193 protein-coding genes and 7 tRNA genes (2 of these 200 running past the window's edge) are annotated in these 230,686 nt (G+C 60.5%); 132 read left to right on the top strand and 68 right to left on the bottom strand.

What is annotated here, in order from left to right; translation table 11 throughout:
• The 20 genes from ACIROW_RS04530 to rlmD all read left to right on the top strand — a co-directional run.
• Positions 1-643 carry the 3' portion of a GntR family transcriptional regulator gene (locus ACIROW_RS04530; RefSeq protein WP_402272331.1) on the top strand. It extends 143 nt beyond the left edge of the window, so only the last 643 of its 786 coding nucleotides appear in the window; its start codon lies beyond the left edge, outside the window; the stop codon is at positions 641-643.
• A 142-nt stretch (positions 644-785) separates the two neighbouring features.
• A complete protein-coding gene (sdhC, locus tag ACIROW_RS04525) occupies positions 786-1,196 on the top strand; it encodes a succinate dehydrogenase, cytochrome b556 subunit (protein WP_116435631.1) in 411 nt (136 codons plus the stop codon).
• Positions 1,197-1,198: 2 nt separating this feature from the next.
• Positions 1,199-1,564 carry a succinate dehydrogenase, hydrophobic membrane anchor protein gene (gene sdhD / locus ACIROW_RS04520; RefSeq protein ID WP_029363159.1) on the top strand — a complete coding sequence of 122 codons (366 nt, stop codon included), beginning with the start codon at positions 1,199-1,201 and terminating at the stop codon, positions 1,562-1,564.
• Between the two features lie 2 nt (positions 1,565-1,566).
• On the top strand, positions 1,567-3,345 hold the full coding sequence (sdhA, locus tag ACIROW_RS04515; protein ID WP_402272328.1) for a succinate dehydrogenase flavoprotein subunit: 1,779 nt from the start codon (positions 1,567-1,569) through the stop codon (positions 3,343-3,345).
• Between the two features lie 11 nt (positions 3,346-3,356).
• A complete protein-coding gene (locus tag ACIROW_RS04510; RefSeq protein ID WP_016833000.1) occupies positions 3,357-4,067 on the top strand; it encodes a succinate dehydrogenase iron-sulfur subunit in 711 nt (236 codons plus the stop codon).
• A gap of 149 nt (positions 4,068-4,216) precedes the next feature.
• Entirely contained in the window at positions 4,217-4,486 is a 270-nt protein-coding gene (locus ACIROW_RS04505) for a succinate dehydrogenase assembly factor 2 (protein WP_402272325.1), read from the top strand.
• A gap of 199 nt (positions 4,487-4,685) precedes the next feature.
• On the top strand, positions 4,686-5,990 hold the full coding sequence (gene gltA / locus ACIROW_RS04500; RefSeq protein ID WP_116435633.1) for a citrate synthase: 1,305 nt from the start codon (positions 4,686-4,688) through the stop codon (positions 5,988-5,990).
• 319 nt (positions 5,991-6,309) lie between these two features.
• On the top strand, positions 6,310-9,174 hold the full coding sequence (locus ACIROW_RS04495) for a 2-oxoglutarate dehydrogenase E1 component (RefSeq protein WP_265213028.1): 2,865 nt from the start codon (positions 6,310-6,312) through the stop codon (positions 9,172-9,174).
• A 77-nt stretch (positions 9,175-9,251) separates the two neighbouring features.
• Positions 9,252-10,499, top strand: a complete 1,248-nt coding sequence (odhB, locus tag ACIROW_RS04490; RefSeq protein ID WP_402272322.1) for a 2-oxoglutarate dehydrogenase complex dihydrolipoyllysine-residue succinyltransferase — start codon at positions 9,252-9,254, stop codon at positions 10,497-10,499.
• Between the two features lie 143 nt (positions 10,500-10,642).
• The gene (lpdA, locus tag ACIROW_RS04485; RefSeq protein WP_402272320.1) at positions 10,643-12,070 is read left to right on the top strand and encodes a dihydrolipoyl dehydrogenase; all 1,428 of its coding nucleotides are present in this window, start codon (positions 10,643-10,645) and stop codon (positions 12,068-12,070) included.
• 149 nt (positions 12,071-12,219) lie between these two features.
• Complete coding sequence (zapE, locus tag ACIROW_RS04480) at positions 12,220-13,317, top strand: cell division protein ZapE (protein WP_402272318.1); 1,098 nt, start codon at positions 12,220-12,222, stop codon at positions 13,315-13,317.
• A 17-nt stretch (positions 13,318-13,334) separates the two neighbouring features.
• Complete coding sequence (locus ACIROW_RS04475) at positions 13,335-14,114, top strand: hypothetical protein (RefSeq protein WP_402272316.1); 780 nt, start codon at positions 13,335-13,337, stop codon at positions 14,112-14,114.
• 165 nt (positions 14,115-14,279) lie between these two features.
• Positions 14,280-14,486: a YdcH family protein gene (locus tag ACIROW_RS04470; RefSeq protein ID WP_081768826.1), complete on the top strand. Its 207-nt coding sequence runs from the start codon at positions 14,280-14,282 to the stop codon at positions 14,484-14,486.
• A 150-nt stretch (positions 14,487-14,636) separates the two neighbouring features.
• Positions 14,637-16,661, top strand: coding sequence for an ATP-dependent DNA helicase (locus tag ACIROW_RS04465; RefSeq protein ID WP_402272313.1), 2,025 nt, complete (start codon positions 14,637-14,639; stop codon positions 16,659-16,661).
• 2 nt (positions 16,662-16,663) lie between these two features.
• Positions 16,664-17,614: a flagellar brake protein gene (locus ACIROW_RS04460; RefSeq protein ID WP_402272311.1), complete on the top strand. Its 951-nt coding sequence runs from the start codon at positions 16,664-16,666 to the stop codon at positions 17,612-17,614.
• Between the two features lie 111 nt (positions 17,615-17,725).
• Positions 17,726-18,463 carry a 5'/3'-nucleotidase SurE gene (surE, locus tag ACIROW_RS04455; RefSeq protein ID WP_402272309.1) on the top strand — a complete coding sequence of 246 codons (738 nt, stop codon included), beginning with the start codon at positions 17,726-17,728 and terminating at the stop codon, positions 18,461-18,463.
• Complete coding sequence (locus tag ACIROW_RS04450; protein WP_402272307.1) at positions 18,460-19,377, top strand: protein-L-isoaspartate(D-aspartate) O-methyltransferase; 918 nt, start codon at positions 18,460-18,462, stop codon at positions 19,375-19,377. The genes surE and ACIROW_RS04450 overlap by 4 nt, the downstream gene beginning before the upstream one ends.
• Before the next feature lie 124 nt (positions 19,378-19,501).
• Positions 19,502-20,512: a peptidoglycan DD-metalloendopeptidase family protein gene (locus tag ACIROW_RS04445; protein ID WP_402272305.1), complete on the top strand. Its 1,011-nt coding sequence runs from the start codon at positions 19,502-19,504 to the stop codon at positions 20,510-20,512.
• 3 nt (positions 20,513-20,515) lie between these two features.
• Positions 20,516-21,541 carry an RNA polymerase sigma factor RpoS gene (gene rpoS, locus ACIROW_RS04440; protein WP_402272303.1) on the top strand — a complete coding sequence of 342 codons (1,026 nt, stop codon included), beginning with the start codon at positions 20,516-20,518 and terminating at the stop codon, positions 21,539-21,541.
• Between the two features lie 77 nt (positions 21,542-21,618).
• Positions 21,619-22,977 carry a 23S rRNA (uracil(1939)-C(5))-methyltransferase RlmD gene (gene rlmD, locus ACIROW_RS04435; protein WP_402272301.1) on the top strand — a complete coding sequence of 453 codons (1,359 nt, stop codon included), beginning with the start codon at positions 21,619-21,621 and terminating at the stop codon, positions 22,975-22,977.
• 72 nt (positions 22,978-23,049) lie between these two features.
• Here rlmD and ACIROW_RS04430 read toward each other — a convergent pair whose 3' ends face one another.
• Complete coding sequence (locus tag ACIROW_RS04430; protein ID WP_402272299.1) at positions 23,050-23,742, bottom strand: Bax inhibitor-1/YccA family protein; 693 nt, start codon at positions 23,740-23,742, stop codon at positions 23,050-23,052.
• 225 nt (positions 23,743-23,967) lie between these two features.
• Here ACIROW_RS04430 and ndk point away from each other — a divergent pair, with 225 nt between their 5' ends.
• From ndk to ACIROW_RS04350, 16 genes are all read left to right on the top strand, one after another.
• On the top strand, positions 23,968-24,393 hold the full coding sequence (gene ndk, locus ACIROW_RS04425) for a nucleoside-diphosphate kinase (RefSeq protein WP_016834972.1): 426 nt from the start codon (positions 23,968-23,970) through the stop codon (positions 24,391-24,393).
• A gap of 67 nt (positions 24,394-24,460) precedes the next feature.
• The gene (gene rlmN / locus ACIROW_RS04420) at positions 24,461-25,642 is read left to right on the top strand and encodes a 23S rRNA (adenine(2503)-C(2))-methyltransferase RlmN (RefSeq protein ID WP_116435647.1); all 1,182 of its coding nucleotides are present in this window, start codon (positions 24,461-24,463) and stop codon (positions 25,640-25,642) included.
• A 20-nt stretch (positions 25,643-25,662) separates the two neighbouring features.
• Positions 25,663-26,457 carry a type IV pilus biogenesis/stability protein PilW gene (gene pilW / locus ACIROW_RS04415; RefSeq protein ID WP_402272295.1) on the top strand — a complete coding sequence of 265 codons (795 nt, stop codon included), beginning with the start codon at positions 25,663-25,665 and terminating at the stop codon, positions 26,455-26,457.
• 82 nt (positions 26,458-26,539) lie between these two features.
• A complete protein-coding gene (locus tag ACIROW_RS04410) occupies positions 26,540-27,508 on the top strand; it encodes a helix-turn-helix domain-containing protein (protein WP_402272293.1) in 969 nt (322 codons plus the stop codon).
• Between the two features lie 27 nt (positions 27,509-27,535).
• Entirely contained in the window at positions 27,536-28,804 is a 1,269-nt protein-coding gene (gene ispG / locus ACIROW_RS04405; protein WP_402272290.1) for a flavodoxin-dependent (E)-4-hydroxy-3-methylbut-2-enyl-diphosphate synthase, read from the top strand.
• Positions 28,805-28,879: 75 nt separating this feature from the next.
• Positions 28,880-30,226 (top strand): histidine--tRNA ligase, encoded by a 1,347-nt coding sequence (hisS, locus tag ACIROW_RS04400; RefSeq protein ID WP_402272287.1) that lies wholly within the window; start codon positions 28,880-28,882, stop codon positions 30,224-30,226.
• Between the two features lie 27 nt (positions 30,227-30,253).
• Entirely contained in the window at positions 30,254-30,904 is a 651-nt protein-coding gene (locus tag ACIROW_RS04395) for a YfgM family protein (protein ID WP_402272285.1), read from the top strand.
• Positions 30,905-30,958: 54 nt separating this feature from the next.
• Positions 30,959-32,131: an outer membrane protein assembly factor BamB gene (gene bamB / locus ACIROW_RS04390; protein WP_402272283.1), complete on the top strand. Its 1,173-nt coding sequence runs from the start codon at positions 30,959-30,961 to the stop codon at positions 32,129-32,131.
• A 6-nt stretch (positions 32,132-32,137) separates the two neighbouring features.
• Positions 32,138-33,478: a ribosome biogenesis GTPase Der gene (gene der, locus ACIROW_RS04385; RefSeq protein WP_402272280.1), complete on the top strand. Its 1,341-nt coding sequence runs from the start codon at positions 32,138-32,140 to the stop codon at positions 33,476-33,478.
• A 119-nt stretch (positions 33,479-33,597) separates the two neighbouring features.
• Positions 33,598-33,837: an RNA chaperone Hfq gene (hfq, locus tag ACIROW_RS04380; RefSeq protein ID WP_034297704.1), complete on the top strand. Its 240-nt coding sequence runs from the start codon at positions 33,598-33,600 to the stop codon at positions 33,835-33,837.
• A gap of 39 nt (positions 33,838-33,876) precedes the next feature.
• Complete coding sequence (gene hflX, locus ACIROW_RS04375) at positions 33,877-35,049, top strand: GTPase HflX (RefSeq protein WP_402272278.1); 1,173 nt, start codon at positions 33,877-33,879, stop codon at positions 35,047-35,049.
• Positions 35,050-35,151: 102 nt separating this feature from the next.
• Positions 35,152-36,474 (top strand): FtsH protease activity modulator HflK, encoded by a 1,323-nt coding sequence (gene hflK, locus ACIROW_RS04370; RefSeq protein ID WP_402272275.1) that lies wholly within the window; start codon positions 35,152-35,154, stop codon positions 36,472-36,474.
• On the top strand, positions 36,474-37,358 hold the full coding sequence (gene hflC / locus ACIROW_RS04365; RefSeq protein ID WP_402272273.1) for a protease modulator HflC: 885 nt from the start codon (positions 36,474-36,476) through the stop codon (positions 37,356-37,358). Before hflK ends, hflC begins: the two co-directional genes overlap by 1 nt.
• Before the next feature lie 295 nt (positions 37,359-37,653).
• The gene (locus ACIROW_RS04360; protein WP_402272271.1) at positions 37,654-38,805 is read left to right on the top strand and encodes an ATP phosphoribosyltransferase regulatory subunit; all 1,152 of its coding nucleotides are present in this window, start codon (positions 37,654-37,656) and stop codon (positions 38,803-38,805) included.
• Positions 38,806-38,808: 3 nt separating this feature from the next.
• Positions 38,809-40,122: an adenylosuccinate synthase gene (locus ACIROW_RS04355; protein ID WP_402272269.1), complete on the top strand. Its 1,314-nt coding sequence runs from the start codon at positions 38,809-38,811 to the stop codon at positions 40,120-40,122.
• Between the two features lie 35 nt (positions 40,123-40,157).
• Complete coding sequence (locus ACIROW_RS04350; protein ID WP_116435660.1) at positions 40,158-40,694, top strand: phosphoribosyltransferase; 537 nt, start codon at positions 40,158-40,160, stop codon at positions 40,692-40,694.
• Between the two features lie 105 nt (positions 40,695-40,799).
• On the opposite strand, the gene ACIROW_RS04345 is transcribed toward ACIROW_RS04350, so the two are convergent.
• Entirely contained in the window at positions 40,800-41,855 is a 1,056-nt protein-coding gene (locus tag ACIROW_RS04345; RefSeq protein WP_402272266.1) for an SDR family oxidoreductase, read from the bottom strand.
• Positions 41,856-41,903: 48 nt separating this feature from the next.
• Positions 41,904-43,088, bottom strand: coding sequence for an MFS transporter (locus ACIROW_RS04340; RefSeq protein ID WP_402272264.1), 1,185 nt, complete (start codon positions 43,086-43,088; stop codon positions 41,904-41,906).
• Positions 43,089-43,190: 102 nt separating this feature from the next.
• Here ACIROW_RS04340 and ACIROW_RS04335 point away from each other — a divergent pair, with 102 nt between their 5' ends.
• The 3 genes from ACIROW_RS04335 (at position 43,191) to pbpC (ending at position 52,206) form a co-directional block, all read left to right on the top strand.
• Positions 43,191-44,072: a LysR substrate-binding domain-containing protein gene (locus ACIROW_RS04335; RefSeq protein ID WP_402272261.1), complete on the top strand. Its 882-nt coding sequence runs from the start codon at positions 43,191-43,193 to the stop codon at positions 44,070-44,072.
• Positions 44,073-44,194: 122 nt separating this feature from the next.
• Positions 44,195-50,005 carry an MG2 domain-containing protein gene (locus ACIROW_RS04330; RefSeq protein WP_402272259.1) on the top strand — a complete coding sequence of 1,937 codons (5,811 nt, stop codon included), beginning with the start codon at positions 44,195-44,197 and terminating at the stop codon, positions 50,003-50,005.
• On the top strand, positions 50,005-52,206 hold the full coding sequence (pbpC, locus tag ACIROW_RS04325; protein ID WP_402272256.1) for a penicillin-binding protein 1C: 2,202 nt from the start codon (positions 50,005-50,007) through the stop codon (positions 52,204-52,206). Before ACIROW_RS04330 ends, pbpC begins: the two co-directional genes overlap by 1 nt.
• A gap of 88 nt (positions 52,207-52,294) precedes the next feature.
• Here the strand turns inward: pbpC and ACIROW_RS04320 are convergent.
• Positions 52,295-52,379, bottom strand: a tRNA-Leu gene (locus ACIROW_RS04320).
• 399 nt (positions 52,380-52,778) lie between these two features.
• Positions 52,779-52,863: transfer RNA gene (locus ACIROW_RS04315), tRNA-Leu, on the bottom strand.
• Positions 52,864-53,133: 270 nt separating this feature from the next.
• Here ACIROW_RS04315 and rnr point away from each other — a divergent pair.
• The 3 genes from rnr (at position 53,134) to cysE (ending at position 57,336) form a co-directional block, all read left to right on the top strand.
• Positions 53,134-55,617: a ribonuclease R gene (gene rnr / locus ACIROW_RS04310; protein ID WP_402272254.1), complete on the top strand. Its 2,484-nt coding sequence runs from the start codon at positions 53,134-53,136 to the stop codon at positions 55,615-55,617.
• 79 nt (positions 55,618-55,696) lie between these two features.
• Entirely contained in the window at positions 55,697-56,434 is a 738-nt protein-coding gene (gene rlmB, locus ACIROW_RS04305; RefSeq protein ID WP_265213077.1) for a 23S rRNA (guanosine(2251)-2'-O)-methyltransferase RlmB, read from the top strand.
• A 152-nt stretch (positions 56,435-56,586) separates the two neighbouring features.
• Positions 56,587-57,336, top strand: a complete 750-nt coding sequence (gene cysE / locus ACIROW_RS04300; RefSeq protein ID WP_402272251.1) for a serine O-acetyltransferase — start codon at positions 56,587-56,589, stop codon at positions 57,334-57,336.
• Positions 57,337-57,395: 59 nt separating this feature from the next.
• Here cysE and ACIROW_RS04295 read toward each other — a convergent pair whose 3' ends face one another.
• From ACIROW_RS04295 to ACIROW_RS04275, 5 genes are all read right to left on the bottom strand, one after another.
• Complete coding sequence (locus ACIROW_RS04295; RefSeq protein ID WP_402272249.1) at positions 57,396-58,190, bottom strand: UDP-2,3-diacylglucosamine diphosphatase; 795 nt, start codon at positions 58,188-58,190, stop codon at positions 57,396-57,398.
• A gap of 23 nt (positions 58,191-58,213) precedes the next feature.
• Positions 58,214-58,702, bottom strand: a complete 489-nt coding sequence (locus tag ACIROW_RS04290) for a peptidylprolyl isomerase (protein ID WP_402272247.1) — start codon at positions 58,700-58,702, stop codon at positions 58,214-58,216.
• Between the two features lie 74 nt (positions 58,703-58,776).
• Positions 58,777-59,361 carry a peptidylprolyl isomerase gene (locus ACIROW_RS04285; protein WP_402272245.1) on the bottom strand — a complete coding sequence of 195 codons (585 nt, stop codon included), beginning with the start codon at positions 59,359-59,361 and terminating at the stop codon, positions 58,777-58,779.
• A gap of 95 nt (positions 59,362-59,456) precedes the next feature.
• On the bottom strand, positions 59,457-60,713 hold the full coding sequence (locus ACIROW_RS04280; protein ID WP_402272242.1) for a murein L,D-transpeptidase family protein: 1,257 nt from the start codon (positions 60,711-60,713) through the stop codon (positions 59,457-59,459).
• Positions 60,713-61,951, bottom strand: a complete 1,239-nt coding sequence (locus tag ACIROW_RS04275) for a tetratricopeptide repeat protein (RefSeq protein ID WP_402272239.1) — start codon at positions 61,949-61,951, stop codon at positions 60,713-60,715. The genes ACIROW_RS04280 and ACIROW_RS04275 overlap by 1 nt, the downstream gene beginning before the upstream one ends.
• 207 nt (positions 61,952-62,158) lie before the next feature.
• Between ACIROW_RS04275 and cysS the strand changes: the two genes are divergently transcribed.
• From cysS to tilS, 4 genes are all read left to right on the top strand, one after another.
• Positions 62,159-63,562 (top strand): cysteine--tRNA ligase, encoded by a 1,404-nt coding sequence (gene cysS, locus ACIROW_RS04270; protein WP_402272237.1) that lies wholly within the window; start codon positions 62,159-62,161, stop codon positions 63,560-63,562.
• A 5-nt stretch (positions 63,563-63,567) separates the two neighbouring features.
• A complete protein-coding gene (locus ACIROW_RS04265; RefSeq protein WP_402272234.1) occupies positions 63,568-64,212 on the top strand; it encodes a DNA-3-methyladenine glycosylase family protein in 645 nt (214 codons plus the stop codon).
• A gap of 111 nt (positions 64,213-64,323) precedes the next feature.
• The gene (locus ACIROW_RS04260) at positions 64,324-65,304 is read left to right on the top strand and encodes an acetyl-CoA carboxylase carboxyltransferase subunit alpha (RefSeq protein WP_053197449.1); all 981 of its coding nucleotides are present in this window, start codon (positions 64,324-64,326) and stop codon (positions 65,302-65,304) included.
• Between the two features lie 172 nt (positions 65,305-65,476).
• Positions 65,477-66,922 (top strand): tRNA lysidine(34) synthetase TilS, encoded by a 1,446-nt coding sequence (tilS, locus tag ACIROW_RS04255; RefSeq protein ID WP_402272231.1) that lies wholly within the window; start codon positions 65,477-65,479, stop codon positions 66,920-66,922.
• Between the two features lie 130 nt (positions 66,923-67,052).
• Here the strand turns inward: tilS and ACIROW_RS04250 are convergent, their stop codons facing one another.
• Positions 67,053-67,334, bottom strand: a complete 282-nt coding sequence (locus tag ACIROW_RS04250) for a hypothetical protein (RefSeq protein WP_402272229.1) — start codon at positions 67,332-67,334, stop codon at positions 67,053-67,055.
• A gap of 157 nt (positions 67,335-67,491) precedes the next feature.
• Positions 67,492-67,647, bottom strand: a complete 156-nt coding sequence (locus ACIROW_RS04245) for a DUF3096 domain-containing protein (RefSeq protein WP_083457757.1) — start codon at positions 67,645-67,647, stop codon at positions 67,492-67,494.
• Positions 67,648-67,779: 132 nt separating this feature from the next.
• Between ACIROW_RS04245 and ACIROW_RS04240 the strand changes: the two genes are divergently transcribed.
• Positions 67,780-68,415 (top strand): LysE family transporter, encoded by a 636-nt coding sequence (locus ACIROW_RS04240; RefSeq protein WP_402272227.1) that lies wholly within the window; start codon positions 67,780-67,782, stop codon positions 68,413-68,415.
• 116 nt (positions 68,416-68,531) lie between these two features.
• On the opposite strand, the gene ACIROW_RS04235 is transcribed toward ACIROW_RS04240, so the two are convergent.
• Positions 68,532-68,837: a PsiF family protein gene (locus ACIROW_RS04235; protein WP_402272225.1), complete on the bottom strand. Its 306-nt coding sequence runs from the start codon at positions 68,835-68,837 to the stop codon at positions 68,532-68,534.
• A gap of 150 nt (positions 68,838-68,987) precedes the next feature.
• The gene (locus tag ACIROW_RS04230) at positions 68,988-69,392 is read right to left on the bottom strand and encodes a lysozyme inhibitor LprI family protein (protein WP_402272223.1); all 405 of its coding nucleotides are present in this window, start codon (positions 69,390-69,392) and stop codon (positions 68,988-68,990) included.
• Positions 69,393-69,579: 187 nt separating this feature from the next.
• On the opposite strand from ACIROW_RS04230, the gene ACIROW_RS04225 reads away from it, so the two are divergent.
• From ACIROW_RS04225 to rmuC, 4 genes are all read left to right on the top strand, one after another.
• A complete protein-coding gene (locus ACIROW_RS04225) occupies positions 69,580-69,936 on the top strand; it encodes a hypothetical protein (protein WP_402272221.1) in 357 nt (118 codons plus the stop codon).
• 141 nt (positions 69,937-70,077) lie between these two features.
• Positions 70,078-72,588, top strand: coding sequence for an ABC transporter permease (locus ACIROW_RS04220; protein ID WP_402272219.1), 2,511 nt, complete (start codon positions 70,078-70,080; stop codon positions 72,586-72,588).
• A 52-nt stretch (positions 72,589-72,640) separates the two neighbouring features.
• Positions 72,641-73,042, top strand: coding sequence for a group II truncated hemoglobin (locus tag ACIROW_RS04215; RefSeq protein WP_053197463.1), 402 nt, complete (start codon positions 72,641-72,643; stop codon positions 73,040-73,042).
• Between the two features lie 16 nt (positions 73,043-73,058).
• Positions 73,059-74,534, top strand: coding sequence for a DNA recombination protein RmuC (rmuC, locus tag ACIROW_RS04210; RefSeq protein WP_402272217.1), 1,476 nt, complete (start codon positions 73,059-73,061; stop codon positions 74,532-74,534).
• A 22-nt stretch (positions 74,535-74,556) separates the two neighbouring features.
• On the opposite strand, the gene ACIROW_RS04205 is transcribed toward rmuC, so the two are convergent.
• The 5 genes from ACIROW_RS04205 to ACIROW_RS04185 all read right to left on the bottom strand — a co-directional run bounded on the left by ACIROW_RS04205 (position 74,557) and on the right by ACIROW_RS04185 (position 82,263).
• Positions 74,557-75,960: a coniferyl aldehyde dehydrogenase gene (locus tag ACIROW_RS04205; RefSeq protein ID WP_402272215.1), complete on the bottom strand. Its 1,404-nt coding sequence runs from the start codon at positions 75,958-75,960 to the stop codon at positions 74,557-74,559.
• Positions 75,961-75,964: 4 nt separating this feature from the next.
• Complete coding sequence (gene glp, locus ACIROW_RS04200) at positions 75,965-77,251, bottom strand: gephyrin-like molybdotransferase Glp (RefSeq protein ID WP_402272213.1); 1,287 nt, start codon at positions 77,249-77,251, stop codon at positions 75,965-75,967.
• Positions 77,252-77,875 (bottom strand): molybdenum cofactor guanylyltransferase MobA, encoded by a 624-nt coding sequence (gene mobA / locus ACIROW_RS04195; protein ID WP_402272211.1) that lies wholly within the window; start codon positions 77,873-77,875, stop codon positions 77,252-77,254.
• Positions 77,875-78,999 carry a GTP 3',8-cyclase MoaA gene (gene moaA / locus ACIROW_RS04190; RefSeq protein ID WP_402272209.1) on the bottom strand — a complete coding sequence of 375 codons (1,125 nt, stop codon included), beginning with the start codon at positions 78,997-78,999 and terminating at the stop codon, positions 77,875-77,877. The genes mobA and moaA overlap by 1 nt, the downstream gene beginning before the upstream one ends.
• 201 nt (positions 79,000-79,200) lie before the next feature.
• Positions 79,201-82,263: a ribonuclease E/G gene (locus tag ACIROW_RS04185; protein WP_402272206.1), complete on the bottom strand. Its 3,063-nt coding sequence runs from the start codon at positions 82,261-82,263 to the stop codon at positions 79,201-79,203.
• 691 nt (positions 82,264-82,954) lie between these two features.
• Between ACIROW_RS04185 and ACIROW_RS04180 the strand changes: the two genes are divergently transcribed.
• The 4 genes from ACIROW_RS04180 to ACIROW_RS04165 all read left to right on the top strand — a co-directional run bounded on the left by ACIROW_RS04180 (position 82,955) and on the right by ACIROW_RS04165 (position 86,195).
• A complete protein-coding gene (locus ACIROW_RS04180) occupies positions 82,955-83,986 on the top strand; it encodes an RluA family pseudouridine synthase (RefSeq protein WP_402272204.1) in 1,032 nt (343 codons plus the stop codon).
• Between the two features lie 49 nt (positions 83,987-84,035).
• Positions 84,036-84,695: an HAD-IA family hydrolase gene (locus tag ACIROW_RS04175; RefSeq protein ID WP_116435694.1), complete on the top strand. Its 660-nt coding sequence runs from the start codon at positions 84,036-84,038 to the stop codon at positions 84,693-84,695.
• Between the two features lie 11 nt (positions 84,696-84,706).
• On the top strand, positions 84,707-85,078 hold the full coding sequence (locus tag ACIROW_RS04170) for a Rieske (2Fe-2S) protein (protein WP_402272201.1): 372 nt from the start codon (positions 84,707-84,709) through the stop codon (positions 85,076-85,078).
• Between the two features lie 76 nt (positions 85,079-85,154).
• Positions 85,155-86,195, top strand: a complete 1,041-nt coding sequence (locus tag ACIROW_RS04165; protein WP_402272199.1) for a S49 family peptidase — start codon at positions 85,155-85,157, stop codon at positions 86,193-86,195.
• 74 nt (positions 86,196-86,269) lie between these two features.
• On the opposite strand, the gene ACIROW_RS04160 is transcribed toward ACIROW_RS04165, so the two are convergent.
• Entirely contained in the window at positions 86,270-87,022 is a 753-nt protein-coding gene (locus tag ACIROW_RS04160; RefSeq protein WP_402272196.1) for an SAM-dependent methyltransferase, read from the bottom strand.
• Positions 87,023-87,232: 210 nt separating this feature from the next.
• Here ACIROW_RS04160 and ACIROW_RS04155 point away from each other — a divergent pair, with 210 nt between their 5' ends.
• Complete coding sequence (locus ACIROW_RS04155) at positions 87,233-88,690, top strand: Ppx/GppA family phosphatase (protein ID WP_402272193.1); 1,458 nt, start codon at positions 87,233-87,235, stop codon at positions 88,688-88,690.
• Between the two features lie 79 nt (positions 88,691-88,769).
• Here the strand turns inward: ACIROW_RS04155 and ACIROW_RS04150 are convergent, their stop codons facing one another.
• Together ACIROW_RS04150 and ACIROW_RS04145 are read right to left on the bottom strand one after the other, a co-directional pair.
• The gene (locus ACIROW_RS04150) at positions 88,770-90,419 is read right to left on the bottom strand and encodes a peptide chain release factor 3 (protein ID WP_402272191.1); all 1,650 of its coding nucleotides are present in this window, start codon (positions 90,417-90,419) and stop codon (positions 88,770-88,772) included.
• A gap of 246 nt (positions 90,420-90,665) precedes the next feature.
• Positions 90,666-92,117 carry a DUF3300 domain-containing protein gene (locus tag ACIROW_RS04145; protein WP_402272189.1) on the bottom strand — a complete coding sequence of 484 codons (1,452 nt, stop codon included), beginning with the start codon at positions 92,115-92,117 and terminating at the stop codon, positions 90,666-90,668.
• Positions 92,118-92,464: 347 nt separating this feature from the next.
• Between ACIROW_RS04145 and ACIROW_RS04140 the strand changes: the two genes are divergently transcribed.
• A tRNA-Pro gene (locus ACIROW_RS04140) sits at positions 92,465-92,541 on the top strand.
• A gap of 84 nt (positions 92,542-92,625) precedes the next feature.
• A tRNA-Arg gene (locus ACIROW_RS04135) sits at positions 92,626-92,702 on the top strand.
• A 103-nt stretch (positions 92,703-92,805) separates the two neighbouring features.
• Here ACIROW_RS04135 and ACIROW_RS04130 read toward each other — a convergent pair.
• From ACIROW_RS04130 to prfB, 7 genes are all read right to left on the bottom strand, one after another.
• Positions 92,806-93,753, bottom strand: coding sequence for an amino acid ABC transporter substrate-binding protein (locus ACIROW_RS04130; protein ID WP_402272187.1), 948 nt, complete (start codon positions 93,751-93,753; stop codon positions 92,806-92,808).
• 208 nt (positions 93,754-93,961) lie between these two features.
• Complete coding sequence (locus ACIROW_RS04125; protein ID WP_402272185.1) at positions 93,962-94,750, bottom strand: MetQ/NlpA family ABC transporter substrate-binding protein; 789 nt, start codon at positions 94,748-94,750, stop codon at positions 93,962-93,964.
• A 14-nt stretch (positions 94,751-94,764) separates the two neighbouring features.
• Complete coding sequence (locus ACIROW_RS04120) at positions 94,765-95,427, bottom strand: methionine ABC transporter permease (protein WP_116432442.1); 663 nt, start codon at positions 95,425-95,427, stop codon at positions 94,765-94,767.
• Positions 95,424-96,434 carry a methionine ABC transporter ATP-binding protein gene (locus ACIROW_RS04115; RefSeq protein WP_402272182.1) on the bottom strand — a complete coding sequence of 337 codons (1,011 nt, stop codon included), beginning with the start codon at positions 96,432-96,434 and terminating at the stop codon, positions 95,424-95,426. Before ACIROW_RS04115 ends, ACIROW_RS04120 begins: the two co-directional genes overlap by 4 nt.
• A gap of 204 nt (positions 96,435-96,638) precedes the next feature.
• A complete protein-coding gene (locus ACIROW_RS04110) occupies positions 96,639-97,265 on the bottom strand; it encodes a glycine zipper 2TM domain-containing protein (RefSeq protein WP_402272180.1) in 627 nt (208 codons plus the stop codon).
• Between the two features lie 186 nt (positions 97,266-97,451).
• Positions 97,452-99,008, bottom strand: a complete 1,557-nt coding sequence (lysS, locus tag ACIROW_RS04105; protein WP_402272177.1) for a lysine--tRNA ligase — start codon at positions 99,006-99,008, stop codon at positions 97,452-97,454.
• 95 nt (positions 99,009-99,103) lie between these two features.
• A protein-coding gene (gene prfB, locus ACIROW_RS04100; protein ID WP_402272174.1) for a peptide chain release factor 2 occupies positions 99,104-100,208 on the bottom strand; the annotation gives its coding sequence in 2 pieces (ribosomal slippage) (positions 99,104-100,126 and positions 100,128-100,208; 1,104 coding nt in all).
• A 143-nt stretch (positions 100,209-100,351) separates the two neighbouring features.
• On the opposite strand from prfB, the gene ACIROW_RS04095 reads away from it, so the two are divergent.
• From ACIROW_RS04095 to ACIROW_RS04075, 5 genes are all read left to right on the top strand, one after another.
• On the top strand, positions 100,352-102,307 hold the full coding sequence (locus ACIROW_RS04095) for a PhoX family protein (RefSeq protein ID WP_402272172.1): 1,956 nt from the start codon (positions 100,352-100,354) through the stop codon (positions 102,305-102,307).
• 233 nt (positions 102,308-102,540) lie between these two features.
• The gene (locus ACIROW_RS04090; protein WP_402272169.1) at positions 102,541-103,278 is read left to right on the top strand and encodes a hypothetical protein; all 738 of its coding nucleotides are present in this window, start codon (positions 102,541-102,543) and stop codon (positions 103,276-103,278) included.
• A gap of 114 nt (positions 103,279-103,392) precedes the next feature.
• Positions 103,393-104,580, top strand: coding sequence for an acyl-CoA dehydrogenase family protein (locus tag ACIROW_RS04085; RefSeq protein WP_402272166.1), 1,188 nt, complete (start codon positions 103,393-103,395; stop codon positions 104,578-104,580).
• Positions 104,581-104,698: 118 nt separating this feature from the next.
• The gene (locus tag ACIROW_RS04080) at positions 104,699-105,715 is read left to right on the top strand and encodes a GlxA family transcriptional regulator (RefSeq protein ID WP_402272164.1); all 1,017 of its coding nucleotides are present in this window, start codon (positions 104,699-104,701) and stop codon (positions 105,713-105,715) included.
• Between the two features lie 263 nt (positions 105,716-105,978).
• On the top strand, positions 105,979-109,122 hold the full coding sequence (locus ACIROW_RS04075; protein WP_402272162.1) for a multidrug efflux RND transporter permease subunit: 3,144 nt from the start codon (positions 105,979-105,981) through the stop codon (positions 109,120-109,122).
• Here ACIROW_RS04075 and ACIROW_RS04070 read toward each other — a convergent pair.
• From ACIROW_RS04070 to ACIROW_RS04055, 4 genes are all read right to left on the bottom strand, one after another.
• Entirely contained in the window at positions 109,091-110,710 is a 1,620-nt protein-coding gene (locus ACIROW_RS04070; protein ID WP_402272159.1) for a diguanylate cyclase domain-containing protein, read from the bottom strand. The genes ACIROW_RS04075 and ACIROW_RS04070 overlap by 32 nt on opposite strands.
• Entirely contained in the window at positions 110,707-112,071 is a 1,365-nt protein-coding gene (locus tag ACIROW_RS04065) for a TAXI family TRAP transporter solute-binding subunit (protein ID WP_402272157.1), read from the bottom strand. The genes ACIROW_RS04070 and ACIROW_RS04065 overlap by 4 nt, the downstream gene beginning before the upstream one ends.
• Positions 112,072-112,168: 97 nt before the next feature.
• Positions 112,169-113,863, bottom strand: coding sequence for a single-stranded-DNA-specific exonuclease RecJ (recJ, locus tag ACIROW_RS04060; RefSeq protein ID WP_402272154.1), 1,695 nt, complete (start codon positions 113,861-113,863; stop codon positions 112,169-112,171).
• A 10-nt stretch (positions 113,864-113,873) separates the two neighbouring features.
• Positions 113,874-114,947 (bottom strand): hypothetical protein, encoded by a 1,074-nt coding sequence (locus ACIROW_RS04055; RefSeq protein WP_402272152.1) that lies wholly within the window; start codon positions 114,945-114,947, stop codon positions 113,874-113,876.
• Positions 114,948-115,184: 237 nt separating this feature from the next.
• On the opposite strand from ACIROW_RS04055, the gene ACIROW_RS04050 reads away from it, so the two are divergent.
• From ACIROW_RS04050 to pnuC, 12 genes are all read left to right on the top strand, one after another.
• Positions 115,185-116,450 (top strand): lipoprotein-releasing ABC transporter permease subunit, encoded by a 1,266-nt coding sequence (locus ACIROW_RS04050; RefSeq protein ID WP_402272149.1) that lies wholly within the window; start codon positions 115,185-115,187, stop codon positions 116,448-116,450.
• A complete protein-coding gene (gene lolD, locus ACIROW_RS04045) occupies positions 116,443-117,159 on the top strand; it encodes a lipoprotein-releasing ABC transporter ATP-binding protein LolD (protein WP_402272147.1) in 717 nt (238 codons plus the stop codon). Before ACIROW_RS04050 ends, lolD begins: the two co-directional genes overlap by 8 nt.
• 9 nt (positions 117,160-117,168) lie before the next feature.
• Complete coding sequence (locus ACIROW_RS04040; protein ID WP_402272145.1) at positions 117,169-117,747, top strand: hypothetical protein; 579 nt, start codon at positions 117,169-117,171, stop codon at positions 117,745-117,747.
• A gap of 72 nt (positions 117,748-117,819) precedes the next feature.
• Entirely contained in the window at positions 117,820-118,992 is a 1,173-nt protein-coding gene (gene argE / locus ACIROW_RS04035; RefSeq protein ID WP_402272143.1) for an acetylornithine deacetylase, read from the top strand.
• 58 nt (positions 118,993-119,050) lie between these two features.
• Positions 119,051-119,848: a TatD family hydrolase gene (locus ACIROW_RS04030; protein ID WP_402272141.1), complete on the top strand. Its 798-nt coding sequence runs from the start codon at positions 119,051-119,053 to the stop codon at positions 119,846-119,848.
• 2 nt (positions 119,849-119,850) lie between these two features.
• Positions 119,851-122,370, top strand: coding sequence for a DNA internalization-related competence protein ComEC/Rec2 (locus ACIROW_RS04025; protein ID WP_402272138.1), 2,520 nt, complete (start codon positions 119,851-119,853; stop codon positions 122,368-122,370).
• Positions 122,371-122,472: 102 nt separating this feature from the next.
• Positions 122,473-123,288 carry an alpha/beta fold hydrolase gene (locus ACIROW_RS04020; protein ID WP_402272136.1) on the top strand — a complete coding sequence of 272 codons (816 nt, stop codon included), beginning with the start codon at positions 122,473-122,475 and terminating at the stop codon, positions 123,286-123,288.
• A gap of 116 nt (positions 123,289-123,404) precedes the next feature.
• Complete coding sequence (locus ACIROW_RS04015) at positions 123,405-125,069, top strand: CTP synthase (protein ID WP_402272133.1); 1,665 nt, start codon at positions 123,405-123,407, stop codon at positions 125,067-125,069.
• Positions 125,066-125,920 carry a 3-deoxy-8-phosphooctulonate synthase gene (gene kdsA / locus ACIROW_RS04010; RefSeq protein WP_402272131.1) on the top strand — a complete coding sequence of 285 codons (855 nt, stop codon included), beginning with the start codon at positions 125,066-125,068 and terminating at the stop codon, positions 125,918-125,920. Before ACIROW_RS04015 ends, kdsA begins: the two co-directional genes overlap by 4 nt.
• A gap of 84 nt (positions 125,921-126,004) precedes the next feature.
• Positions 126,005-127,288 carry a phosphopyruvate hydratase gene (eno, locus tag ACIROW_RS04005; protein ID WP_402272129.1) on the top strand — a complete coding sequence of 428 codons (1,284 nt, stop codon included), beginning with the start codon at positions 126,005-126,007 and terminating at the stop codon, positions 127,286-127,288.
• Positions 127,289-127,340: 52 nt separating this feature from the next.
• On the top strand, positions 127,341-127,715 hold the full coding sequence (gene ftsB / locus ACIROW_RS04000; RefSeq protein ID WP_402272127.1) for a cell division protein FtsB: 375 nt from the start codon (positions 127,341-127,343) through the stop codon (positions 127,713-127,715).
• 12 nt (positions 127,716-127,727) lie between these two features.
• The gene (pnuC, locus tag ACIROW_RS03995; protein WP_402272125.1) at positions 127,728-128,339 is read left to right on the top strand and encodes a nicotinamide riboside transporter PnuC; all 612 of its coding nucleotides are present in this window, start codon (positions 127,728-127,730) and stop codon (positions 128,337-128,339) included.
• 3 nt (positions 128,340-128,342) lie between these two features.
• Here pnuC and ACIROW_RS03990 read toward each other — a convergent pair whose 3' ends face one another.
• From ACIROW_RS03990 to ACIROW_RS03980, 3 genes are all read right to left on the bottom strand, one after another.
• Positions 128,343-129,908, bottom strand: coding sequence for a diguanylate cyclase (locus ACIROW_RS03990; RefSeq protein ID WP_402272122.1), 1,566 nt, complete (start codon positions 129,906-129,908; stop codon positions 128,343-128,345).
• A gap of 228 nt (positions 129,909-130,136) precedes the next feature.
• Complete coding sequence (locus tag ACIROW_RS03985) at positions 130,137-130,796, bottom strand: response regulator (RefSeq protein WP_402272120.1); 660 nt, start codon at positions 130,794-130,796, stop codon at positions 130,137-130,139.
• A gap of 33 nt (positions 130,797-130,829) precedes the next feature.
• The gene (locus ACIROW_RS03980) at positions 130,830-131,519 is read right to left on the bottom strand and encodes a sensor histidine kinase (RefSeq protein ID WP_402272117.1); all 690 of its coding nucleotides are present in this window, start codon (positions 131,517-131,519) and stop codon (positions 130,830-130,832) included.
• Between the two features lie 219 nt (positions 131,520-131,738).
• Here ACIROW_RS03980 and ACIROW_RS03975 point away from each other — a divergent pair.
• The 4 genes from ACIROW_RS03975 to ACIROW_RS03960 all read left to right on the top strand — a co-directional run bounded on the left by ACIROW_RS03975 (position 131,739) and on the right by ACIROW_RS03960 (position 132,977).
• A tRNA-Arg gene (locus ACIROW_RS03975) sits at positions 131,739-131,815 on the top strand.
• A gap of 284 nt (positions 131,816-132,099) precedes the next feature.
• On the top strand, positions 132,100-132,525 hold the full coding sequence (locus ACIROW_RS03970; protein ID WP_402272114.1) for a CopD family protein: 426 nt from the start codon (positions 132,100-132,102) through the stop codon (positions 132,523-132,525).
• 69 nt (positions 132,526-132,594) lie between these two features.
• Positions 132,595-132,671: transfer RNA gene (locus ACIROW_RS03965), tRNA-Arg, on the top strand.
• Positions 132,672-132,746: 75 nt separating this feature from the next.
• Positions 132,747-132,977: a hypothetical protein gene (locus ACIROW_RS03960; RefSeq protein ID WP_116432465.1), complete on the top strand. Its 231-nt coding sequence runs from the start codon at positions 132,747-132,749 to the stop codon at positions 132,975-132,977.
• A 15-nt stretch (positions 132,978-132,992) separates the two neighbouring features.
• On the opposite strand, the gene ACIROW_RS03955 is transcribed toward ACIROW_RS03960, so the two are convergent.
• The 3 genes from ACIROW_RS03955 to ACIROW_RS03945 all read right to left on the bottom strand — a co-directional run bounded on the left by ACIROW_RS03955 (position 132,993) and on the right by ACIROW_RS03945 (position 136,125).
• Positions 132,993-134,567 (bottom strand): methyl-accepting chemotaxis protein, encoded by a 1,575-nt coding sequence (locus tag ACIROW_RS03955; RefSeq protein WP_402272112.1) that lies wholly within the window; start codon positions 134,565-134,567, stop codon positions 132,993-132,995.
• Between the two features lie 154 nt (positions 134,568-134,721).
• Complete coding sequence (locus tag ACIROW_RS03950) at positions 134,722-135,540, bottom strand: inositol monophosphatase family protein (RefSeq protein WP_402272110.1); 819 nt, start codon at positions 135,538-135,540, stop codon at positions 134,722-134,724.
• A gap of 18 nt (positions 135,541-135,558) precedes the next feature.
• Positions 135,559-136,125: a phosphonate degradation HD-domain oxygenase gene (locus tag ACIROW_RS03945; protein ID WP_402272109.1), complete on the bottom strand. Its 567-nt coding sequence runs from the start codon at positions 136,123-136,125 to the stop codon at positions 135,559-135,561.
• Between the two features lie 434 nt (positions 136,126-136,559).
• Here ACIROW_RS03945 and ACIROW_RS03940 point away from each other — a divergent pair, with 434 nt between their 5' ends.
• The 5 genes from ACIROW_RS03940 to ACIROW_RS03920 all read left to right on the top strand — a co-directional run bounded on the left by ACIROW_RS03940 (position 136,560) and on the right by ACIROW_RS03920 (position 140,980).
• Positions 136,560-137,102, top strand: a complete 543-nt coding sequence (locus tag ACIROW_RS03940) for an iron transporter (RefSeq protein WP_402272107.1) — start codon at positions 136,560-136,562, stop codon at positions 137,100-137,102.
• A gap of 102 nt (positions 137,103-137,204) precedes the next feature.
• Positions 137,205-137,570, top strand: coding sequence for a cupredoxin domain-containing protein (locus tag ACIROW_RS03935; protein WP_402272105.1), 366 nt, complete (start codon positions 137,205-137,207; stop codon positions 137,568-137,570).
• Between the two features lie 54 nt (positions 137,571-137,624).
• Positions 137,625-138,494 carry an FTR1 family protein gene (locus ACIROW_RS03930; protein ID WP_402272103.1) on the top strand — a complete coding sequence of 290 codons (870 nt, stop codon included), beginning with the start codon at positions 137,625-137,627 and terminating at the stop codon, positions 138,492-138,494.
• Between the two features lie 57 nt (positions 138,495-138,551).
• Positions 138,552-139,892, top strand: coding sequence for a 4Fe-4S binding protein (locus ACIROW_RS03925; RefSeq protein ID WP_402272482.1), 1,341 nt, complete (start codon positions 138,552-138,554; stop codon positions 139,890-139,892).
• Between the two features lie 104 nt (positions 139,893-139,996).
• Positions 139,997-140,980 carry a bile acid:sodium symporter family protein gene (locus ACIROW_RS03920; protein ID WP_402272101.1) on the top strand — a complete coding sequence of 328 codons (984 nt, stop codon included), beginning with the start codon at positions 139,997-139,999 and terminating at the stop codon, positions 140,978-140,980.
• 46 nt (positions 140,981-141,026) lie between these two features.
• Here the strand turns inward: ACIROW_RS03920 and ACIROW_RS03915 are convergent, their stop codons facing one another.
• Positions 141,027-142,118 (bottom strand): alpha/beta hydrolase family esterase, encoded by a 1,092-nt coding sequence (locus ACIROW_RS03915; protein WP_402272099.1) that lies wholly within the window; start codon positions 142,116-142,118, stop codon positions 141,027-141,029.
• 125 nt (positions 142,119-142,243) lie between these two features.
• Between ACIROW_RS03915 and ACIROW_RS03910 the strand changes: the two genes are divergently transcribed.
• Positions 142,244-143,518, top strand: a complete 1,275-nt coding sequence (locus tag ACIROW_RS03910; RefSeq protein ID WP_402272096.1) for an amidohydrolase family protein — start codon at positions 142,244-142,246, stop codon at positions 143,516-143,518.
• A 6-nt stretch (positions 143,519-143,524) separates the two neighbouring features.
• On the opposite strand, the gene ACIROW_RS03905 is transcribed toward ACIROW_RS03910, so the two are convergent.
• From ACIROW_RS03905 to ACIROW_RS03890, 4 genes are all read right to left on the bottom strand, one after another.
• Positions 143,525-144,559, bottom strand: a complete 1,035-nt coding sequence (locus ACIROW_RS03905; RefSeq protein WP_402272094.1) for a DUF5677 domain-containing protein — start codon at positions 144,557-144,559, stop codon at positions 143,525-143,527.
• Between the two features lie 230 nt (positions 144,560-144,789).
• A tRNA-Ser gene (locus ACIROW_RS03900) sits at positions 144,790-144,883 on the bottom strand.
• Between the two features lie 133 nt (positions 144,884-145,016).
• Positions 145,017-146,270, bottom strand: a complete 1,254-nt coding sequence (locus ACIROW_RS03895; RefSeq protein WP_402272092.1) for an aspartate kinase — start codon at positions 146,268-146,270, stop codon at positions 145,017-145,019.
• Positions 146,271-146,631: 361 nt separating this feature from the next.
• Complete coding sequence (locus ACIROW_RS03890) at positions 146,632-146,904, bottom strand: DUF4148 domain-containing protein (RefSeq protein ID WP_402272090.1); 273 nt, start codon at positions 146,902-146,904, stop codon at positions 146,632-146,634.
• Positions 146,905-147,077: 173 nt separating this feature from the next.
• Here ACIROW_RS03890 and ACIROW_RS03885 point away from each other — a divergent pair, with 173 nt between their 5' ends.
• Positions 147,078-147,986 (top strand): LysR family transcriptional regulator, encoded by a 909-nt coding sequence (locus ACIROW_RS03885; RefSeq protein WP_402272087.1) that lies wholly within the window; start codon positions 147,078-147,080, stop codon positions 147,984-147,986.
• A 13-nt stretch (positions 147,987-147,999) separates the two neighbouring features.
• On the opposite strand, the gene ACIROW_RS03880 is transcribed toward ACIROW_RS03885, so the two are convergent.
• Positions 148,000-148,431 (bottom strand): thioredoxin family protein, encoded by a 432-nt coding sequence (locus ACIROW_RS03880; RefSeq protein ID WP_402272084.1) that lies wholly within the window; start codon positions 148,429-148,431, stop codon positions 148,000-148,002.
• A gap of 119 nt (positions 148,432-148,550) precedes the next feature.
• Between ACIROW_RS03880 and tsaB the strand changes: the two genes are divergently transcribed.
• From tsaB to ACIROW_RS03860, 4 genes are read left to right on the top strand one after another with little or no spacing between them, the layout of a single operon-like run.
• Positions 148,551-149,261, top strand: a complete 711-nt coding sequence (gene tsaB, locus ACIROW_RS03875; protein ID WP_402272082.1) for a tRNA (adenosine(37)-N6)-threonylcarbamoyltransferase complex dimerization subunit type 1 TsaB — start codon at positions 148,551-148,553, stop codon at positions 149,259-149,261.
• On the top strand, positions 149,258-149,749 hold the full coding sequence (gene rimI / locus ACIROW_RS03870) for a ribosomal protein S18-alanine N-acetyltransferase (protein ID WP_402272080.1): 492 nt from the start codon (positions 149,258-149,260) through the stop codon (positions 149,747-149,749). Before tsaB ends, rimI begins: the two co-directional genes overlap by 4 nt.
• Positions 149,746-150,675 carry a uracil-DNA glycosylase family protein gene (locus ACIROW_RS03865; RefSeq protein ID WP_402272078.1) on the top strand — a complete coding sequence of 310 codons (930 nt, stop codon included), beginning with the start codon at positions 149,746-149,748 and terminating at the stop codon, positions 150,673-150,675. The genes rimI and ACIROW_RS03865 overlap by 4 nt, the downstream gene beginning before the upstream one ends.
• A complete protein-coding gene (locus ACIROW_RS03860; RefSeq protein WP_402272075.1) occupies positions 150,656-151,651 on the top strand; it encodes a DUF1853 family protein in 996 nt (331 codons plus the stop codon). Before ACIROW_RS03865 ends, ACIROW_RS03860 begins: the two co-directional genes overlap by 20 nt.
• Before the next feature lie 59 nt (positions 151,652-151,710).
• Here ACIROW_RS03860 and lplT read toward each other — a convergent pair whose 3' ends face one another.
• On the bottom strand, positions 151,711-152,979 hold the full coding sequence (lplT, locus tag ACIROW_RS03855; protein ID WP_402272072.1) for a lysophospholipid transporter LplT: 1,269 nt from the start codon (positions 152,977-152,979) through the stop codon (positions 151,711-151,713).
• Complete coding sequence (locus ACIROW_RS03850) at positions 152,976-153,224, bottom strand: hypothetical protein (RefSeq protein ID WP_402272070.1); 249 nt, start codon at positions 153,222-153,224, stop codon at positions 152,976-152,978. Before ACIROW_RS03850 ends, lplT begins: the two co-directional genes overlap by 4 nt.
• Positions 153,225-153,233: 9 nt before the next feature.
• Here ACIROW_RS03850 and alr point away from each other — a divergent pair, with 9 nt between their 5' ends.
• Together alr and radA are read left to right on the top strand one after the other, a co-directional pair.
• Positions 153,234-154,322 (top strand): alanine racemase, encoded by a 1,089-nt coding sequence (gene alr, locus ACIROW_RS03845; RefSeq protein WP_402272068.1) that lies wholly within the window; start codon positions 153,234-153,236, stop codon positions 154,320-154,322.
• 11 nt (positions 154,323-154,333) lie between these two features.
• Positions 154,334-155,710: a DNA repair protein RadA gene (gene radA, locus ACIROW_RS03840; protein WP_402272065.1), complete on the top strand. Its 1,377-nt coding sequence runs from the start codon at positions 154,334-154,336 to the stop codon at positions 155,708-155,710.
• A gap of 18 nt (positions 155,711-155,728) precedes the next feature.
• Here radA and ACIROW_RS03835 read toward each other — a convergent pair whose 3' ends face one another.
• The 3 genes from ACIROW_RS03835 to ompR are packed head-to-tail and all read right to left on the bottom strand — an operon-like array spanning position 155,729 to position 158,447.
• Positions 155,729-156,280, bottom strand: a complete 552-nt coding sequence (locus ACIROW_RS03835) for a flagellar protein FlhE (RefSeq protein ID WP_402272062.1) — start codon at positions 156,278-156,280, stop codon at positions 155,729-155,731.
• A gap of 2 nt (positions 156,281-156,282) precedes the next feature.
• On the bottom strand, positions 156,283-157,692 hold the full coding sequence (locus ACIROW_RS03830) for an ATP-binding protein (protein ID WP_402272060.1): 1,410 nt from the start codon (positions 157,690-157,692) through the stop codon (positions 156,283-156,285).
• On the bottom strand, positions 157,692-158,447 hold the full coding sequence (ompR, locus tag ACIROW_RS03825; RefSeq protein WP_034297488.1) for a two-component system response regulator OmpR: 756 nt from the start codon (positions 158,445-158,447) through the stop codon (positions 157,692-157,694). Before ompR ends, ACIROW_RS03830 begins: the two co-directional genes overlap by 1 nt.
• A 124-nt stretch (positions 158,448-158,571) precedes the next feature.
• Here ompR and ACIROW_RS03820 point away from each other — a divergent pair, with 124 nt between their 5' ends.
• Complete coding sequence (locus ACIROW_RS03820; RefSeq protein WP_402272058.1) at positions 158,572-158,901, top strand: hypothetical protein; 330 nt, start codon at positions 158,572-158,574, stop codon at positions 158,899-158,901.
• Between the two features lie 91 nt (positions 158,902-158,992).
• Here the strand turns inward: ACIROW_RS03820 and ACIROW_RS03815 are convergent, their stop codons facing one another.
• The 8 genes from ACIROW_RS03815 to dapC form a co-directional block, all read right to left on the bottom strand.
• A complete protein-coding gene (locus ACIROW_RS03815; protein ID WP_402272056.1) occupies positions 158,993-159,652 on the bottom strand; it encodes an amino acid ABC transporter permease in 660 nt (219 codons plus the stop codon).
• A gap of 67 nt (positions 159,653-159,719) precedes the next feature.
• Positions 159,720-160,526 (bottom strand): cystine ABC transporter substrate-binding protein, encoded by an 807-nt coding sequence (locus ACIROW_RS03810; RefSeq protein ID WP_402272054.1) that lies wholly within the window; start codon positions 160,524-160,526, stop codon positions 159,720-159,722.
• Positions 160,527-160,691: 165 nt separating this feature from the next.
• Positions 160,692-162,713 carry an ATP-binding cassette domain-containing protein gene (locus ACIROW_RS03805; protein WP_402272051.1) on the bottom strand — a complete coding sequence of 674 codons (2,022 nt, stop codon included), beginning with the start codon at positions 162,711-162,713 and terminating at the stop codon, positions 160,692-160,694.
• A 76-nt stretch (positions 162,714-162,789) separates the two neighbouring features.
• Positions 162,790-163,683 (bottom strand): 50S ribosomal protein L3 N(5)-glutamine methyltransferase, encoded by an 894-nt coding sequence (prmB, locus tag ACIROW_RS03800; protein WP_402272049.1) that lies wholly within the window; start codon positions 163,681-163,683, stop codon positions 162,790-162,792.
• A 60-nt stretch (positions 163,684-163,743) separates the two neighbouring features.
• A complete protein-coding gene (gene dapE, locus ACIROW_RS03795; RefSeq protein WP_402272047.1) occupies positions 163,744-164,871 on the bottom strand; it encodes a succinyl-diaminopimelate desuccinylase in 1,128 nt (375 codons plus the stop codon).
• A gap of 15 nt (positions 164,872-164,886) precedes the next feature.
• Entirely contained in the window at positions 164,887-165,249 is a 363-nt protein-coding gene (locus ACIROW_RS03790; protein WP_402272045.1) for an ArsC family reductase, read from the bottom strand.
• Between the two features lie 122 nt (positions 165,250-165,371).
• Positions 165,372-166,208 carry a 2,3,4,5-tetrahydropyridine-2,6-dicarboxylate N-succinyltransferase gene (gene dapD, locus ACIROW_RS03785; RefSeq protein ID WP_007875794.1) on the bottom strand — a complete coding sequence of 279 codons (837 nt, stop codon included), beginning with the start codon at positions 166,206-166,208 and terminating at the stop codon, positions 165,372-165,374.
• A 123-nt stretch (positions 166,209-166,331) separates the two neighbouring features.
• Positions 166,332-167,540, bottom strand: a complete 1,209-nt coding sequence (gene dapC / locus ACIROW_RS03780) for a succinyldiaminopimelate transaminase (RefSeq protein WP_402272042.1) — start codon at positions 167,538-167,540, stop codon at positions 166,332-166,334.
• Positions 167,541-167,753: 213 nt separating this feature from the next.
• On the opposite strand from dapC, the gene ACIROW_RS03775 reads away from it, so the two are divergent.
• From ACIROW_RS03775 to def, 8 genes are all read left to right on the top strand, one after another.
• On the top strand, positions 167,754-168,947 hold the full coding sequence (locus tag ACIROW_RS03775) for a branched-chain amino acid ABC transporter substrate-binding protein (RefSeq protein WP_402272040.1): 1,194 nt from the start codon (positions 167,754-167,756) through the stop codon (positions 168,945-168,947).
• Between the two features lie 168 nt (positions 168,948-169,115).
• Positions 169,116-170,867, top strand: a complete 1,752-nt coding sequence (locus tag ACIROW_RS03770) for a methyl-accepting chemotaxis protein (protein WP_402272038.1) — start codon at positions 169,116-169,118, stop codon at positions 170,865-170,867.
• Positions 170,868-171,081: 214 nt separating this feature from the next.
• A complete protein-coding gene (gene smc, locus ACIROW_RS03765) occupies positions 171,082-174,609 on the top strand; it encodes a chromosome segregation protein SMC (RefSeq protein ID WP_402272036.1) in 3,528 nt (1,175 codons plus the stop codon).
• A 284-nt stretch (positions 174,610-174,893) separates the two neighbouring features.
• Positions 174,894-175,067: a hypothetical protein gene (locus ACIROW_RS03760; protein WP_402272033.1), complete on the top strand. Its 174-nt coding sequence runs from the start codon at positions 174,894-174,896 to the stop codon at positions 175,065-175,067.
• Entirely contained in the window at positions 175,064-176,428 is a 1,365-nt protein-coding gene (locus ACIROW_RS03755; RefSeq protein ID WP_402272030.1) for a cell division protein ZipA C-terminal FtsZ-binding domain-containing protein, read from the top strand. The genes ACIROW_RS03760 and ACIROW_RS03755 overlap by 4 nt, the downstream gene beginning before the upstream one ends.
• A 31-nt stretch (positions 176,429-176,459) precedes the next feature.
• Positions 176,460-178,541 carry an NAD-dependent DNA ligase LigA gene (gene ligA / locus ACIROW_RS03750; RefSeq protein ID WP_402272027.1) on the top strand — a complete coding sequence of 694 codons (2,082 nt, stop codon included), beginning with the start codon at positions 176,460-176,462 and terminating at the stop codon, positions 178,539-178,541.
• Positions 178,542-178,631: 90 nt separating this feature from the next.
• Complete coding sequence (galU, locus tag ACIROW_RS03745; RefSeq protein WP_116432500.1) at positions 178,632-179,519, top strand: UTP--glucose-1-phosphate uridylyltransferase GalU; 888 nt, start codon at positions 178,632-178,634, stop codon at positions 179,517-179,519.
• Between the two features lie 25 nt (positions 179,520-179,544).
• Positions 179,545-180,081, top strand: coding sequence for a peptide deformylase (def, locus tag ACIROW_RS03740; protein WP_116432501.1), 537 nt, complete (start codon positions 179,545-179,547; stop codon positions 180,079-180,081).
• 122 nt (positions 180,082-180,203) lie between these two features.
• Here the strand turns inward: def and cphA (ACIROW_RS03735) are convergent, their stop codons facing one another.
• The gene (cphA, locus tag ACIROW_RS03735; RefSeq protein WP_402272022.1) at positions 180,204-182,774 is read right to left on the bottom strand and encodes a cyanophycin synthetase; all 2,571 of its coding nucleotides are present in this window, start codon (positions 182,772-182,774) and stop codon (positions 180,204-180,206) included.
• Positions 182,775-182,872: 98 nt separating this feature from the next.
• A complete protein-coding gene (gene cphA, locus ACIROW_RS03730) occupies positions 182,873-185,071 on the bottom strand; it encodes a cyanophycin synthetase (protein ID WP_402272019.1) in 2,199 nt (732 codons plus the stop codon).
• A 424-nt stretch (positions 185,072-185,495) separates the two neighbouring features.
• Between cphA (ACIROW_RS03730) and ACIROW_RS03725 the strand changes: the two genes are divergently transcribed.
• The 3 genes from ACIROW_RS03725 (at position 185,496) to ACIROW_RS03715 (ending at position 189,159) form a co-directional block, all read left to right on the top strand.
• Positions 185,496-187,769: an ABC transporter ATP-binding protein gene (locus ACIROW_RS03725; RefSeq protein ID WP_402272016.1), complete on the top strand. Its 2,274-nt coding sequence runs from the start codon at positions 185,496-185,498 to the stop codon at positions 187,767-187,769.
• The gene (locus tag ACIROW_RS03720) at positions 187,766-188,257 is read left to right on the top strand and encodes a DUF1854 domain-containing protein (protein ID WP_402272013.1); all 492 of its coding nucleotides are present in this window, start codon (positions 187,766-187,768) and stop codon (positions 188,255-188,257) included. The genes ACIROW_RS03725 and ACIROW_RS03720 overlap by 4 nt, the downstream gene beginning before the upstream one ends.
• A gap of 206 nt (positions 188,258-188,463) precedes the next feature.
• A complete protein-coding gene (locus ACIROW_RS03715; RefSeq protein ID WP_402272010.1) occupies positions 188,464-189,159 on the top strand; it encodes a hypothetical protein in 696 nt (231 codons plus the stop codon).
• A gap of 42 nt (positions 189,160-189,201) precedes the next feature.
• Here the strand turns inward: ACIROW_RS03715 and ACIROW_RS03710 are convergent, their stop codons facing one another.
• From ACIROW_RS03710 to map, 3 genes are all read right to left on the bottom strand, one after another.
• A complete protein-coding gene (locus ACIROW_RS03710; RefSeq protein ID WP_402272007.1) occupies positions 189,202-189,948 on the bottom strand; it encodes a pseudouridine synthase in 747 nt (248 codons plus the stop codon).
• Positions 189,949-190,010: 62 nt separating this feature from the next.
• On the bottom strand, positions 190,011-192,563 hold the full coding sequence (locus ACIROW_RS03705) for a [protein-PII] uridylyltransferase (protein ID WP_402272004.1): 2,553 nt from the start codon (positions 192,561-192,563) through the stop codon (positions 190,011-190,013).
• A gap of 27 nt (positions 192,564-192,590) precedes the next feature.
• Positions 192,591-193,415 (bottom strand): type I methionyl aminopeptidase, encoded by an 825-nt coding sequence (gene map, locus ACIROW_RS03700; protein WP_402272001.1) that lies wholly within the window; start codon positions 193,413-193,415, stop codon positions 192,591-192,593.
• 365 nt (positions 193,416-193,780) lie between these two features.
• Between map and rpsB the strand changes: the two genes are divergently transcribed.
• The 17 genes from rpsB (at position 193,781) to ACIROW_RS03615 (ending at position 209,957) form a co-directional block, all read left to right on the top strand.
• The gene (rpsB, locus tag ACIROW_RS03695) at positions 193,781-194,530 is read left to right on the top strand and encodes a 30S ribosomal protein S2 (protein ID WP_016832597.1); all 750 of its coding nucleotides are present in this window, start codon (positions 193,781-193,783) and stop codon (positions 194,528-194,530) included.
• 155 nt (positions 194,531-194,685) lie between these two features.
• Positions 194,686-195,570 (top strand): translation elongation factor Ts, encoded by an 885-nt coding sequence (gene tsf / locus ACIROW_RS03690; protein WP_402271996.1) that lies wholly within the window; start codon positions 194,686-194,688, stop codon positions 195,568-195,570.
• 255 nt (positions 195,571-195,825) lie between these two features.
• Positions 195,826-196,542, top strand: coding sequence for a UMP kinase (pyrH, locus tag ACIROW_RS03685; RefSeq protein WP_402271993.1), 717 nt, complete (start codon positions 195,826-195,828; stop codon positions 196,540-196,542).
• A 50-nt stretch (positions 196,543-196,592) separates the two neighbouring features.
• Complete coding sequence (frr, locus tag ACIROW_RS03680) at positions 196,593-197,153, top strand: ribosome recycling factor (RefSeq protein ID WP_402271991.1); 561 nt, start codon at positions 196,593-196,595, stop codon at positions 197,151-197,153.
• A 94-nt stretch (positions 197,154-197,247) separates the two neighbouring features.
• Entirely contained in the window at positions 197,248-198,006 is a 759-nt protein-coding gene (gene uppS, locus ACIROW_RS03675; protein WP_402271989.1) for a polyprenyl diphosphate synthase, read from the top strand.
• Positions 198,006-198,821 (top strand): phosphatidate cytidylyltransferase, encoded by an 816-nt coding sequence (locus ACIROW_RS03670; protein ID WP_402271986.1) that lies wholly within the window; start codon positions 198,006-198,008, stop codon positions 198,819-198,821. The genes uppS and ACIROW_RS03670 overlap by 1 nt, the downstream gene beginning before the upstream one ends.
• Before the next feature lie 7 nt (positions 198,822-198,828).
• Positions 198,829-200,001, top strand: a complete 1,173-nt coding sequence (gene ispC, locus ACIROW_RS03665; RefSeq protein ID WP_402271983.1) for a 1-deoxy-D-xylulose-5-phosphate reductoisomerase — start codon at positions 198,829-198,831, stop codon at positions 199,999-200,001.
• Positions 200,002-200,011: 10 nt separating this feature from the next.
• Positions 200,012-201,370, top strand: a complete 1,359-nt coding sequence (gene rseP / locus ACIROW_RS03660) for an RIP metalloprotease RseP (protein WP_402271980.1) — start codon at positions 200,012-200,014, stop codon at positions 201,368-201,370.
• A gap of 111 nt (positions 201,371-201,481) precedes the next feature.
• Positions 201,482-203,857, top strand: a complete 2,376-nt coding sequence (gene bamA, locus ACIROW_RS03655) for an outer membrane protein assembly factor BamA (RefSeq protein WP_402271978.1) — start codon at positions 201,482-201,484, stop codon at positions 203,855-203,857.
• Positions 203,858-203,938: 81 nt separating this feature from the next.
• Complete coding sequence (locus tag ACIROW_RS03650; protein WP_402272479.1) at positions 203,939-204,424, top strand: OmpH family outer membrane protein; 486 nt, start codon at positions 203,939-203,941, stop codon at positions 204,422-204,424.
• A gap of 134 nt (positions 204,425-204,558) precedes the next feature.
• Positions 204,559-205,635, top strand: a complete 1,077-nt coding sequence (gene lpxD, locus ACIROW_RS03645; RefSeq protein WP_402271975.1) for a UDP-3-O-(3-hydroxymyristoyl)glucosamine N-acyltransferase — start codon at positions 204,559-204,561, stop codon at positions 205,633-205,635.
• Positions 205,628-206,092, top strand: coding sequence for a 3-hydroxyacyl-ACP dehydratase FabZ (gene fabZ, locus ACIROW_RS03640; protein WP_402271973.1), 465 nt, complete (start codon positions 205,628-205,630; stop codon positions 206,090-206,092). The genes lpxD and fabZ overlap by 8 nt, the downstream gene beginning before the upstream one ends.
• Positions 206,093-206,095: 3 nt before the next feature.
• The gene (lpxA, locus tag ACIROW_RS03635) at positions 206,096-206,884 is read left to right on the top strand and encodes an acyl-ACP--UDP-N-acetylglucosamine O-acyltransferase (RefSeq protein ID WP_402271970.1); all 789 of its coding nucleotides are present in this window, start codon (positions 206,096-206,098) and stop codon (positions 206,882-206,884) included.
• A gap of 1 nt (position 206,885) precedes the next feature.
• Positions 206,886-208,049 (top strand): lipid-A-disaccharide synthase, encoded by a 1,164-nt coding sequence (gene lpxB / locus ACIROW_RS03630; RefSeq protein WP_402271967.1) that lies wholly within the window; start codon positions 206,886-206,888, stop codon positions 208,047-208,049.
• A gap of 4 nt (positions 208,050-208,053) precedes the next feature.
• Positions 208,054-208,677: a ribonuclease HII gene (rnhB, locus tag ACIROW_RS03625; protein ID WP_402271965.1), complete on the top strand. Its 624-nt coding sequence runs from the start codon at positions 208,054-208,056 to the stop codon at positions 208,675-208,677.
• Positions 208,678-208,688: 11 nt separating this feature from the next.
• Entirely contained in the window at positions 208,689-209,483 is a 795-nt protein-coding gene (locus ACIROW_RS03620; RefSeq protein ID WP_402271962.1) for a TrmH family RNA methyltransferase, read from the top strand.
• Between the two features lie 6 nt (positions 209,484-209,489).
• A complete protein-coding gene (locus ACIROW_RS03615; RefSeq protein WP_402271960.1) occupies positions 209,490-209,957 on the top strand; it encodes a DUF6314 family protein in 468 nt (155 codons plus the stop codon).
• 19 nt (positions 209,958-209,976) lie between these two features.
• Here ACIROW_RS03615 and ACIROW_RS03610 read toward each other — a convergent pair whose 3' ends face one another.
• On the bottom strand, positions 209,977-210,831 hold the full coding sequence (locus ACIROW_RS03610) for a pyruvate, water dikinase regulatory protein (protein ID WP_116432523.1): 855 nt from the start codon (positions 210,829-210,831) through the stop codon (positions 209,977-209,979).
• A gap of 419 nt (positions 210,832-211,250) precedes the next feature.
• Here ACIROW_RS03610 and ppsA point away from each other — a divergent pair, with 419 nt between their 5' ends.
• From ppsA to ACIROW_RS03595, 3 genes are all read left to right on the top strand, one after another.
• The gene (ppsA, locus tag ACIROW_RS03605; RefSeq protein ID WP_402271958.1) at positions 211,251-213,617 is read left to right on the top strand and encodes a phosphoenolpyruvate synthase; all 2,367 of its coding nucleotides are present in this window, start codon (positions 211,251-211,253) and stop codon (positions 213,615-213,617) included.
• 152 nt (positions 213,618-213,769) lie between these two features.
• Positions 213,770-214,216 (top strand): NfeD family protein, encoded by a 447-nt coding sequence (locus tag ACIROW_RS03600; protein ID WP_402271955.1) that lies wholly within the window; start codon positions 213,770-213,772, stop codon positions 214,214-214,216.
• 10 nt (positions 214,217-214,226) lie between these two features.
• Positions 214,227-215,141, top strand: a complete 915-nt coding sequence (locus ACIROW_RS03595; protein ID WP_265213344.1) for an SPFH domain-containing protein — start codon at positions 214,227-214,229, stop codon at positions 215,139-215,141.
• 94 nt (positions 215,142-215,235) lie between these two features.
• On the opposite strand, the gene ACIROW_RS03590 is transcribed toward ACIROW_RS03595, so the two are convergent.
• Entirely contained in the window at positions 215,236-216,525 is a 1,290-nt protein-coding gene (locus tag ACIROW_RS03590) for an O-acetylhomoserine aminocarboxypropyltransferase/cysteine synthase family protein (protein ID WP_402271952.1), read from the bottom strand.
• A 234-nt stretch (positions 216,526-216,759) separates the two neighbouring features.
• On the opposite strand from ACIROW_RS03590, the gene ACIROW_RS03585 reads away from it, so the two are divergent.
• The gene (locus ACIROW_RS03585; protein ID WP_402271950.1) at positions 216,760-218,091 is read left to right on the top strand and encodes an LLM class flavin-dependent oxidoreductase; all 1,332 of its coding nucleotides are present in this window, start codon (positions 216,760-216,762) and stop codon (positions 218,089-218,091) included.
• A gap of 1 nt (position 218,092) precedes the next feature.
• Here ACIROW_RS03585 and ACIROW_RS03580 read toward each other — a convergent pair whose 3' ends face one another.
• The gene (locus ACIROW_RS03580) at positions 218,093-219,592 is read right to left on the bottom strand and encodes a M81 family metallopeptidase (protein ID WP_402271948.1); all 1,500 of its coding nucleotides are present in this window, start codon (positions 219,590-219,592) and stop codon (positions 218,093-218,095) included.
• Positions 219,593-219,854: 262 nt separating this feature from the next.
• On the opposite strand from ACIROW_RS03580, the gene ACIROW_RS03575 reads away from it, so the two are divergent.
• From ACIROW_RS03575 to ACIROW_RS03550, 6 genes are read left to right on the top strand one after another with little or no spacing between them, the layout of a single operon-like run.
• Entirely contained in the window at positions 219,855-221,954 is a 2,100-nt protein-coding gene (locus tag ACIROW_RS03575) for a hydantoinase/oxoprolinase family protein (protein WP_402271946.1), read from the top strand.
• Positions 221,951-223,939 (top strand): hydantoinase B/oxoprolinase family protein, encoded by a 1,989-nt coding sequence (locus ACIROW_RS03570; protein ID WP_402271944.1) that lies wholly within the window; start codon positions 221,951-221,953, stop codon positions 223,937-223,939. The genes ACIROW_RS03575 and ACIROW_RS03570 overlap by 4 nt, the downstream gene beginning before the upstream one ends.
• Positions 223,940-223,973: 34 nt before the next feature.
• The gene (locus ACIROW_RS03565; protein WP_402271942.1) at positions 223,974-225,101 is read left to right on the top strand and encodes an ABC transporter substrate-binding protein; all 1,128 of its coding nucleotides are present in this window, start codon (positions 223,974-223,976) and stop codon (positions 225,099-225,101) included.
• Complete coding sequence (locus tag ACIROW_RS03560; protein WP_402271940.1) at positions 225,098-226,198, top strand: ABC transporter ATP-binding protein; 1,101 nt, start codon at positions 225,098-225,100, stop codon at positions 226,196-226,198. Before ACIROW_RS03565 ends, ACIROW_RS03560 begins: the two co-directional genes overlap by 4 nt.
• Before the next feature lie 2 nt (positions 226,199-226,200).
• Positions 226,201-227,097, top strand: a complete 897-nt coding sequence (locus tag ACIROW_RS03555) for an ABC transporter permease (protein ID WP_116432535.1) — start codon at positions 226,201-226,203, stop codon at positions 227,095-227,097.
• Positions 227,087-227,905, top strand: coding sequence for an ABC transporter permease (locus tag ACIROW_RS03550; protein ID WP_402271937.1), 819 nt, complete (start codon positions 227,087-227,089; stop codon positions 227,903-227,905). Before ACIROW_RS03555 ends, ACIROW_RS03550 begins: the two co-directional genes overlap by 11 nt.
• Before the next feature lie 55 nt (positions 227,906-227,960).
• Here ACIROW_RS03550 and ACIROW_RS03545 read toward each other — a convergent pair whose 3' ends face one another.
• Positions 227,961-229,391 (bottom strand): ATP-binding protein, encoded by a 1,431-nt coding sequence (locus tag ACIROW_RS03545; protein ID WP_402271935.1) that lies wholly within the window; start codon positions 229,389-229,391, stop codon positions 227,961-227,963.
• Positions 229,392-229,393: 2 nt separating this feature from the next.
• Complete coding sequence (locus ACIROW_RS03540; protein ID WP_402271933.1) at positions 229,394-230,083, bottom strand: response regulator transcription factor; 690 nt, start codon at positions 230,081-230,083, stop codon at positions 229,394-229,396.
• A gap of 400 nt (positions 230,084-230,483) precedes the next feature.
• Here ACIROW_RS03540 and ACIROW_RS03535 point away from each other — a divergent pair, with 400 nt between their 5' ends.
• A protein-coding gene (locus ACIROW_RS03535; protein ID WP_402271930.1) for a tetratricopeptide repeat protein crosses the window boundary here: on the top strand, positions 230,484-230,686 show its 5' end (the start). The gene runs 1,384 nt beyond the window's last position; only the first 203 of its 1,587 coding nucleotides appear in the window; the start codon lies at positions 230,484-230,486; the stop codon falls past the right edge of the window.

Below are 230,686 nucleotides of genomic sequence, written 5' to 3'. Positions count from 1 at the left end.
GCCGGGCGAACTGATCCCCAGCGAAGTCGAACTCGGCAACCGTTTCAAGGTGAGCCAAGGGACCGTGCGCAAGGCGATCGACGAACTGGCTGCTGAAAACCTGGTGGTGCGGCGGCAAGGGAAGGGTACGTTTGTTGCCACTCATCATGAAACGCATGCGCAATTCCGTTTCCTGCGACTGACCGCCGATGCGGACGGTCCGCAACGCGCCGAGAACAAAATCATCGAAGTCAAGCGCGTGCGCGCGCCGGCCGAAGTGGCGCGTCAGCTCGACATCAAGTCGGGCGACTCCGTGATCTTCATCAAACGGGTAAAATCATTTAACGGCGTTCCGACCATACTTGAAGAAATCTGGTTGCCCGGCCTTATTTTCAAAGGGCTGACCGCGGAACGTCTGATGGAATACAAAGGGCCGCTGTACGGCCTGTTTGAAACCGAATTCGGGACACGCATGATTCGCGCTGAAGAGCAGATTCGTGCCGTGGGGGCGGATCCGGAGTCTGCGGAATTGCTGGGGGTTCCGCCCCAAACGCCTTTGTTGAGTGTGGACCGCGCTTCCTTTACCTATGGCGACAAGCCGGTGGAGATGCGACGCGGCTTGTATTTGACGTTGAATCATCACTACCAGAGCGAGCTGAATTAAACCTGCAGGGGATGTCCTTTGCTCGCATCCGTTCGTCGACTTTGAAATGCCTAATTTGCTGCGAAGCAGAATAAGTGTTGGTGAAGGTTCATGAAATCGGCGAAAATTGCGGGATTGTTTTAAATCTGAGGAGAACCTTGTTATGTCTGAAGCCGCTAAACCACCACGGCCACAATTTCGTAACATTAATATTACCCAAATTGCTGGCTACCGTATGCCGCTGGCTGCGCTGGTGTCGATCATGCACCGTGTCAGTGGTCTGTTCCTGTTCCTGATGCTGCCGTTCATCCTGTATTTGCTGGATAACAGTCTGCTCTCCGAAGGCACCTTCGAGTACCTGAAGGGCTTTGCCTCCAACTGGTTCGTCAAGCTTGTCGTCCTCGCCCTGTCCTGGGCATACCTTCATCACTTCTGTGCCGGCATCCGTCACCTGATCATGGACAACCACATCGGTCTGGACAAGGATAGCGCGCGCAAATCGTCGGCCGGGGTGTTGGTCGTCAGCATCGCACTGATGATCGTGGTGGCGTTGAAACTGTTCGGAGCATTCTAAAAATGGCAAACAATAATATTGGATCAAAGCGCCTCGTCGTGGGCGCTCATTACGGCATGCGCGACTGGCTGGCGCAACGCGCCACCGCCGTCGTCATGGCGTTGTACACCGTCGTTCTGCTGGTGTGCTTCCTGACTTCCAGCGGTTTTTCTTACGACGGCTGGGCGGCGATGTTCTCGCATCAGTGGTTCAAGATGGCGACGTTCGCAGCCTTCATGGCCTTGTTCTACCACGCCTGGATTGGCGTGCGTGATATCTGGATGGATTACGTCAAGCCGGTCGCTGTGCGCCTGGTCTTGCAAGTTGCCACGATCCTGTGGCTGGTTGTGTGCGCCGGATGGGCGGCACAGATTTTGTGGAGAGTGTAATCGTGGCAGCTATCAAATCCACAATTCCTACACGCCGCTTTGATGCGGTTATTGTCGGCGCCGGCGGATCCGGCATGCGCGCTTCGTTGCAACTGGCTGAAGCCGGTCTGAACGTCGCGGTTCTGTCCAAAGTTTTCCCGACCCGCTCGCACACGGTCGCTGCCCAAGGCGGCATCGGTGCATCGCTGGGCAATATGTCGGAAGACAACTGGTACTGGCACATGTTCGACACCGTCAAGGGTTCGGACTACCTGGGTGACCAGGACGCCATCGAATTCATGTGCCGCGAAGCACCGAAGGCCGTCTACGAGCTGGAGCACTTCGGCATGCCGTTCGACCGCAATGCCGATGGCACCATTTATCAGCGTCCGTTCGGCGGTCACTCGGCCAACTTCGGTGAAAAGCCGGTGGCGCGTGCCTGTGCTGCAGCCGACCGTACCGGTCACGCGCTGTTGCACACGCTGTATCAGCGCAACGTCCGCGCCAAGACGCACTTCTTCGTTGAATGGATGGCGATCGATCTGATTCGCGACAACGAAGGCGACGTGATCGGCGTGGTTGCACTGGAAATGGAAACCGGCGAAATCATGATGCTGCACGCCAAGACCACGCTGTTTGCAACCGGCGGCGCAGGCCGTATCTGGGCTGCATCCACCAACGCCTTCATCAATACCGGCGACGGCATGGGTATGGCGGCGCGCGCAGGCCTGCCTTTGCAAGACATGGAATTCTGGCAGTTCCACCCGACTGGCGTGGCCGGTGCGGGCGTGCTGATTACAGAAGGCGTGCGCGGCGAAGGCGGCATCCTGATCAACAGCAATGGCGAACGTTTCATGGAGCGCTATGCGCCGACGCTGAAGGATCTGGCGCCGCGCGACTTCGTTTCGCGTTCGATGGACCAGGAAATCAAGGAAGGCCGTGGTGTCGGTCAGCACAAGGATCACGTCCTGCTGGATCTGCGTCACATCGGCGCCGACACGATTCAAAAGCGTCTGCCGTCGATTCTGGAAATCGCGCACAAGTTTGCCAACGTTGATGCGACCAAGGAACCGATTCCTGTCGTGCCGACCATTCACTATCAGATGGGCGGTATTCCGACCAACGTGTATGGCCAGGTCGTTGCGCCGAAGAATGGTTCGTACAAGGAAGTGGTGCAGGGCATGTACGCCATCGGCGAATGCGCCTGCGTATCGGTGCACGGCGCCAACCGTCTGGGTACCAACTCGCTGCTGGATCTGGTGGTGTTCGGTCGTGCCGCCGGCAATCACATCGTTGAAAGCCGCCTGCAGGATCGCAGCCACAAGCCTATTCCATCGGATGCAACCGATCGCGTCATGGAACGTGTCGCACGTCTGGAAACCAGCACCGGTTCCGAGCGCGTGCAGGACGTTGCCAACGCAATCCGCGCCACGATGCAGCACTACTGTGGCGTGTTCCGTACCGACGAATTGCTGAACGAAGGCCGTGCCAAGATCATGGAGCTGGATGAGCGTCGCAAGCACGTCTCGTTCAAGGACAAGTCCAAGGTCTTCAACACTGCACGCGTCGAAGCGCTTGAGCTGGACAATCTGATTGAAACAGCCAAGGCAACCATTACTTCCGCAGCAGCCCGCAAAGAATCGCGTGGTGCGCACGCTCACCGCGACTATGAAAAGCGCGATGACGTCGAATGGCTGAAGCATACGCTGTGGTTTTCCGAGGGGAATCGTCTCGACTACAAGCCAGTCAACATGCAACCGTTGACGGTCGAGACATTTAAACCTAAAGCACGTACTTTCTAAAAGGTCAGAACATGACACGTACTCTGAAATTCAAGATCTACCGCTACGATCCGGACAAGGACGAAAAGCCGTACATGCAAGACCTGACCGTCGAGCTGAAGCCAACCGACAAGATGCTGCTGGACGCTCTGCAACGCATCAAGTCCGACGTTGACGATTCGCTGGCGCTGCGCCGTTCGTGCCGTGAAGGCGTGTGCGGTTCCGACGCGATGAACATCAACGGCAAGAATGGTCTGGCCTGCACCACCAACCTGAACGAACTGAGCGAGCCTATCGTTCTGAAGCCGCTGCCAGGTTTGCCGGTGATTCGCGACCTGATCGTCGACATGACCAACTTCTTCAAGCAATACGACTCGATCAAGCCTTACCTGATCAACGACAGCATTCCTCCTGAAAAAGAGCGTCTGCAATCGCCTGAACAGCGTGAAGAACTGGACGGCGTGTATGAGTGCATCCTGTGCGCATGCTGCTCGACATCGTGCCCGTCGTTCTGGTGGAATCCGGACAAGTTCGTTGGTCCTGCCGGCCTGCTGCAGGCTTACCGTTTCATCGCGGACAGCCGCGACGAAGCGACCGGCCAGCGCCTGGACGATCTGGAAGATCCGTATCGCCTGTTCCGTTGCCGTTCCATCATGAACTGCGTCGATGTCTGCCCGAAGGGTCTGAACCCGAACGCGGCCATCGGCAAGATCAAGGAACTGATGGTTCGTCGCGCCGTATAAGCAGTTTGCAGCAAGCGGGCGGGAGGCGACTCCCGCCCGTGGTTTTATCCATGTTTCATGAATGTTTCACCAATGATTGCCTTCCGCGCCGGTTTGCCAGTGTGGCCGGAAGAATGACATCAGCACCGATTAAGAAGTGATTTGAATCCATGTCCCAAAGCCATCAAGACGATCCCGCCAAACGTGCACGCTTGCGTTGGCGCGCCCGTCGCGGATTGCTGGAAAACGATCTCATCCTGACGCGTTTTCTCGACGCGCATGAAGAGAGCATGACCGACGACGAAGTCGATGCGTTTTCCCGGCTGATGGATCTTGGCGACAACGACCTGATGGACTTGCTCCTTGTGCGCAAGGAGCCTGAAGCGGCCGTGGACTTGCCCCAGGTCCACGCCTTGCTCAAAAAATTGCGTAACGCCTGAACGTTCCACGGCGTTCTGGCAAGATTGGTTCAAAAGCGGCCGGCGTTGTATTAGAGGCTGTTGCAAAGTGAAGTTGGCGGCATCCTGCGTCGTGCATTAACGACGGGCGCAAATGCTGAGTTCCTTTTGCAACAGGCTCTAAAGCGGTTGATTTGCGATTTTTGATTAACGATTCATCATCACAGCTGAAGGAAGAACTATGCCCACCTCAGATATCAAAGCGACCCTGTCGTTCTCGGATGGCACGCCATCCCTGGATTTTCCCGTCTACAAGGGCACCATTGGTCCGGATGTCATCGACATCCGCAAACTGTACGGCGCCACCGGCAAGTTCACTTATGACCCGGGCTTCATGTCGACAGCGGCATGTAATTCGTCGATCACTTACATCGATGGAGACAAGGGCGAGCTGCTATACCGCGGTTATCCGATCGAGCAACTGGCGGTCAACTGCGACTTCCTGGAAACTTGCTACCTGCTGCTGCACGGCGAACTGCCGACTGCAACGCAAAAGGAAGAGTTCGTCGAAACAGTGACCCAGCACACCATGGTTCACGAGCAAATGAATTTCTTCTTCCGCGGTTTCCGTCGCGATGCTCACCCGATGGCCGTGCTGACCGGTTCGGTCGGCGCCTTGTCGGCGTTCTACCATGACTCGCTGGATATCAGCAATCCGGTGCACCGCGACGTTTCCGCGATCCGCATGATCGCCAAGCTGCCGACGCTGGTCGCCATGGCGTACAAGTACAACATCGGTCAACCGTTCGTGTATCCACGCAACGACCTGTCGTACAGCGCCAACTTCATGCGCATGATGTTCGCGAATCCGTGCGAAGAGTACAAGGTCAACGAAGTGCTGGTGCGCGCGCTGGACCGCATCCTGATCCTGCACGCAGACCACGAGCAAAACGCATCGACATCGACCGTTCGTCTGGCCGGTTCGTCGGGCGCGAATCCGTTCGCATGTATCGCAGCCGGCATCGCCTGCCTGTGGGGTCCTGCTCACGGCGGCGCCAACGAAGCTGCATTGACCATGCTGGAAGGCATCGGTTCGGTCGACAACATCCCTGAGTTCATCAAGCAAGTGAAGGACAAGAATTCCGGCGTCAAGCTGATGGGCTTCGGTCACCGCGTCTACAAGAACTACGACCCACGCGCCAAGCTGATGCGTGAAACCTGCTACGAAGTCCTGAATGAACTGGGCCTGCACGATGACCCATTGTTCAAGCTGGCCATGGAGCTGGAAAAGATCGCGCTGGAAGACGACTACTTCGTGTCGCGCAAGCTGTACCCGAACGTCGACTTCTACTCCGGTATCGTTCAGCGCGCGCTGGGCATTCCGACATCGATGTTCACCTGCATCTTTGCAATGGCGCGTACCGTGGGCTGGATTGCTCAATGGAACGAAATGATCTCCGATCCGGAACAAAAGATCGGTCGTCCGCGCCAGTTGTTCGTCGGCTCCGCGAAACGCGACGTTTCGCCCATCGACAAGCGCGGCTGATAGCGCTTTGGTGGCCGTCCGGCAAGGCCGGTCATCAAGCTGTCATGATCTCGTTGCGGCTTCTTGCGTAAAGCGGAAGGCTTGCCTTCCGCCAGCGCAACAAATGGCACAAATAAAAAAGCGAATCTCAAGGATTCGCTTTTTTATTGGAAATAAGGATATATAATTCTGCCTATGCTGGCTGGATAACTCAAAAAGTTCAGGTAGACATGGTCCTTCCCCACAACTTGATGTGCAATCCGCTAACCGGTCAGGCCGTGTCGCGGAAGGTTAGATTAACCCGCTAATCTCGCGAAACGCGAAGAAAGGTGAGCCAGATATGACTCAGCTCTACGAGCAATATAATCTCAACTCCTACCTCTTTGGTGGGAATGCGCCGTACTTGGAAGAACTGTACGAGGCGTACCTCAATAACCCCGGATCCGTGCCAGACAATTGGCGTGCCTATTTCGACGCGGTGCAACATGTGCCTGCAGTTGATGGCTCCAATCGTCCTGACGTCGCCCATGCACCGGTGATCGCTTCGTTCGCCGAGCGCGCCAAGCAAGGTCCGATCCGCACCGTGGTCGCTTCGGCTGATACCGAAATGGGCCGCAAGCGCGTCGCTGCAACCCAACTGATCGCCGGTTACCGCGACCTGGGTTCCCGCTTCGCCAACCTGGATCCGCTGCAACGCCAGGAACGCCCAAGCATCCCTGAACTCGAGCCGACTTTCTACGGCTTCAGCGATTCCGACATGGACATCGTGTTCAACATCAGCAACACCTATTTCGGCGGTGAAACCGCATCGCTGCGCGACCTGCTGCAATCGCTGCGCGATACCTACTGCCGTTCGATCGGCGCCGAATTCACCTATATCAGCGATCCGGCTGAAGTGCGCTGGATCCAGGAACGCCTGGAACCGACTCGCGCGCTGCCGCAGTTCTCGGCTGAAAAGAAAAAGCACATCCTCGACCGCCTGACCGCGGCCGAAGGCCTGGAGCGCTACCTCCACACGAAGTACGTCGGCCAGAAGCGTTTCTCGCTGGAAGGCGGCGAAAGCTTCATCGCGTCCCTGGATGAAACCATCCAGCGCGCCGGTGAAAAGGGCGTGCAGGAAATCGTTATCGGCATGGCCCACCGCGGCCGTCTGAACGTGCTGGTCAACATCCTGGGCAAGACGCCTCAGGAACTGTTCTCGGAGTTCGAAGGCCATCACGCCGACGACCTGCCGGCCGGCGACGTCAAGTACCACCAAGGCTTCTCTTCCGACATCAGTACCCCGGGCGGCCCGGTCCACCTGTCGCTGGCGTTCAACCCGTCCCACCTGGAAATCGTCAACCCTGTGGTTGAAGGTTCGGTCAAGGCGCGTATGGATCGCCGCGGCGACAAGGACGGCTCGCAAGTGCTGCCGATTCTGGTCCACGGCGATGCAGCTTTCGCCGGCCAGGGCGTCGTGATGGAAACGCTGAATCTGGCGCAGACGCGCGGCTACGGCACCGGCGGTACCGTGCATATCGTGATCAACAACCAGATCGGTTTCACCACGTCGGATCCACGTGACTCCCGTTCGACGCTGTACTGCTCGGACGTGGTCAAGATGATCGAAGCGCCTGTGCTGCACGTCAACGGCGACGATCCTGAAGCCGTCGTGTTCGCGACGCAAATCGCGGTCGACTACCGCATGCAGTTCAAGAAGGACATCGTTGTCGACATCATCTGCTTCCGCAAGCTGGGTCACAACGAGCAAGATACACCGGCGCTGACACAGCCGCTGATGTACAAAAAGATCGCGCAACATCCGGGCACACGCAAGCTGTATGCTGAAAAGCTGGCTGCGCAAGGCACCATCCCTGCCGATGGCGGCGACGTCATGGTCAAGGCTTTCCGCGATGCGATGGACAGCGGCAAGCACACTGTCGATCCGGTCATCACCAACTTCAAGAGCAAGTACGCCGTCGACTGGCTGCCGTTCCTGAACCGTAAGTGGACCGACGCTGCCGACACCGCAGTCCCGCTGGCGGAACTGAAGCGCCTAGCGACACGCATCACCACCATCCCAGAAGGCTTCAAGGCGCACGCGCTGGTCGAGAAGGTCATCAACGACCGTGCTGCAATGGGTCGTGGCGATCTGAACCTGGACTGGGGCATGGGCGAACATCTGGCCTACGCTTCGCTGGTCGCATCCGGCTACGCCATTCGCCTGACCGGTCAGGATGCCGGCCGTGGCACCTTCGTCCACCGTCACGCCGTTCTGCATGATCAAAACCGTGAACGTTGGGATGCAGGCACCTACATTCCTCTGCAAAACGTCGCAGAAAACCAGGCGCCATACACCGTGATCGACTCGGTTCTGTCCGAAGAAGCGGTGCTGGGCTTTGAATACGGTTACTCGACAGCCGAGCCGAATACACTGACCATCTGGGAAGCCCAGTTCGGCGACTTCGCCAATGGCGCGCAAGTCGTGATGGACCAATTCATCAGCTCCGGTGAAGTGAAGTGGGGCCGCGCTTCGGGCCTGGTGCAAATGCTGCCGCACGGCTACGAAGGCCAGGGTCCTGAGCACTCGTCCGCGCGTCTCGAGCGTTACCTGCAACTGTGCGCCGACAACAACATGCAAGTTGTTCAGCCGACCACCGCCGCGCAGATTTTCCACTTGCTGCGTCGTCAGATGATCCGCTTGTTCCGCAAGCCGCTGATCATCCTCACGCCGAAGTCGCTGTTGCGTAACAAGGATGCCGGTTCGCCGCTGTCCGACCTGGCCAAGGGTTCGTTCCAGACAGTCATTCCGGAACTGGACGACAAGCTCGACGCCAAGAAGGTCAAGCGCATCATCGCTTGCTCGGGCAAGGTCTACTACGATCTGGTCAACGCACGCAAGGAACGCGGTCAGACCGACACGGCAATCATCCGCGTCGAACAACTGTACCCGTTCCCGCACAAGGCCTTCGCCGCTGCGCTCAAGCAATTCCCGAACTTCCAGGAATTGGTCTGGACGCAAGACGAGCCGCAGAACCAGGGCGCATGGCTGCAAATCCAGCACAACATCTTTGAAAATCTGACTGACGGTCAAAAGCTTGCTTACGCAGGTCGTCCAGCCAGCGCATCTCCAGCGGTCGGTTACTACGACAAGCACTATGCGCAACAAAAGGCGCTGATCGACACCGCGTTTTCGAAGCTCAAGGGCTTTGTCCTGACTAAGTAATCAGATCTTGCACGGCGCGCATTGCGAGGGCGATGCGCGCTGATGTTTTATTGAATAACCCGAATCGGAGAAGTTACATGGCACAAATCGAAGTAAAAGTCCCGCAATTATCAGAATCCGTTGCAGAAGCCACGCTGCTGCAATGGCATAAAAAAGTGGGCGAAGCCGTCGCACGCGACGAAAACCTGATCGACGTCGAAACCGACAAGGTCGTGCTGGAATTGCCGGCGCCGGAAGCCGGCGTCATTACTCAGATCATCAAGGCCGACGGTTCGACCGTGGTCGCCGGTGAAGTCATCGCGATCCTGGACACCGACGCGTCCGCGCAAGTGAGCCCGCTGGAAGTCAAGGCTGCTCCTGCACCGCAAAACACCAATGAACCGACACCGGTCGCAGCGCCTGAACTGCTGAACAAGTCTGACGTCGCCATGCCTGCCGCCGCCAAGATCCTGGCCGACAACAACCTGTCGACATCGCAAGTGTCGGGCACAGGCAAGGATGGTCGCGTCACCAAGGGCGACGTGCTGGCTTCCCTGGCAACACCGAAGGCCGCTGCTCCTGCAGCAGCTGCCGCCAAGCCGGCGCTGCAACAAGTTTCTGCCCCAGGCAAGCCAAGCCTGGAAAACCGTCCGGAAGAGCGCGTGCCGATGAGCCGTCTGCGCGCACGCGTGGCCGAGCGTCTGCTGCAATCGCAAGCAACCAACGCCATCCTGACCACGTTCAACGAAATCAACATGCAACCTGTCTTGGACCTGCGCGCCAAGTACAAGGACAAGTTCGAAAAAGAACACGGCGTCAAGCTGGGCTTCATGTCCTTCTTCGTCAAGGCAGTGGTCCACGCACTGAAGAAGTACCCGATCGTCAATGCATCGGTTGACGGCAACGACATCGTCTACCACGGTTACTTCGACATCGGCGTTGCAGTCGGTTCGCCACGCGGTCTGGTGGTTCCGGTCCTGCGCGACGCGGATCAACTGTCGATCGCCGACATCGAAAAGAAGATCGGCGAATTCGGTCAGAAGGCCAAGGACGGCAAGCTGTCGATCGAAGAAATGACCGGCGGCACCTTCACCGTGTCCAACGGCGGCACCTTCGGTTCGATGCTGTCGACACCGATCATCAACCCGCCACAATCGGCGATTCTGGGCATTCACGCCACCAAGGATCGCGCCGTGGTTGAAAACGGTCAGATCGTGATTCGTCCGATGAACTACTTTGCACTGTCCTACGACCACCGCATCATCGACGGCCGCGAAGCCGTCCTGAGCCTGGTCGCCATCAAGGAAGCACTGGAAGACCCAGCACGCCTGTTGTTGGATCTCTAATCATCAGGACCTGAAAAAGGCGCAGGGAAGACAGAGAAACCGGATCATCGTCCCTCTGTTGTCTCGGCGCCTTTTTTCTCTTTTGCATTCGTGCCGGACTGTGAGCAGTCTGCGCACATTCAAAAACGCACTAGGATAAAACTATGAGCAAGAATTTTGACGTGGTCGTCATCGGCGGCGGCCCTGGCGGCTACATCGCTGCAATCCGCGCAGCACAACTGGGCTTCAACACCGCCTGCATCGACGAATGGAAAAACGAAAAGGGCGGTCCTGCACCAGGCGGCACCTGCACCAACGTTGGTTGCATCCCATCGAAGGCGCTGCTGCAATCGTCCGAGCACTATGAGCATGCCGGTCATGCGTTCAAGGATCACGGTATCGACGTCAAGGGCCTGAGCCTGAACCTGCCGCAAATGCTGGGTCGCAAGAACACCGTCGTCAAGCAGAACAACGACGGCATCCTGTACCTGTTCAAGAAGAACAAGGTTACCTTCTTCCACGGTCGCGGCAGCTTCGTCAAGGGCGACGCCAATGGCTACGAAATCAAGGTGGCCGGCGCCACTGAAGAATCCATCACCGCCAAGCAAGTCATCGTCGCCACCGGTTCCAATGCACGTGCATTGCCGGGCGCTCCATTTGACGAAGAACTGATCCTGTCGAACACCGGCGCACTGGCCATCACCGAAGTGCCGAAGAAGCTGGGCGTCATCGGCGCCGGCGTCATCGGTCTGGAAATGGGCTCGGTCTGGCGTCGTCTGGGTGCGGAAGTCACCGTGCTGGAAGCGCTGCCGACTTTCCTCGGCGCAGTCGATGAACAGATCGCCAAGGAAGCGCAAAAGCTGCTGGCCAAGCAAGGCCTGACAGTGAGCCTGGGCGTCAAGATCGGCGACATCAAAGCGGGCAAGAAGGACGTCAGCGTCGACTACACAGACGACAAGGGCAATGCGCAAAAGGCCGTGTTCGACAAGCTGATCATCTCGATCGGCCGCACCCCGAACACCACCGGCCTGAATGCTGAAGCCATCGGCCTGAAGCTCGACGAACGCGGCTTCATCGCCGTCGACGGCGACTGCAAGACCAACCTGCCGAACGTGTGGGCAGTGGGCGACGTGGTACGCGGCCCGATGCTGGCGCACAAGGCCGAAGAAGAGGGCGTTGCCGTTGCCGAGCGTATCGCCGGTCAACACGGTCACGTCAACTTCAATACCATCCCTTGGGTCATCTACACCTCGCCGGAAATCGCATGGGTCGGCAAGACCGAACAGCAACTGAAGGCCGACGGCATTGCGTACAAGGCCGGCACCTTCCCGTTCCTGGCCAATGGCCGCGCACGTGCGCTGGGCGATACCTCAGGTATGGTCAAGTTCCTGGCGGATGCCAAGACTGACGAAATCCTCGGCGTGCACATCGTCGGTCCGATGGCTTCGGAACTGATTTCCGAAGCCGTGGTGGCGATGGAATTCCGTGCTTCCGCCGAAGACATCGCACGCATCTGCCACGCTCACCCATCGTTGTCCGAAGCAACGAAGGAAGCCGCACTGGCAGTCGACAAGCGCGCGCTGAACTTCTGATGAAACGAGTTTGCCATTACCGGTAAACTCCGATCATCTCCGATGGGCGAGCCTGGCTCGCCCATTTTGTTTTAGGCTGCAGTATTTAGGCTGCAATGAATCGTCCGTCTCCGGCATCCGGAGGCAGCGCAATAAAATAAAGATCAACCATGGATGTCCGCGAATTCTACGATCATGCGCTAAGCGAGCGTGGCTTCAAATCCGACGAGGCGCAGCAGCGTGCTATCGATCGCCTGCAGCGTGCCTATGAAGAATGGGTGGCGTTCAAATCGCAACGCTCCAGCACCTTCAAGCGCCTGATCAATCGTCCTGACGTACCGCGTGGCGTGTACATGTGGGGGGGGGTGGGACGTGGTAAATCCTTCTTGATGGACAGCTTCTATTCGGTGGTGCCGGTGGTGCGCAAGACGCGCGTCCACTTCCACGAATTCATGCGCGACGTGCATCGCCAGCTGGACGAGCTGAAGGGCATCGCCAATCCGCTTGACGAGGTCGCCAAGCGCATCGCCAAGAAATACCGCCTGATCTGCTTCGATGAATTCCACGTTTCCGACATCGCCGATGCGATGATTCTGTACAACCTGCTCGGCGGCCTGTTCGATAACGGCGTGTCCTTCGTCATGACCTCGAATTACAAGCCGGACACGCTGTATCCGGACGGCCTGCATCGCGACCGCATGCTGCCGACCATCCAGCTGCTCAACAGCAAGCTGGATGTCATGAACATCGACGCCGGCGTCGATTACCGCAAGCGTGCGCTGGAGCAGGTCAGGATTTATCACACGCCGCTCAATGCCGGCACCGACAGCGAATTGCGCGAGGCGTTTGCCGCCGTCGCCGAAACCGCCGACGAAGACACGCGCGTGCATATCGAGGCGCGAGAAATCCGCGCCTTGCGCCGCGCCGGCAGCGCCATCTGGTTTGATTTCGCCACCTTGTGCGGCGGCCCGCGTTCGCAGAACGACTATCTTGAAATCGCCAGCCGCTTCCAGACCGTGATCCTGTCGGGCATTCCGCGCATGTCGGCAGCGATGTCGTCGGAAGCGCGCCGCTTCACTTGGCTCATCGACGTGTTCTATGACCACAAGGTCAAGCTCATCATGTCGGCCGAAGTCGAGCCGGAAGAACTCTATACGGAAGGCATGCTGGCAAATGAATTTCACCGTACGGTTTCACGTATCATTGAGATGCAATCGCGCGAGTACATGGATTCCGAACGCCGTCTCGCTGCGGACAAGCTCGCCTGATTATGGATAAGGGTTACATGCAATCATTTCTTCAAAAAACCTGCCGCGTTCCTGCCGCCATGCTGATGCTGGCCGTCGCCGGACTGACGCTGCCGTCGGTTGTGACCGCTGAGCCTGCGCCTTACGGGGCGCCCGGCAAGCCGGCGTTCAACGAACGCTATCCGTCGGGTTCGATCCGTTCGACCGATGAAGCCGACGAGATCCTGGCGGACGCCGACAAGGAACGCCTCATCATCGAAGACCAGTACATCGCCGAACAGCGCGATTGCTACAAGAAGTTTTTCGTGGCGATTTGCCTGGACGGCGCCAAGGAGCGCAATCGCGTCGCCGGCAAGCAGGTGCGTGATGTCGAAGTCGAAGCCAACGCATACAAGCGCCAGGCCAAGGCCGATGATCGCGACAAGTCGCTGGCCGAGCAGCGCGTCAAGGACGAACAGGACTCGGCGCGTCGTGCCGCTGATCAGAAGGACCGCGACGCCGCTGCCGCGCGCAAGGTGCAGGAGAGCGCCGCCAAGCAGCAGCAAGTCAAGGAACGCGAGCAGCAGAGCGCAGGCAAGGAAGATGCGCGCGTGAAGGCGCATGAGGCGCAGCTTCAGCAGAAACAAGCTGCTGACGCCGCCAAGGCGCCGCAACGCGAGGCCAATGAAAAGGCCTACCAGGAAAAGGTCAAGGCGGCCGAAGTGCACCGCAAGGAAGTTGAGGCCAACAAGGCTCAGAAGGACCGCGAGCGTGCTGCCAAGCAACAGCAGGCGCCTGCCTCCGGACCAAGCGTCGCGGATCCGAATCAACCCAAGTAGTCCGGCTGCGGCCGCTTGCTTTGCAGTGAGTGTCGCGGTCAACAACGATTGTTGACCTGCGGCAGGTGGATTACACTGTATGCAGTTCTTTTTTGGTAGCGGTGGCGCGCAATCCTCAATCTGCGACCCCTGCAACCTCCAGCCGTTTTTGCTACAGAAGCCGACATGACAATGACGCACCGCGAAGATATACAGCGCCGTATTATCGAACTGGAAGTAGAGCACCGCGATCTCGACGCCGTGATCGACCTGCTTTCACGCGAAGTGCGTCATGAGGAATTACAATTGCGTCGTTTGAAGAAGCGCAAGCTGCAATTGAAGGACCATATCATGTTGCTTAAAATGCAATTGATCCCCGATATTCCGGCCTGAATCCGACGCGCATTTCGCAATTTTTGGCCGATTTCATTCGCAGCCCCCATTTCCGTTGTCATGACCTTGCCGCGACGGCAACGTCGTTGGCGACAGCATGGCGTCCGACACTTTTCGGTTCAGGTTTAACCTCTTTACAGGCATGAGTCAGTGAGTTCCATCGAAGATACCGCCGCATCCGTCCCGCAAGGTATCCATGATGCCGAGGTTGAGCGCCTGTTCGGCGCCGACGGTCCGCTGGGCGGGCAGGTCGGCAGCTATCGTCCGCGCCACGCCCAGACCGAAATGGCGAAGGCCATCGCTGAAGCGATTGCCGGCCAGAGCACCCTGATCGCCGAGGCCGGCACCGGCACCGGCAAGACCTTCGCGTACCTGGTTCCGGCGCTGCTGTGGGGCGGCAAGGTGATCGTCTCCACCGGCACCAAGAACTTGCAGGACCAGCTTTACTTGCGCGATATCCCGACCGTGCGCAAGGCCTTGAGCGCGCCCGTCTCGGTGGCGCTGCTGAAGGGGCGTTCCAACTACGTTTGCCATTTCCATCTCGAGCGCACGCTGCAGAATGGCCGCATGACCTCGCGCGACGATGTCGGCTACCTGCGCGAAATTTCGCGCTTCATGAAAACCACTTCCTCGGGCGACAAGGCCGAGTTGTCCAAGGTGCCGGAAAACGCGCTGATCTGGAACCTCGTGACGTCCACGCGCGACACCTGTTTCGGCGCCGAATGCCAGTACTACCAGGACTGCTTCGTCATGAAGGCGCGCAAGGAAGCGCAGCAGGCCGATGTGGTGGTGGTCAATCATCATTTGTTCTTCGCCGACGTTGCACTCAAGGACACCGGCGTGGCCGAGTTGCTGCCGACCGCGAATACCGTGATTTTCGACGAGGCGCATCAGTTGCCGGAAACCGCGACCATGTTCTTCGGCGACACCGTGTCGACCTCGCAGATACTGGAATTGTGCCGCGACGTGCTGGCCGAAGGCCTGTCGCATGCGCGTGACGGCGCCGACTGGGCCAAGGTGGTGGCGCCGGTCGAGAAGGCGGCGCGCGACCTGCGGCTGGCTTTCCCGGAAGACATCGTGCGCCTGGCGGTCAACCAGATCGCTCCGTCCAGCGTGTTCTTCCCGGCGCTGGAAACCTTGCGCGACAACATGGACGACATGACCGCCGTGCTGGAAAAACAAGCCGAGCGCGCTGAAACGATCGAGCAATGCCGGACCCGTGCAATTGAATTGTCGTACCAGCTTGAAAAATGGAACGGTGCGCAAGACAAGGCCGCCGGCGAAGATGGACAGACCTACGTGTTGTGGGTAGAGGCATTCACCTCTTCACTGCAATTGCATCGTACGCCGCTGTCGATCGCACCAATTTTCAACAAGCAGCGCGAAGGCGTGCCGCGCACGTGGATCTTCACCTCGGCGACGCTGGCGGTAAAAAACGATTTCCATCACTACACCTCGCAGATGGGGCTATGGGACGAGCCGGCAAAATCCTGGCCGAGCCCGTTCGATTATGAACAGCAGGGCTTGCTCTATGTGCCGAACAACCTGCCGCAGCCGAATTCCTACGAATACACCGACGCCGTGATTGACGCCGCGCTGCCGGCCATCATCGCCGCCGGCGGCCGCACTTTCCTGCTGTGCACTACGATCCGTGCGGTCAATCGCGCCGCAGAGCGCCTGCGTGAAGAGTTCGAACAGCGCGGCCTGCCGTTTCCACTGATGGTGCAGGGCGAAGCCGGCCGTACCGAATTGCTGGATCGTTTCCGCGCTTCCGGCAACGGCGTGCTGATCGGCAGCCAAAGTTTCTGGGAAGGCGTCGACGTGCGCGGCGATGCCTTGTCTCTGGTGATCATCGACAAGTTGCCATTTTCCCCGCCTGACGATCCGGTACTGGCGGCACGTATCGCCGAGCTGGAAAAGAAGGGCCTCAACGGCTTCGTGCATCATCAATTGCCGGCGGCGATCATCAACCTGAAGCAGGGCGCCGGTCGCCTGATCCGCGACGAGACTGATCGCGGCGTGCTGATGATCTGCGATCCGCGGCTGATCTCCAAGGGTTACGGCCGCCGTATCTGGCAAAGCCTGCCGCCGTTCAAGCGCACCCGTGAAATCGGCATGGTGGAAGATTTCTTTGCGCGTCGTGCTGCCATGGCTGCGGCAGCCGAGGAAAACTGAGAATGGCAGGGCTGCGCTCGTCATCCGCCTCGACTGCGCTGGTGCCAGTGCGCGCCAGCGAACTGGTCGTCGGGCAACCGTCACCTTGGCCCATCTATAACGACATGGGTGATCTGCTGCTGGCGCGCGGCAGCATGATTGATACTCAAGGCCAGCTGGATGGGCTGCTGGAACACGGGTTATTCCGCAATGAAAAATGGGGCGACGAGCCGGACACCGATTCGGTGCCGTTGCCGAAGTCGCTTGATGTCCTGCAGAAGCGCCGCCGCTCCAAAGGACTGCGTCCACCGGCGCCGAGCCGCGGGCAGGAGAGCATTGTCGGCATGGATGAGGTGCGCTGGCAGATCGGCGATGCCGTCACGCTACAGCTCAAGGAAGCGCCCGAGCTGCGTTACAACATCAGTCTGATCGGCAGCCTGGTCGGCAAGAGCATGTTGGTCTCGCCTCCCGTGAAAGACGGCAAGTACATTCACTTGCGCGATGGTCAGGTGGTGGTGGTGCGGGCTTTGTCCGGACGTCGCGCATATGCCTTTGCGACCAGCGTGCTCAAGTATCAGAATCTGCCTTATCCCTACCTGCATCTGGCCTGCCCGCGTGAAATACGTTGTACGGTGATCCGTCAGGATGCGCGCGTGGAAGTCGACCTGGATGCCTTCCTGACCATTGGCACGGCGCCGCCGGCAAAGATCAGCCTGCTGGATATCAGCGTCGGCGGCGTATCCGGCATCGGCACCTTTCTTGGCAGCGGCAAGGATGCCAGCGGTCGTTTGCGCTTCATCGTCAATGTCGCCGGCGAAGAGCGCGGGCTGGATCTTGATGTGGTGTTGCGAATGGTGGAGGCCGACGCTGATCCTCACTACGCCAAATACGGTCTGGAATTCGTCGACGTGTCGGCGCGCGACCGTGTCATCCTGTCGGCGTTCGTCTATCAGACCGCCAGCGAAACGGACTGACTTCGTGCCTGCAAAGCAGGTTTCTCTGCAAGGCTGGAGATGCTGCTTTTTTGCGTCGAACGGTCGCATTTCTCCCTGAATTGAGCCGGGCGCTTCGGGTAAAATGGCGGGATGAAAATTCTCATCAGCAACGACGACGGTTACCTTGCTCCAGGCCTCATTGCGCTGGCTGACGCCTTGTCCGCCATCGCCGAAATCACCGTGGTCGCGCCCGACAGCAACCGCTCCGGCAGCTCCAATTCGCTGACGCTGGACCGGCCGTTATGGGTTGAGCGCGCCGGCAATGGTTTTTATTACCTTAACGGCACGCCGTCCGACTGCGTGCACGTCGCGCTGACCGGTTTGCTGCCGGATCGTCCCGACCTGATCGTCTCCGGCATCAATCAGGGCCAGAACATGGGCGACGACACCTTGTATTCCGGCACGGTTGCCGCAGCGACCGAAGGTTTCCTGTTTGGCATCCCGGCCATCGCGTTTTCGCAATTGCACAAAGGCTGGGAACATCTGGATAGCGCCGCACGCATCGCCCGCGAAGTGATTGAGCGCCAGTTCGACGCCATCGCTAAACCGTATCTGCTGAACGTCAACATTCCCAACCTGCCGTATGCCGAACTCAAGTCCTGCGTAGCGACGCGACTGGGCAAGCGCCATATGTCGGAGCCGGTCTACAAAATGCGTGATCCGCACGGCAAGGACATTTACTGGATCGGCCCGCCCGGTGGCGTCAAGGATGCCGGTGAGGGCACCGACTTCCATGCGACCGCGAACGGCCACGTGTCGATCACACCGTTGCAGATCGACCTGACGCACACCAGTCAGTTGGCCGACCTGAAGAAAGCGCTCGTATGACCGGCAAACCTAGCCGCTTCCCGCTGTCCTTGTCTTCCGTGGTGGAGAAGAAGGGCAAGACCGCCTCTGGCGCACCTGCGCGCACCGTGGTGACGCCGCAAACGGCAACGCGCAATGCCGCACTGGACTCTGGTCGCCTGGCCGCGAAGGCGCAGGCAGCGCGTGCTGCGCAGCAGCCGACGCCAGCTTCGCAAGCCGGCAAGCCTGCTGCAACGCCAGTCTCACGCACGGCATTGCCGACGCCGATTGCCACGTCCAATCGCTCGGCGCCGCTGGTGTCCGAAGCGGTCCGCAAGGCCATGGTGGCGCGCGTGGCAAAGCAAGGCGTCAGCGATCAAAAGGTATTAGCGGCGATGGAGGCAGTGCCGCGCCACATGTTCATGGAGCCGGGGCTGTCGAGTCAGGCCTATATCGATGCCTCGTTGCCGATTGGACATCACCAGACCATTTCACAGCCGTATATCGTGGCGCGCATGATCGAGATCATGCGCGACAATAATAAGGGCAAGGTGCTCGATCGCGTGCTGGAAATCGGCACCGGTTGCGGCTACCAGGCGGCCGTTCTTTCGCTGGTCGCGAAAGAGGTATTCTCGATCGAGCGCATCAAGCCTCTTCACGAACTGGCCAAAACCAATTTGCGGCCGCTGCGTATCGCCAACATCCGCTTGCATTACGGAGATGGTATGCTAGGCCTGCCGCAGGTGGCGCCGTTCGACGGCATCATTCTGGCGGCGGCCGGACTGGAAGTGCCGCAGGCGCTGCTGGAACAGCTGGCGATCGGCGGGCGCCTGGTGGCGCCGGTCGGGGGGCGTCAGCAGATGTTGCAGCTCATCGAACGTATTAGTAAATTCGAGTGGACCAGCGAAACCCTGGAAGAATGCCATTTTGTGCCGCTGCGTCCGGGCACGGTGTAACAAGAAATAAAACAAGCTATTCAGAATACGGCGGCGAGCGGTTTTTTGCCTCGCCGATCCCGATGAACTTCTCGCGCAGGACGCGGGTCAACGTTATCGTTGTACAAAATTTAATGTAATGAGCATGAAAAATAATCGTCTGGTCTGGTTGGGGATTGTCGTGAGTCTGTTGGCAGGGTGTACTACCACTCCGCGCACTGCAGCTCCTGTGGTGGAACGTACGACCAGCTCGGCCAAGCCGGCGGTAGACCCCACCAAGATCGCAGCAGCGGCACCGGCGCGCCCTGAGGGAAAAGGCTATTACACGGTGAAGAAGGGCGATACGCTGTATCGCATCGCGCTGGAATCGGGGCAGAGCTATCGCGACATCGTGGCCTGGAACAATCTGACCAACGCGAACGACATCAAGGTTGATCAGGTGCTGCGCGTCTTGCCGCCTGACGGCGTTCAAACCGGCGCCGTGGTTGCTCCGGCGGCAGGCGCATCGGGTATTGAGGTCCGTCCATTGGGTGCGTCGCCTTCTGCCGGTGCTGCGCCTGCAGCGGCTGGTACAGGCGCCAGTACCAACAAGACGGGTCCGCGCGGCGACAAGCGCGCCTATTCGGACAGCACGCTGGCCGAGCTCGAGAAACCGGACGCCGCGCCGTCGACTGCGTCGACGGCTCCGGCAGCAGCGCCTGCTATCGCTTCTGCTGCCCAAACTCCGGCCAAGGCCGATGTTGCGCATCCGGCCGAGAAGCCGGCTGCTGCCGCAGCGGCTGGTGACGACGAAGCCGTATCATGGATGTGGCCCGCCGAAGGCAAGGTTGTCGGGACTTTCGACGGTGGCAAGAAGGGTGTCGACATCGCCGGCAAGAGCGGCCAGCCGGTCATGGCGGCGGGTGCCGGGAAGGTCATGTATGCCGGCGCCGGCATCCGTGGTTACGGTAACCTCGTGATCGTCAAGCATTCCAATAATCTCTTGTCGGCTTATGCGCACAACAAGACGATACTGGTGAAGGAAGGGCAAGCTGTAACCAAGGGACAGAAGATTGCCGAGATGGGAAATTCGGATAGCGACAGCGTCAAGTTGCACTTCGAGATTCGCCAGCAGGGCAAGCCTGTCGATCCGTCGAAATACCTGCCGCCACGTTAGCGTATGAGCCCAAGCCCTCGCGATCACCTGCCAGATGATGAGTCCCGATCGGACGATCCGGTCGAGCCGTTGGAAGCAGTCGACGATCTGGAAGTCATTGACGAGGGTGAAGAGGCTGATGCCGAGGGCGAAGCAGAAGTCGTCGTCGTTGCCGAGGGCGTAGAAGAGCTCAAGAAGGTGCTGGCAGCCGAGCTGTCCACCGACACCACCCAGCACTACCTCAACCAGATCGGCACCCGGCCGCTGCTGACCGCGCCGGAAGAGCTGTATTTCGCCACGCTGGCAAAGCAGGGCGATTTCGCTTCGCGCCAGAAGATGATCGAGCATAACCTGCGCCTGGTCGTGTCGATCGCCAAACACTACATCAACCGCGGCGTTGCCTTGCTCGACCTGATCGAAGAGGGCAATCTCGGCCTCATGCGCGCTATCGACAAGTTCGAGCCTGAACGCGGATTCCGTTTCTCGACCTACGCCACCTGGTGGATTCGCCAGAGTATCGAACGCGCCATCATGAACCAGGCACGCACGGTGCGGCTGCCGGTGCACATGGTGCGCGAGCTGAATCAGATCCTGCGGGCGAAATACCATCTGGAAGCACAGCATCACGATGGCCGCGACGCTACTGCCGAAGACATTGCCCATCTGGTCGATCGCCCGGTCGAAGACGTACAGGACGTGCTGGCACTGTCCGAACATGCGGCTTCGCTGGACACGCCACTCGACAACGATCCGCAGGCCAGCCTGATCGACCTGTTGCCGGGCTCGCTCGACGAGAGTCCCGACACCAAGGCCGAATACCACGAAGTATCAATACTGATCCGCGACTGGCTTAAAAATTTGCCTGACAAGCAACGAATCGTCATTACCCGGCGCTTCGGCCTCGACAACGACGATCCCTCCACGCTGGAACAACTCGCTTCGGAGATGGGCATCACCCGTGAACGCGTGCGCCAGGTTCAGCAAGAAGCCCTTATCAAGCTCAAACGCAGCCTGCTGGCCCGTGGCGTTGGCAAGGACGCGCTGTTTTAGCTTCCCTCCGCCGACGGTATCGCCGACAATAGCGTTTTTGGTCTTTTGGCCGCGACGGCGGTCGCATCTATTTTTCTATGCAGCAAAATATCATCAATATCAAAGCCCTCGACATGGATGGGCGCGGCGTCGGTCATCTGGCGAACGAAGACGGCACCCAGGGCAAGGTGATTTTCGTCGAAGGCGCATTGCCCGGCGAGCAGGTCAGCTTCCAGTCTTATCGGCGGAAACCAAAATGGGAAGCCGCCACCATGACCGCTCTGCACCGTGAATCGTCCTTGCGCGTCAAGCCGCAATGCGACTACTTCGGTCTCTGCGGCGGCTGCGCCATGCAGCATCTGGAGCCGTCGGCCCAAGTCGCGATGAAACAGCGCGTGCTCGAAGACAATCTCTGGCATCTCAGCAAACTCAAGGCGGAAACCATGTTGCGGCCGATTTACGGGCCGACCTGGGGCTACCGTTATCGCGCGCGGATTTCAGTCAAGAACGTGGTCAAGAAGGGCACCGTTCTGGTCGGTTTCCATGAAAAGAAATCGCCGTTCGTCAGCGACATGAAGACGTGCGAAATTCTGCCGCCGCACGTCTCGGCAATGCTGATGCCGCTGCGCGCGCTGATCGGTTCGCTGAGCATCATCGACCGTCTGCCGCAGATTGAACTGGCCATCGGCGAGGGCGACAACGGCGTGAAAACCACGGTCATGGTGTTGCGCGTGATGGAGCCGCCCAGCGCCGACGACGAGCTCAAGCTCAAGGCTTTTGCCGACGAGTACAAGGTTGAGTGGTGGTTGCAGCCGAAAGGTCCGGACACGGCGCATCCGTTCTATCCACCACAATCGAACTTGCACTACACGCTGCCGGAATTCGGCATCCGCATGCCGTTCAAGCCTACCGATTTCACTCAGGTCAATCACCAGATCAACCGCGTGCTGGTCGCCCGGGCCGTGCGTTTGCTCGATGTGCAGCCGGAAGATCGCGTTGCCGATCTGTTTTGCGGCCTGGGTAATTTCACCTTGCCGATCGCGACACTGGCCAGGGAAGTCGTCGGCATCGAGGGCAGCACCGCCTTGACCGAGCGCGCCGCCGAGAATGCCAAGGTCAACGCCGTTGCCGGCAAGACGGCCTTCTACTGCCGCAACCTGTTCGAGGCAAGCACGGAAGACTTCGTCGCACTGGGTAAATTTGATCGCATGTTGATCGATCCTCCACGCGAAGGTGCGCTGGAAGTCTGTAAGGCGATTGCGGGACTAGCCGGGGAGCATGCCCATCTGAAGCCGAAGCGCATCGTCTATGTTTCCTGCAATCCCGCCACGCTGGCGCGTGATGCCGGTGAGTTGGTCAGTCTGGGCGGTTATCGTCTGACACTGGCGGGCGTGGTAAACATGTTCCCGCACACGGCGCACGTGGAATCCATGGCGGTGTTTGATTTGCCCGAATGAGTTTTCCCGGAGACGCCATGAAAAAAGCCGACCTGAAGGTCGGCTTTTTATTTGAAGCTTTTTTCTGTTGAATCAGTCGCGATTGCCGCCCACGATGCCAAGGATCGAGAGCAGGTTGACGAACACGTTATAGACGTCCAGGTAGATCGCCAAAGTGGCCGAAATGTAATTGGTTTCGCCGCCGTTGATGACTTGTTGCACATCAAACAGGATATACGCCGAAAAAATCGCGATGGCCACCACCGAAATGGTCAGTTGCAGCGCCGGCAGTTGCAGGAAGATATTGGCCAGGGATGCAACGATAATCACCAGCACGCCGGCGAACAGCCATTTGCTCATGCCCGAGAAGTCGCGCTTGGACACGGTCGCGACGGTCGCCATGACGCCGAAAATCAGCGCGGTGCCGCCGAATGCGGTCATGATCAGCTGGGCTCCGTTGGAGTAGCCCAGCGTGTATTCGATCAGGCGCGACAGCATCAGGCCCATGAAGAAGGTGAAGCCGAGCAAGACGGCGACGCCCAAGCCGGAATTCTTGGTCTTTTCGATTGCGTAGAAGAAGCCGAAGGCCACCGCCATGAACACCACGAAACCGATCATCGGGCTGCCGGCGAACAGGCTCAGGTGGAACTGTACTCCCAGCCATGCGCCCAGAACGGTCGGGATCATCGACAATGCGAGCAGCCAGTATGTGTTGCGCAGCACGCGATTGCGGGCCAGGGCACCTGTGTTCAGGTTTTCAAGTGTGTTTTGCGAGTAATTGTTCATTCGTCCTCCGGTAGCGTTAAATGCGAACAGAGCATAGCACGACGCTCACCGCATGAGACATCGCCGCAAGAGTGAAGTTCGGCAGTGGAAGCGGGTAATTTTTGTCAGTTTGTCATGCTTTAACGCGAATTAGGCTGATAAATGGTCGTTTCGTGGTAGAATTAAAGGTTGATTGAATTGTTAATTAACGGCTTTAACCCTTTCTTTTTATTGGAGTTTTTACACATGGCAATTGAACGCACCCTGTCGATTATCAAACCGGACGCAGTTGCGAAAAACGTGATCGGTCAGATTTATACCCGTTTCGAAAACGCCGGCCTGAAAATCATCGCTGCGCGCATGATTCACTTGTCGCGTGCCGAAGCTGAAGGTTTCTACGCGGTTCACCGCGAGCGTCCATTCTTCAAGGATCTGGTCGACTTCATGGTCTCCGGTCCTGTGATCGTGCAAGCCCTCGAAGGCGAAAACGCCATCCTGAAGCACCGCGACCTGATGGGCGCAACCGATCCGAAGAAGGCAGAAAAAGGCACAATCCGCGCCGATTTCGCTGATTCGATCGACGCCAACGCAGTGCACGGTTCCGACGCAGCAGAAACAGCCAAGGTTGAAATTTCGTATTTCTTCCCAGCGCTGAACATCTACTCGCGTTAATTTGCAGCAAGTTGTCCTTGATGTTTAGTGATCTATGCATCAAGGTTAACGAAAAGTGGTACATGTCATGACAACAGCTCTCACCAATCTGCTGGATCTGGATCCCGCGCAACTCGTCGCTTACTGTGGCGAGTTGGGTGAGAAGCCGTTTCGCGCCAAACAATTGCAACGTTGGATACACCAATACGGCGTTGCCGATTTTGCCGAGATGACCGATCTCGCCAAGTCGCTGCGTGAAAAGCTGTCGACGCGGGCCCATGTGACCGCTCCGGCCATCATCAGCGACCATACTTCTACCGACGGCACTCGCAAATGGCTGGTGGATGTCGGCAACGGCAATGCCGTTGAAACCGTATTCATTCCCGAAGAAAACCGCGGCACCCTGTGCATTTCGACCCAGGCCGGCTGTGCGGTCAATTGCCGTTTCTGTTCGACCGGCAAGCAAGGCTTCAACCGCAATCTGAGCGTCGGCGAAATCATCGGCCAGTTGTGGATGGCCGAGTTTGAGCTGCGCAAGACCAAGGGTGTCGAAGCGGGCCCCAAAGGCGAGCGCCAGATCACCAACGTGGTGATGATGGGCATGGGTGAGCCTTTATTGAATTTTGAACCTACCGTTACCGCCTTGAAGCTGATGCTCGACGACAACGCGTACGGTCTTTCGCGCCGCCGCGTGACCTTGTCCACCAGCGGCGTGGTGCCGATGATCGACAAGCTGTCGCAGGAATGTGCGGTGGCGCTGGCGGTGTCGCTGCATGCGTCCAACGATACATTGCGCGACGGCCTGATCCCCTTGAACAAGAAGTACCCGCTGCATGAATTGATGGCGGCGTGCAAGCGCTATCTCGAATTCGCGCCGCGTGATTTCGTGACGTTCGAATATTGCATGCTGGACGGCGTCAACGACAGCGACGCGCATGCGCGCGAACTGGTGGCGCTGGTGCAGGGCGGCGGCGACGCCAAGGCTGCAGTGCCATGCAAGTTCAATCTGATTCCGTTCAATCCATTCCCTGAATCGGGATTGAAGCGCTCACACAATCCGCGTATCAAGGCGTTTGCCCAGATCCTCATGGATGCCGGTATCGTCACGACGATTCGCAAAACCCGCGGCGATGATATCGATGCCGCATGCGGCCAGTTGGCCGGCGAGGTCAAAGATCGCACCCGCGTGCAGGAGCGTATGCAGAAGATGACCGAATATCAGCAAAAATTCGGCAAGGATTTTGGCCGCATCGTGGAGATATCCGGGTGAGGAAACACTGGCAGACCAGCGTGATTGTCTTGCTGCTGGCGCCTGCTTTGCTGCTGACCGGATGTGCTTCTGCCAAAACGGACAAGACTGCTGCCGGCGACGATATGCCAGTGTCGCCGTACCGTGCAAACGTTCAGGCTGACGCTCAGAAGCGTGCCGATATTCGTTTGCAACTGGCGATCGGTTATTACGAGCAGCGCCAGTTTGCCGTGACGGTTGAAGAGGCCGGCCTGGCACTGCAGGCGGTCCCCGATTTTGCCGAGGCCTATGGCATGCGCGCGCTGGCGTTCATGGAAATGGGCCGCAGCAGGCAGGCCGAAGCCGATTTCCGCCAGGCGTTGAATCTCTCGCCCGGCAATCCGGATTTCGCCAATAATTACGGCTGGTTCCTTTGCAATAATGGCCGCACAGCCGATGCGATACCGTACTTCGAGGCGGCAGTCGCGCAACCGGCTTATCGCTCGCCGGGCAAGGCGCTTGCCAATGCCGGTGCATGCAGCCTGAAGCTGCAGAATGCCGCAGCGGCTGAGCGCTATTTTGCGCGGGCGTTCCAGTATGATCCGGCCAGTCTGGCGACCAATGTGAATTTGACCAGGATTTACTTTGACCGGAATGAATTCGAGCGTGCGCGCTTCCACATCGGTCTGGCGGCAAAAAATGATGTCTTGAATGTCGATGCACTATGGCTAGCCATCAAGATTGAACGTAAACTAGGCAATCAATCAGCCGAAAATGAACTGGCGGTGCAGTTGCGCCGTCGCTATCCGTCTTCGTCAGAATACGCGGCTTATCAACGTGGAGCATTTGATGAGTGATCAGCAGGGAAATGAAGCGCCAATCTCCGGTTTCGGATCGGAGGCAGAAGAGGTAAGGCAAGTGGCATTACCCGGAGCGCTATTGGCTGCGCAACGTCAGGCCAAGGGGTGGTCTGTGGAACACGCCGCGAGTCAGTTGAAATTCGCCACGCGTCAGGTGATCGCGCTGGAGGACGACAATTATGCGGCGTTGCCGGGGCCGGTCATCGTGCGCGGCTTTGTGCGCGCCTATGCCAAGCTGCTGGGGCTGGACGCCAACGCGCTGGTGGCTTTGTTGCCGCAGGACGGTCCTGCACACACAGGACATATAACACCACAGCGCACACTGTCGACGCCGTTTTCGGAGTCGCCGCTTCCGCTGGGTAATCGCAGCAGGGTGTCGCCAGGTCTGGTGATTGGGGGTGTGCTGGTGGTATTGCTGGTCGGCGCTGCCGCAGTAATCCATCGAACCGATGCGTTCAACGATGTGCCGCAATTGGCATGGTTGAAGCAGGTCCCCAAGACAACTTCGGAAGAGCCGGCGGCAGCGCCGGTGCAAGCCGATGCCCAGCAGGACTTGCCGCCTGAAGTACAGGATGGTTCCGACAAGAGCAAGCTCGAAAAGGTTGAATCGGCCGTGACGAGTGCTGCCAGCTCGGCCAGTTCGGCGATTACCAATGTTTCCGAGCGCGTGGCCAGCGCGGTGGCGCCAAGTGCGCCGCAGCCGGGGCCGGCCGCTGTCAAGCCGGTCGCCGAGTCGGCACAAGCGAAAGTCGCGGTAGCGCCGGTAAGCTCCGGATCGCCGGTGACCGGAAGCCTGAACATCAGCAACAGCAAGGATTTGCTTAGCCTTACCTTCCGCGAGGATTCGTGGGTGGAAATCCGCCGTGGCGACAAGTCGACCATGATTTCTCGCCTGCTCAAGGCCGGCACCACCGAGTCGTTTGATATCAACGAGCCGGTGACGCTGGTGGTCGGTAATGCGGCCGGCGTCGACGCCAGTCTGCGTGGTTCCAGACTGGATCTGGAAACCGGCAGCAGCAGCAACGTGGCTCGTCTGAGCCTGAAATGAATTTGAAGAATTTGAAATAACGCACGTATGTCATCTTCGCCTTTCCCGATCGCATCCGGCCCGTTGGGTCGCCGTCAAAGTCGCCGCGCCGTCATCCGGTACGGTGAGCGCGAAGTGGCGGTCGGCGGCGGTGCGCCGGTCATGGTGCAATCCATGACCAATACGGACACCGCCGACGCCATCGGCACGGCGATCCAGATCAAGGACCTGGCCCGCGCCGGCTCGGAAGTGGTGCGCATCACCGTCAATTCGCCGGAAGCGGCAGCGGCGGTGCCGGCGATTCGCGAGCAACTTGATCGCATGGGCGTGGACGTGCCGCTGGTGGGCGATTTCCATTACAACGGCCACACGCTGCTCAACGACTATCCCGATTGCGCCAAGGCGCTGTCGAAGTACCGCATCAACCCCGGCAATGTCGGTAAGGGCGCCAAGCGCGACAGTCAATTCGCGCAGATGATCGAAGCGGCTTGCCGCTACGACAAGCCGGTGCGCATCGGTGTCAACTGGGGCAGCCTGGATCAGGCGCTGCTGGCGCGCATCATGGATGAAAATGCCGGACGCGCGGAACCATGGCCGGCGCAGGCCGTGATGTACGAAGCGTTGGTGACTTCGGCTATCGAAAACGCCCAGCGTGCGGAAGAACTGGGCTTGGCTGGCGACAAGATCATCTTGTCGTGCAAGGTATCAGGCGTTCAAGATCTGATCGCGGTGTACCGCGAACTGGCGCGTCGTTGCGACTATCCGCTGCATCTCGGTCTGACCGAAGCAGGTATGGGCAGCAAGGGTATCGTCGCCTCGACGGCGGCCCTGTCGGTGTTGCTGCAAGAAGGCATCGGCGACACCATCCGCATTTCGCTGACGCCGGAACCGGGCGGCGACCGCACCCGTGAAGTCATTGTCGGCCAGGAAATCCTGCAGACGATGGGCTTGCGCAAGTTCACGCCGATGGTAATCGCTTGCCCCGGTTGCGGTCGTACGACATCGACCGTGTTCCAAGATCTGGCGGACAAGATCCAGACCTACCTGCGTGAGCAAATGCCGCAGTGGAAGGGCGTGTATCCCGGCGTCGAAAGCATGAACGTCGCCGTCATGGGCTGCATCGTCAACGGCCCCGGTGAATCCAAGCATGCGAACATCGGCATCAGCTTGCCCGGCACCGGCGAATCGCCTGCCGCGCCGGTATTCATCGATGGTGAGAAGCGCATGACCTTGCGCGGCGAACGCATCGCCGAAGAATTCCAAACCATTGTGCTGGATTACGTACAAACGCATTACGGCAAGCAAACCGCGGCCTGAGCTGTTATTGGAGGCGCCGCCTGGACAGGCTGCCGCCGGCTGGCCTGTGACTGAATAAACCTGAAAATCATTAGCATGTCTGAAAACAAGAAAATCGAAAAAATTGTCGGCGTCAAAGGAATGAACGACATCCTCCCGGCTGACGCGCCGCTGTGGGAACTGTTCGAGAACACCGTGCATTCGGTGCTCAAGAGTTACGGATTTCAGCAGATCCGCACGCCGATCGTCGAACCGACCGCCTTGTTCTCGCGGGGCCTCGGAGAAGTCACCGACATCGTCGAGAAAGAAATGTATTCCTTCACCGATTCGATGAACGGCGACAACCTGACCCTGCGTCCGGAAAGCACCGCCAGCGTGGTGCGCGCGGCGCTCGAGCACAATCTCACTTACGATGGTCCGAAGCGTCTCTGGTACGCGGGTCCGATGTTCCGCCATGAACGCCCGCAGCGCGGACGCTATCGTCAGTTCCATCAGGTCGGCGCGGAAGCGCTCGGTTTCACCGGTCCGGACATCGACGCCGAACTGATCATGATGTGCCAGCGCCTGTGGGATGACCTTGGTCTGGAAGACATTCGTCTGGAGCTGAACTCCATCGGTGACGCCGAAGAGCGCAGCAAGCATCGTGCCGACCTGATTGCTTATTTCGAGCAGCACAAGGAGCTGCTTGATACCGATGCCCAGCGTCGCCTGCATTCGAACCCGCTGCGCATTCTCGACACCAAGAATCCGACCATGCAAGACATGGTCAACGGAGCGCCCAAGCTGCTCGACTATCTCGGTGAGGAATCGCGCGCGCACTTTGAAGGCGTGCAAAAGATCCTGAATCACAACAACATTCCGTTCACGATCAATCCGCGCCTGGTGCGCGGCATGGATTATTACAACCGTACGGTGTTCGAGTGGGTCACCGACCAGCTCGGTTCGCAAGGCACGGTATGCGGCGGCGGACGCTACGATCCGCTGATCGAAATGTTCGGCGGCAAGCCGACGCCGGCCTGCGGTTTCGCCATGGGCGTGGAGCGTTTGCTGGAACTGATGAAAGCAAGCGGCGAGCAATACGCACCGAACCAATGCGACGTCTACATGGTCCACCAGGGCGACGAAGCACAGCTGCAATCCTTCGTGCTGGCGGAAAGATTACGCGGTGCCGGGCTGGATGTTGTGCTACATTGCGCATCGGCGAGCGCGGGCGGCAGCTTCAAGTCGCAGATGAAGAAAGCCGACGCCAGCGGCGCGGCATTTGCGGTCATTCTCGGTGAAGACGAGGTCAATAACGCGACGGCCACCGTCAAGACCCTGCGTGCAGTCGAAGGCGAAAGCAATCAGGTCACGATTCCGTTTGACGGCGTGACCGACTATGTCGTTGAACAAATCGTCGGCGACCACGACCACGATCATGATCACGTGCATTACCACCCTTAATTTCTGAACCACTTTTAGACTTATTTCATGGCATACGATCTCGAAGAACAAGAACAGCTTGCTTCCATCAAGGCATGGTGGAGCAAGTACGGCAATCTTCTGACCTGGGTGTTGATCGTCGCGCTGGCCGCCTATGGCGCCTGGAGCGGCTGGAATTTGTATCAACGCAAGCAATCCCAGCAAGCTTCGCAGCTCTATGAAGAGCAGCAAAAGGCGGCCGAGGCCAAAGACGGTGCCAAAGTGCTGCGCGCAGCGACCGACATGCAGGACAAGTTCAGTGGTACGGCTTACGCACAGATGAGCGCGCTGGTCGCCGCCAAGTCAGCTTTCAACGCCAACGACACCGAAACCGCCAAGAAACAATTGCAATGGGTCATCGACCATGGTCGTGACGCCGAGTACAAGGCGATCGCATCGATCCGCCTGGCCGGTTTGCTGCTGGATGCAAAGGCTTATGATGATGCGCTCAAGCTGCTGGCGGGTGATTTTCCGGTGCAGTTTGCCGGTGCCGTTGCCGATCGCAAGGGCGACATTCTGGTGGCACAGGACAAGCGCGACGAAGCACGCGTCGCTTACCAACTGGCGCTGGACAAGACCGATGAGCGCAATCCGGGCCGCCAGTTGATTCAACTGAAGCTCGACGCCATCGGTGGTACGCCGGCCAAGGCTGCAGCCTGAGCATCGCCATAAAAACACTCCAACATCGTGAAATCCGGTAAGAGGAAAAACCATATGCGTCGTGAGTCACAAGTCGTATCCAAGCGCACAGCGTCCCTGGCGATCAAGCTGAGCGCGCTGGCGGCTGTAGCCTTGTTGTCGGGCTGCTCGCTGTTTTCGAGCAAGAAGGAAGTCAATCCGCCTGCAGCGCTGGTCGAGTTCAAGCAAACCTTACGTACGCAAACCGTCTGGACTGCATCCGTCGGAAAAGCCGGCGTGTTCCAGTTCAGCCCGGTCTTCGCCGGCGGCAGCGTGTTCGCTGCAGGCGCCGATGGCGCCGTGGTACGTCTGAATGCATCCACCGGTCAGACTGTGTGGCGCGTCAATGCCGGTTCGTCCCTGACGGCCGGTGTCGGCAGCGATGGCAACGTGATTGCGGTGGTGGGTGAAAAGGGCGTTGTACAGGCCTTTGACGGCAACGGCAAGTCGCTTTGGAAAGCCCAGGCGCCCAGCGAAGTCCTGTCGGCGCCAGTCGTAGGTTCGGGACTGGTGCTGGTGCGCAGCATCGACAATCGTGTTACCGCATTTGACGCCGAAAACGGCACCCGTCGCTGGACCGTGCTGCGTCCTTTGCCGGCGCTGACCCTGCGCACTGCGCCGGGCATCGTGCTCGATTCGCAAACCGCCTACGTCGCATTGCCGGGCGGCCGCTTGTCGGCACTGGCACTGAACAACGGCGGCCCACGCTGGGAAGTCGCCGTCGGTGATCCGAAGGGCACTACCGAACTTGAGCGTATCGCTGACGTGTCGGGCGTGCCGGGATTGGGCGTGCGCGATGTCTGCGCGGTGGCTTATCAAGGTCGCATCGGCTGCTTCGATGTCGCCAACGGCAATGTACGCTGGGTCAAGGATTTCTCCAGCGAATCGGGTCTGACGCTGGATGACCGTTTCGTGTTTTCGGCCGATGACAAGGGTGGCGTAACGGAGTTTGCCCGCGACACCGGCGCCGCGCTGTGGCGCAACGCCAAACTGGCCTATCGACGCCTGTCGCCGCCGATTGCAGTTGGCAAAGCAGTCGCAGTAGGCGATTATCAGGGTTATATCCATTTCCTGTCGCGCGATGACGGTTCGTTCGTCGCCCGTACAAGCACCGACGGCAGCCCGATTCAGGTGACGCCGATTGCCGCTGGGCAAGCCGTCGTTTTTCAAACTCAAGCAGGAACAGTCGTCGCCTTGGCGGCAGAATAATATTTAATGAAGCCGGTTATTGCACTTGTTGGTCGTCCCAATGTCGGTAAGTCGACATTGTTTAATCGGCTCACCCGTTCACGTGATGCGCTGGTCGCAGACATGCCCGGGCTGACCCGGGATCGTCACTACGGCGAAGGCCGGGTCGGCGAACGCCCCTTTTTGGTGATTGACACCGGCGGTTTCGAGCCGGTGGCCAAAGAGGGCATCATGTTTGAAATGGCCAAACAGACCAAGCAGGCGGTGGTCGAGGCCGATGTCGTGATATTCATTGTCGATGGTCGTCAAGGCCTGACGCCGCACGATAAAACCATTACTGATTTCCTGCGCAAGTCGGGCCGTTCGGTCATGCTGGTGGTCAATAAGGCCGAGGGCATGAAGTACACGTCCGTCACCGCCGACTTCTACGAGCTGGGCCTGGGCGATCCGTATGTGATTTCCGCTGCGCACGGCGATGGCGTCGCCGACTTGGTGGATGAAGCACTGGATATCGCGCTGGCCCAACGTCCGGATCTCGGCGAAGAAGTCGATACCGCGCGCGGCATCAAGATCGCCATTGTCGGTCGTCCGAACGTGGGAAAATCGACGCTGGTCAATACCTTGCTTGGCGAAGAACGCGTCATCGCTTTCGACATGCCGGGGACGACTCGCGACTCGATCGAAATTCCCTTCGAGCGCGATGGCAAGCAATATACGCTGATCGACACCGCCGGTATCCGCCGGCGCGGCAAGGTGTTCGAAGCAATCGAGAAATTCTCGGTGGTGAAGACCCTGCAATCGATTTCGGAAACCAACGTGGTCTTGCTGCTGCTCGATGCGCAACAGGACATTTCGGAGCAGGACGCGCATATTGCCGGCTTCGTGCTGGAGTCCGGCCGCGCACTGGTGGTGGGCGTCAACAAGTGGGACGGCCTGCAAAGCGATCGCCGCGACGAGATCAAGATGGACCTGGAGCGCAAGCTCAGTTTCCTGTCGTTCGCCAAGTTCCACTTCATCTCCGCGCTGAAGTCGACCGGCATCGGCCCGGTCATGAAATCCATCGACTCGGCCTATGCCGCAGCGATGTCCAATCTGACTACGCCGAAGCTCACGCGGGCGCTGATCGAAGCGGTCGAACATCAACAGCCGCGCCGCAAAGGCTCGATCCGACCCAAATTGCGCTACGCCCACCAGGGCGGCATGAATCCTCCGATCGTGGTGATCCACGGCAACGCCCTTGAAGGCGTGGATGACAGCTACAAACGTTATCTCGAAAAGCATTTTCGTGAAACTTTCTCGTTGGTTGGCACTCCACTCCGTATCGAGTTCCGCTCGAGCAAGAATCCTTTCGCGCGCCCAGATAAATAATCTCGAATCTTGGCGGTCGGTTGGAAATCGTTTACATTCATAACGCATAGATTGGTAAAGCACTTGAAATTTTGTCAGGTGCCTCCAAATCCTAATCACAACAACACAGTGGAGCTGCCATGAGCAACAAAGGGCAATTGTTACAAGACCCATTTCTTAATGCCTTAAGAAAAGAACACGTCCCCGTCTCGATCTATCTGGTCAACGGGATCAAGCTGCAAGGTCATGTTGAGTCGTTCGACCAATATGTCGTTCTCCTGCGCAATACAGTCACTCAAATGGTGTACAAGCACGCCATTTCTACCGTCGTACCAGCCCGCGCTGTGAATCTGAGCCTCGATTCGGCAGAAGCGGAATAATGGTTTATCCAGCCGGCGCCACGCCGTGTGCATACTGATATGCGTGCCGCGCTAGTCGGCCTGGATTTCGGCAAAAGTGATTTTGCCGCGAGTCTGGATGAGTTATTCCTGCTGGCCAAGTCCGCTGGCGCGGAGCCTGTTACCACCGTAACAGGCAAACGCGCCAGTCCGGATGCCGCCCTGTTTGTCGGGTCCGGCAAGGCGCAAGAGATTGCGGATGCAGTCGCTGATCTGCAATTGGACATCGTCATCTTCAATCACGCCTTATCGCCTGCGCAACAGCGCAATCTCGAACGGGTGCTGAAAACACGGGTGCTTGATCGCACCAGCCTGATCCTCGATATTTTCGCCCAACGCGCCAAGAGCCATGAAGGCAAGGTGCAGGTTGAACTTGCCCAGTTACAGCATCTGGCGACGCGCCTGATTCGCGGCTGGACTCACTTGGAGCGACAAAAGGGCGGTATCGGCTTGCGCGGCCCGGGCGAAACCCAGCTCGAAACCGACCGTCGCCTGCTCGGCGATCGCGTCAAGGCCTTGCGCGCGCAACTGGCCAAGTTGCATCGCCAGCATGCCACACAGCGACGGGCCCGTGGCCGCAATGACACCTTCTCGGTGTCGCTGGTCGGTTACACCAACGCCGGCAAATCCACGGTGTTCAATGCCATGGCCAAAGCCGGTGTCTATGCCGCCAATCAGCTGTTCGCGACGCTCGATACGACGTCGCGCCGGGTGTATCTTGGTGAGGTAGGCCATGTTGTCATTTCCGATACGGTCGGTTTCATTCGTGAGTTGCCTCACCAACTGGTGGCGGCGTTTCGCGCCACGCTCGAAGAGACCATTCACGCTGATCTGCTGCTGCATGTTGTCGATGCGGCAAGCCCGGTGCGCATGGAGCAAATCGAGCAGGTGAATCTGGTTCTTAAGGAGATCGGCGCTGATCATATTCCTCAGATTCTGGTCTGGAACAAGATCGATGCCGCTGAGCTGGAACCGGCAATTGAGCATGATGAGTATGGTAGAATCCACCGGGTTTTTGTCAGTGCAAAAACCGGTGCCGGCCTGGATTTGTTGCGGCAGGCAATTGCCGACTCACTCAGGTCGTCGATCGAGGCACGCAGGGGCGCCCGGTCTCAGATTCCCGATTCTCAAGATGTGCGTGACGTGTACGATGTGCGCGATACACACGACACAAACGATACGCACGCGCATTAATCTGTTGGCTTGAACCGCCACAGCTGGTCGTCCAGGCGGTTCTCGAAGTTGGCGGGCATTCCCTCTTTTGATTTTTTCAATTACTAAGCCGGATCGCAACGCATGCTCGTTTCTCTATTCAAAAAACTCGGTATAAAGTTTTCGTTGAACGACCCTCAATGGGGGCGCGGTTCACAAGACGACAACAACCGTCAAAATCAGAACAACGGCAACAACGGCAAAAAGCCGGAAGAAGGTCCTCCCGACCTCGATCAGCTATGGCGTGATTTCAATCAACGCCTGAGCCGGCTGTTTGGCAAACGCGGTGGCGGCGGTTCGGATAATGGCGACGGCGGCGGCTTCAATCGCGGCGATATCAAGGGCGCCGGTATCGGCGCCGGCGTGATCGCCGTCATCGTCGCATTCCTGTGGCTGGCCAGCGGCTTCTTCATCGTGCAGGAGGGGCAGACCGCAGTCGTCATGACCTTCGGCAAATACAGCCACACCACCTTGCCGGGTTTTAACTGGCGCTGGCCTTATCCGGTGCAAAGCCACGAGATCGTCAACGTCTCGCAGGTGCGCACGGCGGAAATCGGCTATCGCAGCAACGCCAAGAACAAGCAGTTGAAGGAAGCGTTGATGCTGACTGACGATGAGAACATCATCGACATCCAGTTCGCCGTTCAATACAAGCTCAAGAACGCCGCAGAATGGCTGTTCAACAACCGCGACCAGGACGAGACCGTACGTCAGGTCGCCGAGACCGCGATTCGCGAGATCGTCGGCCGCAGCAAGATGGACTTCGTGTTGTACGAAGGCCGTGAAAAGGTGGCGCTCGACGTTGGTCAACTGATGCAGCAAATCCTTGATCGCTATAAATCTGGTGTGCAGATCACCAACGTCACTATGCAGGGTGTGCAACCGCCTGAACAGGTGCAGGCGGCATTCGATGACGCCGTCAAGGCAGGGCAGGACCGCGAGCGTCAGAAGAATGAAGGCCAGGCCTATGCCAACGATGTGATTCCGAAGGCTAGCGGCGCTTCTTCACGCCTGTTGGAAGAAGCCGAAGCCTACCGTTCGCGCATCGTCGCCAACGCCGAAGGCGATGCCGCGCGCTTCAAGCAAGTGCTCGAGGAATACCAGAAAGCGCCGGCTGTGACGCGTGACCGTATGTATCTGGAAACCATGCAGCAGATCTTCTCCAACACGACTAAGGTCATGGTGGATGCCAAGAGCGGCAACAACTTGCTGTATCTGCCGCTGGACAAGCTGATCCAGCAATCCGATAACGCCGCCGCGGCAGCAAAGCCTGCGACTGCGCCTGCAGGATCATCATCCGCTGCTTCGCCAACACTTCCAGGAACAGATCCAGTGTATTCCACAGATGCCCAACGTGATTCCCGCAACCGGGATGCGCGTGATTCCCGCGATCGGGAGGTACGCTAATGAGCCGCCTGATTACCAGCATCATCGTCGCCGTCATCGCCGTCTGGCTGGTGTCGACCACCGTTTTCATCGTTGAGCAGCGCCAGTCGGCCATCGTCTTCGCCCTTGGTGAAGTCAAGCAGGTGGTGACCGAGCCGGGTCTGCACTTCAAGCTGCCGCCGCCGTTCCAGAACGTGATCTACATCGACAAGCGCATCCAGACCCTGGATACGCCTGACGCCGACCGTTTTATCACGGCCGAAAAGAAAAACGTCCTGGTGGACTCCTTCGTCAAATGGCGCATCGTTGATCCACGCCTGTACTTCATCAGCTTCGGTGGCGATGAGCGTCGCGCCCAAGATCGCCTGTCGCAAATCGTCAAGGCTGCATTGAACGAAGAAATCACCAAGCGCACCGTGCGCGAAGTGATCTCTGGTGAGCGCGGCAAGGTGATGGACGCGATCCAGCGCAAGGTCGCTCTTGAGGCCAAGCAGATCGGCGCCGAGATCATCGACGTGCGCCTGCGCCGCGTCGACTATGTCGACCAGATCAATAATTCGGTGTACGACCGCATGAAATCCGAGCGTGCCCGCGTTGCCAACGAATTGCGTTCCACCGGCGCCGCCGAGTCGGAAAAGATTCGCGCCGACGCCGACCGCCAGCGCGTGGTTATCCTGGCTGAAGCTTATCGTGATGCGGAAAAGATCCGCGGCGCAGGCGATGCCAAGGCTTCGCAGGTCTACGCCCAGGCATTCGGACAGAATCCCGAGTTCTTCAAGTTCTATCGCAGCCTCGAGGCTTATCGCGCCAGTTTCAAGAACCGTCACGACCTGATGGTAGTGGACCCCAACTCCGAGTTCTTCAAATATTTCAAGGGCGTGGGAGGCGTGAGCGCCAAGAAATAAGCCACGACCCGTTCGTGGTATACAATATCGGGTTGCGCGAACAGAAAAACGGATGCCGCCGGCATGGGGTGTCCTTCTGTTTTTGTTGACCTGAATTGTTGTCTGCTGTTTCTGTCGTTTCTTTTCGTTTCTTTCGAGTATTTGTTTCCCCAGCATTGATGTGATGTGCTCCAGGCATACGCTTCTTCGGACGCGTGTGCCTTGCCGCGTGTGACGGGGTTTGCCTGGTTTTGCCTGAGTTCACCCTGAGCATGCCGGGGTTTGTTTCAGATATATTTTTTGATTGAATTGTTTTATGCCTAACTGGCTTCTTCCTGAAAACATTGCCGACGTCCTGCCGTCCGAAGCGCGCAAGATTGAAGAGCTGCGTCGTCGCATGCTCGACAATTTCCGCCTGTACGGCTACGAGATGGTCATGCCGCCGCTGCTCGAATACCTTGAGTCGCTGCTGACCGGCGCCGGTCAGGACACCGACTTGCGCACCTTCAAGCTGGTTGATCAGCTGTCGGGCCGCACGCTCGGGATTCGTGCCGACATGACCACGCAAGTCGCGCGCATCGACGCGCATTTGCTCAACCGCGATTCCGTCACGCGCCTGTGTTATGCCGGCAGCGTGTTGCATACCCGTCCTTCGGGCTTGCACGCCACGCGCGAACCGCTGCAGATCGGCGCCGAAATCTACGGCCACGCCGGCCTCGAAGCCGATGCTGAAATCCAGGCACTGGCGCTGGCGTCGCTGGCACTCGCCGGCATCGGCAAGGTGCGCCTGGATCTGTGCCACGTCGGCGTGCTGCGCGCCATCATTGCCAACGACGAGAAGGCGGCCAAGCAGGCGGCGCAATTGTTCGGCCTGCTGGAAGCCAAGGACATTCCCGGTCTGCAGATATTGACAAAAGACTATCTGCCGGCCACGCGTGACGCCTTGCTGGCACTGCCGGGCCTGTACGGCGACATCGAGGTGATCGCACGTGCACGCAAGGCCTTGCCGGCGCTGCCGGGCATCGCCCAGGCGCTCGACGAACTGCAGGCGCTGGCGCAACTGGCCGGCGAAGCCAACGTCACCATCGACCTGGCCGACCTGCGCGGTTACCACTATCACAGCGGCGTGATGTTCGCGGCCTATGTGCCGGGCCTGCCCAATGCAGTGGTGCGCGGCGGCCGTTACGACCATGTCGGTGAAGCATTCGGACGCGCCCGCCCGGCGACCGGTTTTTCCATGGATTTGCGTGAACTGGCTCGCCTGATGCCGGGTGCGGAACGAAAAGCTGCAATTCGTGCGCCATGGGGTACCGAGGCAGGTTTGCGTGAGAAAATAGCGGAATTGCGCCGCGCCGGGGAAATCGTGATTCAAAGTCTCCCGGGACACGAGAACGACCAGGACGAATTCGACTGCGACCGTGCAGTGGAACTCAGCAATGGAAATTGGATTATCAAAAATTTGGGTTAAGCCATGTTACAGAAAAGCAATGCAAAGAATGTCGTCGTCATCGGTACGCAGTGGGGCGATGAAGGTAAAGGTAAGATCGTCGATTGGCTGACCGATCACGCCCAGGGCGTGGTGCGTTTCCAAGGCGGCCACAATGCGGGCCATACGCTAGTCATCGGCGGCAAGAAGACTGCGCTGCAATTGATTCCGTCCGGCATCATGCGTGCCGGCGTGGCTTGCTACATCGGCAATGGCGTGGTGTTGTCCGTGCCTGATCTGCTGCGTGAAATCGACAAGCTGGAAGCTGCCGGCGTCGAAGTCGCGTCGCGTCTGAAGGTGTCCGAAGCCTGTCCGTTGATCCTGCCTTATCACGTGGCACTCGACGTGGCGCGTGAAGCTGCACGCGGCGCCGCCAAGATCGGCACTACCGGAAAGGGCATCGGCCCGGCCTACGAAGACAAGGTCGCCCGTCGCGCCATCCGCGTGGCCGATCTGCTCAACGAAAAGCGCTTCGCTGAAAAGCTGCTGGAAAACCTGGACTACCACAACTTCGTCCTGACCCAGTACCTGAAGACCCAGCCGGTCGACTTCCAGAAGACTCTGGACGATGCGCTGGCCAATGTGCCGCGCCTGAAGCCGATGGTCGCCGACGTCTCCAACGATCTGCATATCGCCAACCAGAACGGTTCCAACCTGCTGTTCGAAGGCGCGCAAGGCAGCCTGCTGGACGTTGACCACGGCACCTATCCGTTCGTCACCTCGAGCAACTGTGTGGCCGGCAACGCCGCCGCCGGCGCAGGCGTCGGTCCCGACATGTTGCACTACGTCATGGGTATCACCAAGGCTTACACCACACGCGTCGGTTCGGGTCCGTTCCCGGCTGAACTGCCGACCGATGAAGGCGTCGGCAAGCATCTGGCTTCCGTCGGTCACGAATTCGGCACCGTCACCGGTCGTGCACGCCGCTGCGGCTGGTTCGACGCCGCGTTGCTGAAGCGTTCGGTACAGATCAACGGCGTCTCCGGCATGTGCCTGACCAAGCTGGACGTGCTGGACGGCCTCGAGTCGCTCAAGCTGTGCACCGGCTACACACTAAACGGCAAGACCGTCGATATCTTCCCGGTCGGGGCTGAAGAAGCCGCTGCCTGCGTGCCGATCTACGAAGAAATGCCGGGCTGGAAAGAATCGACCGTCGGCGTACAATCGCTGGACGGCCTGCCGAAGAACGCTCGCGCATACATCGAACGCATCCAGGAACTGGTCGGTGTGCCTATCGACATGATTTCGACCGGTCCGGATCGCGAAGAGACCATCGTCCTGCGCCATCCGTTCAAGTAATCCAGTCAAGCAACTCCGTACGACGAGTATCAATAATGAAAATATCCGACGACAAAGACCTGTGGGTCTCCTGGGATGACTACAACCGCAGCATCGAAAAGCTGGCCCTGAAAGTGCACGAATCGGGCTGGCAATTCGATCAGGTCCTGTGCCTCGCGCGCGGGGGCCTGCGCCCGGGCGATGTGTTCTCGCGCATCTTCGATGTGCCGCTGGCGATCCTGTCGACCAGCTCCTACCGTGAAGCTGCTGGCACCATCCGCAGCAGCCTGGACATCGCCAAATACATCACCATCACCAAGGGCAGCCTGTCTGGCCGCGTCTTGCTGGTGGACGATCTGGTCGATTCCGGCGTGACGCTGCAAAAGGTGCAGATGCACCTCAAGGAGCACTATCCAGCCGTGACCGAGATCAAGTCCGCAGTGCTGTGGTGGAAGGCCTGCTCGATCGTCGAGCCGGACTATCACCTCGACTACCTGCCGACCAATCCGTGGATTCATCAGCCGTTCGAAGACTACGACGGCCTCGGTCCGCATCAGTTGGCGGCATGGATCAAGAAGGGCGAGACGAAGTAATTCGTCGTTCTGCAGGATTGCGAGTTCAGCGATCCACAATGAAAAAGAGCTTACGCATCAACGTAAGCTCTTTTTTTATGTCCGGCCTGAAGCTTCCCGCAGCTCTTAAGGAATCACTTTGCGGCGACGGAAGTCGTCGAAGATTGCCATGAACATGGCCTCCGTCTCGACATACTCATGAAAGCCGAAGCGCCGCGCCTTCGATCCGTCGCCGAACATGTCGTAGTCCCAAGAGAACACGAAGTCGCTGAACTCCCACGACGACAATTCGGCCAGGCCATGGCGGGCCAGATCATGCTTGTCGACAATGCGCTGCCACACCTCGGCCTTGTCCGCCATCACGGTGGTCAGCGACAGGGGCAAGGGCGGCGCCACCTCGAGATCGAAATAGCGCGCAATCTTCGGCCACATTTCGTTCCAGCGGAACAGGTCGCCGTTGCCGATGTTGAAGGCCTGGTTGCCGCAGCGCGGATCGGTCGCCGCCCACACCGTGGCCTTGGCCAGCAGGCCCGCGTCGGTCATTTCCACCAGCTTGTCATAGGCGCCTGGCTTACCCGGAAAGCGCAGCGGCAAGCCCAGCTCTTTCGACACCGACGCATACACCGCGATCGCCAGCGCCAGGTTCATCGGATTGCCCAGGGCAAAGCCGCCGACCACCGCCGGGCGGATGCCCGACCAGGTCCATGCCTTGCCCTGCTGGCGCTGCTCGAGATAAGTCTGTTGATCGAACATGAACTCCGGCGGCATGAAATGTGCATCGGTTTCGCGCGCCGGCGTCTTGAACGGACCGAGATGGCCGCCGTAGACCTTGTAGCCCTGCATCAGGCTGACGTGTTGCAGATGATCGGCAACGGGCTCGACACTTTCCAGCGTGTTGACCAGCATCGCCAGATTTGGCGCGACTAACTCCGCCCAGCTCGGACGATGCTGGTAGGCGGCGTAGAAGATGTGCGTAACCTGCTTCAGACCGTCCAATTTGGCGCGGGAGTCTTCCTGGTCGAGAAGGTCAACCGCGATGTGTCGTACACGCTCGTCCGACTCGCCGCCGCGGCGCGACAGTCCGATAATGTTCCAGTCTTTGAGGCCGCGCAGATGATCGATCAGGTTGCGGCCAATGACGCCTTGGGCGCCGACTACCAGTGCTACTTTTTGAGTGTTCATGGTGGTGGATTTCCGGACAAGAGTTAAGGTGGAAAACGGATCAGGGAATCAGCAAGCTTCGCTGGCCGCCTTCAGTGAACCCGCAGGCGCTGCTTTGCGGTCCAGCTTCCAGCTAATCAGCGCAACCACCAGGCCACCCGTCGTGATCAATGCGGCGACCAGCGACACCGCGTGCAAACCGGGCCCGTGATCGATGGTGACTCCGCCCAGCCATGCGCCCAAGGCATTGCCCAGATTGAAGGCGGCGATATTGACCGACGAGGCCAGGTTAGGCGCGCCGGTGGCTTTTTCCAGCACGCGCATTTGCAGTGGCGGCACGGTGGCGAACGCAGCGGCGCCCAGCAAGCCGACCGTGATTACGGCGGCCAGCTTGTAATGGCTGGTGAACGAGAACAGCACCAGTACGCCACCGAGCAACACCAGACTGACGATCAATGTCGGCATCAGGTACTTGTCGGCGAACTTGCCGCCCAACAGATTACCGCCCACCAGACCGACGCCGAACAGCAACAGGATCGGCGACACCGCGCCAGGCTGGAAGCCGGTGATGTCGGTCAGGATCGGTGCGATGTAGGTGAATGCAGCAAACACGCCGCCGAAACCCAGCACCGTCATCAGCAGGCCCAGCAGCACTTGCGGACGGCCCAGCACGCGCAGTTCACTGCGGAAGTCGGCGTCCTGCTGGTCATCCGAGCGCGGCACCAGATAAGCGGTCGCCAGCAAGGCCACGACGCCGATGGCGCTGACTGCCCAGAACGTCGAACGCCAGCCGTACATCTGGCCGAGCCAGGTCCCGAACGGCACGCCCAGCACGTTGGCCACGGTCAGGCCGGTGAACATCAGGGCGATCGCGGAAGCCTGCTTTTCCTTCGGCACCAGGCCGGTGGCGACCACCGAGCCGACACCGAAGAAAGCGCCATGCGAGAACGAAGCGACGATGCGCGAGATCATCAGCGTGGTGTAATCCGGCGCGATTGCACAGCCGACGTTGCCGATGACGAACAGCACCATCAAGCTGACCAGCAAAGTCTTGCGCGGCAGCTTGCCGGTGGTGGCGGTGACCAGCGGGGCGCCGACGAACACGCCCAGCGCGTAGCCGGTGACCAGCAAACCTGCCGAGGACAGGGTTGTGCCCAGATTGGCGGCGACTTCGGGCAACAGGCCCATGATGACGAATTCGGTGGTTCCTATCGCAAATGCGCTGATGGCCAGCGCCCATAAAGCAATCGGCATGATGCAACTCCCAGAGGTTTGTTTGACGTGTGACATTGTGCCGACTATCTTTGTTGAGAAAAATACCGTTAAAATCAAAAAATATTTGAATTGGAGTCAACAATGGCCATGCAATCGGATGAAATGCGGATATTTATCGCGGTGGTCGAGGCCGGCAGCCTGAGCGCCGCCGCCGAGGTGCTGGAACAGACCACCTCGGGTGTCAGCCGTGCCTTGACGCGGTTGGAGGAAAAGCTCGGCACCAGCCTGCTGACGCGCACCACGCGGCGCATGGACCTGACCGAAGAAGGGCAGGTGTTCCTGGCGCAGGCGCGCGAGATCGTCGCCGCCATGGAGCGCGCGGAAGAATCGATCCGCATCCGCAGCCAGAAGCCGGTCGGCAAGCTGCGCGTGGATGCCTCGGCGCCGTTCATGCTGCACTGTATCGTGCCGCATGTGGGCGCCTTCCGCGAGGCCTATCCCGACATTGAACTGGACCTGACCACCAATGACCGCTTCATCGACCTGGTCGAGCAGCGCACCGACATCGCCATCCGCATCGGCGAGCTGCAGGATTCGACGTTGCACGCCAAGGCGCTGACCTCGGCCCGGCTGCAACTGCTGGCCAGCCCGGAATACCTGCGCCGGCATGGTACGCCGAAGACCGTCAAGGATCTCGACAAGCACCAGCTGATCGGCTTCACGCAGCCGGAAGGACTCAACAACTGGCCGCTGCAGCACGAAGACGGCGACCGCTATCAGATCCGGCCGGCGCTGCGTGCTTCCAGCGGGGAGACCATCCGGCAATTGGCGCTGCACGGGCAAGGCATCGCCTGCCTGTCCAATTTCATGTCGGATGCCGATGTGGCGGCGGGACGTCTGGTGCGCTTGCTGGAAAAGTCACACACAGCATTCCGCCAGCAGATCCATGCCGTGTACTACCGGAATACCCAGATTTCGAGACGCATCAGCTGCTTCCTCGATTTTTTGCAATGCAAGCTGTAATGCCTGCCTTGGAAGAGAACCATTCGACGCGTCATTTGTCTTGATCGTGTCACGACGATTCGTCATCATGAAGCGTCGCTGCAACATTGCTGAATACTGATTAAAAATATAACGGAGCAAGCATGCCCCTGATTTCCCGGAACGCGCGTTGGATCTCGCCACTGCAACTGGCATTGGCATTACTCTTGTCGCCGGCGATCGACGCCGGGGCTGCCGGTGTTGCCGGTTTTTCACCGCAAGGCGAGGTGGCCCAGATCCGCCAGGCGCGGGCTACATTCTCCGAGCCGATCATCAAGTTCGGCGATCCCAAGGCGGCGGCACCGTTCGACGTCAATTGCGCCGTGGCCGGAACCTCGCGCTGGGCAGACGGCAAGAACTGGGTCTATGATTTCGAGCGCGACCTGCCGCCCGGCACGCGTTGCTCCTTTACCTTGAAGCCCGGCGTCAAAGCCGTCTCCGGCGCCGCGCTGAGCGGCAAGAGCGTGTTCCAGTTCAGCACCGGCGGTCCGGCGGTAGTGCGCCACATGCCGGGCGGTGAAGAAATCGAAGAAGAACAGGCCTTCATCCTGTTCCAGAACGGCGCGGCCAACCAAGACACCGTGCGCGACCATCTGTATTGCGAAGCCGAAGGCGTGCATGAGCGCATCCCGGTCAAGTTCGTCGCCGACGCCACGCGCAAGCAGTTATTGCAAGAGTTCGCCAAGAAGATCGATCCGGCCACCGTCACCATCGTGCAATGCCAGCAACGCCTGCCCAATGACGCCACGGTCCGACTGACCTGGGACAAGGGCATCGCCACGCCGAACGGCATCGCCACCACGATTCCACAGACCTTCAAGTTCAAGGTGCGCAAGGAGTTCACCGCCAGCCTCAGCTGCGAACGTGAAAACGCCAATGCCGCGTGTTCGCCTATCCGTCCCGTGACCGTGTCGTTTTCCTCGCCGGTGCCGCGCAAGCTGGCCGAGGCGGTGGAGCTCAAAAGCAGCAACGGCAAGCTCAAGCCTTTCTTTGAAAAAGGCAATGTCGATGAGACCGTCTACGGCCTGACTTTCAAGCCTCCGTTCGCCGAGAACGGTGAATTCACCATCAATCTGCCTTCCGGCTTCAAGGACGAAAGCGGCCGCGCGCTCGGCAATGCCTCCGCCTTCCCGCTGAAGTCGCGCACCGCAGGCTATCCGCCGCTGGCAAAATTCCCGGCGGCGCCGTTCGGTATTATCGAACTGAACGCCGACGCCACCTTGCCGGTGACCTTGCGTCGCGTCGAAGCCAATCTGCTGGCGCGCGGCGTCGACGGAAAAGCCTTGCCGGGCAAGGTTGCCAATCTCAAGGTCGACGGTGACAAGGGCGTGATCGCATGGCTGACACGCCTCAATCGCTACCACGAGCGCTGGGGCGATACCTCCGGCAAGACGCCCGACACGCGCGCCATCGGTTTGCTGGCCAAAGAGCCTGGCGTGAAGACGCTGAATCTGCCGGCCCTGTCCGACGCCAAGGACGGCGAGCGGCCGTTTGAAGTGGTCGGCATCCCGCTGAAGGATCCCGGCTTTTACGTGGTCGAACTGGAGTCGCAAAAACTGGGCGCCTCGTTGCTCGGCAAGCCGGCGCCGATGTACGTGCGCACCAGCACGCTGGTGACCAATCTGTCGGTGCACGTCAAGCTTGGCCGCGAAAACAATGCGGTCTGGGTGACCACCCTCGATACCGCCAAACCGGTGGCTGACGCCGACGTGCGCGTCTCCAATTGCAGGGGCGAGGAAATCTGGCGTGGCAAGACCAACGCCATCGGCGTGGCGACCATCGCCAAGCCGCTCGAAGATGTCTGCGCCATGGGGCAGAATGAAGACGGCGCCATCAACGGCCTGTTCGTCAGCGCGCGCAAGACCGACGAGAAGGGGCGCGCCGACATGGCGTTCGCGCTGACCTCGTGGAACGACGGCATCGAATCATGGCGCTTCAACTTGCCGACGGATCGCTCCGCAAGCTCCAGCGCCCGCGCCCATACGATCTTCGACCGCACCTTGTTCCGCGCCGGCGAAACGGTGTCGATGAAGCATGAGTTCCGGCTTGAGAGCATGAACGGTTTTGCGCTGGCCGGCAAAGACAAGCTGCCGACGCGGGTGCGCATCATCCATCAGGGCAGCGGGCAGGAATTTCAGTTCGCGCTGAACTGGCGCAATCAGAAGAACGCGGAGACCGTCTTCACGATTCCGAAAGAAGCCAAGCTTGGCAGCTATGAAGTGCTGCTCGATCGCGGCGCCGCGAAAGCCGGCAGTGACGCCAGTGGCGACGGCGACAGCGAAGAGGGCGGCTACGCACCCGGCACCTACAGCAGCGGCAGTTTCCGCGTGGAAGAATTCCGCCTGCCGCTGATGCAGGGACGCATCACGCCGGTGACCGGCAAAGGCAAGGGCGACGCCCTGGTGGCGCCGAAGGAAGTGCCGCTCGACGTGCAGCTCAACTACATCAATGGCGGCGGCGCCTCCGGACAAACCGTGCGCGTCACCAGCCTGATGCGCGCGAAGCCGGTCAGCTTTCCCGCGTATGAGGGCTACTCCTTCGATGCCGGTAATTCCGGCGGAGAAGACGGCGCCGGCAACGACGACCAGAAAATCGTTGCCGACAAGTTGCCGGTAACGCTCGACAAGAACGGCGCTGGCCGCACCACGGTCAAGTCGCTACCGGCCTTCAGGACGCCGCGCGAGTTGCTGACCGAAATGACCTACAGCGATCCGAATGGCGAGATCCAGACCATCTCCAATGTCACGGCGATATGGCCGTCGGCGGTCGTCATTGGCATCAAGGGCGGCGATTGGGTTTCGGTGAAAAAGAAGCTGGCGCTGACCATGGTCGCGCTCAACGCTGCCGGCCAGCCGCAAGCGGACGTGCCGGTGGAAATCAGCGGTGAAAGCAAGCAGACCAATTCGCATCGCAAGCGCATGGTCGGCGGTTTCTATGCCTACGAAAATACGCGCTCGTCGCAAAACCTCGGCACGCTGTGCTCGGGCAAGACCGACAAGCACGGCGTGCTGATCTGCGAAGTGTCATTGACGGAAGCCGGTAATGTCGAACTGACCGCCAGCGGCAAGGACGCCAACGGCAATGCGGCCTTCGCCAAAACCTCGGTATGGGTCACGCGCCAGGGTGAGCTGTGGTTCGACGGCGAAAACCAGGACCGCATCGACATCCTTCCTGAGAAGAAAACCTACCAGCCCGGCGAGACCGCCAAGTTCCAGGTGCGCATGCCGTTCCGCTACGCGACTGCATTGGTTGCGGTGGAACGCGAAGGCATCATCGAGACCCAGGTGGTGCAACTGAGTGGACAGGACCCGACCATCAGCCTGCCGGTCAAGGGCGGTTTTGCGCCGAACGTGTATGTGTCGGTGCTGGCCGTGCGCGGCCGCATGCGCGAAGTGCCGTGGTATTCCTTCTTTACCTGGGGCTGGAAAGAGCCGATCAACTGGTGGCATGAATTCAAGGAATACCAGGCGCCCGGCACCATGGTCGATCTGGCCAAGCCGGCCTACAAATTCGGCGTAGCCGAAATCGCCGTCGGCAGCGGCGCCCATGTGCTGAAAGTCGCTGTGACCGCAGACAAGACGAGCTATCCGATCCGCTCGGTCGCCAAGGTCAATGTGCAGGTGACGCAACCCGACGGCAAGCCCGCCGCCGGCGCCGAAATCGCGCTGGCCGCAGTGGACGAGGCCTTGCTGGAACTGCAGCCGAACAACAGCTGGAATCTGCTTTCCGCCATGCTTCAACGGCGTAGTTACGGTATCGAGACCGCAACTGCACAAATGCAGGTGATCGGCAAACGCCACTACGGCAAGAAGGCCACACCGGCCGGCGGCGGCGGGGGCAAATCGCCGACGCGTGAGCTGTTCGACACGCTGTTGCTGTGGAAACCCTATGTGGTGCTCGACGCCAACGGCAGGGCGCAGATCGACGTGCCGCTCAATGATTCGCTGACCTCGTTCCGCATCGTCGCGGTTGCTGAAAGCGGCGCCGGCTTGTTCGGCACCGGCACGGCGAGCATCCGCTCGTCGCAGGACGTGCAAGTGATCTCCGGCCTGCCCCCGCTGGTGCGCGAAGGCGATCAGTTCAGCGCCATGGTCACGGTGCGCAATACCACGACACGCGCCATGCAGATTCGCCTGAATGCGAAGGCCAGTGGTGGTGCGCCGACATCCACGATTGCCTTGCAGGACAAGGATGTCGCGATTCCCGCCGGCGAAGCGCGTGAAGTCACGTGGCCGGTCGCAGTGCCTGCGGATGTTTCGCAACTGAGCTGGGAGATCGGTGCGCAGGAGCAATCGGCATCACCGGCCAAGGACAGCATCAGGTTCGTCCAGCGCGTCTTGCCGGCGATACCGGTGACGGTGCAGCAGGCCACGCTGTTCCAGCTCGACAAGGCAACCTCGATGAGCGTGGCGCAGCCGGCCGACAGCCTGCCGGGACGGGGCGGTCTGAACATTTCGCTCAAGCCGTCCCTGGCCGGCGGCAGCGAAGGCATCCGCAAGTACTTCGCCGACTATCCGTTTGCCTGCCTCGAACAAAGAACGTCAAAGGCGATCGGCCTGCGCGATGACGCCCTGTGGCAAAAGATCGTCACGGACTTGCCGACCTATCTCGATGCCGACGGCCTGGCGTATTACTTCCCTCCGAGCGAGTCCAACGCGCGGCGCGGCAGCGATACCCTGACTGCGTATCTGCTGGCGGCATCCAACGAGGCGGCGTATGCGTTGCCGGTGCAGAGCCGCGACAAGATGCTGGACGGTCTTGCCGCCTTCGTCGAAGGCAAGCTCACACGCGATTTCTGGTCACCGAAAAAAGACCTCGATGTACGCAAGCTGGCGGCCCTGGAAGCGCTGTCTCGCTATCACCGCGTGCAGCCGTCCATGCTCGGTTCGGTACAGATCAATCCGAACCTGTGGCCGACCTCGGCAGTGCTGGACTGGATTGCGATCCTCCAGCGGGTGACGACGATTCCCGAGCGCGACAAGCGCCTGGCCGAAGCCGATCAGATCATTCGTTCGCGCCTGAACTACCAGGGCACGCGCATGGGATTCTCGGATGAGGCCGGTGACTACTGGTGGTGGCTGATGGCTAGCGGCGACAGCAACGCCAACCGGCTGGTGCTGACCATGCTGAACAATCCGGCCTGGCGCGAAGACATGCCCAAACTGATCAGCGGCGCCATCCAGCGCCAGCAGCGCGGTCATTGGAACACCACTACCGCCAACGTCTGGGGCAGCCTGGCGCTGGAGAAATTCAGCCGCGCCTTCGAGGCGGAGAAAGTCACCGGCACCACCCGCGTGGTGTCCGAGGCCGGCAGCAATGCCCACGCATGGAGCGGTGCAGGCACCGGCGGCGGCAAGGTGCAACTGCCGTGGGGCACGCCGGCGCCCGGCACGCTGAAGTTCTCGCAAGAGGGCAGCGGCAAGCCTTGGATCACCATGCAAAGCCTGGCGGCGGTGCCGTTGAAGACGCCATTCTCGAGCGGCTATCGCATCACCAAGACGGTCGTCGCGGTGGAGCAGAAGCAGCAGGGCGTCTACAGCCGCGGGGATGTCTTGCGCGTGACGTTGGACATCGATGCGCAGACCGACATGACCTGGGTGGTGCTGAGCGATCCGATCCCTGGCGGCGCGAGCTTGCTGGGTTCAGGACTGGCGCGCGACTCGGCGATCACACGCAGCGGCGAGGACGACGGCCGTTCGCGCGGCAGCGCATGGCTGGCGTATGAAGAGCGCAGCTTCGAGGGCTATCGTGCGTACTACGAGCGCATGCCCAAGGGGCGTTCGAGCATTTCCTACACGGTACGCCTGAACAACGCCGGCGAGTTCAGCCTGCCGCCGACGCGCGTCGAGGCGATGTATGCGCCGGAAATGTTCGGTGAAGTCCCGAACGCCAGGATGAGCATCAAGGCGCAGTGATGCACTTCAGTTTGCGACGACATATTGTGATCGTGTCGGTGGCGCTCCTGCTGGGAGCGCCGGGCGTCGCGCTTGCCGTTCCCGGCTTCGCTGAAGTGCAGCAGTCGTTCCGCTCGTCGGACGCCTCCATGTTTGATCGCCACGGTGAACTGATCCAGCAGTTGCGGCTCAACCCCAACGAGCGCCGCTTGTCGTGGATTGCGCTGGAAGACATTTCCCCGGCGCTGCGCAATGCGCTGATCGCCTCGGAAGACCGGCGCTTCTATCAGCACAGCGGCGTTGACTGGAACGCCGTCGCGGCCTCGGCCTGGGGAAACCTGTGGAACACCAAAACGCGCGGCGCATCGACCATCACGATGCAGTTGGCGGGTTTGATTTATGACGACTTGCGGCGCAAGTCGTCGGCGCGTTCGATGACGCAGAAAGTCTCGCAAGTATTCATTGCGCAATCGCTGGAACGCAACTGGCGCAAGGACCAGATCCTTGAGGCTTACCTCAACCTTGTCAGCTTTCGCGGCGAGCTGGTCGGCGTGCATGCCTTGTCTCGTGTGCTGTTCGGCAAACATCCAAGCGGCCTGAACCAGAGCGAGGCGGCGATTGCCGTGGCGCTGATTCGTGCGCCCAACGCCAAACCGGCGAAAGTATCGGAACGCGCTTGTGCGATCCTGAAGGAGCAGCAGGCGCCGCAGGAATGCAACGGCCTGCAGGGACGTACCGAACTGGTGCTGGCGCGCGCGACGGCGAAGGGCGAGGTCAGCGGTGCCGCGACTGCACCGCAGCTGGCGCCGCATCTGGGGCGCAAACTGCTCAAGGATGCCGGCAAGCCGGTGTATTCGACGATTGACGCGGCGACTCAACGCTTCGCCAGCGATGCCTTGCGGCGGCAATTGTCGGCGCTGGTCGAGCGCAACATCGAGGACGGCGCGGTAGTCGTGATCGACAACGCCAGCGGCGACGTGCTAGCCTGGGTCGGCTCCAGCGGTTCGCTGTCGGGGGCGGCGCAAGTCGATGGCGTACAGGCGCTGCGCCAGGCCGGTTCGACGCTGAAGCCTTTCTTGTACGAGCTGGCGATCGAGAAAAAATGGCTGACGGCGGCGTCGCTGCTTGATGATTCGCCAGTCAATCTGGCCACGTCTGCCGGTTTGTACATCCCGCAGAATTACGACAAGCAGTTCAAGGGCCTGGTCAGCATGCGCACCGCGCTCGGCTCGTCGCTGAACATTCCTGCCGTGCGCACATTGGTGACGGTGACGCCGGAGCGCTTCTTCCGGCGCTTGCAGTCGCTCGGTTTCAACCTGCGTGAGTCCGGTGATTACTACGGCTACAGCCTGGCGCTCGGCAGCGCCGACGTCAGTTTGCTTTCGCTGACCAATGCGTACCGCGCGCTGGCGAACCAGGGACGCTACAGCAGCGTGCGCACAACGACGAGCGATCCGCGCGCGGCCTATCAACAGGCGATGGACGGCAGCGCGTCGTTCATCATCAGTGACATCCTGTCGGACCGCAGCGCGCGGGCGCGCACCTTCGGATTGGAGAGTGCCTTGTCGACGCGTATCTGGACCGCGGTCAAGACCGGCACGTCGAAGGACATGCGCGACAACTGGTGCGTCGGCTATTCTTCTCGCTATACGGTCGGCGTGTGGGTCGGCAACGCGTCCGGAGCACCTATGTGGGATGTTTCTGGCGTCACGGGGGCTGCGCCGGTGTGGCAGGAAGTGATGCAGTACCTGCACCGGCAATCTGGTTCGCAGGAACCATCCCGGCCGGCATCGGTGATCGCGCAGCCGGTGCAGTTCGAGAATCAGCTTGAGGCAGCGCGCACCGAGTACTTCCTGCCCGGCACGCAGCAATCCCTGCTGCGCGTGGCGAAGTCGAATGACATTGCACCGACTATCTCGTATCCGACGCCCGGCATGCTGGTGGCGATTGATCCCGATATCCCGCCGGCGCACCAGCGTTTGCGTTTCAGCGCGCAGGGTGTGAAGCAGGGGACCTGGGTGCTCGACGGCAAGCTGTTGGTGCGGACCGGGGGAAAGAAGACGGGCGACCTGGGTTACGACTGGATGCCGTGGCCGGGCAAACACAAGCTGGTATTGCAGGACGTGAACGGCGTATTGCTCGATCAGTTGCAGTTTGAAGTGCGGGGGGCGCTGGTGCGGCCGCCTGAGGGCAAGGCGGTGAAGGCGAAAGGGGGCAGGTAGTGCGATAAGGTAGGCGCGCAGGCGCCTTGCTCGCGTGCCCCAAAACGCAAAAGGCCGATTGATTTTCATCAATCGACCTTTTATGTTTTGGTGCCCACGGAGGGACTCGAACCCCCACACCTTGCGGCACATGGACCTGAACCATGCGCGTCTACCAATTCCGCCACGTGGGCCTAAAACGTTGTCACATCATCTGTGCAGCGCTTAGAAGGGCTGAATAATACTGGCATTGTGTCTGATGGTCAACAAAATAATGCCGGAAAATTCAGACGATTTGAAGACGATGGTGGCCAGGTAAATGCCGCACGTGACGGAGGGGATTGAGAGGGGAAATCAGAGAGGGCAAAGCAGGAAATTCAGTGACTTCTAAAACGCAAAAGGCCGATTGATTTTCATCAATCGACCTTTCATGTTTTGGTGCCCACGGAGGGAGCTCGGTCACGTACCGCGACCCCGTTTGGCCTTGCAAGGCCAAACCTTCGAGTCCCACCCGCAAGGCGCGCAGGCGCCTTGCTCGCGTGCCCTAAAACGCAAAAGGCCGATTGATTTTCATCAATCGACCTTTCATGTTTTGGTGCCCACGGAGGGACTCGAACCCCCACACCTTGCGGCACATGGACCTGAACCATGCGCGTCTACCAATTCCGCCACGTGGGCTTCACGCTGTAAAAGCGAAAGAACGAGATTATAGCGCAATTTTTGCGGATGTCAATCACTTGGGAGCATATGCCTGAATTATTTCCTGCGACATTCCGCCCGGTAGCCTTTCGTCGCCTCACGTTAGGCATCGCGTTAGGTAAATCGCGGCAACCTCCGTTACACTAGGGCATGTTGCGCCGTGCCATAGCCCGGACAACGGTATTCCAACAGCGCGTCCGGTAATTCGCCAGGCGCTGCTGACGAATAACAATTTACGCGAATATACTTTTGAGCCAATTTCCCTATTCCATCCCCAGCCGTGAGGAAATTCTCGGCATCCTGCGCACCTCTTCCGGCGCGCAAAACACGATGACACTGGCCGCTGCGCTCAGCGTCAAGCCCGAAGAAATGGATGGCCTCACGCGCCGGCTGAATGCAATGGAGCGCGATGGCCAGATCAAGCCCGACCGCTCCGGCAATTACCAGCTCACGCATTCTGACAGTTTCATTGAAGGCCGCGTCAGCAGCCATCGCGACGGCTTCGGTTTCCTGCTGCCGGAAGACGGCAGCGCCGACATCTTCCTGCCCGAGAAAGAAATGCAGAAGGTCTTGCACGGCGACCGCGTCCAGGCCCGCATCATCGGCACCGATCGCCGCGGCCGCCCGGAAGGCACCATCGTCGAGGTCGTGTCGCGCGCCAATACCCACGTCATCGGCCGCCTGCTCAACGAGAACGGCGTCTGGGTGGTGGCGCCTGAAGACAAGCGCATCGGCCAGGACGTCATCCTCGCCGGCTCGCCCGGCAAGGCCAAGGCAGGCCAGGTGGTCAGTGTTGAACTGACCGAGCAGCCTTCGCGCTACACGCAACCGGTCGGCAAGATTGCTGAAATCCTCGGCGACATAGACGATCCGGGCATGGAAATCGAAATCGCCGTGCGCAAGTACGGCGTCCCGCATGAATTCTCCGAAGCCGCCAAGAAATTGGCATCGAAACTGCCGAGCGAAGTCCGCGGCGCCGATCTCGACGAGCGCGTCGATTTGCGCGACGTACCACTGGTCACCATCGACGGCGAAGACGCGCGCGACTTCGACGATGCGGTGTATTGCGAACCGGTCAAGATCGGACGCTCCAACGGTTACCGCCTGATCGTCGCGATCGCCGACGTCAGCCACTACGTGAAGCCTAACGATGCGCTGGACGTTGATGCGCTGGAACGCAGCACCTCGGTGTATTTCCCGCGTCGCGTGATCCCGATGCTGCCGGAAAAGCTGTCGAATGGCCTTTGCTCGCTGAACCCTGATGTTGATCGTCTCACGCTCGTGTGCGATGCGGTCATCACGGCCAAGGGTGAAATCAAGGCGTACCAGTTCTACCCCGCGGTGATCCATTCGGCGGCACGCCTGACTTACACCGAAGTCGCCGCCGTGCTGGCCAACACCAAGGGACCGGAAGCCGCCAAGCGCGCCGGCGTGGTGCCGCATCTGCTGCATCTGTATGAAGTATTCCAGGCCTTGCTGCAGGCGCGTCATGCGCGCGGTGCGATCGATTTCGAGACCACTGAAACCTACATCGTCTGCAACGCCGCCGGCAAGATCGAAAAGATCCTGCCGCGCACGCGCAATGATGCCCATCGCCTGATCGAAGAGTGCATGCTGGCCGCCAATGTCTGCGCCGCCGACCTGTTGCACCGTCATGAGCATCCCGGCCTGTACCGCGTCCACGCGGGACCGACCAAGGAAAAGCTCACGCAACTGCGTACTTTCCTTAAGCAGATCGGCCTCAATCTCAACGGCGGCGATAAGCCGAGCGCGTCCGATTACGCCGAGCTGATGCCGAAGATCAAGGCGCGCCCCGATGCCTTGCTGGTTCAGACCATGCTGTTGCGCTCCATGCAGCAAGCCGTCTACAGCCCCGAAAACATCGGTCACTTCGGTCTGTCGTATGAGTCCTACGCCCACTTCACCAGCCCGATCCGCCGCTATCCCGATTTGCTGACGCATCGCGCCATCAAGGCAATTTTGCAGGGCAAGCGCTACGAGCCCAAGGGCATGGACACCAGCGTGCTCAACACCATGCTGTCGCCGGCCGCACGCAAGGCGCAAGCGGTTGATCGCGCCAATGGCAAGAAGAAATCGGAAAGCAGTATCGCCATCTGGGAAGCCCTTGGCATCCACTGTTCCGCCAATGAGCGCCGCGCCGACGAGGCGTCGCGCGACGTTGAAGCATGGCTCAAGTGCTACTTCATCCGCGACAAGCTGGGTGAAGAGTTCACCGGCACGATTTCCGGCGTCGCCACCTTCGGCATCTTCGTGCAACTGGATGCGCTCTATATTGAAGGCATGGTGCACGTCACCGAGCTGGGTGCCGATTACTTCCAGTACGACGAAGCGCGCCATGAATTGCGCGGCGAGCGCACCGGTATCCGTTATCAGCTGACCGATCGCGTCACGGTGCAGGTCAGCCGCGTCGATCTCGACGCGCGCAAGATCGACCTGCGTCTGGTGACTGAGCCGGGCATCCGCACGATTCTCAAGAACGAGGCGCGTCGCGCTGACAACGCCCAGCAAGCACGCAGCAAGGGTGGCGCTGGTGCAAAAGCCGGTGGCGCCCGGAAAGCAACTCCTGAAGCCGCGGCAGCTCCGGCGAAGGGGGGCAAGACGGCTGCCAAAGGCAAGACGGCAGCACGCAGCGGTACTGCGAAGGGCGCGCCAGAGTCGGAGCGCAAGCGTCCGGCGAAAGGTTTTTCCCGCCCCAGCAAGAAAAAGCGCTAATCCGGCTGAACCGGCATCAGGCAATTCAAGTAACTGAAGTAATCAGTAATTTGGCAAGATAAGGCAAGAAGTAGAGCACATGAAAAGTAAAATGATTTTTGGTTTCCACGCCGTCACCTCGCGGATCCGCCACGAGGCGTCGTCGGTGGAAGAACTGTATGTCGACGCGGACCGCAACGACGCCCGCATGCGCGATCTGCTGCATGCGGCGAAAGCGGCTGGCGTGCGCATCATCCAGGCGGATGACCAGCGCCTGTCGAACATCGTCGGTACGCGCCGTCACCAAGGCGTGGTGGCCAAGGCCGGTGAACTGTCGCTGGCGCGCAATCTGGACGAGCTGCTCGACGTTGTCGAAGGCCCGCCATTACTGCTGATCCTCGACGGCATCACCGATCCGCACAATCTCGGCGCCTGCCTGCGGGTGGCCGACGGTGCCGGCGCACATGCCGTGATCGCACCGAAGGATCGTGCAGTCGGCCTCAACGCCACGGCCGCCAAGGTCGCCAGCGGCGCCGCCGAAACCGTTCCCTACATCACCGTGACCAATCTGGCGCGCACCATGCGTGACCTCAAGGATCGCGGCGTCTGGCTGATCGGCATGGCTGATGATGCGGACAAGGATTTGTACGCGGGCGATTTCTCCGGCCCGACCGCGCTGGTGATGGGCTCGGAAGGCGAAGGCATGCGTCGCCTGACGCGTGAAACCTGCGATATCCTGGTCAGTATTCCGATGTTCGGCTCGGTCGAGAGCCTGAATGTCTCCGTCGCCTCCGGCGTCTGTCTGTACGAAGCCCGCCGGCAGCGCCTGCCCAAGTAGTTTTTGGGCCGCCTGCCGGGATCCCGGCAGGCGATTCTTTCTCTGTACTGCCTCCGTGTGATCCCGTTATTGACGCCAGGAAAGCCGATGCCTGCTCGGCAAGACTGGCGGTAAACGATTAAGATTGCACATTCCGCATTGACACCGACATTATGTTCAGCCGACTCCGAGAAGACATCTCCAGCATCATCGAACGCGATCCTGCAGCGCGCAATGCTTGGGAAGTCTTGACCTGTTACCCGGGCCTGCACGCGGTGGTGTTGCATCGCATCGCGAACAGGTGCTGGGTGATCGGCCTGAAGTGGCTGGGACGTTTCATCTCGCAGCTGGCGCGCTGGTTCACCGGCATTGAAATCCATCCGGGCGCCACTATCGGTCGCCGGGTCTTCATCGATCACGGCTTCGGCGTGGTGATCGGCGAAACGGCGGAAATTGGCGACGACTGTACGATTTACCAGGGCGTTACGCTTGGCGGGACTTCACTCAACAAGGGCGCCAAACGCCATCCGACGTTGGGACGCGGCGTCATCATCGGCGCCGGCGCGCAGGTGCTGGGCGGCTTCACCGTCGGCGACGGCGCCAAGGTCGGTTCCAATGCCGTGGTGGTCAAGGAAGTGCCGCCGGGCGCCACCGCGGTGGGCAATCCGGCGCGCGTGGTGCGCAAGGAAGCGCTGGATCCGCGCGAACATGCCGCCGCACGGATGTTCGCCGCCTATGGCGTTACGCCGAATGGCGATGATCCTTTGTCGAAGGCTTTGCACGGCTTGATCGATCAGGCCGCAGCGCAGGAACATCAGATCGAAGTGATGCTTGCAGCCCTCAAGAGTGCTGGCATCGGATGTCAGAAGCTGGAGGAGTTGGAAAAATTCGATCCCGCCCGGCTCAACAAGCTGGTGGAATAAAAAAAGAGGAGCTTGTCGCTCCTCTTTTTATTACGCGCGGTCTTTGTCCCGAATGCTGTTCAATGCAATTCAACGCCGGCTGCATCGAAGCGATGCAACACACCATCCGCAGTCAGGCTGATCCAGCCGCCGCGAACTGCTTCGACGTCGTATTCCCAATCGGGCAGCACATAGCGCAGGTGGGTCTGCCCGCTTGCTTCCAGCGTATGCAGGGCAGGGCGATGCGTGTGGCCGTGGATCAGCACTTGCGTGCCTGTGCTGTCGTAAAGCGCAGCAATGGCGCCGGCGTTAACGTCCATGATCTCCGTGGATTTTTCCTTGTTGGCATCCTTGCTGTTCTGGCGCACGCCTTCGATGATGGCCTTGCGCTGAGTCAGTGGCATGGCCAGGAATTGCTGTTGCCACGCCGGTTGCCGCACTTGTGCGCGAAACGCCATGTAGGCTGCGTCGTCGGTGCATTGGGCGTCGCCATGCGCCAGCGCGATCTCGCGTCCGGCCAGATGGATCACGTGCGGATCGCCGAGGATGGTCAGTCCGGCAGCTTCGGCGAAAGCCGATGCGACCAGGAAATCGCGGTTGCCGGCAATCCAGAACAGTTGCACGCCACGCTCGCTCAATTGACGCAAGGCGTCGACGATGGCGCGGTTGTAGGGCGTTTCCAGATCGTCGTCGCCGGCCCAGTATTCGAAGATATCGCCGAGCAGGTAAAGCTGTTGCGCGAACGCAGCGTGTCTGCTCAGGAAATCGAAGAACGCCTGCGTCGTGCGCGGCAGCGCGGCCTGCAGGTGCAGGTCGGAAATAAAAAGCGCAACCGCCTGGGGTTGCGCTTCTTGTACGGATGAAGTGTCGGTCATCGCTGAAGATCGAGGCAGGACGATCAGATCACTTCAGCCTTTTCGATCACCACGTCTTCGACCGGCACGTCGGCGAACATGCCCGAACGGGTGGTCTTGACGTTCTTGATCTTGTCGATCACGTCAGTGCCTTCGGTGACCTTGCCGAATACGCAATAGCCCCAGCCGTCCTGGCCCGGGAAGTCGAGGAAACTGTTGTTCTTGACGTTGACGAAGAACTGGGCGGACGCCGAGTGCGGCGCCGATGTACGGGCCATGGCCAGTGTATACGGCTCGTTCTTGAGGCCGTTCTTGGCTTCGTTTTCGACCGGATCGTTGGTTGGTTTTTGCTTCATGCCCGGCTCGAAACCCCCACCCTGGATCATGAAGCCATCGATTACGCGATGGAAAATGGTGCCGCTATAGTGACCGGAATTGACATAGGCCAAAAAGTTTTCAACCGTCTTCGGCGCTTTTTCAGCCTCCAGTTCGACTGTGAAGGTGCCGTGGTTGGTAGTGAAGAGAACTGCCATGAGAATTCCTTTGCGTGAAAAATGAAATGATGCGAAAAATTATACGGTAATGCGTGCTGCAGTCCGGCCGTGGCTTACTTGACCAGCGTCGCCGACTGGATCACCACAGGGGTGACCGGAACGTCGTCGTACATGCCGCTACTGCCGGTGCGGACCTGCTTGATCTTGTCGACTACGTCCGCGCCTTGCACGACCTTGCCGAACACGGCGTAACCCCAGCCGTCGCGGCTAGGGTAATCCAGCGGCTGGTTGTTGTTGACGTTGATGAAGAACTGGGCTGCGGCGGAGTGCGGATTCGAGGTACGCGCCATGGCGATGGTATACGCATCGTTTTTCAGGCCGTTCTTGGCTTCGTTCTTGATCGGAGCGTCCGTCGGCTTTTCGCGCATGTCCTTGTCGAAGCCACCGCCCTGGATCATGAAACCCTTGATCACGCGATGAAAGATGGTGCCGTTGTACTGGCCCTTCTTGACGTATTGCAGGAAGTTGGCCACGGTGACCGGCGCCTTGTCGGCGTCGAGTTCCAGCGTGATGTCGCCCATGCTGGTTTTGAGCAGCACGCGCGGCGCGTCGGCGGCATGCGCCAGCACGGCGGCGCAGGACAAGGAAATCGCGGCGATGCATTGCAGCAGCTTGCGGCGGGACAGGGCTTGAATCATGAAAAGTTTCCTTGCTTGAAAACGACTGAAAATGGACGGCTGAAACAGATGGCTTGAATAGACGGATAAAACGCGGACGGGAAGGCCGGTTTCGCTCAGGCTGCGCCTTCGTAGACGATCTTCCATTGCGATCCTTCTTTTTGCCAGTACTGGCGCTTGCGGACCGCATTCTTGTTTTTTCCGACGGCTGTTTCCTGAACGAAAGTACTGACGATCAGTTCATCCTTGCCGGGGTAGCGGTACAAGCTGAGGTCTCGCACTTTGACACTGGAAGGACGGGCGCCGTTCAGGCTTTTTTGCTGGCGGCTGAACCAGGTGCTGAGGCTTTCACCGAGATTGGAGCGGAAGGCCGGTGAGTAATTCGCCAGCACCTTGTCGGCGTCGGTGGCTTCCATGTCCTGCTGCCACTGATCCATGAATTTGCCGGCCGAGCCGCGATCCTTGTCCCATTCGATTTTGTTGACGAATTGGATGCCGTCGCTGATCACGACCACGGTCTTGCCGACTTCGGCGGTGGAATACAGGCTTTGCAGGTCGGGATTGGCCAGCACCACGCAGCCGTCGGAGGACAGCGGCGGACGGCTGAAATTGTCTGAAGGCGTACCGTGCAGCCAGATGCCGGAACCGCTGCGGCCGTTGCGCTTGTCCCATTCATTGGGATAGTTGAGCGGCAGCGCGCCGGTGCCGTAGAAGTCGGGTAGCTTGGGGCCCGGAATGCGGGCATTGACGTAGTACACGCCGATCGGCGTGCGCTGGTCGCCTTCACGCGATTTGTTGACGCCGTAGCGGCCTTGCGAAATGTAATAGTCGGTGATGAAGCGTAACTGGCCGCCCTGGTTCTCGTAGACGTACATGCGCGAACGGCTGGTGTCGACCACCAGCACGTTCTTCTGGTCGTCGCCGACTTGCAGCACCGGCTTGGGAATCAGGTTGGGGTTGGGACGTTCCTGCAATGACTTGATGCGCACCATGGCTTCGGCGCGCAAATCCTTGAGTTTGTCGGCCGGCGCGTCGGCCATGGCGCCGAATCCCCTGACCGGACGCGCGTGCATCATCAGCAGGTCGCCGCGCACCAGGTGGCCGAGGCGGAAATGCGGATATGCCGCCACCAGGGCATCGGCCTTGGCTTGCGCTTCCTGCAGGCGGTTGTTGCCGAGGTCCTTGTAGATCTCGATCAGCAACGCCTCGGGATCCGGCTTGCGGATTTCCGATTGCAGGGTCTGCGGCGGAATGGCGGAAGAGGAGGCGACGCTGGTTGCGACCGGCACGCAGGCCAGACAACTCAGCATCAGTCGTCCGAGGACCGATCGCAAGGGCAATCCCTTGCGTGTATTAGCAGCAAAACGAACCATCAGCCTCCCGAGCGCTCCTGTTTGATCAGCCACTTGTTGCCCTGTTTGGTCAGGATCAGTGTCTTGCGGCTGTTAACTGTCAGACGGTTCGAATTATATATCTGACGGAAGCGGACCGTTGCGGTGTCGTTCTTGATGGCGATTTGCGGCGCCTCGACCTTGACGGTGATATGGCCTTTTTCCTCAATGCGGGCACGGCGCTCGTCAGCCCATTCCTTGCGCGATTCGCCCTTCGGCGTCTGGAAATCGTTGCCGTAGGCGGCCAGATAGGACTTCACGTCCAGGTCGCTCCAGGCCTTGGCCCAGTTGTTGACGGCGGCCAGAACGGCGGTCTTGTCTTTTTCTTCACGTGCGGATTCAGCGGCCTTTGCGGCGGCTTTGTCAGCCTTTTCTGCAGCCTTGTCGGCCTTGCTTGGCTTCTCGGCCGGCTTTTCAGCAGGCTTGTCGACTGGTTTTTCAACTGGTTTCTCAACCGGTTTTTCAGCCGGCTTCGGCGTCGGCTTTTCAACCGGCTTTTCGGCCGGCTTCGGTTTTTCGACCGGAGCAGCAGGTTCCGGCTTGGGTTCTGGCTTCGGCTTGGTTTCCGGGGCAGGCGTTGGCGTAGGGACCACAGCCGGGGTGGCCGGCGTCGACGGCTTGCTGTTGGCGGTGTTCGCGCTTGCCAGTTTCGGGATGGTGCCGCCGGTGATGTTGCCCGACAGCGTGCGCACCAGCGTCAGCTTGGGTTGCGGTACGTTGCTGCCGGGGTCGATCTGCAGCGCCTTGTCGTAGGCCTGGCTGGCCAGCTTGGCGTAAATGTCGCCGAGGTTCTCCAGCGCGGTGGCATAGGTCGGATTGGTGCGGATGGCCATGTCGAGCGTGGTGCGCGCCTTGTCATATTGACCATTGGCGGCGTACAGCACGGCCAGGTTGTTGTACGGCTCGGGCAGGTCGGGGAAGTCTTCGGTCAGTTTGCTGAAGATGGCGATGGCTTCGGCGGACTTGTTCTGTTCCGCCAGGATCAGGCCCTTGACGAAGCGCATCTGGGCGTCGCGCGGATGCTTGGCGAGGACCGCGTCGGTCTTGACCAAGGCGTCAGCGTACTGACCGTTGCGCATGAGTTTGCTGATGTCTGAAACTTCGCTGGCCTGCACCGAGTAGATTGCGGCGATCAAGCCGGATAGAATAACGGTCTTGCTCAAAATGCCACGCAATGCATTGCGATAAGTGTGCGGAGATGCAAGAGGCATGGTTTTCATCAATGCTATACTCAAACGAAAAGACGCATTTTATCAAAGAAGCACTATAAAAAGGGTTTTGGCAATCGTGTTGTATTCATGTTGTAGACCGCTATAAAACAACAAGCGCGGACGCACTGAAAAACGTGCTGGCAGATGGCAACCCGCGCCTCTTGCTCAGCATTGAAACACCACACGAACCATTGCCGGAACCGATATTTCCCATTCATGAGCACTCTGAAAATCTATAACACGCTGGCGCGTGATAAGCAGGCTTTTTCCCCAATCGAACCGGGCAAGGTCCGCCTCTACGTATGCGGCATGACCGTGTACGATTATTGCCATCTTGGCCACGCCCGCGTGATGGTGGTGTTCGACATGGTGCAGCGCTGGTTGCGCGCGACCGGTTTCGAGGTGACATATGTGCGCAACATCACCGATATCGATGACAAGATCATTCAACGCGCGATTGAAAACCGCGAGTCGATCGGCCAGCTGACGCAGCGGTTCATCGACGCCATGGACGAGGATTCCGCCGCTCTCGGCGTGCAGAAGCCCGACCATGAGCCGCGCGCCACCGCCTATGTGCCGCAGATGCTGGACCTGATCGGCAAGCTCCAGGCCAACGGCCTGGCGTACCAGGGCAGCGACGGCGACGTCAATTATTCGGTGCGTGATTTCCCCGGCTACGGCAAATTGTCAGGCAAGTCGCTCGACGACTTGCGGGCCGGCGAGCGCGTCGACGTCAACACCGGCAAGCGCGACCCGCTCGACTTCGTGCTGTGGAAAGCCGCCAAGGAAAGCGAACCGGGCGAAGTCAAATGGGATTCGCCGTGGGGCAAGGGGCGTCCGGGTTGGCACATCGAGTGCTCGGCCATGGCGAGTGATTTGCTGGGCGACCATTTCGATATCCACGGTGGCGGTCAGGACTTGCAATTCCCGCATCACGAAAACGAAATCGCCCAATCGGAAGGCGCGCACCAGCACACCTTCGTCAATTATTGGATGCACAACGGTTTCATCCGTGTCGACAACGAAAAGATGTCGAAGTCGCTGGGAAATTTTTTCACCATCCGCGACGTCCTGAAAAAATATGATCCCGAAGTGGTACGCTTCTTCATCCTGCGTGCGCACTATCGCAGTCCGCTGAATTATTCGGATGCGCATCTGGACGACGCTCGCGTTGCCTTGACCCGTCTTTATACGGCGTTGAAAGATGTGCCGGCCGAAGAGGGTGTGGCAGCGGTGGTGGATCAGAACGATGTCCATGCGCAGCGTTTTTTCGAAGCGATGAACGACGACTTCAATACGCCGGTAGCAATTGCGGTGCTGTTCGATCTGGCCAATGAAGTCAACAAGAGCAAGTCGCCGGCGCAGGCGCGGCAGTTGAAGGCGCTGGCAGGTGTGATCGGATTGCTGGAGCGGCCTGCCGGAGTTTTCCTTCAAGGCGGTCAAGGCAGAGAAGCCGAAGGACTGTCTGCAGCAGAGATCGAAGCAAGAATCGCGGCGCGCGTCGCCGCCAAGCAAGCAAGGAATTTCGCCGAAGCAGACGGCATCCGCGCGGAACTCGCTGCGGCCGGCGTGATTCTGGAAGACAAACCGGGCGGTTTGACCGAGTGGCGACGAGGCTGACGAGAATGATAAAAAACAATCCCGCTGATCCGTCGATCAGCGTACCGGCATATTGGGAGCAAGCCAAAGCGGAGTTGATGAAGCGCGACCGCATCATGCGCAAGCTCATCCCGCAATTCGGCGACCTGCAACTGACCGGCCGTGGCGATGCCTTCACCACGCTGGCGCGATCCATCATCGGCCAGCAGATTTCCACCAAGAGCGCACAAGTCGTCTGGCAACGTTTCCTCGAAGCATGTCCGAAATGCATGCCGGCACAGGTCATCAAGACCGGTCCGGAGAATCTTGTTGCCTGCGGGCTGTCCAAACGCAAGGCCGAGTATATTCTCGATCTCGCCAATCACTTCAAGGCAAAGACGGTACATCCCGACAAATGGGCGGAGATGGAAGACGAAGATGTTATTGCCGAGATGTTGCAGATACGCGGGATTGGTCGCTGGACAGCCGAGATGTTTTTGATATTTAATCTGCTGCGCCCGAACGTGCTGCCCCTGGACGATCCGGGCCTGCTCAAGGGTATTAGTGACAGTTATTTTTCGGGTGAACCGGTATCGCGCAGCGATGCGCGCGAGGTCGCCGCGAACTGGGAGCCGTGGCGCACCGTCGCCACCTGGTATCTGTGGCGCAGCCTGGACGGCGCCACTTCCTGAAGATTGAAAAGCTTGCCGTCTGTGACCCATGTTGGCAAGGCGGCAATACGAATAGAAGGTATGCGGGCTGTTATACTCGCGCCTGTTCATGAAAATGCGTAAAGGAATACGATGAGCAAGTCGACAACGACATTTCTGGGTTTCGAGCAGGCAATCGCCGAGCTGGATGCCAAAATTGAAGAGTTGCGCTTTGTGCAAGACGACTCGGCAGTCGATATCTCGGAAGAGATCGAGCGCCTGGTCAAGAAGAGCCAGCAACTGACCAAGGATATCTACGCCAAGCTCACGCCGTGGCAAGTGTCGCAAATCGCCCGTCATCCGCAACGTCCGTACACCATGGACTATGTGAATGAAATCTTCACCGACTTCCACGAACTGCACGGCGACCGCACCTATGCGGACGATCTGTCCATCGTCGGCGGTCTGGCGCGCTTCAACGGCCAGGCCTGCATGGTGATCGGCCATCAGAAGGGCCGCGACACGAAGGAACGCGCGCTGCGCAATTTCGGCATGCCGAAACCGGAAGGCTATCGCAAGGCCATGCGCCTGATGAAAGTCGCCGAGAAATTCAATTTACCCATCTTTACCTTCGTCGACACGCCGGGCGCATTCCCCGGCATCGACGCGGAAGAGCGCGGCCAATCCGAAGCGATCGGCCATAACCTGTACGTCATGGCCGAACTCAAGGTGCCGCTGATCGCCACCATCATCGGTGAAGGCGGTTCCGGCGGCGCGCTGGCGATCGCCGTGGGCGACTCGGTGCTGATGCTGCAATACGCGACCTATTCGGTGATCTCGCCGGAAGGCTGCGCCTCGATCCTGTGGAAGACCGCCGACCGCGCGTCCGATGCCGCCGAAGCGCTGGGCCTGACTGCGCATCGCCTCAAGGCCATGGGGCTGATCGACAAGATCGTCAATGAACCGTTGGGCGGCGCCCATCGCGATCCGAAGCAAATGGCCTCGCTGCTCAAGCGTGCACTTGCCGATACGCTGCGTCAATTCCAGGGCGTCAAGACCAAGGAACTGCTGGCCGCGCGTCATGAAAAGCTGATGAGCTACGGCAAGTTCAAGGAATTGAATACGCAGGAATAAACCTGACGCCGGGATCGTTTCCTGAATTTAGCGATCCCGGCTTGCAGTTCCCGCTTTCCGCAGATGGCCTCCTTCGAGGCCATTTTTCTTTGGTGTCATATGTCGACGGCGAGTGCGGTCATCGGCGCTGAATTTCACCTCATGACCTATCACTCGCGCGCAGGAAAATCACATGTCCGCTTCAGGCGCCGTTTTCACTTTGCAAGAACAATTCTCCCAAGCCATTGAGGCGCTGAGCATCCCGTATCGCGTCGACAACGATCGCACGCTGGTCGAAGCGTTTCCCGTCATTGCAGTGGCTTACAGCGGCGGACTTGATTCGTCGGTGCTGCTGCATCTCGCCTCCGCCTTTGCGCGCGAGCAGGGTGTGCGGCTGTTGGCTTTCCACATCCATCACGGCATCAGCGCCAACGCCGATCAATGGCAGGCGCATTGCCGTGCGCAATCCGAACGTGTCGATGTGCAGTTCGATACGCGCAACGTCACGCTCGCGGCGAAGGACAAGAGCGGTGTCGAGGAAGCGGCGCGCCTGGCGCGTTACCAGGCGCTGGGACAACTGTGCCGTGAGCACGGCGCGAGCTTGTTGCTGACCGCGCATCACCTCGACGACCAGGCCGAAACCGTACTGCTGCAAATGCTGCGCGGCTCGGGCGTAGCCGGGATTTCAGGCATGGACGGCGCCAACAAGGCGGCGGAATTGCTCGGCGACGCCGGCCTGCTGATGGCGCGTCCCTTGCTCGGCGCATCACGCGGCGAGCTGGAACAATATGCGCAGCAGGAACAGGTCTCGTTCGTCGAGGATGAATCCAACAGCGATACGCGCTATGCGCGCAACGCCTTGCGCCATAAGGTGATGCCGGTGCTGGCGGAATTTTTCCCTGGTTTCCAGGAGCGTTTTGCACGCGCGGCGGGACATGCGCAAGCGGCGCAGCGACTACTGACGGTGTTGGCAACTCAGGATCTGGCCGCCTGCCTGGAGGGAGAATATCTCAGCGTGCCGGCATTGCGCCGGCTCGATCCTGAACGCGTCGACAACCTGTTGCGTCACTGGCTCGGACTGCGCGGATTACGCATGCCGTCGTCGGCGTGGCTGTTTGAACTGCGCACGCAGTTGCTCGATGCGAAATACGACGCCCAGTTGTGCGTGACGCATCCCGATTGCCACGTGCGGCGTTATCGCGATCGCGTTTTCCTGACGCCGCGCCGGCCGCCATTCGACGAAAACACCGGGCCGCAACCGTTCACCTGGCGTGGTGAAGACAAGCTGCATTTCCCGCAGTTTTCCGGCAGCCTGTTTTTCGATGTCGCCGACACCGGTTTCAACGCGGCGTGGTTGCGCGGGCAATCCTTGTCCGTGTGTTTGCGCAGCGGCGGCGAACGCGTCCGCCTGGCGTGGAATCGTCCCGCCAAGAGTCTCAAATATCATTTCCAGAACATGGATATCCCGGCGTGGGAACGTCCGTATCTGCCGCTGGTTTTTGCACAGGAGCAGATCCTGTACGCGGCGGGCATCGGCATGGACTGCCACGCGCAACCGAAGCCTGGCGAGGAGGGAGAGGAGGGAGAGGAGGGCGACGGGCCCCGGATTGCCTTGCGCTGGCAGGCTGATCTGGGCTGACTGCTAAAGCCGATTTTTTTTCGGATCGCAATGAAAAACGGCTTGCCATGTTCAATGGCAAGCCGTTCTTTTTTGCGCTCCCTGAGCGTGTTTTTACATACTGCCTTTACTTCACTTCAGGCTGCCTGAATTACTTTGCCTTGGCAGGTGCTGCTGGTGTGGCGGGAGTAGCTGGTGTTGCCGGTGTTGCAGCAGGTGCTGCGGTTGTCTTTTCAGCCTTGGCTTCCTTCTTGGTGTGCTTCACGGCCTTGTGCTTGGCGGCGTGCTCTGCCTTCGGCGCTGCTGTCGCGGCCGCAGGAGTTGCAGCTGCAGGTTTTGCAGTTGCTGGTGCTGCAGGTGCGCCGGTTTGAGCGAACACTGGCAGGGTCAGGGCGGAGAACAGAGCTGCAACGACGATGGATTTCGAGTTCATGGCAATTTCCTTAAAGAGAAGTTTTTTCAGTCTCGGCGCTGATTGTTGCGCCTTACTTCCATTAACGAGCCGTGAACCAAAGCGACGACATCAGAGTGTTTCAAAAGATGTCATATTTGTAAGCATCTGTTGCAGTTCCTTTGCACCTGTCAGATCGCTATGCGAACGGCCAGCCATGCGAGCCGAACAAGCCCACAAGGCCGATGACGATCAGATAGATCGCGATGATGAAGTTGAGAAGGCGCGGCATCACCAGGATCAGAATGCCGGCAATCAGGGCGACCAGAGGGCCGAAGGAAAGATGAAGGTTCATGTGATGCTCCTTGTTGGTTGATCTTGATCGGAACAGCTATCACCGTCAGATGGCATTCGGGTGACAGAGTTCAGCACATGGATTCGCTAATCCTTATAATGGCGATCCCGGTTCATCTGCAGAAAGTACGGCATGGCTTTTCAATCCTGGTTTGCATTTTTCCTGGCGGCTTGTCTGATCGCCATCTCTCCCGGTTCCGGCGCGGTCTTGTCGATGAGTCACGGCCTCAGCTACGGCGTGCGCCGCACCAGCGCCACCATCCTCGGCCTGGAAGTCGCATTGGTGCTGATCCTGGTGATTGCCGGCGCCGGTGTGGGTTCGCTGCTGGTGGCCTCGGAAGCCGCCTTCAATACGATCAAGATCCTCGGTGCGGCCTACCTGATTTACCTCGGCTGGTCGCAATGGCGCGCGCCGGTGCATGTCGACGAAGCGCAGGCGGCGCGTCCGGCGGCGCCGACGGCCTGGTGGCAGCGCACGGTCACCGGTTTCCTGACCAACGCCACCAATCCGAAGGGCATCGTCTTCATGGTGGCGGTCTTGCCGCAGTTCATCAACCATGATCGCCCGTTGTGGCTGCAGTTGTTGCTGATGGCGATCACCATGGTGGTGGTCGACCTGGTGGTGATGCACGGTTATGCATTCGCGGCGAGCCGCATGCAGCGCTTCTTCCGGGATGCGAAAGCGGTGCGCATGCAGAACCGCTTCTTCGGCGGTGTGCTGATGCTGGTCGGCGCCGGATTGTTTTTCTTCAAGCGCAGCCAGCAATGATGTTACGCCGACAATAAATCGGCAAACGTAAAAAAAGCCCGCATCGGCCATAGGTCGCCTGCGGGCTTTTTGCTGCGGCGCTGATGCGCTGCTGCGTTGATGCATCAGTGACGTGATTACTTGTCCTTCTTCAGGCACTCTTTCATGAAGGCCTTGCGGTCGTCGCCTTTCTTGCCGGTGGCGTCCTTGTTGCAGCTTTTCATCTTGTCTTGCTGGGTGACTGGTGCGGCAGGGGCGGCCGGCTTGTTGGAGAGACAATCCTTCATGAAAGCCTTGCGTTCGTCACCTTTTTTGCCGGTGGCGTCCTTGTTACAGGTAGTCATCTTGCTTTGCTGGGCGGTCTGGGTTTGCGCCATGGCGGCCGGGGCGAGCATGACGGGAGCGATGAGGGCGAAGGCCAGGGTTGCGAGCAGTTTTTTCATGGGTTTCTCCATTCAGGGATAACGTGGGTTGTGCGGCTTGGATGCCGCGTTCTTGCCTAGTTCTGCGCTTGGCACGACGATATGGCCGTCTGCTTGCCCTTGAACGTTTGCCAAACCGGCCGCGTTGACAGCGCCGCTACGCCATTTTTGTCAGCGTGGACAGGTAACGTCGCCCTCGGGACACGCGGACAGCGCCTTGAGCTCCTTGGTGCGTTCCAGCGTCTTTTCCGTCAGGCAGGATTGCAGCGCCATGTTGTGCACCGAGCCGCCGGCACTGCGCGAGGTGGCATACTTGCAGGACAGGTCGCGGTATTTGATCCAGGCCAGCTGGACGTCGCGGATCTGATTCTGCTGGGCCTTGTCGAGGCGCTTGCGGTAATCAACGTAAGTCTGGTTCAGCTCGGCGTCGGCCTTGTTGAGCGCCTGGCTGGCGCATTCGTCGATGTCGGCCTGAGTCTGGGCACTTTGGGCATTGCTGCAGTCCACGGCCCAGGCGCTGCTGCCGGCGAGGGAGAAAGAGAGCAGCGCGGCGATGCGCCATAGGGATGATTTCATGTTTTCCTCAACTTTATCTGGTGGCGAGTGTCTACTCTGCGGTAGGCAAAAGCAAGCGCTTTGCACGGCAAGATTGTTGCGAAGTGTTACGAGGTGTTGGCAAGGCGCTGCATTTTTTTAGAAGTATCGCCCGGCACCTAGTTCAATCGAAAATCGATCAACATTCAAACGAAGGCGGGACACATTCATGGCGCTCAACTGGATCGCAGCTTTCAAACTGATACCGTGGGCCGACGTCGTCCAAGCCACGCCGACGGTGGTGCGCGGCGCCAAGGACTTGTGGGCGCGCACGCGGGCGGGCAAGGCCAAATCGGCGGCCGTGGAGGATGGCGCAGCGCCGGCGCCCGGCAGCCCCGAGCAGTTGGCACAGCGCATCACGCAGCTGGAAGGGGAGCAGCTCGATGCCTCGGCGCTGATCAACACGCTGGCGGAGCAGAACGCGCAACTGGTGGCGGCGCTCGACAACGTGCGCAACAAGGTCAAGCTGCTGGTCGCGGCGTGCGTGCTGCTGGCGTTGAGTAGCGCGGCCTTGTGGTTGCGTTAGCCGTGACGGGACAGTGTCGTTTTCTGCATAAAAAGTAAGCTCCGCCGGCATGCGCTATGCTGTCGACAATGGACGCGCTTGTTTGCTGATATAACCTGAGACAGGTGCGTCGTTTTCTTCTGATTTCCCGCCTGGAGTTGCATGTTCCTTCTATCGTTGCGCATGACGCGCCGTGACTGGCGCGCCGGTGAATTGCGCTTCCTGCTGATTGCCCTGATCGTCGCCGTGGCGGCGTTGTCCTCGGTTGGCTTCTTCGTCGACCGCATGCGCGCCGGCCTCACGCGCGACGCGCACCAGTTGCTCGGCGCCGATCTGCTGGTCGGCGCGGACCAGCCTCTCAATCCGGCGTGGCTCGAGCAGGCCGGGAAAAGCAAGTTGACGATGGCGCAGACGGTGGTGTTCCCGAGCATGGCGCTTGCCGGCGAAGGTGAGGCCGGCGTCAATGCGGCGCGCTCCATTCTGTCCTCGATCAAAGCGGTCACCAGCGCTTATCCGCTGCGTGGACAACTGAAGTTAACCGGAACCGATGGTGCCGACCTTGCCGTCGAAGGCGTTCCGCAAGCAGGCACGGTATGGGTTGATCCCAACATCCTCTCGGCCCTGCAAGTCAGACAGGGCGATCCGCTCAAGCTGGGCGACAAGAGCTTCCGCATCGCCGGCGTGATCTCGGTCGAACCTGATCGCGGCAGCGCCTTCGTCAATTTCGCTCCACGCGTCATGCTCGGCATGGATGATCTAGCCGCCACCGGCCTGGTGCAATTCGGTTCGCGGGTGACCTACCGCCTGCTGTTGGCGGGTACGCCGGAGCAGATCAGGGCTTACCAGCAATGGCTGCAAAAGACCATCGACGACGGCAACGTCAAGGGCGTGCGTATCGAGTCGCTCGAATCGGGCCGTCCGGAAATGCGCGCCACGCTCGATCGTGCCGAACAATTCCTCTCGCTGGTCGGCTTGCTGTCGGCCTTGCTGGCGGCGGTCGCGGTGGCGATGGCGGCACGTCGTTTCATGCTGCGGCATCTGGATGCCTGCGCCATGCTGCGCTGTTTCGGCATGACGCAGAATCAGGTCACGCTGATGTACCTGCAGGAGTTCATCGTGGTCGGACTGGCCGGCAGCGTGCTCGGCGTGCTGCTCGGTTTTGCTGCGCACTTCGCGCTGCTCGAATGGCTCGGTCGATTCATGCCGACTACGCTGCCGGCGGCGAGTTGGTGGCCCGCGCTGCAAGGCGTCGCGATCGGCTTGCTGTTGCTGGTCGGATTCGCCTTACCGCCGCTGCTCCAGCTGCGCAACGTTCCGCACAACCGCGTGATCCGGCGCGAAGCCTCGGCGCCCAGGGCGATGGGCATCGCCACCTATGCGCTGGGCATGCTGGTGTTCGCCGGATTGCTGCTGTGGCAGGCCGGCGATATCAAGCTCGGCGCCATGACGGCCGCTGGATTCCTCGGCGGGTTCGCGTTGTTTGCGTTGATCGCCTGGGCATGCCTGCGCAGCGTGCAATCGCTGCGCGGCCTGTTCAACAACCAGAGCTGGCGTTTCGCCATCGACGGTTTGCAGCGCCGCCCCGGCGCCACCACGATGCAGATCGTGGCGCTCGGCCTCGGCCTGATGGCCTTGCTGTTGCTGACCGTGATTCGCGGTGACCTGATCGGCGCCTGGCGCCAGGCCACGCCGGCCGATGCGCCGAACCGCTTTGTCATCAACATCCAGCCGGACCAGAAAGATGTGGTCGAGCAAAAGCTGAAACAGGCAGGCTTGCAGCAGGCGCGTCTGTTCCCGATGATTCGCGGCCGCCTGGTGCAGATCAACGGCAAGCCCGTCACCAACGACACCTATCAGGAAGACCGCGCCAAGCGCCTGGTGGATCGCGAATTCAATCTCTCGACCATGCGCGACCTGCCCGCGCAGAACACCATCGTCGGCGGCAAATGGTATGACGACAGCCGTCCCGAAGCGTCGGTGGAAGAAGGCCTGGCCAAAACGCTCAAGCTCAGCCTCGGCGACCAGCTGCAATTCGACATCGCCGGCCAGTTGGTCAGCGTGCCGGTCACCAGCATCCGCAAGCTCGAATGGGGTTCGCTGCGGGTCAACTTCTTCGTCATCATCAATCCGGCAGCGATGCGCGAGATGCCTCAAACCTGGATCACCGCTTTCCACTTGCCCGTCGCCAAGGCCGGGCTCGGCAATGCACTTACGCGCGATTTCCCGAACCTGACGGTGGTGGATATCGGCAGCGTGCTGAAGCAGATCCAGGACATTGTCGATCAGGTGATTTCCGCAGTGGAATTCCTGTTCCTGTTCACGCTGACGGCCGGCGTGCTGGTGTTGTATGCGGCATTGGTCGGCACCCAGGATGAACGGGTGCGCGAAGCCGGCCTGCTGCGTGCGCTCGGCGCCACGCGACAGGAGTTGGCAAGGGCGCAACGCATCGAGGTCATGCTCATCGGCAGCGTGGCCGGATTGCTGGCCGCCAGCGGTGCCGCGGCCATCGGCTGGGCGCTGGCGCATTACGTATTCGACTTCGAATGGCGCTTCAGTCCGTGGCTGTGGCTGGCGGGTGCCGGCATCGGCATGGCGTGCGCCGTATTCGGCGGCTGGGCGGGCTTGCGCAACGTACTGTCGAGGCCGCCGCTGCAGACTTTGCGCGAGGCATAAAGGGGCATAACCGGGAGACATACCGGCGCCGAAGCGGGTATCATCTCCGTCTATGCAAATCGAAGACCTCAATCAGCCGACCGTCTATGACATGATCGGCGGCGCGGAAAAGCTGCGCGCCATGGTGGATCGTTTCTACGATCTGATGGACCTTGAGCCGGAGTTCGCCGGCATCCGCGCGCTGCATCCGCCGTCGCTCGATGGTTCGCGCGACAAGACCTACTGGTTCCTGTCCGGCTGGAGCGGCGGCCCCAATCTGTACATCGAACGCTTCGGCCATCCGTTCCTGCGCGCGCGCCATCTGCCGTTTGCCATCGGCATCTCCGAGCGCGACCAATGGCTGCGCTGCATGGCGTGGGCAATGGAAGACACCGGCCTCGACGAAGCGCTGCGCACGCGCCTGATGCAGTCGTTCTTCCAGACGGCCGACTGGATGCGCAACAAGCCTGAATAACCAAAAAAACACCGACATGACCCTGACTGAAATAATTCTCCTCGCCCTGATCGCCATCGGCATTGTGCTGCAGATCGTGATCCTCCTGCGCGGCCGCGGCGGCATCGATATCGGCACACCGTTGCAGCAACTCAAGAGCGAATTGCAACGCCACCAGCAGGATCTGGCCGAACGCAGCGAACGCGAATTGCGCGACCAGCTGCAATCCAACGCGCAAAGCACCCGCCAGGAACTGGGCGGCAACTTCGGCCAGTTGCAGCAGACTTTGGCGGCGCAGATGACCAGCGTTGCGACCCTGCAGAACAATCAGATCGACAGCTTCGCCCAGCAACTGGTCAAGCTCAACGAGACCAACGCTCAGCAACTCGACGGCATGCGCCAGACCATGAACCTGCAGGCGCAGGCCAGCCGCGAAGAGCAGGCCGCTTCACTCAAGCGTTTCGGCGACACGCTCAACCAGACGCTGACCACGCTCACTGAATCTAATGCCCAACGCATGGCCGAAGTGCGCGCCACTCTGGAAGCCAAAATTAAAGATTTGCAGCTGGACAACGGCAACCGCCTCGAAGAGATGCGCAAGACCGTCGACGAGAAGCTGCACGCGACGCTGGAGCAGCGTCTCGGCGAATCGTTCAAGCTGGTCTCGGATCGCCTCGACAAGGTTCATCAGGGCCTGGGCGAAATGCAGCAGCTGGCGATCGGCGTGGGCGACCTGAAACGCGTGCTGACCAACGTCAAGACGCGCGGTACCTGGGGCGAAGTCCAGCTGGAAATGCTGCTGGAACAAATGCTCACGCCGGACCAGTACGCCAAGAACGTCGAGACCGTGCCCAACACCGGCGAGCGTGTCGAGTTTGCGATCAAGCTGCCGGGCAATGACGATGGCGGCACGCCGGTATGGATGCCGATTGACGCCAAATTTCCGAAGGAACAATACGAACGCCTGGCTGAAGCCGCCGACCGTGCCGATGCCGAAGGCGTGGCGCAGGCCGGTCGTGAGCTGGAACGTGCGGTGCGCGGTGAAGCCAAGACCATCGCCGAAAAATATTTGTCGCCGCCCTTGACGACCGATTTCGCCATCCTGTTCCTGCCGACCGAAGGTCTGTACGCGGAAGTCATGCGTCGTCCGGGTTTGTCGGACGACCTGCAGCGCACGCATCGCGTGAGCATTGCCGGACCGTCGACCTTGTCGGCGCTGCTGAACAGTTTGCAGATGGGATTCCGCACGCTGGCGCTGGAAAAGCGGTCGTCGGAAGTGTGGCAAGTACTGGGTGCGGTGAAGACCGAATTCGGCAAGTTCGGTGACGTGTTGTCGGCGACCAGGAACGCGCTGGAACGCGCCGCCAAGAACATCGAGCAGGCCGAGACGCGCACGCGCCAGATGACGCGCAAACTGAAATCGGTGGAAGCCTTGCCGAGCGACACGGCGCGGAAACTGCTGGGCACTGCCGAGCCGGAAATCGACGGCGACGGCCAGAGCGAGCTGCTCTAAGCCACTCGAAGACAAACGGAATTCAGCGGATCAGGAATTTCATCAATAAGGAAAACAGCCTGCCGTAAGGCGGGTTGAATAGCCGCATGACATTGAGGCGGCTCTGCGTGAACACCGGCTTCATATGCGAAAAGCGCCTGAAGCCTTCCTCTCCGTGATAGGCGCCCATGCCGGATGCGCCGACTCCGCCGAAAGGCAAATTCTCTTGTGCAATGTGCAGCAGCGTGTCGTTGACCGTCACGCCGCCGGCGACCGTCTGCAGCAAGACCTGATCGATGGCCGCCTCGCTTCTTGCAAATACATATAGCGCGAGCGGACGCGGCCTGGCGTTGACGAAGGCGATCGCCTCGTCGAGATTCTCATATGTCACCAGTGGCAGCAACGGCCCGAAAATTTCTTCCTGCAGGATGCGCGCATCCGGCGCGACTTGCGTCAGCGCCATCGGCGGCAATAGTCGCGTCGATGGATGTGGCGTATGCGTGGTGAGTTGCTCGACTATCGCACCGCGTTCGCGGGCGTCGTCGAGCAGCGCTTGCAAGCGAGTGAAATGGCGCTCATTGACGATGCTGGTGTAGTCGTCGATGGCCAGGCGTTCGTCGTTGAGCGCGGGATGCATGCGTGCTACGACAGCGCGCGCGGCCTCGATGAAGTCGCGTTCACGACCCTGCGGCAGCAGCAAGTAGTCGGGGGCGATGCAGGTCTGGCCGGCGTTGAGCAGCTTGCCGCTGATGATGCGCGCGACGGCATGCCCGAAATCGGCATCGGCGGTAATGATGGCCGGCGACTTGCCGCCCAGCTCCAGCGTCACCGGCGTCAATCGCTCGCTGGCGATGCGCATGACCTCGCGACCGACGGCGGTGGAGCCGGTAAAAATCAGATGGTCGAAGGCGAGGGAGCAGAATTCCCGGGCGACGTCCACATCGCCATTGACGACGGTGATTTCGTCGTCCGAAAATGATTGCCGGATCAGCCGATCGAACAGCTCGCTGAAGGCCGGTGTGTTTTCCGACAGCTTGATCATCGCCAGGTTGCCGGCCGCCAGCGCGCACGCCAGCGGACCGATGGTCAGCAGCAGCGGATAATTCCACGGCGTGACGATGCCGACCACGCCGAGCGGCTGCGGCAACAGGCGATTGCCGGCAGGTTTGAACCAGATCGCCGTCGGCCGGATCTGCGGCTGCATCCAGTGCTTGCCATGGGCCAGCGCATGATCGATGGCTTGCAGGCTGGTGAAGACTTCAAGGAATTGTGTTTCGTGCTGCGAGCGGTTGCCGAAGTCGGAACTGATCGCCGCAGCGATGTCGTCGCGGTGGCGCAGCAGCAGCTGACGCAGGCGCTGCAATCGGTCCTGGCGTTCTTCCCAAGGCGTCGCCGGTTGGGCGCGCGAGCGCAAGTGCAGCCGGTCGAAGCGCGCGTTGAGTGTCATGGCTTCAGGTCAGCCCATCGAACAGCACCACCTGCACCAGGTCGCCGGCGGCGACGTCGCCCTGTGCGTCGTCGAGCACGATGATGCAATTGGCGTCGGACATCGAGCGCAGGATACCGGAGCCTTGCGCACCGGTCAGCTTCACTTTCCATATGCCGTCGCTATCGGGCGCGAGGATGCCGCGTTGATATTCAGTACGTCCGGGCTTCTTGCGGATCGCCGACAGTGACGTCGCTTGCAGGCGCGGCAGCGGACTGGCGTCGGCACCCGACATGCGCAACAAGGCATCACGCACGAAGAAATAGAAACTCACCATCACCGCCACTGGATTGCCGGGCAGGCCAAACAAGTAGGCGCCGCGATCATGCGACGCGATGCGGCCGAAGGCCATCGGCCGGCCCGGGCGCATGCCGATTTTCCAGAACAGCATGTCGCCCAGCTTGGTCATGGTCTGCTTGGTGTAGTCTGCCGCGCCGACCGAGACGCCGCCGGAAGTAATGACGGCGTCGGCGTGTTCGCAGGCGCTGCGGAAAGCTGCTTCCATGGCGACCGGGTCATCCCTGACCACGCCCATGTCGATGATGTCGCAGCCGAGGCGCGTGAGCATGCCGTACAGCGTATAGCGATTGGAGTCGTAGACGCAACCCGGATCGAGCGGTTCGCCGACCGAGCGCAATTCGTCGCCGGTCGAGAAGAACGCCACGCGCAGGCGGCGTTGTACCGGAATCTCGGCCACGCCCAGGGAAGCCAGCATGCCGATATCGGCCGGGCGCAGGATCTTGCCGGCGCGCAGTGCAATCTGGCCGTTGCGCAGGTCTTCGCCACGCAGGCGGCGATTGTCGCCGCGTCGTACGCGACCGGCCGGAATGGTTACGGCCGCAGCAGTTTGATTCTCGGTAAATTCCTGCGGGATGACGGTGTCGCAATCGGCCGGCATGGCGGCGCCGGTCATGATGCGCACGCATTCGCCGGCGGCCACGATGCCGTCGAACTGCTGGCCGGCATGCACGCTGCCGACGATGCGCAGCGTCAGCGCCTTGTTCGCTGCGAGGTCGTCCCCGCGCAGCGCATAGCCGTCCATGGCGGAGTTGTCGTTGGCGGGCACGTCGATGGTCGAGGTGATGTCCGCGGCCAGCGTGCGGTCCAGCGCGCTGCGGATGGCGACGCGTTCGACCGAGGCGATCGGCTGCACGAAATCGTGGATGATTTTTTGCGCCTGCGGCACGGTCATGGCATCCGGGTCATAGCCGGACACGCAGCTGACGATGTCGGAGAGGGAGAGTTGTGTCATTTATTCTGATTCCAGTTGGCGCAGCTCTTGCAGCGTGTTGATGTTGCTGAAGGCGGCTTCGTCGTCGAAATGAACTTCGGCGGTGCGGATGCCGGCAAACCAGCGTTCCATTTTGCGGCCGTCCTGTTGCAGGTAGTCGGTCAATGACGGCAGCAGCGTTTTGCTGAGCAGGCAGAACACCGGGTGACGTTGCAGGTTCGCCTGCTCGGCACAGCCGGTGACGGCGATGGCGGCATCGGCCTGTTGTTCGATCAATGCCGCCGCCAGCCATACGACCAGATCCGGCGGCAGTAATGGGGAGTCGCAAGGTGCCGCGGCCAGGTAGTCGGTGACGCAATGCGTCAGGCCGCTGTGCAAGCCCGCCAGCGGGCCGGGGAAGTCGGGCAGGAGGTCGGGCCATACCGGCAGATTGAACGCCGCATAGTCGCTCTGATGGCGGTTGGCGTTGATCGCCAGCGCGCCGGTCTGGCCGGCCAGGCGTTCGATCACGTGCGCCGCCAGCGGCTTGCCGCGAAACAGCTGCAAGCCCTTGTCGAGATGGCCCATGCGGGCGCCGCGTCCGCCTGCCAGGACGAGGCCGGTAATCTGTTCGGGGGAAATTGCAGCGACGACGGCCATGGCCATCAGCCGCCGATGTAGGACATTTCGACTTTGCGCACTTGCGGCATCGATGTCGTGGCCGTGTCTTTTTGTTCGCTGCGCAGTTCGGAATAACGGTCGCCGCGGCGGCCCCAGATGGCGGCGATGGCGGAGGATATTTCTGCATCGCTGCGTTCACCGCGCAACAAGCCGCGCAGGTCGTGGCCTTCGCCGGCGAACAGGCAGGTGTAGATCTTTCCTTCGGTCGACAAGCGCGCGCGGCTGCAATCCTGGCAAAACGCCTGGGTGACGCTGGAGATGACGCCGATTTCGCCACCGCCGTCTTTATAGCGCCAGCGCTGTGCGGTCTCGCCGGTGTAGTTGGCGTCGATCGCTTCGAGCGGAAGTTCAGCGTGAATACGGCGGATCACTTCGCTCGACGGCACCACTTCATCCATGCGCCAGCCGTTCGAACTGCCGACGTCCATGTATTCGATGAAGCGCAGGGTGAACGGCGTGTCCTTGAAGTGACGCGCCATCGCCAGGATTTCATGATCGTTGACGCCTTTCTTGACCACCATGTTGATCTTGATGGGGCCGAGGCCGACCTTGTGCGCGACATCGAGGCCGTGCAGGATCTGCGAAACCGAGACGTCGACATCGTTCATGCGCTTGAAATTGGCGTCGTCCAGTGCATCCAGCGAGACGGTCACGCGCTTGAGGCCGGCGTCTTTCAACGCCTGCGCCTTTTGCGCCAGCAGGGTGCCGTTGGTGGTCAGGGTCAGGTCGAGCTCGCGGCCGTCGGGCGTGCGCAATGCGTGCAGCATGCCGATCAGGCGTTCCAGGTGCTTGCGCAATAGCGGCTCGCCGCCGGTCAGGCGGATTTTCTCGACGCCGTGAGCGACAAACAATGTTGCCAGGCGTGTGATTTCTTCAAACGACAGCAGCGACGAGTGCGGCAGGAAGCTGTAGTCCTTGTCGAACACTTCCTTGGGCATGCAATACACGCAGCGGAAGTTGCAGCGGTCGGTGACCGAAATGCGCAGGTCGTGCAATGGACGCATCAAGGCATCGGCGAGGAAGCCGGACGGCGCCTCCAGCAGCGCCGGGACGGCTGCGGAGCTGCCGTTCAAGCGTTCGTCGATGATCGGAATGATGCGGTTGTTCATACTCGCTACGATAGCATGGGCTGGAAAATTCGGCAGTGTACAGAGCGGTCGGGGCGATCCCGGTACAGTGCCAAAACAAGATAGTGTTTACTTGCTGTTTTGCAATGATGCAAATGCACATTCAGCCGGCGGCAGACGAGAAAAAAGGGAGTTTTCACTCCCTTTTTTCCTTGCTGCGCGATGCTTGTGCTTGCTAAGGCATCAACGACGGGTTTCGACCTGGACCAGCGGTTCAGTCGATTGCGGCGGCAATGGCTTGCGTTCACGCGGCACGCGCGGCGCAGGCACGATCTGGGCTGCGGCGGCCTGGGCAGCGCGCAGTTTTTCCGGATCGGTGCTGGCCAAGGTCAGACCGGCTGACGACAGCATGTCGTTGAGGTCATTCCATTGCTTGCCGTTGGCTGCAGGAGCAGGAGCTGCAGCAACTGGTGCCGGAGCCGGCGTCGGAGCTACAACTGCCGGAGCCGCTTCAACCACTTGCGGCGCTGATGCAACTACCGGTGCGACAGGAGCCGGTTCCACGGCTGCCGGGGCAGGCGCTTCGACGGGGGCAACCGCCGCGGACGGAGCAACTTCAGCTACTGGTTCCGCGACGACCGGGGCCGGCGCTTCGACAGCGGCTACCGTTTCCTGAGCAGGCGTCACAGCAACCGGTGCAGGCGCAGCTTCGGCCGGCGCTTCAATTGCCGGAGCAGCTTGCACGGCAACCGGAGCTTCAGCAGGAGCTGGAGCAGGGGCCGCTGCTGGTGTTGCAGCAGGGGCCTTTTCGTACCATGGACGCTCATTGTCATCGGCAGCTGCGGGAGCAACTGCTGCGGCAACTTGCACCGACTCTTCACCATCCGCACCATCAGCGGATTCGCCATCGGCGTTTTCACCGCCGTTTTCACCGTCACGATCGCGACGATTGCGGTTGCGGCCGCCACGACGACGACGACGACGTGGTTCGCCTTCTTCGGTTGTACCTTCAACCTGATTGCCTGCGACTTGTGCAGTTTCAGCGCCGTCAACGTCGGTCAGTGCGACAGCAACACCGTTCGCCAGAGCGGCTTCCAATGGCAATCCATCTTCCGCTTTCGGCAGGTCCTTGCGCTCTTCGCGTGGTGGACGTGGCGTGCGCGGTGGACGTGGTTCACGTGCTTCGCTGCCTTCGCGAGGCTCGCGGTTTTCACGAGGCTCGCGTGGTTCGCGGGCTTCCTTCGGCTCACGCGGTTCACGGCCTTCGCGCGGCTGGCGTGGTTCACGCGGTTCGCGCGGCTCACGATCACTGCGGCCTTCTGCGCCTTCACGCGGCTCACGTGGTTCGCGGGCTTCCTTCGGTTCACGCGGTGGGCGTGGCGGACGGGCCGGCTTACCTTCGTATTCCTGCTTGCCGGATTCGTCGCGGGCGGCTTTCTCAGGTGCTGCGCCGTCGCGCTCTTCGCGCTCGTTGCGATTGCGGCCGTTGCGATTGCGACCATTACGGTTGCGGCTGTTGCGGTCGGCGTGATCCCGTTTTTGCTGCGGGGTCTTGGTTTCCACTGTTGCGGCGACGGGCGTCGCTTCGACCGGCTTGGTGCGGAAGAAGCTCCAGATCTTGCTGAAGAAGCCCGACTCAGGCGCCAGCGTCGGCGGCTGTTCCACCGGTGCCGCCACCTTGCGTTCGACGATAGGGGCAGGCTGGTCAGGGGTGATGCCCTTGACGACTGCTTCCTGGCGCGGCTTGACGTCTTCCTTCTGGCGCTTGCTGTAACCGATGTCGGTTTCGGCTTGTTCGGCCATGGCGTAGCTGGCTTGGGCGTCGTCCAGGCGCGGATCGTCGTGCTTGATGCGCTCGAGCTTGTAATGCGGTGTTTCCAGATGCTTGTTCGGGATCATGATGACCGTCACACGGTGGCGTGTTTCGATCTTCAGGATTTCGCCGCGTTTTTCGTTCAACAGGAAAGCGGCGACGTCGACCGGCGCCTGCACGTGGATGGCGGCCGAGTTTTCCTTCATCGCTTCTTCCTGGATGATGCGCAGGACTTGCAATGCGGACGATTCGGTGTCGCGGATGTGGCCGGTGCCGTTGCAGCGTGGGCAGGTCACATGGCTGCCTTCGGACAGCGACGGACGCAGGCGCTGGCGCGACAACTCCATCAGGCCGAAACGCGAGATCTTGCCCATCTGGACGCGGGCACGGTCGTGGTGCAGGGCGTCTTTCAGGCGCGATTCGACTTCACGCTGGTTCTTGGCGTTTTCCATGTCGATGAAGTCGATGACGATCAGACCGCCCAGATCGCGCAAGCGCAATTGGCGGGCCACTTCGTCGGCGGCTTCAAGGTTGGTGTAGAACGCGGTGGTTTCGATGTCGCTGCCGCGGGTGGCGCGCGCCGAGTTGACGTCGACGGAGACCAGGGCCTCGGTGTGGTCGATCACGATGGCGCCGCCGGAAGGCAACGGCACGGTGCGTGAGTACGCGGTTTCGATCTGGTGCTCGATCTGGAAGCGCGAGAACAGCGGCACGTCGTCGTGGTAGCGCTTGACGCGATGGACCATGTCCGGCATCACGTGCGCCATGAACTGCTGGGCTTGCTCGTGGATGTCGTCGGTGTCGATCAGGATTTCACCGATGTCAGGCTGGAAATAGTCGCGGATCGCACGGATCACCAGCGAGGATTCCTGATAAATCAGGAAAGCGCCGGAGCCGGACTGGCCGGCGCCTTCGATGGCGCGCCAGAGTTGCATCAGGTAGTTCAGATCCCATTGCAGTTCGTCGACGTTGCGGCCGATGCCTGCGGTGCGGGCGATGACGGACATGCCGTTGGGCAGGTCCAGCTTGTCCATGGTTTCGCGCAGTTCCTGGCGATCTTCGCCTTCGACACGGCGCGACACGCCGCCGCCGCGCGGGTTGTTCGGCATCAGGACCAGGTAACGGCCGGCCAGGGAGATGAACGAGGTCAGGGCTGCGCCCTTGTTGCCGCGTTCTTCCTTCTCAACCTGGACGATGATTTCCTGGCCTTCGCGCAGGGCTTCCTTGATGGAAGCGTTGCGGACGTCGATGCCTTCCTTGAAATAGGTGCGGGCAACTTCCTTGAATGGCAGGAAGCCGTGGCGCTCTTCGCCGTAATTGACGAAGCAGGCTTCCAGCGATGGCTCGATGCGGGTGATGACGCCTTTGTAAATGTTGGATTTACGCTGTTCGCGTCCGGTGGCTTCGATATCGATGTCGATCAGCTTTTGACCGTCAACGATGGCTACGCGCAATTCTTCCTGCTGCGTAGCATTGAACAACATACGTTTCATGTTTCACTCCGTGGCACTGAGGCCGCTTTATTGACGCACGATGAATGCATCAAAAGTACAAGGATGTACGCGAGAACGAAGTGATTGGGGGAGGGAATTGCCTTAGTGTGTGGAGCGCGCCGGGGTGGCGGCACTCATGCACAACGGGGCGCGGATGCGGTGAACCGGGAAGCCGAGCAGCTCCGTATCCACGCGCGCCGTTCCGCATGGAGCGGTCACGGCAACTGTGGACGGTAAGCTATATGTTTGAGCCAAACGAAGCATTATTCTAAAAGTTGGCAAATCGGCAAATCGGCGAATCGGGTTCACTTGCATCAACCGGCAAGCACTCCGTTTTTCAACTGAAGGTCTTGCCAGACTTTATCCTGATAATCCAAGCACATCTGTTCAACATCCAAGTGCGTTATCCGATTGCAACTGCGGTGCAAACTGGACTCGCGCAGGGATGATGCGTACACGTTTTTAAGGAACCGTCCAATCGCGCGGAGAAATGTCGCGTCCACATGTCTTCGTAGGATGTACGAGGCTTGCCGACAGGACCCTGTCGCCGCATGCTGCGATTTTTCGTGGTTCCCCCCATCAAATTTGCAAATTAGCGAGGCTGATGAAGACGCCTCTGTGTAGAATGGTCTTTTTTATTCTTACACTGACACCGGTTTTCTGACCAGCGTCGAGCGATTATATATTCAAAATGAAGGACTTAGCGAGATTTTCTGGGAAGACGCCTGAAAAGCCTGAATCACCCGCGTCGACCCAATCTGCACCTGCTTCGCCGCAAGTCCAGCTGCTCACGATTTCGGAAGAGGAAGCCGGTCAGCGCATCGACAATTTCCTCTTGCGCGTCTGCAAAGGCGTGCCCAAAAGCCATATCTACCGTGTCCTGCGTTCGGGCGAAGTACGTGTCAACAAAGGCCGTATCGACCAGACTTATCGTCTGCAAGACGGGGACATCCTGCGCGTGCCGCCGATCCGCATTGCCGAAAAGGCATCAGCGGCGGTCGCCCCCGGCGCCGAATTCAAGATATTGCTCGAAGACAATCACCTGCTGATCATCGACAAGCCGGCCGGCGTGGCCGTGCATGGTGGTTCCGGGGTCAGCTACGGCGTCATTGAACAATTGCGCGCCTCGCGTCCTGACGCCAAATTCCTGGAACTGGTGCACCGGCTCGATCGCGACACGTCGGGCGTGTTGCTGCTCGCCAAGAAGCGTTCGGCGCTGACCAACCTGCATGAGCAGATGCGCGACGGCGTGACGGACAAGCGCTACCTGACGCTGATTCACGGCGACTGGAAAAACGCCCGCCAGCACATCAAGTTGCCGCTGCACAAGTACAGCACTGCTGAGGGCGAGCGTCGCGTGCGGGTGCAGGAAGATGGTCAGGCGTCGCACACCGTGTTTTCCCTGATCCGGCGCTATGGCGAGTTCGCTTTGCTGGAAGCAGAACTGAAAACCGGTCGCACTCATCAGATACGCGTGCATTTGTCGGCCAGCGGTTTTCCTATCGTGGGCGACGACAAGTACGGCGACTTTCCGCTGAACAAGGCCTTGCAGAAGGCCGACGGCGAACGCATCGCGTTCAAGCGCATGTTCCTGCACGCGCACCAGATCAGCTTTACGCATCCCGACAGCGGCAAGACGGTGACCCTGAAGGCCGGTTTGCCGCCCGAATGCCAGCGCTTCCTCAAGAGCCTGGAAGGCCTTGATGCGGCGTTCGCAGTTTGATCGGACCGCGGGCCGGCACACGATTTTTGAATATGTTGAAAAGTGAAACATGGCAAGAAAGCAATTTGACCTGATCGTCTTCGATTGGGATGGCACGTTGATGGACAGCACCTCGACGATCGTACGTTGCATCCAGGCCGCCGCGCGCGATCTGGGTCTGCCGATTCCCGACAAGAGCGCCGCTTCCTACGTGATCGGACTGGGCCTGCAGGACGCGATGCAGGCGGCGATTCCGGACGTTGATCCGAAATACTATCCGCGCATCGTTGAGCGCTATCGCCACCATTACCTGGGCCAGGACAAAGACCTGAGCCTGTTCGACGGCGTGCGCGAAATGCTCGACGACCTCGGACAGCAAGGCTATTTCCTCGCCGTTGCCACCGGCAAGAGCCGCGTCGGCCTCAACCGCGCGCTCAACAGCACCAATCTGCTGTCGGTCTTCGACGCCACGCGCTGCGCCGACGAGACGTTTTCCAAACCGCATCCGGCCATGTTGCAGGAACTCACACGTGAACTTGGCCAGGAAATGGGCCGCACGCTGATGATCGGCGACACCACCCACGATTTACAGATGGCGCTTAATGCAGGTGCAGCCGGGGTTGCGGTAGAATTCGGCGCGCATCCGGTGGAACAATTGCAGGCGCTCAATCCGCTGTATTCCGCCGGGTCCATCAAAGTGCTGCATCAATGGCTCAATGACAACGCTTAGGAAACTTGGCTATGGAAGAAGTGTTGATCCCGGTATGCGCCTCGGCTGACATCGAGGAGGGCGGCAAAGGCCGCCGTTTCGCGGTATCGGTGCACGGCGACGACGCCACCGGCTTCGTGGTGCGCTACGGCGGCGCCGTTTACGGCTACCTGAACCGCTGCGCCCACGTGCCGATCGAACTGGACTGGTCCGAAGGTGAGTTCTTCGAATCCAGCGGCCTGTATCTCATGTGCGCAACACACGGCGCGGTATATGCGCCCGATACCGGCAAATGCGAAGGCGGCCCCTGTACCGGCGCGCGTTTGCGTAAGATCATGGTGTTTGAAAAAGACGGCGCCATCTTCTGGGCGCCCGATGATTATGTAAGGCCCGCGCTGGCATAAGCCATGCGGGAACCCCGGCAGCCCTCGCCAGTAGTGCATAAGCTGGCATCTGCAGGCTGCCGTTCCGAGTGACGATATGAGCAATAACGAATTTGAGAATCCTGAAGCGCAGCCACCCAAGCCGGCTGAGCCGGTGCCGCCTACCTCCGGTGCAACCGCGACCGCAGCTGCGGAAGAAAAGAAGGGCGGCTGGGAGCGCGACGTGCTGGAAAAGCTTGCGCTGTTCGCCGTCAAGGAACAGCGCGCGCGTCGTCGCTGGAGCATCTTCTTCAAGATCGCCGGCCTGGCTGTGTTCGTGTTCGTGGTCTGGAGCGCTTTCAACTACACCAAGTCGGAAGCGGAGCCGGTTGGCACCCATACCGCGCTGGTCGAAATCTCCGGCACCATCGAAGCCGAAGGCCGTGGTTCGGCCGCAGCGGTGATCCCGGCGCTGGACAAGGCATTCGCCGCCGACGATTCGATGGGCGTGATCCTCAAGATCAACAGCCCCGGCGGCAGCCCGGTCCAGGCCGGCATGATCAACGATGAAATCGTGCGCCTGCGCAAGGAGTATCCGAAGAAGCCGCTGTATGTCGTGGTTGAGGAAATGTGCGCATCCGGCGGTTATTACATCGCTGCGGCGGCCGACAAGATCTACGTCAACAAGGCCAGTATCGTCGGCTCCATCGGCGTGCTGATGGACGGTTTCGGCTTCACCGGCCTGATGGACAAGGTCGGCGTCGAGCGCCGTCTGCTGACGGCGGGCGAGAACAAAGGCTTCCTCGATCCGTTCAGCGCACAGAATCCGAAGCAGAAGGAATACGCGCAGCAGATGCTCAACGAAATCCATCAGCAATTCATCGACGTGGTCCGCAAGGGCCGCGGCCAGCGCCTGAAGGAAACGCCGGAAACTTTTTCCGGCCTGTTCTGGACCGGGTCCAAGGCGGTTGAGATGGGCCTGGCCGACGGCTTCGGCACCGTCGACAGCGTGGCGCGCGACGTCATCAAGGCGGAAGACCTGGTTGACTACACGCAGACCGAAGGCTTGCCTGAGCGCGTGCTCAAGAAGTTCGGCGTGGCGGTCGGCAGCGGTGTCGCCAAATCGATGGTGGGCAGCAACGGTTTGCAACTACGCTGATTCTGCAGTTCACGTAAAACAGCCGGCGGAGATGATGGCATCTCCGCCGGCTGTTTGTTTTCCGGCGTTGGTTGTTAATCCGCCAGCAGCAGGAACACCGTCGGTTTCTTGTGGAAATCAGGCGTATTGCCGGCCCCAAGTTCGCTCTTCCATTTGGCCGCAGTCTGCGTCCGGATCGCTTCTGTCGGCAGGGTCAGGTCGGTGGCCACGCTGATGAGCGTACTGCCATTGCAGGTGGTGGCCAGCGCTTCCAGCATGGCGCCGTTGCGGTAGGGCGTTTCGATCAGCAATTGCGTCTGCTTTTCCTGGCGCGAACGATCTTCCAGCTGTTTGATGCGTTTGGCGCGTGGCGCGGCGTCGGTGGGCAGGTAGCCGTTGAAGGCGAAGCTCTGGCCGTTGAGGCCGCTGCTCATGACCGCCAGCAACAGCGACGACGGCCCCACCAGCGGGCGCACCTGGATACCGTGCTGATGCGCCAGACGCACCAGATTGGCGCCGGGATCGGCCACGGCAGGCACGCCGGCTTCCGAGATCAGACCAGCGTCCTGGCCTGCCAGCAGCGGCGCCAGCAAAGCCGGCAGCGCAGCGGCTTCGGTGTTGACGTTGAGCTCGGCGATGCGGATTTCCTGCAAGGGTCTGGCCAGAGGATGATGCACGTTGACCAATTTCAGGAAGGCGCGCGTGGTCTTGGCGTTTTCTGCGATGAAATACTCGAGACGCGCGGCCAGCGCCTGCACCTCGGCCGGCAGGATGGACGCAAGCACATTGCTGTCCGCCGTATCGGCGGGGCCCAGCGTATTGGGCACAAGATAAAGAATACCGGGCATGTCTAAGTCGTTAAAATAAGGGCTGGCGCTATTAGACCTGATTTCACCGTCGCCCGCGAGCTTTCGCGGGGTTTGCCGGGCAATTGCAGGACAAGTCTTATACGGTTGTCATGAAACTGTCATGCTAGCCAACTATTGTGTCGGTTCGGCAGAGACGGAAATTAGCTAAATAATTTCCACCAGGCCCTAACACCCTCCGAAAGGGAATGAATGTTTGTAGCAGTAGATCTTGGTTCCAACAGCTTTCGCCTGCATATCGGCAAGCATGAAGGCGACACCATACGTGTCGTCAAAAGCGCGCGCGATCCGATTCGCCTGGCGGCCGGTCTGGACAAGAACGGCAAGCTGACGCCGCAGGCAATTGCCGGCGCGGTCGAATCGCTGGCCCGCTTTCGCACCATCCTGCGCGATTACCAGCTCGACGCCGTGCGCGTGGTCGCGACCAATACTTTGCGCGTGGCCAAGAATGCGCATGAATTCCTGCCCGACGCCGAACGCGCGATCGGCTACCCGGTGGAAATTATTTCCGGCGAAGAAGAAGGCCGTCTGATCTACATGGGCGTCGCCGGCGCACTGGCCTTGCCTGACGAAGATCGCCTGGTGATCGACATCGGCGGCGGTTCGACCGAAGTCATCCTCGGCCATGGCAGCGACGTGCGCCGGGTCGAGTCCTTCGGCATCGGCACCGTCAACCAGAGCCAGGCTTTTTTCGGCGACGGCTATATCAATGAAGCCGCGTTCGAGCGCGCCATCCTGTCGGCGCGCTCGCACGTGGAAGACGCCGTGGTGCCATTCGGCGCCCAGCATCGCAGCAAGGTCTACGGCTCGTCCGGCACCATGCGCGCGATCGCCGACACGATCGCCAAGAACGGCATGGGCGACGGTCGCGTCACGCCTGAGAGCGTGGAAGAACTGAAGCAGCGCCTGATCGCTTTCGGCCATGTCGACCATATCGAACTGGCCGGCATGAAGCCCGACCGCGCCGCGGTCATCATGGGCGGCCTGGCGGTGCTGATCGGCCTGATGCAGGAGCTCAATATCTCGGTCATCTCGCCGGTTGAAGCCGGCCTGCGCATGGGCGTGATGTGGGACTTGCAATTACGCGCCACCCAGCGTGATCGTCGGGAGCAATCGGTGGACGATTTCAGCCGACGCTTCCATATCGACGAACTGCGCGCGCGTCAGGTAGCCGAGACTGCACTCGGTTTCTTCCAGATGCTCAAGCCGGGCAACGAAGCCTACGCCAAGTACCTGAACTGGAGCGCCTTGCTGCACGAAGCCGGCCTGATCGTGTCGCAGAGCAGCTACCACAAGCATTCCTCCTATCTGATCGCCAACGCCGATCTGCCCGGTTTCACGACACGCGAGCAGCGTGTGATGAGCACGCTGATCCTCGGTCAGAAGGGCAATCTGCGCAAGATCGGCGAAGTGGTGTCCGATCCGGACTTCGCCAAGGCGGTACTGGCGCTGCGACTGGCGGTGATGTTCATGCACGCCCACATCACGCTCGATCTCGACGACGTCCGCCTCAAGATGAAGAGCCGCATTGACATCGACATCAAGCGCGACTGGCTGCGCGATCACCCAACCGTGTCGTACTGGATGCAGAAAGAGCAGGAGTGGTGGAGCGGCATCGGCGTTGATTTTTCCATCCGCGTGAATGCCTGAAGCAGGCTCGCTCGCATCGCAATAAAAAATCCCCGCACCTGGCGGGGATTTTTATTGCTGCAGCAGAGCTTCGGTCAATTCAGTCAAGCTTGGCGGCATGCTCACGCGTGGCGTGGAAGGTGACTTCCGGCCAGCGTTCCTGGGTCAGTCGCAGGTTCACGCCCGAGCTCGCCAGGTAGGCCAGGTTGCCGGCCGCATCGTACGCGAGATTGAAACCCGCAGACGATTTCTCGAAATCGGCCATCTTCTTCTTGTCGTCGCAAGTGACCCAGCGCGCGCTGCTGATGCTGGTGCCCTCGAACACGGCGTCGACACCATATTCGTTCAACAAGCGGCTCGCCACCACTTCAAACTGCAGCACGCCGACCGCGCCGAGGATCAGGTCGCCGTTGTTGGTCGGCTTGAAGACCTGCACCGCGCCTTCTTCGCCGAGCTGCTGCAAGCCCTTGTGCAGCTGTTTGATTTTGAGCGGATTGCGGATGCGCGCAACGCGGAAGAAGTCCGGCGCGAAGTAAGGAATGCCCGTGAACTGCAGCAGCTCGCCTTCAGAGAAACTGTCGCCGATCTGCATGTTGCCGTGGTTGGGCAGCCCGATGATGTCGCCGGCGTAGGCTTCTTCCACCTGCTCGCGGCTGGACGCCATGAAAGTGACGACCGACGACACCTTGATCTCGCGATTCAGGCGCAGGTGCTTGAGCTTCATGCCGCGCTCGAAGCGTCCCGAGCACACGCGCAGGAAAGCGATACGGTCGCGGTGGGCCGGGTCCATGTTGGCCTGGATCTTGAAGACGAAGCCGGAGAACGGGGCTTCCTTCGGTTCGACGCTGCGCACGGTGGCGTCGCGGCTGCCTGGTGCCGGTGCCCAGTCGAGCAGGGCATTGAGGATTTCACGCACGCCGAAGTTGTTGATGGCCGAGCCGAAAAACACCGGCGTCTGGATGCCGGCCAGGAAATCGTCCAGATCGAACGGATGCGACGCACCGTGCACCAGTTCGACTTCCATCTTGAGCTGTTCGATCTCCAGCGGGAACATCTCGACCAGCTTGGGATTGTCGATGCCCTTGATGATTTCGACATTGCCGTCGGCGCGTTCTTCACCGGCCTTGAACAGCATGATTTCGTCGCGCAGCAGGTGATACACGCCGCGGAAACTCTTGCCCATGCCGATCGGCCAGGTTACTGGCGCGCACTGGATCTTGAGCACCGATTCGAGCTCGTCAAGCAGTTCCAGCGGGTCGCGCGTTTCACGGTCCATCTTGTTCATGAACGTGATGATCGGCGTGTTGCGCATGCGGCAGACATTGAGCAGCTTGATGGTCTGTTCTTCCACACCCTTGGCGGCGTCGATCACCATCAGCGCCGAGTCGACCGCGGTCAGCACGCGGTAGGTGTCTTCCGAGAAGTCCTGGTGGCCCGGGGTGTCGAGCAGGTTGACCACGTGGTCACGGTATTCGAACTGCATGACCGAGCTGGCCACCGAGATACCGCGCTGCTTTTCGATTTCCATCCAGTCGGAGGTGGCGTGGCGACCGCTCTTGCGCGCCTTCACGGTGCCGGCCAGCTGGATCGCGCCCGAGAACAGCAGCAGCTTTTCGGTCAGCGTGGTTTTACCCGCATCGGGGTGGGAAATGATGCCGAAGGTGCGGCGGCGCGCAACTTCGCGCGCGATCAGTTCAAGCGGGGCCTTGCTGTTCGAGCCGGAGTCTTCGGTCGCGGAATCGGGAGTCATGTCTTGCATCGTGAGTCGGTAGGTCGAAGGCGTTGAAAGCGGTGAGCGCCCAGCACGACAAGCAGCCGGCGTGCGGCGCTGCTGTCGTTCATGGGTATGTGACAGAAATAGAAAAAGGGCTGGAAGATCCAACCCTTTTGTTTCCCGGCGCACTCGGCGCCTGGTCACGTCTCGGAAGCCGCGATTATAGCGTATTCGCGGCCATTTTCCCGGTTCCGGCGACAGGTCGCCGGTTTCAGGCAGGCACTATTTCCTGTCGGGACGATCCGTACGGTCGGGGCGCTCCTCGCGTTGCTGAGGCCGTGGTTCGGGCCGCTGGGCTTGTTCGTGGCGTTCCTGTGGCGGTGGCGCGGTACGGACGGCGGGGGCCGGACGCTGAACTTGCGCTTGCGGCTCGGGGCGTGGAGCTGCCTGGATCTGGGGTGGCGGGGCCCGATGTGCTGCTTGCGGCTCCGGCCGATGCTCCTGACGTGGCACGTTGTCGGGCCGCTCGGCACGCTCCGGGCGTTCCGGACGATTTTGATGTGCAGCGGGCGCTGGAGATGCAACAGGTGCCGCAGGAGCAGGGCGGGCCTGCGGCGCCTGCAATTGAGGCACCGGTGCCTGAGCCGGTCGTTGTGCAGTCGGTGCATTGTTCGGCGCCATCAGGTTCGCCTGCGCCGGCCGGTTCTGGTCGCGACGGTTGTCCCTGTCGTTGCGATCGTTACGATCATGGTCGCCGCGATGGTCGCGGTCATTGTCGCGTTCAGCCTGGCCGGGACGCTGGTCCGGGCGTGGGCCCTGATTTGGCGGAGGGGGCGCGAGGGCGGCATTCGGCACCGGATTGGGGCGCGAGGCGTTGCCGACATCCGGGCGACGATCGTCGCGACCGTTGCGCGGGCTGTGCTGCCAGACCACGGGTTTGTTGTTGACGACGACGTTCCGGTTTACGTTATTGGTGACATTGACGTTATTGATGCGTACGTTGTTGACCAATACGTGATGCTGGCGCCAGTCAGGCCGTGCTTCGCTGTAGACAGAGCGCACGATGCCGGTGCCGGCGCCGAAGGAAATTCCGATCGAGACGTTATAGCTGGGCGGGCGATAACGCGGCGGCGGTGCCCAATAGACCGGCGGACGCTGCGGCCACCACCAGCCGCCGTACACCACGGTCGGATTGTAATAAGGCACATAGATGACTTGCGGGTTGACTGGTTCGATCACGATGATCTGGTCCTGCTGCACGATGCGCTGCTGATTGCTCGATTGCAGGTTGCCGGCGATCTGCGCCTTTACGCGCAGGTTCTGTACGGTGTCCATCACATTGGCTTGCTGCGACAGGAAGGCGTCGCCGAGGCGCTGCGTCCAATCCAGCTTGTCGTTCATCATCGCGAGGACGGATGGGAATTGCGCCAGCGATTTCACGCTCGGATCCCATGGCATGGGAGCGATCGCGCGCGCCAGCGCATCACCTTGCAGGCCCGGGCGGCTGTCGACGAAGCGCGCCGCCTGCACCACTTCCAGCGGATAGGTGGCTGCCATCAATACTTGCGCCAGCAATGAATCGGGATACAGCGCCACCGGCGCCAGCATCTGGTCTAATTCTTCCTGCGTAAAAACGGCCGGCGGACGGTTCATGTCCTGTGCAGAAACATTGGACATGCCGGATGCCAGCGAAAAAAGTGCCGAGGCGATCCAGGCGAGGGTTTTCTTGTTCACGGCGATTCTCCTTTGGACGGGGAGCGCGCGAGGTATCGACAATCAGTGATAAACGATTTACGTCATTGCCAGTCTTGCACCGTACCCAAAAACTGCAGGTGGAAATTCGGGCAATGCGGTTCGCGCGCAGATGTCCTTATCTTCGGTCAGGGAATCGCAACAAGGTGTAACCAAACTGCAAGGAATGTTTCAGCTTCCGAATCCAGCAGGGGAGCGCGCGGCACGATTGCGTGAACCCGAAAAACATGAAACTTCGCCCCCGCTCATAGGAGAAAATTTAAAAATATTGAAGAAAATGTGAAGAAGGTGTTGACCGAACCCCCATGTCGGGATATTATCTCGCTTCTCGGAGTGTAGCGCAGCCCGGTAGCGCACCTGGTTTGGGACCAGGGGGTCCAAGGTTCGAATCCTTGTACTCCGACCACACATGAACGGGCTGTCGAAAGACAGCCCGTTTTCATTTCCGAAGACGATTTCAAGCACAGCAATTCCTGCTTGATTCACCGATCTGCCCTTAGCTCAACCGGATAGAGCAATGGCCTTCTAAGCCATAGGTTAGGGGTTCGATTCCCTTAGGGCAGGCCACCTCTCTGCGCCGCTTCGTAAGATCCACTCCTTCTTTGCTTTTTTCATCGTGACGCATCTCGTGCCGTTATGGGCATGCGATCCGCCAAGCCGTTCCGGTATATCAATTGGTGATCTTGTCGGTGGGATAACGCAGCGAGTCGCGCAGGATATAGCTCATCGGCATTCCCAGCGAGCGCTTGTCGGGGCCGATGGGTTGCATGAACCAGCGATCGTAGAGACGATAAATTTCCCCGCTGTTGGCCAGTCTGCCCATTTGCCGGTCGACCATTTTCTTGAATTCGGGATCGTCGTTGCGCAGCATGATCGCGTAGGGCTCCACGGACAGCGACGTGCCGACAATGATGAACTTCTCCGGATCGACCGCGTTCTCGCGCGCGCCGTACAGCAATATTTCGTCCATGATGAAAGCATCGGCCATGCCGTGCTCCAGCATCGAAAAACATTCCCGGTCGCCATCCAGCTCCACCACTGTCAGGTCGAGGTAGCGGATGTTGCTGCGTTTGTTGATGACGTCGATCATTGCGGTGGCGCGTGTCGTCACCACGCGCTTGTTGCGTAGGTCGTTCCAGTTCTTGATGGGGGAGCCCGCTTTGACCAGCATGCGTACGCTGGTGAAGAAATGCGGGATGGTGAAGGCGAATTTCTTGCGGCGTTCGGCGTTGTTGGTACTGACGCTGCACTCAAGGTCGGCGCGGTTGTCAGACAAGGCGCTGAAGCGGGAGGATGCATTAACCGGTAAATACTGGATCTTGATGTCAGGCATCCGCAGTTCCTGGCGGATGCCCTGGACGATCTTGCGGCACAACTCAATGGTGTAGCCGCTGACTTCGCCATCGGGCTCGATCACCACGAATGGCGACAAGTTGTCGACGCTGCCCATGAAGGCCAGTACGATGGTTTTGGTTTCCCTGATCTTCTTGATGGTGTCGCGTGCGGATGCTGTCGCGGCTACGGCGCCGAGCAGCAGGAAGGCGGCGAGAACAACGAATCGGCTGATGCGAAATCGGAAGGCTGACGCCGGGGAAGGGAACAAGGGCAAATGACTCATGTGGGGACCGTCTTTCCTGCTACAGCACCGCCTGATCTTATGATGCGTACCGGTATTATTCAAGTATGGAAAGCCTGCGATATTCCTCCTGTATTGAAAAGAAAGGGATGAGTCGAAATTTTTCTATCCTGCGTGTGCATTAATTCTGTGAGAAAAGAAAAAAGCCCGGCATGCCGGGCTTTTTCACGAGGATTGGGAGAATGCGCGATCAGAATGCCGGCACCACCGCGCCCTTGTATTTCTCTTCGATGAATTTCTTCACGGCAGGCGAGTTCAGCGCGGCAGCCAATTTCTTGATGGCGGAGCTGTCCTTGTTATCCTGGCGTGCGACCAGCAGGTTTGCGTAAGGCGAGTTAGCGTCTTCGATGAACAGCGAATCCTTGACCGGATTGAGCTTGGCTTCGATTGCATAATTGGTGTTGATCAGCGCGACGTCAACCTGGTTCAGTACGCGCGGCAGGGTTGCCGCTTCGAGTTCGCGGAATTTCAGTTTCTTCGGATTGTCGGTGATGTCCTTTTGCGTGGCCGAGATGTTGCTGGTGTCCTTCAGCTTGATCAGGCCGTTGCGTGCCAGCAGCAGCAGGGCGCGACCCGAATTGGATGGATCGTTGGGGATCGCGATGGTGGCGCCGTTCGGGATGTCGGCGGTCTTCTTGTACTTTTGTGAATAGGCGGCGAACGGTTCGACGTGGACCTTGGTCACCGGCACTTCGATGTCGTTCTTGTGGCTCTTCTTGAATTCATCAAGATAAGGCTGGTGAAGGAAGAAGTTGCCGTCGACTTGTTTCTCGTTGGTCTGCGCGGCAGGCTGCACGTAGTCGGTGAATACCTTCACCTGCAGGTCGACGCCTTCCTTGGCCAGCGTCGGCTTGAGGAATTCGAGAATTTCAGCGTGCGGCACCGGCGTGGCGGCGATGACCAGCTTGTCGGCGGCTTGCGCGACGGCGGCGAACAAGGTCAGGGATGTGGCGAGCAGAAGGGACAATTTACGGGACATGGATAACTCCTTTTTTATTTACGTGTGAAATGCAGGACCAGGCGATCGCCGAAGAACTGCAGTAACTGCACCAGTACTACCAGGACCGCAACGGTGACGATCATCACCTCGGTCTGGAATCGTTGATAGCCATAGCGGATGGCCAGGTCGCCCAGGCCGCCGCCGCCGATGACGCCGGACATCGCGGCGTAGGACATCAGCGTGATGGCGGTAATCGTGACGGCGGCCAGCAAGCCGGGCAATGCTTCCGGCAGCAGCGCGCCGAAGATGATCTGATGTGTTTTGGCGCCCATGGCCTGGCAGGCTTCGAGCACGCCACGGTCGATTTCGCGCAGCACGTTTTCCACCAGGCGCGCAAAGAAGGGCGCGGTGCCGATCACCAGTGGCGGGATCGAGCCCTCGACGCCGAGCGAGGTGCCGACCAGCAGCAAGGTCACAGGAATCATCACGATCAGCAGGATCAGGAACGGCACCGAGCGCAACACGTTGACCACCAGCGACAGCGCCACATACACGCCGCGTTGCGCCAGCAACTGCTTGCGCGCAGTGAGGAACAGCAGGATGCCCAGCGGCAGTCCGATCAGCACGGTAAAGAACAGCGACAAGCCGGTCATGGCCAGCGTCTCCAGCGTGGCCTGGCCGATGTCGCCCCAGTCGATGACGGAAAAATCGATCATGCCAGCACCTCGTGATGGATCTGGTAGTGATCGAAGTGGGCGAACACCTTGGCGAGGTCATCGTCGCTGCCGTTGAGCTCCACCAGCAACTGGCCGTAAGGCGTGTCCTTGATGCGCGAAATCGTGCCTTGCAGGATGGTGATCAGCGCCTGCGTGGCGGCGGTGATGTTGGTCAGGATAGGCTGGTAGGTGATGTCGCCGACAAAGGTCAGGCGCACCAATTTTCCTTTGATATGTTCGAGACCGATGCCATCCTGCGGTTCGAAGGCATGGCTTTCGGCCACCAGCTTTTGCGTCACGGCGTGTTTGGGATGGAGGAACACGTCGGCGACCTTGCCGCTTTCGACGATGCGGGAATCATCGATCACCGCGACGCGGTCGCAGATGCTGCGGATCACCTGCATCTCGTGCGTGATCAGCACGATCGTCAGACCGAGCTTGCGGTTGATGTCGAGCAGCAGGCGCAGGATGGATTGCGTGGTTTCCGGGTCCAGTGCGGAGGTAGCTTCGTCGCACAACAGCAGATGCGGATAATTCGCCAGCGCGCGGGCGATGCCGACGCGCTGCTTTTGTCCGCCGGACAATTGCGCCGGATACTTGTCGCGCTGCTCGGACAGGCCGACCAGTTCCAGCAATTCAGTGACGCGCGCGGCGCGTTGTTCACGCGTGTATTTGCCGGTGATCTTGAGCGGCCAGTCAATGTTGGCGGCGACGGTTTTGGCGTTGAGCAGGTTGAAGTGCTGGAAGATCATGCCGACGCGCTGGCGCAATGCATGCAGCTGCGTGCTGTCGAAACACGTGATGTCTTCGTCTTCGATGAAAATGCTGCCCGAGCTGGGGCGTTCGAGCAAGTTGAGCGTCCTGATCAGCGTGCTTTTGCCGGCGCCAGAACGGCCGATGACGCCGAAAATTTCACCTGCGTCGATTTGCAGGTTGATATCGGTCAGTGCTATGAGGTCCCGGTTGGCAACTTGATAGGTTTTGTGGAGATGCTCGATGCGAATCACGGGCGTAAAGATGAATGAAGTAGAGATCAGTCTAGCAGTGCGGCAATAGAGCGTGAACGCATAAATAGTTGGATGCTTATTCGGTTTTGTAATGAGTGCGCCCATGAAAAAAGCCGTGTCGCCACAGGGCGGACACGGCTTTCATTCAACTGAAAACGTACTATCAAGCAGGTAGCAGTATCTCCCGATGCTGTTCCGGGACGATCAACCGCGGCCGGTCAGATGACCGTTGACGACACGCACCTGATCGCCAACGCGCCAGCCTTCGCCAGACTGCGGGAAGGAGCGCACGCTGCCATTTTCCATGCGCACGTCGACCATATAAGTAGTGGTGGTGCGGCTGCGTTTTTCGACTTCGTTACCGGCATAGCCGCCGGCGCCTGCGCCGGCTACGGTTGCGAGTGTGCGGCCATTGCCGTTACCGATCTGGTTGCCCAGCACGCCGCCGAGCACGGCGCCGGCGACGATACCGACACCGCTGGCTTTAGGCGTGTGCTGAACTGCGCGCACCGCTTGGACTTCACCGCAGGTGGAGCAACGTGCCACCGCCGCCGGAGCAGGGTTGCCATAGCTGTTGCTGTTTGATTGTGCTTGCTGCGCGTAGTTGGATTTTGGTGCAGGTTGCGAGTTGTTTTGCGCTTGCGGCAATGGTTGTTGCGATTGCGGCGCGTTGGCTGCATCCGAGATGGCTTGTTGCGGCGCGACGCTGCTGTTGGATGTCGGCAGCAGACCGGTGATGGCGGCGACGCCAACCAGGCTGACCAGAGTCACTGCGACAGCGGCGGTGGCTACCAGGGGATGAATGCGACTTGGGGATTTGACGACTTCCATGATGAGCCTCTTCGTATTGGTGTTGTAGTGCAGGTATGAGGAGATTATGGAGGACTAAGTTCAGTGAAAAAAGGAAGATAGTGTGTCAGTTGTGAAAATTTGTAAGGCCAATGTAGGACAACCCGGAAAGGCCTTGTAGGCGCTTGCCGGGTTGTCGGTTTTTTCAGGCTTGTTGCAGTGATTCGATCAATCTTCGCGGCGCAGATGCGGGAACAGGATGACGTCGCGGATGTTCGGCGAATCGGTGATCAGCATCATCAAGCGGTCGATGCCGATGCCGCAGCCGCCGGCCGGCGGCATGCCGTATTCGAGCGCGCGAATGTAGTCGGCGTCGTAATACATGGCTTCTTCGTCGCCTGCGTCCTTCGCGGCAACTTGCGCCTGGAAGCGCGCGGCCTGGTCTTCGGCATCATTGAGCTCGGAGAAGCCGTTGGCGATTTCGCGACCGGTGATGAACAGCTCGAAACGCTCGGTGATGCCGGCCACGGTATCGGAGGCGCGCGCCAGCGGCGACACTTCAACCGGGTAGTCGATGATGTAGGTCGGCTCCCACAATTGCGATTCGGCGGTCTCTTCGAACAGCGCCAGTTGCAGCGCGCCGATGCCGGCCTTGGCCAACGGCGCCTGGTCGGTCTTGACGCCGAACTTCTTGAGCGCGGTGCGCAGGAAGTCGATGTCGCCCAGTTGCTCGTCGGTGTATTCCGGCGCGTACTTCTTGATGGCGCCGGTGATGGTCAGGCGCTGGAACGGCTTGGCCAGATCCAGTTCACGGCCCTGGTAGGTCAGCGTCGCGGTGCCGTGTGCATCGATGGCGGCCTGGCGGATCACTTGTTCAGTGAACGTCATCAGCCATTGGTAATCGACGTAGGCCGCATAGAATTCCATCATCGTGAATTCAGGATTGTGGCGCGGCGAAACGCCTTCGTTGCGGAAGTTGCGGTTCACTTCGAACACGCGGTTGAAGCCGCCGACCACCAGGCGCTTCAGATACAGCTCAGGCGCGATGCGCAGGAACATCTGCATGTCCAGCGCATTGTGATGCGTGATGAAAGGCTTGGCCGCCGCGCCGCCGGGGATGGTGTGCAGCATCGGCGTTTCGACTTCCATGAAGTCGTTCTTTTCCATGAAGCGGCGGATCGACGACATCGCGGCGGTACGCGCCTTGAAGGTGCGGCGTGTTTCTTCGCTCATGATCAGGTCGACGTAGCGCTGGCGATACTTGGTTTCCTGGTCCGACAGACCGTGGAATTTGTCCGGCAGCGGGCGCAGCGACTTGGTGATCAGGCGCAGGCCGGTCACCTTGACCGACAGCTCGCCGGTCTTGGTCTTGAACAGCGTGCCTTCGGCGCCGAGGATGTCGCCCAGGTCGTAATGCTTGAAGGCGGCATGCGCGGCTTCGCCGGTGACGTCGTTGGTGACATAGAGCTGCATGCGGCCGTCGGCGCGCGCGCCGGAAGAATCCTGCAGCGTGGCGAACGAAGCCTTGCCCATCACGCGCTTCAACATCATGCGGCCGGCGATCGACACCTTGACCGGATTGGCTTCCAGCGCCTCGTTGTCCAGTTCGCCGTATTGCGCGTGCAGGTTGGCCGCCTTGTGTTCAGGACGGAAGTCGTTCGGGAAGGCGACGCCTTGTTCGCGGATCGCGCCGAGCTTGGCGCGGCGTTCGGCGATGATGGTATTTTCGTCCACCGGCGGCTGTTGCTGCGCTTGCTGTCCGGCGTTGTCGTTTTGTGTGGTCATGATGTCGGGAATTCGTTAGTAAGAATGGGCAGAAAAGATGTCGGGCCGCAGCAGCATGCCGCTGCGGCCGGAATCAGACGATTATCAGACGATGATCAAACGCCCTGTTTCAGCGATGCGGCAATGAAACCGTCCAGCTCGCCATCCAGCACGGCCTTGGTGTTGCCCATTTCAAAGTTGGTGCGCAGATCCTTGATGCGCGACTGGTCCAGCACGTACGAGCGAATCTGGTGGCCCCAGCCGACGTCGGTCTTGGAGTCTTCCAGTTTTTGCTGCTCGCTCATGCGCTTGCGCAGTTCCAGTTCGAACAGCTTGGCGCGCAGCATGTCCCACGCCTCGGCGCGGTTGCGGTGCTGGCTGCGATCGTTCTGGCATTGCACGACGATGCCGCTGGGGCCGTGCGTCAGGCGCACTGCGGAGTCGGTTTTATTGATGTGCTGACCGCCGGCGCCGGAGGCGCGATAGGTATCGACGCGCACGTCGGCCGGATTAATGTCGATCTCGAAGGATTCATCCACTTCAGGATAGACAAACAGGCTTGAGAACGAAGTATGGCGACCGTTGGCGGAGTCGAACGGCGACTTGCGCACGAGGCGGTGCACACCGGTTTCGGTGCGCAGGAAGCCGTAGGCGTATTCGCCCTCGACCTTGATCGTGGCAGTCTTGATCCCGGCCACTTCGCCGTCGGACTGCTCCATGATTTCTGCCTTGAAGCCCTTGCGTTCGCAATAGCGCAGGTACTGGCGCAGCAGCATGGATGCCCAGTCTTGCGCTTCGGTGCCGCCGGCGCCGGCCTGGATGTCGATGAAGCAGTTGTTCGGGTCCATCGGATTACTGAACATGCGTCGGAATTCCATGCCTTCGACCAGACCCTTGATGGTTTCTGCGTCGGCCTCGATGGCTTCCAGCGTTTCATCGTCCTTTTCCTCGCGCGCCATCGCGAACAGGTCGCGCGTGTCGGTGAGGTCGCCGTCGATCTTGATCAATGTATGGACGATGTTTTCCAGGGATTTCTTTTCCTTGCCGAGGTCTTGCGCGCGCTTGGGATCGTTCCAGACTTCCGGATCTTCCAATTCGCCGTTGACCTGGTCGAGTTTCTCTGACTTCACATCGAAGTCAAAGATACCTCCGTAATTCAGCTGCACGCACCGCGAGGTCGTCCAGCAGGGATTGGAGGGAATTGAGGCGTTCTGCTTCCATGATTATGTCTTTTGCAAACCAAACCTCGCATTATACAAGAGTGGGAGGGGATATCTCCTGTCACAAAGGCGTCATGTTGGGCGATTAGCATCACGCGATTCCGTCAGGTAACTGTCAGGCATTGTCAAAAAGGAAAAACGCCCATGAAATCAGCCACCCAGCAGACCAGCACATCCTCCCCGAATGGCGCTGAAATCCAGCCCAAGCGCCGTGAGTTGCTCAAAGTCTTCGCCGCCGCGCCGCTGTTGCCGTTGACGCTGTCCGCGTCGGGCCTGCTGGCCGGTTGCGCCACAGTGCCCAATCGCAGCGGCTTTGCCTCGGCCTCGTTCAGCGGCATGGCGGCGCCGTCGCTGGCGAATCCGGCTGCGATGGCGACCACCACGGTGGCGTCCAGCCTGGACGTGGTGTTCCGCGACGGTGCTAAGCAAAGTTATCAGCTGACCTACCAGCCGTTCTTCGTGACCGGCGACATGGTGCCGGACGGCAAGGGCGGCAAGCTGCTGGCCGGCGGCTACTATGACATCAACAACCAGCCCATCATCGATCGCTCGGTGCCGGACAAGGAGCGCCACTTTTTCTCGGATTGCCCGGACGGCTCGTCCTTGCTGACGATCAAGGGCGCGCAAGTGGCCGGCGTCAGGGGCAATGCGGTGTTCGCCGTGGTCCAGTTCGAATACACCACGCGCGACCAGAAGCAGGCCGCGATGTACGGCCAGTTGCCGTCGCCGATCGCGGTGCTGACGCTGGACCAGGACCCGGCCACCGGCAAGCTCTCGCTGGTCAAGTATCACAATGTCGATACGTCCTCCGTCAACGGCCTGTGGATCACCTGCGGCGCCAGCCTGTCGCCGTGGAACACCCATCTGTCGAGCGAAGAGTACGAACCGGACGCCGCCGCCATCGCGAGCAACGTGCAATTCCAGGCGTTCAGCAAGAACCTGTTCGGCGACGTCGCCCGCGCCAATCCTTACCACTACGGCCATCTGCCTGAAATCACCGTGCACGCCGACGGCAGCGGCAGCGTGGTCAAGCACTACTGTCTCGGCCGCATCTCGCACGAACTGGTGCAGGTCATGCCGGATCGCCGCACGGTGCTGATGGGGGATGACGCCACCAACGGCGGCCTGTTCATGTTCATCGCCGACCGCGAAGCCGATCTGTCGGCCGGCACGCTGTATGTCGCCACGTGGACGCAAACTTCCGGCGTCGGCCCCGGCGCCGGTACGCTCGGCTGGGTGCGCCTGGGTCACGCGACCAGCGCCGAGATCAAGGTGCTGGCCGACAAGCTCAAGGCCGCCGACATCATGGACGTCAAGACCAGCGATCCGCAGGACGCTTCCTACACGAAGATCCCGTTCAACGGCAAAACCAACTGGGTCAAACTGAAGCCGGGCATGGAGCAGGCCGCCGCTTTCCTGGAAACCCATCGCTATGCCGCGCTCAAAGGCGGCAGCCTCGGTTTCACCAAGATGGAGGGCACCACCGTCAATGCCAAAGACAAGATCGCCTATTCGGCCATGTCCTATGTGCAGACATCGATGCTGGACGGCTCCGGCGGCATCAAGGTGCAGGGCCCGAAGGCCGGCGCGGTGTATGCGCTGAACCTCAAAGGCGGGCTGAAGGATATATCCGGCCAGGCCATCGACAGCACCTGGGTGCCGGTCGACATGGCGCCGCCGGCCGCGCTGGTGGGCGAGGACCTGAAGCAGGCCGATATCCTCGGCAACCTGGCCCACGCCGACAAGATCGCCAATCCGGACAACATCAAGTTCTCCGAAAAGCTGCGCACGCTGTTCATCGGCGAAGACAGCGGCATGCACGTCAACAATTTCCTGTGGGCGTACAACGTCGACACCAAGCAGCTGTCGCGCATCCTGTCCTGCCCGGCGGGCGCCGAATCGACCGGCTTGCACGCGGTCGACGAGATCAACGGCTGGACCTACGTGATGAGCAATTTCCAGCACGCCGGCGACTGGGAAAAGCCGCTGCACGACAAGGTGAAGGATGCGCTGGATCCGCTGGTGCGGGCCAATTACAAGGACCGCTTCGGCGCCACGGTCGGTTACCTGACCGGGATGCAGCTGCCGCCGCAAATCTGATTGTTTAATGAGTGGTTATGAAAGAGAGGCTGCGGCCTCTCTTTTTTTTGCGCCCGCAGCATGAAAAATGTCAGCGCCTCCTCAGCATGTCGTTATATGCTTGCCTCGATTCTCTGGATGCTGAAGCAGTTTCCCGATGAGCGCAGCCTGCACAATCGGGACCGATTTCTTCGCCGGACGAAATGAGCGCCGAACTCATTCCACTCTCCGGCAGTCATAGCGGGATGCAAAAAATGAGACCAACCGCCGCCGCCTGTTCGATTCAGTTCGCCGTCATGCTGGGGGCGGCTTGCTTGTCCGCTTGTTCTTCGGCCCCCACCACGCGCGGCGAGGTCAAAGGCGCTTCCGCCAGTTCGCGCGAAATGGGCCAGTCCGACACCAACCGCGTCGCCACGCTGGCCATGCGCGCCAACCTTGAGAGTCTCTATCTGTTGATGGACAAGCTCTACCGCCGCAACCCGGGCGAGTGGAAAAAGACCGGCGCCAGCCGCGAAGAGGTCGTCAAACGCGTCCGTGAAGCCGTCGAAAAGCGCCAGACCTGGGACGACCTGCAAGGCAAGCACGACATCGCCGCCATGTCGCTGGCGCTGTCGCCGGATTTCAAGGCCGACCGCGTCGCCGCCTTCATCTACGCCACCGCCGACATGATCGTCACCGCCCACGGCGGCAAGATCGAGTTCTTCCTGATCGATGGCCTCGACGCCCAGTATCTCTACAACGCCGCACGCAACATCGAAATCGCGGTGTGGATGCTGAGCAACCGCCGCAACGCCACCGGCCAGCCCTTGCTGCTGTCCGACGAGATCACCGCCACTGAACGCAACCTCAGTTTCGAGCGCGAGTTCGGCAAGATCGTCGGCCGCCTCGACCTGCTGGCTGAGTTCATTACCGAGAAGTATCGCCGCGCCGGCATCAGCTATGTACAGAACTTGCTGGGCGGTTCCTTTCTTCAGTTCTTGCCGGTACGCTGAACGGAACGAGACTGCGCAACGATATCCGCATATCCATATGCGAAAAAATTTGTTTTGCATTCCACGACCAGCGCCGACACTTCCGCACACTGAAATCAGCCTGAAAGCGTCATCATGAGTATTCCCCTGAGCAACTGGACACTTGAGACCATCCACGCTGCCTTGCCCGCCATCGAGCAAGAGCTGGCGCGTACTGCCGCCGAGCGCGACAAGGCCGGCGGCCACGCCGCCGAGCAGAAGGAATTGTTGCGCCAACACGGCTTGCTGCTGCTGGTGGTGCCCAAGGAATACGGCGGCATCGGCGCCTCGTGGAGCGAGACCTTCGCCATCGTGCGCCGCATTGCGCGCGTCGACAGCGCGATGGCGCATCTGCTGGCATTCCAGACGCTGCAGCTGTCGGGCGTGATTTCCTATGGTTCTGACCAGCAGCGCACGCTTTACCTCGGCGAAACCGTCGCACTCAATCACTGGTGGGGAAATTCCGCCAATCCGGCCGATCCGCGCCTGATCGCCACCGAACAGGACGGCGGGTTGGTGCTGCAGGGAATCAAGGGTTTCTGTTCCGGCACGCTCGGTTCGCATCGCCTGCTGACCACGGCGATCCACCAGCCCAGCGGCAAGCTGTTGATTGCGGTGCTGCCAACTGCGCGCGAGGGGATTTCCATCCATGACGACTGGGATCCGATCGGCCAGCGCCAGACCGACAGTACCTCGGTCAGCTACGAGCAGGTGCGGCTCGAGTGGAGCGAAGTGCTGCATCGTCCCGACGGCGTGTCGACGCCGTTCCTCACCATGCGCGGCGTGGTGGCGCAACTGATCCTGGTCAATCTTTACCTGGGCATGGCCGAAGGCGCCTTTGAACAGGCGCGTGACTACACGCTCAACCAGGGCCGGCCCTGGTTCGCCTCGGGCGTGCAGCGCGCGGCAGACGATCCTTACGTCGTCCATCGCTACGCCGAGATGCATCTGAAATTGCGCGCCGCGCGCGCATTGACCGAGGAAGCCGGCGTCGAAGTGGATCAGGCCTGGCGGATCGGTCGCGACTTGAGCGCCGAACAGCGCGGCAGGGCGGCGCTGGCCGTGGCCGAAGCCAAGATACTGTCGCATCGCGCCGCGCTATCGGTGGGCGAGGATGTGTTCGACGTCTGCGGCGCACGCGCCACCAAGGCAGATCTGGGACTGGACCGTTTCTGGCGCAATGCCCGTACCCACACCTTGCATGATCCGATCGACTACAAGCTGCGTGACGTCGGTCGTTATGCGCTGGAACACCTGTTGCCCGAGCCGACGCTGTATTCCTGATTCCGTCAGTCCGAAAAATGATGGCGGAATATGTCCGGTTAATGTCCGGGCCCGCCATCGTGAGGTCGATGCCGATGGAGTAACATGATAGCTCTCCAGTCGCAGATCAGAGGGAATCATGGCCATATCCACCAGCATTGACGCCGGCATCCCGGTCTATTTCCTGTTGCGGGAGTCTCTGCTGACGCTTGACGTGATCGGTCCGGCGGAAGTCTTGCGCTACGCCAATCGTTTCGCCGAACAATCGGGGCGCGCGCCGTATTTCGACCTGCATTTCATCAGCGTGCACCGCGAGGTGGCGACCTCGGTCGGCCTCACCATCACCGGTTTCGAAGATTTGCCCGAGCATTTGCCGGACGACGCCATGCTGGTGCTGAGCGGTTGCGTCGGCCGCGACGACGACTTCAGCAGCGTCGCCGACCAGCAGGTCGTGGCATGGCTGCGCCGGCATTTTGCGCCGCGCCAGAAGCTGGTTTGCATTTGCACCGGCACGCTGCTGGCCGGTTACGCCGGCTTGCTGGGACAACGCAAGTGCACCACCCATCACAGCCATATCAAGGAGTTGCGCGGCATTGCGCCCGCCGCTGAGGTGCTGGAAAACCGCATCTTCGTTGAAGACGGCGACCTCTACACCAGCGCCGGCGTCACCACCGGCATCGACCTGGCGCTGCACCTGGTGGCGCAAGTCGCCGGCCATGCCTGCAGTGCTTCAGTGGCCCGTTCGCTGGTGGTGTACATGCGCCGCACCGGCGGCGATCCGCAATTGTCGCCATGGCTGGTGGCACGCAACCACTTGCATCCGGCCGTGCATCGCGTGCAGAACGCGGTGATCAAGGATCCCGCCAACGACTGGAGCGTGGCGCGGCTGGCCGAGATCGCCTGCACCAGCGAGCGTCATCTCACGCGGCTGTTCCGCGAACATACCGGCGACAGCCTGGTCGATTACATCCATCGCATCCGCATTGCGCTGGCGCGCGACCTGCTGGCGCAATCGCCGTTCGACATGGAGCACGTGGCCGAGAAAGCCGGCTTCCACTCGAGCCGGCAACTGCGCCGCGTCTGGAAGAAGTTTGAAACGCATCCTCCCTCGGCGCATCGGGAACAGCTTGCCGCCAACGCCGCACAAGCCGCCTGACCCCACCCGGTTTCACCTGGTCTCACCTGCATTCCCGACAAACTGCCGGGAATGCACAATTTCCCTACATCTTTTCCCCTGCGTCGCGGCTATGATCCCGCTCGGACGCAGGAAATGCGCATGCCGCCGCCGCAACATTCTTTCTGCTCCCCGGGACTGCCGACCCATCCGGCGGCTGCTCCTGCCTACCGACGCCATCAAGCGCAAACGCGCGCAAGTACAACGACATAATCCGGGCCGCCGCGCCCGACAGGAAAAGACGCATGCCGCAGTTCTTCATCAACCGCCCGGTGTTTGCCTGGGTGGTCGCGATTTTCATCATCTTGCTGGGACTGATCGCCTTACCGCAGTTGCCGATTGCACGCTATCCCACGGTGGCCCCGCCCAGCGTCAGTATCTATGCCACCTATCCCGGCGCCACGCCGCAGTCGATGAACGACTCGGTGGTCAGCCTGATCGAGCGCGAGCTGTCCAGCGTCAAGAACCTGCTGTATTTCGAGTCGTCGTCGGACACCTCCGGTTCGGCGCAGATCACTGCGACCTTCAAGCCGGGCACTGACCCCGACCTGGCGCAGGTGGACGTGCAGAACCGCCTCAAGACGGTCGAGCCGCGCCTGCCGCAGGCAGTGCGCCAGAACGGCTTGTCGGTGGAGGCGTCCGGCTCCGGCTTCCTCATGCTGGTCGGATTGACTTCGCCGACCGGCAAGTTCGACGAGATGGCCTTGGGCGACTACATGGCGCGCAACGTGGTCGAGGAATTGCGGCGCATCGACGGCGTCGGCCGGGTGCAATTGTTCGGCGCCGAGCGCGCCATGCGCATCTGGGTTGATCCTGCCAAACTGATCGGCTACAAGCTGACCATGGGCGACGTCAGCAGCGCCATCACTCAGCAGAACGCGCAGATCGCGCCGGGCCGCGTAGGGGATGCACCGGCGCAACCGGGTCAGCGCGTGACGATTCCGCTGACCATCGAAGGCCAATTGAAAACGCCGGAACAGTTCGAACGCATCGTCTTGCGCGCCACCCGCGGCGGCGCCCAAGTGTTGCTGCGCGACGTCGCGCGGGTGGAACTGGGTGCGCAAAGTTTTGCCTACGCCAACCGCGAAAATGGACGACCATCGACCGCTGCCGCGATCCAGCTCTCGCCCGGCGCCAATGCGGTGCGCACCGCGCAGGCAGTGCGCGAGCGCATGGCGGTGCTGGCGCAGACGATGCCGGCGGGGATGGCGTATTCGGTGCCGTTTGACACCGCACCATTCGTCAAGATATCGATACAGAAAGTCATCGTCACGCTGATCGAAGCGATGGTGCTGGTGTTCCTCGTGATGTTCCTGTTCCTGCAAAAGGTGCGTTACACGCTGATTCCGGCCATCGTTGCGCCGATCGCCTTGCTCGGTACATTCGCTGTGATGCTGGTGGCCGGCTTCTCGGTCAACGTGCTGACCATGTTCGGCATGGTGCTGGCGATCGGCATCATCGTCGACGATGCGATCGTAGTGGTGGAAAACGTCGAACGCCTGATGGCAAGCGAAGGCTTGTCGCCCAAGGAGGCGACCTCGCGCGCCATGCGCGAAATCACCGGGGCCGTGGTCGGCATCACGCTGGTGCTGACGGCGGTGTTCATCCCGATGGCGCTGGCCAGCGGTTCGGTCGGCGAAATCTATCGCCAGTTCACGCTGTCGATGGCGGTGGCGATCCTGTTCTCGGCCTTCCTCGCGCTGACGCTGACGCCGGCGTTATGCGCCACCATCCTCCAGCCGATCGGTCCCGAGTCACATGCAAAGCGCGGTTTCTTCGGCTGGTTCAACGCGCGCTTCGAACGCATGACGCAGCGCTACGAAAACGGCGTGGTGCGCCTGCTCAGGCGCAGCGGCAGGGTGATGCTGTTGTTTGCGGCGCTGGTGGCCGCGCTGGCGGCGGCCTTCACGATGCTGCCGTCGGCCTTCTTGCCGGAAGAAGACCAGGGCTATTTCATGACCTCAATCCAGTTGCCGTCGGACGCCACCGCCGAACGCACACTCGATGCGGTCAAGGTGTTCGAGCGCCACCTGGCGTCGCGCCCGGCGATCGACAATAACCAGTCCATCCTCGGTTACAGCTTCGCCGGTTCAGGACCGAATGCAGCATTGGCCTACACCATGCTCAAGGACTGGGACCAGCGCAACGGCGCCACTGCTGCCGACGAAGCAGAGCGTGCGCACAAGGCGATGGAGCCGGTCGCCGACGCCGTCAGCATGAGTCTGCTGCCGCCCGCGATTGACGAACTGGGCAACTCGTCGGGTTTCACGATGCGCCTGGAAGACCGCGCCAGCCAGGGTTATGCTGCGCTCAAGGCGGCGCAGGCAAGCCTGCTGGAAGCAGCAGGGAAAAGCCGCGTCGTCAGCGACGTCTATGCCGAAGAGCTACCGAGCGGCGCCAGCGTGCGCCTGGAAATCGATCGCCAGAAGGCGCAGGCGATGGGCGTTTCGTTCAATGCCATCAACGAGACCTTGTCGAGCGCGATGGGCTCGCTGTACGTCAACGACTTCCCCAACGCCGGACGCATGCAGCAAGTGATTGTGCAGGCCGACGCCTCGGCGCGCATGCAGGTCGAGGACGTATTGAAGCTGCACGTGCGCAATGCCGGCGACGGCATGGTGTCGCTGTCGGAACTGGTCAAGCCGGTGTGGGGCGTGTCGCCGCAACAGCTGGTGCGCTACCAGGGTTACCCTGCGGTGCGCATTTCGGGTGCGCCCAAGGCGGGCGCCTCGAGCGGCGAGGCGATGGAGGAGATGGAGCGCCTGGTGGCGCAATTGCCGCCGGGGTTCGCCCTCGAGTGGACTGGCCAGTCGCTGCAGGAGCGCCAGTCCGCCGCGCAGGCACCGATGCTGATGGCTTTGTCGGCGCTGGTGGTGTTTCTGGTGCTGGCAGCGCTGTACGAGAGCTGGGCGATCCCGCTGTCGGTGATGCTGGTGGTGCCGTTGGGCCTGCTCGGCGCGGTGCTGGCGGTGGTTTTGCGCGGCATGCCGAATGACGTGTTCTTCAAGGTTGGCATGATCACGGTCATGGGTTTGTCGGCCAAGAATGCGATCCTGATCGTCGAGTTCGCCCGGCAGTTGCGCGAGCAGGGCAAGGGCCTGGTTGAGTCGGCGGTGGAGGCGTCGCGCCTGCGTCTGCGGCCGATCCTGATGACCTCGCTGGCATTCGCGCTGGGTGTGCTGCCTTTGATGCTGGCCGGCGGCGCGAGCGCGGAAACGCAGCGCGCCATCGGCACCGGCGTGTTCGGCGGCATGGTCAGCGCCACCGTACTGGCGGTGTTTTTCGTACCGGTGTTTTTTGTCGTCGTACTGGGGTTCACGGAGCGGCTGGCGCAATGGCGTCAACAGCGCGGCAAGTTCATGCCGGCGTCTGCACCGCCGCTTCCATGACCGGCGCGATGACGTAGCAACCGCGTCCCCTGTTCTTGGCGTCGTACATGGCTTTGTCGGCGGCCTGGAGCAGGGTGTCGGGATCGCAATACGTCTCGCATACGGCAATGCCGATCGAGACGCCGATCTCGTAGTAGTCGTCTCCAATCCGCAGCGGCTCGGAGACGACGCGGATGCATTTTTCCGCCAGCGCCCGGGCGCCGTGTTCCAGCGGTGCGCCGAGGTCGGTCGCCAGCAGCACGAATTCGTCGCCGCCGACGCGTGCCAGCGTATCGCTATGGCGCGCGACCTTTTGCAGCCGCTGGGTGATTTCCTGCAGCACCTGGTCGCCGGCCTTGTGGCCCAGCGTGTCGTTGATCGGCTTGAAGCTGTCGAGGTCGAGGAACAACAGCGCCACGCCGCGCTGCGTTTGCGCAATCGCCTGCTGCATGCGTTCGGCCAGCATGACCCGGTTCGGCAAGCCGGTCAGGGTGTCGTGATGCGCCTGGTGCTGCAATTCCGACTGGTGCGTCTTGAGGCGCGACAGCAGCCGGTTGAACGCCATCGTGAGATGGCCGACCTCATCGTTGCGATAGACCGGCAAAGGCGTCAGCGGCAACTCGCCGCTGGTCATCCGTTCGGCCTGGTCGGCAGCACGCCGCAGCGGGCGGAAGAACCAGACGATGGCCAGAATGATTAACAGGAAAATCACCGCAGCCTGCATGGCGCCGCCGCGCACGATGAACGCCTGTACGCGGTCCACCGTCGGCAACGCCGCTTTCACCGGCAGGCGCGCCACCACGAACCAGCCGGTGCTGGGCACGTCGGCAATGGCCTTGATCTCATCGATATCGCCGTTGGCGCCGACGCCGCTGCCGCGATAGCCGCCGACTGCCTTGTCCAGCATGGGATCGACGCCGACCTCGGGCAGCGGTTTGAAAATCAGGTTTTTCTGACTGGAGGCAAGGATCAGACGCTTGGCCGGCGACACCAGCAGGAAGCTGCCGGAGTCACCCAGCCGCGCCTGCTGCAGATGATCAAGGAAGCCGGCCGCGGCCAGCGCGGTGACGCCGCCCAGTACGCCGACGAACTTGCCGCCGCTGTCGCGCACCGGGGCCAGCATCGGCAGGATGGCACGTTGATCGATCGGGCTGAGCAAAGGTTCACCGATGATGAATTTTCCTTCCTTGACCAGGTGGAAATCAGGAAAAATCGCCAGCGACAGATTGCGGCGTCCGGCTGCCGGCGGGTAGTCGGTGATGACGGCGCCATTGGCGTCGGCGACGAACAAGCCCATAGAAAACAAGGGTTGCAGTTCTTGCCGTTCCTGCAGCCAGGAGCGCAGCTTTTCCGGCTGGTCCAGCAATTCCGCCGGCAGCATGCGCGCCAGCTGCTCCAGGAAGCGGCGCCGCTCGACGATGCGGTAGTTGATGTCCTGCGCCAGGTAACTTGCGATCGTGCTTTGCTGATCGGCAGCGACTTCGCTGAGGTCGTCATGCAGGAAATTGGTCAGCACATGAAAGCGCGCGACCGCGCTGGCAAGAACGACCAGAGTGCCGAACAGAACCAGACGGGTGACAAGACTGTTGAAAAAGCGTTTGAAATTCATACGGAAGATGCAGGTGTTGTTATTGTTCGTTGGTTCGCAACTTCGCTTACACGGTCGCGCACCACGCGGATGGCTTGCTTGAGCGCATAGACGTCGCCGTAATAGCGTTGCGGAATGTCGATCTGGTTGGCGTTGGCGTCGATCTCTTCGATTTCGGCGTGCCACTCGGCGAGCTTTTCGTCGGATGGTTCATGCGTGTTCCAGATCTCTTCTTCCAGCAGATGGATTTCCTTGTACCACACAACCAGGCGTTTTTTCATACTGGCTTCATAGATGCGCGGCACCGCCTGGATCAGACCGAACAGCACCGCGATGAACGGCAGCAAAATAGTGAAGCGGCGTTCGATGAAATTGGCCAGCCAGAACGGCAGGTAGCGTTGCAGGAAAGGGCGTCCCGATTTGAAATAGCGGCGCGTCTCGTCGGAGATGTTGAAGTCTTCGATGTTCTGATTCGGGAAGTAATTGCGCGGCGTGAAAAAATCCGGCGCATTGTGGATCACGTTGGCAGCGTCGAGCAGCAGGTAGGCCAACGCCGGATGCAACGATTCCTTCGACACTAGCATGGCAGTGGCGGCCAGCAGCGTGACGTCATGCGACGGGCGGTCGTTGATCAGGCTGGTGGCGCCGCGCGGATAGGTGATCTTCGACAGCGATGGAAATTTTTGCACCAGCGCATCGGCCTGCGAAAAACTCATCAGCTTGATGCCGCTGTTGAGCAACGTATGAATCAGCTGGCTGTCGGCGCGGCCGATGAAGAAGGCGGCATCGATCTTGTTGTTGAGCAGCTGCTCGTAGGCGTTGTTGCCGTTGAGTTCTTCCAGGGTGGAATTGTTGGTGGTGATGCCGTTTTCGGTGAGCAGGTCGTTGGCGACGATGCGCAGGCCGCTGCCAGGCAGTCCCAGCGAGATACGCTTGCCGCGCAGTTGCGACAGCCTGTCGTAGGTGGCATTGCCTTGGTAAAAGACCCAGATCGGCTCATACGAAATCGCCGCGATGGTCTGGATGCCGGGCGCCTGCTCGCCGTTGCCGGTGCCGGACTGGATGAAGCCGACCTGGAATTCGCTGTCGTCTTCGCGCAGGCGCTGGAAGTTTTCCACCGAGCCGGACGAGGTGCGGATATCGAGCGTGATGCCGTCGCGCTTGAGGATTTGCGCATAGCGTTGCGCGTAGTTGTGATAGATGCCGCCTTCTGCGCCGGCGGTCATCACGATCTTGCCCTGGGTGGCCGGCTTGAGCATGGCCAGCACGATCCAGCAGACAGCCAGCAGCACCAGAGAGCCGATCAGCATCAGGCGGCGCAGCCGTTGCGGCGTCATCGGCGGCTTTTGAATCCGGTGCAGCGGAAGAGGAGTCTTGGACATTGGTCGCTGCTATTTTTACTTGTTGGCGCTCAAAATTTGTTAAGCGCTGCTTTTGTCGCCGGCTTACCTTTGCTGTCAATTCCCTGACGGCGTCCCTCTAAGCCGGTTCTGCGTGTTCCACCATCAACTGTACCTTGGTTGTGCCGTTATATTCGTTGGCATCCAGTCTAAATGCAACCCTTGCGTAATCGGGAAGCGCATCCGTGTTGCCAAACCAGATTGCGTCGTATTTCTGGCCGTTCTTTTCGAGCAGCAGTTTCAGGTGCTTTTCCTTGAGGATGCGCTGGCTCAGCACGCGGAAGCGATCGCAGAACACCGGTGGGGCAAAACCTTGTCCCCACACCTGGTCGTCCATCAGGCTGATGAAATTGACTGAATAATAGGCGTCCTCCAGCACGCCGTCGGTTTCGACCACGCGTTCGAGCTGGTTCTGGCTCAGCCAATCTTTACCTACTTCTTCAAACGCCTGGGCGAAGGCGTCGAAGGCTTCCGCGTGGATCGTCAGTCCGGCCGCCATCGCATGGCCGCCGAATTTGGTGATCACCGAAGGCGCATGCTTGGACACCAGATCCAGCGCGTCACGCAGGTGGAAACCGGCGATCGAGCGGCCGGAACCCTTGATCAGGCCTTCGTCGCCGGGCGCGAAGGTGATGGTCGGGCGGTAGAACTTGTCTTTCAGGCGCGAGGCCACGATGCCGATCACGCCCTGGTGCCAGGAGGCGTCGAACACGCTGATGGTGCGGCGGTCCTGCGGATTGAAATCGTCCAGCAGGTTCAACGCCGTATCCTGCATGCCGGCTTCGATGTCGCGCCGTTCGCGGTTGATGGCGTCGAGCTGCTGGGCGATGGCCCAAGCGCGGCCTTCGTCGTCGGTGGTCAGACATTCGATGCCCAGCGCCATGTCGGCCAGGCGGCCGGCGGCATTGAGGCGCGGGCCGACCGCAAAGCCGAGGTCGAACGGCGTGGCGCGGCGCGCTTCACGGCCGGCGGCGCGGAATAGCGCGGCGATGCCGGGATGCATGCGGCCCGCGCGCATGCGTTTCAGTCCCTGCGCCACCAGGATGCGGTTGTTGGCGTCGAGCTTGACGACGTCGGCAACCGTGCCCAATGCCACCAGGTCGAGCAGCGCATCGAGCTTGGGCTGGGTCTGGGCGTCGAAAATGCCGCGCTTGCGCATCTCGGCGCGCAGCGCCAACAGAACGTAGAACATGACGCCGACGCCGGCCAGGTTCTTGCTCGGGAACCCGCAGGACGGTTGGTTCGGATTCACGATCACGCGCGCGTCCGGCAGGCTGTCGCCGGGCAAGTGGTGGTCGGTGACGACGACGTCGATGCCGCGCGCCTTGGCCGCGGCGACGCCGTCGATGCTGGCGATGCCGTTGTCGACGGTGACGATGATGTCGGGCGATTTTTCGCGGATGGTCAGTTCGACGATTTCCGGCGTCAGGCCGTAGCCGTACTCGAAACGGTTCGGCACGATGTAGTCGACTTGTGCGCCGAGGCTGCGCAGGCCGCGCAAGCCCACCGCACAGGCGGTGGCGCCGTCGCAGTCGTAGTCGGCGACGATGACCATCTTTTTCCCGGCGGCAATGGCGTCGGCCAGATAGATCGCCGCCGCGTCGATATGCAACAGGCCGGACGGCGCAATCAGTGCGCCCAGTTCGCTCGACAAGTCCTTGGCGTTGAGCAGACCGCGCGCAGCATAGACGCGCGCCAGCACCGGATGGATGCCGCTGTGGATCAGGCTGTCGACGTCGCGCGGGTCGTAACTGCGGGTGGCAATGCGGATCATGGCGTCAATCTCATGCTGCAAGTTTTGCCAGCGAAGGCTTGGTCCAGAACCTGCGCAGCGACGAGGGAGTGACCGTCACGTGCTGCAGTTTGTCCTGGCCGGTGAAGACCAGCGACAAGGTGGCGAGGCGCTTGCTGCGTACGGCTTGCAGCAGCGGCGCGAACCACTGGTTGTCGAGCGCCTCCATGCGTTGCAGCCAGAAGCCCCATTCATCGGTCAGGCCCGGTTCCAGCAAATCGCTCAGCAGCAGCAAGCCGTGTTCGCCGGGCGCAGCCAGCACGCCTTCGGGTGCGGCGCTGTGCTGCGCGGTTGCGGTGAGCGCCTGCGGCCAGCCGCTCAGGTTGAAGCTGGCCTGATAGATCGTCGTCGGGATGGTCGAGGCAGCAGCGGCGCCGCCCCAGATCCAGAGCGAGTTGACCGGCTTCTTGCCGAACATTTCGCGCTCATCGTTGATTGATTCGGAGAACCACTGCATCTGTACTTCGTTCTGCAGCTTGCGCCAGGCCAGTTCGCCCGGGCCTTCCGGCATCCAGATGTCGATGTTGCGGCCGCTGGCGGCTTGCGGCGACGAGGTGCGCAGGCCGGCCCAGTCGTCGGCGCGCAGCAGCCAGGTGGCAGGGTCGACGTAGACCAGCGTGCGGCCGATTTCTTCGAACAGCGGCAGTGCGGAGTTGAACAGGCGGCGCGATTCGGCTTCTTCGAGGTCCAACTGGCCGATGTCGGTCAGCACCAGATGGTCGCGTGCGACGTGGATGTGCGCCGGTTGCACGATGAACCAGTGGCCTTCGGCAGGCGTGGGCGGGTGGACGCGATTGCGCAGTACGGCGGCGGATACCGCCGGGCTGTTGCCGCGCTCATCCTGCTGCGGCGCGCCGGGTGCGGATGCGGCCAGGTTAAAGCGTTCGGCCAGCCAGTGCTCATGCGGTAATGCACGGGAAAACGGATCGAGACGTTGCAGAGGCGCGGCAGTCTTGCTGCGCGCCAACAGCATGGCCAGCGCGGGAGCCTTGCATTCGCGCACCAGATCGCGCGCCATTTCGGCTTGCGGCAGCCCGAAAGGGAGAAGTATGTCGAGATGATTCATGCCGCGATTGTAGGCGAAAATCAAGCTTCTGGCCTAAAACCCCCTATGGAAGCGGCTTGTCGGCGTATGTCGAAACCGTAAAAAAACGTGGCCGCCAAAACTTCGCAGACGTTTCAAGGTCTCATCCGGCGTCTGCCCTAACTGTCCCGGGCCCAATGGGACAGTGAAAGATGACGGAGAGTGTGGCAAACTGGCGCATTGTCGTCCGGCATCGTTTCCAGAAAAGAGAGTCAAGGTTTGAGTCTGATAAAAAATTTACCGTTCGAATGGCTGGTCGGCATTCGTTATACACGGGCCGGCAAACGCAGCGGCCGCAATAGTTTCATCTCCTTCATTTCCCTGATTTCCATGGCCGGCATCGGCCTCGGCGTAGCGGCGCTGATCGTGGTGCTGTCGGTAATGAACGGCTTCCAGAAGGAAGTGCGCGACCGCATGTTGTCGGTGCTCTCGCACATCGAAGTGTTCGACGCATCCGGCGCCATGCCGGACTGGCAGGCTGTGGCCAAGCAGACTTTCCAGAACAAGGAAGTCATCGGCGCGGCGCCGTACGTGGCGGCGCAGGCGATGATGACGCGCGACGACAATGTGCGCGGCGTGGTGATTCGCGGCGTGTTGCCAAGCGAAGAACCCAAGGTCTCCGACGTCGCCGGCCAGGTAAAACAAGGCAAGTTTTCCGACCTCAAGCCCGGAGAGTTCAACATCGTGCTGGGCGGCGAGCTGGCGCGCAGCCTGCACGTGACGCTGGGCGACAAGGTCACGCTGATTGCGCCGCAAGGGCAGGTGACGCCGGCGGGCGTGCTGCCGCGGCTGAAGCAATTTACGGTGGTGGGGATTTTCGAGGCTGGACATTACGAGTTCGACTCCTCGCTGGCCTTCATCCAGATCGAAGATGCAGAGAGGCTGTTCCGTCTTGACGCGCCGTCCGGCGTGCGCCTGCGCATCAAGGACATGCTGCAGGCGCCGCAGGTGACGCAGGAATTGTCGACGCAGCTGACCGGTAACCTCTACCTGCGCGACTGGTCGCAACAGAACAGCAACTGGTTCGCCGCGGTGAAGACTGAGAAGCGCATGATGTTCATCATCCTGACGCTGATCATCGCCGTGGCGGCGTTCAACCTGGTGTCGACGCTGGTGATGACCGTAACCGACAAGCAGGCCGACATCGCGATCCTGCGCACGCTGGGTGCGTCGCCCGGATCGATCATGAAGATCTTCGTGATCCAGGGGGCGCTGGTGGGCCTGATCGGCACCGCGCTTGGCGTGGCGTTCGGCGTGGTGGTGGCGCTCAATATCGACGTCATCGTGCCGGCCATCGAGCGACTGCTGCACGTGCAATTCCTGCCCAAGAGCATTTACGTGATTTCCGAATTGCCGTCCGACCTGATCTGGTCCGATGTATGGACCATCGGCGGGGTGGCGGTGGTGCTGGCCTTCCTAGCGACGCTGTACCCGAGCTGGGCTGCCGCGCGCGTGAAACCGGCGGAGGCGCTGCGCTATGAATAATCCAACGAACAACAACATGAATCAACAAGACCAGGCAGTGCTGTCCTGCCGCGGGCTGGGCAAGACCTTCACGCAAGGAAAATATTCGGTCAAGGTGCTCAACGGCATCGACATCGATGTCACACCAGGCGAGCAGGTCGCGATTGTCGGTGCGTCCGGTTCGGGCAAGTCGACGCTGCTGCATTTGCTGGGCGGACTCGATACGCCTACTGCCGGCAGCGTCACCTTGCAGGGCAAGGACTTCGCCAATCTGGGTGAAACTGCACGCGGCGATTTGCGCAATGCGGCGCTCGGTTTCGTCTACCAGTTCCATCACTTGCTGCCGGAGTTTTCGGCGCTCGACAACGTCGCCATGCCGCTCATGATCCGTCGCGTCAAACGCGACCAGGCGCAGGAGCAGGCGCGCAAGATCCTGGCCCGCGTCGGCCTGGAAAATCGCGTGCGCCACGTACCGGGCGAGCTGTCCGGCGGCGAACGCCAGCGTGTCGCGCTGGCGCGTGCGCTGGTCACCAATCCGGCCTGCGTGCTGGCCGACGAGCCGACCGGCAACCTCGACCGCAGCACCGCAGACAAGACCTTTGAACTGATGATCGAACTGTCGCAAACGCTGGGCACGGCGTTCGTCATCGTCACCCACGACATCGAACTGGCGCGTCGCTGCGGGCGGGTGCTGCGCTTGTCGGAGAATGGTCTGCAAACCTTCGAATAAGAGATCGGCATGAACAATAAAAATATCCGGGGAATGGTTGTGGCGGCAATGCTGATGACCGGCACGCTGGCGCAGGCCAAAGACGCGTTGCGGGTGCAGGTGCCTGCGGCTTTTGCGGAGCAGACGCCGATCGAGCCGCGCGTCAAGGAAGAGTGCGCGGTGGATTCCGTGTTGGGCAATCATGTATTTCAAAAGATTGCTGACAAATATCCGGGTACCCTGCAAGTCAGCGATCCCGCCAAGATGGAAAAGGGACGGGTCTTGAAGCTGACCATCCTGAGCGTGCAGGGTATCGGCGGCGGTGGCTGGACCGGTGCCAAGGCGGTGACGGTGCGCGCCGATTTGTTGCAGGATGGTGAAGTGGTGCAGACCGCCGTAAAGCGGGAGCATTCGCGCGGCGGCATGTTGGGCGGAATGCGCGGCACCTGCTCCATTCTGGAAATTGTTGCAGAATCGCTGGGGCGCCAGTTCGCGACCTGGCTGGTCAAGCTGGACGCCGCGTCTCCTGTGCCGGCTGCGCCGGCACCGCCGGCGTTGGGAGCTGCGGCGCCACCGGCGGACCAGACCAATGATCAGGCTGAGCCATAATCTCCACATATCGGCAAAGGCTCACGAGGCTTTTGTCATGATCCCGTTTAAATTACTTACAAGAGCATCATCATGAACACACGTCAATGGCTTGAACAATTGGTGGCTTTCGATACCACCAGCCGCAATTCCAATCTCGAACTGATCACCTCGGTGCGCGACAGTTTGCAGGCGCAGGGCATCACGCCGTGGTTCGCGCACAATAAGGAGCGCACCAAGGCCAACCTGTTCGCCACGCTGCCGGCCACGGAAGGGCCGGAAGCCGGCACGATCCAGGGCGGCATCGTGCTGTCCGGGCACACCGACGTGGTGCCGGTCGACGGTCAGAAGTGGGACAGCGATCCGTTTACGCTGACCGAACGCGACGGCTTGCTGTACGGCCGCGGCAGCTGCGACATGAAGGGCTACATCGCCGCCTCGCTGGCGCTGGTGCCGGAGTTCCTGGCGATGCCGCGCAGCAAGCCGCTGCATCTGGCGTTTTCCTATGATGAAGAGATCGGCTGCGCCGGCGCGCCGAGCATGCTGGCCGAATTGCAGGAACGCGGCATTCGTCCGGACAGCTGTGTCGTCGGTGAACCGACCAACATGCAGGTGGTGGTGGCGCACAAGGGCATCAATGCCTTCACTTGCCGCGTGCACGGCAAGTCGGCGCATTCCTCGCTCACGCCACAGGGCTGCAACGCGATCGAATACGCGGCGCGCCTGATTTGCGCGATCCGCGACTTTGCCGACGCTTACAAGGTCAACGGTCCGTACGACACGCTGTACGACGTGCCGTTTTCGACCATGACCACCAACCAGATCCGCGGTGGCATCGCGATCAACACCATCCCTGACCTGTGCGAATTCACCTATGAATTCCGCAATCTGCCGGGTATGTCGCCGGACAAGATTCAGGCCCAGGTCACGCAATATGTGCGCGATCATTTGCTGCCGAAAATGCAGGCCGAATATCCGGACGCCAAGATCGACATCGGCATCATCGCGGCCAGCCCGGCGCTGGAAACCGCCGAGCAGGAAGCCATCACGGCGCTGGTGCGCGCTTTGACCGAAGACAACGAAAAGCGCAAGGTCGCCTACGCCACCGAAGCGGGGTTGTTCCAGCAAATCGGCATCCCGACCATTGTGTGCGGTCCCGGCGACATCATCCAGGCGCATAAACCGAACGAGTTCGTGGCGATCGCGCAATTGCAGCGCTGCGAAGATTTCCTGCGCAAGCTGGGGCGTTCGCTGCAAGCAGCCTGACGACCGCTGCGCGCTACCGCAGCATCATTCTGAATCGCCGCCATCATGTGGATCACGTATGTGGATTGATACGCACTGCCATCTCGATGCCGGCGAGTTTGCCGGTGAAGAGCTCGCCGTCGCCGATGGCGCGGCCGGGCAGGGCGTAGGCATGATCGTGGTGCCGGCGGTGGCGCCGTTCAATTTCGACGCTGTCGCGCGGCTGGCGCAGCAACGCGGCAATTGCGTGTATGCGCTGGGCATCCATCCCTTGTACATCCCCAACTGCGACGAGAGCGATTTGCTGGTCTTGCGCAATGCGATTGAGGCCGCGCTCAGTGACAAGCGTTTTGTCGCCATCGGCGAAATCGGCCTGGACTTCTTTGTCCCCGCGCTGAAAGAACCTGCCATGCGCGAGAAGCAGGAATACTTCTACAGCGAGCAGCTCAAGCTGGCGCGCGAGTTCGATTTGCCGGTGCTGCTGCACGTACGCCGCTCGCAAGACATCATCCTCAAATACCTGCGCCGCATCGCTGTACCGGGCGGCATCGCGCACGCGTTCAATGGCAGCTTCCAGCAGGCCGAAACCTTCATCGGACTGGGTTTCAAACTGGGTTTCGGCGGCGCGATGACTTTCCCTCGTTCGTTGCAGATACGGCGGCTGGCTGCGGAGGTCTCGCTGGAGGCCGTCGTGCTGGAAACCGATGCGCCTGATATTTCGCCCGCGTGGCTGCATCCGCAGCGCAATACGCCGGACCAGATCCCGCGCATCGGCCAGGTGCTGGCCGAATTGCGCGGCATGGACATCGCCGACGTTGCTGCTGCGACCAGCGCCAATGCGCACGCGGTGCTGTCGCGCCTGGCTGCGGCGACATAAGCATGCGCAGCGCGATTCTCGGTTTCGCCGCAGGAATTGCCTTTTTGCAGATGCAGGCGCAACTGCTTCCTTTTGAATGGCAGATGGCCCTGTTGGCAGCGGCGGTGCTGCTGTTGCTGGCGTGCTGGTGGTTGCGCCATGCCGGCGTCCGCGCCGGGTGGCACGCCGTCCTGCGTATCGTGCTGTTCAATATGGCTGGACTTTGCGCCGGTTTCGCCTGGGGCGGCCTGATCGCGCAGTACCGGCTCGATGACGCCTTGCCGGCAGCATGGGAAGGCCATGACGTGGTGGTAGTCGGCACCATCGACAGCTTGCCGTATCGTTTCGAGCGCGGCGTGCGTTTCAATTTCAACGTCGAGAGAATCGCCCCGCAAAACGGCGGCAGACCGCCGGTGCCGCAGCGGATTGCCTTGTCCTGGTACAGCCCCGGCGCTTTCGGGCAGGCCGGCGGCGAGTCGGGGCAGGCGGCGCAGGCAGTTCCCGAGGTGCGTCCCGGAGAACGCTGGCAGTTCACGGTGCGCCTCAAGCGTCCGCACGGCAACGCCAATCCGCACGGTTTCGACTACGAAGTCTGGTTGCTTGAGCAGAATTTGCGGGCGACCGGTTCAGTGCGCCCCGATCAGCAATCTGCCTACAAGAGTCATCGCCTGCAGGAATTCGTCTGGACGCCCTCCAACGCCATCGAGCACGGTCGCGCCTGGCTGCGCGACCGCATCATGTCCGCGCTGCCGAAACAGAAATATGCCGGCGTCATCGTCGCGCTGGTGATCGGCGACCAACGCGCCATCGAGCAATCCGACTGGAGCATCTTCAACCGCACCGGCGTCGGCCATCTGGTGGCGATCTCGGGATTGCACATCACGCTGATCTCCGGCCTGTTCGGAGCGTTCTTCGGTTGGCTGTGGCGGCGCTCGTTCTTCACGCGGGCGCAATTGCCGCTGCTGTTGCCGGCACCCAAGGTGGCGGTGCTGGCTGGTTTGGCGGCGGCGCTGGTCTATGTGCTGCTGGCGGGATTCGGCGTGCCGGCGCAGCGCACGCTGTACATGCTGTGCGTGGTCGGGCTGGCGTACTGGACGGGACGGCTGACGCATATTTCCTACGTGATGTCGCTGGCGCTGGCGGTGGTGCTGCTGTTCGATCCGTGGGCCTTGCTGTGGCCGGGTTTCTGGTTGTCGTTCGGTGCGGTTGCGATCATCCTCTATGCCTCTGCCGGGCGCATCGGCGCAGACGTGTCGGCCGAGCCGCAGATACTGACGCCGGTGCAGCGCCGTCGCCGGCCTTCGCGCATTGCCAGGATCTGGCGTTCGTTGCGTGCGGGCGCTTATACACAGTATGTCGTTACGCTCGGCTTGTTGCCGTTGACGATGGTGTTGTTCGGTCAGTATTCGCTGCTCAGTCCTCTGGCCAATGCGGTGGCGATTCCCCTCATCACCATCGTGGTCGCGCCGCTGTCGCTGCTGGGCAGCATCTTGCCGCCACCCTTGTCGCAATGGTTGCTGCTGGCCGCGCACGCGGTACTGGAGTGGCTGGTGCAGTTGCTGGAATGGCTGGCCGGCCAGCCGTTTGCCGTGTGGCAGGCACCGTTGCCGCCGCTGTGGGTGTTTGCAGTGGCGCTGGGCGGGACCTTGCTGCTACTGGCGCCGCGTGGCTGGCCAGCGCGCTGGCTGGGACTATTCGGCTGGCTGCCGCTGATCTTCAATACGCCAGCGTGGCCGGAGCAGGGCCAGGTCCATGTGACGGCCTTCGACGTCGGGCAGGGCATGGCCTTGCTGGTGGAGACGCCGGGCCATAGGCTGCTGTACGACACCGGTCCGTATTATTCGCCGGAATCCGACGGCGCCAATCGCGTGATCGTGCCGTATCTGCGCGCACGCGGCATCGATCATCTCGACGCGGTAGTGATTTCGCATAACGACAACGACCATTCCGGCGGCGCGTTGTCGCTGTTCAAGGACATTGCCGTTGATCGCGTGTATTCCTCGCTGGCGCCGGCCAGCGCGATCGTCCGGGCCGCGCCCGATCACAGGCGCTGCCAGGCTGGGCAGCATTGGCGCTGGGACGGCGTGGCGTTCGACATGCTGTATCCCGCGCCGGTCAGTTACGACAGCGACAAGTGGAAGCCCAACGCGCGCAGTTGCGTGCTGAAAGTCAGTCTGGGCAAGCGGGCGATCCTGCTGCCCGGCGACATCGAGGCGGTGCAGGAAGATGAGCTCGTCAACGGCGCCGACGCCGCCCGGCTGCGCGCCGACGTCCTGCTGGCGCCGCACCACGGCAGCGGCACGTCCTCGACGGAAGCTTTCCTGCAGGCGGTGCAGCCGAGCCTGGCCTTGTTCCAGGTCGGTTACCGCAATCGTTTCAATCATCCCAAGCCGGAAGTGTACGCACGCTACGGCAGCATGGGCATACGCGGCCTGCGTAACGACGAGGCGGGCGCCATCTCGCTGCAATTCGACAAGGCGGACGACAAGATCCGCGTGCAGGAATATCGTCGCGAACATGCGCGTTACTGGTACGGAAAATAGCGGAAAAAAAGCACGCCGAACAGCGAAAAAGCACGCCGGAAAAGGCTGACGCCGCGCGTTAATTGCCAGATAATCCGGCAATCAATACGTCCATCCGATCCCATGAACAATCAGCCGACCTTGCCGATTCTGCATTTCGCCCACGCCAACAGCTATCCGGCCGGGACCTACGGCATGTTCTTCGACCAGTTGCGTGCGCACTACGACGTGCGCGCCTTGCCCATGCATGCGCACAATCCGCGTTATCCGGTTGACGACGGCTGGCGCAAGCTCGGCAAGGAGCTGGGGGAGGAGCTGGCGCAGCGTTACAGCGAGCCCGTGATTCTGGTCGGTCACTCCATGGGCGGCATCCTGAGTCTGCTGGCAGGGCGCAAGCGGCCCGACCTGGTGCGCTGCGTGGTCTTGCTGGATTCGCCGATCGTAGCGGGCTGGCGCGCCTCTGCGCTGCGCCTGGTCAAGCTGCTGCGTATCGAAAGCAAACATTCGCCGTCGGTGGCGTCGAGCCGCCGCCGCAACGCCTGGCCGGACATGGAAGCGGCTTATCAGCACTACGCCGCCAAGGCCTTGTTCGCTGCCTGGCCCGAGCGCGTGCTGCGCGACTATGTCGCCCATGGCGTCGAGCCGGAGCCGTCCGGCGGCGTCAAGCTGCGCTTCACGCGCGAAACCGAAACCGCGGTCTACCGCACCATCCCGCATCACCTCGGGGCGTTGACGCGAAGGCAATATCCTGTGCCGGTCGGCTTCGTCGGCGGCGTCGATTCGGTCGAATGCCGGCTGGCCGGACTGGACGCCACCAAGAGACTGGTGGGCAAGCATTTCAGGCAGATTCCGGGCGGTCATCTGTTCCCGATGGAAGCGCCCGAAGCGGCGGCACAGGCGACCCATGAAATGATACGGGGCTTGCTTGCAGGGAAATAAGTCGCGCCGGATTCCTGCCGGAAATCTGGCGTTTCCGCAAAAGAGGGGGATGAAAAGCGGTCGGTTTGGGGTATAATTCGAATTTCCCGCACGTGCCGTTCGGCACCTTCTTTGTAATGACCAAGTTTGTATTTGTCACTGGCGGCGTCGTGTCTTCCCTGGGTAAAGGGATTGCCGCCGCATCTCTCGCTGCGATCCTCGAATCGCGCGGCCTCCGAGTCACCCTTCTTAAGCTCGATCCCTACATCAACGTTGATCCGGGAACGATGAGCCCATTCCAGCACGGCGAAGTCTTCGTCACCGACGATGGCGCTGAAACCGATCTGGATCTCGGCCACTACGAGCGTTTCATCACAGCCAAGATGAAGAAGGTGAATAACTTCACCACCGGCCAGATTTATGAGTCCGTGATCCGCAAGGAACGCCGCGGCGAGTATCTGGGCAAGACCGTTCAGGTCATCCCGCATATCACCAACGAAATCCAGGACTTCATCCACCGCGGCGCCGAAGGCTATGACGTTGCGCTGGTCGAAATCGGCGGCACCGTCGGCGATATCGAATCCCTGCCGTTCCTCGAGGCAGCGCGTCAGCTGAGCCTGCGCGCCGGCCGCAACGCCGCCGCCTTCGTGCATCTGACGCTGGTGCCGTTCCTGGCCTCGGCCGGTGAACTCAAGACCAAGCCGACCCAGCACAGCGTGCAAAAGCTGCGCGAAATCGGTATTTCGCCCGATGCATTGCTGTGCCGCGCCGACCGTCGCATTCCCGACGACGAACGCGACAAGATTTCGCTGTTCTCCAACGTCGTGGTCGACGCCGTGATTTCGGTGTGGGATGCAGATAGCATCTATAAGATTCCGCAGATGTTGCACGACCAGGGATTGGATAACATCATCTGCGAAAAACTCGGCCTGTCGCCGAGCCCGGCGGATCTGTCGATGTGGGACAAGCTGATCCACGCGCAAGAAAATCCGTCGCACGAAGTTACCATCGGCATGGTCGGCAAATATGTCGACCTGACCGAATCGTACAAGTCACTGACCGAAGCGCTGCGCCACGCCGGCATCCATACCGGCAGCCGCGTCAACATCGAATACCTGGATTCGGAAGAGATCGAAACCTCCGGCACCGCCGCATTGGCAAAGTACGATGCGATCCTGGTCCCGGGCGGCTTCGGCAAGCGCGGCGTGGAAGGCAAGATCGCCGCGGCGAAGTTTGCGCGCGAACACAAGGTGCCTTACCTTGGCATCTGCCTCGGTATGCAAGTCGCGCTGCTGGAATATGCACGCAACAAGGCCGGCCTGGCGCAAGCCAATTCGACCGAGTTCGATCCGGAAACCGAGCAGCCGGTAGTGGCGCTGATCGACGAATGGCAAAACCATGACGGCAAGGTCGAGAAGCGCGACGCCAATTCGGATCTGGGCGGCACCATGCGTCTGGGCGCGCAAACCTGCGACGTCAAGCCGGGTACCTTGGCTTCCGAGATTTACGGCGCCAAGGTGACCGAGCGTCATCGCCATCGCTACGAAGCGAACAATTTTTACCTGTCCCGCGTGGAAGATGCGGGCCTGATCGTGTCGGCGCGTACGCCGACCGAAGATCTGTGCGAGATCATGGAACTGCCGCGCACCGGCGGTGAGAATGCGCACCCGTGGTATCTGGGCGTGCAGTATCACCCTGAGTTCAAGTCGACGCCGCGCGACGGCCATCCCCTGTTCATTTCGTACATCAAGGCAGCGCTGGCGCACCATGATGCGACGGCAGCAAGCAAAGGAAAAGCATGAAACTGTGCGGTTTTGACATCGGCCTCGATCAGCCGTTTTTCCTGATCGCCGGCACCTGCGTGATCGAATCGGAGCAAATGGCGCTGGACACTGCCGGCACCTTGAAAGAGATCACGTCCGAGCTGGGCATCCCGTTCATCTACAAGTCGTCCTTCGACAAGGCCAACCGCTCATCCGGTTCCTCGTTCCGCGGCCTGGGCATGGAAAAGGGCCTGGAAATCCTGGCCAAGGTCAAGAAACAGATCGGCGTGCCGGTGCTGACCGACATCCACGAGATCGACGAAATCAAGCCGGTATCGGAAGTGGTCGACGTCCTGCAGACGCCGGCCTTCCTGTGCCGTCAGACCGACTTCATCCGCGCTTGCGCCCAGTCTGGCAAGCCGGTCAATATCAAGAAGGGCCAGTTCCTGGCGCCGCACGACATGATCAATGTGATCGCCAAGGCGCGCGCGGCGGCCAAGGAAGCTGGCCTGCCGGAAGACAACTTCATGGCATGCGAACGCGGCGTGTCCTTCGGCTACAACAATCTGGTGTCCGACATGCGCAGCCTCGCGATCATGCGCGAGACCGGCGCGCCGGTGGTATTCGACGCCACTCACTCGGTGCAGCTTCCGGGCGGACAGGGCACGTCTTCGGGCGGCCAGCGTGAATTTGTACCCGTACTCGCCCGCGCGGCGATTGCGGTCGGTATTGCCGGCGTGTTTATGGAAACACATCCGAATCCGGCGGAGGCCAAATCCGATGGCCCCAACGCTGTTCCATTGGCTCGTATCAAGGAGCTGCTGGGCACGATGATCGAACTGGATCGCATTGTGAAGAAGTCGGTTTTCCTGGAAAACGATTTTTCCTGAAACTGAACGGGCCGGGAGTTCATCCCGGCCCGGCTTCCGTCTATAAAAAATTTGCTTAAAACCTTGCTTGATGGAGATGTTTGAATGAGTGCAATCGTTGATATTATCGGCCGTGAAATTATCGACTCGCGCGGCAATCCTACTGTCGAATGCGATGTCCTGCTGGAGTCCGGCGTCCTGGGTCGTGCGGCAGTGCCGTCCGGCGCCTCGACCGGTTCTCGCGAAGCGATCGAACTGCGTGACGGCGACAAGAGCCGCTATTTCGGCAAAGGCGTGCTGCAAGCCTGCGAAAATATCAACACCGAGATCTCTGAAGCGATCATGGGTCTGGACGCCAACGAACAGGCTTTCCTGGACCGCACGCTGATCGACCTCGACGGCACCGAAAACAAGGCGCGCCTGGGCGCCAACGCCACGCTGGCCGTGTCGATGGCAGTCGCCAAGGCGGCGGCTGAAGAAGCCGGCCTGCCGCTGTACCGCTATTTCGGCGGCAGTGGTTCGATGCAGATGCCGGTGCCGATGATGAACGTCATCAACGGCGGCATGCATGCAGACAACAATCTCGATCTGCAAGAATTCATGATCATTCCGGTCGGCGCACCGAGCTTCCGTGAAGCGATCCGCTACGGCGCCGAAGTGTTCCACACCCTGAAGAAGATCCTGCACGCCAAGGGTCTGGCAACATCGGTTGGCGACGAAGGCGGCTTCGCACCAAACGTGGCCAGCCACGAAGCTGCGATCCAGCTGATCCTGCAAGCGATCGAAGAAGCAGGCTATGAGCCGGGCACGCAGATCGCCCTGGGTCTGGATTGCGCCGCTACCGAGTACTACAAGGACGGCAACTACCACCTGGCAGGCGAAAACATGGTGCTGACGCCGGCGCAAAAGACCGGCCTGCTGGCATCGTGGTGCGACAAGTATCCGATCATCAGCATCGAAGACGGCATGGCCGAAAACGACTGGGCCGGCTGGAAGCTGTTGACCGAAACGCTGGGCAAGAAGGTGCAGCTGGTCGGCGACGATCTGTTCGTCACCAACACCAAGATCCTGAAAGAAGGCATCGAGAAGAACATCGCCAACTCGATCCTGATCAAGATCAACCAGATCGGCACCCTGACCGAAACCTTCGCCGCCATCGAAATGGCCAAGCGCGCCGGTTATACCGCCGTGATCTCGCACCGTTCGGGTGAAACCGAAGACTCGACCATCGCCGACATCGCCGTCGGCACCAACGCGCTGCAGATCAAGACCGGCTCGATGTCGCGTTCGGACCGCATGGCCAAGTACAACCAGTTGTTGCGTATCGAGGAAGACCTCGGCGATATCGCCAGCTATCCCGGCCGTTCGGCTTTCTACAATCTGAAGTAAGCAAGATGTCCGGCAGCATTCGCCTGCCGGACAATCACCCGGCATTCTTCCAATGCGCCTGATCATTCTCTGCCTCACAGCGCTTCTGGTGCTGATCCAGTATCCGCTTTGGCTGGGCAAAGGCGGGTGGCTGCGGGTATGGGACCTGGACAAGCAAGTCCAGCAGGCACAGAAGAAGAATGACGAACTCAAGGCGCGCAACGCCAAGCTCGAATCCGAAGTGGAAGACCTCAAGCAGGGAACCGGTTCGGTCGAAGAACGTGCGCGTTACGAGCTCGGCATGATCAAGCAGAACGAAGTCTTCATCCAGATCCTCGACGGCAACGCCGCCAGCGTTTCAAGAACGCCGCAGCAACCCATGCCTGCGGCGCCCGTATCGTCTTCGGCTGCGCCAACCTCATCCCGATCTTCCCCGGTTTCACGCTAGGACCGGCTCGCCATGTCCCTCAACGACAGCCTGTCGCTGTTCGGTTTTGCCGGCCTCGTCACGACGCCGCTGGAACTGATCTCTTTCCTGCTGGCGATCATCACGGTCGCGCTCAATATTCGCCAGAATCACTGGGCCTGGCTGTTTTCCATTTTGTCTTCGGCCTTATACGGCGTGGTGTTCGTCGAGGCGCGCCTGTACGGCGACGCCGGCCTGCAATGCGTGTTCGTGGCGGTGTCGGTGTGGGGCTGGTATCAATGGCTGCGCGGCGGTGAGCAGCATTTGCCGCTCAAGGCGTCGACGCTGTCGCGCCGCGGCGTGCTGTGGTCGGGATTGGCGTGGCTGGCCGGCTTTGCCGTACTGTCGGTGTTCCTGCGTCGTTTCACCGATACCGACGTGCCGCACATGGATGGTTTCCTGACGGCGGGCAGCTTGGTGGGGCAATTCCTGCTGTCGCGCAAGAAAATTGAGAACTGGCTGGTCTGGATTGCGGTCGACGTGCTCTACGTCGGCCTGTATCTCTACAAGCACCTGACGCTGACCGCTATTCTGTACGGATTGTTCGTGCTGCTGGCGATCGCCGGCTGGCGCGCCTGGCGGCAGACGGCGCCGGCAGCGTCGTAAGTTTCACTCGGCCAGGATTACGCGGTTCTTGCCCGCGTTCTTGGCCTTGTACAGCGCCACGTCGGCGCGCTTGATCAGATCGGCCTGGGTTTCGCCTTGTGCGCGATAGGCGACGCCGGCGCTGAAGGTGATCAGCAAACGCTGCGTGTTGTGCATGAAAATACGCTTGGTCAGTTCGCGCTGCACACGGGTGATGATCTGCATCGCTTCGGCCGGCTCGGTTTCGGGCAGCAAGACCAAAAATTCTTCTCCACCGAAACGCGCAATCACGTCCAGCTTGCGCAGCGTTTCCTTGACCACGCTCACCAGATGCACCAGCACTTCGTCGCCGGTAGCATGACCGTGCGTGTCGTTGATGCGCTTGAAATCATCGAGGTCGAGCAGGGCGATGCACAGCGGGGCGCCCAGGCGATCGGCGTTGATGATTTCGCGCTCCAGCGATTCGTCCATGCCGCGGCGGTTGAGGCTGCCGGTCAACTGGTCTTCGCGCACCAGTTCGCCCATGTGCACCAGCTGCGACTCCAGCGCGGCGATGCGTGCCTCGGCTTTTTGCATTTCCTGGCGTGCATTGATCATCTCGTCGCGCGAGCGCAGCGCTTCGTCCTGGGCGTCCTTGGTCGCGTTCATGATGCCGTTGAGCACCGAGTTGAGGTCGCTGATGTCGGAGGCCTGGCTGATCTGCTGCGAAAAACTGGTGATGGTCTTGTGATAGTTGTCGGTCGTCGACACCATCGCGCTGAGGCGATCGACGAAAGTCAGCATCATGTTCTTGGCGGTGACCTTTTCTTCGCTCAGCGTGTTCTTGAGCAGGCCCTGCTTGAAGATGACCTCCTTCAAGGTCTTGGTGGCGTCGGCCAGCGAAGTCTTGCTGATCGGGCCGTTGATCAACTCCTGCACGGCGGTGATCTGGCTGCTCAGCCACGAGCCTTTTTCCAGCAGGCCGTGGATGTTCTCCAGCAGCAGTTGGAACAGCCGCATCAGCAATTCCTGTTGCAGGGCGATGTCTTCGCTCTTGAGCTCGATCTGGAAACTCATCTGCTTGAGGCGGCCGATGACTTCGTTCATGGCCTGCTCGGAGAACGCGGTCTTGAGATCGAGGCCGATCGATTTCGATTCGTTCGCCAGTTCCGGCGCTTCGATCAGCAGTGACGCCATATTGAAGATCAGTACACGCGCCAGCACTTCGCGCAGCATCTTTTCCTTCTTGCTGTCGCGTATGAATTCGCGTTCCAGATCGATCGGCACGAGTTGGCCGTGCGGGACCAGGTTGCGCGAGGGAAAATATTGTTCGACGAAATTGTCCAGCTCGTCGTTATAGTCCTTCCAGTCGCTGCCGTTGATCGCCATGGTCAGGCGCAGGCCGAGCTTGCCGATATCGCCCGGCTGCTGCGTCAGGTGCTGCGCGAACGCGGCGAGCACGCCTTCCGGCTTCAGGTCGCTCTTGGTGCCGACGATTTCTTCATAGGCTTCGCGATAAGCGTCGGGAGTAGGGGCAATGCGGCGGGTGGCGAGTTGCTGGAAGGCTTCTCGCGCGATATCGACGGGACTTTGAGCTGGCTTTTTTGACATGCCTGATGGACGGCTTCTTATTCAAACGGATTGCGACAAAGTCTCATGGTTCACCGGCGGATGATGTCGGATTAACATCCTGGCGCCGTGACGTTTCTTTACCTGTGTAAGGGCGCCTGAATGTCGTTTGATGGTTATTTCTTTACGACATTACAACGCGTAGGACGAGACCTGTCTTTTAACGCATTTTACCGTCTGGCGGTTTACACCGGCGGACCGGTTGCGCATTTATTCGACTAAGTTGTTTTTCAGCGCATAGTGCGTGAGCTCGGCGTTGTGGCGCAATTTCATTTTGGTGAGGACGCGCGAGCGATACATGCTGATAGTTTTGACCGAGAGCAATAATTCGGCGGCGATATCGCTGACGGTCTTGCCGGAAGCGATCATCACCATGGTCTGGTATTCACGGTCGGACAGGGTTTCATGCAATGGTGTTTCGTGGTCGAAGCCGATCTGGTTGGCCAACTCCTGCGCCAGCGAGGGGCTGATGTACTTGCGGCCCGCAGCGACCTGGCGGATCGCGTTGATCAATTCGGCCGGTGCCGCCTGTTTGTTCAGGAAGCCCGCTGCACCGGCCTTGAGGGCGCGGATGGCGTACTGGTCTTCGCGGTGGATGGACAGCATCAGCACTGGCAGCTTGGGGATTTCCTTCTTGATCTGTTTAAGGACGTCGATGCCGGTGCGATCCGGCAGGATGATGTCCAGCAGCAGCACGTCGCAGTTGCCCAGGCGCGTGAGTTTGATGGTTTCCAGCCCGTTCTCTGCATTGCCGACGACGATGATGTCCTTGGTGCCGCTGCAGATCTGCCGGAGGCCTTCGCGTACGATCGCATGATCGTCGGCGATTGCCACTTTGATGGCGGAACTGTTCTTTTTCGTTATTGGCATGGGCTGCTATCTGTCTCCGGGCTGAACGTGGCGTTATTCTATAAGGTTAGCGGCGGATAGGACAGGAAGCGTCAGTCGCAGTTGCGTCCCGCCGCTGTCACCTTGCAACACCTCCAGGGTCCCTCCGGCCAGTGCAGCGCGCTCGTGCATGCCGCGCAGGCCTGACGATTGCGGCCGCGTGCCGGCATCGTGCGACAGGCCGACGCCATCGTCGGCGATGATCAGCGTCAGTATCTTGCCGTCATGGCGCAGCGAGATGTCGACGTTGCGTGCCGATGCATGGCGGCCGGCGTTGTGCAGCGCTTCGCGCGCGATACGGTAGAGGCTGACGCTCTGGAACGCGTCGAGCAAGACCGGCGGCAGTTCGTCGCCGGGGACATCGACGTGCAAGCGATGCGGCACGCCGGTGTCGCGAGCAAAACTGCGCGCCAGCCATTCCAGCGCCGCTTGCAGGCCGAGGTCGAGCACGGCCGGATGCAAGTCGTCGATGATGTCGTGCATGGCGTCGAGCGCGCCGTCAATGAGACCGTCGGCGTGACGCGCCTGTTCGAGCAGGGTGGTGTCCTCCCGGGGCAGTTGCCCGCCAAGCCGGGCCAGCGCCATCTTGAGCGCGGTCAGGTGGCTGCCGAGTTCGTCGTGCAAATCTTTGGCAATGCGCCGGCGTTCGGCTTCCTTGATACGTTCGGCGGTCGGGTCCGGGCGGGCGGCAGGCGTGTCGCTCATGGTGCTGTAAGTAGGGAGGTGCAGGGAATCAAGCGGCAATCATAAGGCAGATGAAGCGCAAATCAGGAGATATTGGCGCATCAATGGCAATAAAACGGCGGTTACGTGATGCGCAAGCAGTGATTAATGCGTCTGCAAGCGAGTACGGGCGCGGTATGGAAGATTTTTGGCGTAAAGGCTTCCATTTCGCCCAAAAGCGGTGCTATAATCTCGTCTTTCGCGGCTGTAGCTCAGCTGGATAGAGTACTTGGCTACGAACCAAGGGGTCGTGGGTTCGATTCCTGCCAGCCGCACCAGATATAAAGGGTCCATCGCAAGATGGGCCCTTTTGTCTTTTCTGCTTCACAAAAGTCTGCTTTTCTTTGTCCCTCCAAGTCGCCGCCTCGGCCGATACAATTCCGACGAGTACAAAGCCCGGATTCCGCTGGGATTACCCTCTCTGTAACTGACGTCAAATCCTGTCGCTTTTGATGTTCAAGTTTTTAAATGGCGGCTCAGCTTGGTGCAAAATGTGCCTCATCCGGTGCCTCACCTTCAAACCTTCGCCGCCGATCAAGCTTTTTACGGGAGCCCAACATTGATGTATCTCTGGATCAAGGCATTTCACGTCGCTTCCATCGTGATCTGGATCGGTGGCATGCTGATCATGGCGCTGGTGCTGCAAACGTTACAAAAGACCTCGCCGGAGCGTTCTGCCGCCGAATTCCGCTTGCTGCAAGCGGTGCGCCGCTGGGACCAGCGCGTGACGTCGCCGGCGATGGGGCTGGCATGGGGGCTGGGTGTGGCGCTGGTGTATTTCGGCGGCTGGCACACGGCAGGCTGGTTGGTGGTGAAACTGGTGTTGGTGCTGTTGCTGTCGGCATTGCATGGCATTCAGTCGGGCTACCTGCGTCGCCTGGTGGATGCGCCCGAGCGGGAAGCGTCGGGGTTGCTGAAAAACTCCGGCGCGTTGACGATCGCGTCGGTTGCGATCATCGCGGCGATGGTGGTTGTGAAGCCATTTTGACGGAAGCAGGATTGTCATCTTGCAAAAACTGTTGCACTATTTAAAAATCCCTATATAATCGCGCCTCTTGCGGCTGTAGCTCAGCTGGATAGAGTACTTGGCTACGAACCAAGGGGTCGTGGGTTCGATTCCTGCCAGCCGCACCAAAATGAAAAGGGTCCGTCGAAAGACGGGCCCTTTTGTTTTTGACCTATTCCAGACTTCCAGACCGTGGAGCATTCATGAGCGCAACCAGCAAATTTCCCTACAAGGGACAGGCCGTCTATCCGCAAGTGGCGCTGCAGGACAACGGGCAATACGCCGCCTGCTTCGTCATCCGCGCGGGTTACGACGAGAGCGGGGAAGTCCGCTACGTGCGCGAACTGCCGACCACGGAATTTCCCAATGAAGACGACGCCGTCGCCTACATCCTCGATTTTTCAGCTGAATGGATTGATCAGAATCCGTTGTAAGCCACTGGTCCCTGCTTACGCGTTCAACACCAGTTCGCGTGACGATGACAGTTTGAAGGTATTCACCACAGTCACCAGCGAGCCGGCCTGATCCAGCAGCGATTGGGCCGCCGCCGTGGCTTCTTCCACCAGTGCGGCGTTGTGCTGCGTGACGTCGTCCATCTGCATGATGGCTTGGTTGACCTGCTCGATGCCGGTGCTTTGTTCCAGGCTGGCATTGCTGATGTCGGCGACGAAATCGCTGAGCGTCCTGATGCTGTCGACTACCTGGCCGATGGTGGCGCCGGCTTCCTCCACCAATGTCCTGCCTGACACGATCTTGCCGACCGAATCGTCGATCAGGCTCTTGATCTCCTTTGCTGCGCCGGCCGAGCGCTGTGCCAGTGCGCGCACTTCAGTGGCGACTACCGCAAAGCCACGGCCCTGTTCACCCGCGCGCGCAGCTTCCACCGCGGCATTCAGCGCGAGGATATTGGTCTGGAAGGCGATGCCGTTGATGACCGAAATGATGTCGACGATCTTGCGCGACGATTCGTTGATGGTTGCCATGGTTCCCACCATCTGATTGACCGCGTTGCCGCCGGCGATTGCCACCTGCGACGCCGAGGCGGCGAGCTGGTTGGCGTGCAGGGCGCTTTCGGCGTTTTTCTTCACGGCCGAGGTCAGCTGCTGCATGACCGAGGCGGTCTCTTGCAGCGAGCCCGCCTGGCGTTCGGTGCGCGACGACAGATTGAGATTGCCGACGGAAATTTCCTTCGATGCGGTGCCGATGGTTTCGGCCGATTGCTTGATGTGATCGACTGAACGGGCGAGGTTGGCCTGCATGGTTTTCATCGCATGCATGAGGCTGTTTTCATCGTTGTCGGCGAGGCGGATCGCTTCCGTCAGGTCGCCTGCGGCGATGCGGTCGGCGACACGCACGGCGTAGGCCGGTTCGCCCCCGAGCTGGCGCAGCAGACTGCGCGTGAGCACGATGGCGGAGGCGATGCCGAACAGCACGGCGGCGGCGCTCAGCGCCAGCAATGCCAGACGGCTGGAACGATACGTGGCGTCAATGCTGCCGGCGACGCCGTCGATGCCCTGGCGCTGCAGGCGCAGCAGTTTGTCGACCGAGGCCTGGTAGCGCACGGCGCTCGGCAGGTAGTTTTTCTCGAAGGCATTCTTGGCCTGGAACAGCTTGCCTTCAGCACGCAGCGCCAGGATGCTGTCGCCGGCTTCGTGGTAAGCCTTGCGATTGGTGTCGATGTCGGCGAACAGTTTTTGTTCTTCGGGTGTGCTCAGCAGGCGCTGCACCTTGGCTTGAAGCGCGGCGGCGTTCTTGGCCGCGTCGCTGGTCGCCGTTTCGAAATATCCCGCCAGGCCGAGGTCGGTGCTGCGCGCAATCGCGGTGGTGCGCGTGATCGAGGTGGAAATATTCGAATACCAGTCGCTGATCAATCGTTCCTTGGCCAGCGGCATCTGCATCATGGCGTTGGTTGCTTCGGCCACCGATTGCAGGCGCCAGATGCCCATTGCCGCGACGATCGCCATCATCAGCAACACCACCCCGAAGCCCGCGGCGAAGCGCGTCCCGACTTTCCAGTTCTTCATGCGTCTCTCGTTATTGTGTGCCGGCGGCGAGCCTGACTGACTGGCTGCGCCGGCGATATTGGATTGCCGAGGATGCTAGCACCGGAGAGTGATCCGGAATAATGAAAAATAACGGGAAAGCAATATCAAAAACGGAAAAAAGGTTTCCGTTTTGTCATGTCGACGGATTGAGTGCGCGAATCACCGCATCGTGGACGCCGCCTGCGGTGGCGACGATCGCTGAGGCACCCAGCGGGCTGTTGCCTTGCCAGTCGGTGATGCGGCCGCCGGCGCCTTCGATGATGGGGACGATGGCCATGATGTCCCAGATTTTCAGGACCGGATCGAGCATGATGTCGGCGCCCCCGGTGGCCAGCTGGAAGTAGCCATGGCAATCGCCCCAGCCGCGGTACAGGCGTGCATCGCGCGAAAGTGTTTCAAAGGCGGGGCCGTTGTGGTGGGTGAAGATGTCCCAGTGATCGGTGGCCAGCAGCATGGCGTCGCCGATCTTGGCGCAGGCACGCATGCCGACCGGCTTGCCGTTGAGCGTGGTGCCGTTGGTGGTGCCGATCAGCAGATGTTCCATCAACGGGCTGTGCAGTGCGCCGATGATCGGACGCCCCTGGTGCATCAGCGAAATCAGCGTGCCGAAAATATAGCAGTTGGAGACGAAGGCCTTGGTGCCGTCGATGGGATCGAGTACCCAACAGTAGTCGGCGTCTTGCTGATGGGCGCCGTGTTCTTCACCGATGATGCCGTGCTGTGGATAGCGCGCCATGATGGCGGTGCGCAAGGCCTGTTCGGTGTCGCGGTCGGCGGCGGTGACGGGGGATTGGTCGGACTTGGACTCGACCGCGACGCCACTGAGGTAATGGCTGCGGATGATGGCGCCGCTGATGGTGCAGAGCTCGCCGATGAACTCGCTGAATTCCAGCAGCTGTACGGCGTCGATGGATTTGGTAAACAGCGGGGCGGGCGGCAGAAAATCAGGCATGGCAGTGTCAGGAAAAATTCAGGCCTGTGCGCAGAGCACCAGGTAGCGTGAGAAATGGTCATAGTCAGGCGTCGCCAGGTCGGCCTCCTTGGCGAGATCGTCCCAGCGCCGCAGGCGAGTAGCGTCGACTGCATGCGGCATGGCGATGAAGTGTTCCGCCTGTTGCCGGTCGAAGACGCCGCCTTGCAGTTGCAGGCTGCGCACGGAGTCCGGCGACAAGGACGAAAAATAGGCCGGTTCGACCGCACACAGGTAGCGCTTGGCGTCGACGTGCAGGCGTATCGGCGCCAGCACGTCTTCACCAAAGACCGCGCGCAGGAACGGCAGGATGCGGTATTGATGCAGATCGTCGATGCCGCTGGCGGTCGGCGTGTCATGGATGTCGTAGCCGGCGGAAGCGTCTTCCAGCATGTGGCCGAGGTCGTGCAAAAGGGCAGCGGTGATCAGTGCCGGCGAGGCGTTTTCGCGCTCGGCCAGCATGGCGGTTTGCAGTGCATGTTCGAGTTGCGTCACAGGTTCGCCGGTGTATTGGGCGTGGCCGTGGCGGCGAAAGAGTAGTTCGATGTCGGAAATGGTCAGGGACATGGCGTCGATGGACGGTTCAGGGAGGGAGCTGGAAATAACCGGGTGTCATGCCGATATCATAGCGGCCGGAGCTTGCCGGATGATGACAATTCCATGACCGGACGCGAGACCGTCATCCGGCCTTGCGGGCAGGCCCCGGGCGGTCTCTGCAAGGCGCTCGTCAAGACTTGTTAATAACCGTAACAGTTTGTAATAGCGATAGGTATGGGATAAGTGTGGGTATATCTTACGAACTCCCCCCTCTAATTCATCCCCTGAATTAGATTTAACCCGCGCCGCAAGGTGCGGGTTTTTTATTTGCCGGCCGCTTTCCCATCGGCACTTCACCATCGCAAGCCGCTGACGAATTCCCTCTCGCAAAGGCACGCCTCTCCTCAGATGATGTTATACTTTAATGGTAATCATTATCATCTAACGCGTAGGAGAAAAATCATATGATCGGTATCAAGAAACTCGCAGTAGCCGCCGCCATGTTCGCAGCCTTCTCGGCTGCCAGCGCCGCCGAATATCCGATCGGCAAACCGCAGATTCAGAATGGCATGGAAGTCAGCGCGGTCTACCTGCAACCGATCAAGATGGAACCGGACGGCATGATGCGCAAGGCCGAAGAATCGGACGTCCATCTGGAAGCCGATATCCGCGCTGTCGCCAAGAACCCCAACGGCTTTGCCGAAGGCGACTGGATGCCTTACCTGGTCATCAAGTTCGAACTGACCAAGGCCGGTTCGACCAAGGTCATCAAGGGCGACATGATGCCGATGGTGGCCAGCGACGGCCCCCATTACGGCGACAACGTCAAGCTCGACGGTGCGGGCAAGTACAAGCTGAAGCTGACCATCTCGCCGCCGTCGGCCAACGCGCATGCTCACTTCGGCCGTCACGTCGATAAGGAAACCGGTGTCGGCGCCTGGTTCAAGCCGTTTGAGCTGACTTACGATTTCACCTTCGCCGGCGTTGGCAAGAAGGGCGGCTACTAATCAGCGCATGCGCTGTTTAGTGAGAGTGCATGCGCAGTTCATCGCGCATGCCGAATTGACCGGCCTTGCCTTGTGCGGGGCCATGTAGTTTGGGAGTACTGAATGTCCTTGCGTAAAACGCAATCGTCGCAACCTTCACGAATCTTCGCGACGCTGATCGGCTTGGCCTGTTCGTTGTCCGCCGCAACCGCGTTTGCATCGGATCTGCTGACGTTCAAGCTTGAAATGGCAGACGGCAAATTCAATCCTGCGCGCATCGAAGTTCCAGCCGGGCAGCGTATCAAGATTGAAATCCACAACGTCGGCAAAACCGCCGCCGAATTCGAAAGCGTGGAACTGCGCAAGGAAAAAGTCCTGGCGCCGGGTGCTCAGTCCTTCGTCGTGATCGCGCCCTTGCGTCCAGGCGAGTACAAGTTTTTTGACGATTTCCATCTGAACATGCCGCAAGGCGCCATCGTCGCCAAATAAACGGCGCGCATAGGTGATCGAGGTTCTCGGCAATATGCAATTGAAAGGGATGTAATGGGGCAGGTGCTATTTATTGTCTGGCGCGAAAGCGTCGAGGCCTTGCTGGTGGTCGGGATTCTCTATGCCTGGCTGAATAACGGCGATGCCGCCGCACGTCGCGGCCTGCCGTATCTGTGGGGCGGCGTGGTGGCAGGCATTGTGGCTGCGCTGGCATTGGGCGCCGCTTTGCTGGGTTTCAGCGAACTGCTGTCGGGCGACGCCCAAACCTATTTCCAGATCGGCATGGTATTGATCGCCGCAGTGCTGATCGTGCAAATGGTGTTCTGGATGCGCAAGCACGGTCGCACGCTCAAGAAAGACATGGAAAGCTCGCTGAAGGTCAATTATGAAACCGGCAACTGGTGGGGTGTCTTCCTGCTGGTGGCGCTCGCGATTGCACGCGAGGGCAGCGAAACGGCGGTGTTCCTTTACGGGATCGGCATGGGCCAGCAGGATGCCAGCCGCGGAGCGCTGATTTTTGCCGGTGTGCTCGGTTTCGGCCTGGCCTTCCTGACTTTCTACCTGCTGCAACTGGGCGGCAAGATTTTCTCTTGGCGCCGTTTCTTCCAGGTGACCGAAATCATTCTGTTGCTGCTGGCGGCCGGCTTGTTGCTGACCGGCGTCGAAAAGCTGCTGGACTTGTTGCTGGAGAGCTCGGACTGGTTCTCCTCGCTCGGTTTCGTCTCGACCTTGACTGCGCCCGTCTGGGACACCAGCTGGCTGCTGGATGATTCGAGCACGGCAGGTAGCCTGGTATCGACACTGACCGGCTATCGTGCCCGTCCAGCGTTGATGAGTGTTGCAATTTATGTCATATATTGGCTTGTGGTATCCTCCGCGCTCGGCAAGTCCAAATCTACCCAAGTTAACCGGCAGGCAGCATAAGGCGATATGAGCACCAGTACGCTTCCCAATACCCGTCTGGCACGAACGGGTGACTGGATGCGCCGCAATGGCGCATTGATCCGCGGTATCCAGTGGATCGTCGTACTGGTGTATGCCGTGCTCATCCTGGTTCCCATTTTCCTGCCGTTGCCGGACGAAACTGCGCATATCTGGTCCAATCTGACCCTGATTGCGCAGTTTTGTTTCTGGGGCATCTGGTGGCCGTTTGTACTGGTCAGCATGGTGTTGATGGGCCGCGTCTGGTGCGGCGTGTTGTGTCCCGAAGGCGCATTGACCGAATTCGCCAGCAAGTTCGGCAAAAACTGGGCGATCCCGCGCTGGATGCGCTGGGGCGGCTGGCCCTTCGTCGCGTTTGCGCTCACCACGATCTACGGCCAGATGGTCAGCGTCTATCAGTATCCCAAGGCGGTCTTGCTGGTGCTGGGCGGATCGACGCTGGGCGCCATGATCGTCGGCTACCTGTACGGACGCGAAAAGCGCGTCTGGTGCAAATACCTGTGCCCGGTCAACGGTGTATTCGGCCTGCTGGCCAAGCTGGCGCCATTCCATTACAAAGTCAATGAAGACGCCTGGCGCGCTTCCTACGACACCCACGGCAAGAAGACCATCGCGGTCAATTGCGCGCCGCTGGTTCCGTTGCGCAACATGAAGGGCGCTTCCGATTGCCATATGTGCGGTCGCTGCAGCGGCCATCGTGACGCCATTGCACTGACATGGCGCGCACCGACCGTCGAAATCGTCAAGGTCGGCCGCACCAGCAATAACCTGTGGGAAAGCTCACTGGTGCTGTACGGCCTGTTCGGCATCGCCATCGGCGCGTTCCACTGGAGCGCCAGCCCCTGGTTTGTCGAAGCCAAGCAATTCATCGCCACCTGGCTGATCGATCGCGACGTCATGTGGCCATTTGCGACCAACGCGCCATGGTGGCTGCTGACCAACTATCCGCAACAAAGCGATGTATTTTCCTGGCTTGACGGCGGACTGGTGGTGTCTTACATCCTGGCGACCGCCGCCGTGCTGGGCACTGCGCTGACCGCCTTGTTTGCTCTCAGCAATCTGGTGCTCGGACCATGGAGCCGTTCGCGTTTCAATCACCTGGTGCAGTCCGCCATTCCACTGGCCGGCTGCGGCGTGTTCGTCGGCTTGTCGGCCACCACCATCAGCCTGCTGCGCGCCGAACACTGGCCGGTCGACTGGGCCAACGACGTGCGCGCCGCCTTGCTGACGGTCATGACCTTGTGGAGCGTGCTGCTGGCCTGGAAGGTCATCGGCCAGCACGCCGAAGCGTTGCCGCGTCGCGTGCTCGCCATGCTGCCCGTGATCGGTGCGCTTGCGCTGGTCAACTACGCATGGCTGCTGATGTTCTGGATCTGGTAGTTTTCGCCACACCGCCTCTGTTCCGCCGCTTTGCAGGACTCGCGTAAAATAGCGGGTTTGGTCCGACAGGACCTCGTTTCCGGAACCAACCTGCAAAGATTCTTATGGCGCGCCCCCGTTTCCTTCCCGACAATCTCACGCTGATGCTGTTCGCGGTGGTCCTCACCGCCAGCTTTTTCCCCTGTACCGGCGTGGTCGCCGTCGGCTTCGACTGGCTGACCACTTTCATGATCGGCCTGCTGTTTTTCATGCACGGGGCCAAGCTGTCGCGCGAAGCGGTGATCGCTGGCATGGTGCATTGGCGTCTGCATGTGACGGTGCTGTTGTGCACCTTTGCCATCTTTCCCTTGCTCGGCCTGATCCTCAAGCCCGCCTTGCTGCTGGTGATCACACCGGATCTTTATCTCGGCATCCTGTTCCTGTGCGTGTTGCCGTCGACGGTGCAATCGTCGATTGCCTTCACATCGGTCGCACGCGGCAACGTGCCCGCCGCCATCTGCGCTGCGTCGGCCTCCAATTTGCTGGGCATCTTCCTGACGCCGCTCATGGTCGGCATCATCATCGTGGCGCATAGCGCTGAACACTCCTCGCTGGATTCCATCCTGAAGATCGTCTACCAATTGCTGTTGCCGTTCGTGGCCGGCCAGATCGCACGTCCCTGGATCGGCGCCTGGATGGACCGCAACAAGTCCTGGCTGCGCTGGGTGGACCAGAGCTCGGTCCTACTCGTGGTGTACGTTGCGTTCAGCGAAGCGGTCAATCAAGGTTTGTGGCGCCAGGTGCCGCCGGTCATGCTGGTCAGCCTGATCGTCATCAGCGCCTTGCTGCTGGCGGTCATCATGGCGATCACGACGTTCGGCAGCCGTCGTCTGGGCTTCAACAAGGAAGATGAAATCACCATCGTCTTTTGCGGCTCGAAAAAGAGCCTCGCCAGCGGCGTGCCGATGGCCAAGGTCCTGTTCGCCAGTCAAACGGTTGGCATGGTCTTGTTGCCGCTGATGCTGTTTCACCAGATCCAGTTGATGGTGTGCGCGATATTGGCGCAACGCTACCGCAATCGCCCGGAAGTCGCCGAGCCATCTGCGTGAGCAATCCTGTTCACCGCTTGCAAAGCCCGCCTTCGGCGGGCTTTTTTCATTGCTTGCGGCGATGGCGCGAGAAGAATGCCAGCATCAGCTTGCCGGCATCCGGTCCCTTTGCGTTGAAGGGCAGCGTCTCGTTCCCGCCGCTCCAAGCATGACCGAGGCGGGCGATGTGCACCGAGCGGACCAGCACTTTGGGGCCTGCTGCGAAATCGCGGATTGTCATCGTATTTTTTCGCGGGAATTGCTTTGACGTCCTGCCGAAGGCTTTCGTCACCGGCAGCGACGGCAGCAGGCCGGCTGCATGGTTGAGCAGCAGGAATTGTCCCGTCACCTGCAGTTGATTGACCGGGCGCACGATCTTGTCGTCGTCCCCGGTAATCAGGATCGCCGGCATGCGCGGAAAGTCAGGAGACCTGGCCAGCAGCTTTTCTATCGGAGCCAGGGCGTGGCTGCTGCCATGCTGCATGACGCCATACGCGCCGACAGCGTTGCGGCTGACGCCGAATACCGGGCCCGAATGCATGCCGACGGCTGCGATGAGTTGCGGGTGGGTGAGGGCCAGTATCTGCGCCATGGCCGCGCCGGCGGAGATGCCGCAGGCATAAATGCGACTGTGGTCGATGCCATGTTCTGCGACGATCTTGTCGATCATGTGCACGATCAACGCAATGTCGTTGCCGCCGCGCTGGGTGGCGGCGTCATACCATTTCCAGCACCGATTGGGATGCGCACGCAGCGACTGTTCCGGGTAGAGCACGGCGTAGCCCTTGGCTGCCGCCAGCTGATTCAGGCGTGTACCGGCAGCGAAATCGGCGGCATTCTGTTCGCATCCGTGCAGCATGACGATCAGCGGAATTGATGTGGCAGGCCCGCGAGCGCCGGATGGGAGGAACAAGCGATAGTGCATGCGACGCGCGGGCAGGGTGGCGCTGACGCAGGATGAACTGATCCACTCGCCGGCCGTAGTTTCGGTATGCACGGAAGGCTTCGGCAACACCGACTTGCGCGACGTCGCGGAGGCAATGCGCTTCGCCTTCGGCTTGGACAGTACTGCCTTGAGCACCTTGCCCGCTTGTTTCTGTTGCGCTTGACCGGCCTTTTTAAGGCCGCTCAGCCACATTCGGTTCAGCTTTTTGAACATGTCGATCCGTCAAGAGTGAGTGTCCGATGCGAGCGACACAAGGAAGACGGCAATAACGCAATAATGTTCAAACAAAATGCTGCGCTGCGTTAATCTGGAGGCTACACGGAACGAGGAGATGCCACATGGACCTGGTCTTACGCCACGCCACGCTGCCTGAAGGCGGTGAGCAAACGGATATTGCCATTGAAGCAGGTCGCATCGCGGCCATCGGCTCTGCGCTGAGTATAAAAGGCGCACAGGAAATTGATGTCGCCGGCGATCTGGTGACGCCGCCGTTCGTCGACGCCCATTTCCACATGGACGCTACGCTGAGCTACGGCCTGCCGCGCGTGAATGCTTCCGGCACGCTGCTGGAAGGCATTGCGCTGTGGGGCGAATTGAAACCGGAGCTGACGCAGCAGGCGCTGGTCGAACGCGCGCTGCAGTATTGCGACTGGGCGGTTGCGCGCGGCTTGCTGGCGATCCGTTCGCACGTTGATATTTGCGACGATCGCTTACTGGCGGTGGAGGCCTTGCTGCAAGTGAAGAAACAGGTCGCGCCTTATCTGGATTTGCAATTGGTGGCGTTTCCCCAGGACGGCCTGCTACGCAGTCCGACCGCCTTCGCCAATCTGAAGCGGGCGATCGCCATGGGCGTCGACGTGGTCGGCGGCATTCCCCATTTCGAGCGGACCATGGCCGACGGTGCGGAGTCGGTCAGGCTGCTATGCGAATTCGCCGCTGAAAAAGGCTTGCGCGTCGACATGCATTGCGATGAGTCCGACGACCCCATGTCACGCCACATCGAAACCCTGGCCTATCATGCGCAGCGTCTGGGTTTGCAGGGCAGGGTGGCCGGTTCGCACCTGACCTCGATGCATTCGATGGACAACTATTACGTCAGCAAATTGCTGCCGCTGATCCGTGAAGCCGGCGTAGCGGCAATCGCCAATCCTTTGATCAACATCACGTTGCAAGGTCGCCACGACACCTATCCGAAGCGACGCGGCATGACGCGTGTGCCGGAATTGCTGGCCGCCGGCGTTGACGTCGCCTTCGGTCACGATTGCGCGATGGACCCTTGGTACAGCCTGGGATCGGGGGACATGCTCGAAGTGGCGCACATGGGGCTGCATGTCGCGCAGATGACCGGTCAGGACGCGATGCGCAACTGTTTTCGCGCCGTGACGGAAACCCCGGCGCGTATTCTGGGATTAGAGGGATATGGCTTGCAGGTTGGCTGCCACGCCGACCTGGTGGTGCTGGACGCCGGCGATCCGATCGAAGCGATCCGCTTGCGCGCTGCGCGTCGCTTTGTGATTCGCCGCGGCGTCGTGATCAGCCAGGCGCCGCCGGCGCACGCGCGGCTCAATTTGCCGGGACGTCCGGCCGGCGTTGATTTCAGGCTGGCCAGGTAGGTTGCGTCAGATCGACAGCGACCGCCAGGCCGCCTGGCACTTTTCGAAATCATCCTGATGTTCCACTTCAGGGAAGCGGTGATAAATCGATACCAACGCAGATGACATCACTGAAAGCGCATCGGACAAGGTTGCGGGAAGATCTTCTTCGTCAGGACCGAATTTGAATCCTTGGACGGCGAGGGCGGAGTCGTCGTTGGCCTGACGCCTGAGTGCTCCGAGCGTGGCATGCACGGCGTTGACGGCACTGATGCGGCGCACGATGTTGTAGAGAGCAGAACTGCCGTAGGTCTCGGCCAGGACGTCCAGTCTGATGGGGGCATCCTCCAGGTTTTTGACGACAGGATAGTCTCTGTCGATTACGGCGATTCGATTCTCCAGGGTGGCGACATCCTCTTTGCTGAGGACCATATTGACCGGCGACTCATGCAGCCACGATAGCGCCAGTGTGCGTTCCTGATGCATTATCCCGAGGGTCAACGTGTTGCAGACCTCTTCGTCCCTGACGACGGCGGTCAGAATGATCGCAGTTTCCGCAGCAGAGCGGATCAGCGTGGCGGCGTCCGACAATAAGCCGCGTTCGCAGAGAATGACGGCGGATTGAAACGAGGTGAGCACGCGGCCGAACAGAGAGTCCCCGAATACTTCTTGCAGGTTGGAGGGATTGATGTTGATGTCGCGCAGCGCGCACATCCCGAGTTCATTGAAGGCTTCAGCTACAGCGAACTGGCAAGCGCCATTTTTACGGATGTTGGCGATCAGGACGGGGAGATGGGGTGACAAAAAACCATGTTTCTTCATTCTTGAATAATAATGAAAATAATTCAATCTTTGGGGTATGTCTTGCGTCAAGATGCGAATAGCACCAATGCCGCGGCAAAAAGCGGATGAATGCAGAAAAAATGCGAGAGCGAGGGAGGGCTGGCGAGAGTGATGGGGCGCTTCGTACGGCAGGCGGTTGCGTCGCGGCCGGCGATTCTCGTAAAAAGATTCGCGCAGGCGGCTTACTCGTGTCCGGATATGGGTTTGCTGCGCAAACAAAAATGGACCGCAAAAAATAAAAACGCCCGCAAAAGCGGGCGTTTGTATTCTGGCGGAGACGGAGGGATTCGCCTACGTTTCGCAGGCCGCTGAATCGCTTGCAAGCGATTCCCTTCGAATCCCTCATGTAAGCCGCGCAGGCGGCTTACTCGTGTCCGGATATGGGTTTGCTGCGCAAACAAAAATGGACCGCAAAATAAAAACGCCCGCAAAAGCGGGCGTTTGTATTCTGGCGGAGACGGAGGGATTCGAACCCTCGATACAGGTTTAAGCCCATATGCTTCCTTAGCAGGGAAGTGCCTTCGACCACTCGGCCACGTCTCCACGCTGGAGGCAGATGATGCGCTGCCTCAGCAAAGAAGCCCGCATAATATCTTTTCATGCGGATTTGGTCAATGAAACTCTGCTGTTTTGAATGGATTATTTTCCATTCGACGAGCTTCGATGACCGGTCGTATTACTTGCCGTTTTCCAGGTCGAACGCCTTGTGCAATGCGCGCACGGCCAGTTCCATGTATTTTTCGTCGATCAGGACCGAGATTTTGATTTCGGAGGTGGAGATCATCTGGATGTTGACGCCTTCTTCCGACAGCGTGCGGAACATCTGCGACGCGATGCCGACATGGCTGCGCATACCGACGCCGACCACGGACACTTTCGAGACCTTGGTGTCGCCGACGATGCTGGCGGCGCCGATGTGGGCCTTGACGCTGGCGTTCAGGACTTCAACGGCCTTGGCGTATTCGGCGCGCGGAACGGTGAAGGTGAAGTCGGTCTTGCCTTCGACGGACTGATTCTGGATGATCATGTCCACTTCGATGTTGGCATCGGCGATCGGGCCGAGGATCTGGTAGGCGATGCCTGGACGATCTGGTACGCCCAGCACGGTAATCTTGGCTTCGTCGCGGCTGAACGCGATGCCGGTAATGGTTGCTTGTTCCATCTTGGTGTCTTCCTCAAACGAAATCAGTGTGCCGGATTTGGTTTCTTCTTCCAGCGACATTAGGGGGTCGGTCAGCGACGACAGTACGCGCGTCGGCATTTTGTAGTTGCCGGCGAATTCCACGGAGCGGATCTGCAGGACCTTGGAGCCCAGCGACGCCATTTCGAGCATTTCTTCAAACGTCACGGTGTTCAGTCGGCGCGCTTCGCTGACCACGCGCGGGTCAGTGGTGTAGACGCCGTCGACGTCGGTATAGATCAGGCATTCGGCGGCTTTGATGGCAGCAGCGACTGCCACGGCGGAGGTGTCCGAGCCGCCGCGTCCCAGCGTGGTGATGTTGCCGTCGGCATCCACGCCCTGGAAGCCGGTGATGATGACGATTTTGCCGGCGTTCAGGTCCTTGCGCACCTTGGCGTCGTCGATCGAGCGAATGCGCGCCTTGGTGAAGGCGGAATCGGTCTTGATCGGCACTTGCCAGCCGGCGTAGGAAACGGATTGTTTGCCGATCGCTTGCAGCGCCATGGCCAGCAGGGCGACGGAAACCTGTTCGCCGGTCGACGCCAGCATGTCCAGCTCGCGGGAATCGGGTTGGGCCATGATTTCCTTGGCCAGACCCAGCAAGCGGTTGGTTTCACCAGACATTGCGGAAGGAACGACAACGATCTGGTGGCCTGCGTCGTGCCACTTGGCAACGCGCTTGGCGACGTTCTTGATGCGCTCTGTCGAGCCCATCGAAGTGCCGCCGTATTTGTGAACGTATAAAGCCATAGGAAGTAGGTCTGAATTGCGTGACTGAGTGCTGCTATTGGGTGCTGCCTTTTGTTGCCGGGTCGCGAAAAACTGCGAAAAGACCGGAGGAAACAAACCCTCGACTTTACAGCGGGCAGCCCGAAATCACAAGCAAAAGCGGGTAAAAAGAGGGCTTTTCATGCGTTTTTCAGTCCATTTCTGGCTGCTTTTGCATGATTTGATGCGGAAGGGAGATGTGCGGAAGAGGTTGGACACGCCATCCACCATGGTGCTGCCGAACGGCAGGCCGACCAAGGTAGACGGTGGTTGCGGGCGCAGCCGCAATGGTACTTGCTGCTTGTAGTACGTAAAGCGCTCAGACAACACGCTCGGTAAAAACTTAAGCGCCGGTGTAGACGCTGCTATCGACGGCCGACTTCGATTGGCTGGCGACTTCGCTGCGGGACAGCGGGCTGCGCGCTTGAATCACGATAGGGTAGTTGTTGCCGTTGGTGATCAGGCCTTGTGCTTGTGCTTGTTGCAGTTCCGAAATGACTTCAGCGCGTGTCTTGGTCGACACGAACTTTGTTTCTGGTGGAAATGGCGATTCAGCCATGGCGGCGCCGGCAGCGGCAAAGAGGACGATAGCGGCAGTGATTTGCTTGGTGTTCATGGTAATTCTCCCAAAATGACAGTAAATGAAAATACACGTCGACGTGCGGGCAGTTGGCTTGTGGCTGCTTGCTCCCCATCGATGAAGCACAGTGTAGCCATTGCTTCGTGCGAGAAAAATAGGTCTAATGGCAATGCACTATTTCGAATAAAGAAACAATCGAGGGCTTGAAAATGGATCGTCTGCACTCAATGAAAGTGTTTGCGAAGGTGGTCGAGCAGGGTAGTTTCGTGCGGGCGGCGGAAATCATGTCGCTATCGAACGCCGTCGTGACGCGCTACATTGTCGACTTGGAGAATCATCTCGGCACGCGTTTGCTCAATCGCTCCACCCGCCGGCTGTCGCTGACGGAGTCGGGACAGGCGTTCCTGGAGCGGGTTCGCCATATTCTGCCGGAGATCGAGGAAGCCGAGGCCATCGTGGCGATGGCCACTAAAAAGCCGGGCGGTACGCTATCGCTGTATTCTCACGTCGGCTTCGGCCAGGGCCAGCTCGGCAAGCTGCTGGCGGAATATTCCGCCGCCTATCCGGAGGTGGTGCTCGACGTGTCGGTGTCGGAACGCGCCATGGACCTGGTTGAAGAAGGCATGGACATCGGTTTTTTCAGCAGCCTGCAAAAATTCGACGCCAGCATGGTGGTGCGCAAGGTCGGGGTGGCGGCAGTGGTGCTGTGCGCCTCACCGTCTTATCTGGAAAAGCATGGCGCGCCGCAGACCCCGGACGAGCTGAGCCGCCACGCCTGCCTCAACTTTTCCCACGAACATCTGCGCCACTATTGGCATGTGAAGACCGAAGAAGGTATCCGCGACATCCCGATCACCAGCCAGGTGGTGTCCAACAGTGCATTGCTGCTGCGCGATTTTGCACTGGCAGGGATGGGCATCACGATGCGTCCGTCATTTAGCCTGGGCGACGATCTGCGCTGCGGCAAGCTGCAACGCGTGCTGGCCGATTTTGACATGGGACAGGTTTCCGTGATGATGGCGTATCCGAGCCGGCGCCTGCTGTCGGCCAAGGTGCGCAGTTTTGTGGATTTCATCTCGGATCGGTTTCCGCATCCGGAAACCGATCCCTGGCTGTAGCCGGAGAGTTGAGTCAGGCGGCGTCGGAAAGGCTGTTGAGCCGTTTCTTGAGATCGCATTCCTGCCAGGCACGGCGTTGCTCCGTGCTGCCGGCCTCAAGCGCGAGTTCTTGCAGGCTGGTTTCGGACAGCGCCTGCAATAGCCGTTCGGCCTGACGCGTGTCGGGTTCCATGGGGCCGAAGAAGGCGACGGTGGAGCCGCGTTGCATGAGCAGCGTCGGGAAATTGTCGACGTCGAGGTCGCCCACCAGGTCGGCCTGGTCTTCGATGTCGATCCAGACGAAATGATGTTCCGGGCGGCGCTCGGCCCAGGCGGCGAAGTTGGCCGCGTAGTCGCGGCAACTGCCGCACCAGCCGGCGCACAGGCAGGCTACGACCCATTTGTCGCCGGCGAGGGCGGCAGCGAGTTCGTCGCGGTTGCTGGCGGAGAAGATCTGATAGGACATAAGGCGGCCTATTCTACTCCGGAAGCGAAAAACCGGCGCAAGCGGGGTGCAACTCCGTTATCCCTCAATAGTCGTTTCCCGACACGGGCGGGAAGGGCATGGCGCGGTAAAATAGCGGGATGTCTATCATTCTTGCCATCGAAACTTCCACCGAACTCGCCTCGGCAGCCCTGCTGCATGGAGACGAACTGATCTTCCGCGAATCGCTGGGCGTGCAGACCCACTCCGAAACCATTTTGCCGATGGTCCAGCAACTGCTGGCCCAGGCGGGGATTGCACTGTCGCGCTGCGACGCGATCGCTTTCGGTGTCGGGCCGGGCTCGTTCACCGGCGTGCGCACTGCATGCGGGGTAGTGCAAGGGCTGGCGTTCGGCAGCGATTTGCCGGTGGCGCCGGTGGTGACGCTGGAAGCGATGGCGCAAGCTGCGCTGGAAGCCACGCAGGGTGCAGCCGGCGACGTGCTGGCGGTGCTCGACGCGCGCATGGGCGAAGTCTACTGGGCGCAGTACCGCCACGGCGCGAGCGGCTGGCAAGTGGTGCTGGAACCGAGCTTGTCGTCGGCTGCCGCAGTCGTGCCACAGGGGCATGTGCAGGCTTGCGGCAACGGCTTGGCTGCATATGCGCAGGATTTTGGCGCGCAGCCGTTCGCGGCCGCCGCGCTGGTCCAGCTCATGCCTCACGCGGCGCAGGTGGCGACCTTGGGCCGGCGCATGCTGGAGCAAGGCAAGACTGTGCCGCTGCAGGACGCGCAACCGCTCTACCTGCGCAACAAGGTCGCGCTGACCACGGCCGAACGCCAGGTGCGCGATCTCGCCAAAGGTGCGGCGTGAACAACGAGGCTTTGCTGCACACGCTGGAGAGCAAGTTTGGCGGCCTGATATTTGCCGCCATGAAGGTCGACGACGTCGACGAGGTGGTGCAGCTTGAAGACAGCGTCTATCCACACCCGTGGACGCGCGGCAATTTTCTCGATTCGCTGTACAGCGGCTACCAGACGCTGACCATGCGCGATCGATCGGGACGCCTGCTGGGTTACTTCCTGGTCATGGAAGCGGTGGATGAAGCGCACTTGCTCAACATCAGCGTGGCCGAGGATGTGCAGGGCGAAGGTTTCGGCCATCTGCTGCTGGACTATGCCGTCGACCTGGCGCGCAAGCATCGGATGACGGTCATGCTGCTGGAAGTGCGCGTGTCGAACTTGCGTGCGCTGCACGTGTACCGGCGTTACGGTTTCGCGGAAATCGGACGTCGCAAGAATTACTATCCTGCCAATCAATCTACGCGCGAAGACGCGATCGTGATGAGCCTACCGCTATGAGTCAGAACACATTTGCCGCTTCGGCCCGGGTATTGGAAGAAATCGGCGTGGGGCCGGTCTGGGTCCGGCGTCACCTTGCCGTTGAAACAGTCGAGGCCGCTGAGCGGGAAGTCGAAGTCGTCGCACCGCCCGCGGCAGTAGCGCCAGTCGCCGCCGCGGCGGCACCGGTTCCTCAGCGGCCTGGGCAACCAGTGGCGCGTCCCGCACCGGCTCCCGCCTCCGCACAAGACGACGGCCTGCCGCCATGGCTGAGCGAAATGAGTGACGCCGACCTGGCGCCGCCCGGTTTCATGCCCTACGACGATGAAGACGACGAACCCGTCATCAGGATCAATCCGGCCATCGCCACCATGGATTGGGCCAAGCTCAAGGAGACGGTTGCAGAGTGCCGCCAGTGCGGCTTGTGCAACGGCCGCAAGAAGACCGTCTTTGGGGTCGGCGACGAAAAGGCCAAGTGGCTGTTCATCGGCGAAGGCCCGGGGCGTAACGAGGACATGCAAGGCGAGCCGTTCGTCGGCCCGGCCGGCAAGCTGCTCGACAACATGCTGGTCGCCATGGGCCTCAAGCGCGGCGAGAATGCCTACATTGCCAATATCGTCAAATGCCGTCCCACCGACGAAAGCGGCAAGGATCGTCCACCATCGCCACAGGAAGTAGCGTCCTGTTTGCCTTACCTGCAACGCCAGATCGCGCTGATCCAACCCACCGTGCTGGTGGCGCTGGGCAAGACCGCGGCGCTGTCGCTGCTCGGCCTGGACCCGGCCACCCCTGTTTCCAAGCTGCGCGGCACCGTCCATCGCTATCAGGACCTGCCGCTGGTTGTGACCTATCACCCGGCTTACCTGTTGCGGCAGCTTGGCGACAAGAGCAAGGCCTGGGCCGATCTCTGTCTTGCGATGACAACTTATGCCCACACCACAGACTGATTTGCAGGCACCGACCGAGACCTTTCAGCAGCAATTCCACCGGCGCTGGTCGTCGTTGCGTGACCCCCACGTGCGTGCGCTGGCGTGGCTGCTGGATGCTCCCGACCTGCTTGACGCCCATGCGTCGCGCTGGGACGGGCGAATCGCCTCCATCGGCGCACTCAGTGAGATGGACATCACCTGGCTGCAGGCGCTGGACAAGAATCCGCGCGAGCTGTACCTGCTGATCAACGCGCAACCGTCGGCGCGTCTGGGGCGCTATGCCGAAAAGCTGCTGACGTTTTACCTGCAGTACACCGGGCGACTCATTGCGCACAACGTCCAGGTACGCAACGGTCCCAACGAGACCATCGGCGAGTTCGATTTTCTGGTGCGTGATGAAGCTCAATCCGGAGCGGTGCATTGGGAGTTCGCCACCAAGTTCTACCTGCTCGAATCGCATCGAGATCAGATGCAGGCCGATGCCTTCGTCGGGCCGAATCTGGCTGATTCGCTCGGCGCCAAGATGAACAAGATCATGCAGCAGCAACTGATGTTGTCCGCGCATCCGGCCGCAGCGCAATACCTGCCGCAACCGGTCACGCGCGCGCAGGCGCTGGTCAAGGGCTGGCTGTTTTACGGCGAGACCGCCGAGAGGGCGCCAGTGCCGGCGGCGCTGGGTATTTCAGCGCAGCATTGCCGCGGATTCTGGTGCGAGGTGTCGGCGCTGCAAGCCGGCGACAGCGATCGCTATCTGGTGCTGCCGCGGCTCGAATGGCTGGCTCCGGCACGGGCCGCGGCGGGTCAAACCTTGTCCGGCGCTCAGTTGCGCGAAGCAGTGCAATTGCTGTTCAACGAGACGCTGGCGCCGGTCATGATCGCTGTTTGCGACGTGGAGGATGACGTGGCGCTGGAACGCCTGCGCGGCTTCCTGGTGCCGGACGACTGGCGCGGCAAGGCGGCGCAACGCGTGCGGCATGCGGTGGTGCAGATTTAGTGAGTGGAATGATTTGAGCGGCACGAAGAAAAAGCGTACGGTTTTACCGTACGCTTTTTTTATTCGTCGTGCTTGTGTTCGCCGATCAACGCCAGCGAATCATGCTCGCGCTGGTTGAACGAATGTCGGCGCATGATCAGATACATGATGCCGGCGACAAAGACGCCGAAGATGAGGATCACGATGTTGACGTCGAGGTTGAGGCGTACCATGATCGCGTACAGCACCAGCATGGTCAGCACCGAGAGGTTTTCATTGAAGTTCTGCACGGCGATCGAATGGCCGGCGCTCATCAGCACGTGGCCGCGGTGTTGCAGCAGCGCGTTCATCGGCACGACGAAGTAACCGGACAAGGCGCCGATGATGATCAGCAGCGGATAGGCGACCCAGATCGAGGTCACCATGGTCATGGCCATGACAACCAGCCCCATGATGATGCCCAGCGGCATGACCGACAGCGACTTCCTGAGCGGCACGAAGCGCGCTGCGCCGACCGCGCCGAGTGCGACGCCGAGTGCGACCACACCTTGCAGGATGGCTGCTTTGTCGAGTGGCATGTGCAAGGATTTTTCCGCCCATTTCAACACGATGAACTGCAGCGTGGCGCCGGCACCCCAGAACAGCGTCGTGACTGCCAGCGAAATCTGGCCCAGCTTGTCTTTCCACAAGGTGGTAAAGCAGTTTCCGAAGTCGGCGATCAGTTTGATGGGATTGTGCTGCTGGTGGGCGTAACGGGCGCCGGTGTCGGGGATGTTGAGGTTGAAAATCGCCGCGACGATATAGATGACGGTGATGATGCAGAGGGCGGCTTCGGTAGGGGTATTGATGCCGAAGTCGAACACCGGGAAATCGAAGGCTAGCAAGGCCGAGGCAATATGCGGATTGACCAGCGCGCCGCCAAGGACCGTGCCGAAGATGATGGAGCCGACCGTCAGTCCTTCGATCCAGCCGTTGGCGGCCACGAGCTTTTCGGGCGGCAGCAGTTCGGTCAGGATGCCGTATTTGGCGGGAGAGTACGCTGCCGCGCCGAAGCCGACCACGGCATAGGCGATCAGAGGATGGACGGTAAAGAACATGAGGGCGCAACCGACCACTTTGATCAGGTTGGTGATGAACATCACCTTGCCCTTGGGGAACGCATCTGCGAAGGCGCCGACGAACGCCGCCAGCAGCACGTAAGAGAGCACGAAGAACAATTTCAACAGCGGCGTCATCCATGCCGGAGAGTGCATCTCCGAGAGGAGTGCAATAGCTGCGATCAGCAGTGCATTATCGGCAAGCGACGAAAAAAACTGCGCCGCCATGATGGTGTAAAAGCCGCGATTCATCCGTATCCAAGATGTGACAAATTATCTCCGGCTTGCTTTATACCATGAAAAGATGACATGCCAGTGATAAGTATGATGAGTGAAAATGCGGGGCCGGCGCGTTTTGCCAGGCCTCTTTCCTGCTTCTTTGAAACAAGTTGGTCCGGTAAAATGGCAGCTTGTTCCCGAAGCAGGGGATTTGACCCGGTTCCCGGCGTTTTTCCGCCATTTTCATCTGCTTTCCAGGCTTTCAGTTCAGTACTCAACGAGCGCTTATGCCAAGACCAATCGTCGCCACTATTGATATTTCTGCACTACAACATAATCTCGCCGTCGCCAAATCACGTGCGCCGCATGCCAAGGCTTGGGCTGTGGTCAAGGCGCAGGCATACGGCCATGGCCTGGGACGCGCCGTGCGCGCCTTTGCCGACGCCGACGGCCTGGCGCTGATCGAGGTCAATTATGCGGTGCAACTGCGCGAACTGGGCTGGACCAAGCCCATCCTGCTGCTGGAAGGCTTCTTCGACGCCGACGACATCCCGGTGCTGGCGCAGCACGGCTTGCAGTTCGCCGTGCATTGCGACGAGCAGATCGCATTGCTGGAAGCGGCCGGCCTTGATGCACAGGCAGCGCAGTTTGACGTCCACCTCAAGATGAACAGCGGCATGAACCGCCTCGGCTTCAGGCCGGAGGTCTATCGCGCCGCCTACGAACGCCTGCAGCAGCTGGCCTGCGTGCGCAGCATCACCATGATCACGCATTTCGCCAATGCCGACGATCCCGCCAATCCGGACTTGCCGCTGGCCGAACAGGTGAAGCGTTTCAATGCCGCCACCGCAGGGTTGGCAGGAGCGCACAGCGCGGCCAACTCGGCAGCCGACCTGATGCATGCCGACCTGGCTTACGAATGGGTGCGCGCCGGTGTGATGCTGTACGGCGGCACGCCGGGCGGCGGTACTGCGAAGGAGTTCGGCTTGCGTGCGGCGATGACGCTGGAGAGCAAGATCATCGGCGTGCAAGAGATCGGCCCCGGCGACGCAGTCGGCTACGGCAGCCGTTTTGTCGCCGACAAAGCGATGAAGATCGGTATTGTCGCCTGCGGTTACGCCGATGGCTATCCCCGCCACGCCCCCAACAACACGCCGGTGATTGTCGACGGCGTGCGCACCGGCACCATCGGACGGGTATCGATGGACATGCTGACGGTGGACCTGAGCCATATCCCAGGCGCCGGCGTGGGCAGCCAGGTGGTGTTGTGGGGCGAAGAACTTCCGATCGACGAGGTCGCGTTTGCAGCGGGCACGATCGGCTATGAATTGATGTGTGCATTGGCGCCGCGCGTCAGCGTGCAAGAGAAAAACTGAGAAGAACCGATATGGCAAAAGCCAAAACGAATTACACGTGCACCGAATGCGGCGGCGTCAGCAACAAATGGGCGGGGCAATGCCCGGCCTGCGGCCAGTGGAATACGCTGGTGGAAACCCTGGTTGAAACGGCCGGTGTCAATCGCTATTCCAATCAGCCTCAGGGCCTGGCGCAGACTGCGCCGGTGTTGTCGCTGGCCGATATCGAAGCGATTGACGTACCGCGTTTCGGCACCGGCATTGAAGAGTTCGACCGTGTGCTCGGCGGCGGCCTGGTGCCGGGTGGCGTGGTGCTGATCGGCGGCGATCCGGGCATTGGTAAATCGACCTTGCTGCTGCAGGCGCTGGGCAATATTTCCAAACTCAAGCACGTGCTATATGTCAGCGGTGAAGAGTCGGGTTCGCAGATCGCCTTGCGCGCGAAACGTCTGGCGGTGGATGCCAAGGATCTCAAGCTGCAAGCCGAAATTCAGCTCGAAAAGATCTTGTCGACGCTGACCGAGCACAAGCCCGACGTTGCCGTCATCGACTCGATTCAGACCGTCTATTCGGACGCGCTGACGTCGGCGCCGGGGTCGGTGGCGCAGGTGCGCGAATGCGCGGCTCAATTGACGCGTTTCGCCAAAACCTCCGATACCACCATCATCATGGTCGGCCACGTCACCAAGGAAGGCGCGCTGGCCGGTCCGCGCGTGCTCGAACATATCGTCGACACGGTGCTGTATTTCGAAGGCGACACGCATTCCAGTTTCCGGCTGGTGCGCGCGTTCAAGAACCGCTTCGGTGCGGTCAACGAACTCGGCGTGTTTGCCATGACCGAGAAGGGCCTCAAGGGCGTGTCGAATCCCTCCGCGCTGTTCCTGTCGCAGCATGACAGCCAGGTGCCGGGTTCCTGCGTGATGGTCACACAGGAAGGCACGCGTCCCTTGCTGGTGGAAATCCAGGCGCTGGTCGACAGCTCGCACGTGCCCAACGCACGCCGCTTGTCGGTCGGCCTCGAGCAAAACCGTCTGGCGATGCTGCTGGCCGTGTTGCACCGCCATGCCGGCATCGCCGCCTTCGATCAGGACGTCTTCATCAACGCCGTCGGCGGCGTCAAGATCACCGAGCCGGCCGCCGACCTGGCGGTGCTGCTGGCGATCAATTCATCGATGCGCAACAAGCCGCTGCCGCGCGGCCTGGTGGTGTTCGGCGAAGTCGGCCTGGCCGGCGAGATCCGTCCCGCGCCGCGTGGACAGGAACGTCTGCGCGAAGCGGCCAAGCTGGGATTCTCGATCGCGATGATCCCGAAGGCCAACGCGCCGAAGCAGGACATCGAGGGATTGAAAGTGGTTGCCGTCGAACGCATCGACGAGGCCTTGCAGAAGATCCGCAACATCGACGAATGATGGTGTCGAAGCGCGGGCTCAGCCCGGTAGCTGATAGGTGACGATCACCTGATTCATTTCGCCGCGCGCCGGCGGCCCGAGCTGGCCGCCGCCCTTGACACGGTAATGCAGCGTGAACGGTTGCGCGGCGTCCTTGCCGTTGAAGGCGCCGGTGCTGCCGCTGGCGTTGTTGGTCACGTTCCAGCAGCGCTGGCGGTTGTTCCAGCACAGAACCGCTTCAAATCCCACGGGCTTTTCCGACAAGCCGTATCTCCATGACACATTGCTGATCGTCGCACCCGGAGGCACCGGCGTGCTGATGGAAAAGGTGGTCTCGTAATCCGCGTTTTTTGCGAGGATGGTGGCGCCCATGGCGTCGGCGGCGTAAGAGCCGCTCGGTCCGCGGGGAGCCGGAGGTGGCGGCAGTGTATTTTGCGGTGGCGGTGCAATCACGGCGGCATGTGGCGCGACGATGGCAGGGGCGCCGGTAGCCGGAACGCTGAGCGTGCGGTCAACGCGGGTCTGTGCCACAACGGTGCCTGCAAGAGCAAGGCCGAGCGTAGCGACGAGCGCCGTGCGCAACAGCGCCACGGCTAGGCCGCCTGCTTGCGCGGATTGCCGCCGCGAACCGGAACTGTCGGGAACATCATCTGCACCACGAGACCGCCGCCGTCGCGATTGCGCAGGGCCAGCTTGCCGTTGTGGCGGATCACGATGCGGTTGACGATCGCCAGACCGAGTCCGGAGCCGTTGGCCTGGCCGCGTGCGGTATCGAGTCGCGTGAACGGGCGCAGCAGATGTTCGAGCTCACTGTCCGGCGCGCCTGGGCCATGGTCGGAAATTTCGACTTTGACGTGGCGGTCTTCGATCTTGCACAGGATGTCGATGTTGGCGACATCTGTGCCGTCGGTCTTGCCGTAGCGCCGCGCGTTTTCGATGAGATTGCTGATGATGCGTTCGAGCTCGACGGTGTTGCCCATGACTTCAATGCCGGGCGCGATGGCCGTGCTGACCATGACGTCGCTCAGGCGCTTGGAGTTGTTGGCGGCGTCTTCCAGCAGTCCCGACAAATCCACGGGCATGAAACTGCTGCTGTCGAACGGTTTGGCGTAGTCGAGGAACTGGCCGATGATGGCATCCATCTGCGCCAGGTCGGAATGCATGCCGTCACGCGCTTCGTCGGACAGCCTTGCCATTTCGACTTCCAGCTGCATGCGCGCCAGCGGCGTGCGCAGATCGTGAGAAATGCCGGCCAGGATGACGGCGCGGTCGGATTCGATGCGATCCAGATCGGCCACCATCTGATTGAAGCTGAGATTGGCTTCGCGGATTTCAGTCGGTCCCGATTCCGGCAGCGGATCGGGTTGCTTGCCCTTGGCGATGGCGCGCGCGGCGGCGGTCAGCCGCGCCAGCGGCTGGTTGATCAGGGTCGAAATGAACACCGCGCCGATCAGCGACAGCACCAGTGCAATCGAGCCCCAGCCCAGCCATTGCAGGCTCGAGGTGCGATCCAGCCGGCCACGATCAAGCATCAGCCAGTATTGGTCCTCATCGATTTTGAAGCTGATCCAGAAGCCGTCGACGTCGTTGACGCCCGAGGCGAACTGGGTGTCGTCGCCCATCGCCTGCTTGACGTAAAACTCCAGCTCCGGCAACACCGGCGAATCGTCGGGCGGCGCAATCTTGTCGGTTTTTTCGAGCGGATAGATGCGGATGCCTTCGTTGCTGGCCAGGTCGAACAGCAGTTCGCGGCGCATTTCCGGTGCCGAGTGGGTGAGGGCGGCGCGCGTGATGGTGACGACGGAGACGATCTGCGCAGCGAGCTGCTCTGCGCGCGGGCCGCGTTCGACCATGCGGAAGCTGGCCACCCACGCCACCATGCTGGCGGTGATCAGGAAGGTCAGCAAAAAGAAGGTGCGCCAGAACAAACCGTTGCTGAACCATCGTTGGCGCGCTTGATAGCTCATGTTGTGAATGCCGGTGGCCGGATTGGGTAGGCGCATCAGCGCGGCTTGCCCTCGGGGATGAAGACGTAACCGAGGCCCCATACGGTCTGGATGTACAACGGATTGGCCGGATCAGGTTCGATCAGTTTGCGCAGGCGCGAAATCTGGACGTCGAGGCTGCGGTCGAATACTTCGTATTCGCGGCCTCGCGCCATTTCCATCAGCTTCTCGCGCGAGAGCGGCTGGCGCGCGTTGCGTGCGAAAACTTTCAGCACAGAGAATTCACCGGTGGTCAGCGGCACGGTTTCGCCTTTTTTCTTCAGGGTGCGGGTGCCGAGATCGAGCACGAATTCACCGAACTCGAATGACTCCGGCGATTCCGAAGGCGCGCCCGGCAATTCGTCCGGACCCTTGCGGCGCAGGACTGCATTGATGCGCGCTACCAGCTCACGCGGATTGAATGGCTTGGGCAGGTAATCGTCGGCGCCCATTTCGAGGCCGATGATGCGATCCACATCTTCGCCCTTGGCTGTCAGCATGATGATCGGCGTCTGGTCGCCGGCGCCGCGCAGGCGGCGGCAAATGGCGAGGCCGTCTTCACCGGGCAGCATCAGGTCCAGCACGAGCAGATCGTAACGCTCGCGGATCCAGAGTTTGTTCATCGCCTGGGCGTTTTCCGCCGTGACGACGTTGAAGCCCTGCTCGGTCAGGTAACGGCGCAGTAGGTCGCGCAAACGGATGTCGTCATCCACCACCAGGACTTTTGATTGGTGGGCCGGAGTAGCTGTCGTGCTTGTGTTGGTCGTATTCATGGCGTTATGGTAGCGTCTTCGCGGCGATCGGCAATATGTAACAGGCCAAAGATTACAAACTGTTACATACCTTACCTTAATCATCTTATACCATCCGGCCGGGCAACCTACACTGGCTACATTGATGAAGCACTTTGTCGATGGCTTGGAAATGTGGAAAAATGCCGCTATGAATATTGCCGTAATAAGAAGGATAGGTATTGCTGCAGTCGTGCTTGCGCTGAGCGCTGCCGGCGCGCTCGCGCGCCCTCCGGAAGGGCCGCGCGGCGGTCAGGGGCAACCGACCGATTTCCGTCGTCCGGGCGGTAATAATTTCGGCAACGGCGGCAACCGTCCTCAGCAGCAAGAGCAGGACGCCAACCAGCGCCGCGGCAAATTGAGCCCCGACGAACGGCGCGAGCTCCGACGCCAGATTGACGAAGCGGGTCAGGATATTTATCGCGTCAAACGTTGATCAAACGCTGACGACGCGACAGGAAAGACAACAAAAAGCCAGGGCTGTTCAGTCCTGGCTTTTTTGTGGGCGAAGCAGGCGGGTAGGGCGATCAGGTCTGATGCGCGCGTCCCAGTTTTTTCTCCAGCCGATGCTGCAAGGCCTCAAAGCAGATGCTCAGGAACCAGTACACCATCGCCGCCGCGATATATAAGGGCAGCGGGCGAAAAGTCACTGCGATGATTTCCTTGGTCGACAGCATCAGTTCGGTGACGGTGATGACCGACACCAGCGACGTGTCCTTGATCAGGCTGATCAGCGTATTGCTCATTGACGGCACGGCGATGCGAACCGCTTGCGGCACCACCACGTAGCGCAGCGTCTGCGCATAGGTCAGGCCGAGACTGTAGCTGGCGCTCCATTGGCCGCGTGTGACGCCGAGGATGGCGCCGCGCAGGCTCTCCGACAAATAGGCCCCCGCATTCAGGCTCAGTGTCAGTACGCCCGCCGAGAGCGGCGAGAATTCAATGCCGATGCTGGGCAGGCCGTAATAGACCACGAAAATTTGTACCAGCAGCGGCGTGCCGCGCATCAGGCTGACGTAGACGGCGGCGGGCCAATGGACAAACTTCCACGGCACGATGCGCGCCACTGCCAGCACGAAACCGAGCACCAGTCCGCCCAGCATCGAGGACAAGGCGAACAGCAGCGTATAGCCGACACCCCTGAGCATGATCGGCGCCGCCTGGTGCAGCAAATTCCAAATTTCCATTTTTTGTCGGCAAATAAAAATATCCCCGCAACAGTGCGGGGATATCGGTTTGAAATGAATCCGGAGCTTATTGTGCGGTCGGCGGCTTGCTCACGTCAATGCCGAACCATTTAACCGACGCCTGCTTGAAGCTGCCGTCCTTGAGGATCTCGGCCAGGGCCTTGTTCAGCGCGGCCTTGAATTGCGGGTTGCCCTTCTGGAACGGGATGCCGATCTTGTCGACGGTGCCGATCGGCGAGCCGCCCTTCAGGGGCAGATTCGACGATTTCAGCAGGTAGCCGACCAGCAGGCTGTCGTTCAGCGCTGCATCGATGCGGCCGCTGGCCAGGTCGGCCAGGTATTCAGGCGAGCCTGGATAGGTCTTGACTTCGATGCCGGGAACGGCCTTGGCCTTCTGCTCGAAGTTGGTGCCCTGGCCCAGGCCGAGTTTCTTGCCCTTCAGGTCTTCCAGGCTCTTGAATTCGCGCTTCTCGTCCTTGCGCACGATCAGCTGCGCGCTCGACAGGGTGTACGGATCGGAGAAGTCGAACGCCTTCTGACGCTCGTCGGTGATGCCGACCTGGTTGATGATGACGTCATACTTGCCTGCGCCCAGGCCTGCCAGGATACCGCTCCACTCGGTGGTGGTGAATTCGGGCTTGAGGCCCAGCTTGGCGGCCAGCAGCTTGGCGACGTCGACTTCAAAGCCGGTCAGTTCGCTGGTCTTCGGATCCTTGAAATTGAACGGTGGATAGTTGCCTTCCAGCGCTACTTTCAATGTGCCGCGCGCCTTGACGGTATCGAGCAGGTCGGCTGCATGAGCGCCGACAGTGGCGCTGACCAGCAGCAAGCCGGCCAGCAAGGGGGACAATTTGCGGAATGAAGTGAATGCCATGTCTGTTCCTTTTGATGTTCTGTATTGATCGGTGGAAACCCGATATGCGAGCAGCTTAATCGTTTTTCAATCTTAGACCAAAGACATCTACGTAAGAAGTTTATATGGGCAGGCTGAATAAAAGACGATCCGGCGTCGCGCTTATCCAAGCCTTCAGCGGTCCCCTCAGGCGACCAGCTGCTCCAGCGCTTCCTGCTGTCCCAGCCAGTCTTCTTCCAGTTGCTCCAGTTCCTTGGTGCAATACGCCTGGTCGGCGATCAGCTTTTTCAGTTCTTCCTTGTTGGCGGCGTCGTAGATGTCCGGTGCAGCCAGACGGGCGTCGATGACGGCCTTCTTTTCATTGCACTTGGCGATTTGTTCTTCCAGGCGCTTGATGCGCGATTCGATCGGCTTTTTCAAGCCGGCCAGGCGCTGGCGCTCTCCGGCGTCGAGACGCTTCTGCTCGCGACGGTCGCCGACCGGGGCTGCGGATACGGCGGCACCCGGTTCCGGCGCTTTCTGGGCGATCGTTGGTTCGGCCTTCGGCTTGGCAGCCGCAGCCTGCGCTGCTTCCGTCGCACTGTTCTTGGCGGCCAGCTTGGTCTTGAACAGCCAGTCGCGGTAATCATCCAGATCGCCGTCGAACGGTTGCAGCTTGCCGTCGGCGACGATCAGGAACTGGTCGGTGGTGGCGCGCAGCAGATGGCGATCATGGGACACCAGGACCAGCGTGCCTTCGAACTGCGCCAGCGCCATGGTCAGGGCTTCGCGGGTTTCCAGGTCCAGATGGTTGGTCGGTTCATCGAGCAACAGCAGGTTGGGGCGTTGCCAGACGATCAGCGCCAGCGCCAGGCGGGCTTTCTCGCCGCCGGAAAACGGCGCGATGCTCGACGACGCCATGACGCCGTTGAAGTTGAAGCTGCCGAGGAAGTTGCGCAGTTCCTGCTCGCGCACGTCCGGCGCGATGCGTGCCAGATGCCACAGCGGCGATTCGTCGTGGCGCAGCATTTCGACCTGGTGCTGGGCGAAGTAGCCGATCACCAGACCTTTGCCGAACTGGGCGGTGCCGGCGATCGGGTTCAGCTCGTTGGCGATGGTTTTGATCAGGGTCGATTTGCCGGCGCCGTTGACGCCGAGCAGGCCGATACGCTGGCCGGTCTGCAGTGAAAAATCGATGCTGCCGACGATGACCTTGTCAGAGATTTCATAGGTTTCAGGATCTTCGCTGCGATAGCCGGCGTTGACCTTTTCCATGACCAGCAGTGGATTCGGCGCCGACAGAGGTTCGCGGAATTCAAAAGAGAACTCGGCCGCGGCGCGCAAAGGCGCCAGTTCTTCCATCTTCGCCAATGCCTTCATGCGGCTTTGGGCCTGTCTTGCCTTGCTCGCCTTTGCCTTGAAGCGGTCAATGAAGGAGTGCAAATGCGCGCGCTGACGCATCTGTTTCTCGATCATGCCGGCCGCCAGTTCGAGTTGAGCGGCGCGTTGGCGTTCGAAGGCGGAGTAATTGCCGGAATAGCGTTTCAGCTTGCGCTCGTCGATATGCACGATCACGTTGACCACGCCGTCGAGGAAGTCGCGATCATGGGAGATGATGATCAGCGTGCCGGCATAGCGCTTGAGCCAGTCTTCCAGCCAGATGATGGCGTCCAGATCCAGGTGATTGGTCGGTTCATCGAGCAGCAGCAGATCGGACGGACACATCAGCGCCTGCGCCAGATTCAGGCGCATGCGCCAGCCGCCGGAGAAACTCGCGACCGGGCGCTCCATCTGTTCCAGCGTGAAGCCCAGGCCGAGCAGCAGTTGCTCGGCGCGCGAACGCACCGTGTAGACATCGGCGTCGGCCAGGGCGCCGTACAGTTCACCGATGCGGATACCGTTTTCGGCGCTTTCCGGTTCAGCTTCTGCTGCAGCCAGCAGGGCTTCCAGGCGGCGCAAGGTGACGTCGCCGTCGATCGCGTATTCCACTGCAGCGCGTTCGAGCGCAGGAGTTTCCTGGGCGACATAGGCGACGCGCCATTTGGTCGGATAGTCGATGTTGCCCTGGTCGGCATGCAGTTCGCCGCGCAGCATGGCGAACAGGCTGGATTTGCCGGCGCCGTTGGCGCCGATGAGGCCGATCTTGTCGCCCGGGTTGAGGGTGACATCGACATTCTCCAGCAAGGGTTTAACGCCGCGGGCCAGGGTAACTTGCTGAAAACGAATCATCGGAAAACTGCAATCAAAGAATAAAAATCAGGTGGAAACGAAGCTCAAAGTTCAGACTGAGAAACGACGCAAAAAATCAGGCCAGGTGCTGCAATTGATCAGCCGTCACCAGGAACACCATGTCGTCGCCGGCGCTGGTAGTAACCCAGGTCAGTTCCAGGTCGGGGAAGGCGGCTTCGGCGTAGGCGCGTTCGTTGCCGATCTCGACGATCAGCACGCCGTTCGGCGTCAGGCGCTGTGCCGCGCCCTTGACGATCTTGCGCACCAGATCCATGCCGTCCTTGCCGCCGGCCAGCGCGATCTGCGGTTCCTGCAGGTATTCCTGCGGCAACTTGCTCATCGAGTCCGAATTCACATACGGCGGATTGCTGATGATCAGGTCGTACTTGCGTGCAGGCAGTTTGGTGTAGAGGTCGGATTCGACCAGGTTGATGCGGTCGCCCAGTTCGTAGTCGTCGACGTTGCGGCGCGCCACTTGCAGCGCCTCCGGCGAAATGTCGACAGCTTCAACGCGCGCCTGTGGGAACGCATCGGCCAACAGGATGGGCAGGCAGCCGGAGCCGGTGCACAGGTCGAGGATGTTTTCGACTTGCGCCGGATCTTGCACCCACGGCGAAAAGTGTTCGGGAATCAGTTCGGCGATGAAGGAGCGCGGCACGATCACGCGCTCGTCGACGAAGAAGCGATAGCCGCCCAGCCAGGCTTCGTTGGTGATGTAGGCGGCCGGTACGCGGTCTTCGGTGCGGCGCATGATCACGCGCAGCAGATTGTCGATCTCGCCTTGCAGCAGGCGCGCGTCGAGGAAAGGCTCGAGCTGGTCCAGCGGCAGTTTCAGCGTGTGCAGGATCAGGTAGGCGGCTTCATCGAAGGCGTTGTTGGTGCCGTGGCCGAAGAACAGCTTCTCGGTATTGAAGCTGGTGATGGCGTAGCGCAGGATGTCGCGCACGGTGGCGAAATTGTTTGGCGTCATGATCGATATTCTCGGTCTGTACATAGTGAATAGGGTCCGGCTGGTTGGATCCGCTGCGGACTACAGCAGCAGGTTTTCCATGGTGCGGCGGTAGATGTTCTTCAGCGGATCGATGTAGCGTACTTCGATGTATTCATCGATCTTGTGGATGCTGTCATTGGGCGGGCCAAACTCGATCACCTGCGGGCAGATCTGCGCGATGAAACGTCCGTCGGAGGTGCCGCCGGTAGTCGACAGTTCGGTGTCGATGCCGGTCTCGGCCTTGATCGCCGACGACAAGGCGTCGCTCAGGTTGCCGCGCGGGGTCAGGAACGGCAGGCCGCCAACGGTCCACTTGAGGTCGTACTCGAAGCCGTGCTTGTCGAGGATCGCGTGCACGCGTTGTTGCAGGCCTTCGACCGTGCTGGCGGTCGAGAAGCGGAAGTTGAAGTCGATCACGACGTCGCCCGGGATCACGTTCGACGCGCCGGTGCCGCCATGGATGTTCGACATCTGCCACGAGGTCGGCAGGTAGTATTCGTTGCCTTCGTCCCACTTTTCTGCGACCAGTTCGGCCAGCGCCGGCGCCGCCAGGTGGATCGGGTTCTTCGCCAGTTGCGGATAGGCGATATGACCCTGGATGCCTTTGACTATGAGCTTGCCGGACATGGTGCCGCGGCGGCCGTTCTTGATCATGTCGCCCAGCTGTTTGGCCGAAGTCGGTTCGCCGACGATGCAATAGTCGAGCTGTTCGCCTCGTGCCTTCAGTTGGTTGCAGACGATCACGGTGCCGTCAGTGGCCGGGCCTTCTTCATCGCTGGTGATCAGGAATCCGATCGAGCCCTTGTGATCAGGATGCGCTGCAACGAATTCTTCCACGGCGACAACCATCGCTGCAATCGAGGTCTTCATGTCGGAGGCGCCGCGGCCGAACAGTTTGCCGTCGCGTTGCGTCGGCACGAACGGCGGCGATTGCCACTTGTCGACCGGGCCGGTCGGCACCACGTCGGTATGTCCGGCAAACGCCAGCAGCGGTTGGGCCGTACCCTTGCGCGCCCACAGGTTGGTGACGTCGCCGGACTGGATGGTTTCGCAGACGAAGCCGAGCGGCGCCAGCAGTTCAGCCAGGCGCGCCTGGCAGCCTTTGTCTTCGGGCGTCACGGAGGAGAGGGCGATCAGTTCCTGGGTCAGGGCAAGGGTTTTGCTCATGATGAATTCTTGTAATCAGTTCTTGAAAATCTGTTGATAAAGGTCTGCGGTGAAACCGACGTGCGTCGGTGCATCGCCGTTTTGCAGCACCGGCCGCTTGACGATGGACGGCAGCTCGACGATCAGCGCCGTGGCGCTGGCGTTGTCGGTGATGCTCGCCTTGCGTTCGTCGGACAGGCCGCGCCAGGTCGTGCCTTTGCGATTGACCAGCGTGTCCCAGGGAATGTCCTTGAGCCAGGTTTTCACCAGACCGGCATCCAGGCCTGCCTTCTTGAAATCGTGGAAGGTGTATGCAACGCCGTTGGCGTCGAGCCAGGTGCGCGCCTTCTTGACCGTGTCGCAGTTGGGAATGCCGTAGAGAGTGACTTGCTTGCTCATGAAATCAACATCCTGTTTTACAAAAAGTGAAGGCCGGCGTCATGCATGCCGGCCATATCTCTTGGTTTGCTGCAAACAGAATTGCCGGCACGCGCCGGCAATTCATGGTGCTGCGAAGCTGATTAAGCGCCGCGCAGCAGTTCGTTGATCGAGGTCTTCGAACGGGTTTGCGCGTCGACCTTCTTGACGATGATCGCAGCGTACAGGCTGTACTTGCCGTCCTTCGACGGCAGGTTGCCCGGCACCACGACGGAGCCGGCAGGCACGCGGCCGTAATGCACTTCACCGGTTTCACGATCGTAGATCTTGGTCGACTGACCGATGTACACGCCCATCGACAGCACCGAGTTTTCTTCGATGATCACGCCTTCGACGACTTCCGAACGGGCGCCGATGAAGCAGTTGTCTTCGATGATGACCGGACCGGCTTGCACCGGCTCGAGCACGCCGCCGATGCCGACGCCGCCGGACAGGTGGACGTTCTTGCCGATTTGCGCAGCGGAGCCGACGGTGGCCCAGGTGTCAACCATCGCGCCTTCATCGACGTAAGCGCCGATGTTGACGTAGGACGGCATCAGCACGACGTTCTTGCCGATGAAGGAGCCGTGGCGTGCGACTGCCGGCGGCACCACGCGGAAGCCGCCCTTGGCGAAATCTTCAGCGGTGTAGTTGGCGAACTTGGTCGGGACCTTGTCGTAGAACTGCGGATAGCCGGGGATGCCGGAGCCGACCGGGACGTTGTCTTCGAGGCGGAACGACAGCAGGATGGCTTTCTTGACCCATTGGTTGACTTGCCATTGGCCGACGCTTTGGCGATCCGCCACGCGCAGGGTGCCTTCGTTCAGGCCGGCGATGACTTCCGCCACGGCGTTACGGATGTCGGCAGGTGCGGTCTTCGGCGACAGGCTGGCGCGGTCTTCCCACGCCTGATCGATGATTTGCTGGATGGATTGGGTCATCTTGTTTTATCTAGGTTGAAAATGAATAAAAACCGAGGCGCGTTTCAATGTTGAAAACCGGATATGAAACGGCGCGTCGGAGAGTGGATCTGCTTAGTTTGCCTGATGCGGCGAATCGCCGATTCAGGCCGCCGCCAGCTTGCGTGTGAAAGCGACAATGCGTTGCGCCGCTTCCAGGCATTCTTCCACTTCGGCGACCAGCGCCATGCGGATGCGCTGCTGACCCGGATTGACGCCGTTGGCTTCGCGCGCCAGGTAACTGCCGGGCAATACCGTGACATTATATTCGGCATAGAGGCGCTTGGCGTATTCCGTGTCGCTGATCGAGGTCAGTTTATCGACCTTGGCCCACAGGTAAAAGCTGGCGTCCGGCAGCGATACGTCCAATACTTCCTGCAGCAGCGGCGTTACCTGGCTGAATTTCTTGATGTACTTGACGCGGTTTTCCTGCACGTGGGTCTCATCGTTCCAGGCGGCAATCGACGCGTTCTGGATGGATGGGCTCATGGCGCCCCCATGATAGGTGCGGTACAGCAGGAATTTCTTCAGGATCGCGGCGTCGCCGGCCACGAAGCCCGAACGCATGCCGGGCACGTTGGAGCGCTTCGACAGGCTCGAGAAGGCGATCAGGCGATCGTAGCCGCGGCCCAGCTTGTGCGCCGCTTCCAGGCCGCCCAGCGGGGCTTCTTCCTTGAAATAGATTTCCGAATAGCATTCGTCGGAGGCGATCACGAAGCCGTAACGATCAGAGAGTTCGAACAGTTTCTTCCAGTCATCGAGCGACAGCACCGCGCCGGTCGGATTGCCCGGCGAGCACAGGAACAGCAGCTTGACGCGCGGCCAGATATCGTCCGGCACCTGGCTGAAATCGGGGGCGAAATTGCGCGCCGGATCGGAATTGACGAAATACGGCTGCGCGCCCGACAGATAGGCCGAGCCTTCGTAGATTTGATAGAACGGATTCGGGCAGATCACCAGCGCATCTTTTTGCGACGGATCGACCACGGTCTGCGTCAGCGAGAACAATGCCTCGCGCGAACCGTTGACCGGCAGCACCTGCGTGGCCGGATCGATTTTCGGCAAGCCGTAGCGGCGCTCCAGCCAGCCGGCGATGGCGCTGCGCAGCGCTTCCGAGCCGATCGTGGTGGGATAGGTCGCCAGCCCCGCCAGGTTATCGGTCAAGGCCTGCTTGATGAATGCCGGCGTCGGATGCTTGGGTTCGCCGATGCCGAGACTGATGTGGCGATAGTCCGGATTGGGCGTGACGTCGGAAAACAGGTTCTTGAGTTTTTCAAACGGGTAAGGCTGCAGCTTGTCGAGTAATGGATTCACAATGGATTCACGGAGGCGCGTAGCAAGGGTGGGATAGGGCGACATTATACTGATTGTTGCCGGGATGATGCGCTCCGGGCGGTCGGGGCGGCATTCAGGCGCCGCATGTTTTGACAAGGCGATAAAAAATGCACATCATGAAAGTACAACAAGAACCCACGTGGCCGGGGTGATGTGCGACAGGCCGGCGCGTGCAGGATCAGGGGAGGGCTCATGAACTTCATGTGCGTGCGGGAAATGTCCGTAAGGCAATTCATTTCATTTTTTGCCGCTGCAACGCCTGTTGTGCTCTGCGGTCTTGCCGCGCTCCTGTCAGCGACGCCGGCGTGCGCCGCCGACGATGTCCAGACGGTATTGATCGGTTTTGCCGGCGGGCTGGGGAAAAGATCGCTGTCCAACCTGAGCTTTAGCGCGCGCGACGGCGCGCAGATGGCCGTGGACGACGCAAATCAGCGCAACCTCGTCATCGGCGGGAAGCGCGTGTTTTTCAAATTGCTCGTCAGCGATGATCAGTCCGATGTGAATTTTGCGCGCGTTGTCGCCAAATCCTTTGTCACCGCAGGCGTCGTTGGGGTGGTCGGCCATGTCACGACCGATACCAGTATCGCGGCCGCACCGTTCTACAACGAAGCGGGAATTCCACAAATTTCACCTACCTCCGCCGGGCGGCAATTTTCTCAGACCGGATACCGCACCGCCTTCCAGATACTGGGGCACAGTGAAGCCAGTGCGATCCATCTGGCCAATGTTGCCTACGATACGCTGAAGGCCCGCCGCATCGTCGTCATAGATAACAGCAGCATGCTGGGAACCAGCCTTGCGGAAACCTTTACCCGGCAGATCCGGCGGGACGGCGGAGATGTCCTGTTCCGCGAGACAATCAACAGCAAGACTTCCGACTTCAACGCCGTCTTGCCGCGCGTGAAAAACGAGCGTGCGGACTTGCTTTTTTTCGCCGGCACCGGCCCGCAGGCGATCGCTTTTTCGCAGAATGCCCAACGCATGGGAGTGACGTCGACACTGTTGCTCAATGGCGGCGCCGTGAACAACGAGTTTCCGCAAACCGGATCGCATCGGGACGGCACCTATCTGATGTTGCAGGGCTTGCCGGTTGAAACGCGGTCCGGTTACTCACAATTTGAAAAGGCGTACAGGAAGAAATTCGATTCGGCGCTGACGGCGTACACGATGTTTTCCTACGACGCCGTCGGCATGCTGATCGAGGCGTGCAGGAAAAACAATTCCCTCAACGCGAGGCTGGCGGTAGAGACCTTGCACAACATGCAATATGCGGGCATCTCCGGGACTATTTCATTTGCGCCTGACGGCAGCAAAAACAATCCTCCCTATACGCTTTACCGGGCCTCCCAAAACAAATGGCAGATCGTCAAAGTCTTTGGCGGTTAGCAATCAATGCTCTGGAGGCTGACAGGGCCAATCCTGCGGCGGCGCAGCAAATTGAACAATCGCAGGCAGGAAACTGCCCTGTTCGCCTGATGGACTTGCTGCAAAGTAAGCTATCGTGCGCAGTCCAACAATAAATCTCCCCCATTCGCTCTGAACGGAGTTGCAAGAATGAAAACATTAAAGTCGAAACTGCTGCTGGCGCTGGTCGTCATGTGGATCGGTTTGCTGGTGCTGGCGGCGTGGTCGGCGCTCAATACCCGGCAAAACATGATCAACGAGCGCGAAGCAGGACTCAAGCGCGTCGTCGAAACCGCCGAAGGCATCCTCAAGAGCTATGCAGCTGAGGTCGCCGCCGGCAAGACCTCGCTGGCGGAAGCCCAGAAGCAGGCGCTGGAACGCATCGCCGCGATGCGCTACGACAACGACAATTACATCTTCGTCTTCGATTCCAAGCCGGTGGTGCTGATGCACCCGACCAACAAGAGCGTGGTCGGCAAGAATGTCGGCGACCGCAAGGACAGCGACGGCAAACTGTACTACGTCGAAATGGTCAAGGTCGGCAAGGCGCAGCAGCGCGGTTACGTCAATTACATGGGACGCCTGCCGGGCGCTGATGACACCAATCGCACGCAGAAGGTCAGCTACCTGATTTACTACCAGCCATGGGACTGGCTGCTGGTGTCGGGCGTCTTCCTCAATGACGTTGAAAGCGATTTCTACAAGAACCTGCTGAAGCTGGCCGGCATCCTGATCGTGATCGGCGTGGCGGTGTCGGCGATGATGCTGGCCATCATCCGCAACATCACGCGCAGCCTTGGCGGAGAGCCTTCTTATGCCGTGGGAGTGGCGTCGCGCATTGCGTCAGGCGACCTCACCATGGCGATCCAAACGCGGCCGGGAGACAAGAACAGCCTGCTGTATGAAATGAGCGTGATGCGCGAGCGACTGTCTTCGGTGATCAGCGGCATCCGCACCGGCACCGACTCCATCGATACCGGCGCCAAGGAAATCGCCGCCGGCAACATGGATCTGTCCTCGCGCACCGAGCAGCAGGCCGCTTCGCTGGAAGAAACCGCGTCGAGCATGGAAGAACTCACCTCGACCGTGAAGCAGAATGCGGACAACGCCCGCCAGGCCGGTCAACTGGCCAACACGGCATCCGACATCGCGCGTCGCGGTGGTGACGTGGTGGGGCAGGTAGTCGACACCATGCAAGGCATCACGGAAAGCTCGCGCAAGATCGCGGACATCATCGGTGTGATCGACGGTATTGCATTCCAGACCAACATTCTCGCGCTGAATGCGGCAGTGGAAGCGGCGCGCGCCGGCGAGCAGGGCCGCGGCTTTGCGGTGGTCGCCTCCGAAGTGCGCAGCCTGGCGCAGCGCAGCGCGCAGGCGGCCAAGGAAATCAAGCAGTTGATCGATGATTCGGTGACGCGCGTCGACAGCGGTTCGGAGCTTGTGCAACGCGCCGGCCAGACCATGGGCGAGGTGGTCAATGCGGTGCAGCGTGTCACCGACATCATGGGCGAAATCTCCTCGGCGACCGAAGAACAAAGCAGCGGCATCGGCCAGGTCAATCTGGCGATCACGCAAATGGACCAGGCCACGCAGCAGAATGCCGCGTTGGTGGAGCAGGCAGCTGCAGCAGCCGGTTCGCTGGAAGAGCAGGCGCGCAGGTTGAAGGATGCAGTGGCGTTCTTCCAGGCGGACGGCGTTTCGGCTGTTGCCGCTGCGCCGGTTGCTCGCGCCGCCGCGATCGCACCTCCGGTAGCTCCGAAGGCTGCGCCTGCGTCTGCGACTAAGCCGCGCAAGGCCTCGGCCGCAGTCGCACGCGTCCCGGCGGCATCGAAACCAGCGCCGGGCAAGTCCTCTTCCGCTTCGACTCCAGTCAATGACGGCGACTGGGAAACTTTTTAAGCAAGCGCGGGCTTGCGTTCGCGCTTGAGTCAAGGCTGCAACGGCTTGTCCGAGCGATCGGACAAGCCGTTTGTTTTGGCGATCTCGCCGCAGCTGCGCCAATTGCTCTTGCAAGCCGCCAATTGAGCGGTTTTCCCTCTCGGAATGTTATGATACCGGGCTATTGCGGGCGAATTTGCCTGCCTCCGTCAAACTCTGTGAAATTGTAGATAACGTGCGCTTAAATTCCATTAAATTGTCAGGATTCAAGTCTTTCGTCGATCCGATGAATTTCCAGGTGCCGGGACAGCTGGTGGGCGTGGTGGGCCCCAACGGTTGCGGCAAGTCCAACATCATTGACGCCGTGCGCTGGGTGCTGGGCGAATCGAAGGCCTCCGAACTGCGCGGCGAGTCCATGCAGGACGTCATTTTTAACGGCTCCACCAACCGCAAGCCGGCCGGGCGCGCTTCCGTCGAACTGGTGTTCGACAACGCCATGGGCAAGGCTGCCGGGCAATGGGGCCAATACGCCGAAATCGCCGTCAAGCGCACCCTCACGCGCGACGGTACTTCGTCGTACTACATCAACAACCAGGCGGTGCGCCGCCGCGACATCCAGGACATCTTCCTTGGCACCGGCCTCGGCCCGCGCGCTTACGCGATCATTGGCCAGGGCATGATTTCGCGCATCATCGAAGCGCGTCCGGAAGAGCTGCGCATCTTCCTCGAAGAAGCCGCCGGCGTGTCGAAGTACAAGGAGCGCCGCCGTGAAACTGAAAATCGCCTGCACGACACGCGCGAAAACCTGACACGCCTCGAAGACATCCTGCGCGAGCTCAACACCAACCTCGAAAAGCTGGAAGCCCAGGCCGCCGTCGCCAAGAAGTTCAACGAACTCACCGCCGACCAGGAAGAAAAGCAAAAGCTGCTGTGGCTGCTGCGCAAGAACGAAGCCAAGGCCGAGCAGGAAAAATTCTTCCGCGAAATCGAGCGCGCGCAAATCGATCTGGAAGAACAGACCGCCAAGCTGCGTCACGTCGAGACCGAGCTGGAACACATGCGCCAGGCCCACTACGGCGCCGGCGATCGCCTGCATACGGCGCAAGGCCACCTGTACCAGACCAATTCCGAAATCGGCAGCCTGGAAGCGCAGATCAAGTTCGTCATTGAATCACGCAACCGTCTGCAATCGCAACTCAACTCGCTGACCGCGCAGCGCGACCAATGGCAGCGCCAGGGCACGCAGCACCAGGACGACCTGGCCGAAGCCGAGATCCAGCTTGAAGAGCAGGGTATGCGCGTCGAGCAGGCGCAGCAAGCCGTGCAGGACGGCAGCGACAAGGTGCCTACGCTGGAGCAGGCATGGCGCGAAGCGCAACTCAAGACCACCGAGTCGCGCGGCAAGATCATGCAAATCCAGCAGCAGATCGAACTGGAATCGGCGCACCAGCGCAACGCTTCCAACATCCTGTCAGGCCTGGCCGTGCGTCGCGAACGCCTGATGCAGGAAAAGAGCGGCCTGAACATGCCGGACGACGCGCACCTGTCCAACCTCAAGTTGCAGCTGGAGGAGAAGCAGGCCTCGCTGGAAGAAGCTTCCATGTACCTCGAAGAGGCGCAGGAGCAGCAGCCAAAGCTGGAAGAAGAGCGTCGCACCGCGCAGGAACTGGTCAGCAAGGAAACCTCCGACCTGGCGCAGCTGGAAGCCCGTCAGTCGGCGCTCAAGCAACTGCAGGAAAGCGTGCAGACCCAGGGCAAGGTGCAGCCTTGGCTGGAAAAGCACGAGCTGGCCAATCTCCCGCGCCTGTGGCAGAAGCTGCATATCGACGCCGGCTGGGAAACTTCGCTGGAGTCGGTGTTGCGCGAACGCATGTCGGCGCTGGAAGTGTCGAACCTGGACTGGGCCAAGGCCTTCTTCAACGACGCGCCACCGGCCAAGCTGGCGCTGTTCGCGCCGAATCCGACAGCCGCTCCCGCCGAATCAGCGCCGAATGGCCTGAAGCCTTTCATCAACCTGCTGCAACTCAACGATCCGGGTTTGCGCGCGCTGATGCAGGACTGGCTGCACAATGTCTTCATCGCCGACGACACCGCCAGCGCATTTGTCGATCGCAGCAAGCTGCCGGCGGGCGCGTTCTTCGTGACCAAGCAAGGCCACGTGGTGAGCCAGTCGAGCGTGCGTTTCTATGCCTCCGATTCGGAGCAGGACGGCATGCTGGCGCGCCAGCAGGAAATCGAAAACCTGACCAAGCAGCAGCGCGCCCAGTACATGCTGGCCGAAGAAGCCAAATCGCGCGCCGTGCGCGCCGATGCCGCCGTGACCGGCGCCACTCAGCGCCTGCAGGAACTGCGCCAGCGCGTCGCCGGCCTGACCCAGTCGGTGCACAGCTTGCAGATCGAAGTAATGAAGCTGTCGGAAGTACAGGAGCGCTTCAACCAGCGCAGCACGCAGATCGTGGCCGACCTTGCCGAAATCGAAATGCAGGAAGTCGAACAGCAACAGATCAAGGCCGAATCCGAAGCCAAGTTCGAACAGCTCGACATCGAGCTGGCCGAGCTGCAAGAGTCGCATGAAAACGGTCAGACCGATTACCTCAGCAAGGAGCAGCAGCTCAACGACGCACGCCTGCGCCTGCGCGAACTCGAGCGCGCCGCCCAGGAAGCGGAGTTCTCCGAAAAGTCGCAGCGCAACAAGATCGACGAACTCAAGCGCAGCATCGCCACTGCGTTGGAGCAGGCCGCGCAATTGTTCGCCAGCATGCAGCAGGGCAGTCTCGAATTGGAAAGCCTCGATGATCAAGCGGCGCAAGCCGGTTTGCAATCCTTGCTGGACAAGCGCACCGATCAGGAACGTGCGCTGGCCGACGCCCGCCATGAACTCGACCAGTTGTCGCAACAGCTGCGCCATCATGAAGAGGCGCGCCTGCAAGCCGAACGTAGCCTGCAACCGCAGCGCGACCGCATTACCGAGCTGCAGTTGAAGGAGCAGGCCGCACGTCTGAACCAGGAGCAATTCACCGAAGCGCTGGCCAACACCCAGGCCGACGAAGCGGCGCTGGCCGAGAAGCTCACCGACGACATGCGTCCTTCCTACCTGCAAGGCGAAGTGACCCGCCTGACCAATGCGATTGCAGCGCTGGGCGCAGTCAATCTGGCGGCGCTGGACGAGCTGGCGACCGCCTCCGAACGCAAGAATTTCCTCGATGCGCAGTACGTCGACCTCAACGAAGCGATCACCACGCTGCAGGACGCCATTCACAAGATCGACATCGAAACCCGCGGCTTGCTGCAGGACACCTTCGACAAGGTCAACGGCCACTTCGCCGAGCTGTTCCCGATCCTGTTCGGCGGCGGCCAGGCCAAGCTGACCATGACCGGCGACGAAATCCTCGATTCCGGCGTGCAGGTCATGGCGCAACCGCCCGGCAAGAAGAACGCCACGATTCACCTGCTGTCCGGTGGTGAAAAGGCGCTGACGGCGACTGCGCTGGTGTTCTCGATGTTCCAGCTGAATCCGGCGCCGTTCTGTCTGCTGGACGAAGTGGACGCACCGCTCGACGATGCCAACACCGAGCGCTTCTGCAATATGGTCAAGCGCATGTCGTCCAACACCCAGTTCCTGTTCATCTCGCATAACAAGATCGCGATGGAAATGGCCAATCAGCTGATCGGCGTGACCATGCAGGAGCAGGGCGTGTCGCGCATCGTGGCGGTCGACATGGAGGCGGCGGCCAACTTCACGTCGGAGGTGCAGGCGGCTTAGGCCGTCTGGTTTTTGCATGCCGCGCGCGAGTCGCGAATTTCGGCGCTGACGCGCCGTTTTTCATAGGCTGGACAGCTTGACAAGCCAAAGGGGGAACACTACCCTGAACAGCTTGTCATACAAGGGCTTTAGCGTGACTTCAGCGCTGCTGATGCAAAGCGATCCAGACAAAGAATAACAAGACGGTAATGGCGGACCAGGCGTACTTTTGCTGCTGTACGGATATTCAGGAAGCAATTGAACGCCGTGTGCCGTCGACTCTCAGGAATCCACAAAGACCAGTTATGACCAGTTTTATTGAACTGAACGCAGTTGATGTCCGCCGCGCCGCCCGCCAGGGCAAGGCCGCAGCGGCTGCAGCAACTGCAATTCTCTCAACCACCGCAGTGATGGCCGGCGCCGGCAATGCCGCAGCGCGCCTCGCTTCCAAGAAAAATTCCAAGGTGCATTCGGCATGACAGACCTCCAGACCAGCCTGATCGTTATCGGCGGCGTGATCGTCGTGGGCGTGATTTCCTACAATAAATGGCAAGAGCACAAGACGCGCAAAACCGTCGAGCGCGCGTTTTCGTCGGATCACGATGATGTGCTGATGAACGCCGACAGCGCGACGCAACCGCTTGCCCCGACCAGGTCGGCGGCGAACAGTGCGCCGGCGGCAGCTGCGCCGCAGTCTTTCCAGGCGGCACCAGCCCCGACGGCGCCTGCCGCGAAGTCGCCGCTGTCGATGTATGACGACGATGAACGCGTCGAGCCCGAGCTGTACCAGATGCCGGAGCGTCGGCCGCAAGTGCCCGCGCCAGAACAGCAACCGATCACGCCGCCGGTCACGGAAGCGGATCTTGACACACCGGTCGAACCCTACCTGTCGATCGACACGCCGCTCGACAGCCATGACGATTATCTGGCCGCTCCGCTGAACGTGGATAATCTGAATACTGACCTGAGTCATGTCGAAGCCACGCTCAACGACACCGAGATGTTTGCCGGTGAGCAAGCGGGGCAAACGCTCGCAGCGCCCCAACGCGAATTGCCGGTCGATGAGCTGGTCGACTGCATCATCCCGATTGCGCTGGAAGTCGCCGTGCGCGGCGAGAAGCTGTTGCCCGGCGTACAGAACCTGCGCCATGTCGGCAACAAGACCGTGAATTTCGTCGGTCGCACGACAGAAGGCGAATGGGAGCCGATCGGCCACGGCAGCTCCTACAACGCCTTGCTGGCCGGCGTGCAACTGGCCAATCGCAATAACGGACTCAACGAGCTGGAGTATTCCGAACTGATCGTGCGTCTGCGTGAGTTCACCGATGTAATCGGCGCCGAGCCGGAAATTCCCGACATGATCGATGTCATGAAAACGGCGCAGGCGCTGCACCAATTCGTCATGGATCACGATGTCCAGCTGGGCGTCAACGTGCGCTCCAATGGCGCACCGTGGAACGTCACCACCTTGCTCGCGGCATTGACCCGCCAGGGCTTTGATCGTCGCACCGACGGCCATCTGGTGATGCAGGACGGCGAAGGGGAAGTGCTGTTCTCGATGTCGACCAACGTCACCGGCGCCGCCGAAACAACGGATCGCCTCACGCTGTTGCTGGACGTGCCGCGTGTAGGCCCGGCGCGCGACGGTTACGGCGCCATGATCGCCTGCGCACGCTCCCTGGCCATGCGCCTGGGCGGCACCGTGGTCGACGACAGCGATCAGTTGCTGTCGGACGCCGCGCTGAGCGATATCGCCGAGCAGGTCGGCGCGTTCTACAGCGCCATGGAATCGGCAGAAATCCCGGCCGGCTCCAAGCGCGCGATGCGCCTCTTCAGTTAAGCTTGCGCGCTACTTTTCGAGCGCTCCTACCATGCACCCAGATTCACATTCAGCACCCGCAGCGCCAGGCGACTGGCGCGCGCGGGCGGCCTGGCTCAAGGCGGCGTTGGACCGTCACAACCACGCCTACTACGTCCTCGACAATCCCAGTATTCCCGACGCCGAATACGACAAGCTGTTCCACGAGCTTCAGGCGCTGGAAGCAGAACATCCCGAACTGGCCACCAGCGACTCGCCCACCCAGCGCGTCGGCGGCGCGCCGCTGCCGCAATTCGAGCAGGTGCGTCACGCGGTCCCGATGCTGTCGCTGGGCAACGGCTTCGACGATGAAGACATCGTCGCCTTCGACAAACGCGTCAAGGACGGCTTGTCTTCCGAGGCCGACATCGATTACGCCACCGAACTGAAGTTCGACGGTCTCGCCATCAGCCTGCGTTATGAAGACGGTGTGCTGGTTGGCGCCGCCACGCGCGGCGACGGCACCACCGGTGAAAATGTCACGGCCAACATCCGCACCGTGCGCGCGATTCCGTTGCGCCTGCATGGCGACAAGGCGCCGCAGGTACTGGAAGTACGCGGCGAAGTGCTGATGTACAAAGACGATTTTGCCCGGCTCAACCAACGCCAGCGCGACGCCGGCCAGAAGGAGTTCGCCAATCCGCGCAACGCCGCGGCAGGCAGCTTGCGCCAGCTCGACTCGAAGATCACGGCGCAGCGCACCCTGCGATTTTTTGCCTATGGCATCGGCGTGCTGGAAGGCGTCCCCATGCCGGCATCGCATTCCGCCTTGCTCGACTGGTATTCAGAACTGGGCCTGCCGGTCTGCAAGGAACGCGAAGTGGTGCGGGGCGCTGAAGGTTTGCTGAAGTTCTACCACGGCATCGGCGCCAAGCGCGCCGAACTGCCGTATGAGATCGACGGCGTGGTCTACAAGGTGGACCGTCTCGACCAGCAGCAGAAGCTTGGTTTCGTGTCGCGCGCGCCGCGTTTTGCGCTGGCGCATAAATTTCCGGCGCAAGAAGCGCTGACCGTGGTGCAAGGCATCGAAGTACAGGTGGGGCGCACCGGCGCCATCACGCCGGTGGCGCGACTGGCGCCGGTGTTCGTCGGCGGCGTGACCGTCACCAACGCGACGCTGCACAACGAAGACGAGGTACGCCGCAAGGATATCCAGATCGGCGACACCGTGATCGTGCGCCGCGCCGGCGACGTGATTCCGGAGGTGGTCGGCTATGTGCCTGAGTCGCGTCCGGCCGATGCCAGGCCTTTCGAGATGCCGAAGACGTGTCCGGTATGCGGCTCCGAGATCATCCGTCTTGAGGATGAAGCGATCGCGCGCTGCTCGGGCGGCTGGGTCAAATGCTCGGCGCAGCGCAAGGGCGGCCTGCAGCATTTCGCCTCGCGCCGCGCCATGGATGTCGAAGGCCTGGGCGATCAGTTGATCGAACAACTGGTCGACAAAAATGTCATCACCACCGCAGCGGATTTGTACCGCCTTGGCCTGACCTCGCTGGCCGAGCTTGACCGCATGGCAGAGAAGTCGGCCCAGAATGTGCTCGATGCATTGGAAAAATCCAAGTCGACCACGCTGGCGCGTTTCATCTATAGCCTCGGCATCCGTCACGTCGGTGAAGCGACCGCCAAGGAACTGGCGCGCCACTTCGGTAATATGGATGCGGTACTGGCGGCAAATGAAGAACAACTGCTGGAAGTCGCCGACGTCGGTCCGGTGGTGGCGCGCTCCATCGTCAGCTTTTTCTCCGATGGCCTGAACGTCGAGCTGGTGAATCAGTTACGCGCAGCCGGCATCCATTGGAGTGAAGGCGCGGGCATCGAGATCCAGGCCAAGACGCTGGCCGGCAAGACGTTCGTGCTGACCGGCACCTTGCCGACGCTGACGCGTGACGAGGCGGCACAGATGATCGAAGCGGCCGGCGGCAAGGTCAGCGGTTCGGTATCGAAGAAGACCGGCTATGTAGTGGCCGGCGCCGATGCCGGCAGCAAATTGACCAAGGCCGAAGAGCTGGGTATCGCCATCCTCGACGAGGACGCCCTGCAGTTGCTGATCAAAACCGGCCCTGAAGACAGCCCGGAAGCGCCATCCGCAGAATAATCGGCGATACTGGACCATAATGACGCCATGCATCATGGCTCATGCGTCCGGCGCCACGTGAATCCACTCAATATGTTATCGGGAGTTGCAATGAGCAAGAGAATCAAGAAAGCCGTATTCCCTGTCGCCGGTTTGGGCAGCCGCTTCCTGCCGGCCACCAAGGCGCAGCCGAAGGAAATGTTGCCCATCGTCGACAAGCCGCTGATCCACTACGCGGTGGAAGAAGCGGTCGCCGCAGGCATTACCGAAATGGTGTTCATCACCGGCCGCAACAAGCGCGCCATCGAAGATCATTTCGACAAGGCCTACGAACTCGAAGCCGAACTGGAAGCCGCCGGCAAGCAGCAATTGCTGGACATCGTCCAGAACGTGATTCCCAAGAACGTCACCTGCATTTTCATTCGTCAATCCGCGCCATTGGGCCTGGGACATGCGGTGCTGTGCGCACGTCCGGTAGTCGGCGACGAGCCTTTCGCCGTGCTGCTGGCGGACGATTTCATGGACGTCGGTCCGGGCCAGAAGCCGGTCATGGCGCAGATGACTGAAGTCTACGAGCGCGAAGGCCTGAGTCTGTTGGCCGTGCAGGACGTACCGCGCAGCGACACCAAGCAATATGGCATTGTCAGCGCTACTGCCTACCAGGCCAATCTGGAGCGCGTCAACGGCATCGTCGAAAAGCCGGCACCGGATGTCGCGCCGTCGACGCTGGCGGTGGTCGGCCGCTACGTGCTCAACAATCGTATTTTCGAGTACCTCGAAACCATCGGCAAGGGCGCCGGCGGCGAGATTCAATTGACCGACGGTATCGCTGCACTGATGCATGCGCAGACTGTGCTGGCGTATCGCTACGAAGGCCAGCGCTATGATTGCGGTTCCAAGCTCGGTTATCTCAAGGCCACGGTAGCGATGGGCATGAAGCATCCGGAGACCGGTGCGGCGTTCACCGAATACCTGAAGCAGCTCGACATCAACTCCTGAAGCAAGGCAGGGCAAGGGGACCAACATGGCTATACGTGACATTCTGAAAATGGGCGATCCGCGCCTGCTGCGGCAGGCCGAACCGGTGCAGCAATTCGGCACGCCGGAAATGGACGTGTTGATCGCCGACATGTTCGAGACGATGCGCGCGGTCAACGGTGCAGGCCTGGCGGCGCCGCAAATCGGCGTCAACCTGCAGCTGGTGATTTTCGGTTTCAAGAAGAACCAGCGCTATCCCGACGCGCCCGAAGTGCCGGAAACAGTGCTGATCAATCCGACCCTGACGCCGCTGGGCGACGAGCAGGATGAAGGTTGGGAAGGATGTTTGTCGGTGCCGGGTCTGCGTGGCGTAGTGCCGCGCTGGAGTCGTTTGCGCTACGAAGGCGTTGACGAGAAGGGCAATCGCATTGATCGCACCGTCGATGGTTTCCATGCGCGCGTGGTGCAGCATGAATGCGATCACCTGATCGGTGTGCTGTATCCGATGCGGATCAAGGATTTCACGCGTTTCGGTTTCACCGAAATCCTGTTTCCTGAACTGGACCCGAACGACGACGATTAAGTCGATCAAGCCGGACCGATGAAGACTGCAATGTCTTCATCTCATAAAAAAATCGCGTATGAAGTCTGACTTCATACGCGATTTTTTATTGCCGGTTACTACTGCAAGCTGCGAGGCGCGATTCAGCCTTCCGCGACGCGCTTGCCGATATGCGCCAGCGCTTCTTCGATCTGGTCGATCAGGATCAGGCACAGGTCGCCTTCCTTGAGCGTGGCCAGCGCGGTATCGATGGCGAGGAATTCACCGAAGACTTCCTTGGTGACGGTGGTGCGGCGCGCATTGGCCAGGCCCTGACGCAGCAGCGCCAGCACTTCGCCGTCGGCGCGTCCGCGCTGGCATTGATCCTGGTACAGCACGACTTCGTCGAAGGCATCGCCGAGGATTTCGGTTTGCTGGCGGATGTCGATGTCGCGGCGATCGCCGGCACCGCTGATGACGACCGAGCGACGTTTGGCTGGCATGCTTTCCACCGCCTTGACCAGTGCGTTGATGGCGTCCGGATTGTGGCCGTAGTCGGCGATCACGGTGGCGCCGCGATAGTCGAACAGGTTGAAGCGTCCCGGCGCGGTGCCAACATCGCTGATGAAAGTGCGCAAACCTGCGCGTACGATGTTCCAGTCAAGGCTCAGGGCCCATACCGCGCCGACCGAGGCCATGGTGTTTTCCACCTGGAAGCCGATGCCGCCATTGCGGGTCAGCGGAATGTCCTTGAGCGCCAGGCGGATTTCCTGGTCGCCTTGCGCTGCGACGATGTCGTCGCCGTCGCGGTAGACCACGCGATGGCCTTGGGCACGATGCGTCGCCATGATCGGATGGGTCGGGTCGAGGGCGAAGAAGATCACGGCGCCGGGGCAGGATGGCGCCATGCTCGACACCATGGTGTCGGCGGCGTTGAGCACCGCGTAGCCGGTCGGCGCGACATTTTCAACGATCACGCGCTTGACCACGGCCAGGTCTTCGACTGTGCTGATGTAGCTGAGGCCAAGATGGTCGCCCATGCCGATGTTGGTCACGACGGCAACGTTGCAGCGGTCGAAGCCGAGGCCTTCGCGCAGCACGCCGCCACGCGCGGTTTCCAGTACGGCAGCGTCGACGTCGGGATGAAACAGCACATTGCGCGCGCTGCGCGGACCGCTGCAGTCGCCGGTGTCGGTGCGTTGATTGTCGATGTAGACGCCATCGGTGTTGGTCATGCCGACGCGCAATCCCTTTTGCGCGAGCAGGTGCGTGATCAGGCGCACGGTGGTGGTCTTGCCGTTGGTGCCGGCCACCGCGACGAGCGGGATGCGCGCGTCGTCGCCATCGGCGAACATGGTCGAGATGATGGCGTCGCCGACTGCGCGGCCCTTGCCGTAAGAAGGGGTAAGGTGCATGCGCAGGCCGGGAGCGGCGTTGACTTCGACGATGCCGCCTTCCTGTTCTTCCAGCGGCGCGTGCACGCTGTTGCAGACGATGTCGACGCCGCAGATGTCGAGGCCCACCATTTGTGCGGCCGCGACTGCGCGCGCAGCCAGTTCGGGATGGACGTCGTCGGTCACGTCGGTGGCGGTGCCGCCGGTGGACAGGTTGGCGTTGTTGCGCAGGACGATGCGCGCCCCTTGCGGCGGGATCGATTCGGCGTCGTAATTTTGCTTGGACAGCGTCGCCAATGCGATGTCGTCGAAACGGATCTTGGTCAGCGACGTGGCGTGGCCGTCGCCGCGCAGCGGATCGCTGTTGACCGTGTCGACCAACTGGCGGATGGTGTGTACGCCGTCGCCGATGACTTGCGGCGGATCACGGCGGGCGGCGGCGACCAGGGTCTTGCCGATTACCAGCAGACGGTAATCGTGGCCGGGCAGGTAGCGTTCGACGATGATTTCATCGCTGATTTTGACGGCGGCGTTGAAGGCTGCGACGATTTGCTCGTGGCTGCTGATGTTGACGGCGACGCCTTTGCCCTGATTGCCGTCACGCGGCTTGATGACGACCGGCGCGGCGATTTCCTGTGCTGCGGCCCAGGCGTCCTCGACGGTTTCCACCACGCGCCCGTTCGGCACCGGTACGCCGGCGGCGTTGAGCAGCATCTTGGTCAGTTCCTTGTCCTGCGCGATCGATTCGGCGATGGCGCTGGTGTTGCTGGTCTCGGCGGCCTGGATGCGTTTCTGGCGGCTGCCCCAGCCGAATTGCACCATGCTGCCGTCGGTCAGGCGACGGAAAGGAATCCCACGTTTGACCGCAGCGGCAACGATGGAGCCGGTGCTGGGGCCGAGACGCACGTCTTCGTCCAGTTCACGCAGGCGCGCCAGGGCATCGGCCAAGTCGAACGGCTTGTCGTCGAGGGCGGCGTTGCACAGTTCCTGGGCCAGCTCGAAGGCGAGGCGGCCGACGGCTTCTTCACTGTACTCGACGATGACCTGATACACGCCGGCTTCAACGGTCGGAACGGTGCGGCTGAAGGTCACCGGGCAACCTGCCTGCGACTGCAGGCCCAGTGCGGCGGCTTGCAGCGCATGCGCCATGGAAACGGCCTTGACTTCACCGGCCGGTTGCAGGAAACCGATGTGCGGGAAGCGCGCGCGCAGGCGCACTTCAAAGCCGGGCATGCCTTCGATGGCGCGCTCGACTTCGGGGCACGAGACGATGGCTTCGATCGCAGTGTGCCTGCTCCAGAGGTTAGGGCCGCGCAGTACGCGAATACGTGAAACGTCCATCAACAAGTCTTCCTGAATGTGTCTGTTTTAAGTTTCTTGACCGGAGTCCGGCCTTGCTTTGGGCTGCTGTGAAACGGTCTGCTTTGAAAAGCTGTGCTTCAGGCCGACTGCGCCTTGCGCTTCTTGCCTTGCTCTTCCGCCTGCTCGGTGCCGAACAATTCGATGCCCGCGCGGATCAGGTCGGCCGTGATGCCCAGCGCCCAGGTTGCGGCGACTGCGGCCAACACGTTCTCGATCTGGAAGCCAACCGCGCCGCCGCCGGTAATCGGGATCGCGGTCACGGTGCTGACGCGGACTTCCTTGTCGCCTGTGGCCTGGATGACATCGCCGTTGCGTACGAAGACGCCGCGCTTGCCTTGCTTCAGATGTTCGGTCATGACCGGCGCTTCGCTGTCGACCGCGAAGAAAATCACTTCGCCGTCGCACAGGCCGGCCATGTCGGCGACCAGCGGATCTTCTGCGTTCAGGACGGCGACGCCGTCCGGCAGCACGACGTCGACCTGGGTGCGCTTGACCTTGGTGGCCAGTTGCTCGGCATTGTCGATGTAGTACTCGGGCAGGCTGTCGGCCGGATCGATGTTGGTGACCACGCCGACCTGGCAACGGTCGTAGGCAAGGCCTTCGGAGAGAATCGAGACGCTGCCGTTTTCAAACACGGCGGCTTCGACGGCGCGATTGAGCAACACGCGATGCGCGGCGCCCCAGTTGGCGCGATTGCCTTTTTCGACCAGGCGCTGGCCGAGGTAAAGCCCGTCGCCGCAAGCCAGGCCGACATGCTTGCCGCTAAGGTCGATGATACGTGCGACCAGGCGGGCGATGGTGGTCTTGCCGTGGGTGCCGGTGATGCCGACGATGGGGATGCGGCCGGTGTCTTCCGGCTTGAACAGGTGTTCGACGATGGCCTGGCCGACCGGACGTGGTGTGCCTTCGGACGGTTTCAGGTGCATCAGCAGGCCGGGGCCGGCATTGACTTCAACGATGGCGGCACGCTGCTCGTCGAGCGGACGCGAAATGTCTTCGGCCACCAGGTCGACGCCGGCGATGTCGAGTCCGACCACGCGGGCCGCCAGTGCCGCCGTCGCAGCGACGCTGGGGTGAACCTGGTCGGTGACGTCGATGGCAACGTTGCCATTACGGAGCAACAAGACCTTTTTGCCGTTTGGCGGTACGGAGTCCGCAGTCAGGCCCTGACGTTCCAGCTCAAGACGGGCTGCCGGCTCGCGGTCGAGAATGACCGGGTTCAGCGGGTGTTCTTCCAGATCACCGCGGCGCGGATCCATGTTGACCACATCGATCAGTTGCGAAATGGTCGAGACGCCGTCGCCGATGACGAAGATCGGTTCGCCGCGGGCGGCGGCGGCCAGTTTGCCGCCGACGATCAGCAGGCGATGTTCGTTGCCGCGGATGAAGCGTTCGACCAACACGCTGCTGCCTTCTTCGAGCGCAGCTTTATAAGCGGTCTCGACTTCAGCTCGTGTGTTCAGGTCGATGAAGACGCCGCGACCGTGGTTGGCGTCGGACGGCTTGACGACAACCGGCAGGCCGATGTCTTCGGCGGCTTCCCAGGCATCGGCCGCGCTGTCGACGATGCGGCCTTCGGGAATGGCGACGCCGCAGGATTGCAGCAATGTCTTGGTCAGGTCCTTGTCGCGCGAGATGCTTTCGGCGATGGCGCTGGTCTGGTCGGTTTCTGCGGTCCAGATGCGGCGCTGCTTGCAGCCGTGGCCGAGCTGGACCAGGTTGCCCTCGGACAGGCGGATCGACGGGATGCGGCGCTCGTCGGCGGCATCCACGATGCAGGCGGTGCTGGGGCCGAGGCACAGGGAATCGACCATGTCGCGCAGCTTTTCGATGGTGGCGTCGACGTCGAAAGGCTTGTCTTCGATGGCGGCCATGACCAGGTCGCGGCCGGCGTACAAGGCGGCGCGGGTGACTTGCTCATGACGGGCGCGGACCACGACTTTGTAGACGCCGCGCGTGGAGGTCTCGCGCGCCTTGCCGAAACCGCCGGGCAGGCCGGCCAGGTTTTGCAGCTCGAGCGTGACGTGTTCCATGATGTGGCCGGGCCAGGTGCCTTCTTTCAGGCGCTGCAGGAAACCGCCGCGCTCGCCATAGCTGCAGCGGTGTTCGACCAGCGAAGGCAGCCAGCTGGTCAGGCGTTCATTGAAGCCGGGAATGATGTTCGACGGAAAGTCTTCCAGTTCTCCGATATCGATCCAGACCTCCAGCGCAGGGCGATAGGTCCAGATATTGGGGCCGTGCAACGGGAGGATACGGAGAAATTCTATATTTTTCATGAGTAAGCAGTTGTGCCGCTAAGCGTTGTGCGTTCTGTCGATCCAAGCATGAATAACGCATTAAGCGCCGATTGGTTTACTTCACATTAACAAAATGCGAGCGCTACCATCGGCCTGCGGATGTTTTTGCGGGATTTTCTTGTTCTTCGTTCCATATTTGTCCAGGCCCCTTCCCATAAGTTGCCTGTATACACAATATGTAACGATATTGTCTCAGACTGTTTGTAGTCTTGCATGCAAAAAAATCAGGAAATCGTCAGGGTTCGCAGCCAAACCGGCGCATTGTTTGTCATCGCAGGAGGGGCTCCGCGCGTTGTCGGGGTGGCAAACCCTTGCGATATAATATGCGCGGCATAGATTGTCGGCAAAATGTTGCCAGCAAAACCATACCTCACTGTCCGCACAGGACAAACATGCCGTTCAGATGAATAGAGAATCCCTCATCCCAAGCTCCTCCAATTTGCCCGCGCCGTGGCGCGCGGAAGCGCAAGCCCAGCTGGCGCCTGAAGAAAAAATCGTCACCTGGCTCGAGCTCGATCTCGATGCCTCGCTGAAATTCAGTCGCGGCCTGATCATCGCGACCGACCGCCGCCTGCTTGCCAAAGACAGCGACGGCCAGGGATGGACCGCATGGGAATACCGCGCCGGCCTGACACTGAAACACCATGACCACGCCGGCGTCGGCAGCCTCGAGTTGCAAGACGGGCAATCCCGGCTGGCTTTCTGGCGCTACACGCTGGCGCAAAATCCGCAGGCGCTGCGCCTGATCAACCAGTTTGACCAGCAGCGTGACGCCCAGGCGTCCGGCCAGGCTGCGGTAGAAGAAGAGCTGGACGTTTGCCCGCAATGCAAGGCACCGATCCCGCAAGGCCAGGAAACCTGCGCGATCTGCCCGGAAGCCAAGGAAGCGCCGCCGTCGACTTGGGCGCTGTTCCGCCTGACGCGCTTCGCCAAACCGTACAAGGGTTCCTTGCTGCTGGGTTTCCTGCTGACGCTGGCCTCCACCGCCGCGACGCTGGTGCCGCCTTACATGACGATGCCGCTGATGGACAACGTGCTGATTCCATTTCAGAACGGCGCACCGCTGGATTCTCACCTGGCCGGTCTGTACCTGAGCGGCTTGCTGGGTTCCGCCATGGTGGCCTGGATACTTGGCTGGGGCCGCACCTACATCCTTGCGCTGGTGAGCGAACGCATCGGCGCCGACCTGCGCACCACCACTTACGAACATCTGCTGCGGTTGTCGCAGGAATACTTCGGCGGCAAGCGCACCGGTGACCTGATGGCGCGCATCGGTTCCGAGACCGACCGCATCTGCGTGTTCCTGTCGCTGCATCTGCTGGACTTCATTATCGACGTCTTGATGATCATCATGACGGCCGCAATTCTGATTTCGATCAATCCGTGGCTGGCGCTGGTGACCTTGTTGCCGCTGCCGTTCATCGCCTGGATGATCCACGTGGTGCGTGATCGCCTGCGTCACGGCTTCGAGAAGATCGACCGTATCTGGTCGGAAGTCACCAACGTGCTGGCCGACACCATCCCCGGCATCCGCGTGGTCAAGGCTTTTGCTCAGGAAAAGCGTGAAGCGGCCCGCTTCAAGGAAGCCAATCGCCACAATCTGGTGGTCAACGATCGCGTCAACAAGATCTGGTCGCTGTTCACGCCGACCGTGACCATGCTGACCGAAATCGGCCTGCTGGTGGTGTGGGTCTTCGGCATCTGGCAGGTTTCGCACAACCAGATCACGGTTGGTGTGCTGACCGCCTTCCTGGCCTACATCAGCCGTTTCTATACGCGCCTGGATTCGATGAGCCGCATCGTGTCGGTCACGCAAAAGGCCGCCGCCGGCGCCAAGCGGATCTTCGATATCCTTGACCACGTATCGAGCGTGCCAGAGCCGGCCAATCCGGTGCACATCGAAAAAGTGAAGGGCGCCATCGAACTGCGCAACGTCGGTTTCCGCTACGGCAATCGTTCGGTCATGCGCGGCGTCGATCTGTCGATCGCACCGGGCGAGATGATCGGACTGGTCGGTCACAGCGGTTCCGGCAAGAGCACCATGGTCAATCTGATCTGCCGCTTCTATGACGTATCCGAAGGCTCGATCCGCATCGACGGCGTCGACATCCGCTCGCTGCCGATTTCCGAATATCGCCGCAACATCGGCCTGGTGCTGCAGGAGCCGTTCCTGTTTTTTGGCACGATTGCCGAGAACATCGCCTACGGCAAGCCGGAGGCGACGCGCGCCGAGATCATCGCGGCCGCGCGCGCCGCGCATGCGCATGAATTTATCCTGCGCCTGCCGCAAGGCTACGATTCCCTGGTCGGTGAGCGCGGCCAGGCGCTGTCTGGCGGCGAGCGCCAGCGTATTTCGATTGCCCGTGCGCTGCTGATCGATCCGCGTTTCCTGATCCTCGATGAAGCGACGTCCTCGGTCGATACGACGACGGAAAAAGAAATCCAGAAGGCACTCGACAACCTGGTGCAAGGCCGTACCACGATTGCGATTGCGCACCGCCTGTCGACCTTGCGCAAGGCCGATCGCCTGGTTGTTCTTGATCGGGGCCAGGTGGTCGAAGTCGGTCCGCACGAAGAATTGATGGCGAAGCAGGGCGCGTATTACCGTCTGTATCAGGCGCAGGCGCGCAATCCCGAAGCCGAGGTGTCGGGCAGCGAAGAGAAGGATGACGAATGATGACTACGCACAGCGGCGTCGCCGCCCATAATTTCACCCTGCATCGCAACAGCTTTGGTCGCCTGGTCTTCGTCGACGCGGAAGGCGTCGCGCATGAGGGCGCGATTCCAGTGCGCGCTTTCCCGATCGGTGCGCCTGACGAAGGCATTGCGCTGGTCAGCGCCGATGGCCATGAACTGGCCTGGATCGATCAATGGTCGGACATTTCGCCGGAACTGCGGAGCGTGATCGAAGAGGAATTGGCCGCGCGCGAGTTCATGCCGGAAATCAGTCGCATCATCGGTGTATCCAGTTTCGCCACACCGTGCATCTGGGATGTCGAAACAAATCGAGGAAATACCTTTTTTACGCTCAAGGGCGAAGAAGATATCCGCCGTCTGTCACAATCTTCCTTGCTAATTGCTGACAGTCACGGTATTCAATTCCTCATCCGTGACATCAGGCAGTTCGATAAAACCAGTCGCAAGATTCTCGACAGGTTCTTATAAGCGTTTTGTCAGCACTCGTTGAAAACTTCTTCAGGCAATCCACGGCATTGCCTGAGTGTTTCTTCGATGGAGCCGAGAGTCTTGTTCGATTATTTTTTATAAAGGAATAGGCAGCGGATCCGGTGGGATAACCAAAGCAACAAGTCACCGGATAACGTACTAGGGATGGGAATCATTTTGGGGCTCTGGCAGGCCCGATTATTCCTATGACCGACTCACCGGATAAGAGGCGCTCTGCTTGCCCGCCTACGGCGCAGCCTATCATTGCATTGCCGGTAGCGCCGGTTTTGCGAGGTTTGATCGATGAAGCATTGAACGCCGTCATGGAGGAGGCTGCCGGGAATGCCTGTCTCAGTCTCGGTACGCTGGGCCGTTGTGCCGACTACGCGATTGTCGGCGCACGTGTGCTCAGCAAATTGTCGGATCATCCCCATGTCGCCGTCGCGGGAGGCGAGATCATTGATTGTGGCAATGGCATGTACATCGTCTTGTTCCCGACCAGAAGCGCGCGCCGGCATGCCCGCAAGTTATCGGATCTGAAGGATTACCATTGCTGGATTCAGTCGGTTCATGCGACGCCTGACGGCAAAGAACGGTTGGAGTGGATTGATTTCACCATCCGGCATGACCCTCTGGTCGCAAAGATGTTTGGCATTCTTTATTCCAATCCGCGCAAGGGTGACTATTTGTGGGACTGGTATGACAGTGTTCCTGAAGTGCCGGCGGATATCCGGCCGCAATTGTCGGTGAACGGCAATTGCGGCGACTGGATGTGGACGGATGCAATTTGCATGCGCTTGCTGCACAAATATGAACAGGAACACGATGTGCTGTTGAACGATCTGGTCGCTCGGGTGTTGCATCGGCTGGCAGATATGGTCGGCGTGCAAAGAAAATCCTGAGCGGCTTGCCGGTTTGTTTGCTTCGACAGTCGACGGGCAGCCTCAGAATTGCTCGTCAGGACGCAGATAACGCCATTCTCCCGTGGGCAAATCGCCCAGCTTGACCCCGCCGATACGCACGCGCTTGAGGCCGACGACTTTCAGGCCAACCAGTTCGCACATGCGACGGATCTGGCGCTTCTTGCCTTCATTGAGAATGAAACTGAGCTGATCATCATTTTGCCAGCGCACCTTGGCCGGCTTGAGCAGCTTGCCGTCCAGCGACAGGCCGTGGTTGAGACGCTTGAGGTCGCTGTCGGGCAGCTTGCCCGGTTTGGTGTATTGCACGCGCACCAGGTATTCCTTGTCGACGCTGGTGTCTTCGCCAATCAGCTGCTTGGCGATGCGGCCGTCCTGCGTCAGCACCAGCAAACCGACCGAGTCGATGTCCAGGCGACCGGCCGGCACCAGGCTGCGCAGTTGCGTCGGATGGAATTGCGTATCGACCTGGTCTTCCTTCCAGCGTGTGGCGGCTTCCACCAGCGCGACTGCCGGTTTGTAGCCGTCTTCGGCCTGGCCGCTGACATAGCCCATCGGCTTATTGATCAGGATGGTGACGCGCTTGGATTGTTCCGCCGCGGCCTGGCGCTCGACGCTCACGCGCTGGTGCGGCAACACTTTGCTGCCCAGTACGGAGACCACAATGCCGTCGACACGGACCCAGCCTTTTTCTATCCATTCGTCGGCCTCCCGGCGCGAACAGAGGCCGAGTTCGGACATGCGTTTGGACAGGCGTACTGGTTCAGTCATGATGAATAAGCTAGGTGAAAATCGGGTTAAATAAAAGCGGAGGAAGCGGCGGTCGATGCGCGCTAAATGCGCAGCGCCTTGAGCAAATCGGTTTCCAGCATGATCTGGTTGCGCGGATGATTGAGCGCCGCACCATCGACCAGGAATACGTCTTCGACGCGTTCGCCGAGCGTCATCACCTTTGCCGTATGCAGGTTGATCTTGTACTTGGCGAGGATGTTGGAGATCGTGTAGAGCAGGCCGTTGCGATCATTGGCCGACACCGATAGCAGGTAGTACTGGCCACGCTCATCCGGACGCAGATCAACCGACGGATTGATCGGGAAAGTGCGCGACAGGCGCGACAAGCGTCCCTTCGCAGGCGTCGGCAGCGGGCCGTCGGATTGCAGCAGGTGCGCCAGTTCATGCTCGATCAGATTGATGATGTCGCGGTAATTCTTGGCGAACACCGGCGCGCTGATCAGGAAGGCATCGAGCGCGTAATTGGTTTTGGTGGTGTGGATCTTGGCGTCGAGAATGCTGAAATTCTTTTCGTCGAAATAGCTGCAGATGCGCGCGAACAGATCGGGCTGGTCGGGCGTATACACCGCGACTTGCACGCCTTCGCCGATCGGCGCCAGGCGGCATTTGACCAGCGGTACCTTGCTGTCCATCTTGTCGTAGAACGAGCGCGTCTGCCAGGCGATATCGGAGGCATCGAGGCGCAGGAAATAGGCGACGTCGAGCTGGCGCCAGAAATTTTCATGGGCGTCGGCAGGCAGGCCGTACAGGCGCAGCGTCTTGATCGCTTCCTGCTGGGTGTTCTTGAGCTCGCGGTCGGCCGACGGCGCTTCACCGCCGAGCACGCGCAAGGTCATGCGGTACAGGTCTTCCAGCAACTTGCCTTTCCAGGCATTCCAGACCTTCGGGCTGGTGCCGCGGATATCAGCGACGGTGAGCAGGTACAGCGCCGTCAGGTGGCGCTCGTCCTTGACCGAATCGGCGAATTGCTGGATCACGTCGGGGTCTGACAAGTCCTGCTTTTGCGCCACTTGCGACATGGTCAGATGGTGTTCGACCAGGAACACCACGAGTTCGGTGTTCGCTTCCGAGATGCCATGCTGCACGCAGAACTGGCGCGCATCGGCCATGCCCAGCTTGGAATGATCACCGCCGCGGCCCTTGGCGATATCGTGGAACAGCGCCGCCACATACAGGATCCATGGCTGCGCGAAGTTGGCCATGAGCTGGCTGCAGAACGGATATTCGTGCGCGTGTTCGCTCATCGTGAAGCGGCGCACGTTGCGCACCACCATCAGGATGTGCTGGTCGACGGTGTAGACGTGGAACAGGTCGTGCTGCATCTGGCCGACGATGCGGCGGAAGTTGGGCAGGTAGCGACCCAGCACGCTGGTCTGGTTCATCCGGCGCAACGCATGCATGATGCCGCGCTTGCCTTGCAGGATCTGCATGAACAGCGCATGGTTGCCCGGATCGGCGCGGAAGGCGTTGTCGATCTTGAAGCGCGCATGCCACAGCGCGCGCATGGTGCGCGCTGACATGTCCTTGAGTTCCTGATGCTGGGCCAGCACCAGGAAGACTTCCAGCATGGCCGACGGCGTGTCTTCGAAGACGTTGTCGTGGGCGATGTCGAGGAAGCCGTTGAGTTCGTTGAAGCGCTCGTTGATCTTTTGCGGGATGACATCCTGCGGGAACAGCTGCGCTTCGATATTCTGCAGCAGGATGGTGTTGAGCTGGGTGACCGCCTTGGCCGCCCAGTAATAGCGCTGCATCAGGTACTCGCTGGCGCGGCGCGTGTCGGTGCTCTTGAAGCCGAAACTCTCGGCAATCGGCGTCTGGATGTCGAACACCAGCCGGTCTTCGCGGCGGTTGGTGTAAATGTGCAGGCGGATGCGGATGTCCTTGAAGGCGCGTTCCTTTTGCGTCAGCTGGCGCGCTTCGGTCGCAGTCAACAAGCCGCGCTGGGCCAGCTTGCTCCAGGAGTCACCGAGTCCGGCCGCCTTGGCCACCCACAGGATCACCTGCAGATCGCGCAGGCCGCCCGGGCTTTCCTTGCAGTTCGGTTCCAGGCTGTAGGGCGTGTCTTCATATTTGACGTGGCGCTGGCGCAGTTCCAGGGTCTTGGCGAGGAAGAAAGCGCGCGGATCCATGGCCGCCTGGCACTTCACCTGCAGCAACTGGAACAGCGTCTTGTTGCCGGTCACCAGGCGCGCTTCCAGCAGGCTGGTCTGTACCGTGATGTCGGCGGCCGATTCACTCATGCATTCGTCGATGGTGCGGATGCTGTGGCCGATTTCGAGGCCGATGTCCCAGAACAGCTGCACCAGAGATTCCAGCTTTTCCTGCATGGCCTTGCCGGGCGATTCGTCGAGCAGGATCAGCACATCGACGTCGGAATGCGGAAACAGCTCGCCGCGACCGTAGCCACCGACCGCGACCAGCGCGATATCGCGCGGGAGGTCGCATTTGTTCCAGGCTTCGGTGAGCGCAGCATCGACGTTACGGCGCAGTTGCGTCAGCAGATGGTCGGTCTTGCCGTCAGCCTGGAAAGCCTCAATGGCCTCCTGGCGCGATGCTTTGAGTTGTTTTTTGAGGGTGACGGCAAGGGAGGGCATAGAAATCCGGTCGATGGATCAGGCAGTTCAGGCGAGAGCCGGGGCCGCTTGCTGGATGAATGCCGGCGGCGCGGGCATGCCGGGCGACACCGTCAGCACTTCGAATCCGGTTTCGGTCACCAGCACGGTGTGTTCCCACTGCGCCGACAGGCTGCGATCCTTGGTCTTGATGGTCCAGCCGTCGCCCATTTCACGGATTTCGCGGCGTCCGGCGTTGATCATCGGCTCAACCGTGAAGATCATGCCGGCTTCGAGTTTTTCCAATGTGCCGGGACGGCCGTAGTGCAGCACTTGCGGCTCTTCGTGGAAAACGGTGCCGATGCCGTGGCCGCAGAACTCGCGCACCACGCTGTAGCCGGCTTTTTCCGCGTGCTGCTGGATCACATGACCGATGTCGCCCAGATGCGCGCCCGGCTTGATTTTGGAAATGCCGAGCCACATGCATTCATAAGTGATTTCGGTCAGGCGACGCGCCAGGATGGACGGCTCGCCGATGAAGAACATGCGGCTGGTGTCGCCGTGGTAGCCGTTCTTGATCACGGTGATGTCGATGTTCAGAACGTCGCCGTTCTTCATGACCTTGTCGCCCGGGATACCGTGGCAGATGATGTCGTTGAGCGAGGTGCAAATCGCCTTCGGATAAGGGGTGTAGCCCGGTGGGCAGTAATTCAGCGGGGCCGGGATGGTGCCTTGCACATTGGTCATGTACTCGTGGCACAGGCGGTCCAGTTCGCCGGTGGTAGTGCCGGCCTTGACGAAGGGGGCAATGTAATCGAGCACTTCGGCGGCCAGTTTGCCGGCCACGCGCATACCTTCGATATCTTCGGCGGTTTTGATGGAGATGGAGCCCATAAAGTTTGTCGCAATTCGCTAAAAATCGTTAAGTAGAGATTATAGACGAGGGCAGGCGGTTCTGTCGGCGCGGATTGGCGTTACGGAGTGGGCAAAAGCTAATGAAAACAATGCTTTCGGCGCTTGAATGGATTCTCCGGATGAGGTAGAATGCTCGGCTAACTTGAGTCACTCAGGTTGGAAGGCGAGTTTTGCCGCTGCAGATTGCCAGTTTGGGGTCGTTGGAGGCAAATATTGCTTTAATGAAAGAAGTGAGTTGTTGTTAATTTTGAATCGCGAATCCGTTCGCAAAGGGTGTCCGGGCAGCAGTTGATCTGCCTTTCCGGATGGCCGAATGGATTCCAGACCTAACCCTGGAGAAATTTATGTCCGTAACTATGCGCGAAATGCTGGAAGCCGGTGTCCACTTTGGTCACCAAACACGCTTCTGGAACCCAAAGATGGCCCCGTTTATCTTCGGTCATCGCAACAAGATTCATATCGTCAACCTGGAAAAGACCCTGGGCATGTATCAGGAAGCGCTGAAGTACGTGCGCCAACTGTCGTCCAACCGAGGCACCATCCTGTTTGTCGGCACCAAGCGTCAGGCACGCGACACCATCGCCGCTGAAGCGCAACGTGCAGGCGTTCCTTACGTCGACCAACGTTGGTTGGGCGGCATGCTGACCAACTTCAAGACCATCAAGACATCGATCAAGCGTCTGAAGGACATGGAAGCATCCATCGCTGACGGTTCCAACGAAAAGTTGAGCAAGAAAGAAGCACTGCTGTTCAGCCGCGAACAAGAAAAGCTGCAAAAGGCAATCGGCGGTATCAAGGATATGGGCGGCATTCCTGACGCCATCTTCGTGATCGACGTCGGCTACCACAAGGGCGCCATCACTGAAGCCGCCAAGCTGGGTATCCCGGTCATCGGCGTGGTTGACACCAACCACTCGCCAGAAGGCGTGACTTACATCATTCCGGGTAACGACGATTCCGCCAAGGCAATCGCTCTGTACGCTCGTGGTGTTGCTGACGCGATTCTGGAAGGCCGTGAAAATGCGGTGAACGAAGTTGTCGAAGCCGTCAAGAACGGTGGCGACGAGTTCGTCGAAGTGAACGAACAGGCTTAATTTGCCTGCAGCGCCCGTGGAGTCTTATCCACGGGCGACAAGAAAAGGGGTAACAGCGAGAGTTAGCGCAGTTCGCCCCTTTTTTTTGAGTAAATTGATCGAATTCCCGATGTGGCGCCCCGATGGCGGCATGTCAACTTAGTTAGGAGAAACATATGGCGGCAATTACCGCAGCACTGGTAGGCGAACTGCGCGCGAAGACCGACGCGCCGATGATGGAATGCAAGAAGGCACTGACCGAAGCCGAAGGCGACATGGTCCGTGCTGAAGAAATCCTGCGCGTGAAACTGGGCAGCAAGGCATCCAAGGCTTCGTCCCGCATCACTTCGGAAGGCGTTGTCGCAACGTACATCGCCGGCGGCATCGGCTCCCTGGTGGAAATCAACTGTGAAACAGACTTCGTCACCAAGAACGATGAATTCATCGCTCTGGCAAACGCTGTCGCCAAAGTGATCGCAGAAAAGAATCCTGCTGATCTGGCCGCATTGGCTGCACTGCCGCTGGGCGACAAGACAGTGGAAGAAACACGTACCGAACTGATCGGTCGCATCGGCGAAAACATGTCGATCCGTCGCTTCCAACGCTTCGAAACAACCGGCAAGCTGGTGTCCTACCTGCACGGCACGCGCATCGGCGTGGTCGTCGAGTTCGACGGCGCTGACGAACAAGTCGGCAAGGACGTCGCCATGCACATCGCTGCGATGAAGCCGGTGGCGCTGTCGTCGGATCAGGTGCCTGCCGATCTGATCGAAAAAGAGCGTTCGGTCGCTTCGCTGAAGGCTGCCGAATCCGGCAAGCCAGCTGATATCGTCGCCAAGATGGTTGACGGTTCGGTGCAGAAGTACCTGAAGGAAGTGTCGCTGTTCAATCAATCGTTCGTGAAGAACGACAAGCAAACCGTTGAACAAATGCTCAAGGCGGCGAATACCTCCGTCAAGTCGTTCAGCATGTTTGTGGTTGGTGAAGGCATCGAGAAGAAACAGGATGACTTCGCAGCCGAGGTGGCAGCCCAGGTCGCTGCCGCCAAGCAAGCGCAGTAAGCAACAAGGAAGCGGGCCGAGAGGCCCGTTTTTTTAAGCCTGTCGGAACTTTCGACCGGTTTCAGGGACTTTGGATAAGATCCGCCAGGCTCCGGCCAGGCATGTCAACATGTAACCAAATCCCGGCAGCAGAGTTCGGCAGCATACAATGGCGTCCTTGCCGCAACGCAGCCCCAGGCTACGCCTCAGGCGGCGCGATGCAATGCAGGACGCACGGAATTACAAGTCAATCGGATAGCAAACGGAGCCCAGCACATGACGACACCAGCTTACAAGCGCGTACTCCTCAAACTTTCCGGCGAAGCCCTCATGGGCGACGATGCCTACGGCATCAATCGCGCCACCATCGAGCGCATGGTCGCCGACGTGGCGGAAGTAACCCAACTGGGTGTCGAACTGGCGATCGTGATCGGCGGCGGCAACATCTTCCGCGGCGTCGCACCGGGAGCGCAGGGCATGGACCGCGCCACGGCCGACTACATGGGCATGCTGGCAACGGTCATGAACTCGCTTGCGCTGGCCGACGCCATGCGCCAGGCCGGCCTTACCGCACGCGTCATGTCGGCCATCGCCATCGAACAGGTGGTCGAGCCCTACGTTCGCCCCAAGGCGCTGCAATACCTCGAAGAAGGCAAGATCGTGGTATTCGCCGCCGGCACCGGCAACCCTTTCTTCACCACCGATACCGCAGCGGCATTGCGTGGGTCGGAAATCGGCGCCCAGATCGTCCTGAAGGCCACCAAGGTCGACGGCGTCTATACCGCCGATCCGAAGAAGGATCCCGCTGCCACACGCTACAGCACCATCACCTTCGACGAAGCCATTTCCAAGCACCTGCAAGTCATGGACGCCACCGCATTCGCGCTGTGCCGCGACCAGAAACTGCCGATCAAGGTGTTTTCCATCGTCAAGCCGGGCGCCCTCAAGCGCGTGGTCATGGGCGAGGATGAAGGCACATTGGTGCACGTATAAATTTCACGTTTTCGAACACCGTTTTATTTGGTTTTAGATAGGAGAGCAGCATGACCATCGCTGACGTCAAGAAAAGTACCGAGCAAAAAATGAGCAAGTCGATCGAATCGCTGCGCGCCGATCTGGCCAAGGTGCGCACCGGTCGTGCCCACACTGGCATCCTGGACCATGTCCAGGTGGACTATTACGGTTCGCCGACACAGCTGTCGCAAGTCGCCAACCTGACGCTGATCGACGCCCGCACCATCGGCGTCCAGCCGTTTGAAAAGAAGATGCTGGCCGTCATCGAGAAGGCCATCCGTGAAGCCGACCTCGGCCTCAATCCTGCGACCCAGGGCGAACTGATCCGCGTGCCCACGCCGGCGCTGACCGAAGAACGCCGCAAGGAAATGGTCAAGTTGGTCAAGGGTGAAGCTGAAGACACCAAGATCTCGATCCGCAACATCCGTCGCGATGCGAATGAAGGCTTGAAGAAGCTGGTCAAGGACAAGGTTTGCTCCGAAGATGACGAGCGCCGCGGCCAGGAAGACATCCAGAAGCTGACCGACAAGTTCGTCGCCGAAGTCGACAAGCTGGTTGTCGAAAAAGAAAAAGAAGTGTTGACGGTGTAAGCGCGTTATCGCTGTTGTTTATGCGATGATGGAGGGATCGGCTGCGGTTTCGGGCCGATATCGACATCGTCGCGCATCTGGATTTTTACACTGTATGACTCATAAAAGCTCAACCCAGGCGGTGCCCCAGGTTTCATCGGTGCCGCGTCACGTCGCCATCATCATGGATGGCAATGGACGTTGGGCGACCAAACGCTTCCTGCCGCGCGTGGCAGGGCATGTCAAAGGCGTGGACGCCGTGCGCGATATCGTCGAGGCGTGTTCGCAGCGCGGCATCGAATATCTGACGCTGTTCGCCTTCAGTTCCGAAAATTGGCGTCGTCCGGCCGATGAAGTCTCTCTGCTGATGCGCCTGTTCATGACGGCGCTGGAGCGCGAAGTCAGCAAGATGCACGCCAACGACATCCGCCTGCGTGTGGTCGGCGACCTCAGTCGCTTCGACGCCAAGCTGCAGGACATGGTGACCAAGGCCGAAGCGCAAACCGCCGGCAACAAGCGCCTGACGCTGACCATTTGCGCCAATTACGGTGGTCGCTGGGACATCATGCAGGCCGTCGGCAAGATGATCAAAGAACAACCCGGCGCGACCGATTTTTCCGAAGAGCAGTTGACTCCCCATCTGGCGATGGCTTACGCCCCCGAGCCGGACCTGTTTGTCCGCACCGGCGGCGAAGAGCGCATTTCCAATTTTCTACTTTGGCAACTGGCCTATAGCGAGCTGTATTTCACCGAAACCTATTGGCCCGATTTCGATGGGGCCGAGCTGGACAAGGCGATCGAATCGTATCGCCAGCGCGAGCGGCGCTTCGGTCGGACCAGCGAGCAATTGGTCGAGCAAAAAAAGGCTTCCTGATGCTGAAAACGCGTGTCATCACGGCGTTGGTTCTCCTGGCAATATTATTGCCCGTACTTTTCTTGAATAACTTTTTTGCTTTTGCGGCGGTCACCGTGGCGTTCTTCGCTGCCGGCGCCTGGGAAAGCTTGCGACTGTTCCGCTACTCGCGCGCCGAACTGTGGGCCGGGTTCTGGACGGTCGGTTACACCGTCGTCGTCTTCGTCAGCGGGCTGCCGAGCGTGCGCAGTCTGTTCGCCATATGCGTGCTGCTGTGGGTAATCCGCTTCGTTCCTGCGTTGAAGCTGGGCTTGCCGCCTCTGAAAACGCCTGCTAATAGTCTGCTCAGCATTACCTATACGCTGGCGCTGCTGGGTTGCTTCATTGCGATCGTTTCCCTGTTTCAACATTCGCCGCTGTACTTGCTGTCGGTCATGGCGATCGTGTGGATTGCCGACATCGGCGCGTACTTTGCCGGCAAAGGCTTTGGCCGTCACAAGCTGGCGCCCTCTATTTCTCCGGGCAAATCCTGGGAAGGCGCAATCGGTGGCTGGCTGGCGGTGCTGGTTGCCGCTGCAGCGACGGTCATGTACCTCGATGGCGATACTTTTTCCGGACGCCTGTATGAGCGTTTCGGCTGGCCCGGCTTCATCGTCGTGATGAGCTTGCTGGTGGCCGCCAGCGTTGTCGGCGACCTTTTTGAGTCGCAACTCAAGCGTCGCGCCGGCTTCAAGGACAGCAGCAACCTGCTGCCTGGGCATGGCGGCGTGCTGGACCGGATTGATGCACTGATTCCGGTCCTGCCGCTGGCGGCCTTGATCGATCTCTGGTTGTAGGAGTTTCATGCAGGCAATTTCCGTTCTAGGCTCCACCGGTTCCATCGGCGTTTCGACGTTGGATGTGGTGGGGCGCCATCCGGAGCGTTACCGGGTGTATGCATTGACTGCGTATTCACGCGTTGACGAACTCGTGGCGCAATGCGCGCGTTTTCACCCTCAGGTCGCCGTGGTCGGGACTGCCGAAGCAGCGGGCGAACTGCAGCAAAAACTGCGTGCGCAAGGGTTGCGCACCGCAGTCGCTTACGGCTCGCAGGCGCTCTGCGACGTTGCCAGTGCAACTGAGTGCGATATGGTCATGGCGGCAATCGTCGGCGCCGCCGGCCTGGCGTCGACGCTGGCGGCCGCACGCGCCGGCAAAAAAATTCTTCTCGCCAACAAGGAAGCGCTGGTCATGTCCGGCCAGCTGCTGATCGACGCCGTGGCTGAACACAAGGCCACGCTGCTGCCGATCGATAGTGAGCACAATGCGATTTTCCAATGCCTGCCGCACGATTTCCGACGCTCGCTGGACGACGGCGGCATTGCCAAGATCCTGTTGACGGCATCCGGCGGACCTTTCCTCAAGCGTGCCGTCGAAACGCTCGACAGCGTCACGCCGGACGAGGCGGTGGCGCATCCGAAGTGGGTCATGGGCCGCAAGATTTCGGTCGACTCCGCAACCATGATGAACAAGGGCCTGGAAGTCATCGAAGCGCACTGGCTGTTCGGCGCGCCGGCGGACCGGATCGAAGTCATGATTCATCCCCAGAGCGTGATCCATTCGATGGTGTCCTACATCGACGGCTCGGTGCTGGCGCAACTGGGCAATCCCGACATGCGCACACCCATCGCCAACGCCATGGCCTACCCCGAACGCATCGCCTCCGGCGTGGCTCAGCTGGATCTGGCGCAGATCGGTCAATTATTTTTCGAGCGTCCCGACCTGGCGCGTTTTCCATGTCTCAAACTGGCGTATGATGCACTGCACGCCGGTGGCAGCTCGGCGGCGATCCTCAATGCCGCCAACGAAGTTGCCGTGGAGGCATTCCTGAATCAAGAAATCGGATTCCGCATGATCGATCAAGTGATCGCTCGCGTCATGGACAAGCTGCCCCACGGTCCGGTCACCGATATCGATGCGCTGATCGAGCAGGACAAGATAGCGCGTTCCGTGGCGCAATCCTGCCTGACCCTATGATTTCTCCTTCATGAACCTGTTGCACACATTGCTGGCTTTCGTCGTTGCGCTCGGCACACTGGTGGTGGTCCATGAGCTTGGGCATTACTGGGTGGCGCGGCTGTGCGGCGTCAAGGTCTTGCGTTTTTCGGTCGGTATGGGACGTATCTTGTGGTCAAGACGTTTTGGTCCGGACCAGACCGAGTGGGCCCTGTCCATCCTGCCGCTGGGCGGCTACGTCAAGATGCTTGACGCGCGTGAGCAGGACGTCAGCGAGATGGCGCCGGAAGATCTTCAGCGCGAATTCACACGGCAATCCGTCTGGCGCCGCATCGCCATTGTTGCGGCCGGTCCGGTGGCCAATTTCATCCTCGCCATCCTGTTGTTCGCCGGGCTGTTCATGCACGGCATTCCGGAACCCATTCCCAAATTACGCGCCATGGCGGAGCAGAGTGCTGCTTACCAGGCGGGCTTGCGCGGCGGCGAAACCATTACCGCCATCAACGGCGACCCGGTGCATGCGTGGACAGAGGTGCGCTGGCAACTGATGCAGCATGTGCTCGAAAAAAAGCCGGCGCGTCTGGATGTCGAAAGCGCCGCTCCCAACGGCGGCAAGCTCATCAATACCGTCAAATTGTCGCTCGACAGTGTTTCCACCGCGGATCTGGAGGGTGACTTCCTGGCCAAGCTGGGCTTGTCGCTGGCGCGTCCCCAGGCAATCCTGGGCAAGATCATGGACGGTCCGGCCATGCAGGCCGGCCTGCAAAAGGGCGACCTGATCCTGGCCGTGAACGGTGCGCCGATCAAGGATGGCCTGGCCCTGGTCGAACTGGTGCGCGCCTCCCCGGGCAAGCCGCTGACGCTGCATGGCCTGCGTGGCCAGAGCGAGTTCCACATTGCGGTGACGCCCGATACCCTGACCGACAACGGCCAGACCATTGGCCGCATCAAGGTCGAAGTGCCGCTGGCTCCCGAAATGATCGTGGTCAGCGATCCCCCCTGGACGGCCATTGCCAAGGGTGCGGAAAAGACCTGGGACACCAGCGCCATGACGCTCAAGATGATCGGAAAAATGATCGTCGGGCAAGTTTCATGGAAAAATATCACCGGCCCGATTACCATAGCGGATTATGCCGGCCAGACCGCCAAAGTCGGCCTGGTCAGTTACCTGAGCTTCCTCGCGTTCATCAGCATCAGTCTGGGAGTGATGAACCTGCTGCCCATCCCGGTTTTAGATGGCGGGCATTTGCTGTATTATTCGCTGGAGATTTTGACCGGCCGTCCTGTTTCTGAGCGCTTTGGGGAAATTGCTCAACGCGCCGGTATGGGTATTCTGATGATGCTGATGCTCGTGGCCGCATTCAACGACATTGTGCGTCTGATGTTTTAAGGATTCGTCCCACGCCGTCCGGTCGCCGGATGGCTTGGGACTTTACATATGTTCGGTCATTTCAGCGCTTCATGAAGCGACCGGCAAAAAACATAGTTCATAAGATAGCTAATGAAATTACATTCCGCGCATTTCCCTGCACCGATCTTTTCCCGCAGCCTGATCGCCGCCGCAGCGTTGACCCTTTGTACAGGCCAGGCATTCGCTGTCGAGCCGTTCGTGGTCAAAGACATTCGTGTCGAAGGCATTCAGCGTACCGAAGCCGGCACTGTCTTCAGCTACTTGCCGGTGCGCGTGGGCGATACGTTCACGGATGAAAAGGGTACCGCCGCGATCAAGGCGCTGTATGCCACCGGATTCTTCAAGGATGTCCGCGTTGAAGCCGAAGGCGACGTGCTGGTGGTGCAGGTTGAAGAACGTCCGGCCATCGCCAGCGTCGACTTTACCGGCATCAAGGAATTCGACAAGGAACAATTGACCAAGGCGCTCAAGGAAATCGGCGTCGCTGAATCGCGTATTTTCGACAAGTCGCAAGTCGACCGCGCCGAACAGGAACTGAAGCGTCAATATTTGTCGCGCGGTCTGTACGGCGCCAAGGTCACGACCACCATCACGCCGGTCGAGCGCAATCGCGTCGCCGTCACGTTTGCAGTGGACGAAGGCGACACGTCGCGCATCAAGCAAATCAACATTATCGGCAACAAGGCATTTTCGGACGGAACACTGCGTGACCAGCTCAAGTTGACCACACCGGGTTGGTTCACCTGGTACACCAAGGCCGACCAGTACTCCAAGCAGAAGCTTGCCGGCGATATTGAATCGTTGCGCTCTTATTACCTGGATCGCGGTTATCTTGAAATGCAGATCGACTCGACTCAGGTCTCGATCACGCCCGACAAGAAAGACATCTACGTCACCATCAATATCAACGAAGGCGAGAAGTACACCGTCTCCGACATCAAGCTTGATGGCGAAATGTTCGGCATGGAAGGCGATCTCGCCGCGCTGGTGCAATTGAAGAAGGGTGAAATCTACTCCGGCTCCAAGCTGACCGACAGCACCAAGAAGATCAGCGAACGCCTCGGCAACTTCGGTTATGCGTTCGCCAACGTCAACGCCAATCCGAACGTCGATCGCGAAAAGAAGGAAGTCGCCTTCACGATCATGGTCGACCCCGGCAAGCGCGTCTACGTGCGTCATATCAACATCGCCGGCAACACCAAGACCCGTGACGAAGTCATCCGCCGCGAATTCCGCCAGTTTGAAGACTCGTGGTACGACGGTGAAAAGATCAAGCTGTCGCGCGACCGCGTCGACCGTCTCGGCTACTTCAAGGAAGTCAACATCGAGACGCCTGAAGTGCCGAACAGTAACGACCAGATCGACGTCAACATGAAGGTCGAAGAAAAACCGACCGGCAACATCATGATCGGCGCCGGTTTCTCGCAGACCGACAAGCTCAGCCTGACAGGTTCGATTTCCCAGGAAAACGCCTTCGGTAGCGGCAACACCGTCGGTATTGAAGTCAACACCAGCTCGCGCTATCGCACGATCGCCGTGTCGCAGACCAATCCTTACTTCACCGACGATGGCGTGAGCCGCACGTACGAAGTGTTCCTGCGCACGATTCGTCCGTCCGCTTACACGACCGGTGACTATCGCGTGAAGACCATCGGCGGTAGCGTCAAGTTCGGTGTGCCGTTCTCCGAGTTGGATCGTATTTTCTTCGGTATCGGTATTGAAAATACCAAAGTCGATACCGATACCACCAGCCCGAGCTTGTACCGCCAATACGTGCGCGACTTCGGCGCCGGTAGCGGCGCACCGGGTTGTGATGTCGTCAACGACCCTGCTTGCGGCGTCGGAACCGCGTCGACCACCAGCTTCCCGCTGACAGCAGCCTGGCAGCGCGACAGCCGCGACAGTGCATTGGTGCCGACCAAAGGTCGTTTCCAGCGGGCCAATCTGGAGTTGTCCGCCGTCGGGACCCTGAAGTATTATCGTGCGACATATCAGCATCAGTACTTCCAACCATTCTGGGCGAATGCCGCGACGATCGCATTCAATGGTGAAATCGACTACGGCAAGGGCATCGGTGGCAAGCCGTATCCTATCTTCAAGAATTACTATGCGGGCGGTATCGGCACCGTTCGAGGTTACGAGGCATCGTCGCTAGGTAGCCTGAAAGATCAGTACGGTGATTCGATGGGTGGTGCGTCGCGACTCATCGGTAGCGTAGAATTGCAATTCCCGTTCCCGGGTTCGGGACAGGATCGCAGTTTGCGCTGGTTCACTTTCCTTGATGGCGGTAACGTTTTTGCCGACCGCGAGCGCATCAAGATCAATGACTTGCGCTATTCAACTGGTCTCGGCATCAGCTGGATTTCGCCAATCGGCCCATTGAAGTTGAGCTACGGCAAACCTTTGAACTTGAAGCAAGGCGATAAGTCGCAGAACTTCCAGTTCCAGCTCGGCACTGGTTTCTGATCGCAAGATCAGCCAATGGCATAATTGAAATCTGTATTACGGAGAATGACCTTGAAGTTTATTACTAAATCATTATTGTCAATGCAGGCTGCAACGCTGGCAGTCGGCATCCTGTCGTTTGCCAACGTGCAAGCTCAGGAATCAAGAATCGCGTTTGTCAGCACCGAGCGTATTTTCCGCGAAGCGGTGCCGGCCAAGGCTGCACAAACCAAGCTGGAAGCCGAATTTGCCAAGCGCGAAAAAGATATCGCCGACATGGCGGCACGCCTGAAGGCGCAATCCGACAAGCTCGACAAGGATGCCGCCGTGCTGTCCGATTCGGACCGTGCAAAACGTCAGCGCGATCTGGGCGACCTCGACAAGGAATTCCAGCGCAAGCAACGTGAATTCCGCGAAGATCTGAACCAGCGCCGCAACGAAGAGCTGTCGGTGGTTCTGGAGCGCACGAACAAGGTGATCCGTCAGATCGCTGAAGCAGAAAAATATGACATCGTGTTCCAGGAAGCTGTCTATGCCAGCAAGCGCATCGACATCACCGACAAGGTTCTGAAAGAACTGTCGAAGTAATCCTGTGGCAAGAAATGCAATAACGCAATAACGCAATTCATCACATGTTCACCCCAGGCGCGCAGATTGTTCCGAGAAGAAATGTTCAATCTGTGTTGCCTGAGCAGGTAACGGAATAATCTACGAAGGCCAGCATGAGTATTCGGCTAGAACAGTTGGTCGAACGCTTGGGTGGCCAGCTTAAAGGCAATGCGCAGATCGAGGTCGACGGTATTGCCCCTCTGGACGCCGCGACATCGTCGCACATGACGTTCCTCTCCAATCCCAAGTTTCGTTCGCAGGCAGAGCAGACGCAAGCAGCGGTCCTGATCTTGTCGGAAGCGGATGATGACGCCGTGGTCGCCTACCAGGGCGCGCGCATCGTCACCAAGAATCCCTACGCCTATTTTGCCAAGGCTGCGCAGCTGTTCGCGGCACAGGCTGCGATTCCGGTTGTGCCGGGCATCCACGCCAGTGCCTGCGTTGACGCAAGCGCCTTGGTGGCGGCAAGTGCAACCATCGGTCCGCAGGTCGTGATTGAGGCCGGTGCGGTCATCGGCGAACGCGCCGTCATCGATGCAGGCAGCTATATCGGGCGCAATGCACAGATCGGCGCGGACACGCATTTCTATGCGCGGGTGACGTTTCACTCGGGTTGCGAGATCGGTGAGCGCGGCATCGTCCATTCCGGCGTGGTCATTGGCGCGGATGGTTTCGGCTTTGCCAACGAGAGCGGCGTCTGGGTCAAGATTCCGCAGGTCGGCAGGGTAGTGATCGGCAACGACGTCGAAATCGGCGCCAACACCACCATAGACCGCGGCGCCTTGTCCGACACGGTGCTGGAAGACGGCGTCAAGCTGGACAACCAGATCCAGATCGCACACAACTGCCATATCGGCGCGCACACCGCGATTGCCGCCTGTGCGGGGATCGCCGGCAGCGCCAAAATCGGCAAATACTGCTCGATCGGCGGCGCCGCCATGATCCACGGGCATATCACCATCGCCGACAGGGTACATGTGTCGGCGGGTACGCTGGCGTTGCGTTCCATTCTGGAGCCGGGCCAATATACCGGCTTCTATCCCATCGCCAAGCACGGAGAATGGGAAAAATCCGCAGCATTGGTGCGCAATCTGGGCACAATGCGTGAGAAAATCCGTGCGTTGGAAAAAACGATCAAATCGCTTACAGAGCAGCTTACTGCGCAAAATACTGAGCAAAAAAATGACTAGTCTCGACATCAATCAAATCAAAGAATACCTCCCGCACCGTTATCCGATGTTGCTGGTGGACCGCGTCCTCGAATGGGAAAGCGGCAAGGACATCACCGCCATCAAGAACGTGACCGTGAACGAAGAGTTCTTCAACGGCCATTTTCCGCACAAGCCGGTGATGCCGGGCGTACTGATGATCGAAGCGCTGGCGCAGACGGCCGCGCTGCTGTCGTTCCTGACTGAAGGCCGCAAGCCGGACGCCAGCACCGTGGTGTATTTCGTCGGTATCGACAATGCGCGCTTCAAGCGTCCGGTAGAGCCGGGCGACCAGCTCAAGATGCATGTGGAAATCACCCGTCGCGCCCGCGGCATCTGGAAATACAAGGCGGTTGCGACTGTCGACGGCCAGGTAGCGGTTGAAGGCGACCTGATGTGCACGATGCGCAGCGCCAGCGACGCCAGCCAGGCAGGCTGATCCATGTCGCGCATTCATCCTACCGCTGTGATCGAGGTGGGCGCGCAGCTCGACGCGTCGGTTGAGGTTGGTGCCTATTCAGTCATCGGCCCCAACGTGCGCATCGGCGCTGGCACCAAAATTGGCCCGCATGTTGTGATCGAAGGCCATACGACGATCGGTCGCGACAACCAGATCTTCCAGTTTGGCTCCCTCGGCGCCGCGCCGCAAGACAAGAAGTACGCCGGCGAACCGACCCGCCTGGAAATCGGCGACCGCAACACCATCCGTGAATTCGTCACCTTCAACCTGGGCACCACCCAGGATGCGGGAGTCACGCGCCTCGGCGACGACAACTGGATCATGGCATACGTGCACATTGCGCACGATTGCCAGCTGGGCAACAACATCATCCTGGCCAACAATGCCACGCTGGCAGGGCACGTCCATTTGGGTGACTGGGTGTTCTTGGGCGGCTTCACGTCGGTGCACCAATTCTGCAAGATCGGCGCGCATGCCATGACGGCGTTTACTGCGGCCGTGAGCCAGGATATTCCTCCGTTCGTGACGGCGGCGGGCAACCGCGCAGTGCCGGCAGGCATCAACAGCGAAGGCCTGAAGCGCCGTGGTTTCACGCCCGAGCAAATCGCCGCGATCAAGCGCGCCTATAAAGCGATCTATCGTTCCAGCCTGCCGCTCGAAGAGGCCAAGCAAGCGTTGCAGCAGCAAGAAGAAAATTCCCCCGAGTCCGCCGCTCATATCCGCCTGATGCGCGAATTCATCGCCTCGTCCTCTCGTGGCATCATCCGATAACATGTCCATCGCCATGGTCGCCGGCGAAAGCTCGGGCGACCTGCTGGCGAGCCGTTTGCTGTCCGGCTTGCGTCCGCGCCTGCCGGACGCGCGCATGCATGGCATCGGCGGACCGCACATGGCAGAGCATGGCTTCGTGAGCGACTGGCCGATGGACAAGCTGACCGTGCGCGGGCTGTTCGAAGTGATACCGCGCTACCGCGAACTCAAAGGCATACAGAACACGCTGCGCGACCAGTTGCTGGCCGAGCGGCCGTCGGTATTCATCGGCATCGACTATCCCGGTTTCAATCTCGGCCTCGAGCAGCAACTGCGCGATGCCGGTATTCCGACCATGCATTTCATCGGCCCGCAAATCTGGGCGTGGCGCGGCGGTCGCATCAAGAAAATCGCCCGTGCGGTGTCGCACATGCTGGTGATTTTTCCGTTCGAGGAAGAGATCTACCGCAAGGCCGGCGTTCCGGTCACCTATGTTGGTCATCCGCTGGCGGAAATCATCCCGATGGAGCCCGATCAGACCGGCGCACGCACTGCGCTCGGCTTGCAGCATGACCATCGTGTGGTGGCGATCCTGCCGGGCAGCCGCATGTCCGAACTCAAGTACAACACCGCCAGCTTCCTTGGCGCTGCCAGACTGTTGCGCCAGCGCGAGCCGCAATTGCAGTTCGTGGCGCCAATGGCCGGCGACAAGCAGCGCGCGTATTTCGAGCAATTGATTGTGGAGACTGGCAGCGCCGATCTTGGCATCCACGTCATCAGCGGCCAGTCGCATGTGGCAATGGAAGCGGCTGATGCCGTTCTGGTCGCTTCCGGCACCGCGTCGCTGGAAGTGGCCTTGTACAAGAAGCCGATGGTCATCGCCTACAAGATGATGCGCGCGTCCTACGCCATCATGCGCCACATGAACTACCAGCCCTGGGTCGGGCTGCCGAATATCCTGGCGCGCGAGTTTCTCGTGCCGGAGTTTCTGCAGGACGCCGCCACGCCGCAAGCGCTGGCCGATGCGTTGTGGAAGCAACTGGATGATCAGGAACATTGCAGGAACCTGCGCCAGCGGTTTACCGATATGCACCACAGCTTGTTGCGCGATACCGCCAGCGCCAGCGCGCAGGCGGTCTGCGCCTTGCTGGACCGGCAGCGTGCGCGATTTGCACCAGGAAACTGACACCATGGCGAAGAAACAAGATCTGAATCTGTCCTTGTTTGCGTTCGACAACTACGCCGGGGAGACCATTTGCGGTGTTGATGAAGCAGGACGCGGGCCTTTGGCGGGACCGGTATTTGCTGCCGCCGTGATTCTCGATCCGGCGCGTCCGATCGTCGGCTTGCGGGATTCGAAAAAACTCTCGGAATCCAGCCGCGATGCGCTTGCGCTTGAAATCAAGGACCGCGCCATCGCCTGGGCGATTGCGGAGTGTTCGGAAGATGAAATCGACCAGCTCAATATTCTCCACGCCAGCATGCTGGCCATGCGCCGCGCTGTCGAAACGCTCAAGACCATCCCCACGCTGGCGCTGATCGACGGCAATCGCTGTCCGGTCATGACGATACGCTCGGAAGCCATTGTCAAGGGCGACGACAAGGTGCCGGCGATCTCGGCCGCTTCCATCCTGGCCAAGACCGCGCGCGACGCCGCCTTGCTGGTGCTGCACGCGCAGTATCCGAACTATGCCTTCGATCAGCACAAGGGCTACCCGACCGCACTGCATCTGGAACGTCTGCGCCTGCATGGCGTCTCGCCCGTGCATCGCAAGTCGTACGCGCCGGTGCGTGCTTTGTTGAACGTGGGTTGAAAGGAGTGACCGTGAAAACGATCTCCTCGCGCGACAACACGCTGTACAAGGAGCTCAAGCAGCTGGCCACCAGCGCGCAGGCGCGACGCAAGGCCGGTCGCAGCCTGCTCGATGGCGTGCATCTGGCGCAAGCCTATCTGCAAGCCAGCGGAGAGCCTGAGTTTTGCATCGTCGCCGAAAGTGCTCTGCATCATGCGGAAGTGGCGCCGCTGTTGGCGCAATGCGAAGCGGAAGGAGTTCAATGCATTTGCTTGCCCGACGTGCTGTATCAGGCAGCAAGCCAGGTCGAAAACGGTGTTGGTCTGTTGCTGGTGATTGCGACGCCGCAGCCGTCCGTGCCGTCGGTGTTGACGACGTCTGCCGTGTTGCTCGACGGCTTGCAGGATCCCGGCAACCTGGGCTCCATCCTGCGCAGCGCTGCAGCGGCAGGTATCGGCCAGGTGTTTTGTTCTGCAGGCACCGCTGCCGCGTGGTCGCCCAAGGTCTTGCGCGCCGGCATGGGGGCGCATTTTCAACTGGAGATATTCGAGAACGCCGATTTGCTGAGCCTGTGCAAGGGCGGCAGTATCCCGGTGCTGGCGACCAGTTCCTACGCACAAAAAACCATCTATCAAACTGATCTGGCGCAACCCGTCGCTTGGCTGTTCGGACACGAAGGGCAGGGCGTCGCCGACGATCTGCTCGATGCCGCCAGCGACAAGGTCGTGATTCCGCATCTCGGCGAGATGGAGTCGCTCAATGTCGCTGCCGCCGCAGCGGTTTGCTTCTTCGAGCAGGTCCGGCAAAAGCAGGGCAGCGCCTCCTGAGTGGCGATGAACTTCCTGTCGCCGGATCTCCATGCCTATTTCAGCGGACGCTGGAATTTTTCCCGCACCATGCTGGGCGCCGAGGATGTATTGATCGGTGAAGCTGATGGTACGGCCGAATTCCTGCGGGTCTCCGACACGCCTCTATTGCATTACAAGGAATCGGGGCAGCTGCGGCTGACGGCCGACCGGCGTGTGGTCGCTTTTTCGCGCCGCTTTGACTACGAGATTGCGGGCGACCTTGTGCACGTGGCGTTTGCCGACGGCATGCAGGCCGGGCAGGCCTACCAGAGCTATCGCTATGACGCGGTGAAACAGGCTTTGCTGCCGGTCGAGGCGCATCTCTGCATACTCGACCGTTACGACGGCAGCTATCAGTTGATTGACACTGACCAGTTCGAATTGCGCACGCGCATTGACGGTCCGCAAAAGGACTATCTGGTGCACACGCATTTCACCAGAGCGCCTGGCTAGTTGGCGTGCGCAGCGGATATCAACGGGTTTCCGGCTTGATTTCCTGCAGGATGGTGGCGGCGATTTCTTCGATCGACTTGGCTGTCGACGACATCCAGCGGATGCCTTCGCGGCGCATCATCTTTTCCGCCTCATTGATTTCATAGCGGCAGTTTTCGATGGCGGCGTATTTGCTGCCGGGGCGGCGTTCATTGCGCACTTCCGACAGGCGTTCGGCTGCGATCGTCAGGCCGAAAATCTTCTTCTTGAAATTTACCAACCCGCTCGGCAGCTTGTCGCGTTCAAAGTCCTCCGGAATAAGCGGGTAATTGGCCGCCTTGATGCCGTATTGCATCGCCAGGTACAGGCTGGTCGGGGTCTTGCCCGAGCGTGACACGCCGACCAGAATGACGTCGGCGCTGGCCAGGTTCTTGTTTGACTGGCCGTCATCATGCGCCAGCGAAAAATTGATCGCCTCGATGCGGTTTTTGTACTCTTCCGAATCGGCGGTGTTGTGGCTGCGGCCAATGGTATGGGTCGACTTGACGCCGAGCTCCTGCTCCAGCGGTTCGACGAAGGTCTGGAACAAGTCCATGTGCATTGCCCGCGACTGGCGGATGACCGCCGACAGGTCGGCTTTCACCAGTGTCGAAAACACGATCGGCGCCTTGCCGTCGACTTCGGCCACTTCATTGATGCGGCGCGTGGCGTCATAGGCCTTGTCCAGCGTATCGACAAACGGCAGCCGCACTTGCTTGAAACGCAGCTCGAATTGGCTGAGCACGGAATGGCCGAGCGTTTCCGCCGTAATACCGGTACCGTCTGAAACGAAGAACACCGTGCGGTTGGCGGGCGGCAACGGGACCGGATGTGAAGGCGGAGCGAGATCGAGCATAGTGTTGTTAAAAAGAAAACAATAAAAATAAGAGGGGGAGTGAAAAAAAGTCGGCTACCCATGTAAAATGCCATGCAACAGATTGAGAAGCTAGCTCAAAATGACCCTGAACGTGCTGCGCAAGTTGACCGAAACCATCTGGATGTTTGCCGTCGCAAACACCTTCGGAACTGCCGCGCGCCGTTTGCATCAAGTCACGCACCTCCTGAGCCGTGCCGCGCTACCTGCAGTTGATCTGGCAGTTGCATCCGCATTTGCACCAATTATGTCGCCTTCGTCCCAAAATAACAAAGAACAAATGACGATCGCCGGCGCCGCGAAGATTTCCCATCATCAAACTAGAGGTTGTTATGTCCAACGCAGTAAACATGGGTTCTGCCCAGGGGGCCGCATACGTAGTCTCCTTTGAAAATCTTCGCATGACGGATGTCGAGTCCGTCGGCGGCAAGAACGCGTCACTGGGTGAAATGATCAGCCAGCTGGCCGGTGCCGGAGTCCGGGTGCCAGGTGGCTTTGCCACGACCGCACAGGCTTTCCGCGACTTTCTGGAACACAGTGCAAATGGTGGCGCAACGCTGGCCCAACGCATTGCAGATCGTCTCGTCACGCTGGACATCGAAGATGTGCGTGCATTGGCGCAAGCCGGTGCGGAGATTCGTCAATGGATTATCGACACGCCTTTCCAGCCTGAGCTGGAACAGCAGATCAAATCCTTCTACGACAAACTGGTTGCCGACTCCACCGCGGAGATGTCTTTCGCCGTGCGTTCGTCCGCGACCGCAGAAGACTTGCCTGACGCGTCCTTCGCCGGTCAGCAGGAAACCTTCCTCAACGTGGTCGGCATCGACAACGTGCTCGAAGCGATGAAGCACGTGTTCGCGTCGCTGTACAACGACCGTGCGATCTCGTATCGCGTCCACAAGGGCTTCACTCACGCTGAAGTCGCACTGTCGGCAGGCGTACAGCGCATGGTGCGCTCCGACGTCGGCGCCGCCGGCGTGATGTTCACCATCGACACCGAATCGGGCTTCAAGGATGTGGTCTTCATCACTTCCAGCTACGGCCTGGGCGAAACGGTGGTGCAGGGCGCGGTCAATCCGGACGAGTTCTACGTCCACAAGCCGATGCTCGAACAAGGCAAGCTGCCGATCATCCGCCGCAACATCGGCTCCAAGCTGATCAAGATGGAATTCACCGGCGAAGCCAAGGCCGGCCGCTCGGTCAAGACCGTCGACGTGCCGGTCGAAATGCGCAACCGCTATTCGCTCAACGACGCCGAAATCGTCGAGCTGGCCAAATACGCCACCATCATCGAGAAGCACTACGAGCGTCCGATGGACATCGAATGGGGCAAGGATGGCCGCGACGGCAAGCTGTACATCCTGCAGGCGCGTCCGGAAACCGTGAAGTCGCAACAAAAGGCGACCGATGCGCAGCAACGTTTCAAACTCAAGGGTTCCAGCGCCGTGCTGGCAACCGGTCGCGCGATCGGCCAGAAGATCGGCGCCGGTCCGGTGCGCGTGATTCGCGATGCCGCCGAGATGGAACGCGTCCAGCCGGGCGACGTGCTGGTTGCCGACATGACCGACCCAAACTGGGAACCGGTCATGAAGCGCGCCGCGGCGATTGTCACCAACCGCGGCGGCCGCACCTGTCACGCAGCGATCATCGCGCGTGAACTGGGCGTGCCGGCAGTGGTCGGTTGCGGCGACGCCACTGACGTGCTCAAGGACGGTACGCTGGTCACCGTTTCGTGCGCCGAAGGCGACGAAGGCAAGATCTACGACGGTCTGCTGGAAACCGAAATCACCGAAGTCGCACGCGGCGAACTGCCGTCGATTCCGTTGAAGATCATGATGAACGTCGGCAACCCGCAACTGGCCTTCGACTTCCAGTCGATCCCGAACGGCGGCGTCGGTCTGGCGCGTCTCGAATTCATCATCAACAACAATATCGGCGTACATCCACGCGCAATCCTGGAATACCCGAACATCGACGCCGACCTCAAGAAGGCAGTCGAGTCGGTCGCCCGCGGCCACGCTTCGCCGAAGGCCTTCTACGTCGACAAGCTGGCCGAAGGCATCGCCACCATCGCGGCGGCATTCTGGCCCAAGCCGGTCATTGTGCGCCTGTCCGACTTCAAGTCGAACGAGTACAAGAAACTGATCGGCGGTTCGCGTTACGAGCCGGACGAAGAAAATCCAATGCTGGGCTTCCGTGGCGCGGCGCGTTACCTGGCTGCCGATTTCGCCGAAGCGTTCGAAATGGAATGCCTGGCGATGAAGCGCGTGCGCAACGACATGGGTCTGACCAACGTCGAGATCATGGTGCCGTTCGTCCGTACGCTGGGCCAGGCGGAAAAGGTCATCGGCCTGCTCGGCAAGAACGGCCTCAAGCGCGGCGAAAACGGTCTGCGCGTCATCATGATGTGCGAAGTGCCTTCCAACGCGATTCTGGCGGAGGAATTCCTCGAGCACTTCGATGGCTTCTCGATCGGTTCCAACGATCTGACGCAGCTGACATTGGGCCTGGACCGCGACTCCGGCATGGAATTGCTGGCAGCCGATTTCGATGAACGCGATCCGGCCTTGCAAGCCTTGCTGACCAAGGTCATCTCGACTTGCCTCGCCAAGGGCAAGTATGTCGGCATCTGCGGCCAGGGTCCTTCGGACCATCCGGACTTTGCGGAATGGCTGATGAAGCAGGGTATCGAATCGATTTCGCTCAATCCTGATTCGGTGGTCGACACCTGGCAAAAACTGGCGGCCAGCCACGCAGGAAAGTAAGCAAGCAGGCTTCGTTATTTCAGCTTATTTGCTTCAACAAAAACGCGGGCTTCGTGCCCGCGTTTTTGCTTTTTGCGAATAGGCTGTTACAGTCTTGCCGGTAAGCAGGTCTGCAGCAGTTTTTCGCACCATCTCTGAAAAGGAACAAGGACATGATGGACTGGGCGATATGGTTCGTATTGGCCGGCGTGGCCGTCGGCGTGGAACTCTTCACCGGCACGTTCTATCTGCTGATGATTGCGGTCGGTCTCGGGGCCGGCGGCGTCGCCGCGCTGCTGGGCGGCAAACTGGAGTGGCAGTTGCTGCTGGCGGCGGCGATCGGCTTTGCCGCCATCGGCGCATTGCGGCGCAGCCGCTTTGGCCGCAGGCATAAAAATGAGGCCGGGCGGGACCCCAACGTGAACCTCGACATCGGCCAAAGCGTGAGCGTCGATCACTGGAACGATCTCGATGGCACCCACACCGCGCGTATCCGCTATCGCGGCGCCGAGTGGGACGTCGAACTCGCCGCAGGCAGCCCTGTGCAGGCAGGACAATTCATTATCCGGGAAGTACGGGGCAGCCGCCTGATCGTCTCCCATCAAGCCTCACACCACTAGGAGAATATTCATGTTCGGAAGCGTGACGCTGGTCATTTTTTTCATCGCCATCATCTTCGTCATCAAGACGGTAAAAGTCGTGCCTCAACAGCACGCCTGGGTGGTCGAGCGCCTCGGCAAATACCACGCGACGCTGGGGCCTGGCCTGAACATCGTGGTGCCTTTCATCGATCGCGTCGCCTACAAGCACGTGCTAAAGGAAATCCCGCTCGACGTGCCGCCGCAGGTCTGCATTACGCGCGACAACACGCAATTGCAAGTCGACGGCATCCTGTACTTCCAGATCACCGATCCGATGCGCGCATCCTATGGTTCGTCAAACTACATTGCGGCGATCACCCAGCTGGCGCAAACCACCTTGCGCTCCGTGATCGGCAAGATGGAACTCGACAAGACCTTTGAAGAACGCGACCACATCAACACCGCCATCGTCAGCGCCATCGACGAGTCGGCCGCGAACTGGGGCGTGAAGGTGTTGCGTTACGAAATCAAGGACCTCACACCACCGAAGGAAATCCTTCACGCCATGCAGGCGCAGATCACCGCCGAGCGTGAAAAACGCGCGCTGATCGCTGCTTCCGAAGGCCGCAAGCAGGAGCAGATCAACATCGCCACCGGCGAACGCGAAGCCTCCATCGCCAAGTCGGAAGGTGAAAAGCAGGCGTCGATCAACCGTGCCGAAGGTCAGGCCGCCGCCATCATCGCCATCGCCAACGCCAGCGCCGAAGCGCTGCGCAAGACGGCGGCGGCGATCCAGTCGCCGGGCGGTGAAGAAGCGGTCAACCTGAAAGTCGCGGAACAGTATGTCGCAGCATTTTCGCAACTGGCCAAGACAAACAATTCCATCATCGTGCCGGCCAACCTGAGCGACATGAGCACGCTCATTGCCAGCGCGCTGCAAGTCGTGAAGGCGCAGGGAAAATAAGCCAGGACAGCGTCGACGTCGAATCAGAAAAAGCCTGAAGAGAAATTTTCAGGCTTTTTTTTACGAGCGTTGCAAGCGAATCAGCGCAAGGCAATCAGACCGTAGCAAGCGCTTGGTCCAGATCCGCAAGCAGATCGTCGATATGCTCGATGCCGATCGACAGGCGTACGGTGTCTTCGGTGACGCCGGCTTTCACCAGTTCGGCTGGCGAGAGCTGGCGATGCGTGGTCGAGGCCGGATGCGTGGCCAGCGACTTGGCGTCGCCGATATTGACCAAGCGCGTGAACAGTTGCAGCGCATCCTGGAATTTCGCACCGCCGACGAGGCCGCCCTTGACGCCGAAAGTCAGAATGCCCGACGGCTTGCCCTTGAAGTATTTTTGCGCCAGGGCGTGATCGGGATGATCTTCCAGCCCGGCGTAGTTGACCCAGTTCACCTTCGGGTGTTTCTTCAGATGCTGCGCCACCGTCAGTGCGTTGGCGGTGATGCGGTCGAGCCGCAAGGCCAGCGTTTCGATGCCTTGCAGGATCTGGAAACTGTTGAACGGCGACAGCGCCGCACCGGTATTGCGCAATGGCACCACGCGCGCGCGACCGATGTAGGCGGCTTCGCCCAGCGCTTCGGTATAGACCACGCCGTGGTAGCTGACGTCGGGCTCGTTGAGGCGCTTGAAGCGTTCCTTGTGCTTGGCCCACGGGAACTTGCCGGAGTCGACAATCGCGCCGCCCAGGCTGGTGCCGTGGCCGCCCAGATACTTCGTCAGCGAGTGCACGACGATGTCGGCGCCATGTTCGATCGGCCTGAGCAGATAGGGCGTGGCGACGGTGTTGTCGACGATCAGCGGCACGCCGTGGCGATGGGCGATCTCGGCGATGGCGGCAATGTCGGTGATGTTGCCGAGCGGATTGCCGATGGACTCGATGAACACCGCCTTGGTGCGCCCATCGATATGTTGCTCGAACGAGGCGGGTGTGCGCGGATCGGCGAAGCGCGTCTCGATGCCGAACTGCGGCAGCGTATGCGCGAACAGGTTGTAGGTTCCACCGTACAGCGTGGAGGCCGAGACGATATTGTCGCCGGCTTCCGCGATGGTCTGGATGGCATAGGTGACCGCCGCCTGGCCCGACGCCACTGCCAGCGCCGCGATGCCGCCTTCCAGCGCAGCGACGCGTTTTTCCAGCACGTCCTGGGTGGGATTCATGATGCGGGAGTAAATATTGCCTTGCACCTTCAGGTCGAACAGATCGGCGCCATGCTGCGTGTCGTCGAAGGCAAACGCCACCGTCTGGTAGATCGGCACCGCCACCGCCTTGGTGGTCGGGTCAGGCGTATAACCGGCATGCACGGAGAGCGTTTCGAATTTCCATTGGGGTGCTTGTGTCATCGGATCTTCCTGCAGGTCAAGAATAGGGTGAGGGGGAAAAATGACTCTAACCAGCCGCCGATGTGCAGCGAACGAATCATTTTGCATATCCATATGCGGTGCGAAATTGAAATGGAAATTGAAGTGCCATCGCTGCGGTTATATCCATATTGGGTAAACATCGTTAGCCGCGAAGAGGGAGGTCTATATAATTTTTGCAGCAAGTCCTTTCGCATTTTTTCAGGCACGGCAGCCATGACCACTCGACGTCAACTCAAGCTCGGCGCTTTCATGCGGCCGGTCAGCATCCACACCGGTGCATGGCGCTATCCGGGCGCGCTGCCCGACGCCAATTTCAACCTCGATCATCTGAAGCGCTTCATCCGCAAACTCGAGGCGGCGCGTTTCGACGCCTTCTTCATGGCGGATCATCTGGCGGTGCTCAACATGCCGCTGGAAGCGCTCAAGCGCAGTCATACGGTGACCTCGTTCGAACCGTTCACGCTGCTCTCGGCGCTGAGTCAGGTCACCGAACATATCGGCCTGGTCGCGACGGCGTCGACCAGCTTCGACGAGCCGTACCACGTGGCGCGGCGCTTTGCCTCGCTCGATCACCTGAGCGCCGGACGCGCCGGCTGGAACATCGTGACCACCTCGAATCCGGAAGCGGCGCGCAACTTCGGTCTCGACGAACACCTGCGGCACGAGGTGCGTTACGAACGGGCGCGCGAGTTCTACGATGTCGTGACCGGCCTGTGGGACAGCTGGAGCGACGACGCCTTCGTGCGCGATGTCGAGGCCGGCGTGTATTTCGATCCTGAACGCCTGCATGTGTTGAATCATCGCGGCCCGCATTTGTCGGTCAAGGGACCGCTGAACATCGCGCGTCCGGTGCAGGGATGGCCGGTGGTGGTGCAGGCGGGCGCATCTGATGCCGGTCGCCAGCTCGCGGCGGAAACCGCAGAGGTCGTCTTCACGGCGCAATCGACGCTGGAAGATGGCCGTCGTTTTTACGCCGACGTCAAAGGCCGCATGGATGCACTGGGCAGGAACCGCGATCATCTCAAGATCTTGCCGGGCGCGCTGGTGGTGGTCGGCGACACGCTGGAAGAGGCCCGGGCGATCCGCGCCCGTCTCGACGGCCTGGTGCACTACGAAAGCGCGATTGCTTCGCTGTCGATTGCATTGGGCCACGATGCGTCGCAATTCGATCCCGACGCCGCCTTGCCCGACATCCCCGATTCCAACGCCAGCAAGAGCGCGCGCGAACGCGTGATCGCACTGGCACGCAGAGAAAACCTGACGGTGCGCCAACTGGCGCACCGCCTCGGTGGATATTCCGGACTGGCGCTGGTCGGCACGCCGGCATCGATTGCCGACGAGATGGAAGAGTGGCTCGACAGCGGCGGCTCGGACGGTTTCAACGTCATGTTTCCATGGCTGCCGGGCGGGCTTGATGAGTTCGTCGACAAGGTGGTGCCGGAGCTGCAGAGGCGCGGAATTTTCCGTCGCGAATACGAGGGCAAGACCCTGCGTGAAAATCTCGGTTTGCCGCGGCCGGCGAACAGGTTCTTCCCCGGAACTTGATTTACCGCGCTGCCGGCATTTTGCGCATCCAGCCCGGCAGCCTGCTCCATGCAAGCTGACGGGGATCGAGCGGGAAGGCGCCCGGCGCAGCGCAGATCAGAATGTTGCTCGCGATGGGCGCAAAGTCGGCGCGGAAATGCACCGTGCTCTTGACTGCGATGATCGTTTGCTCCAATGGCTCGACACCGATGAAGCGCAGCAGCGCCAGGTCGAGCAGTTGAATCGGTTTCGATGCAACAATCACGCGCATGCCGCCGACCGTCAGCAGGGCGCTGGCACCGAGCGTCAGCCGGTAGCCGCTGAAGACGCTGCCGGTGGCGGTGACGTCGCCGCCGTGCAAGCGCTCCACCAGGAATTCCGCCTCCAGCGGCGAGTCTCCTGCGATCCCTGATTTTCCTCCCAGCGACAAACTCAGGCGCGCGCCTGCGCCGGCTGCATGTGCAAGTTGCGCCGCTTGCGGATCGACCAGTAAACCGAGCACGGCGTTGTCCGCGCGCGCGGCGATCATGGCCTTGAGCAGCGCGGTGGTGTCGGCGCTGCCGCCGGCGCCGGGATTGTCCTGCGCGTCGGCGATGACCACCGGGCCGCTGTTGTCGCGCCCAATCGCAATGGCGTGCGCAACGACATCCTGGGCGGAGAATATCTCACCGTTGAATTGGCCTTCTGCTGCATTAACGGCGTCGAGCAAGCCTTGCGCTGCATCCTGCGCCGATTGTGCCGACGTGCCGTAAGCCCAGACTGCGGGGCCGCATTTTTCGACATCGGCGGCAGGAAAGCCCATCGCGAACGAAGCGCTGTCATCTCCTGCGGTATCGACGTGGTCGAGCAAGGCGTACAAGTCGTGTGCCGGCGCATCGTCGGTGCATTGCCAGCACATCGGGATCAGATAGGGGGCGCGCAACCAGGCCGCATGCGGTCGCGGCGCACCGGCCAGCCTGCGCGCGATCCAGTTGAAGGCGCGCGCGCCGGTGGCCGCCATGTCCACGTGGGGGTAAGTGCGATAGGCGACCAGCACGTCGGCGTGGTCGATCATTTTTTGCGAGACGTTGGCATGCAGGTCGAGGCTGGCGACGATCGGTACGTCTGCACCGACCAGCGTGCGCACGCGCTGCAGGATCTCGCCATCGGCGTCGTCGATGTGTTCAGCCGCCATGGCGCCGTGCAGGTCCAGGTAGACCGCCTCCGCTCGATCTTTGGCGATGCCGTCGGTCAGCATGCCGACGATCCGTTCGAAGGCGTCGCGCGTCACGCGACCCGATGGGCCGGCCGCGCACCAGACGGTCGGAATCAGCGTGTGCGACGTTTGCCCGGCGGCAGCGACGAATCCTGCCATCGGGATATTGGACGGCGCTGAACCCGGTACAGAGAGCATCCCGGCCAGCAGTGCCTCACCCTCCAGCAGACCGGGCCAGGTGTCTGCAGCGGCAAAGTCGCTCCAGGTCGTCGGCGTGCGGGAGAAGGTATTGGTTTCGTGCTGGAAACCGCCGATGGCGATGCGCATTCGATGCTTTCCTGATAATAAAAACGAGGGGAACGAAGATTAAAACGATGACTACGCCATTGACGCTATCAGACCAAGGAACAAAACTACAAAGTCGTATGTCGCATAAGCTAACTCGGAAAAGTTATTTTCGCTGAGCAGTACGACATCCTACAATCGAAGTCTTTGCCTGCAAATCTTGCGGTTGGCCATCGGTGAGCGCATCGGTTCATTCTCTTGTCACCATGCAAACGCAGCAGGCAGTTTTCCTGGAGCATCCGTAGTGAATTCCGTCTCTTCGGCCGGCGCACGCATAGGTATCGACGTCGGAGGCACCTTCACCGACTTCGTCCTGTACGACACCCAACGCCGGCAACTCGCCTACCACAAAGAACCCAGCACTCCCGCCGATCCGGCCCTCGCGGTCCGCAACGGCCTGGCTGCGCTGATCGCACAAAACGGTTTGGTGCCGTCCGATATCGGCGTGCTGCTGCACGGCACTACCATCGGTCTCAACGCCATCATCCAGCGTCGCGGCGCGCGTGTCGGCCTGGTCGTCACGGAGGGTTTTCGCGACGTGCTGGAGATCGGCCGCGCACGCATGCCGTCCTCATTCGATTTCCACGCAACCCGCGAAGAGCCGTTCCTGCCGCGCGAACGCGTGCTGGAGATCGGCGCGCGTTTCAATCGCGACGGCGAGGTGACACGCTGGCCCGATGCCGAACAGATTGCATCGACGGCACAGCAAATGGCAGCGCTCGACGTTGACGCCGTGGTGGTCATGCTGATCAACGGCTACCTGCAACCGGAGCGCGAAGCCGAACTGGCCGCCGCCCTTCAGCAGGCGCTGCCAACGACGACGCAAATCGCTGTCTTGTCCGCTGCGCAGACCTGGCCAGAAATCCGCGAATACGAACGCACCGTCGTCGCCTCGCTGAACGCCTACATACAACCGCTGATGCGCCGTTACTTCGAGCGCCTCGCGCAGCTGGCGGCCGAACTGGGCGTCACTGCACCGATCCTGGTGACGGCGTCCAATGGCGGCTCGTTGTCGCTCAACGCTGCGCTCGGGCGTCCCATCGACACCGTCCTGTCCGGTCCCGCGTCAGGCGTGGTCGCGGCTGCACGGCTGGCGGTCGAGTCGGACACGCCGCGCATCGTCACCTTCGACATGGGCGGCACCAGCAGCGACATCGCGGTCTCGCAGCACGGTCAGGCAGAGATGGTCACGCGCACTGAAATCGGCGGCCTGCCGCTGGTGTTGCCGGTGGTCGGCGTGTCCGCCATCGGTGCCGGCGGTGGCTCCAAGATCCGCGTCGATGAACACGGCGTGCTGAAAGTCGGCCCGGAAAGCGCCGGCGCCGATCCCGGTCCTGCGGCCTATGGACGCGGCGGCAGCAGCGCCACCGTCACCGATTGCTATCTCGCCACCGGCGTGCTTGATGCAGACGCCTTCGTCGGCGGCGCGATGAAGCTCTACCCTGAGCGCGCACAAGCCGCATTGAACCTGGTCGCCGCCGCGCTGGGCGACACTGCGCCCGACGCAGCGGTACGCGCCGCTTCCGGCGCACTCGCCATCGCCACCGCGCAGATGGCTTCCGAATTGCGCAAGAGCCTGGCGCAACGCGGCCTCGATCCGGCAGAGTTTGCGTTGGTGCCGTTCGGCGGCGCCGGTCCGACACACGCCAACTGGCTGGCCGAAGAAGCGGGCCTTGCGCATGTCGTGATCCCGCTCAAGCCCGGCACATTCTGTGCGCTGGGTGCGGCGACCGCCGACTTGCGCCGTGATTTCGTGCGTAGCCTGCGCGTGACCCTCGACGATCGTGCGGCCGGCGATGTCGCCGCTATCTGGAATGAACTCGAAACCAGCGCGCACGCATGGTTGCAGCAGCAGGGCGTGGGCGGCACCGACCAGCCGTCGCTGCGTCCCGCACTGGACATGCGTTACGCCGGGCAGGCGTATGAACTCAACGTCGCCTTGCCGCATCCCTTGCCGTCGCCGCTGCAGGCGGATTATCTGATCGAAGCCTTCCATCGCGAGCATGAGCGCTTGTACGGTTTCCGCGACGAGCACGCGCCGGTCGACATCTCCACCATTCGCCTGGCCATCGTCGGCCATCTGGTAACGGCCGCCGGCGCCCCGCGCTTTGCCGGGACCGGCACGGCAGTTGCGTACAGCCGGCGCAAGGTATTCCTGCGCGGCGGCTGGCATGAGGCGCAGATCTACAAGCGCGACGCGCTGGGTGCTGGCGATGTGCTCGACGGGCCCGCGGTGATTGAACAGCAAGACACCACCGTCCTGATATTGCCTGGATGGCGAGGACGCACCGATGCGCTCGGCAACCTGCATCTCAATGCCGTAGACCAAGGAGGCCAATCATGAAGCTCGACCCGATCAGCCTTGAAATCCTCGGCAACAAACTGACCTCGATCGCCGAAGAAATGTGCCTCACGCTGCAGCGCACCGGCCGCACCTTGTACGTCAAGGAAACCGCCGATTTCTGCTGCGCGCTGGCGGGTCTGGACGGGAAGTTCTTCGCCTATCCGCGCGCGCTCGGCGTCTCCGGTTTTGTCGGTCTCGACTGTTCGGTCGCCATCGCCGCCGTCGGCGAGCTGGCGCCGGGCGACGTGATCCTGACCAACGATCCGTATCGGTCGGGCGGCCTGGCGACGCACTTGCCCGACTTGCAAGTGATTGAACCGTATTTCCATGACGGCAAGATCGTCGCCTACGGCTGGGGCTTTTTGCACGCCTCCGACGTCGGAGGCAAAGTGCCGAGCAGCATCTCGCCGACCAATCATGAAATCTTCCAGGAAGGCTTGCAGATTCCCCCGGTGAAGATCATGCGGGCAGGGCAGTTGAACGAAGACGTGGCCTTGCTGTTCCGCGCCAACAGCCGTACGCCTGACGCCAACATGGGCGACCTCAAGGCCATGCTGGGCGCGCTCGCCACCGGCCGCGAACGCATGACGCAGACCTTGCTGCAGCACGGCGCGCAAGCCTTGCTGGATGCCCAGCTGGATCTGGTCGAATACGCGGCATTGCGTGCGCGTGCGGTGCTGAGGAAGGTGCCGGCCGGCACTTATCGTTTCACCGATTATCTTGACGACGAAGCCGGCTCCGGTTTGCCGGTACGCATCGCGCTGGCGGTCACGGTCGGCGATGGCGCCATCCTGCTCGATTTCACCGGCAGCGATCCGCAGGTGGCTGCGGCCATCAACATTCCCAGCCACGGCTTGCCGCATGCCTGGCTGACGCTGCGCATCCTGGCGCTGGTGGCAACGCTCGACAAGGGCGTGCCGATCAATGCCGGCCTGCTGGCGCCGGTGTCGGTCATCGCGCCCAAGGGCAGCGTGGTCAATCCGCTGCCGGGTGCTGCGGTGGGTGTACGCCATGCCGCCGCCGTGCGCGTCAACGACGCGCTCAACGGCGTGCTCGGCCAGGCCTTGCCCGACACCATGCCGGCCGCCAGCGGCGGCACCATTATTCCGGTTGTGGTGGCCGAACCGGCGCGTCATGGTTTCGGCCAGAATGTGCAGGTGGTCGAACCGATGGTGGGCGGCACCGGCGGCCGGCGCGGCTACGACGGTGCGGATGGCCGCGACAGCAGCATTTCCAATTTGTCCAACAATCCGGTCGAAACGGTGGAAGCCGAGACCGGCGTGGAGATCGTCCACTACGGCCTGCGCCGCGATTCCGCCGGCGCCGGTCAATGGCGCGGCGGCAATGGCCAGGAAATCCGTTTCCGCATTTTGCAGGACGACAGCTTCGTGCTTGCGCGCGGGATGGAACGCTTGCGCTTTCGTCCCTGGGGCGCACACGGCGGCGGTCCGGGCGCGCCTGCCAGACTGATATTGCAGCGCGCCGGCGAAGCGCCGCATGAGCTCGGCAAGATCGATCTGCTGCCGGTGGCCGCGGGCGATGAAATCTCGATCCAGACACCGGGCGGCGGCGGTTGGGGCGACCCGTTCCAACGCGATCCTGCCGCAGTGCTGACCGACGTGTTGCGCGGCCTGCTGTCGACCGATGCAGCGCATGACGATTACGGCGTGGCGCTGACATCGGCGAACGGGACGCTGAGTGTCGATGCGGTCGCGACTTCAGCTTTGCGTGCCGGCAGTCAGGTCGTCAGCCGCTTCGGTCCCGAGCGTGAAGCCTGGGATCGCGTCTTCCCCGAAGCCTTGCTGGATCGCCTGAGCACCGCCTTGTTCGCCATGCCCGCCGCTGCGCGCTCCCGACATCGCCGGCAGGCCTTCGCGGCGGCGCTCGCTGATCTGCCCGAAGGATTTCCGCAGACGGCGGCGAGCGACCAGGCGATTGCCGCGGCCGCCGCCCGATTTGCCAATGTCATACCTGCAGCAACCTGATCGCATTCCGATGAAAAGCATACTGGAGAAAAAAATGAAATCGATACGTAGCATCCGCGCCATCCGCATCCTCCCGACCCTTGCCGTGACGCTGGCCGCAGCAGCCATCCTGGCCGCCTGCGGCGACAAGAAGCCTGAGGCGCCTGCAGCTGCAGCCGCACCTGCCGCCACCGACAAAGTCGTCATCGGCGTCTACGGCGGCGACTGGGAAAAGAACATCCGCGCCGCCGGCCTTGAGCAATACGCCAAGGACAACAAGCTGAACGTCGAAATCGTGCCCGGCGCCGATGCCGAGTGGCTGGCCAAACTGCGCGCCGCCAACGGCAACAATCCGGCCTACGACATCGTCGTGTTCCAGCCTGACTCGGTGCAGCGCGCCGCCGCGGCAGGATTGCTGGAGCCGCTGGAAGCCAAGAACATCCCAAACCTGGCCAAGCTGTATCCGACCGTGCAGGAAAAATTCACCAAGGACGGCAAGACCTACGCCGCCGCTTTCAGCCTCGGCCAGCTCGGCTTGGCCTATCGCACCGACCTCGTGAAGACGCCGCCCAAGAGCTGGCTCGACCTGTGGAATCCTGAGTACAAAGGCCATGTCGCCATCTCGTCGCCGAGCTATGCGGCCGGGCTGCAATTCTTCGCCGGCCTGACGCATGCACTGGGTGGCGAGCTCAAGAATGATGCCGACGTCGAACGCACTTTCGCCAAGCTGGCTGAACTCAAGGGCAATGCGGTGGCGTTCCCGGACAGCCCGGGCGCCATCCAGACCTTGCTTGAGCGCGGTGACGCGTGGGTGGTGCCATATTGGGACGGCCGCGTGTTCGCCTTGCAGAAAAGCGGCCTGAAGGTCGGCTTCGCGTATCCGACCGATGGTCCGGTCGTGGGCGCCGCCAACTGGGTGATCGCCAAGGGTGCGCCGAATATGGCCAATGCCTACAAGCTGCTGGATTTCCTCTCCAGCGACAAGGTTCAGAAAGCGTTTTCCGATGGCTCGCTGTACGGCATGACGAATCAGGACGTGCAGTACAACGACGAACTCAAGACCAAGGTGCAGGTCGGCGAAGAGGCGTACAAGAAACTGATCTGGATCGACTACGAAACCGCCACGCCGAAAGTCACGGACTGGACCAACCGCTGGTCGCAAGCGCTGGGCAACGGTAAATGAGTGCAATCGACATCCACGGCGTAGCACATCGCTTCGGTGATCTGCAGGCGCTCGCTGGCGTCGATCTGTCCATCGCGCAGGGAGAATTCTTTTCCCTGCTGGGGCCGAGCGGCTGCGGCAAGACGACCCTGCTCAACATCATCGCCGGTTTCCTGGCGCCGAGCGCGGGCACGGTGGTGGTGGGCGGGCGTGACGTCACCAGCCTGCCGCCGCACCGGCGCGACATCGGCATGGTGTTCCAGAGCTACGCCTTGTTCCCGCACCTGAACGTGTTCGACAATGTTGCCTACGGCCTGCACGTGCGCAAGGCCAAGGGCGAAGACGTCCGCGCCCGTGTCGCCGAGATGCTGGAGCTGGTGCGTTTGTCTGAGTTGGCGCAGCGCATGCCGCACCAGTTGTCGGGCGGTCAGCAACAACGCGTGGCGATTGCGCGCGCGCTGGCGATCCGGCCGCAGGTGCTGTTGCTGGACGAGCCGCTGTCGAATCTGGACGCCAAGCTGCGTAAGGAAATGCAGACCGAATTGCGTCGCCTGCTCGGCAACGTCGGCGTGACCACGGTCATGGTGACGCACGATCAGGAAGAGGCGCTGGGCCTGTCGGACCGCATTGGCATCCTCGGTGCGGGTCGCCTGCAACAGGTCGGCACGCCGCTGGAGTTGTACCGGCGTCCGGTCAATCGTTTCGTCGGTGAATTTGTGGGGCATGCCAATCTGATTCAGGCGCGCGCCAACGGCGTTGGCACGTTTGAGGCGACCGTACATTTCTCGCGTGCGGGTGTGCCGCTGCAACTGGCAAGTTCGCATGCGGCCGGCGGCGATGCCTTGTTCCTGCTGCGTCCGGAACGGATTCGCTTGTCGGCATCGTCAAACGATGCGCAACAAGCCGATGCAGCCAACAGCGTCGCGGGCGTGGTGCGTGACGCCAGCTATACCGGCGCTGAACTTCACGTGACCGTTACGCTGCCGGGCGGCGGCGAGCTGGTGGTGGAAGCGCCCGAAGCCGACTTCGCTGCAGTCCCGCAAGCCGGCGCGCCCGTGCAGCTTGTCTGGAATGCCGACGATCTGGCGGTGCTGCCTGCCGAGAGCAAGGGCGCGTGAATATGAATATAAGCTTGCCCTTGAGCCGTGTCTCCACTTCCGGCAACTCCTTGTTCTCCTGGCTGCTGCTGGCGCCGGGCATGCTGTTCCTGGCAGCGTTCCTCGTGGTGCCGGGCATCCTGCTGATCGTGCTCAGCCTGCACGACGTCGACGGCATGCTCATGGTGCTGCCGACCTACAGTTTTTCTCACTACATCGAGGCCTTCACTTCGGCCGGATATATCCGTGCCCTCGGCACCACGCTTTGGGTGGCGGCGCTGACGGCGGTGCTGTGCGTGCTGCTGGCGTATCCTGCGGCATGGCTACTGGTGAGCACCCGCAGCCGCGCCTGGCGCACCGTGCTGTACGTGATCCTGATCTCACCGTTGCTGACCAGCGTGGTCATCCGCACGTTTGCGTGGATCGTGCTGTTGGCGCAAAACGGTCTGATCAACGATGTGCTGCGTCGTCTCGGTCTGATCGACGCACCGCTGGCGTTGCTGTGGAACATGAAGGCGGTCATCGTTGCCTACGTGCAGGTGATGCTGCCGTTCGCGGTGTTGCCGCTGGCGACGTCGCTGGGCGAGATTCCCGCCGCCTTGCCGCGCGCATCGCAAAGCCTGGGCGCGGGCGCGCGTCACACTTTCCTGCACGTGGTGTTGCCGCTGACGATTCCCGGCATGATGAGCGGCGCCATCATCGTGTTCGCGCTGGCGGCCGGCAGCTACGTGACGCCCTTGCTGATCGGCGGACGTTTGCAGCCGCTGCTGCCGATCGGGATTTACCAGCAGGCCTTGCAGATCGCCAACCTGCCGCTGGCGGCGGCGTTGTCGCTCACGCTGTTGGTGGTGACGGCGGCGATTGCAGGGCTGATGAGCTACGTTCAAAAACGTTGGGAGCGGCGCGTCTATGGCCACTGATCGCGATTTCACGGCGCCGGTTTCTTCCATCGGATGGCGTTGGCTCGGCAGGGCGGCGGGCGGGCTGGTGTACCTGTTCCTGATCCTGCCGGTACTGGTGATTTTCCTGTCGGCTTTCAGTCCCGGTGCGTATCCGCAGTTTCCACCGGACTCGGTGTCGCTGCGCTGGTTCCAGGCCTTCTTCGACAATCGCGCCTGGCTCAAGGCCTTGCAGGTGAGCGCCTGGCTGTTGCTGGTGGTGACGCCGCTGACGACCTTGCTCGGCACCACGGCGGCTTATGCGCTGGCGCGGCTGCAGTTCCGCGGACGCGACGTGCTGCAGGCGTTCGTGCTGTCGCCGCTGATCATTCCGCAGGTGGTGCTGGGCATCGCCTTGCTGTACGTGCTGACCGGGATGGGCTTGTCGGGTTCGCTGACGGGACTGACGATCGGCCACATCCTGGTGGCGCTGCCGTACGCCGTGCGCACAGTGAGCGTGAGCCTGGCCAGCACGGACCGCCGGCTGGAGACGGCGTCAATGAGTCTTGGTGCGACGCCGGCCTACACCTTCCGACATGTGACCTTGCCGCTGATCAAGCCGGGCATCGTCGCCGGCGCGGTGTTTGCGGCAGTGACTTCGTTCGGCGAAGTGTCGGTCAGCCTGTTCCTGACCGCACCGGGCACCGTCACGATGCCGGTGCGCATCTTCACCTACATTGACCAGACTTTTGATCCGGTGGTCAATGCGGTATCGGCGATCTTCATCGTGCTGGCTGTGCTGGCGCTGGTGCTGATCGAACGGACCATCGGGCTGACGAAGGCGATGTAGCAAGCCAGCGTCTGTAGTAAAAAAAGCACCTGAAGAAAATCTTCAGGTGCTTTTTTTATGCCTCGTCGCCGGATGATGTCGGGGGTATTTCAGATGCGCTTTCGATGGCGTCATACGGCAGGACGATATCCACGCATAGTCCGCCGTCGACGCGGTTGAACGCGCAGATGCGGCCGCCGTGCGCCTCGATGATGCGGCGCGCGATGGTCAGGCCGAGGCCGTAGCCGTTGCTGTTTTTCTGCGTGCGGCTGCTGCGGAAGAATGGCTCGAAGATCAGCTGCAATTCTTCTTCCGGCACACCGGGGCCATGGTCGATGACCGACACCAGCATCGACTGCCTGTCCTTGTCGACCTGGGTATTGATGGCGACCGTGGTGTCGACGGCGGTTTGCTTGATGGCGTTGCGAACGACGTTTTCGATCGCGCGGTAGAGCAGCTCGGCGCCGCCCTTGATCACGACGTCGCAGCGGACTACGCCCTCGATGTGGCGGTCTATCGCTTCCGCCTCGAAGCGGGCGTCGTCAATGATTTCGGTCAACAGGTCTTCCATGCGGATGTGGTCTTCCATGGCGCCGGTGACGCCTGCTTCCAGCCGCGACAGGGTGAGCAGTTCTCCCACCAGCTTGTCCATGCGCACGCCTTCGCGTTCGATGCGCTCCAGCGTAGCGGCGGTTTTTTCCGGTTGCAGGCGCGCCAGTCCGATCGAGGCTTGCAGGCGCGCGATCGGCGAGCGCAGTTCATGCGAGACGTCGTGCAGCAAGCGGCGCTGGCTGTCCATCAAGGCGCGCAGCTTGTCGGTCATGCCGTCGAAATCGCGACCGAGATCGGACAGTTCGTCATTGCGCTTGCCCATCTGCGGCGCCAGGCGTTCATTCAGATTGCCGGACGAGGCCCGCGCGAAGGCCGATTTGAGCAGACGGATCGGTTGCGAAAAATACCAGGCCAGCAGCATCGCGAAAAACAGGCTGGCAACGGTCGCCACCAGCATCGGCATCATCGGGAAAAAGAACGGCGGCGGCGGTTGCATGCGGCGCGGTCCGCGTTCTTCGTGCGGCAGCGGTCCGCCGAATTCCGGATTGACGGGCGAGGGCAGGAACAGCAGGTAGGTGTGGCCGTCAGCGGCTTTGACTTCCTCGACCACGCGGCGACGCGTTTCGTGATTTTCGGTGCCGAGCAGGGTGCGCGCTTCTTCGATCAGGCGCGGATGAACTTCGCGGCCGAGCAGTTCGCGTTGTTGTTCATCGACGGCGTAGACGTGATGGCGTTCGGCGTTGAGCACCAGTTTGCGCAATGCTTCGGTGCCGCCGTATTGCAGCGTGGCGGCGGCGGAACGGATCATGAAGGCCGCCGGAGGGCTCTGGTCGAGGTCGCTGGTGCGTCGGTCGCGCTCGCGGTTCTCCAGAGAAAACATGATGCCGACGCCGATCGTCGCCGTCAGCTGCGCCACCATGATGAAGAAGAAGAACTTCCAGAACAGCCGTCCCACCGCTATTCCTTGATGAACTGATATCCCAGGCGGTAAACAGTCTGGATGCAGGATTTGTCGCTGCCGAGCGTGGCGATTTTCTGGCGGATGCTGCTCAGGTGGACGTCGATGTTGCGATCGAAGCGCGCCAGCGGACGGCCCAGGCCTTGTTCCGAAAGATGCTGCTTGCTGACCGGTTTGCCGGCGTTGCGGGCCAGCACTTCAAGCAGGTTGAATTCGCTGCTGGTCAGTTCCAGGGGACGGCCGGACCAGGTGGCGCGGCGTTGCTCGGGCCACATCGACAGCGCGCCCACGGCCAGCGGCGAGTAGGGGCTGTGATCGGGGTTGTCGATCACGGTGCGGCGCAGGATGGCGCGCACGCGCGCCGTCAGTTCGCGCGGCGTGCACGGCTTGGGAACGTAATCGTCGGCACCCAGTTCGAGGCCGATGATGCGGTCGGTGTCGTCGCCCTTGGCGGTCAGCATGAGCACCGGAAGATTGCTCTTGGCGCGGATACGGCGCAGGGTTTCCAGGCCGTTCAGGCGTGGCATCATGACGTCGAGGACGACGATGGCATACTGGCCTGTGAGGGCCTCGACGACGCCGCTTTCGCCGTCGTAGGCGACGCGTACTTCGAATTTTTCCTGCTCGAGATATTCCTTGAGCATGTCAACGAGTTCAATGTCGTCGTCTATCAGCAATACTTTGGACATCGTCGCTTGTTTCACTTTCTTTGATTTGCGGTGCTTCGGATTGCGCAATCATATGCGCAAAAGACCGCCGCACGGTACTGCGGTAACGATTGGTGTCGGCATCTTTACAATCTTTTACCCTGCATTTGCCGGACGTAAATACTGGATGAGCGGGAGAAATTGCCCTTTTGAAAATGCATGGCCGGTCGGCGCCTTGCAGGAACACGGTGGAGCTGAAATTTACCCGGTTTTACACGGGAACGTAGGCCTTTGCGTGGGGCTATGGCCGATACTGCGGCCTTGTTGATACATGCCGCCAACACCTTCACGCTTTTTGTTGCCGGGTGCAAATGACGGTAAAGAACAGGCCGCGTCGCCTGGAGAGATAATGTGCGCGACATCGATGAGACGGACTTGAACCATGTTGCATGAAAAGCTTTTGCAAGACCCGGGCCACCTGCAGGAACTGATGACCTTGTTGACGCAGAGCATCACCGCCGACCTCGAGGGGCGGCCGGATGATGCGCTCAACCTGATCGGACAGGCCATCACGCTCGATCCTGCTTTCGTGCCGGCGCTGATGCGCCGCGCCGATCTGTTGATGGCGCAGGAGCGTTATGGCGA

The organism is Herbaspirillum sp. NPDC101397, assembly GCF_044767325.1.
Classification (GTDB): Bacteria; Pseudomonadota; Gammaproteobacteria; order Burkholderiales; family Burkholderiaceae_D; genus Herbaspirillum.
Note: the sequence above shows the minus strand (reverse complement) of the source record. Positions and strands in the feature narration are given on the sequence as shown.

Coding starts and splice junctions, on each gene's coding strand:
- ACIROW_RS03600 (WP_402271955.1), top strand. CDS start 213,770: ATGATGGACTGGGCGATATGGTTCGTATTGGCCGGCGTGGCCGTCGGC.
- pnuC (WP_402272125.1), top strand. CDS start 127,728: ATGTCCCTCAACGACAGCCTGTCGCTGTTCGGTTTTGCCGGCCTCGTC.
- ispG (WP_402272290.1), top strand. CDS start 27,536: ATGTCATCTTCGCCTTTCCCGATCGCATCCGGCCCGTTGGGTCGCCGT.
- rlmB (WP_265213077.1), top strand. CDS start 55,697: ATGAAAAGTAAAATGATTTTTGGTTTCCACGCCGTCACCTCGCGGATC.
- rpoS (WP_402272303.1), top strand. CDS start 20,516: ATGAGCCCAAGCCCTCGCGATCACCTGCCAGATGATGAGTCCCGATCG.
- ACIROW_RS04470 (WP_081768826.1), top strand. CDS start 14,280: ATGACAATGACGCACCGCGAAGATATACAGCGCCGTATTATCGAACTG.
- surE (WP_402272309.1), top strand. CDS start 17,726: ATGAAAATTCTCATCAGCAACGACGACGGTTACCTTGCTCCAGGCCTC.
- ACIROW_RS03890 (WP_402272090.1), bottom strand. CDS start 146,904: ATGAACACCAAGCAAATCACTGCCGCTATCGTCCTCTTTGCCGCTGCC.
- ACIROW_RS03960 (WP_116432465.1), top strand. CDS start 132,747: ATGAGCGCAACCAGCAAATTTCCCTACAAGGGACAGGCCGTCTATCCG.
- ACIROW_RS03885 (WP_402272087.1), top strand. CDS start 147,078: ATGGATCGTCTGCACTCAATGAAAGTGTTTGCGAAGGTGGTCGAGCAG.
- ompR (WP_034297488.1), bottom strand. CDS start 158,447: ATGAATACGACCAACACAAGCACGACAGCTACTCCGGCCCACCAATCA.
- ACIROW_RS03590 (WP_402271952.1), bottom strand. CDS start 216,525: ATGACACAAGCACCCCAATGGAAATTCGAAACGCTCTCCGTGCATGCC.
- ACIROW_RS03615 (WP_402271960.1), top strand. CDS start 209,490: ATGAACTTCCTGTCGCCGGATCTCCATGCCTATTTCAGCGGACGCTGG.
- ACIROW_RS03760 (WP_402272033.1), top strand. CDS start 174,894: ATGACCAGTTTTATTGAACTGAACGCAGTTGATGTCCGCCGCGCCGCC.
- ACIROW_RS04120 (WP_116432442.1), bottom strand. CDS start 95,427: ATGATCGATTTTTCCGTCATCGACTGGGGCGACATCGGCCAGGCCACG.
- ACIROW_RS03550 (WP_402271937.1), top strand. CDS start 227,087: ATGGCCACTGATCGCGATTTCACGGCGCCGGTTTCTTCCATCGGATGG.
- kdsA (WP_402272131.1), top strand. CDS start 125,066: ATGAAACTGTGCGGTTTTGACATCGGCCTCGATCAGCCGTTTTTCCTG.
- ACIROW_RS04340 (WP_402272264.1), bottom strand. CDS start 43,088: ATGCCGATTGCTTTATGGGCGCTGGCCATCAGCGCATTTGCGATAGGA.
- radA (WP_402272065.1), top strand. CDS start 154,334: ATGGCAAAAGCCAAAACGAATTACACGTGCACCGAATGCGGCGGCGTC.
- ACIROW_RS03565 (WP_402271942.1), top strand. CDS start 223,974: ATGAAATCGATACGTAGCATCCGCGCCATCCGCATCCTCCCGACCCTT.
- hfq (WP_034297704.1), top strand. CDS start 33,598: ATGAGCAACAAAGGGCAATTGTTACAAGACCCATTTCTTAATGCCTTA.
- ftsB (WP_402272127.1), top strand. CDS start 127,341: ATGCGCCTGATCATTCTCTGCCTCACAGCGCTTCTGGTGCTGATCCAG.
- ACIROW_RS03980 (WP_402272117.1), bottom strand. CDS start 131,519: ATGAGCGACACGCCTGCCGCCCGCCCGGACCCGACCGCCGAACGTATC.
- ACIROW_RS03715 (WP_402272010.1), top strand. CDS start 188,464: ATGACCGACTCACCGGATAAGAGGCGCTCTGCTTGCCCGCCTACGGCG.
- ACIROW_RS04275 (WP_402272239.1), bottom strand. CDS start 61,951: ATGAAAACCATGCCTCTTGCATCTCCGCACACTTATCGCAATGCATTG.
- lolD (WP_402272147.1), top strand. CDS start 116,443: ATGAATAATCCAACGAACAACAACATGAATCAACAAGACCAGGCAGTG.
- ACIROW_RS04085 (WP_402272166.1), top strand. CDS start 103,393: ATGAGTATTCCCCTGAGCAACTGGACACTTGAGACCATCCACGCTGCC.
- galU (WP_116432500.1), top strand. CDS start 178,632: ATGAGCAAGAGAATCAAGAAAGCCGTATTCCCTGTCGCCGGTTTGGGC.
- ACIROW_RS04015 (WP_402272133.1), top strand. CDS start 123,405: ATGACCAAGTTTGTATTTGTCACTGGCGGCGTCGTGTCTTCCCTGGGT.
- ACIROW_RS04510 (WP_016833000.1), top strand. CDS start 3,357: ATGACACGTACTCTGAAATTCAAGATCTACCGCTACGATCCGGACAAG.
- sdhC (WP_116435631.1), top strand. CDS start 786: ATGTCTGAAGCCGCTAAACCACCACGGCCACAATTTCGTAACATTAAT.
- ACIROW_RS04495 (WP_265213028.1), top strand. CDS start 6,310: ATGACTCAGCTCTACGAGCAATATAATCTCAACTCCTACCTCTTTGGT.
- cysE (WP_402272251.1), top strand. CDS start 56,587: ATGTTCAGCCGACTCCGAGAAGACATCTCCAGCATCATCGAACGCGAT.
- ACIROW_RS04080 (WP_402272164.1), top strand. CDS start 104,699: ATGGCCATATCCACCAGCATTGACGCCGGCATCCCGGTCTATTTCCTG.
- ACIROW_RS03935 (WP_402272105.1), top strand. CDS start 137,205: ATGTCCTTGCGTAAAACGCAATCGTCGCAACCTTCACGAATCTTCGCG.
- pyrH (WP_402271993.1), top strand. CDS start 195,826: ATGACGACACCAGCTTACAAGCGCGTACTCCTCAAACTTTCCGGCGAA.
- gltA (WP_116435633.1), top strand. CDS start 4,686: ATGCCCACCTCAGATATCAAAGCGACCCTGTCGTTCTCGGATGGCACG.
- ACIROW_RS03540 (WP_402271933.1), bottom strand. CDS start 230,083: ATGTCCAAAGTATTGCTGATAGACGACGACATTGAACTCGTTGACATG.
- ACIROW_RS04070 (WP_402272159.1), bottom strand. CDS start 110,710: ATGAATTTCAAACGCTTTTTCAACAGTCTTGTCACCCGTCTGGTTCTG.
- ACIROW_RS04030 (WP_402272141.1), top strand. CDS start 119,051: ATGTGGATTGATACGCACTGCCATCTCGATGCCGGCGAGTTTGCCGGT.
- ACIROW_RS03705 (WP_402272004.1), bottom strand. CDS start 192,563: ATGCCCTCCCTTGCCGTCACCCTCAAAAAACAACTCAAAGCATCGCGC.
- argE (WP_402272143.1), top strand. CDS start 117,820: ATGAACACACGTCAATGGCTTGAACAATTGGTGGCTTTCGATACCACC.
- ACIROW_RS03915 (WP_402272099.1), bottom strand. CDS start 142,118: ATGTTCAAAAAGCTGAACCGAATGTGGCTGAGCGGCCTTAAAAAGGCC.
- uppS (WP_402271989.1), top strand. CDS start 197,248: ATGACTCATAAAAGCTCAACCCAGGCGGTGCCCCAGGTTTCATCGGTG.
- ACIROW_RS03570 (WP_402271944.1), top strand. CDS start 221,951: ATGAAGCTCGACCCGATCAGCCTTGAAATCCTCGGCAACAAACTGACC.
- ACIROW_RS04475 (WP_402272316.1), top strand. CDS start 13,335: ATGCAATCATTTCTTCAAAAAACCTGCCGCGTTCCTGCCGCCATGCTG.
- ACIROW_RS03720 (WP_402272013.1), top strand. CDS start 187,766: ATGATGACTACGCACAGCGGCGTCGCCGCCCATAATTTCACCCTGCAT.
- ACIROW_RS03580 (WP_402271948.1), bottom strand. CDS start 219,592: ATGCGCATCGCCATCGGCGGTTTCCAGCACGAAACCAATACCTTCTCC.
- ACIROW_RS04225 (WP_402272221.1), top strand. CDS start 69,580: ATGGCGCTCAACTGGATCGCAGCTTTCAAACTGATACCGTGGGCCGAC.
- ACIROW_RS04350 (WP_116435660.1), top strand. CDS start 40,158: ATGAAAATATCCGACGACAAAGACCTGTGGGTCTCCTGGGATGACTAC.
- ACIROW_RS04295 (WP_402272249.1), bottom strand. CDS start 58,190: ATGACCGACACTTCATCCGTACAAGAAGCGCAACCCCAGGCGGTTGCG.
- ACIROW_RS04395 (WP_402272285.1), top strand. CDS start 30,254: ATGGCATACGATCTCGAAGAACAAGAACAGCTTGCTTCCATCAAGGCA.
- sdhD (WP_029363159.1), top strand. CDS start 1,199: ATGGCAAACAATAATATTGGATCAAAGCGCCTCGTCGTGGGCGCTCAT.
- ACIROW_RS03805 (WP_402272051.1), bottom strand. CDS start 162,713: ATGATTCGTTTTCAGCAAGTTACCCTGGCCCGCGGCGTTAAACCCTTG.
- ACIROW_RS03790 (WP_402272045.1), bottom strand. CDS start 165,249: ATGAGCAAGCAAGTCACTCTCTACGGCATTCCCAACTGCGACACGGTC.
- ACIROW_RS03815 (WP_402272056.1), bottom strand. CDS start 159,652: ATGGAAATTTGGAATTTGCTGCACCAGGCGGCGCCGATCATGCTCAGG.
- ACIROW_RS03945 (WP_402272109.1), bottom strand. CDS start 136,125: ATGTCCCTGACCATTTCCGACATCGAACTACTCTTTCGCCGCCACGGC.
- ACIROW_RS04430 (WP_402272299.1), bottom strand. CDS start 23,742: ATGAACAATTACTCGCAAAACACACTTGAAAACCTGAACACAGGTGCC.
- ACIROW_RS04450 (WP_402272307.1), top strand. CDS start 18,460: ATGACCGGCAAACCTAGCCGCTTCCCGCTGTCCTTGTCTTCCGTGGTG.
- ACIROW_RS04260 (WP_053197449.1), top strand. CDS start 64,324: ATGAGCAAGTCGACAACGACATTTCTGGGTTTCGAGCAGGCAATCGCC.
- ACIROW_RS04330 (WP_402272259.1), top strand. CDS start 44,195: ATGCCCCTGATTTCCCGGAACGCGCGTTGGATCTCGCCACTGCAACTG.
- ACIROW_RS03670 (WP_402271986.1), top strand. CDS start 198,006: ATGCTGAAAACGCGTGTCATCACGGCGTTGGTTCTCCTGGCAATATTA.
- ACIROW_RS04065 (WP_402272157.1), bottom strand. CDS start 112,071: ATGTCCAAGACTCCTCTTCCGCTGCACCGGATTCAAAAGCCGCCGATG.
- lpxA (WP_402271970.1), top strand. CDS start 206,096: ATGTCGCGCATTCATCCTACCGCTGTGATCGAGGTGGGCGCGCAGCTC.
- cysS (WP_402272237.1), top strand. CDS start 62,159: ATGAGCACTCTGAAAATCTATAACACGCTGGCGCGTGATAAGCAGGCT.
- ACIROW_RS03650 (WP_402272479.1), top strand. CDS start 203,939: ATGCAGGCTGCAACGCTGGCAGTCGGCATCCTGTCGTTTGCCAACGTG.
- tsf (WP_402271996.1), top strand. CDS start 194,686: ATGGCGGCAATTACCGCAGCACTGGTAGGCGAACTGCGCGCGAAGACC.
- ACIROW_RS03925 (WP_402272482.1), top strand. CDS start 138,552: ATGCGCCGCAATGGCGCATTGATCCGCGGTATCCAGTGGATCGTCGTA.
- ACIROW_RS04285 (WP_402272245.1), bottom strand. CDS start 59,361: ATGATTCAAGCCCTGTCCCGCCGCAAGCTGCTGCAATGCATCGCCGCG.
- ACIROW_RS04180 (WP_402272204.1), top strand. CDS start 82,955: ATGAAGGACTTAGCGAGATTTTCTGGGAAGACGCCTGAAAAGCCTGAA.
- ACIROW_RS03820 (WP_402272058.1), top strand. CDS start 158,572: ATGAAGCACTTTGTCGATGGCTTGGAAATGTGGAAAAATGCCGCTATG.
- ACIROW_RS03930 (WP_402272103.1), top strand. CDS start 137,625: ATGGGGCAGGTGCTATTTATTGTCTGGCGCGAAAGCGTCGAGGCCTTG.
- ACIROW_RS03920 (WP_402272101.1), top strand. CDS start 139,997: ATGGCGCGCCCCCGTTTCCTTCCCGACAATCTCACGCTGATGCTGTTC.
- ACIROW_RS03970 (WP_402272114.1), top strand. CDS start 132,100: ATGTATCTCTGGATCAAGGCATTTCACGTCGCTTCCATCGTGATCTGG.
- ACIROW_RS04240 (WP_402272227.1), top strand. CDS start 67,780: ATGGCTTTTCAATCCTGGTTTGCATTTTTCCTGGCGGCTTGTCTGATC.
- ACIROW_RS03725 (WP_402272016.1), top strand. CDS start 185,496: ATGAATAGAGAATCCCTCATCCCAAGCTCCTCCAATTTGCCCGCGCCG.
- alr (WP_402272068.1), top strand. CDS start 153,234: ATGCCAAGACCAATCGTCGCCACTATTGATATTTCTGCACTACAACAT.
- ACIROW_RS04280 (WP_402272242.1), bottom strand. CDS start 60,713: ATGGTTCGTTTTGCTGCTAATACACGCAAGGGATTGCCCTTGCGATCG.
- ACIROW_RS04460 (WP_402272311.1), top strand. CDS start 16,664: ATGGCAGGGCTGCGCTCGTCATCCGCCTCGACTGCGCTGGTGCCAGTG.
- ACIROW_RS04250 (WP_402272229.1), bottom strand. CDS start 67,334: ATGAACTCGAAATCCATCGTCGTTGCAGCTCTGTTCTCCGCCCTGACC.
- ispC (WP_402271983.1), top strand. CDS start 198,829: ATGCAGGCAATTTCCGTTCTAGGCTCCACCGGTTCCATCGGCGTTTCG.
- lpxD (WP_402271975.1), top strand. CDS start 204,559: ATGAGTATTCGGCTAGAACAGTTGGTCGAACGCTTGGGTGGCCAGCTT.
- lysS (WP_402272177.1), bottom strand. CDS start 99,008: ATGACCACACAAAACGACAACGCCGGACAGCAAGCGCAGCAACAGCCG.
- dapE (WP_402272047.1), bottom strand. CDS start 164,871: ATGAGCAAAACCCTTGCCCTGACCCAGGAACTGATCGCCCTCTCCTCC.
- frr (WP_402271991.1), top strand. CDS start 196,593: ATGACCATCGCTGACGTCAAGAAAAGTACCGAGCAAAAAATGAGCAAG.
- moaA (WP_402272209.1), bottom strand. CDS start 78,999: ATGAACAACCGCATCATTCCGATCATCGACGAACGCTTGAACGGCAGC.
- ACIROW_RS03710 (WP_402272007.1), bottom strand. CDS start 189,948: ATGACTGAACCAGTACGCCTGTCCAAACGCATGTCCGAACTCGGCCTC.
- dapD (WP_007875794.1), bottom strand. CDS start 166,208: ATGACCCAATCCATCCAGCAAATCATCGATCAGGCGTGGGAAGACCGC.
- ACIROW_RS03955 (WP_402272112.1), bottom strand. CDS start 134,567: ATGAAGAACTGGAAAGTCGGGACGCGCTTCGCCGCGGGCTTCGGGGTG.
- ACIROW_RS04090 (WP_402272169.1), top strand. CDS start 102,541: ATGAGACCAACCGCCGCCGCCTGTTCGATTCAGTTCGCCGTCATGCTG.
- ACIROW_RS04020 (WP_402272136.1), top strand. CDS start 122,473: ATGAACAATCAGCCGACCTTGCCGATTCTGCATTTCGCCCACGCCAAC.
- ACIROW_RS04095 (WP_402272172.1), top strand. CDS start 100,352: ATGAAATCAGCCACCCAGCAGACCAGCACATCCTCCCCGAATGGCGCT.
- ACIROW_RS04245 (WP_083457757.1), bottom strand. CDS start 67,647: ATGAACCTTCATCTTTCCTTCGGCCCTCTGGTCGCCCTGATTGCCGGC.
- def (WP_116432501.1), top strand. CDS start 179,545: ATGGCTATACGTGACATTCTGAAAATGGGCGATCCGCGCCTGCTGCGG.
- ACIROW_RS04445 (WP_402272305.1), top strand. CDS start 19,502: ATGAAAAATAATCGTCTGGTCTGGTTGGGGATTGTCGTGAGTCTGTTG.
- ACIROW_RS04220 (WP_402272219.1), top strand. CDS start 70,078: ATGTTCCTTCTATCGTTGCGCATGACGCGCCGTGACTGGCGCGCCGGT.
- rnhB (WP_402271965.1), top strand. CDS start 208,054: ATGGCGAAGAAACAAGATCTGAATCTGTCCTTGTTTGCGTTCGACAAC.
- bamB (WP_402272283.1), top strand. CDS start 30,959: ATGCGTCGTGAGTCACAAGTCGTATCCAAGCGCACAGCGTCCCTGGCG.
- ACIROW_RS03880 (WP_402272084.1), bottom strand. CDS start 148,431: ATGTCCTATCAGATCTTCTCCGCCAGCAACCGCGACGAACTCGCTGCC.
- eno (WP_402272129.1), top strand. CDS start 126,005: ATGAGTGCAATCGTTGATATTATCGGCCGTGAAATTATCGACTCGCGC.
- ppsA (WP_402271958.1), top strand. CDS start 211,251: ATGACGGATGTCGAGTCCGTCGGCGGCAAGAACGCGTCACTGGGTGAA.
- ACIROW_RS04335 (WP_402272261.1), top strand. CDS start 43,191: ATGGCCATGCAATCGGATGAAATGCGGATATTTATCGCGGTGGTCGAG.
- lpxB (WP_402271967.1), top strand. CDS start 206,886: ATGTCCATCGCCATGGTCGCCGGCGAAAGCTCGGGCGACCTGCTGGCG.
- ACIROW_RS03895 (WP_402272092.1), bottom strand. CDS start 146,270: ATGGCTTTATACGTTCACAAATACGGCGGCACTTCGATGGGCTCGACA.
- ACIROW_RS03595 (WP_265213344.1), top strand. CDS start 214,227: ATGTTCGGAAGCGTGACGCTGGTCATTTTTTTCATCGCCATCATCTTC.
- glp (WP_402272213.1), bottom strand. CDS start 77,251: ATGACACAACTCTCCCTCTCCGACATCGTCAGCTGCGTGTCCGGCTAT.
- ACIROW_RS04055 (WP_402272152.1), bottom strand. CDS start 114,947: ATGAATCATCTCGACATACTTCTCCCTTTCGGGCTGCCGCAAGCCGAA.
- ACIROW_RS03755 (WP_402272030.1), top strand. CDS start 175,064: ATGACAGACCTCCAGACCAGCCTGATCGTTATCGGCGGCGTGATCGTC.
- ACIROW_RS04235 (WP_402272225.1), bottom strand. CDS start 68,837: ATGAAAAAACTGCTCGCAACCCTGGCCTTCGCCCTCATCGCTCCCGTC.
- ACIROW_RS03770 (WP_402272038.1), top strand. CDS start 169,116: ATGAAAACATTAAAGTCGAAACTGCTGCTGGCGCTGGTCGTCATGTGG.
- ACIROW_RS04505 (WP_402272325.1), top strand. CDS start 4,217: ATGTCCCAAAGCCATCAAGACGATCCCGCCAAACGTGCACGCTTGCGT.
- hisS (WP_402272287.1), top strand. CDS start 28,880: ATGTCTGAAAACAAGAAAATCGAAAAAATTGTCGGCGTCAAAGGAATG.
- ACIROW_RS04215 (WP_053197463.1), top strand. CDS start 72,641: ATGCAAATCGAAGACCTCAATCAGCCGACCGTCTATGACATGATCGGC.
- hflX (WP_402272278.1), top strand. CDS start 33,877: ATGCGTGCCGCGCTAGTCGGCCTGGATTTCGGCAAAAGTGATTTTGCC.
- zapE (WP_402272318.1), top strand. CDS start 12,220: ATGGATGTCCGCGAATTCTACGATCATGCGCTAAGCGAGCGTGGCTTC.
- lpdA (WP_402272320.1), top strand. CDS start 10,643: ATGAGCAAGAATTTTGACGTGGTCGTCATCGGCGGCGGCCCTGGCGGC.
- ACIROW_RS04290 (WP_402272247.1), bottom strand. CDS start 58,702: ATGGCAGTTCTCTTCACTACCAACCACGGCACCTTCACAGTCGAACTG.
- ACIROW_RS04355 (WP_402272269.1), top strand. CDS start 38,809: ATGTTACAGAAAAGCAATGCAAAGAATGTCGTCGTCATCGGTACGCAG.
- ACIROW_RS04175 (WP_116435694.1), top strand. CDS start 84,036: ATGGCAAGAAAGCAATTTGACCTGATCGTCTTCGATTGGGATGGCACG.
- bamA (WP_402271978.1), top strand. CDS start 201,482: ATGAAATTACATTCCGCGCATTTCCCTGCACCGATCTTTTCCCGCAGC.
- ACIROW_RS03830 (WP_402272060.1), bottom strand. CDS start 157,692: ATGCGCCTACCCAATCCGGCCACCGGCATTCACAACATGAGCTATCAA.
- ACIROW_RS03985 (WP_402272120.1), bottom strand. CDS start 130,796: ATGCCAATAACGAAAAAGAACAGTTCCGCCATCAAAGTGGCAATCGCC.
- ACIROW_RS03990 (WP_402272122.1), bottom strand. CDS start 129,908: ATGTCAAAAAAGCCAGCTCAAAGTCCCGTCGATATCGCGCGAGAAGCC.
- ACIROW_RS04185 (WP_402272206.1), bottom strand. CDS start 82,263: ATGAAACGTATGTTGTTCAATGCTACGCAGCAGGAAGAATTGCGCGTA.
- ACIROW_RS04265 (WP_402272234.1), top strand. CDS start 63,568: ATGATAAAAAACAATCCCGCTGATCCGTCGATCAGCGTACCGGCATAT.
- ndk (WP_016834972.1), top strand. CDS start 23,968: ATGGCAATTGAACGCACCCTGTCGATTATCAAACCGGACGCAGTTGCG.
- cphA (WP_402272022.1), bottom strand. CDS start 182,774: ATGGACGTTTCACGTATTCGCGTACTGCGCGGCCCTAACCTCTGGAGC.
- ACIROW_RS03610 (WP_116432523.1), bottom strand. CDS start 210,831: ATGCTCGATCTCGCTCCGCCTTCACATCCGGTCCCGTTGCCGCCCGCC.
- ACIROW_RS04345 (WP_402272266.1), bottom strand. CDS start 41,855: ATGAACACTCAAAAAGTAGCACTGGTAGTCGGCGCCCAAGGCGTCATT.
- ACIROW_RS03910 (WP_402272096.1), top strand. CDS start 142,244: ATGGACCTGGTCTTACGCCACGCCACGCTGCCTGAAGGCGGTGAGCAA.
- ACIROW_RS04160 (WP_402272196.1), bottom strand. CDS start 87,022: ATGCCCGGTATTCTTTATCTTGTGCCCAATACGCTGGGCCCCGCCGAT.
- rpsB (WP_016832597.1), top strand. CDS start 193,781: ATGTCCGTAACTATGCGCGAAATGCTGGAAGCCGGTGTCCACTTTGGT.
- rseP (WP_402271980.1), top strand. CDS start 200,012: ATGAACCTGTTGCACACATTGCTGGCTTTCGTCGTTGCGCTCGGCACA.
- ACIROW_RS04230 (WP_402272223.1), bottom strand. CDS start 69,392: ATGAAATCATCCCTATGGCGCATCGCCGCGCTGCTCTCTTTCTCCCTC.
- ACIROW_RS03940 (WP_402272107.1), top strand. CDS start 136,560: ATGATCGGTATCAAGAAACTCGCAGTAGCCGCCGCCATGTTCGCAGCC.
- cphA (WP_402272019.1), bottom strand. CDS start 185,071: ATGAAAAATATAGAATTTCTCCGTATCCTCCCGTTGCACGGCCCCAAT.
- ACIROW_RS04040 (WP_402272145.1), top strand. CDS start 117,169: ATGAACAATAAAAATATCCGGGGAATGGTTGTGGCGGCAATGCTGATG.
- ACIROW_RS03865 (WP_402272078.1), top strand. CDS start 149,746: ATGAGTCAGAACACATTTGCCGCTTCGGCCCGGGTATTGGAAGAAATC.
- hflK (WP_402272275.1), top strand. CDS start 35,152: ATGCTCGTTTCTCTATTCAAAAAACTCGGTATAAAGTTTTCGTTGAAC.
- odhB (WP_402272322.1), top strand. CDS start 9,252: ATGGCACAAATCGAAGTAAAAGTCCCGCAATTATCAGAATCCGTTGCA.
- pbpC (WP_402272256.1), top strand. CDS start 50,005: ATGCACTTCAGTTTGCGACGACATATTGTGATCGTGTCGGTGGCGCTC.
- mobA (WP_402272211.1), bottom strand. CDS start 77,875: ATGGCCATGGCCGTCGTCGCTGCAATTTCCCCCGAACAGATTACCGGC.
- prmB (WP_402272049.1), bottom strand. CDS start 163,683: ATGACGCCAAACAATTTCGCCACCGTGCGCGACATCCTGCGCTACGCC.
- fabZ (WP_402271973.1), top strand. CDS start 205,628: ATGACTAGTCTCGACATCAATCAAATCAAAGAATACCTCCCGCACCGT.
- ACIROW_RS04165 (WP_402272199.1), top strand. CDS start 85,155: ATGAGCAATAACGAATTTGAGAATCCTGAAGCGCAGCCACCCAAGCCG.
- ACIROW_RS04150 (WP_402272191.1), bottom strand. CDS start 90,419: ATGACTCCCGATTCCGCGACCGAAGACTCCGGCTCGAACAGCAAGGCC.
- ACIROW_RS03555 (WP_116432535.1), top strand. CDS start 226,201: ATGAATATAAGCTTGCCCTTGAGCCGTGTCTCCACTTCCGGCAACTCC.
- ACIROW_RS04360 (WP_402272271.1), top strand. CDS start 37,654: ATGCCTAACTGGCTTCTTCCTGAAAACATTGCCGACGTCCTGCCGTCC.
- lplT (WP_402272072.1), bottom strand. CDS start 152,979: ATGAATCGCGGCTTTTACACCATCATGGCGGCGCAGTTTTTTTCGTCG.
- ligA (WP_402272027.1), top strand. CDS start 176,460: ATGCACCCAGATTCACATTCAGCACCCGCAGCGCCAGGCGACTGGCGC.
- ACIROW_RS04125 (WP_402272185.1), bottom strand. CDS start 94,750: ATGTCCCGTAAATTGTCCCTTCTGCTCGCCACATCCCTGACCTTGTTC.
- rlmD (WP_402272301.1), top strand. CDS start 21,619: ATGCAGCAAAATATCATCAATATCAAAGCCCTCGACATGGATGGGCGC.
- ACIROW_RS04025 (WP_402272138.1), top strand. CDS start 119,851: ATGCGCAGCGCGATTCTCGGTTTCGCCGCAGGAATTGCCTTTTTGCAG.
- ACIROW_RS04205 (WP_402272215.1), bottom strand. CDS start 75,960: ATGACACTCAACGCGCGCTTCGACCGGCTGCACTTGCGCTCGCGCGCC.
- ACIROW_RS04155 (WP_402272193.1), top strand. CDS start 87,233: ATGTTTGTAGCAGTAGATCTTGGTTCCAACAGCTTTCGCCTGCATATC.
- ACIROW_RS03775 (WP_402272040.1), top strand. CDS start 167,754: ATGAACTTCATGTGCGTGCGGGAAATGTCCGTAAGGCAATTCATTTCA.
- ACIROW_RS04130 (WP_402272187.1), bottom strand. CDS start 93,753: ATGAGTCATTTGCCCTTGTTCCCTTCCCCGGCGTCAGCCTTCCGATTT.
- hflC (WP_402272273.1), top strand. CDS start 36,474: ATGAGCCGCCTGATTACCAGCATCATCGTCGCCGTCATCGCCGTCTGG.
- ACIROW_RS03810 (WP_402272054.1), bottom strand. CDS start 160,526: ATGGCATTCACTTCATTCCGCAAATTGTCCCCCTTGCTGGCCGGCTTG.
- ACIROW_RS04110 (WP_402272180.1), bottom strand. CDS start 97,265: ATGGAAGTCGTCAAATCCCCAAGTCGCATTCATCCCCTGGTAGCCACC.
- ACIROW_RS04170 (WP_402272201.1), top strand. CDS start 84,707: ATGGAAGAAGTGTTGATCCCGGTATGCGCCTCGGCTGACATCGAGGAG.
- rlmN (WP_116435647.1), top strand. CDS start 24,461: ATGACAACAGCTCTCACCAATCTGCTGGATCTGGATCCCGCGCAACTC.
- map (WP_402272001.1), bottom strand. CDS start 193,415: ATGGGCTCCATCTCCATCAAAACCGCCGAAGATATCGAAGGTATGCGC.
- rmuC (WP_402272217.1), top strand. CDS start 73,059: ATGACCCTGACTGAAATAATTCTCCTCGCCCTGATCGCCATCGGCATT.
- ACIROW_RS03860 (WP_402272075.1), top strand. CDS start 150,656: ATGCCCACACCACAGACTGATTTGCAGGCACCGACCGAGACCTTTCAG.
- ACIROW_RS03950 (WP_402272110.1), bottom strand. CDS start 135,540: ATGCCTGATTTTCTGCCGCCCGCCCCGCTGTTTACCAAATCCATCGAC.
- der (WP_402272280.1), top strand. CDS start 32,138: ATGAAGCCGGTTATTGCACTTGTTGGTCGTCCCAATGTCGGTAAGTCG.
- ACIROW_RS04075 (WP_402272162.1), top strand. CDS start 105,979: ATGCCGCAGTTCTTCATCAACCGCCCGGTGTTTGCCTGGGTGGTCGCG.
- recJ (WP_402272154.1), bottom strand. CDS start 113,863: ATGATCCGCATTGCCACCCGCAGTTACGACCCGCGCGACGTCGACAGC.
- tsaB (WP_402272082.1), top strand. CDS start 148,551: ATGTCTATCATTCTTGCCATCGAAACTTCCACCGAACTCGCCTCGGCA.
- ACIROW_RS03560 (WP_402271940.1), top strand. CDS start 225,098: ATGAGTGCAATCGACATCCACGGCGTAGCACATCGCTTCGGTGATCTG.
- ACIROW_RS03585 (WP_402271950.1), top strand. CDS start 216,760: ATGACCACTCGACGTCAACTCAAGCTCGGCGCTTTCATGCGGCCGGTC.
- tilS (WP_402272231.1), top strand. CDS start 65,477: ATGTCCGCTTCAGGCGCCGTTTTCACTTTGCAAGAACAATTCTCCCAA.